208 protein-coding genes, 4 tRNA genes and 5 pseudogenes (2 of these 217 cut by a window edge) are annotated in these 227421 nt (G+C 74.6%); 150 read left to right on the forward strand and 67 right to left on the reverse strand.

Going from position 1 to position 227421, the window contains the following annotated elements; all coding sequences use genetic code 11:
* The 3 genes from AC2TDM_RS03790 to AC2TDM_RS03800 all read left to right on the forward strand — a co-directional run.
* A protein-coding gene (locus AC2TDM_RS03790) for a S1C family serine protease (protein ID WP_484635871.1) crosses the window boundary here: on the forward strand, window positions 1-926 show its 3' portion. It extends 727 nt beyond the left edge of the window; only the last 926 of its 1653 coding nucleotides appear in the window; the start codon falls outside the window, past its left edge; its stop codon occupies window positions 924-926.
* A 203-nt stretch (window positions 927-1129) separates the two neighbouring features.
* Entirely contained in the window at window positions 1130-1537 is a 408-nt protein-coding gene (locus tag AC2TDM_RS03795; RefSeq protein ID WP_484635872.1) for a DUF2200 domain-containing protein, read from the forward strand.
* Complete coding sequence (locus AC2TDM_RS03800) at window positions 1534-1947, forward strand: SRPBCC family protein (protein ID WP_484635873.1); 414 nt, start codon at window positions 1534-1536, stop codon at window positions 1945-1947. Before AC2TDM_RS03795 ends, AC2TDM_RS03800 begins: the two co-directional genes overlap by 4 nt.
* A gap of 63 nt (window positions 1948-2010) precedes the next feature.
* Here AC2TDM_RS03800 and AC2TDM_RS03805 read toward each other — a convergent pair whose 3' ends face one another.
* Window positions 2011-3303 carry an isochorismate synthase gene (locus AC2TDM_RS03805; RefSeq protein ID WP_484635874.1) on the reverse strand — a complete coding sequence of 431 codons (1293 nt, stop codon included), beginning with the start codon at window positions 3301-3303 and terminating at the stop codon, window positions 2011-2013.
* 148 nt (window positions 3304-3451) lie between these two features.
* On the opposite strand from AC2TDM_RS03805, the gene AC2TDM_RS03810 reads away from it, so the two are divergent.
* The 18 genes from AC2TDM_RS03810 (at window position 3452) to AC2TDM_RS03895 (ending at window position 24775) form a co-directional block, all read left to right on the forward strand.
* Window positions 3452-4147: a demethylmenaquinone methyltransferase gene (locus tag AC2TDM_RS03810; RefSeq protein ID WP_484635875.1), complete on the forward strand. Its 696-nt coding sequence runs from the start codon at window positions 3452-3454 to the stop codon at window positions 4145-4147.
* Between the two features lie 231 nt (window positions 4148-4378).
* Entirely contained in the window at window positions 4379-5686 is a 1308-nt protein-coding gene (locus tag AC2TDM_RS03815) for a geranylgeranyl reductase family protein (protein WP_484635876.1), read from the forward strand.
* A gap of 37 nt (window positions 5687-5723) precedes the next feature.
* The gene (locus tag AC2TDM_RS03820; RefSeq protein ID WP_484635877.1) at window positions 5724-6086 is read left to right on the forward strand and encodes an NADH-quinone oxidoreductase subunit A; all 363 of its coding nucleotides are present in this window, start codon (window positions 5724-5726) and stop codon (window positions 6084-6086) included.
* Between the two features lie 58 nt (window positions 6087-6144).
* Entirely contained in the window at window positions 6145-6696 is a 552-nt protein-coding gene (locus AC2TDM_RS03825) for a NuoB/complex I 20 kDa subunit family protein (RefSeq protein WP_090031824.1), read from the forward strand.
* Complete coding sequence (locus AC2TDM_RS03830; protein ID WP_484635878.1) at window positions 6693-7433, forward strand: NADH-quinone oxidoreductase subunit C; 741 nt, start codon at window positions 6693-6695, stop codon at window positions 7431-7433. Before AC2TDM_RS03825 ends, AC2TDM_RS03830 begins: the two co-directional genes overlap by 4 nt.
* A complete protein-coding gene (locus tag AC2TDM_RS03835; protein ID WP_484635879.1) occupies window positions 7433-8797 on the forward strand; it encodes an NADH-quinone oxidoreductase subunit D in 1365 nt (454 codons plus the stop codon). The genes AC2TDM_RS03830 and AC2TDM_RS03835 overlap by 1 nt, the downstream gene beginning before the upstream one ends.
* On the forward strand, window positions 8794-9819 hold the full coding sequence (gene nuoE / locus AC2TDM_RS03840; RefSeq protein WP_484635880.1) for an NADH-quinone oxidoreductase subunit NuoE: 1026 nt from the start codon (window positions 8794-8796) through the stop codon (window positions 9817-9819). The genes AC2TDM_RS03835 and nuoE overlap by 4 nt, the downstream gene beginning before the upstream one ends.
* Window positions 9819-11156 carry an NADH-quinone oxidoreductase subunit NuoF gene (gene nuoF, locus AC2TDM_RS03845; protein WP_484635881.1) on the forward strand — a complete coding sequence of 446 codons (1338 nt, stop codon included), beginning with the start codon at window positions 9819-9821 and terminating at the stop codon, window positions 11154-11156. The genes nuoE and nuoF overlap by 1 nt, the downstream gene beginning before the upstream one ends.
* Complete coding sequence (locus AC2TDM_RS03850; RefSeq protein WP_484635882.1) at window positions 11156-14098, forward strand: NADH-quinone oxidoreductase subunit G; 2943 nt, start codon at window positions 11156-11158, stop codon at window positions 14096-14098. The genes nuoF and AC2TDM_RS03850 overlap by 1 nt, the downstream gene beginning before the upstream one ends.
* Window positions 14095-15492 (forward strand): NADH-quinone oxidoreductase subunit NuoH, encoded by a 1398-nt coding sequence (gene nuoH, locus AC2TDM_RS03855; protein WP_484635883.1) that lies wholly within the window; start codon window positions 14095-14097, stop codon window positions 15490-15492. The genes AC2TDM_RS03850 and nuoH overlap by 4 nt, the downstream gene beginning before the upstream one ends.
* A gap of 128 nt (window positions 15493-15620) precedes the next feature.
* A complete protein-coding gene (nuoI, locus tag AC2TDM_RS03860; RefSeq protein ID WP_484636379.1) occupies window positions 15621-16298 on the forward strand; it encodes an NADH-quinone oxidoreductase subunit NuoI in 678 nt (225 codons plus the stop codon).
* 23 nt (window positions 16299-16321) lie between these two features.
* A complete protein-coding gene (locus tag AC2TDM_RS03865) occupies window positions 16322-17128 on the forward strand; it encodes an NADH-quinone oxidoreductase subunit J (RefSeq protein ID WP_484636380.1) in 807 nt (268 codons plus the stop codon).
* Window positions 17125-17424, forward strand: coding sequence for an NADH-quinone oxidoreductase subunit NuoK (gene nuoK, locus AC2TDM_RS03870; protein ID WP_090031840.1), 300 nt, complete (start codon window positions 17125-17127; stop codon window positions 17422-17424). The genes AC2TDM_RS03865 and nuoK overlap by 4 nt, the downstream gene beginning before the upstream one ends.
* 7 nt (window positions 17425-17431) lie before the next feature.
* Window positions 17432-19414 carry an NADH-quinone oxidoreductase subunit L gene (nuoL, locus tag AC2TDM_RS03875; RefSeq protein WP_484635884.1) on the forward strand — a complete coding sequence of 661 codons (1983 nt, stop codon included), beginning with the start codon at window positions 17432-17434 and terminating at the stop codon, window positions 19412-19414.
* Between the two features lie 13 nt (window positions 19415-19427).
* Window positions 19428-21080: an NADH-quinone oxidoreductase subunit M gene (locus AC2TDM_RS03880; RefSeq protein WP_484635885.1), complete on the forward strand. Its 1653-nt coding sequence runs from the start codon at window positions 19428-19430 to the stop codon at window positions 21078-21080.
* The gene (nuoN, locus tag AC2TDM_RS03885) at window positions 21077-22777 is read left to right on the forward strand and encodes an NADH-quinone oxidoreductase subunit NuoN (RefSeq protein WP_484635886.1); all 1701 of its coding nucleotides are present in this window, start codon (window positions 21077-21079) and stop codon (window positions 22775-22777) included. Before AC2TDM_RS03880 ends, nuoN begins: the two co-directional genes overlap by 4 nt.
* 158 nt (window positions 22778-22935) lie before the next feature.
* Window positions 22936-23880, forward strand: coding sequence for a polyprenyl synthetase family protein (locus AC2TDM_RS03890; RefSeq protein ID WP_175499378.1), 945 nt, complete (start codon window positions 22936-22938; stop codon window positions 23878-23880).
* A gap of 25 nt (window positions 23881-23905) precedes the next feature.
* Window positions 23906-24775, forward strand: coding sequence for a PP2C family protein-serine/threonine phosphatase (locus AC2TDM_RS03895; protein ID WP_484635887.1), 870 nt, complete (start codon window positions 23906-23908; stop codon window positions 24773-24775).
* Window positions 24776-24795: 20 nt separating this feature from the next.
* Here the strand turns inward: AC2TDM_RS03895 and rarD are convergent, their stop codons facing one another.
* Window positions 24796-25767 carry an EamA family transporter RarD gene (gene rarD / locus AC2TDM_RS03900; protein ID WP_090031848.1) on the reverse strand — a complete coding sequence of 324 codons (972 nt, stop codon included), beginning with the start codon at window positions 25765-25767 and terminating at the stop codon, window positions 24796-24798.
* A 239-nt stretch (window positions 25768-26006) separates the two neighbouring features.
* Between rarD and AC2TDM_RS03905 the strand changes: the two genes are divergently transcribed.
* Together AC2TDM_RS03905 and htpX are read left to right on the forward strand one after the other, a co-directional pair.
* The gene (locus AC2TDM_RS03905; RefSeq protein WP_484635888.1) at window positions 26007-27383 is read left to right on the forward strand and encodes an FAD-dependent oxidoreductase; all 1377 of its coding nucleotides are present in this window, start codon (window positions 26007-26009) and stop codon (window positions 27381-27383) included.
* Between the two features lie 160 nt (window positions 27384-27543).
* Window positions 27544-28431: a zinc metalloprotease HtpX gene (gene htpX / locus AC2TDM_RS03910; RefSeq protein WP_484635889.1), complete on the forward strand. Its 888-nt coding sequence runs from the start codon at window positions 27544-27546 to the stop codon at window positions 28429-28431.
* A gap of 127 nt (window positions 28432-28558) precedes the next feature.
* Here htpX and AC2TDM_RS03915 read toward each other — a convergent pair whose 3' ends face one another.
* Entirely contained in the window at window positions 28559-29056 is a 498-nt protein-coding gene (locus AC2TDM_RS03915; RefSeq protein WP_484635890.1) for a YajQ family cyclic di-GMP-binding protein, read from the reverse strand.
* A gap of 203 nt (window positions 29057-29259) precedes the next feature.
* Between AC2TDM_RS03915 and AC2TDM_RS03920 the strand changes: the two genes are divergently transcribed.
* The 6 genes from AC2TDM_RS03920 to AC2TDM_RS03945 all read left to right on the forward strand — a co-directional run bounded on the left by AC2TDM_RS03920 (window position 29260) and on the right by AC2TDM_RS03945 (window position 30957).
* Window positions 29260-29341 (forward strand) — tRNA-Tyr (locus tag AC2TDM_RS03920).
* 211 nt (window positions 29342-29552) lie between these two features.
* Window positions 29553-29625: transfer RNA gene (locus tag AC2TDM_RS03925), tRNA-Thr, on the forward strand.
* A 48-nt stretch (window positions 29626-29673) separates the two neighbouring features.
* Window positions 29674-29750, forward strand: a tRNA-Met gene (locus AC2TDM_RS03930).
* A gap of 114 nt (window positions 29751-29864) precedes the next feature.
* Window positions 29865-30035, forward strand: a complete 171-nt coding sequence (rpmG, locus tag AC2TDM_RS03935; protein ID WP_090031858.1) for a 50S ribosomal protein L33 — start codon at window positions 29865-29867, stop codon at window positions 30033-30035.
* An 11-nt stretch (window positions 30036-30046) separates the two neighbouring features.
* On the forward strand, window positions 30047-30505 hold the full coding sequence (locus AC2TDM_RS03940) for an FAS1-like dehydratase domain-containing protein (RefSeq protein ID WP_484635891.1): 459 nt from the start codon (window positions 30047-30049) through the stop codon (window positions 30503-30505).
* Entirely contained in the window at window positions 30502-30957 is a 456-nt protein-coding gene (locus AC2TDM_RS03945; protein ID WP_090031862.1) for a MaoC family dehydratase, read from the forward strand. The genes AC2TDM_RS03940 and AC2TDM_RS03945 overlap by 4 nt, the downstream gene beginning before the upstream one ends.
* Before the next feature lie 70 nt (window positions 30958-31027).
* Here the strand turns inward: AC2TDM_RS03945 and AC2TDM_RS03950 are convergent, their stop codons facing one another.
* Window positions 31028-32089 carry a LacI family DNA-binding transcriptional regulator gene (locus AC2TDM_RS03950; protein ID WP_090031864.1) on the reverse strand — a complete coding sequence of 354 codons (1062 nt, stop codon included), beginning with the start codon at window positions 32087-32089 and terminating at the stop codon, window positions 31028-31030.
* 83 nt (window positions 32090-32172) lie between these two features.
* A pseudogene (locus AC2TDM_RS03955) lies at window positions 32173-33938 on the reverse strand (ABC transporter ATP-binding protein).
* Between the two features lie 94 nt (window positions 33939-34032).
* Between AC2TDM_RS03955 and AC2TDM_RS03960 the strand changes: the two are divergent.
* Window positions 34033-35322 (forward strand): MFS transporter, encoded by a 1290-nt coding sequence (locus AC2TDM_RS03960; RefSeq protein WP_484635892.1) that lies wholly within the window; start codon window positions 34033-34035, stop codon window positions 35320-35322.
* A 133-nt stretch (window positions 35323-35455) separates the two neighbouring features.
* A complete protein-coding gene (locus AC2TDM_RS03965) occupies window positions 35456-36595 on the forward strand; it encodes a UDP-N-acetylmuramate dehydrogenase (RefSeq protein WP_484636381.1) in 1140 nt (379 codons plus the stop codon).
* Here the strand turns inward: AC2TDM_RS03965 and AC2TDM_RS03970 are convergent.
* The 6 genes from AC2TDM_RS03970 to AC2TDM_RS03995 form a co-directional block, all read right to left on the reverse strand.
* Entirely contained in the window at window positions 36585-37616 is a 1032-nt protein-coding gene (locus tag AC2TDM_RS03970; RefSeq protein ID WP_484635893.1) for an adenosine deaminase, read from the reverse strand. The genes AC2TDM_RS03965 and AC2TDM_RS03970 overlap by 11 nt on opposite strands.
* Window positions 37617-37656: 40 nt before the next feature.
* Window positions 37657-38229, reverse strand: a complete 573-nt coding sequence (locus AC2TDM_RS03975) for a response regulator (RefSeq protein ID WP_484636382.1) — start codon at window positions 38227-38229, stop codon at window positions 37657-37659.
* Window positions 38230-38318: 89 nt separating this feature from the next.
* Window positions 38319-39548, reverse strand: a complete 1230-nt coding sequence (locus tag AC2TDM_RS03980) for a sensor histidine kinase (RefSeq protein WP_484635894.1) — start codon at window positions 39546-39548, stop codon at window positions 38319-38321.
* Between the two features lie 88 nt (window positions 39549-39636).
* The gene (locus tag AC2TDM_RS03985; RefSeq protein WP_484635895.1) at window positions 39637-40506 is read right to left on the reverse strand and encodes an ABC transporter permease; all 870 of its coding nucleotides are present in this window, start codon (window positions 40504-40506) and stop codon (window positions 39637-39639) included.
* Window positions 40503-41450: an ABC transporter ATP-binding protein gene (locus AC2TDM_RS03990; protein WP_484635896.1), complete on the reverse strand. Its 948-nt coding sequence runs from the start codon at window positions 41448-41450 to the stop codon at window positions 40503-40505. The genes AC2TDM_RS03985 and AC2TDM_RS03990 overlap by 4 nt, the downstream gene beginning before the upstream one ends.
* Before the next feature lie 120 nt (window positions 41451-41570).
* Window positions 41571-42836: a pyridoxal phosphate-dependent aminotransferase gene (locus AC2TDM_RS03995; RefSeq protein WP_139224357.1), complete on the reverse strand. Its 1266-nt coding sequence runs from the start codon at window positions 42834-42836 to the stop codon at window positions 41571-41573.
* 285 nt (window positions 42837-43121) lie between these two features.
* Between AC2TDM_RS03995 and AC2TDM_RS04000 the strand changes: the two genes are divergently transcribed.
* The 7 genes from AC2TDM_RS04000 to rplL all read left to right on the forward strand — a co-directional run bounded on the left by AC2TDM_RS04000 (window position 43122) and on the right by rplL (window position 47447).
* Window positions 43122-43194, forward strand: a tRNA-Trp gene (locus AC2TDM_RS04000).
* Between the two features lie 55 nt (window positions 43195-43249).
* Entirely contained in the window at window positions 43250-43534 is a 285-nt protein-coding gene (gene secE, locus AC2TDM_RS04005) for a preprotein translocase subunit SecE (RefSeq protein ID WP_484635897.1), read from the forward strand.
* Window positions 43535-43652: 118 nt separating this feature from the next.
* Window positions 43653-44585 (forward strand): transcription termination/antitermination protein NusG, encoded by a 933-nt coding sequence (gene nusG, locus AC2TDM_RS04010; RefSeq protein WP_484635898.1) that lies wholly within the window; start codon window positions 43653-43655, stop codon window positions 44583-44585.
* Window positions 44586-44676: 91 nt separating this feature from the next.
* The gene (gene rplK, locus AC2TDM_RS04015) at window positions 44677-45108 is read left to right on the forward strand and encodes a 50S ribosomal protein L11 (protein ID WP_090031879.1); all 432 of its coding nucleotides are present in this window, start codon (window positions 44677-44679) and stop codon (window positions 45106-45108) included.
* A gap of 102 nt (window positions 45109-45210) precedes the next feature.
* Window positions 45211-45930 carry a 50S ribosomal protein L1 gene (gene rplA / locus AC2TDM_RS04020; protein ID WP_090031881.1) on the forward strand — a complete coding sequence of 240 codons (720 nt, stop codon included), beginning with the start codon at window positions 45211-45213 and terminating at the stop codon, window positions 45928-45930.
* Between the two features lie 465 nt (window positions 45931-46395).
* Window positions 46396-46932: a 50S ribosomal protein L10 gene (gene rplJ, locus AC2TDM_RS04025; RefSeq protein ID WP_484635899.1), complete on the forward strand. Its 537-nt coding sequence runs from the start codon at window positions 46396-46398 to the stop codon at window positions 46930-46932.
* A gap of 125 nt (window positions 46933-47057) precedes the next feature.
* Window positions 47058-47447: a 50S ribosomal protein L7/L12 gene (gene rplL / locus AC2TDM_RS04030; protein WP_090031884.1), complete on the forward strand. Its 390-nt coding sequence runs from the start codon at window positions 47058-47060 to the stop codon at window positions 47445-47447.
* Between the two features lie 207 nt (window positions 47448-47654).
* On the opposite strand, the gene AC2TDM_RS04035 is transcribed toward rplL, so the two are convergent.
* Both AC2TDM_RS04035 and AC2TDM_RS04040 read right to left on the reverse strand, forming a co-directional pair.
* Window positions 47655-48251 carry a hypothetical protein gene (locus AC2TDM_RS04035; protein ID WP_139224358.1) on the reverse strand — a complete coding sequence of 199 codons (597 nt, stop codon included), beginning with the start codon at window positions 48249-48251 and terminating at the stop codon, window positions 47655-47657.
* Between the two features lie 32 nt (window positions 48252-48283).
* Window positions 48284-48688, reverse strand: coding sequence for a DUF4383 domain-containing protein (locus AC2TDM_RS04040; RefSeq protein WP_090031889.1), 405 nt, complete (start codon window positions 48686-48688; stop codon window positions 48284-48286).
* A 539-nt stretch (window positions 48689-49227) separates the two neighbouring features.
* Between AC2TDM_RS04040 and rpoB the strand changes: the two genes are divergently transcribed.
* The 8 genes from rpoB to AC2TDM_RS04080 all read left to right on the forward strand — a co-directional run bounded on the left by rpoB (window position 49228) and on the right by AC2TDM_RS04080 (window position 65318).
* Window positions 49228-52737, forward strand: a complete 3510-nt coding sequence (gene rpoB / locus AC2TDM_RS04045; RefSeq protein ID WP_484635900.1) for a DNA-directed RNA polymerase subunit beta — start codon at window positions 49228-49230, stop codon at window positions 52735-52737.
* Between the two features lie 140 nt (window positions 52738-52877).
* Window positions 52878-56750, forward strand: coding sequence for a DNA-directed RNA polymerase subunit beta' (locus AC2TDM_RS04050; RefSeq protein ID WP_090031893.1), 3873 nt, complete (start codon window positions 52878-52880; stop codon window positions 56748-56750).
* A gap of 420 nt (window positions 56751-57170) precedes the next feature.
* Entirely contained in the window at window positions 57171-57542 is a 372-nt protein-coding gene (gene rpsL / locus AC2TDM_RS04055; RefSeq protein ID WP_013770160.1) for a 30S ribosomal protein S12, read from the forward strand.
* Window positions 57542-58012 (forward strand): 30S ribosomal protein S7, encoded by a 471-nt coding sequence (gene rpsG, locus AC2TDM_RS04060; RefSeq protein ID WP_090031895.1) that lies wholly within the window; start codon window positions 57542-57544, stop codon window positions 58010-58012. Before rpsL ends, rpsG begins: the two co-directional genes overlap by 1 nt.
* 158 nt (window positions 58013-58170) lie before the next feature.
* A complete protein-coding gene (gene fusA, locus AC2TDM_RS04065; protein WP_090031897.1) occupies window positions 58171-60273 on the forward strand; it encodes an elongation factor G in 2103 nt (700 codons plus the stop codon).
* 156 nt (window positions 60274-60429) lie between these two features.
* Complete coding sequence (gene tuf / locus AC2TDM_RS04070) at window positions 60430-61623, forward strand: elongation factor Tu (protein ID WP_484635901.1); 1194 nt, start codon at window positions 60430-60432, stop codon at window positions 61621-61623.
* A 205-nt stretch (window positions 61624-61828) separates the two neighbouring features.
* The gene (locus tag AC2TDM_RS04075; protein ID WP_484635902.1) at window positions 61829-62590 is read left to right on the forward strand and encodes a hypothetical protein; all 762 of its coding nucleotides are present in this window, start codon (window positions 61829-61831) and stop codon (window positions 62588-62590) included.
* Between the two features lie 82 nt (window positions 62591-62672).
* Window positions 62673-65318, forward strand: coding sequence for an ATP-dependent RNA helicase (locus AC2TDM_RS04080; protein ID WP_484635903.1), 2646 nt, complete (start codon window positions 62673-62675; stop codon window positions 65316-65318).
* 131 nt (window positions 65319-65449) lie between these two features.
* Here AC2TDM_RS04080 and AC2TDM_RS04085 read toward each other — a convergent pair whose 3' ends face one another.
* Together AC2TDM_RS04085 and AC2TDM_RS04090 are read right to left on the reverse strand one after the other, a co-directional pair.
* Window positions 65450-67033 (reverse strand): solute symporter family protein, encoded by a 1584-nt coding sequence (locus tag AC2TDM_RS04085; RefSeq protein WP_484635904.1) that lies wholly within the window; start codon window positions 67031-67033, stop codon window positions 65450-65452.
* Window positions 67033-67440, reverse strand: coding sequence for a DUF485 domain-containing protein (locus AC2TDM_RS04090; protein ID WP_484635905.1), 408 nt, complete (start codon window positions 67438-67440; stop codon window positions 67033-67035). Before AC2TDM_RS04090 ends, AC2TDM_RS04085 begins: the two co-directional genes overlap by 1 nt.
* Window positions 67441-67893: 453 nt before the next feature.
* Between AC2TDM_RS04090 and rpsJ the strand changes: the two genes are divergently transcribed.
* The 32 genes from rpsJ to AC2TDM_RS04250 all read left to right on the forward strand — a co-directional run bounded on the left by rpsJ (window position 67894) and on the right by AC2TDM_RS04250 (window position 86153).
* A complete protein-coding gene (gene rpsJ / locus AC2TDM_RS04095) occupies window positions 67894-68202 on the forward strand; it encodes a 30S ribosomal protein S10 (RefSeq protein WP_013117879.1) in 309 nt (102 codons plus the stop codon).
* A 22-nt stretch (window positions 68203-68224) separates the two neighbouring features.
* Window positions 68225-68884 (forward strand): 50S ribosomal protein L3, encoded by a 660-nt coding sequence (gene rplC, locus AC2TDM_RS04100; RefSeq protein ID WP_484635906.1) that lies wholly within the window; start codon window positions 68225-68227, stop codon window positions 68882-68884.
* A gap of 5 nt (window positions 68885-68889) precedes the next feature.
* Window positions 68890-69567 (forward strand): 50S ribosomal protein L4, encoded by a 678-nt coding sequence (gene rplD, locus AC2TDM_RS04105; protein WP_090031911.1) that lies wholly within the window; start codon window positions 68890-68892, stop codon window positions 69565-69567.
* Window positions 69564-69866, forward strand: coding sequence for a 50S ribosomal protein L23 (gene rplW, locus AC2TDM_RS04110; RefSeq protein ID WP_090031913.1), 303 nt, complete (start codon window positions 69564-69566; stop codon window positions 69864-69866). Before rplD ends, rplW begins: the two co-directional genes overlap by 4 nt.
* A 26-nt stretch (window positions 69867-69892) precedes the next feature.
* A complete protein-coding gene (gene rplB / locus AC2TDM_RS04115) occupies window positions 69893-70729 on the forward strand; it encodes a 50S ribosomal protein L2 (RefSeq protein ID WP_090031914.1) in 837 nt (278 codons plus the stop codon).
* A gap of 11 nt (window positions 70730-70740) precedes the next feature.
* Window positions 70741-71022, forward strand: coding sequence for a 30S ribosomal protein S19 (rpsS, locus tag AC2TDM_RS04120; protein ID WP_090031916.1), 282 nt, complete (start codon window positions 70741-70743; stop codon window positions 71020-71022).
* A gap of 49 nt (window positions 71023-71071) precedes the next feature.
* A complete protein-coding gene (rplV, locus tag AC2TDM_RS04125; RefSeq protein ID WP_484635907.1) occupies window positions 71072-71461 on the forward strand; it encodes a 50S ribosomal protein L22 in 390 nt (129 codons plus the stop codon).
* Window positions 71461-72294 (forward strand): 30S ribosomal protein S3, encoded by an 834-nt coding sequence (gene rpsC, locus AC2TDM_RS04130; RefSeq protein WP_484635908.1) that lies wholly within the window; start codon window positions 71461-71463, stop codon window positions 72292-72294. The genes rplV and rpsC overlap by 1 nt, the downstream gene beginning before the upstream one ends.
* 3 nt (window positions 72295-72297) lie before the next feature.
* Window positions 72298-72714 carry a 50S ribosomal protein L16 gene (gene rplP, locus AC2TDM_RS04135; RefSeq protein ID WP_013882863.1) on the forward strand — a complete coding sequence of 139 codons (417 nt, stop codon included), beginning with the start codon at window positions 72298-72300 and terminating at the stop codon, window positions 72712-72714.
* Complete coding sequence (gene rpmC / locus AC2TDM_RS04140) at window positions 72714-72953, forward strand: 50S ribosomal protein L29 (protein ID WP_090031922.1); 240 nt, start codon at window positions 72714-72716, stop codon at window positions 72951-72953. Before rplP ends, rpmC begins: the two co-directional genes overlap by 1 nt.
* Window positions 72954-72960: 7 nt before the next feature.
* The gene (gene rpsQ, locus AC2TDM_RS04145) at window positions 72961-73257 is read left to right on the forward strand and encodes a 30S ribosomal protein S17 (RefSeq protein WP_090031924.1); all 297 of its coding nucleotides are present in this window, start codon (window positions 72961-72963) and stop codon (window positions 73255-73257) included.
* A 241-nt stretch (window positions 73258-73498) separates the two neighbouring features.
* Window positions 73499-73867 carry a 50S ribosomal protein L14 gene (gene rplN, locus AC2TDM_RS04150; protein ID WP_090031927.1) on the forward strand — a complete coding sequence of 123 codons (369 nt, stop codon included), beginning with the start codon at window positions 73499-73501 and terminating at the stop codon, window positions 73865-73867.
* 2 nt (window positions 73868-73869) lie between these two features.
* The gene (gene rplX, locus AC2TDM_RS04155) at window positions 73870-74211 is read left to right on the forward strand and encodes a 50S ribosomal protein L24 (protein WP_090031929.1); all 342 of its coding nucleotides are present in this window, start codon (window positions 73870-73872) and stop codon (window positions 74209-74211) included.
* The gene (gene rplE, locus AC2TDM_RS04160; protein WP_090031931.1) at window positions 74211-74783 is read left to right on the forward strand and encodes a 50S ribosomal protein L5; all 573 of its coding nucleotides are present in this window, start codon (window positions 74211-74213) and stop codon (window positions 74781-74783) included. Before rplX ends, rplE begins: the two co-directional genes overlap by 1 nt.
* A 2-nt stretch (window positions 74784-74785) precedes the next feature.
* Window positions 74786-74971, forward strand: a complete 186-nt coding sequence (locus AC2TDM_RS04165; protein WP_090031933.1) for a type Z 30S ribosomal protein S14 — start codon at window positions 74786-74788, stop codon at window positions 74969-74971.
* 107 nt (window positions 74972-75078) lie between these two features.
* Window positions 75079-75477, forward strand: a complete 399-nt coding sequence (rpsH, locus tag AC2TDM_RS04170; RefSeq protein WP_090031935.1) for a 30S ribosomal protein S8 — start codon at window positions 75079-75081, stop codon at window positions 75475-75477.
* Between the two features lie 24 nt (window positions 75478-75501).
* The gene (gene rplF / locus AC2TDM_RS04175; RefSeq protein WP_090031937.1) at window positions 75502-76041 is read left to right on the forward strand and encodes a 50S ribosomal protein L6; all 540 of its coding nucleotides are present in this window, start codon (window positions 75502-75504) and stop codon (window positions 76039-76041) included.
* 3 nt (window positions 76042-76044) lie between these two features.
* Window positions 76045-76416: a 50S ribosomal protein L18 gene (rplR, locus tag AC2TDM_RS04180; RefSeq protein WP_090031940.1), complete on the forward strand. Its 372-nt coding sequence runs from the start codon at window positions 76045-76047 to the stop codon at window positions 76414-76416.
* A 46-nt stretch (window positions 76417-76462) separates the two neighbouring features.
* The gene (gene rpsE / locus AC2TDM_RS04185; protein WP_090031942.1) at window positions 76463-77116 is read left to right on the forward strand and encodes a 30S ribosomal protein S5; all 654 of its coding nucleotides are present in this window, start codon (window positions 76463-76465) and stop codon (window positions 77114-77116) included.
* A complete protein-coding gene (rpmD, locus tag AC2TDM_RS04190) occupies window positions 77116-77298 on the forward strand; it encodes a 50S ribosomal protein L30 (protein ID WP_090031944.1) in 183 nt (60 codons plus the stop codon). Before rpsE ends, rpmD begins: the two co-directional genes overlap by 1 nt.
* Before the next feature lie 2 nt (window positions 77299-77300).
* The gene (gene rplO / locus AC2TDM_RS04195) at window positions 77301-77798 is read left to right on the forward strand and encodes a 50S ribosomal protein L15 (protein WP_090031946.1); all 498 of its coding nucleotides are present in this window, start codon (window positions 77301-77303) and stop codon (window positions 77796-77798) included.
* A gap of 185 nt (window positions 77799-77983) precedes the next feature.
* Window positions 77984-79285: a preprotein translocase subunit SecY gene (gene secY, locus AC2TDM_RS04200; RefSeq protein WP_090031948.1), complete on the forward strand. Its 1302-nt coding sequence runs from the start codon at window positions 77984-77986 to the stop codon at window positions 79283-79285.
* Window positions 79282-79860, forward strand: a complete 579-nt coding sequence (locus tag AC2TDM_RS04205) for an adenylate kinase (RefSeq protein WP_090031950.1) — start codon at window positions 79282-79284, stop codon at window positions 79858-79860. The genes secY and AC2TDM_RS04205 overlap by 4 nt, the downstream gene beginning before the upstream one ends.
* A gap of 19 nt (window positions 79861-79879) precedes the next feature.
* Window positions 79880-80719, forward strand: a complete 840-nt coding sequence (map, locus tag AC2TDM_RS04210) for a type I methionyl aminopeptidase (protein WP_090031951.1) — start codon at window positions 79880-79882, stop codon at window positions 80717-80719.
* 278 nt (window positions 80720-80997) lie between these two features.
* Window positions 80998-81219, forward strand: a complete 222-nt coding sequence (infA, locus tag AC2TDM_RS04215) for a translation initiation factor IF-1 (protein ID WP_090031952.1) — start codon at window positions 80998-81000, stop codon at window positions 81217-81219.
* A 68-nt stretch (window positions 81220-81287) separates the two neighbouring features.
* The gene (gene rpmJ, locus AC2TDM_RS04220; RefSeq protein ID WP_013117849.1) at window positions 81288-81401 is read left to right on the forward strand and encodes a 50S ribosomal protein L36; all 114 of its coding nucleotides are present in this window, start codon (window positions 81288-81290) and stop codon (window positions 81399-81401) included.
* 220 nt (window positions 81402-81621) lie between these two features.
* Entirely contained in the window at window positions 81622-82002 is a 381-nt protein-coding gene (rpsM, locus tag AC2TDM_RS04225; RefSeq protein ID WP_090031954.1) for a 30S ribosomal protein S13, read from the forward strand.
* 83 nt (window positions 82003-82085) lie between these two features.
* Window positions 82086-82487 (forward strand): 30S ribosomal protein S11, encoded by a 402-nt coding sequence (gene rpsK, locus AC2TDM_RS04230; RefSeq protein WP_090031956.1) that lies wholly within the window; start codon window positions 82086-82088, stop codon window positions 82485-82487.
* 162 nt (window positions 82488-82649) lie between these two features.
* Window positions 82650-83663, forward strand: coding sequence for a DNA-directed RNA polymerase subunit alpha (locus AC2TDM_RS04235; RefSeq protein ID WP_090031958.1), 1014 nt, complete (start codon window positions 82650-82652; stop codon window positions 83661-83663).
* A gap of 86 nt (window positions 83664-83749) precedes the next feature.
* Window positions 83750-84358 carry a 50S ribosomal protein L17 gene (gene rplQ / locus AC2TDM_RS04240; protein ID WP_090031960.1) on the forward strand — a complete coding sequence of 203 codons (609 nt, stop codon included), beginning with the start codon at window positions 83750-83752 and terminating at the stop codon, window positions 84356-84358.
* Window positions 84359-84517: 159 nt separating this feature from the next.
* Window positions 84518-85267 carry a helix-turn-helix domain-containing protein gene (locus AC2TDM_RS04245; protein WP_484635909.1) on the forward strand — a complete coding sequence of 250 codons (750 nt, stop codon included), beginning with the start codon at window positions 84518-84520 and terminating at the stop codon, window positions 85265-85267.
* Between the two features lie 4 nt (window positions 85268-85271).
* Window positions 85272-86153, forward strand: coding sequence for an alpha/beta fold hydrolase (locus tag AC2TDM_RS04250; RefSeq protein ID WP_239078965.1), 882 nt, complete (start codon window positions 85272-85274; stop codon window positions 86151-86153).
* A 31-nt stretch (window positions 86154-86184) separates the two neighbouring features.
* Here AC2TDM_RS04250 and AC2TDM_RS04255 read toward each other — a convergent pair whose 3' ends face one another.
* From AC2TDM_RS04255 to AC2TDM_RS04300, 10 genes are all read right to left on the reverse strand, one after another.
* Complete coding sequence (locus AC2TDM_RS04255) at window positions 86185-86964, reverse strand: ROK family protein (RefSeq protein ID WP_239078964.1); 780 nt, start codon at window positions 86962-86964, stop codon at window positions 86185-86187.
* A 25-nt stretch (window positions 86965-86989) separates the two neighbouring features.
* The gene (locus AC2TDM_RS04260) at window positions 86990-87931 is read right to left on the reverse strand and encodes a hypothetical protein (protein ID WP_090031965.1); all 942 of its coding nucleotides are present in this window, start codon (window positions 87929-87931) and stop codon (window positions 86990-86992) included.
* Between the two features lie 92 nt (window positions 87932-88023).
* Window positions 88024-88941 carry an ABC transporter permease gene (locus tag AC2TDM_RS04265; protein WP_090031967.1) on the reverse strand — a complete coding sequence of 306 codons (918 nt, stop codon included), beginning with the start codon at window positions 88939-88941 and terminating at the stop codon, window positions 88024-88026.
* Window positions 88931-89815 (reverse strand): ABC transporter ATP-binding protein, encoded by an 885-nt coding sequence (locus AC2TDM_RS04270; protein ID WP_090031970.1) that lies wholly within the window; start codon window positions 89813-89815, stop codon window positions 88931-88933. The genes AC2TDM_RS04265 and AC2TDM_RS04270 overlap by 11 nt, the downstream gene beginning before the upstream one ends.
* Window positions 89812-90951, reverse strand: coding sequence for an ABC transporter substrate-binding protein (locus tag AC2TDM_RS04275; RefSeq protein WP_090031972.1), 1140 nt, complete (start codon window positions 90949-90951; stop codon window positions 89812-89814). The genes AC2TDM_RS04270 and AC2TDM_RS04275 overlap by 4 nt, the downstream gene beginning before the upstream one ends.
* Window positions 90952-91012: 61 nt before the next feature.
* Window positions 91013-92371, reverse strand: coding sequence for a sulfate adenylyltransferase subunit 1 (locus AC2TDM_RS04280; RefSeq protein ID WP_090031974.1), 1359 nt, complete (start codon window positions 92369-92371; stop codon window positions 91013-91015).
* Entirely contained in the window at window positions 92371-93318 is a 948-nt protein-coding gene (gene cysD, locus AC2TDM_RS04285) for a sulfate adenylyltransferase subunit CysD (protein WP_217644261.1), read from the reverse strand. Before cysD ends, AC2TDM_RS04280 begins: the two co-directional genes overlap by 1 nt.
* On the reverse strand, window positions 93315-94121 hold the full coding sequence (locus AC2TDM_RS04290) for a phosphoadenylyl-sulfate reductase (RefSeq protein ID WP_090031978.1): 807 nt from the start codon (window positions 94119-94121) through the stop codon (window positions 93315-93317). Before AC2TDM_RS04290 ends, cysD begins: the two co-directional genes overlap by 4 nt.
* Window positions 94118-94297: an eL43 family ribosomal protein gene (locus tag AC2TDM_RS04295; protein WP_090031980.1), complete on the reverse strand. Its 180-nt coding sequence runs from the start codon at window positions 94295-94297 to the stop codon at window positions 94118-94120. Before AC2TDM_RS04295 ends, AC2TDM_RS04290 begins: the two co-directional genes overlap by 4 nt.
* A complete protein-coding gene (locus AC2TDM_RS04300) occupies window positions 94294-95982 on the reverse strand; it encodes a nitrite/sulfite reductase (protein ID WP_484635910.1) in 1689 nt (562 codons plus the stop codon). The genes AC2TDM_RS04295 and AC2TDM_RS04300 overlap by 4 nt, the downstream gene beginning before the upstream one ends.
* Window positions 95983-96343: 361 nt before the next feature.
* On the opposite strand from AC2TDM_RS04300, the gene truA reads away from it, so the two are divergent.
* The gene (gene truA, locus AC2TDM_RS04305) at window positions 96344-97297 is read left to right on the forward strand and encodes a tRNA pseudouridine(38-40) synthase TruA (RefSeq protein ID WP_484636383.1); all 954 of its coding nucleotides are present in this window, start codon (window positions 96344-96346) and stop codon (window positions 97295-97297) included.
* Between the two features lie 30 nt (window positions 97298-97327).
* Here truA and AC2TDM_RS04310 read toward each other — a convergent pair whose 3' ends face one another.
* A complete protein-coding gene (locus AC2TDM_RS04310) occupies window positions 97328-97924 on the reverse strand; it encodes a DUF5709 domain-containing protein (protein ID WP_484635911.1) in 597 nt (198 codons plus the stop codon).
* Between the two features lie 84 nt (window positions 97925-98008).
* Between AC2TDM_RS04310 and AC2TDM_RS04315 the strand changes: the two genes are divergently transcribed.
* The 5 genes from AC2TDM_RS04315 to AC2TDM_RS04335 all read left to right on the forward strand — a co-directional run bounded on the left by AC2TDM_RS04315 (window position 98009) and on the right by AC2TDM_RS04335 (window position 103197).
* Window positions 98009-99703, forward strand: a complete 1695-nt coding sequence (locus AC2TDM_RS04315; RefSeq protein ID WP_090031985.1) for an ATP-binding cassette domain-containing protein — start codon at window positions 98009-98011, stop codon at window positions 99701-99703.
* A gap of 338 nt (window positions 99704-100041) precedes the next feature.
* The gene (gene rplM, locus AC2TDM_RS04320) at window positions 100042-100491 is read left to right on the forward strand and encodes a 50S ribosomal protein L13 (RefSeq protein ID WP_090031987.1); all 450 of its coding nucleotides are present in this window, start codon (window positions 100042-100044) and stop codon (window positions 100489-100491) included.
* Between the two features lie 36 nt (window positions 100492-100527).
* Window positions 100528-101007, forward strand: a complete 480-nt coding sequence (gene rpsI / locus AC2TDM_RS04325) for a 30S ribosomal protein S9 (RefSeq protein ID WP_090031989.1) — start codon at window positions 100528-100530, stop codon at window positions 101005-101007.
* A gap of 142 nt (window positions 101008-101149) precedes the next feature.
* Window positions 101150-102496: a phosphoglucosamine mutase gene (gene glmM / locus AC2TDM_RS04330; RefSeq protein WP_090031991.1), complete on the forward strand. Its 1347-nt coding sequence runs from the start codon at window positions 101150-101152 to the stop codon at window positions 102494-102496.
* Window positions 102493-103197, forward strand: coding sequence for a peptide deformylase (locus AC2TDM_RS04335; RefSeq protein ID WP_239078963.1), 705 nt, complete (start codon window positions 102493-102495; stop codon window positions 103195-103197). The genes glmM and AC2TDM_RS04335 overlap by 4 nt, the downstream gene beginning before the upstream one ends.
* A 31-nt stretch (window positions 103198-103228) precedes the next feature.
* Here AC2TDM_RS04335 and AC2TDM_RS04340 read toward each other — a convergent pair whose 3' ends face one another.
* Both AC2TDM_RS04340 and AC2TDM_RS04345 read right to left on the reverse strand, forming a co-directional pair.
* Window positions 103229-103819, reverse strand: coding sequence for a hypothetical protein (locus AC2TDM_RS04340; RefSeq protein ID WP_484635912.1), 591 nt, complete (start codon window positions 103817-103819; stop codon window positions 103229-103231).
* Between the two features lie 186 nt (window positions 103820-104005).
* Window positions 104006-106612 carry a helix-turn-helix domain-containing protein gene (locus AC2TDM_RS04345; protein WP_484635913.1) on the reverse strand — a complete coding sequence of 869 codons (2607 nt, stop codon included), beginning with the start codon at window positions 106610-106612 and terminating at the stop codon, window positions 104006-104008.
* A gap of 265 nt (window positions 106613-106877) precedes the next feature.
* Between AC2TDM_RS04345 and AC2TDM_RS04350 the strand changes: the two genes are divergently transcribed.
* Window positions 106878-107675 (forward strand): DedA family protein, encoded by a 798-nt coding sequence (locus tag AC2TDM_RS04350; RefSeq protein WP_239078962.1) that lies wholly within the window; start codon window positions 106878-106880, stop codon window positions 107673-107675.
* A gap of 131 nt (window positions 107676-107806) precedes the next feature.
* Complete coding sequence (locus tag AC2TDM_RS04355) at window positions 107807-108475, forward strand: hypothetical protein (protein ID WP_139224361.1); 669 nt, start codon at window positions 107807-107809, stop codon at window positions 108473-108475.
* 30 nt (window positions 108476-108505) lie between these two features.
* Here AC2TDM_RS04355 and coaA read toward each other — a convergent pair whose 3' ends face one another.
* The gene (gene coaA / locus AC2TDM_RS04360; protein WP_484635914.1) at window positions 108506-109450 is read right to left on the reverse strand and encodes a type I pantothenate kinase; all 945 of its coding nucleotides are present in this window, start codon (window positions 109448-109450) and stop codon (window positions 108506-108508) included.
* 79 nt (window positions 109451-109529) lie between these two features.
* On the opposite strand from coaA, the gene glmS reads away from it, so the two are divergent.
* A complete protein-coding gene (gene glmS / locus AC2TDM_RS04365) occupies window positions 109530-111386 on the forward strand; it encodes a glutamine--fructose-6-phosphate transaminase (isomerizing) (RefSeq protein WP_090032124.1) in 1857 nt (618 codons plus the stop codon).
* Window positions 111387-111471: 85 nt separating this feature from the next.
* Window positions 111472-111825, forward strand: a complete 354-nt coding sequence (locus AC2TDM_RS04370; protein ID WP_090032001.1) for a holo-ACP synthase — start codon at window positions 111472-111474, stop codon at window positions 111823-111825.
* Window positions 111826-111846: 21 nt separating this feature from the next.
* Here AC2TDM_RS04370 and AC2TDM_RS04375 read toward each other — a convergent pair whose 3' ends face one another.
* Window positions 111847-112836, reverse strand: coding sequence for an LLM class F420-dependent oxidoreductase (locus tag AC2TDM_RS04375; RefSeq protein ID WP_090032003.1), 990 nt, complete (start codon window positions 112834-112836; stop codon window positions 111847-111849).
* A gap of 126 nt (window positions 112837-112962) precedes the next feature.
* Between AC2TDM_RS04375 and AC2TDM_RS04380 the strand changes: the two genes are divergently transcribed.
* Genes AC2TDM_RS04380 through AC2TDM_RS04405 form a run of 6 tightly spaced genes read left to right on the forward strand, consistent with a single transcriptional unit; the run spans window position 112963 to window position 118661 of the window.
* Entirely contained in the window at window positions 112963-114672 is a 1710-nt protein-coding gene (locus AC2TDM_RS04380) for a bifunctional ADP-dependent NAD(P)H-hydrate dehydratase/NAD(P)H-hydrate epimerase (protein WP_090032005.1), read from the forward strand.
* Window positions 114660-115898, forward strand: coding sequence for an alanine racemase (gene alr / locus AC2TDM_RS04385; protein WP_373308462.1), 1239 nt, complete (start codon window positions 114660-114662; stop codon window positions 115896-115898). The genes AC2TDM_RS04380 and alr overlap by 13 nt, the downstream gene beginning before the upstream one ends.
* A complete protein-coding gene (gene tsaE / locus AC2TDM_RS04390; protein ID WP_090032008.1) occupies window positions 115895-116440 on the forward strand; it encodes a tRNA (adenosine(37)-N6)-threonylcarbamoyltransferase complex ATPase subunit type 1 TsaE in 546 nt (181 codons plus the stop codon). Before alr ends, tsaE begins: the two co-directional genes overlap by 4 nt.
* A gap of 15 nt (window positions 116441-116455) precedes the next feature.
* Entirely contained in the window at window positions 116456-117238 is a 783-nt protein-coding gene (gene tsaB, locus AC2TDM_RS04395; protein WP_090032010.1) for a tRNA (adenosine(37)-N6)-threonylcarbamoyltransferase complex dimerization subunit type 1 TsaB, read from the forward strand.
* Entirely contained in the window at window positions 117235-117810 is a 576-nt protein-coding gene (gene rimI / locus AC2TDM_RS04400; protein WP_239078960.1) for a ribosomal protein S18-alanine N-acetyltransferase, read from the forward strand. Before tsaB ends, rimI begins: the two co-directional genes overlap by 4 nt.
* Window positions 117807-118661 carry a sulfurtransferase gene (locus AC2TDM_RS04405; protein WP_090032012.1) on the forward strand — a complete coding sequence of 285 codons (855 nt, stop codon included), beginning with the start codon at window positions 117807-117809 and terminating at the stop codon, window positions 118659-118661. Before rimI ends, AC2TDM_RS04405 begins: the two co-directional genes overlap by 4 nt.
* Before the next feature lie 60 nt (window positions 118662-118721).
* Here AC2TDM_RS04405 and AC2TDM_RS04410 read toward each other — a convergent pair whose 3' ends face one another.
* Entirely contained in the window at window positions 118722-119363 is a 642-nt protein-coding gene (locus AC2TDM_RS04410) for a malonic semialdehyde reductase (RefSeq protein ID WP_484635915.1), read from the reverse strand.
* A gap of 99 nt (window positions 119364-119462) precedes the next feature.
* Between AC2TDM_RS04410 and tsaD the strand changes: the two genes are divergently transcribed.
* Window positions 119463-120512: a tRNA (adenosine(37)-N6)-threonylcarbamoyltransferase complex transferase subunit TsaD gene (gene tsaD, locus AC2TDM_RS04415; RefSeq protein WP_373308461.1), complete on the forward strand. Its 1050-nt coding sequence runs from the start codon at window positions 119463-119465 to the stop codon at window positions 120510-120512.
* Between the two features lie 37 nt (window positions 120513-120549).
* Here the strand turns inward: tsaD and AC2TDM_RS04420 are convergent, their stop codons facing one another.
* The 3 genes from AC2TDM_RS04420 to AC2TDM_RS04430 form a co-directional block, all read right to left on the reverse strand.
* Window positions 120550-121443, reverse strand: a complete 894-nt coding sequence (locus AC2TDM_RS04420; protein WP_090032018.1) for an SDR family oxidoreductase — start codon at window positions 121441-121443, stop codon at window positions 120550-120552.
* Between the two features lie 86 nt (window positions 121444-121529).
* Complete coding sequence (locus AC2TDM_RS04425; RefSeq protein WP_090032020.1) at window positions 121530-122738, reverse strand: glutamate--cysteine ligase; 1209 nt, start codon at window positions 122736-122738, stop codon at window positions 121530-121532.
* On the reverse strand, window positions 122735-123943 hold the full coding sequence (locus AC2TDM_RS04430) for a class I SAM-dependent methyltransferase (protein WP_090032022.1): 1209 nt from the start codon (window positions 123941-123943) through the stop codon (window positions 122735-122737). Before AC2TDM_RS04430 ends, AC2TDM_RS04425 begins: the two co-directional genes overlap by 4 nt.
* 189 nt (window positions 123944-124132) lie before the next feature.
* Between AC2TDM_RS04430 and groES the strand changes: the two genes are divergently transcribed.
* Window positions 124133-124447, forward strand: coding sequence for a co-chaperone GroES (gene groES, locus AC2TDM_RS04435; protein ID WP_090032024.1), 315 nt, complete (start codon window positions 124133-124135; stop codon window positions 124445-124447).
* A gap of 332 nt (window positions 124448-124779) precedes the next feature.
* On the opposite strand, the gene AC2TDM_RS04440 is transcribed toward groES, so the two are convergent.
* Entirely contained in the window at window positions 124780-125076 is a 297-nt protein-coding gene (locus tag AC2TDM_RS04440) for a WhiB family transcriptional regulator (protein WP_090032026.1), read from the reverse strand.
* 248 nt (window positions 125077-125324) lie between these two features.
* On the opposite strand from AC2TDM_RS04440, the gene AC2TDM_RS04445 reads away from it, so the two are divergent.
* The 3 genes from AC2TDM_RS04445 (at window position 125325) to guaB (ending at window position 129128) form a co-directional block, all read left to right on the forward strand.
* A complete protein-coding gene (locus AC2TDM_RS04445) occupies window positions 125325-126497 on the forward strand; it encodes a MerR family transcriptional regulator (protein ID WP_484635916.1) in 1173 nt (390 codons plus the stop codon).
* Window positions 126498-126791: 294 nt separating this feature from the next.
* On the forward strand, window positions 126792-127502 hold the full coding sequence (locus tag AC2TDM_RS04450; RefSeq protein WP_090032030.1) for a response regulator transcription factor: 711 nt from the start codon (window positions 126792-126794) through the stop codon (window positions 127500-127502).
* Between the two features lie 108 nt (window positions 127503-127610).
* The gene (gene guaB, locus AC2TDM_RS04455; protein WP_484635917.1) at window positions 127611-129128 is read left to right on the forward strand and encodes an IMP dehydrogenase; all 1518 of its coding nucleotides are present in this window, start codon (window positions 127611-127613) and stop codon (window positions 129126-129128) included.
* Between the two features lie 9 nt (window positions 129129-129137).
* On the opposite strand, the gene AC2TDM_RS04460 is transcribed toward guaB, so the two are convergent.
* Complete coding sequence (locus AC2TDM_RS04460; RefSeq protein WP_484636384.1) at window positions 129138-129896, reverse strand: exonuclease domain-containing protein; 759 nt, start codon at window positions 129894-129896, stop codon at window positions 129138-129140.
* A gap of 219 nt (window positions 129897-130115) precedes the next feature.
* Between AC2TDM_RS04460 and AC2TDM_RS04465 the strand changes: the two genes are divergently transcribed.
* The 9 genes from AC2TDM_RS04465 (at window position 130116) to AC2TDM_RS04505 (ending at window position 140603) form a co-directional block, all read left to right on the forward strand.
* Window positions 130116-131240 carry a GuaB3 family IMP dehydrogenase-related protein gene (locus AC2TDM_RS04465; protein ID WP_484635918.1) on the forward strand — a complete coding sequence of 375 codons (1125 nt, stop codon included), beginning with the start codon at window positions 130116-130118 and terminating at the stop codon, window positions 131238-131240.
* Window positions 131241-131278: 38 nt separating this feature from the next.
* Entirely contained in the window at window positions 131279-132679 is a 1401-nt protein-coding gene (locus AC2TDM_RS04470) for a class II fumarate hydratase (RefSeq protein ID WP_484635919.1), read from the forward strand.
* Window positions 132680-132924: 245 nt separating this feature from the next.
* The gene (locus AC2TDM_RS04475; RefSeq protein ID WP_484635920.1) at window positions 132925-133686 is read left to right on the forward strand and encodes a DeoR/GlpR family DNA-binding transcription regulator; all 762 of its coding nucleotides are present in this window, start codon (window positions 132925-132927) and stop codon (window positions 133684-133686) included.
* The gene (locus AC2TDM_RS04480) at window positions 133683-134639 is read left to right on the forward strand and encodes a 1-phosphofructokinase family hexose kinase (RefSeq protein ID WP_090032039.1); all 957 of its coding nucleotides are present in this window, start codon (window positions 133683-133685) and stop codon (window positions 134637-134639) included. The genes AC2TDM_RS04475 and AC2TDM_RS04480 overlap by 4 nt, the downstream gene beginning before the upstream one ends.
* 1 nt (window position 134640) lies before the next feature.
* Window positions 134641-135096, forward strand: a complete 456-nt coding sequence (locus AC2TDM_RS04485) for a PTS sugar transporter subunit IIA (protein ID WP_484635921.1) — start codon at window positions 134641-134643, stop codon at window positions 135094-135096.
* Window positions 135093-136601, forward strand: a complete 1509-nt coding sequence (locus tag AC2TDM_RS04490) for a PTS fructose transporter subunit IIC (protein WP_484635922.1) — start codon at window positions 135093-135095, stop codon at window positions 136599-136601. Before AC2TDM_RS04485 ends, AC2TDM_RS04490 begins: the two co-directional genes overlap by 4 nt.
* A gap of 194 nt (window positions 136602-136795) precedes the next feature.
* On the forward strand, window positions 136796-137077 hold the full coding sequence (locus AC2TDM_RS04495; protein ID WP_090032045.1) for an HPr family phosphocarrier protein: 282 nt from the start codon (window positions 136796-136798) through the stop codon (window positions 137075-137077).
* Window positions 137074-138813 carry a phosphoenolpyruvate--protein phosphotransferase gene (gene ptsP / locus AC2TDM_RS04500; RefSeq protein ID WP_484635923.1) on the forward strand — a complete coding sequence of 580 codons (1740 nt, stop codon included), beginning with the start codon at window positions 137074-137076 and terminating at the stop codon, window positions 138811-138813. Before AC2TDM_RS04495 ends, ptsP begins: the two co-directional genes overlap by 4 nt.
* Before the next feature lie 131 nt (window positions 138814-138944).
* Window positions 138945-140603, forward strand: coding sequence for a succinic semialdehyde dehydrogenase (locus AC2TDM_RS04505; protein ID WP_484635924.1), 1659 nt, complete (start codon window positions 138945-138947; stop codon window positions 140601-140603).
* 64 nt (window positions 140604-140667) lie between these two features.
* Here the strand turns inward: AC2TDM_RS04505 and AC2TDM_RS04510 are convergent, their stop codons facing one another.
* Window positions 140668-142101 (reverse strand): MSMEG_0567/sll0787 family protein, encoded by a 1434-nt coding sequence (locus AC2TDM_RS04510; RefSeq protein WP_484635925.1) that lies wholly within the window; start codon window positions 142099-142101, stop codon window positions 140668-140670.
* 3 nt (window positions 142102-142104) lie between these two features.
* Entirely contained in the window at window positions 142105-143163 is a 1059-nt protein-coding gene (locus AC2TDM_RS04515) for an MSMEG_0568 family radical SAM protein (RefSeq protein ID WP_484635926.1), read from the reverse strand.
* 237 nt (window positions 143164-143400) lie between these two features.
* On the opposite strand from AC2TDM_RS04515, the gene AC2TDM_RS04520 reads away from it, so the two are divergent.
* The 8 genes from AC2TDM_RS04520 to AC2TDM_RS04555 all read left to right on the forward strand — a co-directional run bounded on the left by AC2TDM_RS04520 (window position 143401) and on the right by AC2TDM_RS04555 (window position 150833).
* The gene (locus AC2TDM_RS04520) at window positions 143401-143952 is read left to right on the forward strand and encodes an MSMEG_0572/Sll0783 family nitrogen starvation response protein (RefSeq protein WP_484635927.1); all 552 of its coding nucleotides are present in this window, start codon (window positions 143401-143403) and stop codon (window positions 143950-143952) included.
* Between the two features lie 10 nt (window positions 143953-143962).
* Entirely contained in the window at window positions 143963-144874 is a 912-nt protein-coding gene (locus AC2TDM_RS04525; protein ID WP_484635928.1) for a carbon-nitrogen hydrolase family protein, read from the forward strand.
* A 1-nt stretch (window position 144875) separates the two neighbouring features.
* On the forward strand, window positions 144876-145181 hold the full coding sequence (locus tag AC2TDM_RS04530) for an MSMEG_0570 family nitrogen starvation response protein (RefSeq protein WP_484636385.1): 306 nt from the start codon (window positions 144876-144878) through the stop codon (window positions 145179-145181).
* Entirely contained in the window at window positions 145178-146455 is a 1278-nt protein-coding gene (locus AC2TDM_RS04535; protein WP_484635929.1) for an MSMEG_0569 family flavin-dependent oxidoreductase, read from the forward strand. Before AC2TDM_RS04530 ends, AC2TDM_RS04535 begins: the two co-directional genes overlap by 4 nt.
* Before the next feature lie 13 nt (window positions 146456-146468).
* Window positions 146469-147377, forward strand: coding sequence for a carbon-nitrogen hydrolase family protein (locus AC2TDM_RS04540; RefSeq protein WP_484635930.1), 909 nt, complete (start codon window positions 146469-146471; stop codon window positions 147375-147377).
* Between the two features lie 9 nt (window positions 147378-147386).
* Window positions 147387-148565, forward strand: coding sequence for an MSMEG_0565 family glycosyltransferase (locus AC2TDM_RS04545; RefSeq protein ID WP_090032058.1), 1179 nt, complete (start codon window positions 147387-147389; stop codon window positions 148563-148565).
* Complete coding sequence (locus AC2TDM_RS04550; RefSeq protein WP_484635931.1) at window positions 148525-150036, forward strand: AMP-binding protein; 1512 nt, start codon at window positions 148525-148527, stop codon at window positions 150034-150036. The genes AC2TDM_RS04545 and AC2TDM_RS04550 overlap by 41 nt, the downstream gene beginning before the upstream one ends.
* 167 nt (window positions 150037-150203) lie before the next feature.
* Window positions 150204-150833, forward strand: coding sequence for a maleylpyruvate isomerase family mycothiol-dependent enzyme (locus AC2TDM_RS04555; protein WP_484635932.1), 630 nt, complete (start codon window positions 150204-150206; stop codon window positions 150831-150833).
* 81 nt (window positions 150834-150914) lie between these two features.
* Here AC2TDM_RS04555 and AC2TDM_RS04560 read toward each other — a convergent pair whose 3' ends face one another.
* On the reverse strand, window positions 150915-151280 hold the full coding sequence (locus AC2TDM_RS04560) for a TfoX/Sxy family protein (protein ID WP_090032138.1): 366 nt from the start codon (window positions 151278-151280) through the stop codon (window positions 150915-150917).
* A gap of 121 nt (window positions 151281-151401) precedes the next feature.
* A complete protein-coding gene (locus AC2TDM_RS04565) occupies window positions 151402-152394 on the reverse strand; it encodes a tyrosine-type recombinase/integrase (RefSeq protein WP_484635933.1) in 993 nt (330 codons plus the stop codon).
* A gap of 101 nt (window positions 152395-152495) precedes the next feature.
* Here AC2TDM_RS04565 and AC2TDM_RS04570 point away from each other — a divergent pair, with 101 nt between their 5' ends.
* Window positions 152496-152813 carry a hypothetical protein gene (locus tag AC2TDM_RS04570; protein WP_139224538.1) on the forward strand — a complete coding sequence of 106 codons (318 nt, stop codon included), beginning with the start codon at window positions 152496-152498 and terminating at the stop codon, window positions 152811-152813.
* A 119-nt stretch (window positions 152814-152932) separates the two neighbouring features.
* Here AC2TDM_RS04570 and AC2TDM_RS04575 read toward each other — a convergent pair whose 3' ends face one another.
* Both AC2TDM_RS04575 and AC2TDM_RS04580 read right to left on the reverse strand, forming a co-directional pair.
* Window positions 152933-154141 (reverse strand): hypothetical protein, encoded by a 1209-nt coding sequence (locus AC2TDM_RS04575; RefSeq protein WP_090035352.1) that lies wholly within the window; start codon window positions 154139-154141, stop codon window positions 152933-152935.
* A gap of 77 nt (window positions 154142-154218) precedes the next feature.
* The gene (locus tag AC2TDM_RS04580; RefSeq protein WP_484635934.1) at window positions 154219-155211 is read right to left on the reverse strand and encodes a tyrosine-type recombinase/integrase; all 993 of its coding nucleotides are present in this window, start codon (window positions 155209-155211) and stop codon (window positions 154219-154221) included.
* Window positions 155212-155597: 386 nt separating this feature from the next.
* Here AC2TDM_RS04580 and AC2TDM_RS04585 point away from each other — a divergent pair, with 386 nt between their 5' ends.
* Window positions 155598-156422 (forward strand): hypothetical protein, encoded by an 825-nt coding sequence (locus AC2TDM_RS04585; protein WP_175499621.1) that lies wholly within the window; start codon window positions 155598-155600, stop codon window positions 156420-156422.
* A 272-nt stretch (window positions 156423-156694) separates the two neighbouring features.
* On the opposite strand, the gene AC2TDM_RS04590 is transcribed toward AC2TDM_RS04585, so the two are convergent.
* The 3 genes and pseudogenes from AC2TDM_RS04590 to AC2TDM_RS04600 all read right to left on the reverse strand — a co-directional run bounded on the left by AC2TDM_RS04590 (window position 156695) and on the right by AC2TDM_RS04600 (window position 160049).
* Window positions 156695-157564, reverse strand: coding sequence for a hypothetical protein (locus tag AC2TDM_RS04590; RefSeq protein WP_175499622.1), 870 nt, complete (start codon window positions 157562-157564; stop codon window positions 156695-156697).
* Between the two features lie 133 nt (window positions 157565-157697).
* Complete coding sequence (locus AC2TDM_RS04595; protein ID WP_484635935.1) at window positions 157698-158657, reverse strand: tyrosine-type recombinase/integrase; 960 nt, start codon at window positions 158655-158657, stop codon at window positions 157698-157700.
* A 127-nt stretch (window positions 158658-158784) separates the two neighbouring features.
* Window positions 158785-160049: pseudogene (locus tag AC2TDM_RS04600) on the reverse strand (IS256 family transposase).
* Window positions 160050-160208: 159 nt separating this feature from the next.
* Between AC2TDM_RS04600 and AC2TDM_RS04605 the strand changes: the two are divergent.
* Window positions 160209-160697, forward strand: coding sequence for a WapI family immunity protein (locus AC2TDM_RS04605; protein ID WP_484635936.1), 489 nt, complete (start codon window positions 160209-160211; stop codon window positions 160695-160697).
* Between the two features lie 237 nt (window positions 160698-160934).
* Here the strand turns inward: AC2TDM_RS04605 and AC2TDM_RS04610 are convergent.
* Window positions 160935-162053, reverse strand: a pseudogene (locus AC2TDM_RS04610) (IS256 family transposase); the annotation flags it as partial.
* Window positions 162054-162122: 69 nt separating this feature from the next.
* Here AC2TDM_RS04610 and AC2TDM_RS04615 point away from each other — a divergent pair.
* Window positions 162123-163279 (forward strand): IS3 family transposase gene (locus AC2TDM_RS04615; RefSeq protein WP_484635937.1). Its coding sequence is split into 2 segments (ribosomal slippage): window positions 162123-162396 and window positions 162396-163279, totalling 1158 coding nucleotides; the frame shifts between segments, so codons are not numbered across the junction.
* 42 nt (window positions 163280-163321) lie between these two features.
* Here AC2TDM_RS04615 and AC2TDM_RS04620 read toward each other — a convergent pair.
* Both AC2TDM_RS04620 and AC2TDM_RS04625 read right to left on the reverse strand, forming a co-directional pair.
* Window positions 163322-163447, reverse strand: a pseudogene (locus tag AC2TDM_RS04620) (IS256 family transposase); the annotation flags it as partial.
* Between the two features lie 1579 nt (window positions 163448-165026).
* Window positions 165027-165452, reverse strand: coding sequence for a hypothetical protein (locus AC2TDM_RS04625; protein ID WP_090034011.1), 426 nt, complete (start codon window positions 165450-165452; stop codon window positions 165027-165029).
* A gap of 384 nt (window positions 165453-165836) precedes the next feature.
* On the opposite strand from AC2TDM_RS04625, the gene AC2TDM_RS04630 reads away from it, so the two are divergent.
* The 5 genes from AC2TDM_RS04630 to AC2TDM_RS04650 all read left to right on the forward strand — a co-directional run bounded on the left by AC2TDM_RS04630 (window position 165837) and on the right by AC2TDM_RS04650 (window position 171149).
* Window positions 165837-167078: an IS256 family transposase gene (locus AC2TDM_RS04630; RefSeq protein ID WP_484635275.1), complete on the forward strand. Its 1242-nt coding sequence runs from the start codon at window positions 165837-165839 to the stop codon at window positions 167076-167078.
* Between the two features lie 434 nt (window positions 167079-167512).
* Window positions 167513-168700: an IS110 family RNA-guided transposase gene (locus AC2TDM_RS04635; protein WP_484635938.1), complete on the forward strand. Its 1188-nt coding sequence runs from the start codon at window positions 167513-167515 to the stop codon at window positions 168698-168700.
* 69 nt (window positions 168701-168769) lie between these two features.
* On the forward strand, window positions 168770-169141 hold the full coding sequence (locus AC2TDM_RS04640; protein WP_484635939.1) for a hypothetical protein: 372 nt from the start codon (window positions 168770-168772) through the stop codon (window positions 169139-169141).
* Window positions 169142-169416: 275 nt separating this feature from the next.
* Window positions 169417-169872, forward strand: coding sequence for a hypothetical protein (locus AC2TDM_RS04645; RefSeq protein ID WP_484635940.1), 456 nt, complete (start codon window positions 169417-169419; stop codon window positions 169870-169872).
* Window positions 169873-170165: 293 nt separating this feature from the next.
* Window positions 170166-171149 carry a leucine-rich repeat domain-containing protein gene (locus AC2TDM_RS04650; protein WP_484635941.1) on the forward strand — a complete coding sequence of 328 codons (984 nt, stop codon included), beginning with the start codon at window positions 170166-170168 and terminating at the stop codon, window positions 171147-171149.
* Window positions 171150-171517: 368 nt separating this feature from the next.
* Here AC2TDM_RS04650 and AC2TDM_RS04655 read toward each other — a convergent pair whose 3' ends face one another.
* Window positions 171518-171622 carry an LPXTG cell wall anchor domain-containing protein gene (locus AC2TDM_RS04655; protein ID WP_484635942.1) on the reverse strand — a complete coding sequence of 35 codons (105 nt, stop codon included), beginning with the start codon at window positions 171620-171622 and terminating at the stop codon, window positions 171518-171520.
* A gap of 584 nt (window positions 171623-172206) precedes the next feature.
* On the opposite strand from AC2TDM_RS04655, the gene AC2TDM_RS04660 reads away from it, so the two are divergent.
* The 3 genes from AC2TDM_RS04660 (at window position 172207) to AC2TDM_RS04670 (ending at window position 175197) form a co-directional block, all read left to right on the forward strand.
* On the forward strand, window positions 172207-172797 hold the full coding sequence (locus tag AC2TDM_RS04660; protein WP_484635943.1) for a hypothetical protein: 591 nt from the start codon (window positions 172207-172209) through the stop codon (window positions 172795-172797).
* 365 nt (window positions 172798-173162) lie between these two features.
* The gene (locus AC2TDM_RS04665) at window positions 173163-174350 is read left to right on the forward strand and encodes an IS110 family RNA-guided transposase (protein ID WP_484635944.1); all 1188 of its coding nucleotides are present in this window, start codon (window positions 173163-173165) and stop codon (window positions 174348-174350) included.
* Between the two features lie 355 nt (window positions 174351-174705).
* Entirely contained in the window at window positions 174706-175197 is a 492-nt protein-coding gene (locus tag AC2TDM_RS04670) for a GNAT family N-acetyltransferase (protein ID WP_203708965.1), read from the forward strand.
* 59 nt (window positions 175198-175256) lie between these two features.
* Here the strand turns inward: AC2TDM_RS04670 and AC2TDM_RS04675 are convergent, their stop codons facing one another.
* From AC2TDM_RS04675 to AC2TDM_RS04685, 3 genes are all read right to left on the reverse strand, one after another.
* Entirely contained in the window at window positions 175257-176447 is a 1191-nt protein-coding gene (locus AC2TDM_RS04675) for an acetate kinase (protein ID WP_090034014.1), read from the reverse strand.
* Between the two features lie 52 nt (window positions 176448-176499).
* Window positions 176500-178626: a phosphate acetyltransferase gene (gene pta, locus AC2TDM_RS04680; protein ID WP_090034016.1), complete on the reverse strand. Its 2127-nt coding sequence runs from the start codon at window positions 178624-178626 to the stop codon at window positions 176500-176502.
* 67 nt (window positions 178627-178693) lie between these two features.
* Complete coding sequence (locus tag AC2TDM_RS04685; RefSeq protein WP_090034018.1) at window positions 178694-181183, reverse strand: phosphoketolase family protein; 2490 nt, start codon at window positions 181181-181183, stop codon at window positions 178694-178696.
* A 374-nt stretch (window positions 181184-181557) separates the two neighbouring features.
* Between AC2TDM_RS04685 and AC2TDM_RS04690 the strand changes: the two genes are divergently transcribed.
* A complete protein-coding gene (locus AC2TDM_RS04690) occupies window positions 181558-182376 on the forward strand; it encodes an SURF1 family protein (RefSeq protein ID WP_090034020.1) in 819 nt (272 codons plus the stop codon).
* A gap of 141 nt (window positions 182377-182517) precedes the next feature.
* Here AC2TDM_RS04690 and AC2TDM_RS04695 read toward each other — a convergent pair whose 3' ends face one another.
* Together AC2TDM_RS04695 and AC2TDM_RS04700 are read right to left on the reverse strand one after the other, a co-directional pair.
* Window positions 182518-184251 (reverse strand): ABC transporter ATP-binding protein, encoded by a 1734-nt coding sequence (locus tag AC2TDM_RS04695; protein ID WP_484635945.1) that lies wholly within the window; start codon window positions 184249-184251, stop codon window positions 182518-182520.
* Entirely contained in the window at window positions 184248-186134 is a 1887-nt protein-coding gene (locus AC2TDM_RS04700) for an ABC transporter ATP-binding protein (RefSeq protein WP_484635946.1), read from the reverse strand. Before AC2TDM_RS04700 ends, AC2TDM_RS04695 begins: the two co-directional genes overlap by 4 nt.
* A gap of 190 nt (window positions 186135-186324) precedes the next feature.
* On the opposite strand from AC2TDM_RS04700, the gene AC2TDM_RS04705 reads away from it, so the two are divergent.
* Window positions 186325-186804: a DUF3817 domain-containing protein gene (locus AC2TDM_RS04705; RefSeq protein WP_484635947.1), complete on the forward strand. Its 480-nt coding sequence runs from the start codon at window positions 186325-186327 to the stop codon at window positions 186802-186804.
* Window positions 186805-186878: 74 nt separating this feature from the next.
* Window positions 186879-188495 carry a glutamine-hydrolyzing GMP synthase gene (guaA, locus tag AC2TDM_RS04710; protein ID WP_484636386.1) on the forward strand — a complete coding sequence of 539 codons (1617 nt, stop codon included), beginning with the start codon at window positions 186879-186881 and terminating at the stop codon, window positions 188493-188495.
* Between the two features lie 4 nt (window positions 188496-188499).
* Here the strand turns inward: guaA and AC2TDM_RS04715 are convergent, their stop codons facing one another.
* Window positions 188500-189048: a type 1 glutamine amidotransferase domain-containing protein gene (locus AC2TDM_RS04715; RefSeq protein WP_484635948.1), complete on the reverse strand. Its 549-nt coding sequence runs from the start codon at window positions 189046-189048 to the stop codon at window positions 188500-188502.
* Window positions 189049-189160: 112 nt separating this feature from the next.
* Here AC2TDM_RS04715 and AC2TDM_RS04720 point away from each other — a divergent pair, with 112 nt between their 5' ends.
* Window positions 189161-190351 (forward strand): glycosyltransferase family 4 protein, encoded by a 1191-nt coding sequence (locus tag AC2TDM_RS04720; protein ID WP_484635949.1) that lies wholly within the window; start codon window positions 189161-189163, stop codon window positions 190349-190351.
* 59 nt (window positions 190352-190410) lie between these two features.
* Window positions 190411-191082, forward strand: a complete 672-nt coding sequence (locus AC2TDM_RS04725) for a DUF4232 domain-containing protein (protein WP_484635950.1) — start codon at window positions 190411-190413, stop codon at window positions 191080-191082.
* On the opposite strand, the pseudogene AC2TDM_RS04730 reads toward AC2TDM_RS04725, so the two are convergent.
* From AC2TDM_RS04730 to AC2TDM_RS04745, 4 genes and pseudogenes are all read right to left on the reverse strand, one after another.
* Window positions 190971-191971 (reverse strand): annotated as a pseudogene (locus tag AC2TDM_RS04730) (putative bifunctional diguanylate cyclase/phosphodiesterase). The gene AC2TDM_RS04725 and the pseudogene AC2TDM_RS04730 sit on opposite strands and share 112 nt — an antisense overlap.
* Window positions 191866-193428 (reverse strand): diguanylate cyclase domain-containing protein, encoded by a 1563-nt coding sequence (locus AC2TDM_RS04735; protein ID WP_484635951.1) that lies wholly within the window; start codon window positions 193426-193428, stop codon window positions 191866-191868. Before AC2TDM_RS04735 ends, AC2TDM_RS04730 begins: the two are co-directional and overlap by 106 nt.
* A gap of 224 nt (window positions 193429-193652) precedes the next feature.
* Complete coding sequence (locus AC2TDM_RS04740; RefSeq protein ID WP_484635952.1) at window positions 193653-194069, reverse strand: hypothetical protein; 417 nt, start codon at window positions 194067-194069, stop codon at window positions 193653-193655.
* Window position 194070: 1 nt separating this feature from the next.
* Window positions 194071-195558, reverse strand: a complete 1488-nt coding sequence (locus AC2TDM_RS04745) for a PspC domain-containing protein (RefSeq protein WP_484635953.1) — start codon at window positions 195556-195558, stop codon at window positions 194071-194073.
* 247 nt (window positions 195559-195805) lie between these two features.
* On the opposite strand from AC2TDM_RS04745, the gene AC2TDM_RS04750 reads away from it, so the two are divergent.
* The 3 genes from AC2TDM_RS04750 to AC2TDM_RS04760 are packed head-to-tail and all read left to right on the forward strand — an operon-like array spanning window position 195806 to window position 198468.
* Window positions 195806-197284, forward strand: coding sequence for a sensor histidine kinase (locus AC2TDM_RS04750; protein WP_425319177.1), 1479 nt, complete (start codon window positions 195806-195808; stop codon window positions 197282-197284).
* The gene (locus tag AC2TDM_RS04755; protein ID WP_484635954.1) at window positions 197281-197976 is read left to right on the forward strand and encodes a LuxR C-terminal-related transcriptional regulator; all 696 of its coding nucleotides are present in this window, start codon (window positions 197281-197283) and stop codon (window positions 197974-197976) included. Before AC2TDM_RS04750 ends, AC2TDM_RS04755 begins: the two co-directional genes overlap by 4 nt.
* Window positions 197977-197985: 9 nt before the next feature.
* Complete coding sequence (locus AC2TDM_RS04760; protein ID WP_090034038.1) at window positions 197986-198468, forward strand: DUF456 domain-containing protein; 483 nt, start codon at window positions 197986-197988, stop codon at window positions 198466-198468.
* Between the two features lie 21 nt (window positions 198469-198489).
* Here the strand turns inward: AC2TDM_RS04760 and AC2TDM_RS04765 are convergent, their stop codons facing one another.
* From AC2TDM_RS04765 to AC2TDM_RS04780, 4 genes are all read right to left on the reverse strand, one after another.
* Window positions 198490-199260 carry a sortase domain-containing protein gene (locus AC2TDM_RS04765; RefSeq protein WP_484635955.1) on the reverse strand — a complete coding sequence of 257 codons (771 nt, stop codon included), beginning with the start codon at window positions 199258-199260 and terminating at the stop codon, window positions 198490-198492.
* Window positions 199261-199267: 7 nt separating this feature from the next.
* On the reverse strand, window positions 199268-200146 hold the full coding sequence (locus AC2TDM_RS04770) for a DUF4397 domain-containing protein (protein WP_484635956.1): 879 nt from the start codon (window positions 200144-200146) through the stop codon (window positions 199268-199270).
* A 102-nt stretch (window positions 200147-200248) separates the two neighbouring features.
* Window positions 200249-202270, reverse strand: coding sequence for a hypothetical protein (locus AC2TDM_RS04775; RefSeq protein WP_484635957.1), 2022 nt, complete (start codon window positions 202268-202270; stop codon window positions 200249-200251).
* A complete protein-coding gene (locus tag AC2TDM_RS04780) occupies window positions 202267-203784 on the reverse strand; it encodes a glycosyltransferase (protein ID WP_484635958.1) in 1518 nt (505 codons plus the stop codon). The genes AC2TDM_RS04775 and AC2TDM_RS04780 overlap by 4 nt, the downstream gene beginning before the upstream one ends.
* A gap of 312 nt (window positions 203785-204096) precedes the next feature.
* On the opposite strand from AC2TDM_RS04780, the gene pcrA reads away from it, so the two are divergent.
* From pcrA to AC2TDM_RS04800, 4 genes are all read left to right on the forward strand, one after another.
* Window positions 204097-206676: a DNA helicase PcrA gene (gene pcrA, locus AC2TDM_RS04785; RefSeq protein WP_484635959.1), complete on the forward strand. Its 2580-nt coding sequence runs from the start codon at window positions 204097-204099 to the stop codon at window positions 206674-206676.
* A 169-nt stretch (window positions 206677-206845) separates the two neighbouring features.
* Window positions 206846-208027, forward strand: coding sequence for an ADP-forming succinate--CoA ligase subunit beta (sucC, locus tag AC2TDM_RS04790; RefSeq protein ID WP_484635960.1), 1182 nt, complete (start codon window positions 206846-206848; stop codon window positions 208025-208027).
* A gap of 38 nt (window positions 208028-208065) precedes the next feature.
* The gene (gene sucD / locus AC2TDM_RS04795) at window positions 208066-208959 is read left to right on the forward strand and encodes a succinate--CoA ligase subunit alpha (protein ID WP_090034046.1); all 894 of its coding nucleotides are present in this window, start codon (window positions 208066-208068) and stop codon (window positions 208957-208959) included.
* Window positions 208960-209095: 136 nt separating this feature from the next.
* Window positions 209096-210583 carry a cell division protein PerM gene (locus AC2TDM_RS04800; protein ID WP_484635961.1) on the forward strand — a complete coding sequence of 496 codons (1488 nt, stop codon included), beginning with the start codon at window positions 209096-209098 and terminating at the stop codon, window positions 210581-210583.
* A gap of 20 nt (window positions 210584-210603) precedes the next feature.
* Here AC2TDM_RS04800 and AC2TDM_RS04805 read toward each other — a convergent pair whose 3' ends face one another.
* Window positions 210604-211302: a hypothetical protein gene (locus AC2TDM_RS04805; protein ID WP_484635962.1), complete on the reverse strand. Its 699-nt coding sequence runs from the start codon at window positions 211300-211302 to the stop codon at window positions 210604-210606.
* 75 nt (window positions 211303-211377) lie between these two features.
* Between AC2TDM_RS04805 and purN the strand changes: the two genes are divergently transcribed.
* On the forward strand, window positions 211378-212034 hold the full coding sequence (gene purN / locus AC2TDM_RS04810) for a phosphoribosylglycinamide formyltransferase (RefSeq protein ID WP_484635963.1): 657 nt from the start codon (window positions 211378-211380) through the stop codon (window positions 212032-212034).
* A 148-nt stretch (window positions 212035-212182) separates the two neighbouring features.
* Complete coding sequence (gene purH, locus AC2TDM_RS04815) at window positions 212183-213814, forward strand: bifunctional phosphoribosylaminoimidazolecarboxamide formyltransferase/IMP cyclohydrolase (protein ID WP_484635964.1); 1632 nt, start codon at window positions 212183-212185, stop codon at window positions 213812-213814.
* Window positions 213815-213842: 28 nt separating this feature from the next.
* Here the strand turns inward: purH and AC2TDM_RS04820 are convergent, their stop codons facing one another.
* Window positions 213843-215237, reverse strand: a complete 1395-nt coding sequence (locus tag AC2TDM_RS04820; RefSeq protein ID WP_484635965.1) for an FAD-dependent oxidoreductase — start codon at window positions 215235-215237, stop codon at window positions 213843-213845.
* Window positions 215238-215295: 58 nt separating this feature from the next.
* Between AC2TDM_RS04820 and AC2TDM_RS04825 the strand changes: the two genes are divergently transcribed.
* Entirely contained in the window at window positions 215296-215718 is a 423-nt protein-coding gene (locus AC2TDM_RS04825; RefSeq protein WP_484635966.1) for a hypothetical protein, read from the forward strand.
* 76 nt (window positions 215719-215794) lie between these two features.
* Here AC2TDM_RS04825 and AC2TDM_RS04830 read toward each other — a convergent pair whose 3' ends face one another.
* The gene (locus AC2TDM_RS04830) at window positions 215795-216790 is read right to left on the reverse strand and encodes an aquaporin (RefSeq protein ID WP_090034054.1); all 996 of its coding nucleotides are present in this window, start codon (window positions 216788-216790) and stop codon (window positions 215795-215797) included.
* A gap of 238 nt (window positions 216791-217028) precedes the next feature.
* Here AC2TDM_RS04830 and AC2TDM_RS04835 point away from each other — a divergent pair, with 238 nt between their 5' ends.
* The 7 genes from AC2TDM_RS04835 to AC2TDM_RS04865 all read left to right on the forward strand — a co-directional run bounded on the left by AC2TDM_RS04835 (window position 217029) and on the right by AC2TDM_RS04865 (window position 226096).
* Complete coding sequence (locus tag AC2TDM_RS04835) at window positions 217029-218246, forward strand: NADP-dependent isocitrate dehydrogenase (RefSeq protein WP_090034056.1); 1218 nt, start codon at window positions 217029-217031, stop codon at window positions 218244-218246.
* 456 nt (window positions 218247-218702) lie between these two features.
* Window positions 218703-219872: a multiple monosaccharide ABC transporter substrate-binding protein gene (gene chvE / locus AC2TDM_RS04840; RefSeq protein ID WP_484635967.1), complete on the forward strand. Its 1170-nt coding sequence runs from the start codon at window positions 218703-218705 to the stop codon at window positions 219870-219872.
* A gap of 117 nt (window positions 219873-219989) precedes the next feature.
* A complete protein-coding gene (mmsA, locus tag AC2TDM_RS04845) occupies window positions 219990-221528 on the forward strand; it encodes a multiple monosaccharide ABC transporter ATP-binding protein (RefSeq protein WP_484635968.1) in 1539 nt (512 codons plus the stop codon).
* The gene (mmsB, locus tag AC2TDM_RS04850) at window positions 221528-222754 is read left to right on the forward strand and encodes a multiple monosaccharide ABC transporter permease (protein WP_484635969.1); all 1227 of its coding nucleotides are present in this window, start codon (window positions 221528-221530) and stop codon (window positions 222752-222754) included. Before mmsA ends, mmsB begins: the two co-directional genes overlap by 1 nt.
* 175 nt (window positions 222755-222929) lie before the next feature.
* Window positions 222930-224123, forward strand: a complete 1194-nt coding sequence (locus AC2TDM_RS04855) for an ROK family transcriptional regulator (RefSeq protein WP_090034063.1) — start codon at window positions 222930-222932, stop codon at window positions 224121-224123.
* 154 nt (window positions 224124-224277) lie between these two features.
* Complete coding sequence (locus AC2TDM_RS04860) at window positions 224278-225060, forward strand: ATP-binding cassette domain-containing protein (protein ID WP_484635970.1); 783 nt, start codon at window positions 224278-224280, stop codon at window positions 225058-225060.
* A gap of 10 nt (window positions 225061-225070) precedes the next feature.
* The gene (locus AC2TDM_RS04865; RefSeq protein WP_484635971.1) at window positions 225071-226096 is read left to right on the forward strand and encodes an HAD family hydrolase; all 1026 of its coding nucleotides are present in this window, start codon (window positions 225071-225073) and stop codon (window positions 226094-226096) included.
* 434 nt (window positions 226097-226530) lie between these two features.
* On the opposite strand, the gene AC2TDM_RS04870 is transcribed toward AC2TDM_RS04865, so the two are convergent.
* On the reverse strand, window positions 226531-227421 hold the 3' portion of the coding sequence (locus AC2TDM_RS04870) for a DMT family transporter (protein WP_484635972.1). 21 nt of this gene lie beyond the right edge of the window; only the last 891 of its 912 coding nucleotides appear in the window; its start codon lies off the right edge, out of view; the stop codon is at window positions 226531-226533.

Raw genomic sequence — 227421 nt, forward strand, 5'->3', positions numbered from 1 at the left:
AGGGGCACATCGTCACGAACAACCACGTGGTGTCCGGGGCCGAGGCGGTCAACGTGACCCTCAGCGACGGCCGCCTCTTCGAGGCCGAGGTGGCGGGCACGGACCCGACCACGGACCTCGCCGTCGTGCGGCTCACCGACCCGCCGGCCGACCTCACGGTCGCCGCGCTCGGCGACAGCGACGCGGTCGTCGTCGGGCAGCCGGTCATGGCCGTGGGCAACCCGCTCGGCCTCGCGAACACCGTGACGACGGGCATCGTGTCCGCGCTCGACCGCCCGGTCACCACGTCCGAGACCGGCAGCTCCGCGGACGCCGCGGTGACGAACGCGCTGCAGACCGACGCCGCGATCAACCCGGGGAACTCCGGCGGCCCGCTGTTCGACGGCGAGGGCAACGTCATCGGCATCAACTCCTCGATCGCCACGCTCTCGAGCGAGTCCGGGTCGGTCGGCCTCGGCTTCGCCATCCCGGTCAACCTCATGAAGACCATCGCGTCGCAGCTCATCGAGGACGGCACGGCGGAGCACGCGTTCCTCGGCGTCTCGCTGCGTGACACGACGGCGACGGCCGACGGCGTGACCCGCCGCGGCGCGCAGGTCGTCGAGGTCACGGCGGGGTCGCCCGCCGCCGACGCCGAGCTCCAGGCCGACGACGTGGTGGTCGCGATCAACGACCAGCCCGTCGCCGGCGCCGAGTCCCTCACCGCCTACGTGCGCGAGCTGTCGGCCGGCGACCAGGTGACGCTGACCCTCGTGCGGGACGGCGCGTCGCTGGACGTCGACGCCACCCTGGCCGCCCGCGAGGAGACCCCGACCTCCGGCGGCGGCGACGTCACGCCGGGCAGCGAGGAGACGACCCCGGACCCGGACTCCATGACCCCGCAGGAGCTGTGGGAGTGGTTCCAGCAGCAGCAGGGCCAGGGCTGACGCGAACCGGGACGGGCACTGCTCGAGGGCGGGTCCTCCGGGACCCGCCCTCCGGCGTCCCGGCTCACGGGCAGGACCGGACGGCAGCCCCATGCCGCGGTCACGGGTGTTCGGAGCGCCTGGTCCGGGCGGTGCCGCGGTCCTACCCTGGGAGGCGCTGCTGCGCGTCCTGCGCGCGACCGGCTCGACGAAGGGGAGGGCTCGTGCCCGGGCATCGCATCTTCACCACGAGCCTCGCGAGCATCCACCCCCACTACGTCGCCAAGGCGGAGCGCAAGGGCCGCACGCGTGCGGAGGTCGACACGGTGATCTGCTGGCTGACAGGTCACGACGAGGCCAGCCTGCAGCGCGTCCTCGACGACGGGACCGACCTCGAGACGTTCTTCGCACGCGCCCCGGCGATGAACCCGGACGCCACCCTCATCACCGGTGTCATCTGCGGGCACCGCGTGGAGGACATCCAGGACCCGCTCATGCAGCAGATCCGGTGGATGGACAAGCTCGTCGACGAGGTCGCCCGCGGCAAGAAGATGTCCTCCATCTTCCGGTCGTCCGGCACCGTGCGCGACACCGTGCGCGACGCCGCCCCGACCGCGACCGTGGCGCCGTGACCGACGACGTCCGCGACCTCCGCGTCCACGTGGCCCGACCCGTGGCCGAGGTGCACGCCTTCGCCTCTGCCCCCGCGAACCTGCCGCGCTGGGCGCCCGGTCTCGGTCGGGCCGTCCGTCGCGACGGCGACGACTGGTACGTCGAGCAGCCCGACGGGTGGGCACGGGTGCGCTTCGCCGCCCCCGACGAGATCGGCGTCCTCGACCACGACGTCCTCACCGCCTCCGGCGACACGGTGCACGTCGGGCTGCGCGCGGTGCCGGCCGACGGGGGCTGCGACGTCCTGTTCACGCTCCGCCGCCCACCTGGCGCGTCCGACCAGGAGCTCGAGCGCGACGCCACCCTCGTCGCCGCCGATCTCGAGCGCCTGCGGCAGGTCGTCGAGTCCGAGGACCCCTCCGGGGCCTGAGTCATCCGCGTGCCGGCGGGCGCCCGCCGGACCGTGGTGCCGAGGGGCCGCCGGGACCGGCCCTCAGGACCCCAGCGCGTGCCGCATCGGCTCGAGCTTCGCCTCGGACTCCGCGACCTCCGCCGCCGGGTCCGACGCGCCGACGATCCCGCACCCGGCGAACAGCCGCAGCCGCCGCGGGTCGCCGGGGTCGACCTCCGCCGACCGCAGGGCGATGCCCCACTCGCCGTCGCCGTCGGCGCCGAACCACCCGACCGGTCCCGCGTAGCGTCCGCGGTCCATCCCCTCCACGCGCCGGATGACCTCGCGCGCGGCCGACGTCGGGGTGCCGCACACCGCGGCCGTCGGGTGCAGGGCCGCGGCCAGCGCGAGCGAGGTCGGGTGCGGCTCCCGGCCGGCCAGCACACCGGTCACGTCGGAGGCGAGGTGCAGGACGTTGGGCAGGTGCAGCACGAAGGGCGCCTCGGGGACGTTGATCGAGGAGCAGGACGGCGCGATGGCCTGCGCCACCGACGCGACCGCGTACTCGTGCTCCTCCAGGTCCTTCGACGAGTGGGCGAGGATCGCGGCCCGGGCGAGGTCGGCGGCCTCGTCGCCCGTCCGGCGGATGGTGCCCGCGAGCACGCGGGACGTGACGAGTCCCTTCTCGGAGCGGACCAGCAGCTCCGGGGTCGCGCCGAGCAGGCCGTCGACGCTGAAGGTCCAGCAGCTCGGGTACTCGGCGACGAGCCGCCGCAGCGGCCACCGCAGGTCCAGCGGCTGCTCGGTGCGCACGTGGACGTCGCGGGCCAGCACGACTTTGTCCACCTCGCCCTCGCGCACCGCGGCGATGCCGCGCGCCACCACGGCGCCCCAGGCGGCGGGCGGCGGGCCCTCGTCGACGACCACGCCGGGCGCTGCCACCGGCGGCTGCCGCCGCAGCACACGCGCGGGCGTCGGTGCCGCGCCCAGCCGCGCGTCGGTCGAGACGGTCGTGATCCACGCGCGGTCGCCGCGGCGACCGACGACGACCCGCGGCACGACGACGACCCCGCCGCGCGCGGACGTGTCGTCGAACGCGAAGGACCCGAACGCGACCGGACCCGTCCCCGGGAGCCGCACCTCGTCACGCACGATGGCGTGGCCGAGCGCCCTCTGCCACGCCCGCTCCGCGTCGGCGAACCGCGTGGGACCCGAGACCTCGAAGCGCAGCGCCTCGCCCCAGGCGACGAGCCCGTCGCCGCGCCGGACCCACAGCAGGGGTGCCTCCGGCGGCGCGAGGTCCACGAGCTCGCCCACCTCGGCGGGGTCCACGGCGACGGTCCGCACCAGCAGGTGCGCGACCGCGGCCGACGCGGCGGGGAGGGTGGCGCTCATCGCCTGCCAGCGTAGGTGCTCCCCGGGTGGCTGGCTGCCGGGTGGTAGGACGACCTCGTGAGCCGTCCACAGCCCCGGCTCAGTGCCCCGGCTCCCCGCGTCCGACCACCCGGCGACGAGCACCGCCCCGGGCCGGGATGATGGGCGCATGGCACGCGCCTCCCTGGACAAGGACCCGCACGAGGTCGCCGCGATGTTCGACGCCGTCGCGCGGCGCTACGACCGCACGAACGACGTCCTGTCGCTGGGGCAGGACCGCCTGTGGCGGCGGGCCACGCTCGCGGCCCTCGGCGCGCAGCCGGGCGAGCGGGTCCTGGACCTCGCGGCCGGCACCGGCACCTCCAGCGAGCCCCTCGCGGACCGGGGGGTGCGGGTGGTGCCGTGCGACCTGTCCACCGGCATGCTGGCGGTCGGCCACCGGCGGCGGCCCGACCTGCCGTTCGTCGCGGGCGACGCCACGGCGCTGCCGTTCGCCGACGGCGTCTTCGACGCCGTGACGATCTCCTTCGGCCTGCGCAACGTCGTCGACCCGCGCGCGGGGCTGGCGGAGATGCTGCGCGTCACCCGCCCGGGCGGCCGGGTCGTCGTGTGCGAGTTCTCCCAGCCCACGTGGGCCCCGTTCCGGGCGCTCTACGGCGGCTACCTCGTCAAGGCGCTGCCACGGGTCGCCCGGCTCGTGGCGGGGGAGTCCGAGGCCTACGACTACCTGGCGGAGTCCATCCAGCGCTGGCCGGACCAGCGCGCGCTCGCCGGTGTCCTGCGCGGGGCGGGTTGGACGTCGGTGGCCTACCGCAACCTGTCCGGCGGCATCGTCGCCCTGCACCGCGGGACCAGGCCGGACTGAGCGCGGCCTCATCGCGCTCTCAGCGCCCCCGGGGACGGCTGCACGGGCGTGCAGGGCCCGGGACCTCGGTCCTGCCGCCACGCAGGTCGGAGCGGCGATGCTCAGCGCCCCCACCTGGGCATCCGTCCGGGCGTGTTAGGTGCGCCTCAGCAGACACCCGGGGGTTGCGCTCGTACAGTAGCGACGCACCGTGGGCAGGACGTGACGACGACGTGACGAGGTGAGCAGTTCATGGGCACGACAGGGGACGTCGCCGACGTCGTCGTGGTGGGGGCGGGTCCCGCGGGGGCCAGCGCCGCGTACCACGCCGCGTCCGCCGGCCTGTCCGTGCTGCTGCTCGACAAGGCGTCGTTCCCACGGGACAAGATCTGCGGCGACGGGCTGACGCCGCGCGCGGTCGCCGAGCTCGTGCGCATGGGCGTGACCCTCCGCGAGGAGGACGGCTGGATCCGCAACCGCGGCCTGCGGGTCGTCGGCGGGGGCCACCGCATCGAGCTGCCGTGGCCGGAGCTCTCGTCGTACCCGTCCTACGGGCTCGCGCGCTCGCGCATGAGCCTGGACCACCTCCTCGTCGAGCACGCGCGGGCGGCGGGCGCGAAGGTGCAGGAGCGCACGCAGGTGACCGGCGCCGTCACCGACGGGCGCACGGGCCGCGTGGTCGGGGTCCGCGCCCGTCTGCTCGACGACGCCGGCCGCCGCCTGGACGCCGACGAGGTCGAGCTGCGCGCGCCGCTGGTGGTCGCGGCGGACGGCGTCTCGGCCCGCCTCGCCACGAGCCTGGGTCGCACCCGGCGCGACGACCGGCCCATGGGCGTGGCCGCCCGCACGTACTTCCGCACCCCGGAGGGCACGCCGCGGCACGCCGACGCCTGGATGGAGAGCCACCTCGAGCTGTGGGACGGCGAGCCCGGCCGCTCGCACCTCATGCCCGGGTACGGCTGGATCTTCGCGCTGGGCGACGGGACGGCGAACGTCGGCCTGGGCTCGGTGGCCTCCACGCCGACGGCCACGCACGTCGACTACAAGGACCTGTTCGCGCGCTGGATGGCGCACGTGCCGGCCGACTGGGGGTTCACGCCCGAGAACCAGCTCGGCCCCGTCCGCGGCGCCGCGCTGCCGATGGGCTTCAACCGCGGCCCGCTCTACGGCGACGGCCTCATGCTGACCGGCGACGCCGCCGGCATGGTGAGCCCCTTCAACGGCGAGGGCATCGCGTACGCGATCGCCGCCGGCCGCGAGGCCGCCGACGCCGCCGCCCAGGGCCTCGCGCGCGGCACGGCGGCAGGACGCGAGCGGGCGTTCGCCGCCTACGAGCGGCGGATGAAGGACGACCTGGGCGGGTACTACACGCTCGGCCGGGTGTTCGTGCAGCTCATCGAGCACCCCGAGGTCATGCGGCTGTGCACCCGGTACGGGCTGCCCCGGCCGACGCTCATGCGGTTCGTCCTCAAGCTGCTCGGCGACTGCTGGGAGCCCCACGGCGGGGACTGGGCCGACCGGACGATCGCGGCGCTGAGCCGCCTGGCACCGGCGGCCTGAGGGTCCCGGTCCCGATGCGCAGGAGAGGTGGTCGACGATGACGAACCCGTACGTGCCGCTGCTGGTCCTCATGGGGATCGCCGCGGTGCTGGCCCTGGGCGGCCTCGCGGCGAGCGCGGTGCTCGGCCCGAAGCGCTACAACCGCGCCAAGCTCGAGGCGTACGAGTGCGGCATCGACCCCACGCCGCACGCGATCGGCGGCGGGCGGTTCCCGGTGAAGTACTACCTCGTCGCGATGACGTTCATCGTCTTCGACATCGAGGTCGTCTTCCTCTACCCGTGGGCCGTGAGCTTCGCCGAGCTCGCCGGGTTCGGGCTCGTCGCGATGCTCGCGTTCCTGGTCCTCATCACGGTGCCGTTCGTCTACGAGTGGCGGCGCGGGGGGTTCGAGTGGGACTGAGGGCGCGAGGGCTACCGAGGGTGGAGGCAGGGGTCGTGCGGCGGACGAGGAGGTCCTGATGGGCTTGGAGGAGGCACCCTCGGGGTTCCTGCTGACCACGGTGGAGAACCTGGTCGGCTACTTCCGCAAGGGCTCGCTGTGGCCGGTGACCTTCGGGCTGGCCTGCTGCGCGATCGAGATGATGGCGTCGGGCGCCCCGCGCTACGACCTGTCGCGCATCGGCATGGAGGTCTTCCGGGCCTCGCCCCGCCAGGCCGACCTCATGATCGTGGCCGGGCGGGTCAGCCAGAAGATGGCCCCGATCGTCCGGCAGGTGTACGACCAGATGTCCGAGCCCAAGTGGGTCCTGTCGATGGGCGTGTGCGCCTCGTCGGGCGGCATGTTCAACAACTACGCGATCGTGCAGGGGGTCGACCACGTCGTCCCCGTCGACATCTACCTGCCCGGCTGCCCGCCGCGGCCGGAGATGCTCATCAACGCGATCCTCGCGCTGCACGACCAGATCCAGCGCGAGCCGCTGGGCGTGAACCGGCGCGAGGCCGCCGCGGCGGCGGAGGCCGCCGCCCTGGAGGCCGCGCCCACGCACCACATGACGGGACTGCTCCGATGAGCGTGACCCCGGGCGGCGACGTGGAGCGCAGCCCCGCCTCGACCGAGGGCACCCCCGGGCCCGACGGGCGGCCGGCCCTCGAGGTCGTCGACGTGCGCCGTGGCATGTTCGGGGCCCAGGACGGCGGCGACACCTCGGGCTACGGCGGCCTCGTCGTCCCGGTCGTCCTGCCCGGACCGAGCGAGCGCCCCTACGGCGGCTGGTTCGACGAGGCGGTCGACGTCCTGGCCGAGCTGCTCGACGCGAGCGGCACGGGCTACGCCGCGGCGGTCGAGTCCGTGGTCGTCGACCGCGGCGAGCTCACGCTGCACGTGCGCCGCGAGCACCTGCTCGAGGTCTCGCGGCACCTGCGCGATGACCCGGACCTGCGGTTCGAGCTCTCGCTGGGGGTCTCGGGCGTGCACTACCCGCACGAGACGGGCCGGGAGCTGCACGCCGTCCACCACCTGTGCTCGGTGACGCACGGGCGACGGCTGCGGGTCGAGACCACCGCGCCCGACGACGACCCGCACGTGCCGTCGGTGACGTCGGTGTACCCGGGCGCCGACTGGCACGAGCGTGAGACGTGGGACTTCTTCGGCCTCGTCTTCGACGGGCACCCGGCGCTCGCCCGGATCGAGATGCCCGACGACTGGCCTGGCCACCCCCAGCGCAAGGACTACCCGCTGGGCGGCATCCCCGTGGAGTACAAGGGCGCCACCGTGCCGCCCCCCGACCAGCGGAGGTCGTACAGCTGATGAGCCCCGCCCGCAGCACCGCGAGCAGCCCGTCCGCCACGGGCCACGTCGTCGACGACGACACCACCGGCGTCCCCAGCTTCGAGGCGTCCGGCGGCGACTGGTCGACGATCGCCGAGGAGGCGGCCCGCCTCGGCGAGGAGCGGATCGTCGTCAACATGGGCCCGCAGCACCCCTCCACCCACGGCGTGCTCCGGCTCATGCTCGAGATCGACGGCGAGACCGTCACGGAGGCGCGCGCCGGCATCGGCTACCTCCACACGGGCATCGAGAAGAACATGGAGTTCCGCACCTGGACCCAGGGCGTCACGTTCTGCACGCGCATGGACTACGTGGCCCCGCTGTTCCAGGAGGCGGCCTACTGCCTCGCGGTGGAGAAGCTGCTCGGCATCACCGACGACGTGCCCGAGCGCGCCACGACGATCCGGGTGCTGCTCATGGAGCTGAACCGCATCACCTCGCACCTCGTGTGCCTGGCCACCGGCGGCAACGAGCTCGGGGCGACGACGATCATGACCGTCGGCTTCACCGCCCGCGAGGAGCTGCTGAAGGTCCTCGAGCTCATCACCGGCCTGCGCATGAACCACGCGTTCATCCGGCCGGGAGGCGTCGCCCAGGACCTGCCCGCCGGTGCGGTCGAGGAGGTCCGCGCGGCGCTGCGGAGCGTGCGCACGTACGTGCGCCAGCTCGAGGACCTCATGCTCGCCAACCCCATCCTCAAGCTGCGCACCCAGGGCGTCGGGTACCTGGGGCTGGCCGGGTGCATGGCGCTGGCCATCACGGGTCCGGTGCTGCGCTCCACGGGCCTCCCGTACGACGTGCGCAAGGCGAACCCCTACTGCGGCTACGAGACCTACGACTTCGACGTGCCGGTCCGCAGCGAGGCCGACTCCTGGTCGCGCATCGGCCTGCGCATGGAGGAGATCCACCAGTCGGCCCGCATCGTCGAGCAGGCGTGCGACCGGCTGGAGGCCATGGGCCCCGGGCCCGTCATGGTGGCGGACAAGAAGGTGGCGTGGCCCGCGCAGCTCGCGCTCGGGACCGACGGCATGGGCAACTCCGCCGAGCACATCCGCGAGATCATGGGCACCTCGATGGAGGCGCTCATCCACCACTTCAAGCTGGTGACCGAGGGCTTCCGCGTGCCGGCCGGCCAGGTGTTCCAGACCGTCGAGCACCCGCGCGGGGAGCTGGGCGTCCATCTCGTCTCCGACGGCGGGACGCGCCCGTACCGCGCGCACTTCCGCGACCCGTCCTTCAACAACCTCCAGGCCGTCTCGGTGATGTGCGAGGGCGGCCAGGTCGCCGACGTCGTCGTCTCCGTGGCGAGCCTCGACCCCGTGCTCGGAGGGGTGGACCGATGACGATCGACGACACCGGCCTGCAGTCCCCGGACGCCGCCACCCGGCGGGCGTCGGGGCAGGTGCACCGCACGGGGTACGACGAGGCGACCCTGGCGGGCCTGACCGCCGACGCGGCCCAGGTCGTCGCGCGGTACCCGCAGCAGCGCTCCGCGCTCCTGCCCCTGCTGCACCTCGTGCAGTCGGTCGACGGCTACGTCAGCCCCCGCGGGATCGCCTTCTGCGCGCAGACGCTCGGCCTGACGACCGCCGAGGTGTCCGCGGTGGCGACCTTCTACTCGCAGTACAAGCGCCACCCCAACGGCGACTTCACCGTCGGGGTCTGCATCAACACGCTGTGCGCCGTCATGGGCGGGGACGCGATCTGGGAGGAGCTCGTCGAGCACCTCGGCATCGGGCACGACGAGACCACGCCCGACGGCGCGGTCACGCTCGAGCGCATCGAGTGCAACGCGGCCTGCGACTACGCGCCCGTGGTCATGGTCAACTGGGAGTTCTTCGACGACCAGACGCCGCAGTCCGCGACCGCCCTCGTCGACCGGCTGCGCACCGGCGGGACCGTCCGCCCCACGCGCGGTGCCGACGAGGTGGTGCCCTTCCGGCCGATGTCCCGCGTCCTGGCGGGCTTCCCGGACGGGCGCGCCGACGAGGGCCCGGCCGCCGGGGAGGCCACCCTGCGCGGCCTGCGCCTGGCCCGGGAGCGCGGCTGGACCGCCCCCGCGTTCGGCGACGAGGGCCCGACCGCGGGGCAGGGCGAGGGGTCCCAGCGGCAGGACCAGGACCAGCACCAGGACCAGCACCAGGACCGTGGCGGCGCCGACGGCGAGGCGGCCGCCCGTGCCGGCGGCCAGCTCCCCACCGGGGCGCCGCGCAACGACGCGGAGCGTCCGGTGACCACGCCGGCGGACGCCTCGCCGGCCACGCAGGAGAGGGCCGAGCACGTCGAGGCGACGACCCGCGTCGACGAGTCCGGCACGCAGGGCGGGACCGGCACGGGCGCCGGCGCCGCCGGAGAGGACCGCTGATGCCGACGACCCTGACCCCGGTGCTGAGCGCGCACTGGGACGAGCCCCGCGCCTGGTCGCTGGCCGCGTACGAGCGGCACGGCGGGTACCGCGGGCTGCGCCGGGCGCTGACCATGGAGCCGGCGCAGGTGGTGCAGGCGGTCAAGGACTCGGGGCTGCGCGGCCGCGGCGGTGCCGGGTTCCCCACCGGCATGAAGCGGGGTTTCCTGCCCCCGCCCGACGGCGGCCCCCGCTACCTCGTCGTCAACGCCGACGAGTCCGAGCCCGGGACGTGCAAGGACATCCCGACGATGCTGGCCAGCCCCCAGCACCTGGTCGAGGGCGTCGCCATCACGTCCTACGCCATCGGGTGCGCGCACGCGTTCATCTACGTCCGGGGCGAGGTGCTGCACGTCCTGCGGCGCCTGCAGAAGGCGGTCGAGGAGGCGTACGCCGCCGGGTATCTCGGCCAGGACGTGCTCGGCTCGGGCTACTCGCTCGACGTCACCGTGCACGCGGGCGCCGGCGCCTACATCTGCGGCGAGGAGACGGCGCTGCTCGACTCCCTCGAGGGCCTGCGCGGCCAGCCGCGCCTCAAGCCGCCGTTCCCGGCCGTGGCGGGCCTGTACGCGCGGCCGACCGTGGTCAACAACGTCGAGTCCGTGGCCTCGGTGCCCGGCATCCTGCGTGGCGGCGCGGAGTGGTTCACCGGCATGGGCACCGAGCGCTCCGCCGGCCACGGCCTGTTCTCGCTGTCCGGCCACGTGACCCGGCCCGGGCAGTACGAGGCGCCGCTGGGCATCACGCTGCGCGAGCTGCTCGACATGGCCGGTGGCGTCCGCGAGGGGCACGAGCTGAAGTTCTGGACGCCCGGCGGGTCCTCCACGCCGATCTTCACCGCCGAGCACCTCGACGTGCCGCTGGACTACGAGTCCGTCGGCAAGGCGGGGTCCATGCTCGGCACCCGCGCCCTGCAGGTCTTCGACGAGACCGTCTCCGTCGTGCGCGCCGTGACCCGCTGGACGGAGTTCTACAAGCACGAGTCGTGCGGCAAGTGCACGCCCTGCCGGGAGGGCACGTACTGGCTGGTGCAGGTCCTGCAGCGGTTCGAGCGCGGGCAGGGCACGGAGGCCGACATCGAGCTCCTGCTCGACCTGTGCGACAACATCCTCGGCCGGTCGTTCTGCGCCCTGGGGGACGGTGCGACCAGCTGCATCACCTCCGCCGTGCAGTACTTCCGCGACGAGTTCGAGGCCGGCACGCACACGCCCGCCGACGTCCTGTTCCCGCCCGAGCGCTCCGCGCGGTTCGCCTACACGCCCCGCGCGCGCACGGCCCAGCTGGCAGGGGTGCACTGATGACGCTGACGCCCGAGCGCACGACCGTGGCGTCGGGGACCCCGCTGGTGCCCGCGGCGCCCCCGGCCCCTCCGGTCGTGCCCGAGAAGACGGTCACCTTCCAGATCGACGGCGTCGAGACGACGGTCCCGAAGGGGACGCTGGTCATCCGCGCCGCCGAGCGGCTGGGCATCCAGATCCCGCGGTTCTGCGACCACCCGCTGCTCGCGCCGGCCGGCGCGTGCCGGCAGTGCCTCGTCGAGGTCTGGGCGCCCGGGCGCGACGGGAACCTGGCGAAGATGCCCAAGCCGCAGGCCTCCTGCACGCTCGAGGCGACCGACGGCATGCAGGTGCGCACGCAGCACACCTCGCCGGAGGCGGACAAGGCGCAGCACGGCGTCATGGAGCTGCTGCTCGTCAACCACCCGCTCGACTGCCCCGTCTGCGACAAGGGCGGCGAGTGCCCCCTGCAGAACCAGGCGATGAGCAACGGCCGGGCGACGAGCCGCTTCGTCGACGTCAAGCGCACGTTCCCCAAGCCCATCGCCATCTCGACGCAGATCCTGCTGGACCGCGAGCGCTGCGTGCTGTGCCAGCGCTGCACGCGCTTCAGCGAGGAGATCGCCGGGGACGTCTTCATCGACCTGCAGATGCGCGGCGCGCGCCAGCAGATCGGCACCTTCGACACCCGCGTGCTCGACTTCGCGCCGGACCCCGGCACCGGGGACGTCGTGCCGGGCGGGGAGGCGGTCCCGTCGACGACGGAGGCCGACGCGCAGGCGGTCGTCTCCCCTGACGGACCCGTCGGCGTGAGCCTGCCGGACGCCAGCGGCCGCCCCTTCTCCTCCTACTTCTCCGGCAACACGGTGCAGATCTGCCCGGTGGGGGCCCTCACGAGCGCGGCGTACCGGTTCCGGTCGCGGCCCTTCGACCTCGTGTCCACGCCCGGCGTCGCCGAGCACGACTCCTCGGGGTCGGCGATCCGCGTCGACCACCGGCGCGGCGTCGTCCTGCGGCGGCTCGCGGCCGAGGACCCGACGGTCAACCAGGAGTGGCTCACCGACAAGGACCGCTTCGCGTTCCGCTGGCAGGCGGCGACCGACCGGCTGACCGTGCCGATGGTGCGCACCCGGCGCGCCGACGGCACGCGCGGCCCGCTCGAGCCCGTGAGCTGGACGGAGGCGCTGGACGTCGCCGCGGAGGGCCTCGCGGCCGCGCTCGCGGCGGTGGAGGAGCCCGAGAGTGTCGAGCCGGGGCTGCTGCACCGCGTCGCCAGCCGCCTGACCGGGCGCGACGAGCCCGTCGCCCGCCCGACCGGCGGCGTCGGCCTGCTGCCCGGCGGCCGCCTGACCCTCGAGGACGCGTACGCCTGGGCCAAGACGGCCCGCGTCGTCCTGGGCACCAACGACGTCGACCTGCGCGCGCGGCCGCACTCCGCGGAGGAGGCCGCCTTCCTGGCGCACGCCGTCGCGGGCCGCACGCTCGAGGTGACCTACGCCGACGTGGCCGCGGCGCCCGTCGTGCTGCTCGCCGGGCTCGAGGCCGAGGACGAGGGCGGCATCCTCTTCCTGCGCCTGCGGGAGCAGGTGACGAAGCGACGGGCGCGGGTCCTGTCGGTGGCGCCCTGGGCCTCGCGCGGCCTGCAGCGCCTGGACGGCACCCTCCTGCCCGCGGCGCCCGGCACCGAGGCCGAGGTGCTCGACGGCATCGCGGCGGGTGCCCGGCACGAGGGGCTGGCGGAGGCCGCGGAGCTGCTCGCGCAGCCGGGCGCGGTCGTGCTCGTCGGCGAGCGGCTGGCCGGCGTCCGTGGTGGCTTGTCCGCGGCGCTGCGGCTGGCGGCCCGCACCGGTGCGCGCCTGGCGTGGGTCCCGCGGCGCGCGGGGGAGCGCGGCGGCGTCGAGGCCGGCGCCCTGCCCGGTCTCCTGCCCGGCGGCCGGGTGGTCACCGACGCCGGCGCCCGCGTCGACGTCGCGGCGGCCTGGGGCGTGCCGACCCTGCCGTCCACCCCCGGCCGCAGCACGGGGGAGATCCTCGCGGCCGCGGCGGCGGGTCAGCTCGGCGCGCTGCTCGTCGGCGGCGTCGACCCGGGCGACCTCCCGGACCCGGCCGCGGCGCTGGAGGCCCTCGCCGCCGTGCCGTTCCTCGTCTCCCTCGAGGTGCGCGCCTCGGCGGTCACGGAGCTCGCGGACGTCGTCCTGCCCGTGGCGCCCCCGGTCGAGAAGGCCGGCACCTTCGTCACCTGGGAGGGCCGGCCGCGGCCGTTCCCCCAGGCCCTCGTGTCCACCGCGCTGCCCGACCACCGGGTCCTGCACGCCCTCGCCGATGCGATGGGCGTCGACCTGGGCCTGCGCAGCCTGGCCGACGTGCACGCCGAGCTCGACGTCCTCGGCGGCTGGGACGGCGGCCGGGCCTCGGCACCCGACGAGCGGCCCGCCGAGCCGGTGACCGTCCCCGCGGGGCACGCCCTGCTCGCCACCTGGCACGGCCTGCTCGACGCGGGCCGGCTGCAGGACGGCGACGTGCACCTGGCCGGCACGGCCCCACGTCCGGTGGCACGGCTGTCGGCCGCCACGGCCGCGGCGGCCGGGGTCGCCGACGGCGAGCCGCTGACGGTCTCCACCGCGGCCGGGTCGCTGACCCTGCCCGCGGTGGTCACGGCCATGCCGGACCACGTCGTCTGGCTCCCGACGAACGCGCCCGGCTGCCCGGTGCGCGCGGCCCTGCGGGCGGACGCGGGGGACCTCGTGGCGCTCGCGGCCGCGTCCGCGGCCGGCGCGGGGCCGTCGGCGGGTGCGGCCGCCCGGCCGGCCGTGACGGGTCGCGTCGGGGGCGACGCCGGCCTCGTCGACGGCGGTGCCGACGGCACGAGCACCACGGGCACCGCCCCCACGGGCCGGACCAGCGGGTACGCGACGGGCAGCACGAGCGGGCCCGTCACCGGCACGGGTGAGGAGCGGGCATGAGCGTGCTGGCGGCGACCGGCGGGGCGGTGGCCCCCGTCGTCGCGGACTTCAGCCAGGACACCTGGTGGGTCTGGGTGCTCAAGGCGGTCGGGATCGTCGCGTTCCTGCTGACGAGCGTGCTCATCGCGATCTGGTTCGAGCGACGCGTCGTCGCCCGCATGCAGGTGCGGCCCGGGCCGAACGTCCACGGGCCGTTCGGGCTCCTGCAGTCGCTGGCCGACGCGATGAAGCTGCTGGTCAAGGAGGACGTGACCGTCCGCGCGGCGGACAAGCTCGTCTACGTCCTCGCGCCGATGATCGCGGTGTTCTGCTCCCTGCTCACGCTCGCGGTCATCCCGTTCGGGCCCGAGGTGAGCATCTTCGGCGTGCTGACGCCGCTGCAGCTCACGGACTTCCCGGTCGCCGTGCTCTACATCCTCGCGTGCGCCTCGGTCGGCGTGTACGGGATCGTGCTCGGCGGGTGGGCGTCCAACTCGACGTACCCGCTGCTCGGCGGGGTGCGCTCGACGGCGCAGGTCATCTCCTACGAGCTGGCCATGGGCCTGTCGCTGGTGAGCGTCTTCATCATGTCGGGGTCGATGTCGACCTCGCAGATCGTCGACGCCCAGCGGCCCGTCTGGTGGCTGCTGCCGCTGCTGCCCGCGTTCGTGCTCTACGTCGTGTCGATGGTGGGGGAGACGAACCGCCTGCCCTTCGACCTGCCCGAGGCCGAGGGCGAGCTCGTCGGCGGGTACACCACGGAGTACTCGTCGATGAAGTTCGCGTGGTTCTTCCTCGCCGAGTACATCAACATGCTCAACGTCTCGGCGGTCGCCACCACGCTCTTCCTGGGCGGCTGGCGTGCGCCCTGGCCGCTGTCGCTCGTCGGCGACGGGGTGCTCAACACCGGCTGGTGGCCCGTGCTGTGGTTCCTGGCCAAGGTGTGGGGCTTCATGTTCCTGTTCGTCTGGATCCGCGGCTCCGTGCTGCGGTTCCGGTACGACCAGTTCATGAAGCTCGGCTGGAAGGTCCTCATCCCGGTCGCCCTCGTCTGGGTCGTGTGCGTCGCGGTGGTCCAGGGTCTGCGGCAGTTCGTCGACGTGGACCTGCGCACGCTGCTGTTCGGGATCGCCGGGGTCTTCGCGGTGGTGTTCGTCGTCGCCCTCGTGTGGCCCGACGCGAAGCACCTCCAGCCGCCGCGGCGCCGGGGGCCGCAGGTCGTCGACCCGTTCGCCGACGGCTACCCGGTGCCGCCGCTGCCCGGGCAGGCCCTGCCCCCGTCCCCGCGGCGCGCCCGGGCCATGGCCACCGCCGCGGCGGCCGGCCCCTCCGCCCACCACGCCACCGACCGCTCCGCCGATCACCCCGCCGACCGGCCCACCGACGAGTCCCCGACGCAGGAGGTGTCCCCGTGACCGACCCGACGCAGCGCCCCGCCCCGCGGGGTGACGGCGCGCGCCGCACCGGCGCCACCCCCGCCCGGCGACCCGCCGGCGGTGGTGAGGTCGCCCGGCCGGAGGAGGGCGGCGGCTACCGGTCCGCCATCCCGCCGCGGGGGCCCCTCGCACGGGCCCTGGCCCCGGTCGGCGGCTTCGGCGTGACGCTCGCCAACATGGTCAAGCCGACCGTGACGGAGCAGTACCCCTCGGAGAAGGTCCCGACGAAGCCGCGCTACCACGGGCGCCACCAGCTCAACCGCTACCCCGACGGCCTCGAGAAGTGCATCGGGTGCGAGCTGTGCGCGTGGGCCTGCCCCGCCGACGCCATCTACGTCGAGGCCGGGGAGAACACACCGGACGCGCAGTACTCGCCCGGTGAGCGGTACGGGCGCGTCTACCAGATCAACTACCTGCGCTGCATCTTCTGCGGGCTGTGCGTGGAGGCCTGCCCGACGCGCGCGCTGACCATGACGAACGAGTACGAGCTCACGGGGCCGACCCGCGCCGGGCTCATCTTCGAGAAGGAGGACCTCCTGGCCCCCCTGCGTGACGGCATGCTCCGCGCCCCGCACCCCATGGTCGACGGCACGACGGACACGGAGTACTACCGGGGCGAGGTCACCGGCACGACGCCGGAGCAGGTCGCCTGGGTGGCCGAGCACCGTCCGGACGACCCGACGCTGCCGGGGTACACCGGCGACGAGCCCCGGTGGACGCCGGGACCGGCGGCCTCGGCCGTCCAGGCGACGGCGGCAGCGGCCACGAAGCAGGGCTCGCGGTGAGCGCGCTCGCGGCGGCGCCGGTCCTGGGGGCGGCGCCGGTCCTCACCGCGCTCGCCGAGACGCTCACCGAGACCGGACGGACGACGACCGGCGAGGCCGTCCTCTTCTGGGTGATCGCGCCGGTCATGGTCGTCGCGGCGCTCGGCCTGCTGTTCGCGCGCAAGGCCGTGCACGCCGCCCTGTCGGTGGTGCTCGTGATGATCAGCCTGGCGTTCCTCTACGTCGCGCAGGACGCGGTGTTCCTCGGGATCGTCCAGGTGGTCGTCTACACGGGGGCCGTGATGATGCTGTTCCTGTTCGTCCTCATGCTCGTCGGGGTCGACGCCTCCGACACCCTGGTGGAGACCATCCGGGGCCAGCGGTGGATCGGCTGGCTGGCGGGCGTCGGGCTCGGGGCCGTCCTCGTCGGCGTGGTCGGGGGCACGGTCTACGCGCCCGCGACGGGCCTGGCCGAGGCCAACGCGGACTCCAACCCCGTCGGGGTGGCCCGGCTGGTGTTCGGGGAGTACGTCTTCGCCTTCGAGGTCGTCGGCGCGCTGCTCGTCACGGCCGCCCTCGGCGCCCTGGTGCTCACCCACCACGAGCGCCTGCTGCCGCGGCGGGGCCAGCGCGAGCGCGCCGACGCCCGCGTGAAGGCCGGCGCCACCCTCACCCCGCCGCCGGCGCCCGGCGTGTACGCGCAGCGCAACGCGATGGACGTCCCCGCGCTCGACCCGCAGGGCCGGCCCCTGGAGCACTCGGTGTCCCGGGTGCTGCGCGCGCGCGGCCAGGCCGCGGACGCGCCGCCGGTGCTCCCCGCCGCCGATGCCGACGAGGGGAGCCGGCGGTGAACCCCTCGAACTACCTCGTGCTGTCCGCGGTCCTGTTCACGATCGGGGCGATGACGGTGCTGCTGCGCCGCAACGCGGTCATCGCGTTCATGGGCGTCGAGCTCATGCTCAACGCGACGAACCTCGCCCTCGTCACCTTCAGCCGGATGAACGGCGACCTCGTCGGCCAGACGCTGGCGTTCTTCGTCATGGTCGTCGCCGCGGCGGAGGTCGTCGTGGGGCTCGCGATCATCGTCGCGATCTTCCGGACCCGGCAGTCGGCCTCGGTCGACGACGTCAACCTCATGAAGGGCTGAACCGGCGGTGTCCCTCGACCTCCTCGCGGCGCTGCTCGTCGCGGTCCCGCTGGCCTCCGCCGCGGTCCTCCTCGTCCTCGGCCGTGCCACCGACCGCTGGGGGCACTGGCTCGGCGTGCTCGCCTCCGCCGCGTCGTTCGTCATCGGCGCGGTGCTGGCGCTCGAGCTGCTCGGGCGCGACGCCGAGGCCCGCGTCCTCGACGTCACGCTCGGCCGCTGGTTCGACGCCGGGCAGCTCGCCGTCGACCTCGGGCTGCGCGTCGACCCCCTGTCGATCACGTTCGTGCTGCTCGTGACCTTCGTCGGCACGCTCATCCACGTCTACTCCGTGGCGTACATGGAGCACGACGCGTCCCGCCGCCGGTTCTTCGCCTACCTCAACCTCTTCGTCGCCGCGATGCTGCTGCTCGTCCTGGCCGACAGCTACCTGCTGCTGTTCGTCGGCTGGGAGGGCGTGGGCCTGGCGTCCTACCTGCTCATCGGCTTCTGGAACCACAACACCGCCTACGCGGTGGCCGGCAAGAAGGCGTTCGTCGCCAACCGGGTGGGCGACATCGGCCTCATCGTCGCGATGGGGCTCATGCTCGCCGCGACGGGCTCGGTCGGCTTCACGCAGGTGCACGCGGCGGCCGCCGGCGGGGCGGTCTCCGAGGGCTGGCTCACCGCCATCGGCCTCATGCTGCTGCTCGCCGCCTGCGGCAAGTCGGCGCAGGTCCCGCTGCAGAGCTGGCTCGGTGACGCGATGGCCGGCCCGACGCCGGTCTCCGCCCTCATCCACGCCGCCACGATGGTCACCGCCGGCGTCTACCTCGTCGTGCGGTCGGCGCCGGTCTTCGACGGCGCGCCGACGGCCCAGCTCGTGGTCGTGGTCGTCGGGGCCGTGACGCTGGTCTACGGCGCGGTCGTGGGCTGCGCGAAGGACGACCTGAAGAAGGCGCTGGCCGCCTCGACCATGTCGCAGATCGGCTACATGATGCTGGCCGCCGGCCTGGGCCCGGTCGGCTACGCCTACGCGATCTTCCACCTGGTGACCCACGGGTTCTTCAAGGCGGGCCTGTTCCTCGGCGCCGGCTCCGTCATGCACGCCATGGCGGACTCCGTCGACATGCGGCGGTTCGGCGGCCTGGCGCGGTACCTCAAGGTGACGGTGGTGACGTTCGGGCTCGGCTGGCTGGCGATCCTCGGCGTCCCTCCCTTCGCGGGCTTCTTCAGCAAGGACAAGATCATCGAGGCGGCCTTCGTGCCCGTCGACGGGCAGCCGTGGAGGGCCTGGGTGTTCGGGGCCGTCACGCTGCTCGGTGCGGGCGTCACCGCGTTCTACATGTCGCGGCTGTTCTTCATGACCTTCTTCGGCCGCCCCCGCTGGGACGTCCCGGAGGAGGAGGCCCGTGCGGCGACCGCCCGTGCCGCGGGCGCCCGTACTGCGGGTGCGCACGCGTCAGGCGCCCACGCCGCGGGGCATCACCCGCACGAGGCGCCCGCCCTCATGCGCTGGCCGATGATCGTGCTGGCGGCGGGCTCGGTCGCGCTCGGCCTGGTCCTGGCGACGACGGGCTTCACCACCTGGCTCGAGCCCGTCACCGGGCACGCCGAGCACGAGGAGCCGGTGCTGTCCGTGCCGGTCATCACGACGCTCACGCTGTTGGCGGTCGCCGCCGGCCTCGTGCTGGCGTACCTGCGGTACGTCCGCGACGAGGTGCCGGTCGCCGCCCCCGCCGGGTCCCCGCTCACGCGGGCGGCACGCGCCGACCTCTACCAGGACGCCGTCAACGACGTCGTGCTCGTCGGCCCCGGCCGGGCCCTGACGGGGGGCCTGGTCGTCGCCGACCGGACCGCCGTCGACGGCGCCGCGGTCGGCGTCGGGCGGCTGGCCGTCGGCTCGGGCGCCCTCGCGCGCCGCGTGCAGACGGGTCTCGTCCGGTCCTACGCCGCCACGACGCTCCTCGGGGTCGTCGTGCTCGCCGGCGTCGTCCTGGCCCTGCAGGCCTGAGAGCGGGAGCACGATGACCTCCTTCCCCTGGCTCACCGCCCTCGTGGTGCTGCCCGTCCTCGGTGCGGTGCTCCTGTGGGTGCTGCCCGCCGGTGCCCGCAGCCGGGCCCGCGAGCTCGCGCTCGTCGTGGCGCTCGGCGAGGTCGCGCTCGGCGTCGGCGCGCTGGCCGCCTTCGACACCGCCGACGCCGGCACCCACCAGCTCGTCGAGCAGCACGCGTGGATCCCCGCGATCGGCGCCTCCTACGCCGTCGGCGTCGACGGGGTCGGCCTCGCGCTCGTCCTCATGTCGGTGGTGCTGGTCCCGCTGGTGGTTCTCGCGGCCTGGCGCGAGCAGGGCTCCGCCGGCGCCGCCACCGACCGCCTGCGCAGCTACCTGGCCCTGGTGCTGCTGCTCGAGGCGTTCATCGTCGGGGTGTTCAGCGCGCGGGACCTGTTCCTGTTCTACGTGCTGTTCGAGGCGATGCTCATCCCCGTCTACTTCATGATCGGCGGCTACGGCGGCCCCCGGCGCGGTGCTGCCGCGGTGAAGTTCCTCGTCTACTCGCTGCTCGGCGGGCTCGTCATGCTCGCTGGCGTCATCACGCTGTACCTCGCGGGACCGGGTGGCGACGAGGGCTTCCTCGTCGAGAACCTCGTGGGGACGCAGCTGTCGACGACGACCGAGCGCCTCCTGTTCTGCTCGTTCTTCCTGGCCTTCGCCATCAAGGCGCCGATGGTGCCGGTGCACACCTGGCTGCCCGACGCCGCGGAGCAGGCGCCGGCCGGGACGTCCACGCTGCTCGTCGGGGTGCTGGACAAGGTGGGCACCTTCGGGATGCTCACGCTGTGCCTGCCGCTGTTCCCGGAGGCCTCGCGGTGGGCGGCGCCGGTCGTCGTCGCCCTCGCGGTCCTGTCGGTCCTGTATGGCGCCGTGCTCGCGATCGGGCAGCGGGACCTCATGCGCCTCATCGCCTACACCTCGGTGTCGCACTTCGGCTTCATCGTGCTCGGCATCTTCGCCCTCACGTCGACGTCCGTCGCCGGCTCCTCGTTCTACATGGTCAACCACGGCCTTTCGACAGGGGCGCTGTTCCTGCTCGGCGGGTACCTCGTCGCCCGGCGCGGGTCGCAGCGCATCGAGGACTTCGGCGGGCTGCAGCGCGTGGTCCCCGTGCTGGCGGGGCTGTTCCTCGTCAGCGGGCTGTCGGCGCTCTCGCTGCCGGGTCTGTCGACGTTCGTCAGCGAGTTCGCGGTCCTGGTGGGGACGTTCACGCGGCACCCCGCGGCGGCCGTCGTCGCCTCGCTCGGCGTGGTCCTCGCCGCGGTCTACGTGCTGTGGACCTACCAGCGGGTGTTCACCGGCCCCCGTCCCGAGACGGCGGAGCTGACGACGATGCGCGACGTCGGCGCCCGGGAGCGCTGGGCGGTGGCGCCGCTCGTCGTCCTCATGCTCGTCCTGGGCTTCGCGCCCGGACCGGCGCTCGACCTCGTCCGACCACCCGCGCAGCTCACGCTCGAGCAGGTCGGCGAGCAGGACCCAATCCGTCAGGGGCTCGTGGCGGACGCCGGCGACGGCACCGACGACGGCAGCACCGGCAGCACCACAGACGGCACCGCCGATGGCAGCACCGACGGCACCGCCGATGGCACCACCGACGGCACGGACGAGGGGGGCGAGGGGTGAACGGCTTCACCGCACCGGAGGTGGCCTGGGGCGCCCTGAGCCCCGTGCTCGTCGTGCTCGGCGCCGCCGTGGTCGGCGTGCTCGTGGAGGCCTTCGTGCCGGCCCGCGCACGCCGGCTCGTGCAGGTCGTCCTGGCGCTGCTCGCGCTCCTCGGCGCGCTCGTCGCCGTCGGGTTGCTCTGGGGCGGCGTCGAGCGGACCGGCGGGACGGCCGTGCTCGGCGGGTCGCTCGTCGTCGACGGTCCGGCGCTCGTCTGCCAGGCCGTCGTGGCCGTGCTCGCGCTGCTGTCCCTGCTCGTGCTCGCGGACCGCACGCGCGCCGGCCAGGGCGCGATCGCGCCGTCGGTCGCGACCGTCCCCGGCTCCGAGGCCGAGCGGCTGGCACGCGAGAAGGGGCTGCAGCAGACCGAGGTCTACCCGCTCGTGCTGTTCGCCACCGGGGGGATGCTCGTGTTCCCGGCGGCGGGCGACCTGCTGACGCTGTTCGTCGCGCTCGAGGTGCTGTCCCTGCCGCTGTACCTGCTCTCGGGCACCGCGCGCGAGCGGCGGCTGCTGTCGCAGGAGGCCTCGCTCAAGTACTTCCTCCTGGGGGCCTTCGCCTCGGCGGTGCTGCTGTTCGGCGTCGCTTTGCTGTACGGGTACAGCGGCTCGCTGCGGTACGCGGACATCGCCGCGGCCACGGCGACGCCGTCGCCCCTCGACGGGCTGCTGGTCCTGGGGTCGGTCCTCGTGCTGGTCGGGCTCCTGTTCAAGGTCGGCGCGATGCCCTTCCACTCCTGGACGCCCGACGTGTACCAGGGTGCGCCCACGCCGGTGACGGCCTTCATGGCCGCGTGCACGAAGGTGGCCGCGGTCGGCGCCCTGCTGCGGTTCGTCTACGTCGTGGTCCCGGGCCTGCAGTGGGACCTGGCGCCCGTGCTGTGGGGCGTCGCGATCGTCACCATGGTCGCGGCGACGGTGGTCGCGATGGTGCAGACCGACGTCAAGCGGATGCTCGGCTACTCCTCGGTCGCCCATGCCGGATTCCTGCTCACGGGCGTCGTCGCGCTCGACGAGCGCGGTGTGAGCGGCACGCTCTTCTACCTCCTGGCCTACGGCGTGGCGACGGTCGGCGCCTTCGCGGTGGTCAGCCTGGTCCGTCAGGGCCGCAGCGGCGGGGCGCAGCTCGAGGCGGCGGACCTGTCGGCGTGGGACGGCCTGGCGCGCCGCAGCCCCGTGCTGGCGCTCGCGTTCTCCGTGTTCCTCCTGTCCTTCGCGGGCATCCCGCTGACGGGCGGCTTCCTCGGCAAGTTCTCGGTGTTCTCCGCGGCCGTCGACGGCGGTGCCTGGCCGCTCGCGCTCGTCGGCGTGCTGGCCTCCGCGGCGGCCGCGTACTTCTACGTGCGCGTCATCGTGCGGATGTACTTCACCCCTCCCGCCGACGAGGCCCTGCCCGCCGACGAGGTGCTGCTCGCCGACGACGCCACCGCCGGGAGCCCGTCCGACGCGGCCACCGGCACCGGAGCGACGGCCCTCGGGACCGCCGGGACGGGCACGCTCGTCGCGGCGCGGCCCGCCGCCACCCGCACCGCGGTCGCCACGTCGCAGGGGCTCACCGCCGTGACCGTGGTGGTCTGCCTGATCGGCACGGTGCTGCTCGGCGTGCTGCCCCAGCCGGTGCTCGACCTCGTCGGGTCCGCGGCGGTGTTCCTGCCGTGACCACCCGCATGACGCCCGGCGCGAGGACGACCGGCTGCTGTGACCGGCGGTGGACCGATGTGCCCGGCGCGGTCGCGGGAAAGTAGGTTCGTCCCGTGACCTCGCCGACCACCCTGCCCATCGTGGACGCCGCGCTCTCGTCGCGGCTCGAGGGGCGCATGACCGTCGTCGAGGAGCGCCTGCGCGACGTCGTCACGCAGAACGACCGCCTCGCCGACGAGGCGTCGCGGCACCTGGTCAACGCGGGCGGCAAGCGGCTGCGCCCGCTGCTGACCCTCCTCACGGCCGAGCTGGGCGACGGGTCACGTCGCGAGGTGCTCGACGCCGCCGTGGTCGTCGAGCTCACCCACCTCGCGACGCTGTACCACGACGACGTCATGGACGCCGCGCCCCTGCGCCGCGGTGCGCCGGCCGCGCACGAGGTGTGGGGCAACTCGGTGGCCATCCTCACCGGCGACCTGCTGTTCGCGCGGGCCTCGTCGACGGTGGCCGGGCTCGGCCCGGAGGCGGTGCGCATCCAGGCCGCGACGTTCGAGCGGCTCTGCCTCGGGCAGCTCCACGAGACGGTGGGGCCGAACCCCGGCGAGGACCCCGTCGACCACTACCTGCAGGTGCTGGCGGACAAGACGGCGTCGCTCATCGCCACGGCCGCGCGCTTCGGCGCCATGTTCGCGGGGTGCCGGCCGGACGTGGTCGCCACCGTGCAGGCCTTCGGGGAGACGGTCGGCGTGGCCTTCCAGCTCGCCGACGACGTCATCGACCTCACCTCCGACGCGGCGACCACCGGCAAGACGCCCGGCACCGACCTGCGCGACCGCGTCCCGACCATGCCCGCGCTGCTCCTGCGGGCCCGCGCCGCGCGCCCCGGCGCCTCCAGCGGGGACCGGGACGTCCTGGCGCTGCTCGACGCCGACCTCAGCACCGACGCCGCCCTCACCGAGGCCGTCGAGGCGCTGCGCGCGCACGACGTCGTCGAGCAGACGCGGGAGCGTGCGGTGGTGCTCGCGCGCCAGGCCGTCGAGCGGCTGGACCCGCTGCCGCCCGGCGCGGTCAAGGACGCGCTCGTCGCCTTCGCGGACTCCCTGGTCGACCGGGCGTCCTGACCGGTCCGGCGCGGCAGGGGGCGGCGTGAGCGGGGGCGTGGGCGTGGGCGACGAGCCCACCGACGGCGGGGACGTGCCGCCCGCGGACGCCTCGGGTTGGCGCCCGCACCTGCGGGTCGGCTCGGCGACGCACCCCGGGTACCGGCGGCCGGACAACCAGGACGGCGCCCTCGTCGGGCGGCGGGTGTTCCTCGTCGCCGACGGCATGGGCGGCCACGAGGACGGCGCCGCCGCCAGCGCGGCGGCGCTCCGGGCGCTGCGCCGGCTCGACGCCGACGACGGGACCGACTCGGACGTCCCCGCCGCCGCGGACCCGACCGCACCGCCCCCGGGCGGACCCGACGTGGCGGACCGCGCCGCCGCCGTCCGCGCAGCCCTCGCCGACGCGCACGCGGCGGTCGCGGCCCTGGCGACCGGACCGGACCGCGCCCCGGGCACCACCGTGACGGGCGTGGTGCTGGTGGTTCCGGGCGGGCAGGTCCCGCCGGCGTGGCTCGTCGTGAACGTCGGGGACTCGCGCACGTACCGCTGGGCGCACGGCGCGCTGGAACGGCTGACGGGCGACGACACGCTCGTCGCCGAGCTCGAGCGGGCCGGCCTCCTCACCGCCGCGGAGGCCCGCAGCGACCCGCGCCGCCACGTCATCACGCGCGCACTGGGTGCGGGGGCACCGCTGCGCCCCGGGCCGCACGACGTGCGTGCCGTGCCCGCGGCACCGGGGGACCGCGTCCTGTCCTGCTCGGACGGGCTCACGGACGAGCTCGACGACGCGCGGATCGCCGCACTGCTGGCCGAGGGCGACGACCCGCAGGCGACGGCGGAGGCGCTGGTCGCGGCGGCGCTGGCCGCCGGAGGGCGCGACAACGTCACGGTGGTCGTCGTCGACGTGACCTGAGCAGCACGCGCGTGCCGGGGTCAGGCCGCCGTGCTCGCCTCGCGCCGGGCCGCGAGGGCCGCGCGCCGCCCGTGCCGCAGGCCGTCCACCGACAGCACGACGAGCGCCGCCCACACCAGCGCGAAACCCCACCAGCGGGCCGGCGGCATCGTCTCGTGCTGGACGAGCACCCCGACGAGGAACTGCAGCGTCGGGGTGATGTACTGCAGCAGCCCGACGACGGACAGCGGCAGGCGCCGCGCCGCCGTGTTGAACAGGAGCAGCGGCAGGGCGGTGACGACCCCGGTCGACGCCAGAGCCACCGCGTTCGCCGTGCCGTGCGCGGCGAAGGTGCCCCCGCCGGTCAGGTGCAGGCCGACGAGGAACGCCAGCGCGACCGGCGCCAGCACCAGCGTCTCGACGGTCAGGCCGGGGACGGCCCCGACGGTGGCGCCGAGCCGCGACTTCAGCAGGCCGTAGAGCCCGAACGTCGCGGCGAGCGTGAGGGCCACCCACGGCAGGGTCCCGAGGCCGACGGCGATGACGAGCACGGCCAGCGCCCCGAGGCCCAGGGCCGCCCACTGCACGGGCCGCAGCCGCTCCCCGAGCACGAGCACGGCCAGGCCCACCGTGACGATCGGGTTGATGAAGTAGCCTAGCGCCGCGTCGACGGTGTGCCCCGTGAGCACGCCGAGGACGAAGACGAGCCAGTTCGCCGCCAGCAGCACCGCCGCGACGGCCAGGACGCCGAGGGTGCGCCGGTCGCGCAGCAGCGCCCGGACCGCCCCGGTCGTGCGGGTCGCCAGCACGAGGACGGTGCAGAACAGCACGGACCACACGACCCGGTGCGCGATGATCTCGACGGGCCCGGCAGGACGCAGCAGGGGGAAGTACAGGGGCATCGCGCCCCACAGCACGTACGCCCCGATCCCGGTGACCAGGCCGGTGCGGCCGGTGGTGCCCCGGGCTGCGGTCGAGGCGGCTGTCGGGGCGGGGGAGAGTCGTCCTGGCACCGCCCGACCCTACGCGGCGCGACCGGCCGAGCCCGTCGGCCTCCGGCGAGCGGTCCGAGGAGCGGAAGGAGCGCGTCCACCACATGGACGGCTCACCGGCGCACCCCATGGGCGATGTCGCAGGTCAGGCAGCCGGTGTCCACGGACAGGGACGTCTCAGGACGGCCGGGTGAGGCTTGCCTATACTCATCGGCGGTCTCATACCGCCCGGACGCCCGTCCCGAAACGTGAGAAGAGCCGTGAGCACACCCACCCTGCGCGTCGCCGTGGTCGGCGCCGGTCCCGCCGGCATCTACGCCGCGGACATCCTGGCCAAGACCGACCTGGACGTGAGCATCGACCTGTTCGAGCGCCTCCCGGCGCCGTTCGGCCTCGTCCGCTACGGCGTGGCCCCCGACCACCCCCGCATCAAGCAGATCATCGTCGCGCTGCACAACATCCTGCAGCGGGGGGACATCCGCCTGCTGGCGAACGTCGACTACGGGACGGACGTCAAGCTCGAGGAGCTGCGCCAGTTCTACGACGCCATCATCTTCTCGACCGGCTCTATCCGCGACGCCGACCTGCCGGTCCCGGGCATCGACCTCGAGGGCTCCTACGGCGCCGCGGACTTCGTGTCCTGGTACGACGGGCACCCGGACGTCCCGCGCACCTGGCCGCTGGACGACGAGGTCGTCGCCGTCATCGGCGCCGGCAACGTGGCGCTGGACGTGGCGCGCGTGCTGGCCAAGCACGCGGACGACCTGCTGCCGACCGAGGTCCCGGCCAACGTCTACGAGCAGCTCAAGGCCTCCCCGGTCACGGACGTGCACGTGTTCGCGCGCCGCGGCCCCGCGCAGGTCAAGTTCTCGCCGCTGGAGCTGCGCGAGCTCGGGCACGTCCCGGACGTCGACGTCGTCGTGTACCCCGAGGACTTCGACTTCGACGAGGGGTCGAACCAGGCGATCAAGTCGTCGAACCAGACGAAGCAGGTCGTCAAGACGCTCACGGACTGGACGCTGCGCGAGCCGGAGGAGCTGACGGCGAGCCGCCGCATCCACCTCCACTTCCTGCACGCGCCGGTCGAGGTGCTGGGCGAGGACGGCAAGGTCGTCGCGCTGCGGACGGAGCGCACGGAGCTCGTCGGCGACGGCACGGTCCGCGGCACGGGCGAGACGCACGACTGGCCGGTCGGCGCGGTGTACCGCGCGGTGGGCTACTTCGGCTCGCCGCTGCCCGACATCCCCTTCGACGACGCGGCGGGGGTCATCCCCAACCGTGGCGGCCGCGTGGTCGACCCCGAGGGGGAGCACCTGCCCGGCATCTACGCCACGGGCTGGATCAAGCGCGGCCCCGTCGGCCTCATCGGCCACACGAAGTCGGACGCCACGGAGACCATCCGGAACCTCGCGGAGGACGTCGCCACGGGCGGGGAGGCCGCGTACACCGCCGTCGAGCGCGACCCGGAGGCCGTCACCGCCTTCCTGCGCGCCCGCGGGGTCGAGCCGATCGACTGGAAGGGCTGGGAGCTGCTCGACGCGTACGAGCGGTCCCTCGGCCAGCCCCACGGCCGCGAGCGGGTCAAGCTCGTGCCGCGCGAGGACATGGTCGAGATCTCGCTCGGGCGTCGCGTCTGACGGCTGGCCGTCCCGCAGCTCCCGCCTGCGTGCCCCCTGTGCGTCCCGCCCCCGTCCCCGGGGTCGGGAACGTGCGGGGGGCACGGCGCGTTCTGACGTCGACGGTCCTGCGCGCCCGCGCGTGCGGGGCCGGCCCGACGACGGAGGAGAGCGCACCACGATGGGTCACCGGCACTACAACGGGCTGAAGACCGCCGCGCTGTTCGGCGTGCTGTGGGCCGTGCTGCTCGGCATCGGCTGGGTGGTCGGCGGGGGCACGGGCCGCTACGCGCTGCTGTTCGGGGCCATCGGCGTCGTCATGACGTTCGTCTCGTACTGGAAGTCGGACACCATCGCGATCCGCGCGATGCGGGCCCGCCCCGTCAGCGAGCTCGAGCAGCCGGCCATGTACCGGATCGTGCGGGAGCTGTCGACGACGGCCAACCAGCCCATGCCGCGGCTGTACGTCTCGCCCACGTCGGCGCCCAACGCGTTCGCCACGGGGCGCAACCCGCAGAACGCCGCCGTCTGCTGCACGGACGGCATCCTGCAGCTGCTCGACGAGCGGGAGCTGCGCGGCGTGCTCGGCCACGAGCTCATGCACGTCTACAACCGCGACATCCTCACGTCGTCCGTGGCGGCGGCCATCGCGGGCGTCGTGACGTCCCTGGCGCAGTTCGCCATGTTCTTCGGCGGCGGGGGCGACCGCGAGCGGCCGGCCAACCCCCTCGTCGGCCTGCTGCTGGCGTTCCTGGCGCCGCTGGCCGCCACGCTCGTCCAGCTCGCCATCAGCCGCACCCGGGAGTACGACGCCGACGAGGACGGGGCGCGCCTGACCGGCGACCCCCTGGCGCTGGCCTCGGCGCTGGCCAAGCTGTCCCGGGGGACGAAGGCCCGCCCGCTCCCGCAGGACCGCGAGCTCGTCAACGTCTCGCACCTCATGATCGCCAACCCGTTCCGCGGCGGCGGCATGGCGCGCATGTTCGCCACGCACCCGCCGATGGAGGACCGCATCGCGCGGCTGCAGGCCATGGCCGGCGGCCCCGCGGGCGGCATCACGCGCTACTGACCTCGTCGCGGGCACCGTGGGGCGCGACCGCGGCGACCTGCCATGACCGGACGGCCTGCGAGCCCCGCGAGGGCTCACGGGCCGTCGTCGCGTCAGCGGTCGTCCCAGCGGTCCTGGCGGCGGCCGTTCAGCGGTAGTTGACGAACTGGAGCGCCGCGTCGACGTCGGCGTCCTTCAGCAGGGCGATGGCGGCCTGCAGGTCGTCGCGGCTCTTGCTGGACACCCGCAGCTCGTCGCCCTGGATCTGCGCCTTGACGGTCTTCGGCGCCTCGTCGCGCAGGATCTTGGCGAGCTTCTTGGCGATCTCGCTCGACAGCCCCTCCTTGATCCCGGCGACGAGCCGGTACTCCTTGCCGGACGGCTTGGGCTCGCCGTCGCCGAGGTCGAGCGCCTTGAGCGAGATGCCGCGCTTGATGAGCTTGGTCTGGAAGACGTCGAGCACGGCGAGCACGCGCTCGGGGGAGTTGGCGACGAGCAGGACGCTCTCACCGCTCCAGTCGATCGACGCGCCGACACCCTTGAAGTCGTAGCGCTGCGCGATCTCCTTGGCGGCCTGGTTGAGGGCGTTGTCGACCTCCTGCCGGTCGACCTTGCTGACGACGTCGAACGAGGAGTCCGAGGCCACGGGGCGCCTCCTGGGGTCGGGGGCCGGACAGGCCCGCGGGACGGTGCTCCGGGCGCGTGCCCGGCCGCGGCCAGCCTGCCACGACCGCGCGCGCCGGGGCCCGTCGGCACGGGGGGCGGACGGTCGCGCGGGGCTGGGGACGGTCCGCGCGCGGACCGTGTCCGCAGCACCGCGTCGCGTCGGGTAAGGTCTCCTTCCGCCGCGGCGGGTTACCCGAGTGGCCAAAGGGGGCTGACTGTAAATCAGCTGGCAACGCCTACGGGGGTTCGAATCCCTCACCCGCCACCGCAGCGACGACGGCCCGGACCCGACCAGGTCCGGGCCGTCGTGCGTCGCGACTCGGCCGGGTCGGCACCGTGTCGCAACCGCGCCACGACAGGCGCCGCTGCGGGCGACCCAGCTGCACGGCCGGCCCGGCACGCACCTCCCACGAGCCCGGCGCCGGCCCGACGGCGATTTCGTGGCGGCCGGGAGGCCGTGTATCTTGGTCGCCGTTGCCCCGATAGCTCAGTCGGCAGAGCGTCTCCATGGTAAGGAGAAGGTCAAGGGTTCGATTCCCTTTCGGGGCTCTGTGGTGTGCGCCGATCCCGTCCGCGGGCGCGGAGCGTGCACCTCGTGGCGGGGTAGCTCAGGTGGTTAGAGCACACGGCTCATAATCGTGGTGTCGCGGGTTCGAGTCCCGCTCCCGCTACCACGGCGGTGCCCCGGCGGTCCTCGGCCGCCGGGCGCACCCGTCCCGCAGCAGCGCGTCGGCCGGCGCGTCGCGAGTCCAGCAGCAGGCGCCGCAGGCGCGAGAGGTGGCAAGGCCATGGCCAGCAAGTCCCAGGACGTCCGTCCGAAGATCACGCTCGCGTGCACGGAGTGCAAGGAGCGGAACTACATCACGAAGAAGAACCGTCGGAACAACCCCGACCGGCTCGAGATGAAGAAGTTCTGCCCGCGCGAGAACAAGCACACGGTCCACCGCGAGACCCGCTGACCCCGCGCGCCGTGGCGGTCGACCCCGGGTACGCCGGGCGGGTCTACCCGCCCACCGCGCCCTACGAGGTGGGGCGCGAGGCCCTGCGCGAGTTCGCCGAGGCCGTCGGCTCCGCGCACCCGGCCCACGTCGACGCCGCGGCGGCCCGGGCGCTCGGTCACCCGGACGTCGTCGCACCGCCCACGTACGCGGTCGTCGTCGCCCAGCGCGCCGAGGCCCAGCTCGTCCAGGACCCCGCTGCCGGGATCGACTTCAGCCGCGTCGTGCACGCCGACGAGCGCTTCACGCACCACCGGCCGATCTACGCGGGCGACCGGCTCGTGACCGTCCTGCACGTCGACGCGATCACCACCCGGGCCGGGCTGAGCATGGTGAGCACCCGCTGCGAGATCGCCGACGAGGCGGGGGAGCCCGTGGCCACCGTCCGCTCCACGCTCGCCGTCCGCGGCGACGAGGGGGCGCCGGCATGAGCGCGCCGACGCCGGCCGCCGTCCCCGTCGGCCGTCCCGCGCTCGACGATCTCGTCGTCGGGCAGGAGGTCGCCCGCGCCACGGTCGACGTCGACCGTGCGCGGCTCGTGCACTACGCGGCGGCGTCCGGGGACCGCAACCCCATCCACTGGAACGAGCGGTTCGCGCGCGAGGTCGGCCTGCCCGGCGTCATCGCGCACGGCATGTGGACGATGGGCGCGGCCGCGTCCGTCGTCACGGCGTGGGCCGGGGACCCCGGCGCAGTCGTCGACTACGGGGTGCGGTTCACGCGGCCGGTCCCGGTGCCGGACCCCGGGGCCGCCCAGGTCGAGGTCGTCGCCACCGTCGGCGCGCTCGACGCCGACGCCGGCACCGCGCGCGTCGACCTGACCGTCACCGCCGAGGGGCAGCGCGTCCTCGGGAAGGCTCAGGCGGTCGTGCGGCTCCGCTGACGGCCCTCGCGGCCGCCACCGCCGGGCGCGTGGGCGTCGGGTGGTCGGCCGGCTCCCGGGGGTGCTCCGCTCAGCCCGGTGCCCGGCCCGTCGTCGTGCCCAGGCGCTGCGTCGTCGGCAGCACGACCGGCTCCGGGTCCTCGCCGTCGAGGATCCGCGCGGCCGCCTCACCCACGGCCCGCCCCTTGTCGGCGAGCGGCTGCACCACCGACCGCAGCACGTCGGGGGCCAGCCAGGGCAGGTCGATCCCGTCGATGCCCGCCACCGAGACGTCCTCGGGCACGCGCAGGCCCAGCTCCCGCGCCGCGAGCAGGACGCCCGAGGCCAGCAGGTCGCTCTGCGCCAGGACGGCGGTCGGGCGGTCGGGCCGGTCCAGCAGCGCGTGACCTGCGGTGCGGCCGTGCTCGACGAGCGAGGCCGGCGCCTCCCACACCGCGACGGGCTCCACGCCGGCGTCCCGCACCCCGGCCAGGCGCCGCCGCGTCACCGGCCACGTCGCGGACGCCTCCCGCTCGGCGTCCACCGGCCCCTCGCGCCGGTCCCCGCGCATGGGCAGGGTGACCACCGCGACGCGCCGGTGCCCCAGCGCGACGACGTCGGCCGTCATCTCGGCGTAGCCCTGCCGGTCGGTCACCGAGACGATGGTGCCGCGCGCCGGCGGCTCGCCCTCGAGCACGACGAGCGGGACCCCGCGCCGCTCGAGCGTCCGTCGGGGCGGCTCCTCGAGCAGGCTGCCCGACAGGAGGACGGCGACGTCCATCGCCGCGGACTCGAGGAGCGGGTCGACGGCGGGTGCGCCCTCGCCCTCGGAGGCGGGGATGAGCAGGACGCCGAGCCCGAGAGGTCCCAGCGTGGAGACGAGTCCGTCGAGGAACTGGACCGACACGGGGTCGCGGAACGCCCGCGCCAGCGCGTCGCCGACGACCACCCCCACGATGCCGGAGCGCCCGCTGCGCAGCTGGCGTCCCAGCGGGTTGGGCCCGACGTAGGACAGGGCGGCCGCCGCGTCGAGCACCTTCTGGCGGGTCGCCGGGGTGATGGGACCGGCCCCGGAGAAGGCGAGGGAGGCCGTGGAGACGGAGACGCCCGCGGCACCGGCGACGTCCGCCAGCGTCGGTCGACGCGTCCCCATGCCACCTCCGCTGCTCGGGCCGGCGGCGCGGGGCCTCCGCGCCGCCGGTCAGCCTAGCGAGGGGACCGGGCGGGGGCGGGACGTCACGCCCCCTGCGCGCGCTCCAGGCGCGCGTACCGCCCGCCCGCGGCGACGAGCCCGTCGCGCGTCCCGACCTCCACCACCCGTGCGTCGTCCAGGACGACGATGCGGTCGGCGGAGCGGATCGTCGAGAGCCGGTGGGCGACGACGAGCGTCGTCCTGCCGCGCATGAGCCGCCCGAGCGCCTCCTGCACCGCGGCCTCCGACTCGGGGTCGAGCGCGGACGTGGCCTCGTCGAGCAGGAGGATGCGCGGGTCCCGGACGAGCGCCCGCGCGATGGCGATGCGCTGGCGCTGCCCGCCGGACAGGCGCGCCCCGCGCTCGCCGACCACGGTGTCCCAGCCGTCGGGCAGGGCGTCGACGAGCTCCGCGGCGTTCGCGTCGACGAGCGCCTGCCGGATCCGCTCGTCGGTCAGGCGTGGCAGGCCGTAGGCGACGTTGTCGCGGATGGAGCCCTCGAACAGCACGGACTCCTGCGGGACGACCGAGACCCAGCGGCGGACGGTGCGCAGGTCGAGGTCGGCGGTGTCCTGCCCGTCGACGAGCACGCGCCCGGCGGTGGGCCGCAGGAACCCCAGCACGAGGTTGAGCACCGTGGACTTGCCGGAGCCTGACGGCCCGACGAAGGCCACCGTCTCGCCCGGCCGCACGTCCAGGCTGACGTCGACGAGGGCGTCCCGCGCGGCCTCCGGGTAGCGGAAGCGGACCGCGTCCAGCGTGAGCCGGCCGTGCACCTCCGCCACGCCCGCGCGGCCCTCGTTCTCCTCCAGGTCCGGCTCCTGCATGACCTCGGCGATCGAGCGCACCGACTCCAGCCCGCGCGCGCCGACGGGCAGGAGCATGAGCAGGTTCGTCAGCGCGCCGGTGAGCAGGGCGAAGTACGACGAGATCTGCACGACCTCGCCGGCCGAGACCGCCACGAGCCCCGTGAGCGAGACCCACGCGGCGAGCACGAGGCACAGGACCCCCAGCAGCTGCAGGCCGACCCAGGACATGGACGCGAAGCGCCCGTTGAGCACGTCGAGCGTGAGCCCGGCCGACCGCACGCCCTCCGCACCGGCGGCGAACGCTCGCGCGCCGTCCGCTCCAGGCCGTGCGCGCGGGTGATGGGCATGAGCGTGGCCATCTCGCCCACACGGGCCGAGAAGTGCTCGACCTCGCGCCGGAACGTGGCGTTGTACTCCCGGCTCCGCAGCCCCAGGACGTACCGCAGCACCACGGCCAGGGGGATCGTCAGCGCGTAGACCGGCAGGAACTGCGGCACGGCCAGCGCCGTCATGACGACCGCCCCGGTCACGACCATCGTCGCCGACAGCAGCGGGTGCGCGACCTGCTGCAGCATGAGCTCGACGTTCTCCACGTCGCGCACCACCTTGGTCTGCACGATGGAGGCGCTGGTGCGCGAGTGGAAGCCGATGGACAGGCTCTGCAGCCGCGCGGTCAGCCCGTTCCGCAGGTCGGCGCCGATCTGCCGCACGGCGCCCATGTACCGCTTCGTGTACTGCACGTGGTTGGGGTAGTTCTGCAGCAGGGTGACGACCGCGACGGCGGCCCAGGTCCACAGCTCGCGCAGCGGCCCACCGGCGACGAGGACGTCGATGACCTTCCCGGTGACGACGGGCATGAGCCACAGCGGCACGTCCTTGACCGCGAAGAACGCGACGGCGACGAGCACCTGGCGGCGGTGGTGGCCGAGCAGGCGGAGGACCGAGCGGAGGGGGCGGTCGCCGTCGACCGCGAGGGGGTCGAGGCGGGGGCGGGAGGGCACGGGACCATCCTGCGCCCGACGAGGGCCGCCGCGAAAGCGCTTACCACGTGGACGTCCGGCCGCCGGTGCGCCGTGGGCACGGCAGGCTGGGCGGGTGACCACCCCGACCCCGGCCGCCGCCACGTCCCTGCCCCCGCGCGTCGTCGGCCGCGCCTCGGCCGCCGTCTTCGCGGCGTTCTTCCTCGCCGGCCTGAACTTCGCCAGCTGGGCGTCCCGTCTGCCGGCCATCCGCGACGGCCTCGGGCTCAGCCAGGGGCAGGTCGGCCTGCTCCTGCTCGTCGGGTCGGTGGGGTCCCTCGTCGCGCTGCCGCTGTCCGGGCTCGTCGTCGAGCGGCTCGGCGCGCGGCGGACCGTGCTGGCGTTCGCCGTGCTCAACGCGGCCGGGCTGACGGTGGGTGCCGTGGGGGTGGCGCTCGGGCAGGTGGTCGTCGTCGCCGCCGGCCTCCTGCTGTTCGGCGTCGGCACCGGCGTGTGGGACGCGAGCATGAACATGGAGGGCGCGGCCGTGGAGCGCGCCCTGGGCCGCTCGATCATGCCGCGGTACCACGCCGGCTTCTCCTTCGGGACCGTGGCCGCGGCGGCCCTGGCGGCCGTCCTCGCGGGGCTCGACGTGCCGGTCGTCGTCCACCTGCCCGCCGTCCTGCTGCTGTCGACGGTCGCGGTGGCGGTCGCGGTGCGGTCCTTCCTCCCGGGGACGGACGGGGCCGCACCGGGGGCCGACGGGCCGGACCACGCCGGGCGCGTGGCGGATCCGGCCGCCCCGGCGGACGGGCCGCGACGCGGTGCCGGCGGTGCCCTGGACGCCTGGCGCGAGCCGCGCACGCTGCTCATCGGCCTCGTCGTCCTGGGGGCGGCACTGACGGAGGGGGCCGCCAACGACTGGGTCAGCCTCGCGGTGGTCGACGGCTTCGGCACCACCGACGCCGTGGGGGCGGTCGGCTTCGGGGTGTTCGTCACGGCGATGACCGTGGGCCGCATCGCCGGCACCCGGGTGCTCGACCGGTTCGGCCGCGTCGCCGTGCTGCGCGCGGCGGCGGTGCTGGCGATCGTGGGCCTGCTCGCCTTTTCCCTGGTCGGGCCGCTGTGGCTCGCGCTCGTGGGCGTCGTGGCGTGGGGGCTGGGCGCCGCGCTCGGGTTCCCCGTGGGCATGAGCGCTGCGGCCGACGACCCCGCCCGCGCCACCGCGCGCGTCAGCGTCGTCTCGACGATCGGGTACTCGGCGTTCCTCGCCGGCCCGCCGCTGCTGGGGTTCCTGGCCGAGCGCGTGGGGTACCGCACGGCCCTCCTCGCGGTGGTCGTGCCCGTCGTGGTGAGCCTGCTCGTCGTGCGCGCGGCGGCTCCCGAGGACGGGCCCGGCCCCGCACCCGTGCGGGGCGCGTCCTAGCGGCGCGGACTAGCCTGGGCGCGTGGAGACCCCTCGCACGATCGACCTGCTCGACGCCGTCGGCGGGCTCGCGGCCGGCGGGCCCGACGCGGACGCGTGCGCCCTCGTCCCGCCGCCGCCCCTGCCGGCCGCGCTGCAGCCGTCGGCCGGGGGAGCGGGTGCCGGTGGTGCGCCGCTGCTGGCCGACCTCACGACGCTGCACGTCGGCGGACCGGCGGACCGGTACGTGGAGGCGACGTCCGAGGAGGAGCTCGTCGCCGCCGTGCGCGACGCCGACGCCGCCGGCGAGCCGGTGCTGGTCCTCGGCGGCGGTTCCAACCTCCTCGTGGCGGACGCCGGCTTCCCCGGGCTCGTCGTCCGGGACGTGCGCACCGGTGTGCAGGTGCCGGACGCCTCCGCCTGCGCCGGCGTGACGCTGACCGTCCCCGCCGGGACGCCGTGGGAGGACCTCGTCGACCACGCCGTCGACAACGAGCTCGTCGGGCTCGAGGCGCTCGCGGGCATCCCCGGCTCCACGGGCGCCGCGCCCGTGCAGAACATCGGCGCGTACGGCCAGGAGGTCGCGCAGACGATCGCGCAGGTGCGCGTGTGGGACCGCGGACGCGGTGCCGTCCGGACGCTGCCGCTCGTGACGCTCGCGTTCGGCTACCGCACGTCGCTGCTCAAGCGGTCGATGCAGCCGGGCTTCGCGGAGCCGGTGCGCCGCGGGGACGCGACGCCCGACCCGCGGGCGCCGTGGCGGCCGACCCCGCGCTACGTCGTGCTCGACGTGACGTTCCAGCTCCGGCCCGGGTCGCTCGGGGCGCCGGTCACCTACGCCGAGCTGGCGCGGGCGCTGGACGTCCCCGTCGGCGGTCGCGCCCCGCTCGGCGACGTGCGCGCGGCCGTCCTCGCCCTGCGGCGGGGCAAGGGCATGGTCCTGGACCCGGCGGACGCGGACACCAGCAGCGCGGGCTCGTTCTTCACCAACCCCGTGCTCGACGAGGCGGCCGCCGCCGCGCTGCCCGCCGAGGCACCGCGCTGGCCCGTGCCGGGGGAGCCGGGTCGGGTCAAGACGAGCGCGGCCTGGCTCATCGAGCACGCGGGGTTCCACCGCGGCTGGGGGCACGGCGCGGCCTCGCTGTCGACGAAGCACACGCTCGCGGTGACGAACCGCGGGGCCGCGACGGCCGCCGACGTCCTCGGCGTGGCCCGTGCGGTCCGCGACGGCGTGGCCCGGCGCTTCGGCGTCCGCCTCGAGCCGGAACCCGTGCTGGTGGGCGTCAGCCTCTGACGTCGTGGGGCGCCGCGACCCAGGCGTCGATCCCCGCCAGCAGCGCGGCGCGGACAGCCGGCGAGGCGCGCGAGGCCTGCACCGAGCCGCGCGCGAGGGCCGCCAGCGCACGGTCGTCGAACCCCTGCGCACGCGCGATGCGGTACTGGTCGACGAGCCGTGAACGGAACAGGAGCGGGTCGTCCGCGCCGAGCGCCACCGTGGCCCCCGCCGCGACCAGCGCCCGGAGCGGGACGTCGGCCTCGTCGCGGTACACCCCCAGCGAGACGTTGGACGCCGGGCAGGCCTCGAAGGCGACGCCCTCCTCCACGAGCAGGTCCAGCAGCCGGGGGTCCTCCGCGGCCCGTACCCCGTGCCCCAGCCGGTCGGGCCGCAGGTGGGTCAGCACGGCCTCGACGTGCGCGGGCCCGAGCAGCTCCCCGCCGTGCGGCACGGAGGCCAGCCCGGCCCGCCGGGCGATGGCGAAGGCCCCGGCGAAGTCCTCCGTCTCCCCGCGGCGCTCGTCGTTCGACAGGCCGAACCCGACGACCTGCCCCGGACCGTCGCCCGCGTGCCGCGCCGCCAGCCGCGCCAGGGTCCGGGCCTCCAGCGGGTGCCGCATCCGCGACGCGGCCACGACGACGCCGACCTCGACGCCCGTGGCCCGGGCCGCGAGGCGCGCCTCGTCGAGCACGATCTCGAGCGCCGGGGTCAGCCCACCGACCCACGGCGCGTACGAGGTGGGGTCCACCTGCAGCTCGAGGCGCCCGGACCCCTCGGCGGCGTCGTCCTCGACCGCCTCCCGGACGACGCGGCGCATGACCTCCTCGCCGCGGACGACGGCGCGGGCGGCGTCATACAGGCGCTGGAAGCGGAACCACCCGCGCTCGTCGGCCGGGACGCGCAGCGGGTCGTCGTCGACGAGGGCCTCCGGCAGCCGGACGCCCCGCTCGCGCGCGAGGTCCGCGAGCGTCGCTGGGCGCATCGACCCGGTGAAGTGCAGGTGGAGGTGGGCCTTGGGCAGCAGCGACAGGTCCCGCACGCCGCCATCCTGCCAGCCGGGCGAGCGCCGTCAGCGCAGGTCAGCCTCCCGTGCCCGGCAGCAGACCACGTTCCATGGCGATGGTGACCGCCCGGGTCCGGTCGTCCACGCCGAGCTTGGCGAAGGCGCGCAGCAGGTGCGTCTTCACGGTCGCCTCGGTGATGAACAGCTCGCGGCCGATGCCGGCATTGGACAGGCCCCGGGCGACGCCGGCCAGCACCTCGAGCTCGCGCGGCGTGAGGCGGTCGCCCTCGCCGCGCACCTGCTGGACGAGCCGGGCGGCGACGCCGGGGGAGAGGGTGGTCCGTCCGGCGGCGGCGGCACGCACCGCGGCGACGAGCTGGTCCCGGGGGGTGTCCTTGAGCAGGTACCCCGTCGCGCCGGCCTCGACCGCGCGCAGGATGTCCGCGTCCGTCTCGTACGTGGTCAGGACGACGACGTGCACGCCCGGCAGCTCGGCGCGCAGGCGGGCCGTCGCCGTCGCGCCGTCGGTGCCCGGCATGCGCAGGTCCATGAGGACCACGTCGGGCGCCAGCGCGTGCGCCAGCCGCACGGCCTCCGCGCCGTCCGCCGCCTCGCCCACGACCTCGAGGTCCGGCTCGACGGCCAGCATGCCCGCCAGCCCCGACCGCACGACGGGGTGGTCGTCGGCCAGCAGGACCCGCACCGTGCCCGCCGTGCCCGCCGTGCCGGCCCCGCCGCTCACCGGGACCCCTCGGGCAGGTGCAGGCTCAGGCGGGTGCCGCCGGACGGCCCCGGGCCGACGAGGAGGTCGCCACCGGTGGCCGCGGCCCGGTCGCGCATGCCGCGCAGGCCGGTCCCCTCGGGCGTGCCGGGGGCGATGCCCCGGCCGTCGTCCTCGACCTCGAGGCGCGTGCCCCCCGGGGCGTGCACGAGGCGGACGGTGACCCGGCGGGCGTCGGCATGGCGTCGGACGTTCGCCAGGGCCTCCTGCGCGGCGCGCAGGAGCACCACCTCGGTCTCGCGCCCGGGGCCGTCCGCGGTGGCGGCGGTCCCCGTGGTGGCGGTGCCCGCCAGCACCACCTCCACACCGGTCTCCGCCTCGAAGCGGCGGGCCAGCCGCTCGAGCGCCTCGCCCAGCGTGACGCCGTCGAGGGCGGCCGGCCCGAACGCGGCGACGAGCGCACGCGCCTCGGCGAGGTTGTCGCGGGCGACCGCCTCGATCTGCGCGAGGCGGCGGCGCACCTCGTCGCGGCCGCCCCGCTCGAGCTCGGCCGTGGCCGTCTGCGCCAGCATGACGACGCTGGTGAAGCCCTGGGCGAGCGTGTCGTGGATCTCCTGCGCCACCCGCGCCCGCTCGGCCAGCACCCCGGCCGCGTGGTGCTCGGCGGCGAGGGCGGCCTGCGCGTGCTCCAGGCGCTCGATGAGGCCCGCCCGCTCCTCGCTCTGCTCGGCGATCTGCGTGATCCACAGGCCGAGGACGACGGCGAAGGCGAGGCTGATCGTCATCTGCGTGGCGACCTCACCGGCCTCGTCGCCCCACGAGCCGAGGCGGAGGACGGCCGCCCCGGCCACGACGAGGGACAGGGCGACGCACCAGGCGACGCCGGCCGACCGCCGCCGGCTGAAGAACCACACCTGCGAGTAGGCGATGAACAGCAGCACGAAGCCGAAGTCGCCCGACCACGTCGCCACGCCCGTGACGACGACGAGCACGACGAGGTAGGCGTCCGCGCCGCGGGGGCGGCCCTGCAGCGCCGCCCGCCGTCCCAGCAGCACGTAGGCGACGACGAGCACGAGGAGGGCCGCGACGGCGAGCAGGGACGTCGCCGACCCGGGCGGGCGCAGGGCGGACACGGCGGTCGGGACGCCCACGACGAGCGCGAGGGCGTAGAACGCCAGGTCCCAGCCGCGCATCGTGCGCCGCCAGAACTCCGAGCGCTCCACCGGCGCCCGCTCGTCACCCGCCATGCCCGGACCCTCCCACACCCCGCCGACACGCGGCGCCGACCCCGCACCCGCCCGTCACGTCGGACCACGTCCCCCTCCGGCCGCCGCCTCAGCCGGCGTCCCGCCGCGTCCAGCGGAAGGTGCGCGCCCCCAGCACCAGCCCGACGACGAGGTACGCGACGAGGACCGCCGCCGTCGCGCCGTGCTGCCACGACCCGCCGACCTCGGCCGCCGCGGCGGCGTCGGGCAGGAACACCGACCGCATGCCCTGGGCCAGCCACTTGAGCGGGAAGAACGACGCCAGGGACTGCATCCACGAGGGCAGGTCGTCGAAGGCGAAGAACACCCCGGAGACGAACTGCAGCACGAGCACGACCGGCGTCACGACGGCCGAGGCGGACCGGCCCGAGCGCGGCACGGAGGAGAACGCCACGCCGCACACCGCACCGGCCGCCGTGCCGAGCGCCCACACCCACGCGAAGGTGACCCACCGCGCCACGTCCCCCGGCAGCGGCACGTCGTAGACCACGGCCGCGACCACCAGGAGCAGCGCCGTCTGCAGCAGCGACGTCACCAGCACCTGCCCGACCTTGCCCAGGAAGTACGCCGAGGCGGGCAGCGGCGTCCCGCGCAGCCGCTTGAGGCCGCCCTCGTCGCGCTCCACCGCGATCGTCGTGGCGAGCTGCTGGAAGCTCGACAGCACGACCCCCGTCGCGACCATGCCCGGCAGGAAGTACTGCGCGAAGGTGACCCCGGGTGCCGCGACGTCCTCCTGCCCGCCGAAGACCGTCGCGAAGATGGCCAACATGATGACGGGGTAGGCGAAGACGAACACGACGGCGTCGCGCTCCCGGAAGAACAGCCGCACCTCGTGCTGCGTGCGCGCGAGCCCGAGGCGGAGCGTGCTCGGCAGGCGGACGGAGGTCCGCGCCGGGGGCCTCGCGGTGACGCCGGCCCGCCGCTCGGTGGTGGCGCTCATGCCGGCACCCCCACCCGCACCCGCACGGCGTCCGTGGCACCCGTCGCCGCGGTGAGGCCGTCGGTGACGCCCGCCGCCTCGCCGATCATCCGCAGGTAGACGTCCTCCAGCGTCGGGCGACGCACCTCGAGCCCCGGCACCTCGTCGAGGCCGCGGTCGGCCCAACGCGCCGCGAGCTCGGCGACGACGCGGGTGGGGGCGTCCGTGGTCAGCTCCCGCGGGGCGCCGTCCTCGACCCAGCGCACGACCGCGCTGCGGGCGGCACGGCCGCCGAGCGCGGCCGGCGTCCCGGACCCGACGACGCGCCCGGCGGCGACGACGACGACCCGGTCGGCCAGCCGCTCGGCCTCCTCGAGGTAGTGCGTCGTCAGCAGGACGGTCGTGCCCTCGTCGCGCAGGCGGTGCACGAGGTCCCAGAACTCGTGGCGCGCCTGCGGGTCGAAGCCGGTGGTGGGCTCGTCGAGGAACAGGAGCTCGGGCCGCCCGACGATGCCGAGGGCGACGTCGAGCCGTCGGCGCTGCCCGCCCGACAGGCGGCGGACGCGGGTGCGCTCGCGGTCCTGCAGGCCGACGGCGGCGACGACCTCGGCCGGGTCCCGCGGGTCGGGGTAGTACCGCGCGAACTGCCGCACGAGCTCGCCGACGGTCGCCTCGGCGGCGTCGTCGGCGCTCTGCAGGACGATGCCGACGCGGGTGCGCCAGTCACGACCCGCGGTGCCGGGGTCCTGGCCGAGCACCGCGACCTCGCCGCCGTCCCGCCGGCGGTAGCCCTCGAGGACCTCGACGGTCGTCGTCTTGCCGGCCCCGTTCGGGCCCAGGACCGCGACGCACTCTCCGCGCGCCACGTCCAGGTCGAGGCCGTCGACGGCCCGCTTGTCGCCGTAGTGCTTCGTCAGCCCGCGGACGACGACGGCGGCGTCGGCCCGGGCGCTCGTGGTGACCATGGCGACGAGCCTGGCCGCGGGCGGGGCCCCGCCGCGACGGACGTCCGGTCGTCCCCGGTGTCCACCGACCGGTGGACACCGGCCGGTGCCGCCGGTGGTGCCGCCGGTGGTGCGGTGTCCTCAGCGCGCCTCGGCCAGGAGGCCCTGCAGGCGGCCGACGCCCTCGACGAGGTCGTCGTCGCCCAGGGCGTAGGACAGGCGCAGGAAGCCGCTCGGCCCGAACGCCTCGCCGGGGACGACCGCGACCTCGACCTCGTCGAGCACGAGGGCGGCGAGCTCGGCCGACGTCGTGGGCGTGCGTCCGCGCAGCGTCCGGCCGAGCAGCCCCTGCACCGAGGGGTACGCGTAGAAGGCGCCCTGCGGCACGGGGACCTCGACGCCGTCGATCGCCGACAGCATCGACACCATCGTCCGCCGGCGGCGGTCGAAGGCCTCCCGCATGCGCGCGACGGCGGTGAGGTCGCCCGTCAGGGCCGCCAGGGCCGCGCGCTGCGACACGTTGGCGACGTTCGAGGTCAGGTGCGACTGGAGGTTCGTCGCCGCCGTGACGACGTCCGCCGGACCGGTCAGCCACCCCACGCGCCAGCCGGTCATCGCGTACGTCTTGGCCACGCCGTTGAGCACGACGGTCCGGTCCTCCAGCTCGGGCACCGCGCGCAGCACGGGGGTGGCGACGGCGTCGTCGTACACGAGGTGCTCGTAGATCTCGTCGGTGACGACCCAGAGCCCGTGCTCGAGGGCCCAGCGCCCCACGTCCGCCGTCTCCTCGGACGTCAGCACCGCGCCCGTCGGGTTCGAGGGCGAGCACAGCAGGAGCACCTTGGTGCGCGGGGTGCGCGCCTCCTCGAGCTGCTCCACGGAGACGCGGTAGCCCTGCTCGGGCCCGGCGAACACCTCGACGGGCACGCCGCCGGCCAGCCGGACCGCCTCGGGGTACGTGGTCCAGGCGGGGGTCGGCAGCAGCACCTCGTCGCCCGGGTCCAGCAGCGTCGCGAAGGCGGTGAAGACGGCCTGCTTGCCGCCGTTGGTGACGAGGACGCGGGACGGGTCGACCGCGTAGCCCGAGTCGCGCAGGGTCTTGGCGGCGACCGCCTCCCGCAGCGCCGGCAGGCCGGCGGTCGGGGTGTACCGGTGGGAGGCGGGGTCCTGGGCGGCCCGCACCGCGGCCTCGACGATCTCCGGCGGCGTCGGGAAGTCCGGCTCGCCCGCCCCGAAGCCGATGACGGGCCGGCCGGCCGCCTTCAGCGCCTTCGCCCGCGCGTCGACCGCGAGCGTGGCGGACTCGGCGATGGCCCCCACGCGGCGCGAGACGCGGGTGCGTGCGCCGTCCTGCGCGGACGGTGCGGACGACGGGCTGGCGGCGGCTGCGGCGCTGGTCTCGCTCACGGTGCCATCCTGGCAGACGTGCTCCGGGCCGGGCCGCCCGTGCCACCAGGCGTTCCACCGTGCGTTCCACCGGACGTCCCACCGGACATCCCACCGGCGTTCCGCGGGACTTCCCGGGCGGTCCCCCGGTGGTCCACCGGGACGGGCGGTTCGACCCGCCGGGAACCGTCGCGTAGAGTGTCCCCTCGGCGGTCGAGTCCGTGACGATGAGCCGCGTCCCGCGCAGGGCCCGAGAGGGTCGGTGCTCGGGACGCAGCGTGTCGTCGTCGGTCCCGGTCCCGCCGTAGGGCAGTGGCGCAATTGGTAGCGCAGCGGTCTCCAAAACCGCAGGTTGCAGGTTCGAGTCCTGTCTGCCCTGCGCACGCGGCACCCGTCGGGGGTCGTCCGGACACGAGACGTAGGGGTTCTGGCACGTGAGCGATACGGCAACGGCTCGGACGCCCGACGCGCCGGACCCGGCGTCCGGGGCGTCGGCGCTGCCGGGTCGTCCCGGGCCCGCGCGCCGCGGGCTGTTCGCCCGGATCGCGCTCTTCGTGCGGCAGGTCGTGGCCGAGCTCCGCAAGGTCGTCTGGCCCACGCGCACCGAGCTCGTGCGGTACACGCTCGTGGTGCTCGTGTTCGTGGTGGTGGTCATGGCGTTCGTCACGCTGGTCGACCTCGGCGTCGGGCGCCTGACCTTCTGGGTGTTCGGCGGCTGACCGGTCGGTCGGCGTCGCAGCAGCGCACCGTACGCACGCGGCCGGCGGCACGTCCGCCCGTCCGCACCGATCGCCGGCGCCCCCGCGGCGCCCCACCCTGGAGAAAGCAGGTCAGCACGTGTCGCAGCAGTCGCAGGAGCCCGGTGGCTCCCTCGCCGGTGCCGACCTCGCGGACGCCCTGACGTCCGTCGAGGCGACGGGCGAGGACGTCTCCTACGCCTCCCAGGACGCCGAGGCGGCCGCCGGCACCGACGCCGACGGGTACGCCGACGACGTGGAGGACGTGGACGCCGGCGCCGACGCGCCCTCCACGGACGGTGCGGACGTCGGTGCGGACGCCCGTGCGGACGCCGAGGTCGACGACGTGACCGAGGACGAGGCGCCCGGCGCCGCCGGCACGGACGACGAGGCGCTCGTGGCCGCCGACGACGAGGTGGACCCGGACGAGGACCCCGAGCTCGCCTTCAAGAACAAGCTGCGGACGCTGCCGGGCGACTGGTACGTCATCCACTCGTACGCGGGCTACGAGAACCGTGTGAAGGCGAACCTCGAGAACCGTCGCCAGAGCCTCAACATGGAGGACTTCATCTACCAGGTGGAGGTCCCCATGGAAGAGGTCGTGGAGATCAAGAACGCGCAGCGCAAGGTCGTCAAGCGCGTGCGCATCCCCGGCTACGTCCTCGTCCGCATGGACCTCACGGACGAGTCGTGGGGCGCGGTGCGCCACACCCCCGGCGTGACGGGCTTCGTCGGCCACACGCACCAGCCCGTGCCGCTGACGCAGTCCGAGGTCTTCTCCATGCTGGCCCCGACGCTCGCGCCGAAGCCGGCCGTCGGCGGTGCCGCGGCCCCGCAGCGCTCGGCCACCCCGATCGAGGTCGATTTCGTCGTCGGCGAGTCGGTCACCGTCACCGACGGCGGCCCGTTCGACACGCTGCCCGCGACGATCTCCGAGATCAACCCCGAGAACCAGAAGCTCAAGGTGCTCGTGTCGCTCTTCGGCCGGGAGACCCCGGTCGAGCTGTCGTTCGGCCAGGTCTCCAAGATCTGACCGGACGTCCGGACGGACCCGCGCCGCGGGTCGGATGCAACCGGGTCATCGCCCACGGCGTCGGCCCACGACGAAGAGGACGGAAGGCGTCATGCCCCCGAAGAAGAAGGTCACCGGTCTGATCAAGCTCCAGATCAAGGCCGGCGCCGCCACCCCCGCGCCGCCGATCGGCCCCGCGCTGGGTCAGCACGGCGTGAACATCATGGAGTTCTGCAAGGCGTACAACGCGGCGACCGAGGCCCAGCGCGGCAACGTCATCCCCGTCGAGATCACGGTGTACGAGGACCGCTCGTTCACCTTCGTGACGAAGACGCCGCCGGCCGCCGAGCTCATCAAGAAGGCCGCGGGCGTGGCCAAGGGCTCCGCGACGCCGCACACGACGAAGGTCGCGACGCTGTCGGCCGACCAGGTCCGCGAGATCGCCTCCACGAAGCTCGAGGACCTCAACGCCAACGACCTCGCCGCCGCCGAGAAGATCATCGCCGGCACCGCCCGCTCGATGGGCATCACGGTCGAGGGCTGACGCCCCCGCACCACCAGCACCAGCCGTCGCGGCACCCCGCCGCGACGGACCTGTGGAAGGGCCTGTGCGGCCCGCACCACGACTGCTGATCAGGAGAAGCAGATGGCACAGCACAGCAAGGCGTACCGCGCCGCCGCCGAGAAGATCGAGGCCGGCCGGGTCTACGCCCCGCTCGAGGCGATCCGCCTCGCGCAGACGACGTCCACCACGAAGTACGACGCCACGGTCGAGGTGGCCTTCCGCCTCGGCGTCGACCCGCGCAAGGCGGACCAGATGGTCCGCGGCACGGTCAACCTGCCGCACGGCACGGGCAAGACCGCCCGCGTCATCGTCTTCGCGACGGGCGAGCGTGCCGAGCAGGCGCGCGCGGCCGGTGCCGACGAGGTGGGCGGCGACGAGCTCATCGCCAAGGTCGCCGGCGGCTACACGGACTTCGACGCCGCCGTGGCGACGCCGGACCTCATGGGCAAGGTCGGGCGCCTGGGCAAGGTCCTCGGCCCGCGCGGCCTCATGCCGAACCCCAAGACCGGCACGGTCACGATGGACGTCACCAAGGCCGTGACCGACATCAAGGGCGGCAAGATCGAGTTCCGCGTGGACAAGCACGCGAACCTGCACTTCATCATCGGCAAGACGTCGTTCTCGGACACCGCGCTGGTGGAGAACTACGCCGCCGCCCTCGACGAGATCCTGCGTCTGAAGCCGGCCGCCTCCAAGGGCCGCTACATCGCCAAGGCGACGATCTCGACGACCAACGGCCCGGGCATCCTGCTCGACCAGAACAAGACCCGGAACCTCACGGCGGAGGACGACGCGGCCTGAGCCGCCCCTCCGCCCGCACGGGTGGTCCGCACCGACGGCCCGGTTCCCCCGCGGGGGAGCCGGGCCGTCGGCGTCCCGGGGGTGCCCCGTCGATCTGCCGTCGGGGTGCCGGTCAAGATGCCGGTCGCTGTGCCGGTCGCTGTGCCGCTCGCTGTGCCGGTCGGTGTGCCCGAGGTGCGTTCCGGAGGGGATTTGGCCGAGCGCGCGCCGTCGCGTACCCTGGTCGACGCCCAAGACCGCCGGTCGTCGGCACACCCCTCCCAGGCCCAGGCCGGGGAAAGGTGCGCCGCCCGAAGTCCCGCAGCAGCGGAGGCCAGCGCAGGCGAGAGCATCACCGAGCACCGCACCCCGACCGGCCCCGCGCCGTCGCGAGGGCCGGTGCGCCGTGAGCCCCGCGCCTGCGCGGGGCTCTCCGTCGTTCGGGGCCCGGACGCGACCGGTGGCACCACCACCGGAAGGACAGCCATGGCGAAGCCGGACAAGGCCGCCGCGATCGCCGAGCTCACGGACAGGTTCCGCAGCTCGAACGCGGCCGTGCTGACCGAGTACCGCGGTCTCAGCGTGGCCCAGCTCAAGACGCTCCGGCGTTCCCTGAGCGGCGACGCGACCTACGCCGTGGTGAAGAACACGCTGACCGCGATCGCGGCCAAGGACGCCGGTCTCGACGGCCTCGACGACGCCGCCCTCGCGGGCCCGTCGGCGATCGCCTTCGTCACCGGGGACCCGGTCTCCGTCGCGAAGGGTCTGCGTGACTTCGCCCGGGCGAACCCCGCACTGGTCATCAAGGGTGGTGTCCTCGACGGGCGCGCCCTGACCGCCGCGGACGTCACCAAGCTCGCGGACCTCGAGTCCCGCGAGGTGCTGCTGGCGAAGGCCGCGGGCGCCATGAAGGGCGCCCTCAGCCAGGCCGTGTACCTCTTCGCCGCGCCGGCCTCCTCGGCCGCCCGCGTCGTCGAGGCGCTGCGCGCCCAGCAGGCCGAGGGCACGGAGGAGGCGGCCTGAGCCCCCGGGCTCTCCGCTGACACCACCCTCGCACCACCGGCAGCACCCGCGCTGCACCCGCAAGGACCACCCCACCTCCCGCCGGTCGGCCGACCGGCGGGGAACGTCACGAAGGAGACGCCACCATGGCGAAGCTCAGCACCGCCGAGCTCATCGACGCGTTCAAGGAGCTCACCCTCATCGAGCTCTCGGAGTTCGTGAAGGAGTTCGAGGACACCTTCGGCGTCACCGCGGCCGCCCCGGTCGCCGTGGCCGCGCCGGCTGCCGGCGGCGGCGCCGCCGACGCCCCGGTCGAGGAGGAGAAGGACTCGTTCGACGTCGTCCTCTCCGCCGTCGGCGACAAGAAGATCCAGGTCATCAAGGAGGTGCGCGCCCTGACGAGCCTCGGCCTGAAGGAGGCCAAGGACCTCGTCGACGCCGCCCCCAAGGCCGTCCTGGAGGGCGTGACCAAGGAGAACGCGGAGAAGGCCAAGGCGCAGCTCGAGGGCGCCGGCGCCACCGTCGACCTCAAGTGATCGCGCCGGCGGCGGGCCCACCCGATCCGCCGCCGGTCGGTCCGGACGTGCGGCCCACCCGGCCGTCGTCCCGGACGCACCGAGGCCCGCACCCCTGCAGGGGTGCGGGCCTCGTCGTCGTGCAGAGGGGCCATCAGGACCCGGGATGCGGACCCGGACCCGGGCCGGGGCGGGGCGGGGGAGCGTGGCGTCCGCGACGGCGCGCCGTCAGCCGTGGTGGCCGCTGCCGCCCAGACCGTGGCTGCCGTGGGGGACGGCGTGGGCGCCGGCCTCCGTGGCGGCCAGCCCCGCGGTCGTCAGCGCCGCGGCGAGCACGGCGCCCACAGCGACCAGGAGCAGCCGACCGGCGACCGCGCGGCCACCGGGGGCGTGCGCCGGCGGGCCGCCGGCCGAGCCGCGGTGCGCCAGCGCGAGGAGCAGCCCGCCCAGCGCACCGAGCACGAGGCCGCTGACCTCGGCCACGCCGACCGTGGCCGTGACCGTGCCGACGAGCGCGAGCCCGGCGCCGCCCACGGCGAGCACCGCCGCGCCCGCACGGAGGTGGCCGCCCGGCCCGCGCAGCGCCAGCACCGCCGCGCCGAGCGCCGCGGCGGCGAGCGCGAGCAGCAGCACGGCCGCCGCGGGGTGGTGCGCCAGGTGCTCGGCACCGACGGCGGCCAGCACGAGCCCGGTCCCGAGGCCCGCGCAGGCGCCCCAGGTCCGCGCGACGAACGCGCCGCCGGGCTCGGCGGGCCAGGCGCCGGTCGCGGGTCGTGCCCCCGCGACCGGCCGGCCGGCGGCGAGAGAGCTCACGCCTGTGCTCACGCCTGTCCTCACGCCTGTGCTCACGCCTGTGCTCACACGGTGCGGGCGCGGGCGGTGCCCTTGTCCGCACCGAGGCCGACGGCGAGCAGGATCAGCGCGCTGCCGAGGTGCAGCACGTTGTCGGCGCCGTTGAGGGCCAGGATGTTCGCGCTGCTGCCGATGATGAACAGCCCGACGATGCCGACGAGGAGGTAGACGGCGCCGACGGTCGTGTTCATGCCCTTGGCGCTCGAGACCCGGCGCGAGGACGCCAGGAGGGCGGCGCCGATGAGCAGGTGCACGATGTTGTGCAGCGGGTTGACCTCGAAGACGATCAGCGGGTTGCCCTCCTGCCCGACGAACGGCACGCCGCCCGTCACGGTGAAGCCGAGCAGGCCGACGAGCAGGTAGACGGCGCCGAACACCGTGGCGACGAGGCGGTTCGGGCTCTGGGTCATGGTGACTCCCTCCGGGGCGGCTGACCCCTGGTGTGCACGCCGGCGAGCCGGCACGGTGCAGGTCGCGCGGGTGCACGTCCTGCCGGGTGTTCGGTGCCCGCGCCGGTCTGGACGGGGTCGTGCGCGGCGCGGCCCGGCATCGCTGCCGGCGTGCGCCGTGCTCCGACCCGGACGGTTGACCTGGTGCACCGCCACCGGGGAGGCGCGGGGACCCGGCCACGGGGTGAACCCGTCCCCAGGTCCGGCCCCTGCGCTTCCCCGTCCGCGCGGCGTGTGTCATCCTTGCGGCGCGACGACGGCGTCGCCCCGACCACCGGTCGGTCGCAGCTCGCGGCCCTCGACCGGTGCGGTGGCTAGCGGGTTTACACACGGCGCGCGCACGCGTAGGCTGTCGCTTTGCGCTGACCTGTGTCCGCGACCCCGTATAACCCGAGCCCCCAGACGTCGTCCGTACGCGGCGGTGGGGGCCCGCACGGCCGGGGGGTCGCGTCAAGCCGGGTCAGGCGCCGTGGCACACGATCCGCTGGGAAGGACCCCTCTTGGCTGCCTCGCGCACCCCTTCTGCACCGACCGCCGACGCCATCGCGAACCGCACCGCGTCGCGCCGCATCTCGTTCGCCAAGATCTACGAGCCGCTCGAGGTCCCGGACCTGCTGGGTCTGCAGACCGAGAGCTTCGACTGGCTGCTCGGCAACGAGCGCTGGCAGGCCCGCGTGGCCGCCGCCCTCGAGACCGGGCGCCAGGACGTCCCCGAGACCGCCGGTCTGGAGGAGATCTTCGAGGAGATCTCCCCGATCGAGGACTACGGCCAGACGATGTCGCTGTCCTTCCGCGAGCACCGCTTCGAGCCGGCCAAGTACACGGCGGACGAGTGCAAGGAGAAGGACTTCACCTACGCGGCCCCGCTGTTCGTCACCGCGGAGTTCGTCAACTACACCACCGGTGAGATCAAGAGCCAGACGGTCTTCATGGGCGACTTCCCGCTCATGACCGAGCGCGGCACGTTCATCATCAACGGCACGGAGCGCGTCGTCGTCTCCCAGCTCGTCCGGTCCCCGGGCGTGTACTTCGAGCGCACGGCCGACAAGACGTCCGACAAGGACATCCTGTCCGCGAAGGTCATCCCGAGCCGTGGTGCCTGGCTCGAGTTCGAGATCGACAAGCGCGACAACGTCGGCGTCCGCGTCGACCGCAAGCGCAAGCAGAACGCCACGGTCCTGCTCAAGGCGCTCGGCATGTCCGCGGAGGAGATCCGCGAGCAGTTCGCCGACTACCCGGCGGTGCTCGACACGCTGGACAAGGACCACGTCCTCACGCAGGACGAGGCCCTCCTCGACCTGTACCGCAAGATCCGTCCGGGCGACCCGCCCACGGTCGAGGCCGGCCGCGCGCTGCTCGAGAACTTCTACTTCAACCCCAAGCGCTACGACCTGGCGAAGGTCGGCCGCTACAAGCTGAACAAGAAGCTCGGCATCGACGTGCCCCTCGCGGACTCCGTCCTGTCCGTCGACGACGTCGTGGCGACCATCAAGTACCTGGCCGCGCTGCACGCCGACGTCGCCGAGCTCCCCGGCCGCCGCGCCGGTGAGGACGTGGGCATCCGCGTCGAGACCGACGACATCGACCACTTCGGCAACCGCCGCATCCGCGCGGTCGGCGAGCTCATCCAGAACCAGGTCCGCACGGGCCTGTCGCGGATGGAGCGCGTCGTGCGCGAGCGCATGACGACGCAGGACGTCGAGGCGATCACCCCGCAGACCCTGATCAACATCCGCCCGGTGGTGGCGTCGATCAAGGAGTTCTTCGGGACGTCGCAGCTGTCGCAGTTCATGGACCAGAACAACCCGCTCGCGGGTCTGACGCACAAGCGGCGCCTGTCGGCCCTCGGCCCGGGTGGTCTGTCCCGCGACCGCGCCGGCATGGAGGTCCGCGACGTCCACCCGTCGCACTACGGCCGCATGTGCCCCATCGAGACCCCCGAGGGCCCGAACATCGGTCTCATCGGCTCGCTGGCCACCTACGGGCGGATCAACCCCTTCGGGTTCGTCGAGACCCCGTACCGCCGGGTCGTCGACGGCGTCGTGACGGACGAGGTGCACTACCTCACGGCCGACGACGAGGACCGCCACGTCATCGCGCAGGCGAACGTGCTGCTCAACGCCGACGGGTCCTTCCAGGAGGACCGCGTCCTCGTCCGCATGAAGGGCGGCGAGCCGGACCTCGTCCCGGGCGCGACCGTCGACTACATGGACGTCTCGCCGCGGCAGATGGTCTCGGTCGCCACCGCGCTCATCCCGTTCCTCGAGCACGACGACGCCAACCGCGCGCTCATGGGCGCCAACATGCAGCGGCAGGCCGTGCCGCTGGTCCGCTCCGAGGCGCCGCTCGTCGGCACCGGCATGGAGCGGCGTGCGGCCGTCGACGCGGGCGACGTCATCGTCGCCACGAAGCCGGGCGTGGTCACGGAGGTCTCCGCGGACCTCATCACGGTCGCCAACGACGACGCGACCACGTCGACCTACCGGGTCGCGAAGTTCCGCCGCTCCAACCAGGGCACGAGCTACAACCAGCGCGTCCTGGTCGAGAACGGCGCCCGCGTCGAGGTCGGCTCCGTGCTGGCCGACGGCCCCGCGACGGACGAGGGCGAGCTCGCGCTCGGCCGCAACCTGCTCGTGGCGTTCATGTCGTGGGAGGGCCACAACTACGAGGACGCGATCATCCTCAGCCAGCGCCTGGTGCAGGACGACGTGCTCAGCTCGATCCACATCGAGGAGCACGAGGTCGACGCGCGCGACACGAAGCTCGGCCCCGAGGAGATCACGCGGGACATCCCGAACGTCTCCGAGGAGGTCCTGGCCGACCTCGACGAGCGCGGCATCATCCGCATCGGCGCCGAGGTGGCGGCGGGCGACGTGCTCGTCGGGAAGGTCACGCCCAAGGGCGAGACCGAGCTGACCCCGGAGGAGCGCCTGCTGCGCGCGATCTTCGGCGAGAAGGCCCGCGAGGTCCGCGACACGTCCCTCAAGGTGCCCCACGGCGAGTCCGGCACGGTCATCGAGGTGCGCACGTTCAACCGCGAGGACGGCGACGAGCTGCCCGCCGGCGTGAACGAGCTCGTCCGGGTCTACATCGCCCAGCGCCGCAAGATCACGGACGGCGACAAGCTCGCCGGCCGCCACGGCAACAAGGGCGTCATCTCCAAGATCCTGCCGGTCGAGGACATGCCGTTCCTCGCCGACGGGACGCCGGTGGACGTCGTCCTCAACCCCATGGGCGTGCCGGGCCGCATGAACGTCGGCCAGGTCCTCGAGGTCCACCTCGGATGGGTCGCGAAGCAGGGCTGGGACATCGAGCTCGCGGACGGGGACGACCTGTCGTGGCGCGAGCAGGTCCCGGCGATCGCCGAGCGCTCCGAGCCGGGCACCCCGGTCGGCACCCCGGTCTTCGACGGCGTGCCCGAGGGCGTCCTCACGGGCCTGCTGTCGAGCACGCGGCCGAACCGCGACGGCGACCGCATGGTGCAGGGCGACGGCAAGGCGCGGCTGTTCGACGGCCGCTCCGGCGAGCCGTTCCCGGACCCCGTGGCCGTGGGCTACATGTACATCCTCAAGCTCCACCACCTGGTCGACGACAAGATCCACGCCCGTTCGACCGGCCCCTACTCGATGATCACGCAGCAGCCCCTGGGCGGTAAGGCCCAGTTCGGCGGCCAGCGGTTCGGCGAGATGGAGGTGTGGGCGCTCGAGGCGTACGGGGCGGCCTACACGCTGCAGGAGCTCCTCACGATCAAGTCCGACGACGTCCCCGGGCGCGTCAAGGTCTACGAGGCGATCGTCAAGGGCGAGAACATCCCCGACTCGGGGATCCCGGAGTCCTTCAAGGTCCTCCTCAAGGAGATGCAGTCGCTCTGCCTGAACGTCGAGGTGCTGTCCGCGGACGGCGTCACGATCGACATGAAGGAGAACGACGACGAGGTCTACCGCGCGGCGGAGGAGCTCGGCATCGACCTGTCGCGCCGGCCCAACGCCAGCAGCATCGAAGAGATCTGACGTCGAGCCGACCGGCTCGCGGCCGGCGTCGCCCCTGACCGGGGTGACGCCGGCCCGGCCGGGCGGCCCGCACCTTCCTCAATCTCCCCCCGTCGGCAGCCCCGCGTGCGGCGCCGGCACACGAAGGAAGTAGGACCCCCTTGCTCGACGTCAACGTCTTCGACCAGCTCCGCATCGGGCTGGCCACGGCCGACGACATCCGCTCCTGGTCCAAGGGCGAGGTCAAGAAGCCCGAGACCATCAACTACCGCACCCTCAAGCCGGAGAAGGACGGGCTCTTCTGCGAGAAGATCTTCGGACCCACCCGGGACTGGGAGTGCTACTGCGGCAAGTACAAGCGCGTGCGCTTCAAGGGCATCATCTGCGAGCGCTGCGGCGTCGAGGTGACGCGTTCGAAGGTCCGTCGTGAGCGCATGGGCCACATCGAGCTCGCCGCGCCCGTCACGCACATCTGGTTCTTCAAGGGCGTCCCGTCGCGCCTGGGCTACCTGCTGGACCTGGCGCCCAAGGACCTCGAGAAGGTCATCTACTTCGCGGCGTACATGATCACGTCCGTCGACGAGGAGGGCCGGCAGGCCGACCTCCCCAACCTCCAGAACGGCATCGACCTGGAGAAGAAGGAGATCGCCGACCGGCGCGACAACGACATCAACACGCGCGCCGCGAAGCTCGAGGCCGACCTGGCCGAGCTCGAGGCGGAGGGCGCGAAGTCGGACGTGCGCCGCAAGGTGCGCGACTCGGCCGAGCGCGAGATGGCGCAGATCCGCAAGCGCGCCGACACCGAGATCGAGCGCATCGACCAGGTGTGGGACCGCTTCAAGAACCTCAAGGTCGCGGACCTCGAGGGCGACGAGATGCTCTACCGCCAGCTCCTGGACCGGTTCGGCATCTACTTCGAGGGCTCCATGGGTGCCGCCGCGATCCAGAAGCGCCTCGAGGCGTTCGACCTGGACGCCGAGGCGGAGAACCTGCGCGAGATCATCCGCACCGGCAAGGGCCAGCGGAAGACCCGTGCGCTGAAGCGCCTCAAGGTCGTCAACGCGTTCCTCACGACGAGCAACTCGCCCACGGGCATGGTCCTCGACGCGGTCCCGGTCATCCCGCCGGACCTGCGCCCGATGGTCCAGCTCGACGGCGGTCGCTTCGCCACGAGCGACCTCAACGACCTGTACCGCCGCGTCATCAACCGGAACAACCGCCTCAAGCGGCTCCTGGACCTGGGCGCGCCGGAGATCATCGTCAACAACGAGAAGCGGATGCTCCAGGAGGCCGTGGACTCGCTGTTCGACAACGGCCGCCGCGGCCGCCCGGTCACGGGCCCCGGCAACCGTCCGCTGAAGTCGATCTCCGACATGCTCAAGGGCAAGCAGGGCCGGTTCCGCCAGAACCTGCTCGGCAAGCGCGTCGACTACTCCGGCCGCTCGGTCATCGTCGTCGGCCCGCAGCTCAAGCTGCACCAGTGCGGCCTGCCCAAGCAGATGGCGCTCGAGCTCTTCAAGCCCTTCGTCATGAAGCGGCTCGTGGACCTCAACCACGCGCAGAACATCAAGTCGGCCAAGCGCATGGTCGAGCGCGCGCGCCCCGTCGTCTGGGACGTGCTCGAGGAGGTCATCACGGAGCACCCGGTCCTGCTGAACCGGGCGCCCACGCTGCACCGCCTCGGCATCCAGGCGTTCGAGCCGCAGCTCGTCGAGGGCAAGGCGATCCACCTGCACCCGCTCGTGTGCGGCGCGTTCAACGCCGACTTCGACGGCGACCAGATGGCCGTCCACCTGCCCCTGAGCGCCGAGGCGCAGGCCGAGGCCCGCATCCTCATGCTCTCGAGCAACAACATCCTCAAGCCGTCCGACGGCCGCCCCGTGACCATGCCCTCGCAGGACATGATCATCGGCCTGTTCCACCTGACGTCGGACAAGGAGGACGCGCTCGGCGCGGGCCGGGCGTTCAGCTCGGTGTCCGAGGCGATCATGGCGTTCGACCAGGGCAGCCTGGACCTGAACGCGGTCGTGCGGATCCGGTTCGACGACCTCGTGCTGGCCGAGGAGGCCGCGCCCGAGGGCTGGACCCAGGGCGAGCCGCTGCTCTTCGAGACGACGCTCGGCCGGGCCCTGTTCAACGAGCTGCTGCCCGTGGACTACCCGTACGAGAACGGCGTCGTCGACAAGAAGCGCCTCTCGGTGATCATCAACGACCTGGCGGAGCGCTACCCCAAGGTGGACGTCGCCGCGTCGCTGGACGCCTTCAAGGAGGCCGGCTTCCGCTGGGCCACCCGCTCGGGCGTGACGATCGCGATCTCCGACGTCGCGGCCCCGGCCGAGAAGCAGGCGATCCTCGAGGAGCACGAGGCGCGGGCCGCCAAGGTCCAGGGCCAGTACGACAAGGGTCTGATCACCGACGACGAGCGCCGCCAGGAGCTCATCGAGATCTGGAACCAGGCCACCGAGAAGGTCGCCAAGGCGATGCTGGAGAACTTCCCGGCGCGCAACACGGTGTACCGGATGGTCGGCTCGGGCGCCCGCGGCAACTGGATGCAGGTCCGCCAGATCGCCGGCATGCGCGGCCTCGTCGCCAACCCGAAGGGCGAGATCATCCCGCGCCCGATCAAGTCGAACTACCGCGAGGGCCTGTCAGTCCTCGAGTACTTCATCGCCACGCACGGTGCCCGCAAGGGCCTCGCGGACACCGCCCTGCGGACCGCCGACTCCGGGTACCTCACCCGTCGTCTGGTGGACGTCTCCCAGGACGTCATCGTCCGCGAGGACGACTGCGGCACCGAGCGCGGCCTGACGATGCCCATCGCCACCGAGGGGCGCGACGGCACGCTGCGCCTGCACGACAAGGTGGAGACGAGCGTCTTCTCGCGCACGCTGGCGACGGACTCCGTCGTCGACGGCGAGGTCGTCGGGCACGCGGGGGAGGACGTCGGCGACGTGCTCCTGGCGCGCCTGCTCGAGGCCGGCGTCACGACCCTCAAGGTGCGCTCCGTGCTCACCTGCGAGTCGCGCGTCGGGACCTGCGCCAAGTGCTACGGCCGCTCCCTGGCGACGGGCAAGCTCGTCGACATCGGCGAGGCCGTCGGCATCATCGCGGCCCAGTCGATCGGCGAGCCCGGCACGCAGCTGACGATGCGTACCTTCCACACGGGTGGTGTCGCCTCCGCGGAGGACATCACCCAGGGTCTGCCCCGTGTCCAGGAGCTCTTCGAGGCCCGCACCCCCAAGGGTGAGGCGCCCATCGCGGAGTTCTCCGGACGCGTGACGATCGAGGAGGGCGACCGCTCCCGTCGGATCGTGCTGACGCCGGACGACGGCTCCGAGGAGATCGCGTACCCGATCACCAAGCGCTCGCGCCTGGTGGTCAGCGACGGCGACCACGTCGAGGTCGGCACGCAGCTGGTGCAGGGTGCGGTGGACCCCAAGAAGGTCCTGCGCATCCTCGGCCCGCGCGCCACGCAGAAGCACCTGGTGGACGAGGTCCAGGAGGTCTACCGCTCCCAGGGCGTGGACATCCACGACAAGCACATCGAGGTCATCGTGCGGCAGATGCTGCGGCGCGTGACGGTGCTCGACTCCGGCGAGACCGACCTGCTGCCCGGCGAGCTCGCCGAGCGGGGCCGGTTCGAGGACGCGAACCGCAAGGCCGTGTCCGAGGGTGGCCAGCCGGCCGCCGGCCGTCCGGAGCTCATGGGCATCACCAAGGCCTCGCTGGCCACGGACTCGTGGCTGTCGGCGGCGTCCTTCCAGGAGACGACGCGCGTCCTCACCGAGGCCGCGATGTCGGGTCGGTCCGACCCGCTGCTCGGCCTCAAGGAGAACGTCATCCTCGGCAAGCTCATCCCCGCCGGCACCGGCCTGTCGCGCTACGGCGACGTGCGGGTCGAGCCGACGGAGTCCGCCAAGGCCGAGCTGTACCCGGCCTTCGGCTACGACGAGATCGACTTCCCGGCGCTGGGCTTCGGCTCCGGCGAGGCGATCCCGCTCGAGGACATCGACTTCGGCGGCGAGTACCGCTGACGTCCTCACCCGGGGGCCCGCCGCCTCCCGCCCCGTGCGGGAATGCGGGGGGCCCCCGGGCCGTTGTCCCCGACGTCCTGCGCACCTGCCGGCCCGCCGGTGGTCTTTTGACCGCCCGACGACCGCCGGGTAGCGTGGGGCATCGTGCCCGCGTCGTCGGGCCTCTGTGCTGTGCTCGCGGACCACGTCCCCCTCGGGGGAGCGGGGCGGGCGACGGCCCGCTCACCACACGAGGACCGCTCCTGACGGAGGGGACCGGCCGTGCGGGAGGGGACCGGGGCGACACGCCCGGGCGCGGGGGTCGGTGCGGGACGTCAGACCACCGGGGTAGTCGCGCGACGGGCGACGATCCGGACCCTGCCGGCCGTCCTGGGTGACGGGTCCGGTCGACCAGAGAACTCCCACAGACTCGGAGACGTAGTGCCTACGATCCAGCAGCTGGTCCGCAAGGGCCGGCAGGCGAAGACGAACAAGTCGAAGACGCCTGCCCTCAAGGGCTCCCCCCAGCGACGCGGTGTGTGCACCCGCGTCTACACCACGACCCCGAAGAAGCCGAACTCGGCCCTCCGCAAGGTCGCGCGCGTCCGCCTGTCCTCGCAGGTCGAGGTCACCGCGTACATCCCCGGCGTCGGCCACAACCTGCAGGAGCACTCCATCGTGCTCGTGCGCGGCGGCCGCGTGAAGGACCTCCCGGGCGTCCGCTACAAGATCGTCCGCGGCGCGCTGGACACCCAGGGCGTCAAGAACCGCAAGCAGGCGCGCAGCCGCTACGGCGCGAAGAAGGTGGGCTGATGCCTCGCAAGGGTCCGGCCCCGAAGCGGCCGCTGATCGTCGACCCCGTCTACGGGTCCCCGGTCGTCACGCAGCTCATCAACAAGGTCCTGCTCGACGGCAAGAAGACCGTCGCGGAGGCCATCGTCTACGGCGCGCTCGAGGGCGTCCGCTCCAAGGTGGACGGCGACCCGGTCGTCGTGCTCAAGCGGGCCCTGGACAACGTGCGCCCGGCGCTCGAGGTCCGCTCCCGTCGTGTCGGTGGCGCCACCTACCAGGTGCCGGTCGAGGTGCGGCCCGTCCGTGCGACGACGCTGGCGCTGCGCTGGCTGACCGACTTCTCCCGCGCGCGTCGCGAGAAGACGATGACCGAGCGCCTCATGAACGAGATCCTCGACGCCTCCAACGGCCTGGGTGCCGCCGTGAAGCGCCGCGAGGACATGCACAAGATGGCGGAGTCCAACCGGGCGTTCGCGCACTACCGCTGGTGACACCGTCCCGTCCGGCCGCGGCCGGCGCCCCTCGTCGGGCGTCGTGCCCGGGCCGGACGGGCGGCCGCCGGCCGGTCACCACCCGGGTGTTCCCCGGGCCGATCAGCGGGCTGCCCGCAACCCGCTGACCCACAGCCGACCGACAAGGGGCAACACACGTGGCACTGGACGTGCTGACGGACCTCACCAAGGTCCGCAACATCGGCATCATGGCGCACATCGACGCCGGCAAGACGACCACCACCGAGCGGATCCTGTTCTACACCGGGGTCAGCTACAAGATCGGCGAGGTCCACGACGGCGCCGCCACGATGGACTGGATGGAGCAGGAGCAGGAGCGCGGCATCACCATCACGTCCGCGGCGACGACGTGCTTCTGGAACGACAACCAGATCAACATCATCGACACGCCCGGCCACGTCGACTTCACGGTCGAGGTCGAGCGCTCGCTGCGCGTGCTCGACGGCGCGGTCGCCGTGTTCGACGGCAAGGAGGGCGTGGAGCCCCAGTCCGAGACGGTGTGGCGGCAGGCGGACAAGTACGACGTCCCCCGCATCTGCTTCGTCAACAAGATGGACAAGCTCGGCGCCGACTTCTACTTCACGGTCGACACGATCGTGAACCGCCTCAAGGCCAAGCCGCTGGTCATCCAGCTGCCGATCGGCTCCGAGGGCGGCTTCACCGGCGTGGTCGACCTCGTCGAGATGCGCGCGCTCGTCTGGCACGGCGAGACGAAGCTGGGCGAGAAGTACGACATCGAGGAGATCCCCGCCGACCTGGCCGAGCGCGCCGCGGAGTACCGCGCCGCCCTCGTCGAGGCCGTGGCGGAGAGCGACGACGAGCTGCTCGAGAAGTTCCTCGGCGGCGAGGAGCTGACGACGGCCGAGATCAAGGCCGGCATCCGCAAGCTCACGATCGCCTCTGAGGCCTACCCGGTCCTCTGCGGCTCCGCGTTCAAGAACAAGGGCGTGCAGCCCATGCTCGACGCGGTCATCGACTACCTGCCCTCCCCGCTGGACGTCCCCTCGGTCGAGGGTCACGACGTCAAGGACGAGGAGGTCGTCGTCACGCGGCACGCGGACGCCACGGAGCCGTTCTCGGCGCTGGCGTTCAAGATCGCGGCGCACCCGTTCTTCGGCAAGCTCACCTACGTCCGCGTCTACTCCGGCAAGGTGCCCTCGGGCGCCCAGGTCGTGAACTCGACGAAGGGCAAGAAGGAGCGCATCGGGAAGCTCTTCCAGATGCACTCCAACAAGGAGAACCCGGTGGAGGAGGCCCAGGCGGGCCACATCTACGCCTTCATCGGCCTGAAGGACACGACCACGGGCGACACGCTGTGCGACCCGTCGGCCCCGGTGATCCTCGAGTCGATGACGTTCCCGGAGCCCGTCATCGACGTGGCGATCGAGCCCAAGACGAAGGGTGACCAGGAGAAGCTCTCCACGGCCATCCAGAAGCTCGCCGAGGAGGACCCGACGTTCCGGGTCAAGCTCGACGAGGAGACCGGCCAGACCGTCATCGGCGGCATGGGCGAGCTCCACCTCGACATCCTCGTCGACCGCATGCGGCGCGAGTTCAAGGTCGAGGCCAACGTCGGCAAGCCGCAGGTGGCCTACCGCGAGACGATCCGTCGTGCCGTGGAGAAGATCGACTACGTCCACAAGAAGCAGACCGGTGGCTCCGGCCAGTACGCGAAGGTCCAGATGTCCTTCGAGCCGCTGGACCCGGCCGAGGGCGAGCTCTACGAGTTCGACAACAAGGTCACCGGTGGCCGCATCCCCCGCGAGTACATCCCGTCGGTGGACCAGGGCATCCAGTCGGCCATGCAGCTCGGCGTCCTCGCCGGGTTCCCGCTGGTCGGCGTGAAGGCCACGCTGCTCGACGGCGCGTACCACGACGTCGACTCCTCGGAGATGGCGTTCAAGATCGCGGGCTCCATGGTCCTCAAGGAGGCCGTCCGGAAGGCGGACCCGGTGCTCCTCGAGCCCGTCATGGCCGTCGAGGTCCGCACGCCCGAGGACTACATGGGCGACGTCATCGGCGATCTGAACTCCCGCCGCGGCATGATCCAGTCGATGGAGGACGCCACCGGCGTCAAGGTGGTCCGCGCGCTGGTCCCGCTGTCGGAGATGTTCGGCTACGTGGGCGACCTGCGGTCGAAGACCCAGGGCCGCGCCGTGTACTCCATGCAGTTCGACAGCTACGCCGAGGTCCCGCGCAACGTGGCCGAGGAGATCATCAAGAAGACCCGGGGCGAGTAGTCCCGCAGGGACGGGTGCCGGTCGGTCCACCGACCGGCCGGCCCCGGCCCAGCACCACCCAGCACGACAACCCGACCCGGAGGACCGCGCGGGCGTGGGCTACGGTTGGCCCGAGGCAACGCGCACATCTCTACCAAGTCCTGAGGAGGACACCCAGTGGGCAAGGCGAAGTTCGAGCGGACGAAGCCGCACGTCAACATCGGGACCATCGGTCACGTCGACCACGGCAAGACGACGCTGACCGCCGCGATCTCAAAGGTCCTGCACGACAAGTACCCGGACCTGAACCCCTTCACGCCGTTCGACGAGATCGACAAGGCGCCGGAGGAGAAGCAGCGCGGTATCACGATCAACATCGCGCACGTCGAGTACCAGACCGAGAAGCGTCACTACGCGCACGTCGACGCCCCCGGCCACGCCGACTACATCAAGAACATGATCACGGGTGCGGCGCAGATGGACGGCGCCATCCTCGTGGTGGCGGCGACCGACGGCCCGATGGCCCAGACGCGTGAGCACGTCCTGCTCGCCCGCCAGGTCGGCGTGCCCTACCTGCTGGTCGCGCTGAACAAGTCCGACATGGTGGACGACGAGGAGATCCTCGAGCTCGTCGAGGTCGAGGTGCGCGAGCTCCTCTCCTCGCAGGGCTTCGCCGGCGACGACGTGCCGGTCGTGCGCGTCTCGGGCCTCAAGGCCCTCGAGGGCGACCCCGAGTGGGTCAAGTCCGTCGAGGCGCTGCTCGACGCGGTCGACGAGAACGTGCCGGACCCGGTGCGCGACATCGACAAGCCGTTCCTCATGCCGATCGAGGACGTCTTCACCATCACGGGCCGTGGCACCGTCGTCACCGGTCGTGTCGAGCGTGGCCGCCTCAAGGTGAACGAGGAGGTGGAGATCGTCGGCATCAAGGAGAAGGCGATCAAGACCACCGTCACCGGTGTCGAGATGTTCCGCAAGCTCCTCGACTACGCCGAGGCGGGCGAGAACGTCGGCCTGCTGCTCCGCGGCACGAAGCGCGAGGAGGTGGAGCGCGGCCAGGTCGTCGTCAAGCCGGGCTCGATCACCCCGCACACGGAGTTCGAGGGCCAGGTCTACATCCTCGCCAAGGACGAGGGTGGCCGGCACAACCCGTTCTACGGGAACTACCGCCCCCAGTTCTACTTCCGCACGACGGACGTCACCGGCGTCATCACGCTGCCCGAGGGCACCGAGATGGTCATGCCCGGTGACAACACCGAGATCACCGTGAACCTCATCCAGCCCATCGCCATGGAGGAGGGCCTCGGGTTCGCCATCCGCGAGGGTGGCCGCACCGTCGGCTCGGGCCGGGTCACGAAGATCCTCAAGTGATCACCGCCCCTCGGGGCACCTGATCACCAGCACCACCCGGAGGGCCCGGGCGCCGCGAGGCGCCCGGGCCCTCCGTCGTCCCCGGGCGGGCCACCGCCCACACCGGACGCTCCGGCGCCGTCCTCGAGCCGTCCCCAGCTCGCGAGCCGCCGGTGGCCTGTGGAGGACCGCCGCCGCGGTGCCCGCCCTGCTCCACGCTGGGCCCGTGCAGACGACGACGGACGCCCCGACGAGCAGGCCTGACGATCGCGCCGGGGCGTGGTGGGCGCCGGCCCGGGGGGACCGGCACCGGCAGGCGTGCGCGCGGGTGGTCCTCGCGGTGCCCGGGGTGACCGTGTCGCACGCCAGCGCGGCCGCGCTCCACGGCCTGCCCGTGCCGGCGCGGCTGGGGGCCGTCGAGGTCACGCGGATCGTGCACCGGTGGCGCCCGGGCGTCCGCGGGGCGCTCGTGCGCGTCGTCCGGCGGCCGCCGGGCGCCGTCGTGCTCGGCGGCGTGCCCGTCACGTCGGTCGCCCGCACGGTGGTGGACGTGGCGCGCACCCGGCCGTCGCCGGTGGCGCTGACCGTCGCGGACGCCGCACTCCGCGCGGGCCTGGTGTCGGCCGAGGAGCTGGACGAGGAGGTCGACCGCGCCGGGGCCGGTCCCGGGGTGCGGGCGGCGCGCCGTGTGGTCGCGCACGCCGACGGACGGTCGCGGTCACCGGAGGAGTCGGTCAGCCGTGCGCGTCTCCTGGAGGCCGGCGTCGCCCTCCCCGTGCTGCACCCGTCGCCGACGGACGCCGGTCCTGACGTCGCCTTCTGGTGGCCGCGGCACGGCGCGGCCGGGCGGCTCGTGCCGGCGGGGCACGCGGCACGCGGCCACCCGTGGACGGTCGAGGGGCGCGTCCGTGTCGTCGCGTGGACGTGGGCCGACGCCCTCGCGGGTGCGCCGGTGGTGGCGCGGCTCGGCGCCGCGGGCGTGCGCTGACGGCGGCGCCACCGGGGGTCGTCACCGCCACCGCCGGAGGACGGGTCCGGCAGCGGCGGTGCCACCGGGGCAGACTGCTCGGGTGCCCCCCGACCCGCTCGTCGCGCTCCTGGCACGTCCCTCCGTGCTGCCGGTGGCCGCAGGGCTCGGCGCGGTCGTCGACGCCGTCCGGTCGCACGGCACGGCGGTCGCGCAGGCGCCGCCGGGCAGCGGCAAGACCACGCTCGTGCCGCCCGCCCTCGCCGTGGCCCTGGGCGGACGGGTGCTGGTCACGCAGCCGCGTCGCATCGCCGCGCGGGCCGCCGCCCGTCGGCTCGCGGAGCTGGTGGGGGAGCCGGTCGGCAGCACGGCCGGGTACACGGTGCGCGACGACCGTCGCGTGGGCCCTGCCACCCGCGTCGAGGTCGTCACCACGGGTGTGCTCCTGCGCCGCCTGCAGCGGGACCCCGAGCTGCCGGGGGTCGCGGCGGTCGTGCTCGACGAGGTGCACGAGCGGCACCTCGACGGCGACCTGGCGCTCGCGCTGCTCGTCGACGTGCGCGCGCACCTGCGCCCCGACCTCGCGCTCGTCGCCATGTCGGCCACGGTCGAGGCCGCGCGGACGGCGGCGGTGCTCGGTGCCGCCGGCGGCCCCGCGCCGGTCGTCACGGTGCCGGGCGCCCTGCATCCGGTCGAGGAGGTGTGGGCGCCCCCGCCGCCGCGGGTCGTGGCGCTCGACGAGCGCGGCGTGACGGCGGGGTTCCTCGACCACGTGGCGGCGACGGCCGTCCTTGCCTGCTCCGGCGCGACGGGTGACGGGCTCGTGTTCGTGCCGGGGGCCGCGGAGGTCGACGCCGTCGTCGACCGGGTCCGGGCGCGGGCCGGGGACGGCGGGGCCGCCGTGGACGTGCGGCCGCTGCACGGCCGGCTCTCGGTCGCAGACCAGGACCTCGCGCTGCGCCCCGGCCCGCGTCGGCGGATCGTCGTCGCCACGGCGGTGGCGGAGTCGTCGCTGACCGTGCCGGGCGTGCGCGTGGTGGTGGACGGCGGGCTGGAGCGGCGGCCCCGCACGGACCACGCACGGGGACTGGCGGGCCTGGTGACGGTGGGGGTCAGCCGGGCCGGCGCGGACCAGCGGGCAGGCCGTGCGGGGCGCGAGGGACCGGGGGTGGTGCACCGGTGCTGGACGCCGGGCGAGCACGCACGCCGGCCGGCGCACCCCGAGCCCGAGATCCGCACGGCCGACCTCGTCGGCTTCCTCCTCGAGGCCGCGTGCTGGGGCGCCCCGCGCGCGGCGGGGCTCGCGCTGCTCGACGAGCCGCCCGCGGGCGCGGTCGCGGCGGCGGAGGCGGTGCTGCACGGCATCGGCGCGGTCGACGCGGCAGGCGTCGTCACGGACCGGGGGCGCGCGGTCGCCGAGGTGCCGGCGGATCCGCGCGTGGCGCGGGCGCTCCTCGACGCGGTGGGGGAGCTGGGGCCGCGCCGGGCGGCCGAGGTGGCGGCGCTGCTGTCCGACGAGGTGCGCGCACCGGACGGCGACCTCGTCGCGGCGCTGCGGTCGCTTCGACGTGGTGGGCCTGCCGCGGCGTCCTGGCGCCGACGGGCCGAGGGCCTGCAGCGGGCGGTGCGAGCACGCACCTCGTCCACGATCGGGGCGGTCATCGGCACCGGTGGACCCCCCGGGCCCGGGGCCGCCGCGACCGGCACCCCTGTGCCCGGCACCAGCGTGCCCGGCACCAGCGTGCCTGGCACCTCTGTGCCTGGCACCCGTGTGCTCGGCGACGACGCCGCGGTGGCCCTCGTCGTGGCCCTGGCGCACCCCGACCGCATCGCCCGGCGCCGGGAGGACGGGAACGCGTACCTGCTGACCTCCGGCACCGGCGCGGTGCTGCCGCCGGGGTCCGCCCTGCAGGGGTTGCCGTGGCTCGCGGTCGCCGAGGCGGTCTGGACGCCGGGGCGGCGTGACGCGCTCGTGCGGTCCGCCGTCCCGACCGATGCCGCCACCGCCCTGCTGGCGGCGGCGCCGCTGCTCGTCGAGGAGGACGTCGTGGCCTGGGTCGGCGGCCGTGTCGTGGCCCGCCGCGTGCAGCGGCTGGGCGCGATCGAGCTGCGCGGCGAGCGCCTGCCGCGACCGGACCCGGAGCGGGTGCGGGCGGCGGTGCGGGACGGCCTGGCGCGGTCGGGGCTGGGGGTGCTGCGCTGGGGAGAGGGTGCCACCGCGCTGCGCCGCCGCCTGGACCTGCTGCACCGCCACCTCGGCGCCCCGTGGCCGCCGGTCGACGACGCGGCGCTGACCGCCGACCTCGACCGCTGGCTCGGCCCGGACCTGGACCGCGTGCGGACCGGTGAGGACCTCGCGCGGATCGACGTCGCGGCGGCGCTCCGCCGGCTGCTGCCGTGGCCCGAGGCGGCCCGGCTCGACGAGCTGGCCCCAGAGCGGGTGACCGTGCCCAGCGGAACGTCGGTGCGCGTCGACTACGCCGCCGACCCGCCGGCGCTTCCCGTCCGGCTCCAGGAGACCTTCGGCTGGCGGACCGCGCCGCGGGTCGTCGACGGCCGGGTGCCGCTGGTGCTGCACCTGCTGTCGCCGGCGGGGCGTCCGGCCGCCGTCACCGCGGACCTCGAGTCGTTCTGGCGCTCCGGGTACGCGCAGGTGCGCGGGGAGCTGCGGCGCCGGTACCCGAGGCACGCGTGGCCGGAGGACCCGACGACCGCCGCACCCGTGCGCGGGGTCCAGCGGCGCCGGTGACGCGGTCCGACGACGCGGTCCGACGACGCGGCCCGACGGCGTGGTCCGGCGACGCGGTCCGACGACGCGGCACGACGACGCCCCGTCGACCACGGGGTCGACGGGGCGCCGGGGTGCTGGCGGTGGTGCCGTCAGTGCACGACGGCCTTCTCGGCGCCCGCGCCCGTCATGGAGCGGACCTCCATCTCGGCGGACTTCAGGGCGTCGTGCTCCGGCGAGGTCACGCTGCCCAGCCAGCCGAGGAAGAAGCCGAGCGGCACGGAGACCAGGGCCGGGTTGGACAGGGGGAACCACGAGATGTCCACGCCCGGGATCATCGCGGTCTCCGACCCGGTGACCACCGGTGAGAAGACGATGAGCACGAGGGCGGACCCCAGCCCGCCGTAGATGCTCCACAGGGAGCCGCGGGTGTTGAACCGCCGCCAGTACAGCGAGTACAGGATCGACGGCAGGTTGGCGCTGGCCGCGATGGCGAAGGCCAACGAGACCAGGAACGCGACGTTCTGCCCGTTGGCCAGCACGCCGCCGACGATCGACACCGCCCCCACCACCACGGCGGTCCTCCGCGCCACCTTGACCTCCTGCTCGGGGTCGGCCTGCCCGCGCTTGATGACGCCGTTGTAGACGTCGTGCGCGAACGACGCGGCCGCGGTGATCGTCAGGCCGGCGACGACGGCGAGGATGGTGGCGAAGGCGACGGCCGCGATGACGCCGAGCAGCAGGGTGCCGCCCAGCTCGTACGCCAGCGCGGGTGCGGCCGAGTTCGCGCCGCCCGGGGCCGCCAGGATCTCGTCGTGCCCGACCAGGTACGCGGCGCCGAAGCCCAGGATCAGCGTGAACAGGTAGAACGCGCCGATGAGGCCGATGGCCCAGGTGACCGAGCGGCGTGCCTCCCGCGCCGTCGGCACGGTGTAGAAGCGCATGAGCACGTGCGGCAGGCCTGCGGCGCCGAACACGAGGGCGATCGCGAGGGAGATGAAGCCGAGCTTGGTCGTGTCGCTCGCGCCGTACTGCAGCATGGGTTCGAGCACGCGGTCCCCGTCGGGGTGCACCGCCACGGCCCGGTCCAGCAGCGCGGACAGGCTGCCCCCGTTGAGCACGAGGACCCAGACCGTCATGGCACCGGCGCCCACGATGAGCAGGACCGCCTTGATGATCTGCACCCAGGTCGTGCCCTTCATCCCGCCGACGAGGACGTAGACGATCATCAGCGCGCCCACGACCGCGATCGTCAGCGACTGCCCGAGCTTGTCGTCGACGCCCAGGAGCAGCGCGACGAGCCCCCCGGCGCCGGCCATCTGCGCCAGGAGGTAGAAGAACGACACCGCGAGGGTCGAGATCGCCGCCGCCGTGCGGACGGGCCGCTGCCGCATCCGGAACGACAGCACGTCGGCCATCGTGTACTTGCCCGTGTTGCGCAGGGGCTCCGCGACGAGCAGGAGCGCCACGAGCCACGCCACGAGGAACCCGATGGAGTACAGCAGGCCGTCGTAGCCGTAGAGGGCGACGGCGCCCACGATGCCGAGGAACGACGCCGCCGACAGGTAGTCGCCGGCGATGGCGATGCCGTTCTGGCGCCCGCTGAACGAGCGACCGCCGTGGTAGAAGTCGCCGGCCTGCTTCGGGCCGCGCGCCACCCGGATGACGATGGCCAGGGTGACGACGACGAAGACGAGGAAGATGGCGATGTTGAGGATCGGGTTGCCGACGTCCATCAGAGGTCCCCCTCGAGCTCGTGCCGCAGGCGCTCGGCGGACGGGTCCAGCCGGCGGTTCGCGTGCCGGACGTACAGGTAGGTGATGAGGAACGTGGAGGCGAACTGACCCAGGCCGAGGAGCAGGCCGAGGTTCACGGAGCCCAGCACCGGCGTCGACATGAGGTCGGTCGCGTAGGTGCTCAGCAGGACGTACAGCAGGTACCAGGCCAGGAACGCGGCCGTCATGGGAAAGGCGAACCGTCGGAAGGTCGAGCGGAGCTCGCCGAACTCCTCGGAGTCCTGCACCCGGACGAACTCGTCGGGGGAGGGGGTGCGGTGGTCGTCTCGACGGCCGCCGCCGTCGAGGTCCGGCAGCGGCGCGTGCCGCGGCGGGAGATGGCTCTCGGTCTCGTCCACGGACGACATACGGCGACTCCTTCGTCGGTACGCAGGTAGGGGCGAGGATCGCGGACGAGGATTCTCGACGTCAAGAGTCTTGGCCCCCCCGCGTGGCCCGGGTCACGGCGCCGCCGCCGGCCTGCGGTCGCGCCGGTGTCGGCACCCGGCGGGATTGGCCATCGCCGGTTCCGTCTGGCAGACTGTCGGGGTTGCCCGCTGGTGGAGGCGCGCCCTGGCACGGGAAGGACCGGTTCTCCTGGTCCTCCTGCTGTCCTGGCGCTCCGGCCGTCCGGGCTGTGCACACGTGGAGGGTCCGCCGGACCCCGGGGTCACCCCCGGTGGTGAGGGCCCGATCGCAACCACCGACCTCGTACCGGCCCCTCGGGGACGGGACGCCGTGCTGGGGTGCGTCGCACGACGCGACACGCCCGAGCGCGGGGGTCGGACGGACCGGTACGAGAGAGAGAAGTAGACGACGCCATGGCGGGACAGAAGATCCGCATCCGGCTCAAGTCCTACGACCACGAGGTCATCGATAGCTCGGCGCGCAAGATCGTCGACACGGTGACCCGCGCTGGTGCGTCGGTCGTGGGTCCGGTGCCGCTGCCGACGGAGAAGAACGTCTTCTGCGTCATCCGGTCGCCCCACAAGTACAAGGACAGCCGCGAGCACTTCGAGATGCGCACGCACAAGCGGCTGATCGACATCATCGACCCCACGCCGAAGGCCGTCGACTCGCTCATGCGTCTCGACCTGCCGGCGGACGTGAACATCGAGATCAAGCTCTGACGCTGGGAAGGAACTGATCCTCATGGTTACCCAGCAGAACGCGCGCCCCGTCACGGCGCTGCTCGGCACGAAGCTCGGCATGACGCAGGTGTGGGACGCCGACGGCCGTCTCGTCCCCGTCACCGTGCTGGCGGTCGGGCCGAACGTCGTGACCCAGGTGCGCACCGCTGAGGCCGACGGCTACGCGGCGGTCCAGCTGGCCTCCGGCCAGATCGACCCCCGCAAGGTCACCAAGCCGCTCAAGGGCCACTTCGAGAAGGCCGGGGTCACCCCCCGCCGGCACGTGGTCGAGATCCGCACGTCCGACGCCGCCACCTACTCGCTCGGCCAGGAGATCACCGCCTCGGTGCTCGAGGCCGGCGCGAAGGTCGACGTCGTCGGGACCACCAAGGGCAAGGGCACCGCCGGTGTCATGAAGCGTCACGGCTTCTCCGGCGTGGGCGCCTCCCACGGTGCGCACCGCAACCACCGCAAGCCCGGCTCGATCGGCGGGGCGTCCACCCCGTCGCGCGTCTTCAAGGGCATGCGCATGGCCGGTCGGATGGGCGTCGCCCGTCAGACCACCCAGAACCTGACCGTGCACGCGGTCGACGTCGAGAAGGGCCTGGTGCTCGTCAAGGGCGCCGTCCCCGGCCCGAAGAACGGCGTCGTGCTCGTGCGTTCCGCAGTGAAGGGCGCGTGAGACGCATGAGCGACACGCTGACCGTCGACGTCCTGGACGCCGCGGGTGCCACGGCCGGGCAAGCCGAGCTCCCCGCCGACGTCTTCGACGTGCAGACCAACATCCCGCTGATCCACCAGGTCGTCGTCGCGCAGCTCGCCGCGGCGCGGCAGGGGACGCACGCCACCAAGACGCGTGGCGAGGTCCGCGGTGGCGGCAAGAAGCCGTACAAGCAGAAGGGCACCGGTCGTGCCCGCCAGGGCTCGACCCGCGCCCCGCAGTTCGCCGGCGGTGGCACGGTCCACGGCCCGCAGCCGCGCGACTACAGCCAGCGGACCCCGAAGAAGATGAAGGCCGCGGCGCTCCGCGGTGCCCTCTCGGACCGCGCCCGGGCCGGCCGCGTGCACGTCGTCACCGGCTTCGGCATCGGTGAGGCCCCCTCGACGAAGGCCGCGGTGAAGGTGCTGGAGACGCTGTCCCCGCGCCGCCACGTGCTCGTCGTCGTCGAGCGCCAGGACGAGACGACCTGGAAGTCGCTGCGCAACGTCGAGCGGGTCCACCTGCTCGTCGCGGACCAGCTCAACACGTACGACGTGCTCGTCTCGGACGACGTCGTGTTCACCCAGGGCGCGCTCGACGCGTTCCTCGCGGGCCCGACCTCGTCCGTCGCCGGCGCCGCGTCCACCGAGGAGGCCTCCGCGTGACCACCGTCGGCAAGGACCCGCGCGACATCCTGATCGCGCCGGTCGTCTCCGAGAAGAGCTACGCGCTGCTCGACGAGGGCAAGTACACGTTCCTCGTCGACCCGCGGGCCAACAAGACCGAGATCAAGATCGCCGTCGAGCGGGTGTTCGGCGTCAAGGTCGACTCGGTCAACACGGCGAACCGCCAGGGCAAGGCCCGGCGTACCCGGTTCGGCATCGGCCGTCGCAAGGACACGAAGCGTGCGATCGTCACCCTCCGCGAGGGCTCGATCGACATCTTCGGCGGTCCGGTCGGCTGACCAGAGCAGAGTGAGGACAGGTCCCCATGGGAATCCGTAAGTACAAGCCGACGACGCCGGGCCGCCGTGGCTCGTCGGTCGCCGACTTCGTCGAGATCACGCGCTCGCAGCCGGAGAAGTCGCTCGTCCGCCCGCTGAGCAAGTCCGGTGGTCGCAACTCGACCGGCCGCATCACCACCCGGCACAAGGGTGGCGGCCACAAGCGCGCCTACCGCGTCATCGACTTCCGTCGCCACGACAAGGACGGCGTGCCGGCCACGGTCGCGCACATCGAGTACGACCCCAACCGCACGGCGCGCATCGCGCTCCTGCACTACGCGGACGGCGAGAAGCGCTACATCATCGCGCCGAACAAGCTCGGCCAGGGCGACCGCGTCGAGGCCGGTGCCGGGGCGGACATCAAGCCCGGCAACAACCTGCCGCTGCGCAACATCCCCACCGGTACGGTCATCCACGCGATCGAGCTGCGGCCCGGAGGCGGCGCGAAGATCGCCCGCTCGGCCGGCACCTCGGTGCAGCTCGTGGCCAAGGATGGGCCCTACGCGCAGCTGCGCATGCCCTCCGGTGAGATCCGCAACGTCGACGCGCGCTGCCGCGCGACCGTCGGCGAGGTCGGCAACGCCGAGCAGTCGAACATCAACTGGGGCAAGGCCGGCCGCATGCGCTGGAAGGGCAAGCGCCCGACCGTCCGTGGTGTCGCCATGAACCCGATCGACCACCCGCACGGTGGTGGTGAGGGCAAGACCTCCGGTGGTCGTCACCCGGTGAGCCCCTGGGGCCAGCCGGAGGGTCGCACCCGCCGTCCGAACAAGCCGAGCGACAAGCTCATCGTGCGTCGTCGGCGCACCGGCAAGAAGCGCTGAGGAGTCCGCAGATGCCACGCAGCCTGAAGAAGGGGCCGTTCGTCGACGGCCACCTCCAGAAGAAGGTCGACGTCCAGAACGAGACGGGCGGCAAGAACGTCATCAAGACGTGGTCGCGCCGCTCGGTCATCACGCCGGACTTCCTCGGCCACACCTTCGCGGTGCACGACGGCCGCAAGCACACGCCGGTGTTCGTCACCGAGGCGATGGTCGGCCACAAGCTCGGCGAGTTCGCCCCCACGCGGACGTTCCGCGGCCACGAGAAGGACGACCGGAAGGGCCGTCGCCGCTGACCCCGGTCAGCAGCGACGCCTGACGGCAGAGACAGAAGGCAGGACAGCAATGGAAGCCAAGGCGAAGGCGCGGTTCGTCCGCGTCACGCCCCAGAAGGCCCGGCGCGTCGTGGACCTCGTCCGTGGCAAGGGGGCCGGCGAGGCCGTCGCGACGCTGAAGTTCGCGCCGCAGGCCGCGGGGGAGACCGTCCTCAAGGTGGTCGAGTCCGCGATCGCCAACGCCCGGCAGACCGCCGCGCGCGACAACGAGCGGTTCGACGAGAGCGCGCTCTACGTCGCCGAGGCGTTCGTCGACGAGGGCCCGACCATGAAGCGGTTCCGTCCGCGCGCCCAGGGGCGTGCCGGCCGGATCCTCAAGCGCACGAGCCACATCACCGTCGTCGTCGCCACGCGCGAGTCGGCCGGTGCGAAGGCCACCACCAAGGGAGGGACCCGCTAGTGGGACAGAAGGTCAACCCGCTCGGGTACCGCCTGGGCATCACCACCGACCACCGGTCGCGCTGGTTCGCCGACTCGACCAAGGCCGGGCAGCGGTACCGCGACTACGTCCGCGAGGACGTCCAGATCCGCAAGCTCATGAGCACGGGCCTGGAGCGCGCCGGCATCGCCAAGGTCGAGATCGAGCGCACCCGTGACCGCGTCCGCGTGGACATCCACACGGCGCGCCCGGGCATCGTCATCGGCCGCCGCGGCGCCGAGGCCGACCGCATCCGCGGGGAGCTCGAGAAGCTCACCGGCAAGCAGGTGCAGCTGAACATCCTCGAGGTCAAGAACGCCGAGATCGAGGCCCAGCTCGTCGCCCAGGGCATCGCGGAGCAGCTCGCCAGCCGCGTGTCCTTCCGTCGCGCCATGCGCAAGGGCATCCAGTCGGCGCAGCGCGCCGGCGCCAAGGGCGTCCGGGTGCAGGTCTCCGGCCGCCTCGGCGGTGCGGAGATGAGCCGCACGGAGTTCTACCGCGAGGGGCGCGTGCCGCTGCACACGCTGCGCGCGAACATCGACTACGGCTTCTTCGAGGCCCGCACGACCTTCGGCCGCATCGGCGTGAAGGTCTGGGTCTACAAGGGCGACATGACCGAGCGCGAGTTCGCGGCCCAGCAGGCCACGCAGGCTCCGCGCCAGGCGCGTGGCCCCCGGGGCGACCGTCCCGAGCGCGGCGGCGACCGCGGCCCCCGCACGGGTGCCCTGCGTCGCGAGCGCACGGACGCCCCCGAGGCCGCGCCCGCCGACTCCGCCCCCGCGGCGCCGGCGACCGAGACCGGAAGGGAGGCCTGAGCCGTGCTGATCCCCCGGCGGCTGAAGCACCGCAAGCAGCACCACCCCGGGCGCTCCGGCGCCGCCACGGGTGGCACCGCGATCTCGTTCGGCGAGTACGGCATCCAGGCCCTCGAGCCCGCCTACGTCACGAACCGGCAGATCGAGGCCGCCCGTATCGCCATGACCCGCCACATCAAGCGTGGTGGGAAGGTCTGGATCAACATCTACCCGGACCGTCCCCTCACGAAGAAGCCCGCCGAGACCCGCATGGGCTCCGGCAAGGGCTCGCCCGAGTGGTGGATCGCCAACGTCAAGCCCGGCCGCGTCATGTTCGAGCTGGCCGGCGTCCCGGAGCCCCTGGCGCGCGAGGCCATGCGCCGCGCGCAGCACAAGCTCCCGATGAAGACCCGTTTCGTGGTCCGCGAGGGTGGTAACTGATGGTCATCGGAACCAAGGACCTGGCTCCCACGGAGCTGGACGGGTTCGACGACGAGAAGCTGGTCGCCGAGCTGAAGAAGGCCAAGGAGGAGCTGTTCAACCTCCGCTTCCAGTCGGCGACCGGCCAGCTCGAGAGCCACGGGCGGCTCAAGGCCGTGCGTCGCGACATCGCGCGGATCTACACGATCCTGCGCGAGCGCGAGCTCGGCATCCGGACCGCCCCCAGCGTGAGCGAGTGAGGCTGACATGACGACCGAGAACGAGACGGCCGGCGGCACGCCCGTCGCCGAGCACCGTCCTTACCGCAAGACCCGCCGCGGCTACGTCGTGTCGGACAAGATGGACAAGACCGTCGTGGTCGAGGTCGAGGACCGGGTCAAGCACCCGCTCTACGGCAAGGTGCTGCGGCGGACGAGCAAGGTCAAGGCCCACGACGAGGTCAACACGGCCGGCGTCGGGGACCTCGTCCTCATCATGGAGACCCGGCCGCTGTCCGCCACCAAGCGGTGGCGCGTGGTCGAGGTCATCGAGAAGGCGAAGTGACCTCTCCCCACCAGGGGAGGTGACCGCAGGCCGCCCGGTCGTGTACGATCGGGCGGTTTGCGTTTCACGCAAGCACACCCAGTTGCCCACGGGCGCGGGCGGCAGCACACGGACGGCACCAGCGGGTGCCGGCGCTGCCGCCCGCGCGTCGTGTGCATGACGGCAACGACGTCCGACCAGGCTCGGCCCGCGCGCACCCGTGCGATCGGTCCGCAGAACCCGTCGGACGACAGGAGCAGCAATGATCCAGCAGGAGTCGCGACTGCGTGTCGCCGACAACACGGGTGCCAAGGAGATCCTCTGCATCCGTGTCCTCGGCGGCTCCGGTCGCCGGTACGCGGGCATCGGCGACGTCATCGTCGCCACCGTGAAGGACGCCATCCCCGGCGGCAACGTGAAGAAGGGCGACGTCGTCAAGGCGGTCGTCGTGCGCACCCGCAAGGAGCGCCGCCGTCCGGACGGCTCGTACATCAAGTTCGACGAGAACGCCGCCGTGATCCTCAAGAACGACGGGGAGCCGCGCGGCACGCGCATCTTCGGCCCCGTCGGCCGCGAGCTGCGCGACAAGAAGTTCATGCGGATCATCTCGCTGGCGCCGGAGGTGCTCTGACCATGGCGAAGATCAAGAAGGGCGACCTCGTCGTCGTCATCTCGGGTCGCGACAAGAAGAAGCAGGGTCGTGTCCTCGAGGTCCTCCCGGAGACGCAGCGCGTCGTCGTCGAGGGCGTGCAGCGCGTGCAGAAGCACGTCAAGGCCGGCCAGACGTCGCGCGGGACGCGCACGGGTGGCATCGAGACGGTCGAGGCGCCGATCCACATCTCCAACGTGATGCTGGTCGACCCGGAGACGAAGAAGGGCACCCGCGTCGGGTACCGCACCGAGCAGGTCGAGCGCGACGGTCGCACCCGCACCGTCCGGGTCCGCGTGGCCAAGCGCTCCGGGAAGGACGTCTGATGTCGCAGACCACCGTCGAGGCCCCGGCCCTGCCGCGCCTCAAGACGCGCTACAACTCGGAGATCCGTCAGGCTCTCCACCAGCAGTTCGGCCACGAGAACGTGAACCAGGTCGCGCGCCTGGTCAAGGTCGTCGTGAACATGGGCGTGGGCGAGGCCGCGAAGGACTCCAAGCTCATCGAGGGCGCCATCCGCGACCTCACGCTCATCACCGGCCAGAAGCCGCAGGTCACGAAGGCCCGCAAGTCCATCGCGCAGTTCAAGCTCCGCGAGGGCATGCCGATCGGCGCGCACGTCACGCTGCGCGGCGACCGTGCGTGGGAGTTCCTGGACCGCCTGCTGTCGACGGCTCTGCCGCGCATCCGCGACTTCCGCGGCCTGTCGCCGCAGCAGTTCGACGGCCACGGCAACTACACCTTCGGCCTCGTGGAGCAGTCCGTGTTCCACGAGATCGACCAGGACAAGATCGACCGCGTCCGCGGCATGGACATCACGGTCGTCACCACCGCGACGACGGACGACGAGGGCCGCGCGTTCCTCAAGCTCCTCGGCTTCCCGTTCAAGGAGAACTGAGCATGGCCAAGACCGCCCTGATCAACAAGGCCGCGGGCAAGCAGAAGTTCGCCGTCCGCGCCTACACCCGCTGCCAGCGCTGCGGCCGCCCGCACTCCGTGTACCGCAAGTTCGGCCTGTGCCGGATCTGCGTGCGCGACATGGCGCACCGCGGCGAGCTGCCCGGCGTCACCAAGAGCTCCTGGTAACACCCCACGAGCGTCGGTAGGTCCGTGCCGGCGTCAGGCGCCGCAGCCCCGGCTGCGGCGTCCGGCGCCGGGCGGATACCCCGGCGAGAGAGGGCTGAGGCCCCCGCATGACCATGACCGACCCGATCGCCGACTTCCTCACGCGGATCCGGAACGCGAACTCCGCGCACCACGACACGGTGACGATCCCGTACTCGAAGCTGAAGTCGCACATCGCCGAGATCCTCCAGGCCGAGGGCTACATCGCCGGCTGGAGCGTCGAGGACGCCACCGTCGGCAAGAACCTGACGGTGACCCTGAAGTACGGCCCCCACCGCGAGCGTGCGCTCGCCGGCGTCAAGCGCGTGTCCAAGCCGGGCCTGCGCGTGTACGCCAAGTCGACCAACCTGCCGAAGGTCCTCGGCGGCCTGGGCGTGGCCATCCTGTCCACGTCCTCGGGCCTCCTGACGGACAAGCAGGCCGCCAAGAAGGGCGTGGGTGGGGAAGTCCTCGCCTACGTCTGGTAAGCCCGGGACGGAAGGAGAACAGCCATGTCTCGAATCGGCAGGATCCCCGTCGCGGTGCCGGCGGGTGTCGACATCAGCATCGACGGTCCGCAGGTGACCGTGAAGGGCCCCAAGGGGCAGCTCACGCACACGGTGCCCGCACCTCTCCAGGTCGAGCGGGGCGAGGACGGCACGCTGGTCGTCACGCGTCCCGACGACGAGCGGCTCGCGAAGTCGCTGCACGGCCTGACCCGGACCCTCCTCGCGAACCTCGTCACCGGGGTCACGGAGGGCTACACGAAGAAGCTCGAGATCGTCGGCACCGGGTACCGCGTGCAGGCGAAGGGCACGGACCTCGAGTTCGCCCTCGGCTTCTCGCACCCGGTCGTCGTCACGCCGCCGGAGGGCATCACCTTCGCGGTCGAGGCGCCGACGCGGTTCTCGGTGCAGGGCATCGACAAGCAGCAGGTGGGCGAGGTCGCCGCGAACATCCGCAAGATCCGCAAGCCCGAGCCCTACAAGGGCAAGGGCGTGCGCTACGCGGGCGAGAACGTGCGCCGCAAGGTCGGAAAGGCGGGCAAGTAGGCCATGGCCATCACCATCAAGGGCAAGGGCAAGTCCATCTCCCGGCAGCGCCGCCACCTCCGGCTGCGCAAGAAGGTCGTCGGCTCCGCCGCGCGGCCGCGCCTGGTCGTCACCCGGTCCGCCCGGCACATCACGGCGCAGGTCGTGGACGACGCGATCGGACGCACGCTGGCCTCCGCCTCGACCCTCGAGGCCGACCTGCGGGTCGCCACCGAGGACAAGACGGGCAAGGCCCGGCGGGTCGGCGCCCTCGTCGCCGAGCGCGCCAAGGCCGCCGGCATCGACGCGGTCGTCTTCGACCGTGGCGGGAACAAGTACCACGGTCGTGTGGCCGCGGTGGCCGACGGCGCTCGCGAGGGCGGTCTGGCCCTGTGAGCGCGTCGACGCATCTGTCCTCGAACGTGAAGAAGAGGTTCATCTGATGGCTGCTCCTCAGCGCAGCAACACCGGCGCCGGCGGCGCCGGGACCGGCGCCGGCGGCAACGACCGCGGCGGCCGTGACGGCGGCCGCGGCGGGCGCAACGACGCCGAGAAGAGCGCGTTCCTCGAGCGCGTCGTGACGATCAACCGCGTCGCCAAGGTCGTCAAGGGCGGCCGTCGCTTCAGCTTCACCGCGCTCGTCGTGGTCGGCGACGGCGACGGGACCGTGGGTGTCGGCTACGGCAAGGCCAAGGAGGTGCCCGCGGCGATCGCCAAGGGTGTCGAGGAGGCGAAGAAGAACTTCTTCCGCGTCCCCCGCATCCAGGGCACCATCCCGCACCCCGTCCAGGGTGAGGCCGCCGCGGGCGTCGTCTTCCTGCGCCCCGCCTCGCCGGGTACCGGCGTGATCGCCGGTGGTCCGGTCCGCGCGGTGCTGGAGTGCGCCGGCATCCACGACGTGCTGAGCAAGTCGCTCGGCTCGTCGAACTCGATCAACATCGTGCACGCGACGGTCGAGGCCCTGCGCGGCCTCGAGGAGCCGGCCGCCGTGGCGGCGCGTCGTGGCCTCGCGCTCGAGGACGTCGTCCCGGCCCCGCTGCTGCGGGCCCAGGCCGCCGGCATCGCCGCGAAGAGCGCCGAGAAGGTGGGTGCCTGATGGCTCGTCTGAAGGTCACGCAGAAGAAGTCCGCCATCGGCGGCAAGCAGAACCAGCGCGACACCCTGCGCACGCTGGGCCTGAAGCGGATCGGCGACGTCGTCGTCAAGGAGGACCGCCCCGAGATCCGCGGCATGGTCCAGACCGTGACGCACCTCGTCGCGGTCGAGGAGGTCGACTGACCATGGCTGACGAGAAGAAGGCCGAGCAGGCGGCGGGGCGCACCCCGTCGGCCGGCGGCACGCTGAAGGTGCACCACCTGCGTCCGGCGCCGGGGGCCAAGACCCCCAAGACGCGCGTCGGCCGCGGTGAGGCGTCCAAGGGCAAGACCGCCGGGCGTGGCACCAAGGGCACCAAGGCGCGCTACCAGGTGCCCGGTGCCTTCGAGGGCGGGCAGATGCCGCTGCACATGCGGCTGCCCAAGCTCCGCGGGTTCAAGAACCCGTTCCGCACCGAGTACCAGGTCGTCAACCTCGACCGCCTGTCGGCCCTGTACCCGCAGGGCGGCGAGGTCACGATCGAGGGCCTCGTGGCCAAGGGCGCGGTCCGCAAGGGCCAGCCGGTCAAGGTGCTCGGCACGGGCGAGGTGACGGTGCCCCTCGTGGTCACCGTGGACGCCTACTCCGCCACGGCGATCGAGAAGATCACCGCCGCCGGCGGCAGCGTCGCCCAGCAGGGCTGACCCGCACGACACAGCAGGACCGGACGGGGCCGGTGGGAGCTCGCATCCCACCGGCCCCGTCCGGCGTCCCGGGGGGCATCGGTTAGGGTTCCCCCCGGACTCGCAGCGCCGTTGGCCCGCCGCGAGAGCGACCCGGCCGGGGGACCGGCTGCACGACACGCCGCCCCGGCGGCTCAGGAGGACTGGTGCTCAGCGCATTCGCGAGGGCGTTCCGCACGCCCGACCTGCGGCGCAAGCTGCTCTTCACGATCGGCATCATGGTCGTGTTCCGCGTCGGCTCGTTCCTGCCGACGCCGGGCGTGTCCTACCCGAACGTCCAGGCCTGCATCGACCAGGTGGGCAACGACTCCAGCCTGCTCGGGCTGGTCAACCTCTTCAGCGGCGGTGCGCTGCTGCAGCTGTCGGTCTTCGCGCTGGGGATCATGCCGTACATCACGGCGAGCATCATCATCCAGCTGCTGCGCGTGGTGATCCCGCGCTTCGAGGAGCTGCACAAGGAGGGGCAGTCCGGCACCGCGAAGCTCACGCAGTACACGCGGTACCTGACGATCGCGCTGGCGGTGCTGCAGTCGACGACGATCATCACCGTGGCGCGCAGCGGCCAGCTCTTCGCCGGCTGCACGCTCGACGTCATCCCGGACTCCAGCGTCGTGACGCTGCTCGTCATGGTCATCACGATGACCGCGGGCACCGGCCTCATCATGTGGCTCGGCGAGCTCATCACGGAGCGCGGCATCGGCAACGGCATGTCCCTGCTGATCTTCACCTCGATCGCGGCGACGTTCCCCACGGCGATGTGGTCCATCGCCGGCGGCGCCGGCGGCATCGGCAAGTTCATCATCGTGCTGGCCGTCATCGTCCTGGTGATCGCGCTGGTCGTCTTCGTCGAGCAGAGCCAGCGCCGCATCCCGGTGCAGTACGCCAAGCGCATGGTCGGCCGGCGCATGTACGGCGGGTCGAGCACCTACATCCCCATCAAGCTGAACATGTCGGGCGTCATCCCGATCATCTTCGCCTCGTCGCTGCTGCAGATCCCGACGCTCGCGGCGCAGTTCGGGGACCAGACGTCGGGCTGGGTGCAGTGGGTCAGCCTGAACCTCGCGCCCTCCGACGCGGGGCTGCACATCGCGCTGTACGTGCTGCTCATCATCTTCTTCTGCTACTTCTACACGGCGATCACGTTCAACCCCGACGAGGTCGCCGACAACATGAAGCGCTACGGCGGCTTCATCCCCGGCATCCGTGCGGGTCGTCCGACGGCCGAGTACCTCGACTACGTGATCACGCGCATCACCGCGCCGGGGTCGCTGTACCTCGCGGCGGTCGCGCTGATCCCGACGGTCGTGTTCATCCTCCTGGGGATCAACGCCGCCACGATCCCGTTCGGCGGCTCGTCCATCCTCATCATCGTCGGGGTGGGCCTGGAGACCGTGAAGCAGATCCAGTCCCAGCTCGAGCAGCGGCACTACGAAGGGTTCCTCCGATGAGCGCTCGCCTCGTCCTCCTCGGCCCGCCCGGCGCGGGCAAGGGCACCCAGGCGGCTCGCCTCGCCGAGCGGCTGGGCGTCCCGGCCATCTCCACCGGCGACATCTTCCGCGCGAACATCAAGGGCGGCACGGAGCTGGGCCGCACCGCCCAGGCCTACACGGCCCGCGGCGAGCTGGTGCCGGACGAGGTCACGAACGCCATGGTGCGCGACCGCCTGGGCGAGGACGACGCGCGCGAGGGCTTCCTCCTCGACGGCTACCCGCGCAACGTGGCCCAGGTGCGCGAGCTCGACGAGATCCTCGCCGCGACCGGCCGCACGCTGGACCTCGCGGTCGAGATCACCGCGAACGCGGACGTCGTCGTGGCGCGGCTGCTGCAGCGCGCGCAGATCGAGGGCCGCGAGGACGACACCGAGGACGTCGTGCGGCACCGCCTCGCGGTCTACGCGGAGCAGACAGCACCCGTGGCCGGCGTCTACGCCGAGCGCGGGGCGCTGGTCCAGGTGGACGGCATCGGCGAGGTCGACGAGGTGACGGGGCGCCTGCTGGGCGCGATCGGCACGCTCGCCGGCTGACGGCGGGGACGGACCGCAGGTGTTCGGCCGCGAGAAGATCGAGCTGAAGACGCCCGACGAGGTGCGCCTCATGCGTCGCGCCGGCCTCGTCGTCGCCGACGCGCTGGACGCGGTGCTGGCGCACGCCGCACCGGGCGTGACGACCGCCGAGCTGGACGCCGTCGCCGCCGAGGTCATCGCGGCGACGGGCGCGACGCCGTCGTTCCTCGGGTACCTCGACTACCCGGCGACGATCTGCGTGTCGGTCAACGACGAGGTCGTGCACGGCATCCCCGGTCCGCGCGTGCTGGCCGAGGGCGACGTGCTCAGCGTCGACTGCGGGGCCGTCGTCGAGGGGTGGCACGGGGACGCCGCACGGACGCGGGTCGTCGGAACGGCCGACCCGGCCGACGCCGAGCTGGTGGCCACCGGGGAGGACGCGCTCTGGGCGGGCATCGCGGCGCTGGCCGGCGGTGAGCGGCTCGGCGCCGTCGGCGAGGCCGTCGAGACGGTCGTCGAGCTGGCCGCGACGGCCGGCCGCAACGGCGGGCAGCCCTACGGGATCGTCGAGGAGTACGTCGGGCACGGCATCGGGCGCGCCATGCACCAGCCGCCGGACGTGCTCAACTACCGGGCCCGTGACAAGGGGCCGCGCCTGCGCCCGGGCATGTGCCTGGCCATCGAGCCGATGCTCGTGCGGGGCGCCCGGTACACGCGGACGCTCGACGACGAGTGGACGGTCGTGACCGAGGACGGCTCCCGCGCGGTGCACTGGGAGCACACGGTGGCGCTGCTGCCCGGCGGCGTGTGGGTGCTCACGGCCCGCGACGGGGGAGCGGACCGGCTCGCGGCGCTCGGCGTCCGGGTCGTCCCGCTCTGACGGTCCCGGCTCCGGGGCGGGTCCTGCCGACCCGTTTCGCGCTCGTGCCATCGTGCCGTACGATGGTCCGTCGGGTGCGTGCGCCCTGCGTGCGTCCGGGAGGACGGTCGGCCCCGTGCCGGCGCCTCCCGCACGGGCCGGGCCCCGCCGTCCGGTCGTCGGGCCATGTCGGTCCGGCACCGGGTTGGGCACCACCCTCCTCGGACCGTCCAGCCACCGCACCTGCGGGGGCCGTCGCGGTGCGCGGACCAGGAGTCGTCACAGAGTTAGCGGAGGACATGGCGAAGAAGGACGGTGTCATCGAGATCGAGGGCGCTGTGGTCGAGGCACTGCCGAACGCGATGTTCCGCGTGGAGCTGGCCAACGGCCACAAGGTGCTCGCCCACATCTCGGGCAAGATGCGCCAGCACTACATCCGGATCCTCCCCGAGGACCGGGTCGTGGTCGAGCTGAGCCCGTACGACCTGTCCCGCGGGCGCATCGTCTACCGCTACAAGTAACCCACCACGACGAGAACGCCGTCTGCCCCGCCCTCGCGGGGCGTCACGGCGGCGAAGGACGAACCGCCATGAAGGTCAAGCCCAGCGTCAAGAAGATCTGCGACAAGTGCAAGGTGATCCGTCGCCACGGCCGCGTCCAGGTCATCTGCGAGAACCTGCGGCACAAGCAGCGCCAGGGCTGATCCCCGGCGCCGCCCGACGGTCGCGGCCCTGACGGGGCACGCGCCGTCGTCGCAGCACGTCAGACCCGGCCCGCGAGGGCCGGCCAGCGCATCGCCTCACCGGTGCCGCCCCGCCTGCGCGCGGGTGCGCGCCGGTGCACCCCCGGTCGGAGGCCGGGGCCCGCGGACCGCGGGACGGCGGTGCGGAAGACCTCCGCGCAGTTCCAGGAGTTCCCTGCACATGGCACGTCTCATCGGCGTCGACCTCCCCCGCGAGAAGCGGCTCGAGATCGCGCTCACCTACATCTTCGGCGTCGGGCGCACGCGTGCGGCCGAGACGCTCGCGGCCACCGGGATCAGCGGCGACGTCCGCGTCAAGGACCTCGGTGAGGCCGAGCTGGTCGCGCTCCGCGACCACCTCGAGGGCAGCTACAAGCTCGAGGGCGACCTGCGCCGCGAGGTCGCCGCCGACATCCGCCGCAAGGTGGAGATCGGCACCTACGAGGGCCTGCGGCACCGTCGCGGCCTGCCGGTGCGCGGTCAGCGCACCAAGACCAACGCGCGCACCCGCAAGGGCCCGAAGCGCACCGTCGCCGGCAAGAAGAAGGCCGGGCGCAAGTAGCCCGCCCGCGCGGGTCCCCGACCCGCGTGCCGGCACGCGCGCGACGCGCGCCCTCGTCCAGCTGAGCCCGAAGAGAGAAGCGAATGCCTCCCAAGTCCCGCACCGCCGTGCGCAAGCCGCGCCGCAAGGAGAAGAAGAACGTCTCCCACGGCCAGGCGCACATCAAGAGCACGTTCAACAACACGATCATCTCCATCACGGACCCGTCGGGTGCGGTGATCGCCTCCGCCTCGTCCGGCCAGGTCGGCTTCAAGGGCTCCCGCAAGAGCACCCCGTTCGCCGCCCAGCTGGCCGCGGAGGCCGCCGCGCGCCGTGCGCAGGAGCACGGCATGCGGAAGGTCGACGTCTTCGTCAAGGGTCCGGGCTCCGGCCGCGAGACCGCGATCCGCTCGCTGCAGGCCACCGGCCTCGAGGTGGGCTCGATCCAGGACGTCACGCCCCAGGCGCACAACGGCTGCCGCCCGCCGAAGCGCCGCCGCGTCTGACGCACCGACCACGGCACCGCGTCCGGTGCGCGGGCCCCATCAGGGGTCCGTGCACCGGCGCGGTGCCACCTGCTGTCCACCGGCCCGGTGGACCGAGACCGGGCCGGCCCCGTGGTACTGCGCGGCGTCATATGGCGGACGCCCGCTGAGAGGATCTCCACCGTGCTGATCGCACAGCGCCCCACCCTGACCGAAGAGGTCATCTCGGAGCACCGCTCGCGGTTCTCCATCGAGCCGCTGGAGCCGGGCTTCGGCTACACGCTCGGCAACTCGCTGCGCCGGACCCTGCTGTCGTCCATCCCGGGCGCGGCGGTGACGTCGATCCGGATCGACGGCGTGCTCCACGAGTTCTCGACGATCCCCGGGGTCACCGAGGACGTCACCGAGATCATCCTCAACATCAAGAACCTGGTCGTCTCCTCCGAGAACGACGAGCCCGTCGTCATGTACCTGCGCAAGCAGGGCGCCGGCAAGGTCACCGCGGCCGACATCGTGCCGCCCGCGGGCGTCGAGGTGCACAACCACGACCTGCACCTGGCCACCCTCGGCGACAAGGGCAAGCTCGAGATCGAGCTGACGGTCGAGCGCGGCCGTGGCTACGTGTCCGCCAACCAGAACAAGTCGTTCGACGCCGAGATCGGCCGCATCCCGGTCGACTCCATCTACTCGCCGGTCCTCAAGGTGACCTACAAGGTCGAGGCCACGCGTGTCGAGCAGCGCACCGACTTCGACAAGCTCGTCGTCGACGTGGAGACCAAGCCGGCCATCACGCCGCGCGACGCCCTCGCCTCCGCCGGCAAGACGCTCGTCGAGCTGTTCGGCCTGGCGCGCGAGCTCAACGTCGAGGCCGAGGGCATCGAGATCGGCCCGTCGCCGACGGACGCGGCCCTGGCCGCGGACCTGGCGCTGCCGATCGAGGACCTGACGCTGACCATCCGGTCCTACAACTGCCTCAAGCGCGAGGGCATCCACACCGTGGGTGAGCTGGTGGCCCGGTCCGAGGCCGACCTGCTGGACATCCGCAACTTCGGTGCGAAGTCGATCACCGAGGTCAAGGAGAAGCTCGGCGAGCTCGGTCTCTCGCTCAAGGACAGCCCGCTCGACTTCGACCCCACCGCGGCCGCCGCGTACTACGGCGACGACGAGGTGGACTTCACCGAGGACGAGCAGTACTGACCACCGGGGACCGCGACCGGGGCTGAGCCTGCCGCTCGGTCCCGGGGCGCGGGACGCAGAACACCAGAACCCAAGGAGCAACGACCATGCCTCAGCCCACCAAGGGCGCCCGCCTCGGTGGCGGACCGGCCCACGAGCGGCTGATCCTCGCGAACCTCGCGACCCAGCTCTTCGCCCACCGCCGCATCACGACCACCGAGACGAAGGCCAAGCGCGTGCGTCCGCTGGCCGAGCGCCTCATCACGTTCGCCAAGCGCGGCGACCTGCACGCGCGTCGCCGCGTCATGACGGTCGTGCGGGACAAGGGCGTCGTGCACGAGCTCTTCACCGAGATCGCGCCGGCGGTCGCCGAGCGCCAGGGCGGCTACACGCGCATCACGAAGATCGGCCCGCGCAAGGGCGACAACGCCCCCATGGCGGTCATCGAGCTCGTGCTGGAGCCGCTGTCGGCCAAGCAGGGCGTCGTCCGCGAGGCGACCCGTGCCGCCGCCAAGGCCGCGCCCGCCGCCGCCCCGGCCGCCGAGCCGGCGGACGCCCCCGTCGAGGAGGTCGTGACGGACGACGCTGCGACCGCGGACTCCGGCGCGACGGCGGACGACGCGACGGCGGCCCCCGCGGAGGCGACGGAGACCGAGCTGGCGGCCGCCGAGGACGCGGCGCAGCCGGCCGACGACGCGGGCACGACGAAGGCCTGACCGAGACCGGTCGGACCACTACGCAGGGCCCGGGGCGCACGCCCCGGGCCCTGCGTGCGTCCGGGGCGCGGACCCGGTCGGGTGACCGCCGTCGGCCGACGGGTGAGGCGGGTGCCGGGGGATGGCGCCGGTCGCGACCGTCCGCCTACGGTCCCTGACGTGTCCCGACGACGCGACGCGCTGCGCAACCGCGAGCTCCTCCTCCTCGCCGCCGAGGAGGAGTTCCGCGCCCACGGGACGGGTGTCGCCCTCGGTCGGGTCGCCGACCGCGCGGGGGTGGGCCGCGGCACCCTGTACCGCCACTTCCCCGACCGGCAGGCGCTCGTGCGCGCCGTCGACGACCGCCGGCTCGACGAGGTCGCCGTCATCGTGCAGGCGGCCGCCGCGGGTGAGGACGAGGCTGCCGACGGCGCTGCCGACGGCGCTGCCGACGGCGCTGCCGACGGCGCTGCCGACGGCGCGGGGGGCGGCGCTGGGGGCGGTGCGCGGGACGAGCCGGGGGACGTGGCGGCGGCGACCGCCGCCCTGTCCCGCGAGGACGGGACCGCCGCGCCGCGCGCGCTGCCGCCGGGGACCTGGGGGGCGCGCCTCGAGGCGGCGGTGACGGCCCTGACGGGGTTCCAGCAGGACCTGCCGGGGCTCCTGACGGTGATCCGCGCGACGCCGGAGGGGCTCGTGCAGCTCGCCGAGGTGGGTGAGCGCACGCTGGACCTGCTGTCCGAGCCCCTGCGGCGCGCCCAGGAGGAGGGCACGGTGGCCGCCGACGTCACGCGGGAGGACCTGCTCACGCTGTTCCTCATGGTCGTGGCCCTCGTCGAGAGCCTGCCGGCCGCCGCGGTGCCCGCGGCGGTGGACCGCGCGCGGACGGTGTACCTGCGCGGCATCCGGACCCCGGGCACGGCATCCTGAGCGTGTGAGCACGACGGGCGCGACGAGCCCCACGACGGGCCCGGCGTCGGGCCCCACGACAGGCCCGGCGTCGGCTGCGGCGGCCCCGGCGACGGCCGGGCAGGGGACGCCGGCGCCGGTGCCGCCCGGCGTGCTGCCCGTCGTGCTGCTGCACGGCATGCGCACGAGCGGGACGATGTGGCGGGCCCAGCGCGAGGCGCTGGAGCGGCTCGGCATCCCCGTCGCCGCACCCGACCTGCCGGGCCACGGCACCCGGCTGCACGAGCGCTTCACGCTCGAGAACGCCTTCCGCGCCGTCGACGAGGCCGTGGCCGGGCTGGGGCGGCCGGTGCTCCTCGTCGGGCTGTCGCTCGGCGGGTACGTGGGCGCGGCGTGGGCGGCGCGTCGACCGGGGGCGGTGGCGGGGCTGGTCGCCGCGTCGTGCAGCACGCGTCCGTTGCGGCCCGTGGTCGGCGGCTGGACGGTGGCGGCCCACGGCTTCGCGCGGCTGCCGGACCGCGGGGCGGGCATCAACCAGTGGCTCGTCGACCGCACGCTGCCGGCGTCCGCCGCCGTCGACGTAGGTGCGGGCGGGTTCGCGCTCGACGTCGTCGCCGACGCCCTGCGGGCGGTCGGCACCCTGCGGCCGCTGGAGGACCTGGCGGCCCTGGAGGTGCCCGTGTGGCTCGTCAACGGCCGCTTCGACCACTTCCGCGGGGAGGAGCGCCGCTTCCTCGCGGCGTGCCGGGACGGGCGGCTCGTCGTCGTGCCGGGCTCGACGCACCTCGTGAGCCTCGTGCGGCCCGTCGCGTTCACCCGGGCCGTGCTCGACGCCCACGCGGAGGTCGCCGCGACCCTGGCGGCCCGGTCGGCAAACGGACCCGCACAGCCCGCCCGCGGGGCGTGAGGCCGGCCCGGACAGCTCCGGGCCCGCCCCCTCAAGCGCCCAGGGACCAGGCGCGCACACCCCCGACGATCCCCGCCTGGTTGGGCACGATGACGACGTCGTCGCCGAGCCGGTCGAGCACCACGGGGGTGATCTGGCGGGCGTTGCCGCCGCCGAGGTAGAGGCGGTCCCACCAGAAGACGGGTCGCAGCCCGTCCACGACCCGCCGCACGCGCCGCGACCACAGCCCGTCGCCGAGCCGGGCCCGCTCGGTCTGCCCGATGTAGGAGTCGTAGGTCGAGGCGAACCGCAGCGGGGCGTGGGACAGCTCGAGGTGCGGGGCGAGCCGCCCGCCGTCGAACATCGCCGAGCCGAGCCCGGTGCCCAGCGTGAGGACCAGCTCCGTGCCGGTCCCGGAGACGACGCCCGCCCCGTGCACCTCGGCGTCGTTGAGCACCAGCGCCGGCACCCCGAGCCGCGCCTCGACGGCGGCGCGCATGTCGAACCCCGCCCAGCGGGCGACGAGGTCGGAGTCGACCGCCGTGCGGGGCCCGGACCGCGTGACGTAGTGCGGCGTGGCGACGACGACGCCGTGCCGGATCATGCCCGGCATGCCGACGGTCACCCGGTCGGCGGGCGGGAGGCCGGCGGCGATGTCGGCGATGGTGCCGACCAGGCGCTCGGGCGGCAGCGGGTAGGGCGTGGGGACGCGTACCGGCGCGGCGTGCAGGGTGCCGGCCTCGTCGAGCACGGAGGCCTTGATCCCGCCGCCGCCGCAGTCGACGGCGAGCGTGAACGGTGACAGCGCGGAGGGCGACGGCGCGGAGGGCACCGCGACACGCTAGCGGCGGCCGGCGTCAGGCCGCGTGGCGACCGCTGCGGCGCACCGGCAGGGCGAGGACGGCCCGCCGCAGGGCGCTGTCGTCGCCGAGCCCGTCGACGAGCGGCTGGTGCGTCACGCGCTCGAGCGTCCCGTCGGGGGAGCGGTAGTAGACGGCGGGGCTGACCGGGCCGGCGCCCGACGCCGCCGCGGCGCCCGCCAGGGTGAGCATGAGGCGCAGGGCGCCGACGACCGTGCCGGCGTCCTCGAGCGGGTGCACGGCCAGCAGGTGCCGGTTGGGCACGACGACGAGCATGCCGTGCTCGGGCCGCTCGCGGCCGAGGGCGTCAGCGACGAGCGCGTCGAGCACGAGCAGGCGCGAGGCGCCGAAGACGTCGTCGGCGACGAAGACCTCGACGGCGCCGCCGCCCTCGGCGGTCAGGGTGCGGTGCCGGGGCGCGGGCAGCGCGCGCAGGGCGGCCAGCGCCGCCGGGGCCACGGCGGTCCAGCCGCCGTGCGGTCGCAGGTCCACGGGGCCGTGCACGTGCTCGGGGAGGTCGAGGCAGACGACGGCCCGCAGGCCCGGGGCCAGCAGGGGACCGAGGTGCTCGGCGCCCCCGCCGTCCCGCACGTCGGTCGCGTCGTCGGCGACCACCCGCGCGACCGCGCGCGCGAGCACGTCCGGCGTGGCCAACGGCACCGGGGTGGCGCGCACGCGGGCGAGCGTCCGGGCGTGGGCCCGCACCCGCGAGCCCCACGTGAGCCGCGGGTGCCGGCTGAGGGCGTCGGCGAGGGTGCCGACGCCGAAGGTCGTGCCGTCGGTCGTCTCGAGGCGGTCGCCCAGGTGGACGACGTCGTCGACGCCGGCGTGGGCGAGCTCGGCCGCCAGGCGGTCGCGGAGCCAGGCCTCGTCGGGCCGGCGAGCACTGCCGAGCCAGGCGGGGCGACGCTGCCCGGCGGGACGGGAGGAGTGGCGCATACCGGACACGCTAGGCACGCCCCGTCGCCGACGGGCACCCCCGGGGGCGGAGTTCACCCGCGCGGCGGCGCCTCGTCGCCCGGCCGTGCAGGTCAGCCCTTCGTGCCCGTCAGGCCGCGCTGGTGCAGCACGCGCCGCTCGAGCGGGGAGAAGACGAGCAGGTCGACCGCGACGCCGACGAGGAGGATGAGCAGGATGCCGACGAAGACGCCGTCCATCTGGTGCAGCTGCCGTGCCTGGTCGAGGTACTGCCCGAGGCCGATCCCGAGCTGGGGGGAGGCGGCGATGAGCTCGGCGGCCATGAGGGAGCGCCAGGAGAAGGCCCAGCCCTGCTTGAGCCCGGCGAGGTAGCCGGGCAGGGCGGCGGGCAGGAGCACGTGGCGCACGCGGTCGGGTGCGGACAGCCCCAGCACGCGCCCGACCTTGTCGAACAGCGGCGGTACCTGGTCCAGGCCCGAGAGCAGCCCGTTGATGACCGAGGGGACGGCGCCGAGCAGGATGACGGCGTAGATGGCGTCGTCCGTGAGCCCGAACCAGATGATGGCGGCCGGGACCCATGCGACGGAGGGCAGCGACTGCAGCCCCGAGATGAGGGGCCCGAAGCCGGCCCGCAGCAGCCGGCTGCGCGACAGGACGATCCCCAGCACGGTCCCGACGAGCACGGCGACGACGAAGCCGAGCACGCCGCGCGAGACGCTCGTCCAGAGGATGTCCCACACCCGGCCGGTGGTGACGAGCTCCGCGACGGTGCCGGCGACCTCCGTGGGTGCGGGCAGGATGTAGCGCGGCTTGAGCTCCAGGGACACGGCGACCTGCCACACCGCCAGCAGGCCCAGCAGCACGACGACCGGGGGGAGGAGCGAGCGGGCCGTCGCGCGGGCTCCGGGGGCGCGCGGTGCGGCCGTCTCCAGGGCGTCGAGCCCCGCCTCGAGCGCGCGCGTGCCGGTGCGGTCCCCCGTGTGGTCCTCCGTGCGGTCCCCGGAGGACCGCACCTGTGCCTCAGCGGCCATGGCGGCTGATCTCCCCTCGCAGGTGCTCCGTGATCTCGACGGCGAGCTGGGCGACGCCGGGCGACTCGATGCGCCGCGGCTGCGGCAGGTCGACGGCCCACTCGCGGATGATCCGGCCGGGCCGGGAGCTCATGAGCAGCACGCGCTGGCCGAGCCGGACGGCCTCGCGCACGTTGTGGGTGACGAACACGACCGCGAGGCGCTGCTCCGCCCACACCCGCGTCAGCTCCTCGTGCAGGACGTCGCGCGTGATGGCGTCGAGGGCCGCGAAGGGCTCGTCCATGAGCAGGACGGGCGAGTCCTGGGCGAGCGCGCGCGCCAGGGCGACGCGCTGGCGCATCCCGCCCGACAGCTCGTGGACGCGCTTGGCGCCCTGCCCGCCGAGGTTGACCCGCTCGAGCAGCTCGGCGGCGCGGGTCCGCCGCTCGGCGCGGGGCACCTTGCGGGCCCGCAGCGCGAGCTCGACGTTCGCCGACGCGGTCAGCCACGGCAGCAGGGCCGAGTCCTGGAACATGAGCGAGGGCCGGCCCGCCGGCACCTCCACCCGTCCGGCGGTGGGGGTCTCGAGACCCGCGACGAGCTGCAGCAGCGTCGACTTGCCGCAGCCGGACGCCCCGAGCAGGCACACGAACTCGCCCGGGCGGACGGTGAGGTCCACGCCGTCGAGCACGGGCGCCGCGCCCGGGGTGAACGCGTGCGTCACCCCGGTCAGGCGCAGGGCCGCGTCGTCGGCGGGACGGGAGCCGGGCGCACGGGGACCGGTGCTCGTCGTGGTGCTCGTCGTGGTGCTCGTCCCGGTGCTCGTCCCGGTGCTCCCGGTGCTCCCGGTGCCCGTCCCGGCCGCGACGGCCGCCGTCGCGCTGCTGGTGCTCATTCCTCCCCCAGACCGCCGGCGGACACCGGCTCCAGCCCCTGCGCCGACAGCTCGGCGTTGAGGGGACGCAGGTCGTACAGGCCGCCGAGGTCCACCTCGGCGTCGAGCGTGCCCGCCGTGACGGCGTGCTCCATGGCCGCCTGCAGCGAGGCGGCGACCGGGTCCTCCGTCACCGCCAGGTGCTCCCAGGCGGTGGCGATGGTCTCCTCGGACAGCGCCGAGCCCGTCAGCTCCTCGAGCCGGCCGTTGACGACCTCGCGGGCGCCGGCCGGGTCGTCGACCGCGCGGGTGACCGCGGCGACGTGGCCGCGCAGCAGCGCCGCGACCGTCTCGGGGTACTGCGCGAGGTACTCCGTGCGCACGACGAGGTGCGTCGTGACGAACTGCCCCTCGGGCCACAGGTCGCGCTCGTCGACGAGCGTGGTGCCGCCCGCCTCGAGGACGAGGCGCGTCGCCCACGGCTCGGGCATCCAGGCGCCGTCGATCTCCCCGGACTGCAGGAGGGTGAGGGAGTCGGCGTTGGCCGACAGGGGGGCGATCGTCACGTCGCCGCCCCCCTCGACCGACGTCTCGAGCCCCTGCTCGGCGAGCCAGTTCCGCAACGCCACGTCCTGGGTGTTGCCGAGCTGGGGGGAGGCGAGGGTCAGTCCGCGCAGGTCCTCGGCGCTCGTGATCCCCGCGCGGACGACGAGGGACGCGCCGCCCGAGGTCGCCCCCGCGACGATGCGCACGATCTGCCCGTCGCTCTGGGCGTGGGCGTTGATCGTCGGTCCGGGGCCGATGTAGGCGGCGTCGATGGACCCGCCGAGGAGGCCCTCGACCGCGGACGGCCCGGCGTTGACGACCTGCTCGACGAGCTCCGTGCTGCCGAGCTCGGCCGTGAACAGGCCCTCCGCGACGCCGATGAGCGCGGCGGCGTGCGTGAGGTTGGCGAAGTACGCGAGGTTGAGGGTCGCGGCCGTGCCCGGGGTGGCGCCGGCGGCGGGGGCGTCGTCCGAGCAGGCGGCGAGCAGCGGGACCGCGAGGGCGCCGAGCCCTCCGGCCAGGACGGTGCGGCGGGACAGCGGGCCGGACAGCGGACCCGACAGCGTGCCGGGGATCGAGCCGGGGACGGGAGAGGGCTGGCGGGAGGTCATGGGGGCCTTCCAGGGGTGCGACGACGGACGGGACCGGTGCCTACGGGCCGCCCGGGCGCGCTCAGGCGCTCGGACGGCCCCCCGGACACCCGCCGGCGAGGGGGTCGCCGACCATGCCGGCGGCCAGCGTCATGCCGTCGGCCTCGTCGACGAGGAGGAAGGCGCCGCCGTGGCGCAGGGTGGCGTACTCGTCGACCGCCACGGGCTCGGCCAGGCGCAGCGTCAGCCGGCCGATGTCGTTGAGCGCGAACGACGTCGGCGCGGGGTGCCGCTCGAGGGTCGTCACGTCGAGGCCCTCGTCGAGGGAGCGGATCATCGCGCGGACGGTGCGCGTCCCCGTGCGGACCAGGACGCGCTGCCGCGGGGCCGCCGGGGTGTCCCCGAGCCAGCACACCGTGCCGGACAGGTCCTGCGTGACCGTCGCGGGGCGGGTCGCGTCGGCCAGGAGGTCGCCGCGGGAGATGTCGATGTCGTCGGCCAGCCGCAGCGTGACGGACCGCGGCGCCCACGCCGCGTCCAGCGGGCCGTCGGCGGTGTCGATGCCGACGACCGTCGTCGTCCGGCCCGCGGGCTGCACGACGACCGTGTCGCCGACCGCGACGCCGCCCTGCTCGATGCGCCCCGCGTAGCCGCGGTAGTCCGGGAAGTCCGGCGTCTGCGGGCGGATGACGACCTGGACGGGGAAGCGCAGGGGCTCCGTGCGCGGGTCGCGCTCGACCGGGACGGCCTCGAGGTGCTCCAGGAGCGTCGGCCCGTCGTACCAGGGCATGGCGGCGGAGCGCTCGACGACGTTGTCCCCGGCGAGGGCGGACAGCGGGATGGCGGTGACGTCCTCGACGCCCAGCCCCGTGGCGAGCTCGGCGAACGCCCCGGCGTGGGTGCGGAACGTCGCCTCGTCGTACCCGACGAGGTCCATCTTGTTCACGGCGAGCACGACGTGCGGCACCCGCAGCAGCGCCGCGACCGAGACGTGGCGACGGGTCTGCTCCAGTACGCCCTTGCGCGCGTCGAGCAGGACCACGGCGAGCTGGGCCGTCGAGGCGCCCGTGACCATGTTGCGGGTGTACTGCACGTGACCGGGGGTGTCGGCGAGCACGAAGGCGCGGCGGTCCGTGGCGAAGTAGCGGTACGCGACGTCGATGGTGATGCCCTGCTCGCGCTCGGCGCGCAGGCCGTCGGTGAGCAGCGCGAGGTCGGCGGCGGCCAGGCCGCGCTCGGCGCTCACGCGCTCGACGGCGGCGAGCTGGTCGGCCAGCACCGACTTCGTGTCGTGCAGCAGGCGCCCGACGAGGGTCGACTTGCCGTCGTCGACGGAGCCCGCCGTGGCCAGCCGCAGCAGGTCGCGGGCGCGGGCGGCGCCGGCCTGCACGGACTCCTGCGCCGACCCCGTCCGGAGCGGGGCGGTCGTCGTGGTGCCCATCAGAAGTACCCCTCGCGCTTGCGGTCCTCCATGGCGGCCTCGGACATCCGGTCGTCGGCCCGCGTGGCGCCGCGCTCGGTGAGCCGGCTGCCCGCGACCTCGGCGATGACGTCGGCCACGGTCGCGGCGTCGGAGTCCACGGCACCCGTGCAGGACATGTCCCCGACCGTGCGGTACCGCACCTGCCGGCGCTCGACCGTCTCGTGCGGCTTCGGCCCGCCCCAGTCGCCGGCGGTCAGCCACATGCCGTCGCGGGAGAACACGTCGCGCTCGTGCGCGTAGTAGATCGACGGCAGGTCGATGCCCTCGCGCTCGATGTAGAGCCACACGTCCATCTCGGTCCAGTTGGACAGCGGGAAGACGCGCACGTGCTCGCCCGGGCGGTGGCGGCCGTTGTACAGCCCCCACAGCTCGGGGCGCTGGCGGCGCGGGTCCCAGGCGCCGAACTCGTCGCGCAGGGAGAAGACGCGCTCCTTGGCGCGGGCCTTCTCCTCGTCGCGGCGGCCGCCGCCGAAGACCGCGTCGAAGCGGCCCTCCTCGATCGCCTCGAGGAGGGGGACGGTCTGCAGCGGGTTGCGGGTGCCGTCAGGGCGCTCGCGGAGCTTGCCCGCGTCGATCGCGTCCTGCACGGACGCGACGAGCAGCCGCAGCCCGAGCCTCTCGGCGGTGGCGTCGCGGTGCGCGAGGACCTCGGGGAAGTTGTGCCCCGTGTCGACGTGCAGCAGCGGGAACGGCACCGGGGCCGGCCAGAACGCCTTGACCGCCAGGTGCAGCATGACGATCGAGTCCTTGCCGCCGGAGAACAGGAGCACGGGGCGCTCGAGCTCGCCGACGACCTCGCGGAAGATGTGGATGGCCTCCGACTCGAGGTCGTCGAGCTGGGACAGGGCGACGCCGGCGAGGTCCCGCGCCTGCTCGGACGTGCGGTCCGCCGTCACGGCGCTCACGTGTGCAGCCCGCACTCGGTCTTGGCGCGGCCGGCCCAGCGGCCGGCGCGCGCGTCCTCGCCGGGAGCGACCGGGCGCGTGCAGGGCTCGCAGCCGATCGAGGCGTACCCCGCGTCGCGCAGGAGGTTCATGAGGACCCCGTTCTCGGCGGCGAACCGCTGGACGTCGTCGTCGGTCCAGGCGGCGACCGGGTTGAGCTTGACCTTGCCGCGGCGGGCGTCCCAGCCGACGAGCGTGATGTCGGTGCGCGTCGGGGCGTCGGCGCGGCGCATGCCCGTGACCCAGGCGCGGTAGGGCGCCAGCCCCCGCTGCAGCGGCTCGACCTTGCGGATCGCGCAGCAGGCGTCGGGGTCGCGGTCGTGCAGGCGCGGGCCGTGCTGGGCGTCCTGCTGCGCGACCGTGAGCAGCGGCAGGACCGTGCGGACCGTGACGGGCAGCGTCGCGGCGACCGCGTCGCGCGTGCCCAGCGTCTCGGCGAAGTGGTAGCCCGTGTCGAGGAAGAGCACGTCCACGCCCGGCGCCGTCTGCGAGGCCAGGTGGACGAGGACCTCGTCGCCCATGGAGGACGCGACGACGAGATCGTCGCCGAACGTCCCGTGCGCCCAGCGCAGGGCCCGCGCCGCGAGGTCGACGCGCGCCTCGTAGGTGTCCGGCGCGTCGGCCTCGAGGGCGGCGAACCGCGCCTCCGCCTCGAGGGCCAGCGCGCGCAGCGCGTCGTCGGCGGCCGGGTCGTGCCCGGCGACGTGGTCGGCGACGCCGACCCGCGGGGCCGTGCTCGTGCTCGTGCTCGTGGTGCTGCTCATGACCTCTCCACCTGCCCCACCGTCTGGCCGACCCTCTGACCGACCATGCGCAGCGCGAACACGCGCGTGCAGCCGCGGCATTCCCACGTCGCGTGCTCCGGGCCCGCGGGGCGCAGGTCCTCCTCCCCGCAGAACGGGCAGAAGTACGGCACCGCGCGGCCGCCCTCCTCGCTCACCGCAGCACCTCCTCGTCGGCGCGCTGGACCCACTGGGCGAACGTCTCGTCGGCCTCGCGGCCGGCCTCGAAGGCACGGGCCAGGCGCTCGACGTACGCCGGGAGCTCGTCGCCCACGACCTTGTGCCCGCGCAGCTTGCGGCCGAACGAGGCCTGACCGCCGAGCGTGCCGCCCAGGTGGACCTGGAACCCCTCGACCTGGCGGCCCTCGTCGTCGGTGACGATCTGGCCCTTGAGGCCGATGTCCGCGGTCTGGATGCGCGCGCAGGAGTTGGGGCAGCCGTTGACGTGGATCGTCAACGGGTGCTCGAACGTCGGCAGCGCCGCCTCGAGGGCCGCGACCGTGCGGGCGGCGCGGGCCTTCGTCTCGACGATGGCGAGCTTGCAGTACTCGATGCCGGTGCAGGCGATGGTGCCCCGACGGAACTCGGAGGGGTCGGCGTGCAGGCCCAGCCCCGCCAGCCCGGCGACGAGGGCGTCCACCCGGTCGGCCGCCACGTCGAGGACGAGCAGCTTCTGCTCCACCGTCAGGCGGACGCGGTCGGAGCCGGCGGCCTCGACGAGGTCCGCGACGCGGTCGAGGACCTCGCCCGAGATGCGGCCGACCGTCGGGCTGACGCCGACGTAGAACCGGCCGTCCTTCTGCCGGTGCACGCCGAGGTGGTCGCGGCGGCCCTCCGCCGGGGCGGGGGCGGGCCCGTCGAGCAGGGGGCGGTGCAGGTACTCGGTCTCGAGCACGTCGCGGAAGCGCTGCGCGCCCCAGTCGGCGACGAGGTACTTCAGCCGCGCGCGGTTGCGCAGCCGGCGGTAGCCGTAGTCGCGGAAGATCCCGATGACGCCCGCCCACACCTCGGGGACCTCGGCCAGCGGGACCCAGGCGCCGAGGCGCTGGGCGACGTGCGCGGACGTGGACAGCCCGCCGCCCACCCACACGTCGAAGCCCGGGCCGTGCTCGGGGTGCACGACGCCGACGAAGGACACGTCGTTGATCTCGTGGACGACGTCGAGGTGCGGGTTGCCGGAGATGGCGGTCTTGCACTTGCGGGGGAGGTTGGAGAACGCCGGGTCCCCGACGTAGCGCTCGGTGATGGCGTCGATGGCCGGCGTGCCGTCGATGATCTCGTCGGCCGCGACGCCGGCGACGGGGGAGCCGAGCACCACGCGCGGGGTGTCGCCGCAGGCCTCGGTCGTCGACAGGCCGGCGCCCTCGAGCGCCCGCCAGATCTCGGGGACGTCCTCGATGCGGACCCAGTGCAGCTGGATGTTCTGCCGGTCGGTGATGTCCGCGGTGCTGCGGGCGAACCGGCGCGAGACCTCGGCCACCGCGCGCGTCTGGGCGACGGTCAGCCGGCCGCCGTCGAGGCGGACCCGGAGCATGAAGTACTCGTCGTCGAGCTCGTGCGGCTCGAGCACGGCCGTCCGGCCGCCGTCGATGCCGGGCTTGCGCTGGGTGTACAGGCCCCACCAGCGCATCCGCCCGCGCAGGTCCTGGGGCGCGATCGAGGCGAAGCCCTCCCGGGCGTAGACCTCCTCGATCCGCGCGCGGACGTTGAGGCCGTCGTCCTCCTGCTTGAACCGCTCGTTGGGGTTGAGCGGCTCACGGCTGCCCAGGGCCCACTGGCCGTGGTCCTGGGTGCGCGTCGGCCGGCCCGCGGCGCGGGGGGTCGAGGTGGTGTCGGCCGACATGGTGCGGCGGTCCTCCGGTGGGGGCGGAGGGTGCCGGGCGCAGGTCCGCGCAGCGTTCACGCGGGTGCTGGCCGTCGGCACCCGCGGAGAGGTCTGAGGGGGGTGCGTCAGGGGGTGCCGGCCGGCCGACAACAGGCCGGCGCGGCGCAGGCCATCGAGGCCAGACGCATGAGGTCGACGTGCAGGCGCGCGGTGAGCAGCGCAGCGGCGGTCGACATGGCGAGGAGTCTCGCACGGCCGACCCGGGGGCTGTCACGTCGTGTCCGCCCATTGGATGGGACGAGGTGTCCGGCAAGTGAGACAGGTGCGCGACGGCTACCGTGCTGCCGTGCTCGACCACCCCTCGCCACCACCGGATGCGATGCCGCCGGACGCGGTGCCGGGGACGCCGTCGGTGCGCCTGCGCCTGGACCTGGCCTACGACGGCACGGACTTCGCCGGCTGGGCCCGTCAGCCCGGGCTCCGCAGCGTGCAGGGCGTGCTGGAGGACGCCCTGGCCACCGTGCTGCGGACCGCGGCGCGCGACGAGGCGGCGCCCCGGCTCGTGGTCGCGGGGCGGACGGACGCCGGTGTCCACGCCCGGGGGCAGGTGGCGCACGTGGACGTGACGGCGGACGCCTGGGCGGCCGCCGGCGGGCGCGGCGGCCGGTCGGCGCAGGAGGCGCTCGTCGGCCGCCTCGGCGGGCTGCTGCCCGACGACGTCGTCGTGCGGCGGGTGGCGGTGGCGCCGGCCGGGTTCGATGCGCGCTTCTCCGCCCTGCGCCGGCGCTACGCCTACCGCGTGTGCGACGACCCCGCCGGGCGCGACCCCTTGCACCGCGCCTCGGTGCTCTGGCACCGGCGGCGCCTCGACGTCGCCGCGATGGACGCCGCGGCGGGGGAGCTCGTCGGGCTGCACGACTTCGCGGCGTTCTGCAAGCCGCGCGAGGGGGCGACGACCATCCGCCGCCTCGAGCGGTTCGGCTGGGAGCGGCCGGCCGACGGGCCCGACGCGGGGCTCGTGGTGGCCGCCGTGCAGGCGGACGCGTTCTGCCACTCCATGGTGCGGGCGCTCGTGGGCGCGTCGCTGGCCGTCGGGGAGGGGCGCCGGCCGGTCGGCTGGCCCGCGGGGCTGCTCGCCTCGCGCTCGCGGGCGGGCGGGGCCGCCGTCGTGGCGGCGCACGGGCTCACGCTCGAGGAGGTCGGCTACCCCGACGACGACGCGCTCGCGGCCCGCGCGGACGCCACCCGGGCCCGCCGCGGCGCCCACGAGGTGGGACCGCAGCCGGGCGCGGCACCGGCCGGGACCGGCGCCGCGCCCGGCGGCTGCTGCTGACGCGGGTCGCCCCGCATCGTGACGCCCTGATCAGGCGCGGGGGCCGGGCTCCGTCGTCGAGCCGTCGACCGTGGGGAGCCCGCTGGTGAGGCCGGCCTCCTCGATGTCGGGGTCCGGGGCCTCCAGCTGCTCGTCCGGCTCCTGGCCGGCCTCCTCGAGCTCGGCGTCCAGCTCGTCGAGCTCGGCGGCGTTGTCACGGACGTACTCGTCGTCGGTCTCCTCGGCGACGAGGTGCACCGCCGCTTCCTCCGCCGAGGCGGCGCCGCCGTCGACGCCCTGGTCGACCGCGAACATGTCGGTGCCGCCCGCCTCGACGGCGTCGTCGTCCGCGGAGAGACGGCCCGCGCGCAGGGGCTCGCGCTCGGGGCTCGGGGGCTCGTCCTGCTCCCAGACCTCGGGCTCCTCCTGGATGATCCGCTGGTCGATCGTCTCCCGGTGCTGCTCCTCCCACTCCGTCTCGCCGTAGCGCTGCGTGGCGGTGCGGGGGCGCTCGGGCGGCGTGTACCCCTCGTCGAGCAGGTCGTCGACCCCCCGCCCGATCATCGTGTCCTCGCCGGGGAGCTGGTCGGAGTCGCCCTCGCTGCCCAGGGCGGCGTCCGTGCTGGTGGCGGGAGTGTTCTCGGTCATGCGCCCGACCCTGGCACCGGGCGCGGCGGGTCGCCAGCGGAAAGGCGGTGACCAGCGCGGGCGCCGTGCAGCAGACTCGGGCCCATGGGCCACGTCGACATCTCCGGGGTCGGCTACGTCCTGCCCGACGGCCGACCGCTCCTCGACGGCGTGTCCTTCCGCGTCGGCGACGGGCAGCGGATGGCCCTCGTCGGGCCGAACGGCACCGGCAAGTCCACGCTCCTGCGCATCGTCACCGGGGACGAGGTGCCGCACGCCGGCGGCGTCGCGCGCTCCGGCGGGCTCGGCGTCATGCGGCAGGACGTGGGCCGCATCGCCGACGACCGCTCCGTGCGCGACCTGCTCGGCTCGCTCGCGCCGCCCGCCGTGGCGGCCGCGGCGGCCGAGCTCGCGGCCGCGGAGCTCGGGATCATGACGGTCGACGACGAGCCCGCGCAGCTGCGGTACGCGCAGGCGCTCGTCGACTGGGCGGACGTCGGTGGCTACGAGGCGGAGGCGCAGTGGGACCGGGTCACCGACGCGGTCCTGTCCGTGCCCTTCGAGCGGGCGCAGGACCGCGAGGTGCGGTCCCTGTCGGGCGGCGAGCAGAAGCGGCTCGTCCTCGAGGCGCTGCTGCGCGGCCCCGACGAGGTGCTCCTGCTCGACGAGCCCGACAACGCCCTCGACGTGCCCACGAAGCGCTGGCTGGAGGAGCGCCTCGTCGCCTCGGGTCGGACGGTGCTGTTCGTCAGCCACGACCGGGAGCTGCTCGCGCGCGTGGCCACGCACGTCATCACGCTCGAGCCGACGCCGGTGGGGGCGCGGGCCTGGGTGCACGGCGGCGGCTTCGCGACCTACGCGTCCGCGCGCGCGGACCGCCGGGCGCGGGAGGAGGAGCTGCTGCGCCGCTGGGACGAGGAGCACGCCCAGCTCCGCGACCTCGTCCAGACCCTGCGCACGAAGGCCGCCTTCAACGACGGCCTGGCCTCCCGCTACTCGGCCGCGCAGACGCGGCTGCGGCGCTTCGAGGAGGCCGGGCCCCCCGCCGTGCTCGCGCGGGACCAGCAGGTGCGCGTGCGGCTGCGCGGCGGCCGGACGGGCCGGCGCGCCGTCGTCGCCGAGGGGCTCGAGCTGACCGGGCTCCTGCAGCCCTTCGACCTCGAGGTGTGGTTCGGCGAGCGCGTGGCGCTGCTCGGCTCGAACGGCTCGGGCAAGTCGCACCTGCTGCGGCTGCTGGCGGCGGGCGGGACCGACCCCGACCCGGCGCAGCTGCCCGTCGACGACGGGCCGGGCGTCGAGCCGGTGGCGCACACCGGACGGGTGACGCTGGGGGCGCGGGTGCGACCGGGCTGGTTCGCGCAGAACCACGGCCACCCGGAGCTCGTCGGGCGGACCCTGCTGGAGATCCTGCACCGCGGCGACGGCCGGCCCGGCGGGCGCGCGGGCCTCGGCCGGGAGCCGGCGAGCAAGGCGCTGGACCGGTACGAGCTCGTCGCCGCCGCGGAGCAGCGGTACGAGACCCTGTCGGGCGGCCAGAAGGCGCGGTTCCAGATCCTGCTGCTGGAGCTCGGCGGGGCGACGCTCCTGCTGCTCGACGAGCCCACCGACAACCTCGACCTGCACTCGGCGGAGGCGCTGGAGGCCGGGCTGGCGGCCTTCGAGGGCACGGTGCTGGCCGTCACGCACGACCGCTGGTTCACGCGCGGCTTCGACCGGTTCCTCGTCGTGGGGGCGGACGGGCAGGTGGTGGAGACGCCGGAGCCCGTGTGGGACGTCGGGCGGGTGGCCCGGGCGCGCTGACCCACGGAGCCGCCGGTGCCGCCGGAGCCGCCGGTGCCGCCGGTGCCGCCGGTGCCGCCGGTCGCCGGCGCGTGCCCGCCGCGGTGCGTCCGGCGCCACTTTGACCGTCGCGTCGTCGTGCCCTTACCCTGGTGAGTCGTCGTACGTCCCCTGTCGCGCTCGGGTGCAGCTTCAGCACCCCGGCGCACGGCAGGCCCGGTGTGGTCCCACTCGCCGGTCCGTCGGGATGACACCGACAGCCCGCACCGGCGGGCGCCCGTCCACGGACGCGTCACCGACGCGTGCTGCGGCGGCGCCCCGCCGAGACCACCGGTTCAACGAAACGAAGGCTCACGACCGTGCGCACGTACACCCCGAAGCCCGGCGACGTCGAGCGGACCTGGCACGTCATCGACGCGACCGATGTCGTCCTGGGCCGCCTGGCCACCCACGTGGCCACGCTGCTGCGCGGCAAGCACAAGGCGACCTTCGCCCCCCACGTCGACGGCGGCGACTTCGTCATCGTCATCAACGCGGAGAAGGTCGCGCTGACCGGCAACAAGCGCGAGACCAAGCTGGCGTACCGCCACTCCGGCTACCCGGGCGGCCTGCGGGCCACCGCGTACCGGGACCTGCTGGACAAGCACCCCGAGCGTGCGGTGGAGAAGGCCGTCCGCGGCATGATCCCCAAGACCTCGCTCGGCCGCCAGCAGCTCGGCAAGCTCAAGGTCTACGCCGGTCCGGTGCACCCGCACCAGGCGCAGCAGCCCCAGCCCTTCGAGATCACCCAGGTCGTGCAGGGCGCCTGACGCCCGCGCGACGACGACAGGACGCGAGGACCACCAGTGACGGTCGAGATCGACCTCGAGGGCGACGAGACGCCCACCAGCTACACCTCCGAGAGCAGCGCGCCCACCGGGCGCGGCCAGTCGCTCACGGCTCCCGGGCAGGCCCTCGGCCGCCGCAAGGAGGCCGTGGCGCGGGTCCGCCTCGTCCCCGGCACGGGGACGTGGACGATCAACGGGCGCACGCTCGAGGACTACTTCCCGAACAAGGTGCACCAGCAGATCGCCGGCTCGCCGCTCAAGGTGGTCGACGTCGAGGGTCGCTTCGACGTCATCGCCCGCGTCAGCGGCGGCGGCGTCTCGGGCCAGGCCGGCGCGGTGCGCCTCGGCATCGCCCGGGCCCTCAACGCGATCGACGCCGAGCACAACCGCCCGGCGCTGAAGAAGGCCGGCTTCCTCACGCGCGACGCCCGCGTCGTCGAGCGCAAGAAGGCCGGTCTGAAGAAGGCGCGCAAGGCGCCGCAGTACTCCAAGCGCTGATCCCGCAGGCGGCACCCGGGGTGTCCCCGGGTGCTGCACGGGCTGCGCACGGCACGATGGCCCCGCCGGTCGGCGACGACCGCGGGGCCGTCGTCGTCCCCGGGCGCTGCGCCCCGGCACGTACGAGCGAAGGAGTCTGAGGATGGCGCGACTGTTCGGGACCGACGGGGTCCGCGGGCTGGCGAACCGGGACGTGACGGCCGAGCTGGCCCTGGACCTCTCGGTGGCGGCGGCGCACGTGCTGGCGGCGTCCGGCGCGTTCGCCGGGCACCGGCCGCGGGCGGTCGTCGGGCGGGACGGCCGGGCGTCGGGGGAGTTCCTCTCGGCCGCGGTGTGCGCGGGGCTGGCCTCGGCCGGTGTTGACGTCGACGACGTGGGGGTCCTGCCGACCCCGGCGGTCGCCTTCCTCACCGCGGACTCGGGCGTCGACCTCGGGGTGGTGCTGTCGGCGTCGCACAACCCGATGCCGGACAACGGCATCAAGTTCCTGGCCCGCGGGGGGCAGAAGCTCGACGACGAGCTCGAGGCAGCCATCGAGGCCCGCATCGGCGAGAGCTGGGACCGGCCCACCGGTGCCGGCGTCGGCCGCCTACGCCGGGACACGGGCCGCGCAGGGGAGCGCTACGTCGACCACCTGGTCGGCACGATCGGCACGAGCCTGGCCGGCCTGCGCATCGCCGTCGACTGCGCGAACGGCGCGGCGAGCGAGGTCGGGCCGCAGGCGCTGCGGGCCGCCGGTGCCGACGTCGTCGTCATCAACGCCTCGCCCGACGGCCGCAACATCAACGAGAAGTGCGGCTCCACGCACCCCGAGCAGCTCCAGGCGGCCGTCGTCGCCTCGCAGGCCGACCTCGGCGTGGCCTTCGACGGCGACGCGGACCGGTGCCTGGCGGTGGACCGCCACGGCGTCCTCGTCGACGGCGACCAGATCATGGGCGTCCTCGCGCTGGCGCTGCACGAGCGGGGCCAGCTCGTCGACGGGACGCTGGTCACCACCGTCATGAGCAACCTCGGGCTCCGGCTGGCGATGGGCGAGCACGGCGTGCGCACGGTCGAGACGGCGGTCGGCGACCGGTACGTCCTCGAGGCGATGCGCGCGGGCGGCTACGCCCTGGGCGGCGAGCAGTCCGGGCACATCATCATGGCCGAGCACGCCACCACCGGCGACGGCGTCCTCACCGCCCTGCAGCTCGCGGCGCGGGTCGCGGCGACGGGCCGACCGCTGGACGACCTGGCCGCCGTCGTGCGACGGCTGCCGCAGACGCTCGTCAACGTGGACGGCGTGGACCGCGGGCGCACGGGTGACGACGCGCTGGCCGACGCCGTGCGCGACGCCGAGGGCCGACTGGGCACGACCGGGCGCGTGCTCCTGCGCCCGTCCGGCACCGAGCCGCTGGTCCGCGTCATGGTCGAGGCGGCCACGCAGGACGAGGCGGACGAGGTCGCGCACGCGCTGGCGGACGTCGTCCGCGAGCGGCTCGCCCTGTGAGCGCCCCGGGCGCGCCGCGCGCGGTGGGCCCGTCCCGCGACCTCGTGCCCGTGCTGCGCGAGGCCGTGCTGCGGCTGCTGGACCGGGCGGACGACGACGGCGTGGTGCCGATCGTGCAGGCCGGGCACCCCGTGCTCCGCGCGGTCGCGCACCGGTACGACGGCTGGCTGGCCGACGACGAGCTCGCGCGGCTCCTCGACGTGCTGCGCGCGACGATGCGGGCGGCGCCCGGGGTGGGCCTCGCCGCCCCGCAGGTGGGGCTGCCGGTCGCGGTCGCCGTGCTCGCCGACCCCGGGTCGCCCGACCCGGACGTGGCGCTCGTACGCGAGCGTCCCGTGCTCGCGCCGCGGGTCCTGGTGAACCCCCGCTACGAGGCGCTCGACGAGGAGCGCGTCGGCTTCTACGAGGGCTGCCTGTCGGTCGTGGGGTACCAGGCCGTCGTGGCACGTCCGCGGCGGGTGCGCCTCGTCGGGCAGGACGAGACCGGGCGGGCGCTCGACGAGGTCGTGGAGGGGTGGCCGGCGCGCATCGTGCAGCACGAGACCGACCACCTGCACGGCACGCTGTACCTCGACCGGGCCGAGCTGCGGTCCCTGTCGACGAGCGACGCGCAGGGGGCCCGGTGGGCCGTGCCCGCGCGGCCCGTGGAGGCGGCACGCCTCCTGGGCTTCCCGCTGGCGGGCCTCGACACGGACGCCTGAGCGCTGCGCCTCCCGTCCGGTAGCCGGGGGCTCAGGCCGCGACCGGGACCGGGACCGCGACAGGGGCCACCGCTCGCGGCAGCGCGACGGCCGCGGGCCGCGTCCCCGGCGTGGCGAGGACCTGCGCCCGGTGCGCGGCGAAGCGGCGGCGCCCGACGGTCCACCAGAGCGCCCGGGCGGACGCCGGGGCGTGGTCGCGCAGCCACGCCGCCCGCTCGGCGGCCGGCACCCCGTCCAGCGCCCAGCCGAGGCGCAGCAGCATCCGCACCCGCTCGGCGGGCGGCACGTCCGCGTCGGCCAGCCGACCGAGGTGCAGACCCGCGACGAGGGGGTCCGCCGCGGCCGTGTCGTCGGGCTGCACGGGGACCAGCGCGTCGGCGACCGCGTCGCGCGCGGCCGGGTCGGCGGCCGGCTCCCAGTCCCGCAGCGCCGCCTCGAGCCTGGCGGCACGCAGGTCGGCGGGACCGGTCGCGTCCGGCGCGCCGACCAGGGTCCGCACGTGCTCGGCGAGCAGTCGCGCGCGGGCCACGTCCCCGGGCGCGGTCCTGCGGACGAGCGCGGCGGCGTCGAGGAGCGCCCGCCGCAGCGGTGCGGTCGAGGCGAGGGTCGGGGCGGTGCTCACGGTCGCGGCCTTCCGTCGGTGGCCGCGGAGCGGCCGGTCCAGGGGTGCCGGGCGGGTGGTCCCGGCACCACCGAGCCTGTCGGCGCGACGACGGGGCGGACAGGCACAGCACCCGCTCACCACCCGCTCACCACCCGCTCACCACTCGCACAGCCACGAGCCGTACGGCTGTCCGGACGGCGTGCCTCAGGGGGCGGGGGTCGGACCGGCCGCGACGGCGACGGCCTCGTCGGGGGACAGGGCACGCCCCCTCACCAGGTGCTGCATCCAGCCGTCCGGTCCCAGGGCCTGGCGGGCGCCGGCCTCGGCGGCAGCCCGCAGCGCGGGATCGGGCAGGTAGTAGCCGTGCGACGCGGCGCCGACGCGGTCGCGCAGGGCCTCGGAGGCGCCGAGCAGCACGGCCGTCCGCTCCGGCCGGCCCGCCGCCTGCTCCACCACGGCCAGGCTCTCGAGGAAGTAGGCGGTGTTCGGCACGTCGCCGGTCTCCTGCGACAGCCGAACCCCCTCCAGCGCGTGGGCGCGGGCGTCGTCGGGCCGGTCCTGGGCCAGCAGCGCCTGCACGAGGTCGTACAGCGCGATGTACGTGCTCAGACGGTCGCCGCGCGCCCGCGCCGACGCGAGGGCCGGCTCGACGTGCCGGACGGCGGCCGCCGGGTCGCCCGACCGCAGCAGCACCGTCCCCAGCCACACCTGCAGCAGCGCGACCACCCACGTGCCGGCCAGCCCGGCGGCCTCCGCGTGCGCCAGGGCCGCCGCGAAGCCGTCCCGCGCGTCGTCGAGCGCCCCCTCCGCGAGGTGGACCAGCCCGCGACCCGCCGTCGCGTAGAGCACGCCCTCGGGGTCGTCGCCGGCGGTGGCGAGGTCGAGGGCCTCCTGCCAGCGGGCGGCGCTCGTCGCCAGCTCGCCCTGCGCGAAGGCCATCGTCGCCGTCGTCGCCAGGACCCGGACGCGCACGGGGTCGGGCAGGGGCAGGGGCAGGGTCGCCTCGGCCAGCCGGCGACCGCGCCGCAGCCGCCCCCGCAGCCACCAGTAGAGCCACAGCGCCCAGACCATCGTCCCGGCGCGGCCGCCGTCGCCGACCTGCACCCAGTGCTCGAGGGCGGCGGTGAGGTTGCCGTCCTCCCGCTCCGCGCGATCGAGCCAGGCGACCTGGTCGGGGCGCTCGTAGTGCGGTGCTGCCCGCAGCGCGAGGTCGAGGTAGTACGTCGCGTGGGCGGTGCGGACGGCGGCGGCCTCCTCGTCGGGGGCGAGCCCGCGCGCGTGCTGGAGCACCGGTTCGAGCATGCCGAACCGGGGCCCGGCCGGGCCGTCCGTGACGGTGACGAGCGAGTGCTCGACGAGGCGCTCGAGCCCGCCGAGGACGTCCACCACGTCCGCGGCCACCGCCTCGACGGCCTCGAGGTCGCCGCCGTCGACGAACACGGCCAGCCGGCGCAGGAGGCGGCGCTCGTCGGCGGAGAGCAGGCGGTAGCTCCAGTCGAGCGTCGCGCGAAGGGTGCGCTGCCGCTCGGGCAGGTCGCTCGCGCCGGCGCGGTTCGTCGCGTCCTCCAGCCGTGCGAGCAGGGTCGGGGCGTCGAGCACGCGGGCGCGGGCGGCGGCCAGCTCCAGCGCCAGGGGGATGCCCGCCAGCCGTCGGCACAGCGCCGCCAGCGGCGCGGCGTCGTCGGGCCGGGTGCCGAAGGAGCGCTGCACCGCGCGGGCCCGTTGCAGCAGCAGCGCTCCGGCGGGCGACGCGGCGACCGCGGCCAGGTCGGGCTGGTCGCCGGACGGCAGCGCCAGGGGGCGCACGGCGTGCTCGACCTCGCCGCGCAGCCGCAGCGCCGCGCGGCTCGTGGCGAGCACGACGAGGTCCGGGCAGGCCGCGAGCAGGTCCGCGACGACGTCCGCCACGCCCGGCAGGTGCTCGAGGTTGTCGAGCACGAGCAGCGCGTCGAGCCGCGCGAGGGCGGCCGGCACGGCGGTGTCGGCCGCGCCCGTCTCGGCTCCCGGCAGGCCCAGCACCCGACCCACCGCGGGCAGCACGAGCGCGGTCTCGTCGACGCCGGCCAGCGCGACGGCGACGACGCCGTCCGTGAAGCGCGTCGGTGCGGGCGGAGCGCCGTGGGCGGCGGGAGCCGGTGGCTGGGGTGGTGGCTGGGGTGGTGGCTGGGGTGGTGGCTCGGTGACCGCGCGGGCGACGGCGTGCGCGAGGGTCGTCTTGCCGACGCCGCCGGTGCCCGTCAGCGTGACGAGGCGGGCGTGCTCGTCGTGCAGGAGGGCGGTGACCGCGGCGAGGTCGTCCTCCCGCCCGACGAGCGCCGTGACCGGTGGGGGCAGACCGCGGCGCGGGGCCGACGCGGCCGGGGCTGAGGTCGGGGCTGAGGTCGGGGCCGCATCCGGGGCGGAGGTCGGTGAGGACGCCGCCGTGGCGGTCGGCACGGGCGTCGGTGGGGGCGTCGGTGGGGGCGTCGCGGTGGGCGTGGCGGAGCCGGCGGCCCGGCCCGTCCGGTCCCGCCGGGCGGTGGCGGCGCCGTGCGCGGCGGCGCGCAGGGTGTCGTCCTCGGGCGGCAGGCCGAGGGCCGCCGCCAGGGCGCGGACCGTGTGCGGGTACGGGCGGGTGCGGGCGCCCCGCTCGAGCGCGCCGACGCCGTGCGCGGTGAGGCCCGCCCGCTCGGCGAGCTCCTCCTGCGTGAGCCCCGCCACCTCCCGCAGGCGCCGCAGCACGGCCGCGAAGGACCCGGGACCGGCCGGGGAGGTCGCGGCTGGTGGCGCGGCCGGGGGCGTCGCGTGCGCGGACGCGTCCCGGGAGGCCACGGGCGCAGTATGGCAGCGCGGCAGCGGCGTGCGGCAGGCCCGCGGCCGGCGTCGTCCCCCCGGGGTGGGACCGGACCCCGGGCGGCGTCCCCCCGGGGTGGGGGGTCTCTCGGGGTGCGGATCAGGCCCCTCCCCGATGTGGCGCGTCGGTGCCCCCGCCTAGCGTCGACGGCGGGCGCCACCGGTGCCCCCGGCGCACGTCGCCGTCCGCCCGGCCCCGGCCGGCGGGCGGGGCGGCCCGGTGCGGCGGTGGAGGGTGCGCGACGTGGAGCAGTGGCTGCTGGACCTGCTCGGGAGCGCCTGGGTCCACCCGGGGCTGTTCGCGTTCGCAGCGCTCGACGGGTTCTTCCCGCCGGTGCCCAGCGAGTCGGCGGTGATCGCGGTGGCGAGCGTGGCGGCCGCGACGGGGGCGCCGGACCTGCGCCTCGTGGTGCTCGCCGCGGCGCTGGGCGCGTGGGTGGGCGACCAGGTGGCCTACGCGATCGGGCGGCGGGTGGACGTGCGGTCGCTGCGCGTGCTGCGGGGGGCCCGCGCGCAGCGGGCGGTGGACCGGGCGGAGGCGGCGCTCGCCCGCCGGCCGGCGGCGCTCCTGCTGGCCGCGCGCTACGTGCCCGTCGGGCGGGTGGCCGTCAACATGACCGCCGGCGCCGTGCGCTACCCGTGGCGCCGGTTCGCGGCGGTGTCGGCCCTCGGCGGGCTCCTCTGGTCCCTGTGGTCGACGCTGCTGGGGGTGGCCGCGGGGGCGTGGCTGCACGGCCGGCCGCTCGTGGCGGTGGCGGTCGGCGTCGTCGGCGGGCTGCTCGTGGGGCTGGGGGTCGACCGCGTGGCCGCGGCCGTGTCCCGGCGGCGTCGACGCCGGGGGGCGGCGGCGCCGCGGGCGGCCGGCCGGCCGGGGAGCGGGGCGGAGGCCGCCGGTGCCCCGGCGTCGGGCGTTCACCCGGGCGGGGGAACGTCGCCGGTGCCCGGCCCGCTGACCTCGGCGCTCGCAGGCGCCGGTGCGCGCGTGTGGACGACCGGTGACGACTCGGTCACGGCCCGGGCACGATCGGGCGCCCCCGGCTAACGATCCGGTCTCGGTGCGGGGGACCGCGCCGTCGCCGTGCCTAGGGTCGTCGCAGGCCGGCGCCGCTGCCGCTCCCACCCGGTCGTCCGCCCACGCCCGCCGTGGGACGACGACGGGCGCAGGAGGTGGACGTGCGCGACCGCACGGTCAGCCCCCGCGCAGCGACCCCTACGGCGCTCGCGGGGGTCCTCGTCGCGGTCCTCGCCGGGTGCGGGCCGACCGCCGCCGCCGGCCCGGTGGCCGCGGTGCAGCCCGCCGCGGACTGCCGCGCGCCGGCCGTGCTCGCGGCGCTGGGCCTCGAACCCGGGACGGACGCCTCGGCGGCACCGGCGACGTCGGGCGGGGCCCGGTCGGCCGTCGCGGCACCGGGTGCGGTCCCGGACGACTTCCGGGCGACGGGCGTGGTCGTCTGCACCCGCGGCGGCACCGCGCGCGACGTCGAGGGCCTCTGGACGACGGTCAGCGAGCAGGTCCTCGAGGGCGACCTCGCGGGCCTCGTCGACGCGCTGGCCCGCACCTCGGGGCCCTCGTCGCCCGCGGGGCGCACCGCGGTCGTCGCCGGCGGTCCCGAGGAGGGGTGCGCCGCCGCGGTGCTCGCCGACGGCGGGCCGGCGCTCTGGCTCGTGGACGCGCTCGGGCGCGCGGTGTGGGTCCAGGTGCCCGGCGCGGCGTGCGCCGCGGCGTCGGCGGCCGTGGCCGACGAGCTGGCCGGGCTCGACGAGACCGACGCGACGGACTGGTCCGTCGCGCTCGCGGTCCCGCGCGCGACGGTGACGCCCGCGGCGCCCTCGTCGTCCTGAGCACCGACGGCGGGCCGGAGGGACGGCCCCCTACAGCTTGCGCAGCCGGACGTGCTCCACGCGGTGGTCGTACCCCTTCGTCAGCACGAGGGTCGCGCGGTCCCTCGTCGGGGCGATGTTGCGCCGCAGGTTCGGGGCGTTGATGGAGTCCCAGATGGCACCGGCGCGGTCGAGGGCCTCGTCGTCGGACAGGGCCGCGTAGCGGCGGAAGTACGACTCGGGCCGGGCGAACGCGGTGCGCCGCAGCGCCAGGAACCGGTCGAGGTACCACTGCCGCACGTCCGCCTCCTCCGCGTGCACGTAGATGGAGAAGTCGAAGAAGTCCGAGACGGCCACGCCGCCGGCCGCCCCGGGCCGGGACGGCTGCAGCACGTTGAGCCCTTCCACGATGAGCACGTCGGGGCGGCGCACGACGTTCCAGCGCCCCGGCACGATGTCGTACGTGAGGTGGTCGTAGACGGGCGCCTCGACCTCCGGCTCGCCGGCCTTCACGCGCGAGACGAACCGCACGAGCGCCCGCCGGTCGTACGACTCCGGGAAGCCCTTGCGCTCCATGAGCCCGCGCCGGGTCAGCTCGGCGTTGGGGTGCAGGAAGCCGTCCGTCGTCACCAGCTCGACGCGGGGCGTCGCCGGCCAGCGCGCCATGAGCTCGCGCAGCAGGCGGGCGGTCGTCGACTTGCCGACGGCCACCGACCCCGCCACGCCGATGACGAACGGCGTGCGCGTGACGTCCTCGCGCAGGAAGGTGCCGGTCGCGGCGTGGAGCGCGCGCACCGCGCCCACGTGCAGGTCGAGCAGGCGGGACAACGGGCGGTAGACGGTGTCGACCTCGGCGAGGTCGATGGGGTCGCCGAGCGCCCGCAGGCGCTGCACGTCCGTCGCGGTCAGCGGCAGCGGGGTGGACGCGGACAGGCGCGACCAGGCGTCGCGGTCGAGGTCCACCCAGGGGGTGGCCAGCAGGGACGGCGACGGCACGGCGCCCAGTCTGCCGCAGCGCCGCGGCGGCGCGCGTCCGGCCGGGGCGCGCGGCACCCCCCGCGTAGACTCCGCAGCCATGTGCGGCATCGTGGGGTACGTGGGGTCGGCCGACGCGGACGGGCGCCCCGTCGACGTCGTCCTCGAGGGGCTGCGCCGCCTGGAGTACCGCGGCTACGACTCCGCGGGCGTCGCGGCCGTCGGGCCGGGGGGCGCGCTCGCGACCGCCAAGAAGGCGGGCAAGCTCGCCAACCTCGTGGAGGAGCTGGACGCGCACCCGCTGCCGGACGCGACCGCCGCGATCGGCCACACGCGCTGGGCGACGCACGGCGCGCCGACGGACCGCAACGCGCACCCGCACGTCGCCGGCCGCGTCGCCGTCATCCACAACGGCATCGTCGAGAACTTCGTCGCCCTGCGGGCCGAGCTGGCCGCGGAGGGCGTGGAGTTCCTCTCGGAGACCGACACCGAGGTCGCCGCGCACCTGCTCGACCGGGCCTACGCGACGACGGGCGACCTCACGACCGCGATGCAGGCCGTCGCGCGGCGGCTCGAGGGGACCTTCACGCTGCTCGCGGTGCACGCGGACCACCCGCGCACGGTCGTCGGCGCACGCCACGACTCGCCGCTGGTCGTCGGACTGGGGCAGGGCGAGAACTACCTCGGCTCGGACGTGGCCGCGTTCATCTCCCACACGCGCGAGGCGCTGGAGCTCGGCCAGGACCAGGTGGTCACCATCACGCCGACGTCCGTCGAGGTGACGGACTTCGCCGGCGCGAGCGTGCACGCCCGGCGCTACACCGTGGACTGGGACGCGGCGGCAGCGGAGAAGGGCGGATTCCGCTCCTTCATGGACAAGGAGATCCACGACCAGCCGCACGCGGTGGCCGACACGCTCCTGGGCCGCACGGACGTGCGCGGCCGGCTCGTGCTCGACGAGGTGCGCATCTCCGAGGACGTCCTGCGCGCGGTGGACAAGATCGTCGTCGTCGCCTGCGGCACCGCCGCCTACGCGGGCCACGTCGCCAAGTACGCGATCGAGCACTGGTGCCGCGTCCCCGTCGAGGTCGAGCTGGCGCACGAGTTCCGCTACCGGGACCCGGTCGTGAACGCACGCACGCTCGTCGTCGCCATCTCCCAGTCGGGGGAGACCATGGACACGCTCATGGCGGTGCGGCACGCGCGGGAGCAGGGCGCGACCGCCCTCGCGATCGTCAACACCCACGGCTCGACGATCCCGCGCGAGTCCGACGCGGTCCTCTACACGCACGCGGGCCCGGAGATCGCCGTCGCCTCGACGAAGGCGTTCCTCGCGCAGATCACGGCGACGTACCTGCTCGGCCTGTACCTGGCCCAGCTCCGCGGCAACATGTTCGCCGACGAGGTCGAGACGATCCTCGCCGAGCTGCGGGCCATGCCGGACAAGATCCAGACGGTCCTCGACCGGTCCGCCCGCGTGCAGGAGATCGCGCGGTGGATGGCCGACACCCCGTCGGTGCTGTTCCTCGGCCGGCACGTCGGCTACCCCGTGGCGCTCGAGGGTGCGCTCAAGCTCAAGGAGCTCGCGTACATCCACGCCGAGGGGTTCGCGGCGGGCGAGCTCAAGCACGGGCCGATCGCGCTCGTCGAGCCCGGGCAGCCCGTGTTCGTCGTCGTGCCGTCGCCGCGCGGGCGGCACTCGCTGCACGCGAAGGTCGTCTCGAACATCCAGGAGATCCGGGCGCGCGGGGCGCGGACCATCGTCATCGCGGAGGACGGCGACGAGGCCGTGGTGCCCTTCGCCGACGAGGTGTTCCGCGTGCCGCAGGCGCCCACGCTGCTGGCCCCGCTGCTGTCGGTCGTGCCGCTGCAGGTCTTCGCGTGCGAGCTCGCGACGGCCAAGGGCCTCGACGTGGACCAGCCGCGCAACCTCGCCAAGTCCGTCACGGTCGAGTGAGGCCTGCGGGCGCGCCGGGCGCGACGAGCAGCCCGGACGCCCCCGGCAGGCGCGCGGCCGCCCGCCGCTGCCCCGGCGGGCGGCCGTGATCGTCGGCGTGGGCGTCGACGTCGTCGACGTGGCGCGGTTCATGGCGACCCTGGAGCGCGCGCCCGGGCTGCGCGCGCGGCTCTTCACGCCCGCCGAGCGGGCCCTGCCGCCCGCGTCGCTGGCCGCGCGGTTCGCGGCGAAGGAGGCGATCGCCAAGTCCCTCGGCGCGCCCGCGGGCATGCGCTGGCACGACGCGACGGTCCACCGCGTGAGCGGCGGACCGCCCGTCGTCGAGGTGACGGGGACGGTGGAGGCGGCCGCCCGGGCTGCCGGGGTCGACCGCTTCCACCTGTCCCTGTCGCACGACGCCGGCATCGCGTCGGCGATGGTCGTCGCCGAACGCGACTGACGGCGCGTGGCGGCGCACGCCTCAGCCGCGCAGGGCCGGGACCACCTCGCGCTCGAACAGCTCGATGCCCGAGCGGTCGTAGGCGGCCTCCGCGAAGTACGTGATGGCGTACGTCATCCCGAGGCCCTCGAGCTGGCGCAGGGTCTCGACGATCTTCTCCGGCGTGCCGACGAGCGGACCGTTGCGGAAGTCCTCGGCGATGCCCGGCGCCTTGTCCGGGACGGTCCGGGACATGTGCTCCTCGACCCAGGCGATGCGGTCGTCCACCTCCGCGTCCGTGGCGCCGATGACGACGTTGTAGTTGGCCGACCGGACGATGCTGTCGAAGTCGCGCCCGAGGTCCTCGCAGTGGCCCCGCAGGATCTCCGACTTGTGCACGAAGCCCTCGGGCGACCCGTCGAAGTTCGTGTACGCGGCGTGCTCGGCGGCGATGCGCAGCGTCTTCTTCTCCCCGCCGCCCGCGATCCACAGCGGCGGCCCGCCGGCCTGCAGGGGCAGCGGCGCGAGCTGGGCGCCGTCCACCTGGTAGTGCTTCCCGTCCAGCGTGGCGACGCCGTCGCGCCACAGCTGCTCGAAGATCTGCACGCCCTCGTCGAGCATGGCCAGCCGCTCGCCCGCGCGCGGGAAGCCGTAGCCGTAGGCGCGCCACTCGTGCTCGTACCAGCCGGCGCCGATGCCCATCTCCACGCGGCCGCCGGAGACGACGTCGGCCGTCGCGGCGACCTTCGCCAGGTAGGCGGGGTTGCGGTAGGCCATGCACGTGCACATCTGGCCGAGGCGCACGCGGCGGGTCACGGCGGCGAAGGCGTTGATGAGGCTCCACGCCTCGTGCACCGCCTCGCCGTTGGGCTCGGGGACCGCGTGGAAGTGGTCGTAGACCCACACCGACTCCCACACGTCGCCCTCGTCCGCGTGCAGCGCGAGGTCGCGCATGACCGGCCAGTGCTGCGCCGTCTCGATGCCGGTGAGGTCCTGCCGCCAGCCCTGGGGGATGAACAGTCCGAATCGCATGGTCCGCACGCTAATGCCGGGCGGGGACGGGGGCGCACCGGGGCGGGCGGGGCGTCGAGGTCCGCTGGGCACGGCGGGGCGCGGCGTGCCGCTGCGCGGCCGCGCCCCCGCGGGGAGGATGGCCGCGTGCTCCGCGCCTGGTCCTCCGCCGACGTCCGTGCCGCCGAGGCCCCCCTGCTCGCCGCGGGGGAGCCGCTGATGGACCGGGCGGCCTTCGCGCTGCACGTCGAGGTGGTGCGGCTGCTGCGTGCCCATCGGCGGGAGCGGCGCGTGCACGGGGCCCGCGTGGTGGTGCTGGCCGGCGGCGGCGCCAACGGCGGCGACGCCCTGCACGCCGGCGCCCTCCTGGCGCGCCGCGGCGCCGCCGTCACCGCCGTGCTGGCGGGGGAGCGGGCGCACGCGGGCGGCCTGGCCGCGGCGCGGGCGGCAGGGGTGCGGGTGCTGGGGGACGTGGCCGTCGGCGACGCCGTCGTCGGTGACGCCGTCGGCCCCGATGACGAGGGCGACGAGCCCGGTCCGCTGGTCTGCGATGCGCTCGCCGGTGCGGACCTCGTGCTCGACGGCCTCGTCGGCATCGGGTCGGACGGCTCCGGGCTTCGAGGGCTCGCGCGAGCGCTGGTGGCGGCGGTGCCGACGGGCACGGGCGGCGGGCACAGGCCGGTGGTCGTCGCCGTCGACGTGCCGTCGGGGAGCGGCGTCGACGACGGCCGGGTGGCCGGCGACGTCCTGCGCGCTGACGTCACGGTCACCTTCGGCGCGCCCAAGCCCGGCCTCCTGCTGCCCCCCGCCTCCGGGCTCGCGGGGCAGGTCGTCCCTGTCGACATCGGTCTGACGCTGCCGGCCGGCGGCGTGGCGGTGGGGCGGCTCGAGGGCGCCGACGTCGCCGCGCTCTGGCCGGTGCCGGGCGCGACGTCGCAGAAGTACGCGCGCGGGGTGCTCGGCGTCGTGTGCGGCACCACCCGGTACCCGGGCGCCGGCGTCCTGGCGACGAGCGCGGCCGTGCTGGCGGGCGTCGGCATGGTGCGCTTCGTCGACGAGCGCGACGAGCGCGACGAGCGCGACGAGCGCGACGAGCGCGACGAGCGCGACGAGCGCGAGGATCCCGCCGCGCCGCCGCGGCCGGCGGGTCCGCTCGCCACCGCGGTGCTGGCGGCGCGGCCGGAGGTCGTCGTGGCCGGAGCCGTCGGCGACGGGCGGGTGCAGGCGTGGGCGGCCGGCTCCGGGGTCGACCCGGCGGACCCCGCGCGCCGGCGGGACGTGGCGGCGGTCGTGGCGGCGGCGCGGGACGGGGTGCCCGCCGTGCTCGACGCGGGCGCGCTGGACCTGGTGACGGAAGGGCTCGGCGCCCACGTGGTCCTCACCCCGCACGCCGGGGAGCTGGCGCGGTGGCTCGCGGACCGGGGCGAGCGGGTCGGCGGCGTGCCCGTCGACCGCGACGCGGTGGAGGCGGAGCCGTGGCGGTGGGCGCGCCGGGCGCACGATCTGTCGGGTGCGACGGTGCTGCTCAAGGGCGCGACGACGCTCGTCGTCGGAGCGGGCGGCAGCACGTGGTCGCAGGCCGACGGGCCCGCCTGGCTGGCGACGGCCGGGTCCGGGGACGTGCTCGCCGGCGTCGTCGGCGCCCTGCTGGCCGGCCGCGCCGAGGACGTGGTCGCCGACCCGGCGCTCGCGGCGCGGCTGGCGGCGGCGGCGGCGCTCGTCCACGGCCGCGCCGCCCACCACGCCACCCCCGGCGGGCCCGTGAGCGCGCTGGCGGTGGCGCACGCGCTGCCCGCGGTCGTCGCGGACCTGCTGGCGCAGGACGGCGCCCCGGCGGTGAGAGACTGCCCGGCGTGACCGACGCGCCCGACGACCCGGCCGTCGCCGCGGCGTACCACCCGGCCCGCGCGGTCGTCGATCTCGACGCGATCGCCGCCAACGTCGGCGTCCTCACCGGGTACGCCGGCGGGGCCGCGGTGATGGCGGTGGTCAAGGCCGACGCGTACGGGCACGGGCTGGTGCCCGCCGCCCGCGCGGCGCTGGCCGGCGGCGCCACCTGGCTCGGGACCGCGCAGGTCGGCGAGGCGCTGGCCCTGCGCGCCGCGGGCGTGACGGCGCCGCGGCTTCTCACCTGGCTGTACGACCCCGCGGTCCCCATGGACGCCCTGCTGGCCGCCGACGTCGACGTGACCGTCGCGGCGCCCTGGGCGCTGGACGCGGTCGTCGACGCCGCGCGCCGCACCGGCCGCACGGCCCGCGTGCACATCAAGGTCGACACCGGCCTCGGCCGCAACGGGCTGCCGCCGGCGGACCTGCACGCGCTCCTCCCGGCCCTGGCGGCCGCCCACGCCGAGGGCGCGCTGGAGCTCATCGGGGTCTGGTCGCACCTGGCCGCCGCGGACGAGCCGGGCAACCCGCTCGCCCACGCGCAGGCCGCCGTGCTCGACGACGCCGTCCGCGCCCTCGAGGCCGCCGGCCTGCCGCCCCAGGTCCGCCACCTGGCCAACTCCGCCGCGCTGCTCACGGACCCGCGGCTGCGCTACGACCTCGTCCGCCCGGGCATCGCGGTGTACGGGCTGACGCCCGCGGTGTCGCTCGGCACCTCCGACCGCTGGGGGCTGACGCCGGCGATGACGCTCGAGGCGCGTCTGGCGACGGTCAAGCACCTGCCGGCCGGCCACGGCATCTCCTACGGCCACGCCTACGTGACGCCGGCCGACACGACGGTCGCGGTGGTGCCGCTGGGCTACGCCGACGGCATCCCGCGCCACGCGTCCGGCACCGCCGACCGCCCCGGCGGCCCCGTCGGGGTCAACGGCCGCGTCGTCCCCGTGGCGGGGCGGGTGTGCATGGACCAGGTCGTCCTCGACCTGGGTCCGGGGGCGACGGAGCGGGCCGGCGACGTCGTCGAGGTCTTCGGCACCGGCCGTGACGGCGGCCCCACCGCCGAGGACTGGGCGCAGCGGGCGGGCACCATCGGCTACGAGATCGTGACGCGCGTGGGGTCCCGCATCCCGCGCGTGCACGTGGGCACCGCCGGACGCGCCGGCGGCCCGGAAGCGACGGAGGGGACGGACGGATGAGCGGCACCACCGCACCGGCGCACCGCAGCGTGCTGCCCGACGAGGACGCCACCCGCGCGCTGGGCCGCGCACTCGCGGCGCTGCTGCGCGCGGGGGACCTCGTCGTGCTCACGGGCGGGCTCGGCGCGGGCAAGACGACCCTCACCCAGGGCATCGGCGCGGGGCTGCACGTGCGGGGCCCCGTGCTGTCGCCGACCTTCACCATCGCGCGGGTGCAGCCGCCGCTGCCCCGCGAGGACGGCTCGACCGGTCCCGCGCTCGTGCACGTCGACGCGTACCGGCTCGGCTCGCTGGAGGAGGTCGACGCCCTGGACCTCGAGGCCGGCCTCGACGAGTCGGTCACCGTCGTGGAGTGGGGCGCGGGCTGGGTCGAGCCCCTGGCTTCCGACCGGCTCGAGGTGGAGCTGGTCCGGCCGCGCGGCGCCGAGTCCGGGCCGCTCGACCCGCAGGACGCCGCGGCCGGCGCTCGCGTCGCGCTCGTGCGGGGCGTCGGGGAGCGGTGGGCAGGGGTCGTCCTGCCCGGCGAGCCCGTCGCGGGCTGACCCTAGGCTGACCTCGTGCCCGTCCTCGCCCTCGACACCTCCGCCGCCGTCGCCGTGGCGGTCACCGACGACGCCGGCACCGCGCTGGCCGTCCGCGCGGTCACGGCGCAGCGCCACCACGCCGAGCTCCTGGCGCCGCTGGTCGCCGAGGCGCTGGCCGCCGCCGGCCTGACCCCGCGCGACCTCACCGCGCTGGCCGTCGGCACGGGCCCGGCCCCCTTCACCGGCCTGCGCGTCGGCCTGGTCACCGCGCGCACCCTGGGCCTCGCGCTCGGCCTGCCCGTGCACGGCGTGCCGTCGCTGGACGCCCTGGCGCTGCGGGCGCTGGAGGCGGCCGGGGCCGGTGGGGACGACGGGGACGACGAGGACGTCGACGTGCTGGCCGTGACGGACGCCCGCCGGCGCGAGGTCTACGCCGGGCGCTACCGGCGCGGGCCGGGGTGGTCGGCCGGCGCGTCGGGCCCGGCCTCCGACGGCACGTCCGGCGACCCGCTCCTGCGCGTCGACGGGCCGTCGGTGGGACCGGCGGCCGCCCTGCTCACAGCCGGCGGCGACGCGCCGGACGCCGGTCGGCGCGTGCTCGTCGTCGGGCGGGGCGCCCTGACGGACCCGGTGCTGGCCGAGGCCGCCGTGCCGGAGCTGGCGGTGCGCCCCGAGCTGCTGGACCCGGACCCCGTCGCCCTGGCCCGGCTGGCGCTGACCCGCGCGGCCGCCGGGCAGGAGCAGCCCACGGAGCCGCTCTACCTGCGCCGGCCCGACGCCGTGCCGCCGAACGAGCGCAAGCGGGTCCTGGCGTGAGCGAGCCGGCCGTGCCGACCGGCACGAGCACGGGCACGAGCACGGGCGCCGACGCGGGCACGGGCGGCGTCGCCCGCCGCCCCCTGGCGCCCGACGACCTGCCGGCCGTCATGGCGCTGGAGCGCGAGCTGTTCGGCCCGACCGCGTGGTCCGAGGACTCCATGCGGGCCGAGCTCGACGGTCCGGGCCGCACCTACCTCGCCGCGGTCGACACCGCGACGGGCGCCCTCGTCGGCTACGCGGGGCTGTGGTTCGACGGCGACGACGCCCAGGTCATGACGGTCGCCACCGCCACGGGCCACCAGAACCGCGGCGTCGCCCGCGGGATGCTCACCGACCTGCTGACGGAGGCGGAGCGCCTGGGGGCGCGGACCGTCCTGCTCGAGGTGCGCGTCGACAACGCCCCCGCGCAGCACCTGTACGAGAGCCTCGGGTTCGAGCGCCTGGGCACGCGCCGCAACTACTACCCCGGCGGCATCGACGCCTACACGATGCGCTGGCAGCCGGCCCGTGCGGCGGGCGGCCCGGTCGGCGGCGAGCGCGGGACGCACGACGAGGGCTCGCCCGCGTGAGCACGGACCCGCGCGCCGCCGTCCTCGTCGAGCCGCTGGCGCTCGCGGCCGAGCTCGCGGACGACGAACCGCCCGCGCTGCTCGACGTGCGCTGGTCCCTCGGCGGGCCGCCCGGGCGCGAGGAGCACCTCGCCGCGCACGTGCCGGGGGCGGTGTTCGTCGACCTCGACGCCGAGCTCGCCGCCCCCGCCGCCCCGGCCCACGGCCGGCACCCGCTCCCGGACGTCGCCGCGCTCGAGGCGGCGGCGCGCTCCTGGGGGCTGCGCGAGGCGCGGCCGGTCGTCGTGTACGACGCGACCGGCGGCACCGCCGCGGCGCGCGCCTGGTGGCTGCTGCGCTGGGCGGGCCTGCGCGACGTGCGCCTCCTCGCCGGCGGACTGCCGGCCTGGCGCGCCGCCGGCCTACCGGTCGAGGCGGGCGCGGTGACCCCGGAGCCGGGCGACGTCGTCCTGCGGCCCGGCGCCCTGCCGACGGCCGGCGCCGACGAGGTGGCCGGCTGGCCGGCACGGGGCGTGCTCCTCGACGCCCGCGCGGGCGAGCGGTACCGGGGCGAGGTCGAGCCCGTCGACCCGCGGGCGGGGCACGTGCCCGGCGCCCGCAGCGCCCCGACGGCCGGCAACCTCGACGCCGACGGCCGCTTCCTGCCCGCCGACTCCCTGCGTCGGCGGTTCGCGTCCCTCGGGGCGCTGGACGCCCCCGTCGCCGTCTACTGCGGCTCGGGCGTCACCGCCGCCCACGAGGTCGCCGCGCTCGCCTCGCTCGGCGTGGACGCGACGCTCTACCCCGGCTCGTGGTCCCAGTGGTCGCACGACCCCGCGCGTCCGGTGGCGACGGGGCCGGACGAGGGCTGACCCCCGTCCGACCCCGCACGTGGGGGACCGCGCGGACCGCGCGGACCGCGCCGACCGCGCTCAGACGGTCCGGCTGACCTGCTCCCACGTCAGCCGCGGCGCGCGCGGGTGGTGCGTGCCCTCGCCCTGCGCGTGCCCGACGAGCAGGACCAGCACCGTGCGCCACCCGCTCTCGGCGAAGAACTCGGCGTCGATGCCGGCCGCGTCCATGCCGCCCATCGGCCCGACGGCCAGGCCGGCGGCGCGCAGCGCGATGGTGAGGTAGCCGGCCTGGAGCAGCGTGTTGGTGCGCGCCATGCCCTTGCGGGCCTCCACGGCGCCCTCGAGCTCGTCGGCCTTGCCCGGCATGTGCGGCGCCAGCACCGGCAGGTGGCGGTGGAACGCGGGGTCCGCGGCGACGACGAGCGCCATCGGCGCGGCGAGGACCCGCGCCCGGTTGCCCTCGGCCATGTGCGCGGCGAGGCGCTCGCGGCCCTCGCGGCTGCGCACGACGAGCGTGCGCATGGGGCTGGTGTTGAGGGCGGTGGGGCCCCACTTGGCGAGGTCGTGCACGGCCTCGAGGTCCTCGTCCGTCACCGGCTCGTCCGTGAACGCACCCGCCGACCGCGCGTGGCGGAACAGCAGGTCCGCGACGTCGTCGCCGACGGCGAGGCGGGAGGCGGGGAAGTCGAGGTCGTCCAGCGTGCCCAGATCGGTGGTCATGGCTCGTTGAACGCTCAACGACCTGGAGATCATCCCAGGACCGTCCGTGAGCAGCGGTGACGAGCATCACGCCGGGGTGCGCGCCCTATCCTGGGGCCCGTGAGCAGCGACCGCCCCCCGCTCGTCCTCGGCCTCGAGACCTCCTGCGACGAGACGGGTGTCGCCCTCGTCCGCGGTTACGAGCTCCTCGTCGACGCCGTGGCCAGCTCGGTCGAGGAGCACGCGCGGTTCGGCGGGATCATCCCGGAGATCGCCTCGCGCGCCCACCTCGAGGCGATGGTGCCGACCATCGAGCGCGCCCTGGCCGGTGCCGGCGTGACGCTGGCCGACGTCGACGCGGTCGCGGTCACCGCCGGGCCGGGCCTCGTCGGCCCCCTGACGGTCGGCGCCGCCGCCGCCAAGGCCCTCGCGCTCGCGCTCGACCGGCCGCTGTACGGCGTCAACCACGTCATCGGGCACGCCGTCGTCGACGAGCTGGTGCACGGTCCCTTCCCCGAGCGCGTCATGGCGCTCGTCGTCTCCGGCGGCCACTCGAGCCTGCTCCTGCTCGACGACACCGTTCAGGTCACGGAGCTCGGCTCGACCCTCGACGACGCCGCGGGCGAGGCGTTCGACAAGGTGGGTCGGCTGCTGGGCCTGCCCTACCCGGGCGGCCCGCACATCGACCGGCTCGCGCGCGAGGGCGACCCGGACGCCATCCGGTTCCCGCGCGGCCTGACGGCGCCGAAGGACCAGGCCGCCCACGCGCAGGACTTCTCGTTCTCCGGCCTCAAGACGGCCGTCGCGCGTTGGGTCGAGGCCCGTCAGGACGCGGGGGAGGAGATCCCGCTGCCCGACGTCGCGGCCTCCTTCGCCGCGGCGGTGGCCGACGTCCTCGTCGCCAAGACGCTGGCCGCCTGCGAGCGGCACGGCGTGGGCACCCTCGTCGTCGGGGGCGGGTTCTCCGCGAACTCCCAGCTGCGGGACCTGCTGGCGCAGCGGTGCGGCGAGGCGGGCGTCGAGCTGCGCATCCCGCCCATCCGGTACTGCACCGACAACGGCGCGATGATCGCCGCCCTGGGGTCCGCGGTCGTCGCCCGCGGGATGGCGCCCTCGTCGCTCGACCTCGGCGTGGACTCGACGATGCCGCTCACCCGGGTCCTCGTCTGAGAGGTCCGACGAGGACCCGGGCGGGGCGGTCAGGGCGTCACGGGGTGGGCGAGCCGCCGTTGGCGTTGAGCGTCTCGCCGGAGACGTAGCTCGACTCGGACGACGCGAGGAAGACGTACGCCGGGGCCATCTCGACGGGCTGCCCCGCACGGGCCAGCGGCGTCTGCGAGCCGAACTCCGGCAGCGCCTCCTGCGGCTGCCCGCCGGCCGTCTGCAGCGGCGTCCACACCGGTCCGGGCGCCACGACGTTGACACGGATGCCCTTGGGGGCGAGCTGCTGCGCGAGGGCCTTGCTCATCGTGTTGATGGCGGCCTTCGTCGTGGCGTAGTCCACCAGCGACGGCGACGGGTTGTACGCCTGGATGGAGCTCGTCGTGATGATGCTCGACCCCGGGGGCAGCACCGGGACGGCCTCCTGCACGATCCAGTACAGCGCGTACACGTTCGTCTTGAACGTCTCGTCGAACTGCTCGGGGGTCAGCTCCGTGATGTCCTCGACCGTCTGCTGCTTGCCCGCGACGACGACGAGCGTGTCCAGCCCGCCGAGCTCGGAGACGGCGGTGTGCACCAGCGAGCGCGAGTAGGCCTCGTCGGTCACGTCGCCCGGCGCCAGGGCGACGGTGCGGCCCTCGGCGCGGATGATCTCGGCGACCGAGTCCGCGTCGGGCTGCTCCTCCGGCAGGTACGACAGCACGACGTCGGCGCCCTCGCGGGCGAAGGCGATGGCGACCGCGCGGCCGATGCCGGAGTCGCCGCCGGTGATGAGGGCCTTGCGCCCGACGAGGCGGCCCGTGCCGCGGTAGGTCTGCGCGCCGTCGTCGGCTTGCACCGCCAGGTCCTGCTCGAGACCGGGCCCGTCCTGGTACTGCTCGGGGAAGCCCTCGGTGCGGTAGCGGGTCGTCGGGTCGGAGAAGGTGAGCTGGTCGGTCATAAGTGTCCCTCCGCAGGCTGCTGGGAGCCCCGTGCGGTCCAGGGGTCGCCGCTTCTGGGCGGCCGGCGCACCGGGCCTCCCCATCGTCACCCGCCCGGGCGAGGCGCGCCCGTCGGGCGGGACCCGGCCGACGGGCCGGCCGCCGACTGCAGCGGGCGGCCGGCGTGGCGCTCGGCGACGAGGTGCTCGACGACCGGCCGCAGCGCGCCCGCGTGCCGGCGGGCCACCGCGCGCTGGCGCTGGTACGACGCGCCCTTGCGCAGCACGACCCGCACCTCGTCGAGCTCGCGGGCGCAGCCCAGGCGCTCCGCCACGGGCTCGAGCACCCGCAGCCACCGGCTCACGGAGTCGGTGACGAGCTCCTCGTCGCCCGACGCGTCGGTGATGAGGATGGCGTCCATGCCGTAGCGGGCCGCGCGCCACTTGTTCTCCTGCGCGAACCACGGCGGCAGGGTGGGCAGCGGGCGACCCTCGTCGAGCACGGTCGAGAAGTGCTCGACGAGGCAGTGCGTCAGCGCGGAGATGGCGCCGACCTCCAGCAGGTTCGAGGCGCCGTCGGCGATGCGCATCTCCAGCGTGCCGAAGCGCGGCGCCGGCCGGACGTCCCAGCGCACCTCGTCGAACGCGTCGATGACGCCCGTGTGGAGCATGTCCCCGACGTACTGCTCGAGCTGCTCCCAGTGGTCGAAGCCGAACGGCAGGCCCGCCGTCGGCAGCTGCTGGAACAGCAGGGCCCGGTTCGAGGCGTAGCCCGTGTCGGCGCCGTCCCAGAAGGGTGAGGACGACGAGAGCGACTGCAGCAGGCCGAAGACGGTGAGCATCGCGCGCGAGAGCGGCAGCACCTTCGCGCGGTCCTCGATGCCCACGTGCACGTGCACGCCGTAGATGAGCATCTGCCGGCCCCACCACTGCGTGCGGTCGATGAGCGTCGCGTAGCGCTGCTTGTCCGTGACGCGCTGCTGGTCCCACCGCGCGAAGGGGTGCGTCCCGGCGCCCATGAGCTCGATGCGCAGCGGGCTCGCCGCGGCGGCGACGGCGTCGGTGGCGGCCCGCAGGTCCGCGACCGCCTCCCCGATGGTCGTGCACTTGCCCGACGAGACCTCGACGGTGTTGAGCAGCAGCTCCGGGGTGAGCCGCCAGCGGTCCGCGTCGCCGGGGCGCACCTGCGCGAAGATCGCCTCGGCCGCCTGGCGCAGGTCCCCGGAGTCGGCGTCGACGAGCGCGAGCTCCCACTCCAGCCCGACCGTCGAGCGCTCGGACGCGGCGAAGTCGAGGCGGGCGGGGGCGGCGCTCACAGCGGCTCCACCACGAGGACGGTCTGCGCGCCCGCGACCCGGGTGAGCACCACCGTGGCCTCGGCGTCGCCGCGCAGGTCGAGCTGGCGCCGCAGCTGCTCCGGCACCACCGCGGTGCCCCGCTTCTTGATGGTCAGCCGCCCGACCCCGCGCGTGCGCAGGTAGGACCGCAGGGCCTTGAGGCCGAACGGCATGCGGTCGAGCACGCGGTAGGCGGTGGCCGTGGGCGCGGCGTGGCGCACGTCGGAGGTCACGTAGGCGATCGTGCGGTCGACGAGGCGTCCCTGCACCTCCTGGGCGACGAGGGCGACGAGGCCGGCGCGGATGACGGCGCCGTCCGGCTCGTAGAGGTAGCCGCCGACGGGTCCCGCGTCGACGGGGGGCAGCTCGGGCTCGGCGGTGCCGGGCACGAGGGGCGCGCGCAGCTCGTGGGCGGCTCCGGCCTCGTCGAGCACGAGGGCGCTGCGGGCCGGGCCGACCGGCGCCAGCGGCCCGAACCACAGGCCCAGCTCGACGACGTCGCCGCCGACCGACACCCACTGCGCCTCCGCGTCGGCCGGCAGCGCGGTGTGCGGGACGCCGGGGCCGAGCTTGAGGCCGAGCGCCGGGACGCGCCCGCGCAGGGCGAGGACCGCGTCGAGCGGCGGGAGGTAGGCGGCGGGGTCGAAGAGGCGGCTGCCGGAGCCCGTGCGCCGGGCCGGGTCGGCGTAGACCCCGTCGACGCCCTCCGCCGCGAGGTCGAGGGACAGCCCGTCGGCCTGCCGCACGCGTGCCTCGGGGAAGTGCCGCAGGTTCACGGTGGCCAGGGCGGCGGTGGTCTCGTCGACGTCGGTGGCGAGCACGCGCAGGCCCGAGCCCGCCAGCGCGAGGCTGTCCGCGCCGATCCCGCACGTGAGGTCGGCGACGTGCGTGCAGCCCGCGTCGCGGTAGCGCCGGGCGTGCCGCGCGGCGACCACGAGCCGCGTCGCCTGCTCCAGGCCGGCGGGCGTCAGCAGCATGCCCTCGGCGAACTCCCCGAACTTCGCCCGCGCCCGGGCCCGCAGCCGGGACTGCGTGAGCGCCGCGGCGACGAGGGCCGGGTCCAGCCCGTCGGCCCGCAGGCGCGTGGACAGCGCCATCGCGCGGTCCTCGTCGTAGGGCGGCAGGGCCTGCAGCAGCGCCCACCCCTCGGGCGAGAGGAGCTGGGCCAGGCCGTCGGCATCCACGTCGCGATCCTCCCACGCCCCTCCGGCGGGGCGGGGAGGCGTGCTGGCACTCGCCTTGACCGAGTGCTAACGCGTTCCTACAGTGAGCACCGGCACGCGACAGGCCCCGGCACCCGCGACGACGGTGGCCCGCAGCGTGGCAACCGACATCCGCAAGCAGTTCCCTCACACGTGAAGGGGAGGTCCGCTGTGACGGTCTCCACGGAGTCCAAGGTCGGCATCAAGCCGCTCGAGGACCGCATCCTCGTCAAGACGCTCGAGGCGGAGCAGACGACCTCGTTCGGTCTGGTCATCCCGGACAGCGCCAAGGAGAAGCCCCAGGAGGGCACCGTCCTGGCCGTCGGCCCGGGCCGGATCGACGACAAGGGCAACCGCGTCCCGCTGGACGTCGCCGTCGACGACGTCGTCATCTACTCCAAGTACGGCGGCACCGAGGTGAAGTACAACGGCGAGGAGTACCTCATCCTCTCCGCGCGCGACATCCTGGCGGTCGTCACGAAGTGACCCCGCCGCCGCGGTGACGCGGCAGCAGCACGGAGGCCCCTCGTCCTGACGGACGGGGGGCCTCTGTCGTCGCGCGTGCCGGGGTCGCACCGATGGGGGTGCGCACCTCGGTCGTGGTCGTGGTCGTGGTCGTGGTCGTGGGCGGCGCGGTCGGCACGCACGACGTGGTGGTGGTCGACCGCCGACCTACCGGCGGTGCCATCTGCCCGGGGACGCAGACGGGCCGCGGTCCCCGGCGCCCTGCCGCGCCGGGCCGCGGCCCGTCCTGGAGAGCCGACGGCGCAGGGCCGGCGGCGAGCTGGTGCAGCCGGCGCAGGGCGCCGGCCGAAGGGTCAGACGACGGCGCGCCGACCGGACTGCTGGGCGAGGACCTCGGCCCGCTCGTCCTCGGACAGGCCGCCCCACACGCCGTAGGGCTCCCGCACGCTGAGCGACTGCTTGCGGCACTGCTCGATGACCGGGCAGGTGGCGCAGACGGCCTTGGCCGCCTCGGCACGACGACGACGGGCGGCGCCGCGCTCACCCTCGGGGTGGAAGAACAGCGTCGGGTCGGCCTCGCGGCACGCGCCCTCGAACTGCCACTCCCACAGGTCCATCACCGGTCCGGGCAGTCGCGAGATCTCCGCCATGTCGTCCTCCTCGTGTCGGCCCGGGGGCCGGTCAGTGCGTGGTGCGGGCCTCGGAGTCCCGGTGCCTCGGCACCCGCTCCGTCCTGCTGAGCAGCAACGCTACAACCGCGCCAGAAGTTGTTCAAGGGTCTGACCCTGACCAATTTCGACCGGTTCCGGAGCGGTCCATGGCGCGGTGCTGACCCGCTGCCACGTCGACCACCGGGACGGGCCGGGCTCGGTCGGCGTCCGGCTGGCATGATCGGGCCATGCCCCGCCCGGATCGCGCCACCGATCGCGCCAGCGACCGGGACGCCGACCGCGCCACCGCCGCCGACGGGCCGGCGACCGCCCCCGACGCGGAGCCGGGCGGCGACGTCGTCCCGGGGCTCGCGGTGGCGGCGGTGGCCCAGCGGCTGGGCGTGGCCCCGGCGACGCTGCGCACGTGGGACCGGCGGTACGGGCTGGGTCCCTCGGGCCACTCCGCCGGCGCGCACCGGCGGTACTCGCCGCAGGACGTCGAGCGGCTGCTCGTCATGCGGCGCCTCACCCTGGACGGCGTGGCGCCCGGCGACGCCGCCCGTCTGGCGCGGGAGGCCGAGGTCGTGCCCGGGGCGCCGGGCACCGTCCTGCCGGGGCTGAGCCGCGCGGACGGCATCGAGGTGCGCCTCGCGGACACGGACGGCGCCGGTCCCGTCGAGCCCCTGCCCGCAGCCGGTCTGATCGCCGAGCCGCGCGCCGACCAGCGCCCCGAGACGCGGGAGGAGCGGACCCGCGCGTCCGCCACGCGGCCGGTGCCGACGCCGCAGGCCGTCGTCGACGCGGCCGTGGCCGGCGACGAGGCCCGGTGCGCGGCCCTGCTCGACCTCGGCACCCGCGGTGACGTCGAGCGCTGGTGGACCGACCTCGTCGACCCCGCGCGGACGCTGCTGCACCGGCGCACCGAGGTCGACCGCCCGGGGGTGGACGCCCCGACCGTGCTGCGGGGCTGCGCGCTGGGCGCGCTCCGGGCCCGGTCGATGGGGGAGCCGACGGCGGGCGCGCCGGTGGTGCTGCTCGTCGTGCCGCCGGGGGAGGACCGGCCGCTGCTCGTGCACGCCCTCGCGTCCGCGCTGTGCACGCGGGGGCGTGACGCGCGCATCGTCAGCGGCCCTGTCCGGGCGCACCAGGCCGCGGAGCTCGTCCTCATGACGCGTCCCGCGGCGGTGGTGCACCTGTCGCGCAGGGCGGACGCACCCGCCGACGTGGTCGAGCGACTCGTCGCCGACCGTCCGGACCTGCCGCAGTTCCTGCTCGTCCCCGAGGAGGCCATCGACCGCATGCCCTGGGGCCGGTCGGTCCACCGGGCGCGCACGTTCACCGGGCTGCTGCACGAGGTGCTCGCCAGCGCGGTCCCCGCGGCGACCGCCGCTCCCTGGCCCGACGGGGTCGCCGGGGCCTGACGCCCTCCGGCCCCGCCACGCCCCGGGGCCCGCATCGTGGCTCACATCACCCATCCGGGTGGCGGCCCGCCCCGAACCCTTCTCCGGCAGCGCGGGAGAGCCCTGCGCCCATCGCCCGTCCGGGGGACATCACGCGCGCCGTCGTGCCGCGGCAGCACCGCGCTGCCACCGTCGTGGAGGCCCCGTCACCCGTTCGGCCCGCCCCGCCGGACCGGTCTGCGCTCACAGCGGTGCCCGGCCCGCCGATGGGTCGGGAAGTCGTCCGCGCGAGGCGGGCACCTGGAGGAGGTCGTGATGGCGGGAGTGGTGATCTGCCACAGCTCGGCGATGATCCGCGAGCGCCTCGTCGTGACATCGGTCGGCGTCCCCGCGCTCACGCCGGTGCGCGCGGCGGGGTCGGTGGACGAGCTGGTGGCGCTGGTGAGGAGGGTACCCCCGACGGTGGTGCTGCTCGACGCGCACATCGGGGCGCCCGGCGCGGTGGACGCGGTGCGGGCGTTGCGGGCGCTGTCCCCGACGACGGCGGTGGTCATCCTGGCGATGCCGGACGACGCCGAGTCGCTGGACAAGGCCCTGGCCCTGGGTGCGCGGGGCTTCCTGGCACCGGAGGTCGGCCGGGCGGAGCTCGCGGCGGTGGCCGCGCACGTGATGGCCTCGCCCGTGCAGCAGCGCCCGATGGGCGTCGCCGGCGAGGCGGGCCGGCCCGTGGCGAGCGCCCCGGTCGGGGCGCTGCCCCACCCGCGCTCGCTCGGTGCCTCGGACGCGCCGGGCTCGGCGGGCGCGAGCGTCGTGGCCCCCGACGGCCAGATGATCGTGCTGACCAAGCGCGAGGTCGAGGTGCTCGTCGGGATGAGCAACGGGCAGTCCAACTCGCAGATCGGGCAGAGCCTGTTCCTGTCGGAGGACACCATCAAGACCCACGCCCGGCGCCTCTTCCGCAAGCTCGGGGCGGCCGACCGGGCGCAGGCCGTCGCGATCGGGCTGCGGCGCGGCCTCATCCGCTGACCTGCTGGTCCCGCCGCGCTCGCGGCATCGCCGTCCGGGCCCGTCCGCACCCCGCGGGCGGGCCGGACGCGTCCGGGGGGCTGCGCGACCGGCACGTATCCTGGGGCGATGACGGAACCGGGCACCCCGACGCACGACCCGTTCGCCCGCGTGGGCCTCACCTACGACGACGTGCTCCTGCTCCCCGGCGAGACGGACGTCATCCCGAGCGAGGTGGACACCTCCTCGCAGCTCACCCGCACGATCGCCGTGCGCGTCCCCCTGCTGTCCGCGGCGATGGACACCGTCACGGAGTCGCGGATGGCCATCGCCATGGCGCGCCAGGGCGGCCTCGGCATCCTGCACCGCAACCGGTCGATCGCCGACCAGGCCCACCAGGTCGACCGCGTGAAGCGGTCCGAGTCGGGCATGATCACCGACCCCGTCACCATCGGCCCCGAGGCGACGCTCACCGAGCTCGACCGCCTCTGCGGCACCTACCGGGTCTCCGGCCTGCCCGTCGTCGACCCCGACCGGCGCCTGGTCGGCATCATCACCAACCGGGACCTGCGCTTCGTCCCCGCGGAGCAGTGGGACGGCCTGCGCGTCCGCGACGTCATGACGCCCATGCCGCTCGTGACGGCCCCCGTCGGGATCGCGCGCGACGACGCCGCGGCCCTGCTGGCCAAGCACAAGATCGAGAAGCTGCCCCTCGTGGACGCCCAGGGCGTGCTCGCCGGGCTCATCACCGTCAAGGACTTCGTCAAGTCCGAGCAGTACCCGGCGGCGACGAAGGACGACGAGGGCCGGCTGCGCGTCGGGGCGGCCATCGGGTTCTTCGGGGACGCCTGGGAGCGCGCGACGGCGCTGGTCGAGGCCGGCGTCGACGTGCTCGTCGTCGACACCGCCAACGGGCACGCGCGGCTCATGCTCGACATGGTGCGCCGGCTCAAGGCCGACCCGTCCATGGCGCACGTGCAGGTCATCGGCGGGAACGTGGCGACGACCGCGGGGGCGGCCGCGCTGGTCGAGGCCGGGGTGGACGCGGTCAAGGTCGGCGTCGGGCCCGGCTCCATCTGCACCACGCGCGTCGTCGCCGGGGTCGGGGTGCCGCAGGTCACTGCGATCTGGGACGCCGCGCAGGTCTGCCGTCCCGCGGGGGTGCCGGTCATCGGCGACGGCGGGCTGCAGTACTCCGGGGACATCGCCAAGGCGCTGGTGGCCGGGGCCGACACCGTCATGCTCGGCTCGCTGCTGGCCGGCTGCGACGAGTCGCCCGGCGACCTCGTGTTCGTCAACGGCAAGCAGTACAAGCACTACCGGGGCATGGGCTCGCTGGGGGCCATGGCCTCGCGCGGGCGGATCTCCTACTCCAAGGACCGCTACTTCCAGGCGGACGTGGCCTCCGACGAGAAGATCGTCCCCGAGGGCATCGAGGGCCAGGTGCCCTACCGCGGGCCGCTGTCGGCCGTGGCGCACCAGCTCATCGGCGGGCTGCACCAGTCCATGTTCTACGTGGGCGCGCACACGATCCCCCAGCTGCGGGAGCGCGGGAGGTTCATCCGCATCACCCCCGCGGGCCTGAAGGAGTCGCACCCGCACGACATCCAGATGACGGTGGAGGCGCCCAACTACACGGGCCGCTGAGGCGGGCGGTCAGGCGGCGACGGGCGACGGCACGACGAGGGCCGGCCAGGACGGGTTCGCGTCCGGGCCGGCCTCGCCGCGCTCGCGGCGCCGGGCGTTGACGGCCTCGGCCCAGCGCCGGTGCGCCCGGGCCTGGAAGGCGTGCAGCTCGGCGGGCTCGGCGTCGCCGAGCGCCGGGAACCGCTCGACGAGGCGGCCCAGCACGTCGAGCGTCGCCAGCACGTCGACGTGCGCGGTGTGCAGGTCGCCGTCGGCCGTCACGCCGTAGAGCCGGCACAGGTCGCCCAGCCGGCGGGGGCCGCGCCGGTGGCGGTCCTGGGCACGGTCGAGCACGAGCGGGTCGAGCACCGGCGCGGCGGCGCGGCCCAGACGCTCGGGCAGCGTGGGCAGGCCGTGCCGGCGCAGCTCCGCGTCGAGGATCGACAGGTCGAAGCAGGCGTTGAAGGCCACCACGGGCGTGCCCTCGGCCAGCGCGGCGGCCAGGGCCGCGGCGACCTCGTCGAGCACGGCGGCCGGCGGGCGCCCGTGGGCGCGCGCGTGCGCGGTGCTGATGCCGTGCACGGCGCTGGCCGCCGCCGGGATCTCCACCCCGGGGTCGACCAGCCAGGAGCGCACGCGGGTGCCGTGCGCGTCGCGGAGCACCAGCGCCGCGGCGACGATCCGGTCCCGGGCGACGTCCACCCCGGTGGTCTCCGTGTCGAAGCCCAGGAGCGGCCCCCGCGTCCACGACGCCGGACGTGCCCACGTGCGCCGGGCGGCGCCCGCCACGACGCGGCCCACCCAGCGGCCCAGCGGTCCGTGCGCCCCGCGCCTGCCGTCGCTGCCGTGCACGCGTCCCGTCCCGTCCCTCGCCGCACGACCTCATCCGGTCGCGTCGTGCTCCTCGTCGTGACGTCCGTCCGGCCGTCCGCGCGCCAGCGTCCCACCGGCCACCGACAGGCCGGGGCAGGCGCACCGGCGTCGTGGGCGGCCGATAGCCTGGGCCGCGTGAGCAACGAGATCGAGATCGGCCGGGGCAAGCGCGGGCGTCGGGCGTACTCCTTCGACGACGTCGCCGTCGTCCCCTCCCGCCGGACCCGCGACCCCGAGGAGGTCTCGGTCGGCTGGCAGATCGACGCCTACCACCTGGACCTGCCCATCCTCGCGGCGCCGATGGACTCCGTCATGAGCCCCGCGACGGCGGTCGCGCTCGGCCGCGCCGGTGGCGTCGGCGTGCTCGACCTCGAGGGGCTGTGGACGCGCCACGAGGACCCGCAGCCGCTGCTCGACGAGATCGCGGCCCTGCCGGCGGACGGCGTCACCGCGCGTCTGCAGGAGATCTACGGCGCGCCCGTGCGTCCAGAGCTCATCGCCGAGCGCATCCGGCAGATCCGGGCGGAGGGCGTCGTCGTCGCCGGGTCCCTCTCGCCGCAGCGGACCCAGGAGCACTGGCGGACCGTCGTCGACGCCGGCGTCGACCTGTTCGTCATCCGCGGGACCACCGTGTCGGCCGAGCACGTGTCGGCGCGCGCCGAGCCGCTCAACCTCAAGCGCTTCATCTACGAGCTGGACGTGCCCGTCATCGTCGGCGGCGCGGCCACGTACACCGCGGCCCTGCACCTCATGCGCACCGGCGCCGCGGGCGTCCTCGTCGGGTTCGGCGGCGGCGCCGCGCACACGACGCGCACGTCGCTGGGGATCCACGCGCCCATGGCCACGGCGGTCGCCGACGTGGCCGCCGCCCGCCGGGACTACCTCGACGAGTCCGGCGGCCGGTACGTGCACGTCATCGCCGACGGCGGCGTCGGCCGGTCCGGGGACCTCGTCAAGGCCATCGCCTGCGGGGCGGACGCCGTCATGCTCGGCGCGGCCCTCGCACGCGCCGCCGAGGCGCCCGGTGACGGCTACCACTGGGGCTCCGAGGCGCACCACCCGCGGCTGCCCCGCGGCGAGCGCGTGCACGTGGGCACCGCCGGCACGCTCGAGCAGATCCTGTTCGGCCCCGGGCGCACGGCTGACGGCACGCTCAACCTCGTCGGCGCCCTGCGGCACGCGATGGCGACGACCGGGTACTCCGACCTCAAGGAGTTCCAGCGCGTCGAGGTCGTCGTGTCGCCGTACCAGCCCCGCTGAGCCCTTCGCCGTCCCGTCCCCGATCGCAGAGGTAGGTCATGTCCGACGACGAGTACCGCATCGAGCACGACACGATGGGGGAGGTCCGCGTGCCCGCGAAGGCCCGCTACCGCGCCCAGACGCAGCGCGCGGTGGAGAACTTCGCCATCTCCGGCACGGGCCTGGCGCGGCACCACATCGCCGCGCTGGCGCAGATCAAGCGGGCCGCGGCGCTGGCCAACGCCGAGCGCGGGATCCTCGCCCAGGACCTGGCCGAGGCGATCGCCGCCGCCGCCGACGAGGTCGTCGAGGGCCGGTGGGACGCCGAGTTCCCCGTCGACGTGTTCCAGACGGGCTCGGGGACGAGCTCCAACATGAACACGAACGAGGTGCTGGCCACGCTCGCCGCCGAGCGCCTCGGAGCGTCGGTCCACCCGAACGACCACGTGAACGCCTCGCAGTCGTCGAACGACGTCTTCCCGGCCTCCATCCACGTCGCCGCCTACGCCGCCCTCGAGGCGGACCTCCTGCCCGCGCTGGACCACCTGGCCACGACCCTCGAGGCGAAGGCCGCGGAGTTCGCCACCGTCGTGAAGTCGGGGCGCACGCACCTCATGGACGCCACGCCGGTCACGCTCGGCCAGGAGTTCGGCGGGTACGCCGCCCAGGTGCGCCACGGCATCGCCCGGGTCCGCGCGGTGCTGCCGCGCCTGGCGGAGCTGCCCCTGGGCGGCACGGCCGTCGGCACGGGCATCAACACGCCGCCCGGCTTCCCCCAGCGGGTCATCGCGCTCGTCGCCGAGCGGACGGGGCTGCCCTTCGTCGAGGCCGCGGACCACTTCGAGGCCCAGAGCGCGCAGGACTCCTTCGTCGAGACGTCGGGTGCCCTGCGGACGGTGGCGGTGTCCCTCGTCAAGATCTGCAACGACCTGCGGTGGATGGGCTCGGGGCCGCGTGCCGGCCTGGGCGAGATCGCCCTGCCGGACCTGCAGCCGGGCTCGTCGATCATGCCGGGCAAGGTGAACCCGGTCATCCCCGAGGCGGTGCTGCAGGTCTGCGCGCAGGTCATCGGCAACGACGCGGCCATCGTCTTCGCGGGCTCGTCCGGGGCGTTCGAGCTGAACGTCATGCTCCCGGTCACGGCGCGCAACCTGCTCGAGCAGATCACCCTGCTGGCGCGGGGGTCCGAGCACCTGGCGGACCGGTGCGTGGCCGGCACGACGGCGAACGTCGAGCGGTGCCTGGAGCTCGCGGAGTCCTCCCCGTCCATCGTCACGCCGCTGAACCGCCACATCGGCTACGAGGCCGCGGCGAAGATCGCCAAGCACGCGGTGGCGGAGGGGCTGACGATCCGCCAGGCGGTGCTCGACCTGGGCTACGTCGAGCGCGGCGAGCTCACCACCGAGACCCTCGACCAGGCCCTCGACGTGCTCTCCATGACGGCGCCGCCGCGGGGCTGACCCGCCGCGCCGCCGCCGGCAGGGCCAGGTTCCCGCGGGGACCTGGCCCTGTGGCGTACCCGGGGATCGTCGGGCACCGGGGGTCACCCGGGCGGGGAAGAACGGGCAGGACCGGTCTCCATCCGGATGTGGGAATGCGCCCGAATCTGCCCGGAAGGGCTTGACATGGTGCTCCGGCCCGGCGCATCCTGGTCCTACCACGGCGCCAGCAGAGAAGCGCGCCCCGTCACGACGGAGTCGACGACGTGTACGCACCGGAGCGCCACCAGCAGATCCTGGCGTGGGCCCGCCAGCGGGGCCGCGTGGACGTCACCTCCCTGGCGGCCGAGCTCGACGTGACCGCCGAGACCGTCCGCCGGGACCTCACCGCCCTCGAGCGGCACGGCCTGGTGCGGCGCGTGCACGGCGGCGCCATCCCGGTCGAGCGCCTCGGCATCGAGCCGGGCATCGCCGACCGCGAGCGGGTGCTGTCGGGGGAGAAGGAGCGGATCGCCAAGACCGCGCTCGAGGAGCTGCCCGAGGGCGGCGCCGTCATCCTCGACGCGGGCACCACGACCGTGCGCCTGGCGGAGATGCTGCCCACGGACCGCGAGCTGACCGTCGTCACGCACGCCCTGCCGGTGGCGACCGTGCTGGCCACGCGGCCGGGCATCACGCTGCACCTCGTCGGCGGCACCGTCCGCGGGCGCACGCTGGCCGCGGTCGGCACCTGGGCGGAGCGCGCGCTGCAGGACATCCACGCCGACGTCGCGATCCTCGGCACCAACGGGCTGAGCGTCGAGCGCGGCGTCACCACCCCCGACCTCGCGGAGGCCGCCGTGAAGCGCATGCTCGTCCAGGCCGCCCGGCGCACCGTCGTGCTGGCGGACCACACGAAGATCGGCCGCTCGGAGTTCGCGCGCGTCGCCGCCCTGTCGGAGGTCGACACGGTGGTCACCGACGACGGCGTCGACGGCGACCTCGTCGACGAGATCGAGGCCGCCGGCCCCCGGGTGGTGCGGGCATGATCGTCACGCTGACCCCGAACCCGTCGCTGGACCGCGCGCTGGACGTCGAGCACGTCGAGCTCGGCGAGGTGAACCGGGCCGTCGCCGCCCACACGGACCCGGGCGGCAAGGGCATCAACGTCTCCCGCGCGCTCGTCGCGCAGGGCGTCGCCTCCGTCGCCGTGCTGCCGGTCGGCGGCGCGGACGGCGCGCACCTCACCGCGCTGCTCGCCGAGGTCGGCGTGCCGGCCGTGGCCGTGCCCGTCTCCGGCGCGACGCGGTCCAACTTCACGCTCGCCGAGATCGGCGGCGCCACGACGAAGGTCAACGCCCCCGGCCACGTCCTGTCCGACGCCGAGGTGGGGGCCCTGCTCGACGCGGTCGACGCCCAGCTCGCGCTGGCGCCCCGCGCGCTCGTCGGCGCCGGCAGCCTGCCGGCCGGGGCGGGTGACGACCTCTACGCCCGCGTCGGCGCGCTCGCCGCCCGGCACGGCGTCCCCTACGTGCTCGACACCTCGGGCACGGCGCTCACCGCGGCGGTCGCCGCCGGGGGCGTCGAGCTCGTCAAGCCCAACGACGAGGAGCTCGCCGAGCTCGTCGGCCGTGACCTCGTCACGGTCGGGGACGTCGTCGGCGCCGCATCCGAGGTCATCGCCCGTGGCACGCGGGCCGTCCTCGTCTCCCTCGGGTCGCACGGCGCGCTGCTCGTGCGGGCGGAGGGCACCTGGTGGGCCGGGGGAGCACCCCTCGTCGCCGCCTCCACGGTCGGCGCGGGGGACACCACCCTCGCCGGCTACCTCGCCGCGGAGGACCCCGCGACCGACCCCGCGACGCGCCTGCGCACGGCCGTCGCCTGGGGACGCGCCGCCGTGCTGCTGCCCGGCACCGCGACCCCGACGCCCGCCGACGTGCACCTCGACGAGGTCCGTGTCGTCGTCGGGCCCGACCCCCGCCTCGCCCTCAAGGAGCTGTGACGTGAGCACCCCCCTCATCACCGCCGACCTGGTCGCCGTCGACCTCGTCGCGTCCGACCGCGACGAGGCCACCCGGGTCCTGGTCGCCAAGCTCGCCGCCGCGGGCCGCGTCACGGACGCCGACGGCTTCCTGGCCGACGTGCGCGCCCGCGAGGCGCAGATGCCCACGGGCATGCCCGGCGGCGTCGGCCTGCCGCACGCCCGCTCCGAGCACGTCACCGTGCCGAGCCTCGCCGTGGGCAAGCTCGCCCAGGGCGTCGACTGGGGCGCCCCCGACGGCCCCGCCACCCTGGTGTTCCTCATCGCCGCGCCCGCCGCGGGCGACGCGGACCACCTCCAGATCCTCGCCGCCCTGGCCCGCCGGCTGGTGCACGAGTCCTTCCGCAGCTCGCTGCTGAGCGCCCCCGATGCCGGCACGGTCGCCGACATCGTCACCCGAGAGGTCGTTGTCCGATGAAGTTCGTCGCCGTCTCGTCATGCCCCACGGGCATCGCGCACACCTACATGGCCGCCGAGGCCCTCGAGCAGGCCGGCCGCGCCGCCGGCCACGAGGTCGTCGTCGAGACCCAGGGGTCCGCCGGGTCCACGCCGCTGGACCCGGCCGTCATCGCCGCCGCCGACGGCGTCATCTACGCCGCCGACCTGGAGGTCCGCGACAAGGGCCGGTTCGCCGGCAAGCCGACCGTCGACGTCGGCGTGAAGAAGGCCGTGCACGACGCGCCGGGCGTGCTCGCCCAGGCCGTCGCGTCGGTCGAGGCCGCCCGCGCCTCCGGCGTGCCCGCCGCCGCGGCCGCCCCGGTCGCCGCCGCGCCCGCCCGCAAGGTCGGCACCGGCACGCGGATCCGCCAGTACCTCATGACCGGCGTGTCCTACATGATCCCGTTCGTCGCCGCGGGCGGCATCCTCATCGCGCTCGGCTTCATGCTCGCCTCGGTGGCGTGGCCGGAGAACGGCGCGATCGAGGTCACCGCCGTCGACCAGTCCGTCCTGTGGACGGCCTTCGAGTGGGGCAACCTCCAGCACTGGGCGGTGCTGCTCTTCCGCATCGGTGCGGCCGCGTTCGGCTTCCTCGTGCCGGCGCTGTCGGCCTACATCGCCTACGCGATCGCCGACCGTCCCGGTCTCGTGCCCGGCTTCGTCGGCGGCACGCTCGCGGGCCTCGTCGGCGCCGGCTTCCTCGGCGGCATCGCCACCGGCTTCATCGCCGGCTTCGTCGCGCTGTGGCTCGCCACGCGCAAGGTCCCCAAGGGCGTGCGCGGCGTCATGCCGGTCGTCGTCATCCCGCTGGTCGCCACGCTGGTCACGGGTGCGCTGACGATCCTCGTCGTCGGCCCGCCGATGAGCGCGATCAACAACGGCCTGACCTCGTGGCTCGGCGGCCTGGGCACCACGGCCCTCGTCCCGCTCGGCATCATCCTCGGCCTCATGATGTGCTTCGACCTCGGCGGCCCGCTCAACAAGGTGGCCTACGTCTTCGCCACCACCGGGCTGGCCAACGCCACGTCCGCGTCCTCCACCGAGGCCCGCATCATGGCCGCCGTCATGGCCGCCGGCATGGTCCCGCCGCTCGCGGTCGCCGTCGCCACGACCCTGCGACCGAAGCTGTGGTCGGAGTCCGAGCGCGAGTCCGGCAAGTCCGCCTACCTGCTCGGCCTGTCCTTCATCTCGGAGGGCGCCATCCCGTTCGCGGCGGCCGACCCGCTGCGCATGATCCCGTCCTTCATGCTGGGCGGCGCCGTCACCGGCGGCCTGACCATGGCGTTCGGCTCCGGCCTGCTCGCCCCCCACGGCGGGTTCTGGGTCACGCCGCTCATCAGCTCGCCGCTGCTGTTCCTCCTGGCGCTGGTCATCGGCACGGCCGTGAGCTGCGTGGCGGTCATCGTGCTGAAGAGCATCGGCAAGGGCTCGGACGCGCAGGTCGTGGCCGAGGCCCCGAAGGACTCCACGCTCGTCACCGCCTGACGCGCACCAGCACCATCACCAGCACCGCACGCACCACCGCACGCACCACCACGGCGCGCCCGGTCCCGCACCCCGGGAGCGGGCGCGTCGTAGGGTCGTCGGACGTCCAGGGCTCGACCACGGACGTGCACGGCCCGCAGCTCGACTCGCACGCACCGTCGCGGCGCAGCGCCGCAGGAAGACAGGAACCAGCCATGGCTCAGCGCACCGTCGTCGTCGCCTCCCGGGTCGGTCTGCACGCCCGTCCGGCGATGCTCTTCACGCAGGCCGCCGCGGCGACGGGGCTCCCCGTCACCATCGCCCGCCCGGGCGGTCAGCCGGTGGACGCCTCGAGCATCCTCTACGTGATGTCGCTGGGCGTGCCCGGCGGCGAGGAGGTCACCCTGTCGGCCGAGGGCGAGGGCGCCGACGAGGCGCTCGACGGCCTCGTCGAGCTGCTGCAGCAGGACCTCGACGCGCCCGAGGCCGGGGCGTGAGCACCCCGACCCTGGGCGCCGCCGAGGTGCACCCCGGCGCCGGCAGCCACGTGCTGACCGGCGTGGGCGTCGGCCGCCGGGCCGTCGTCGGGCCCGTCGCGCAGGTGCGGCCGGCCCCGGCGGTCGCCGCGGACACGCCCGTGCTCGTCGACGGGGTCCCCGCCGACGCCGCGGGCACGCGGACCGCCGTCGAGCGGGCGTTCACGGACGTCGCCGAGGGCCTGCGCGCGCAGGCCGCCGGCGCGACCGGCACCGTCAAGGACGTCCTGTCCGCCACCGCCCAGATGGCCGCGGACAACGCGCTGCGCACCCAGGTGCTGGCCAAGGTGGACGGTGGCGCGCCCGTCGTCGCCGCCGTGGACGCGGTCGTCGACCAGTTCGCGACGATGTTCGAGGCGGCCGGCGGGTACCTCGCCGAGCGCGTCACGGACCTGCGCTCGGTGCGGGACCGCGTCGTCGCCGCGGCGCTGGGCCTGCCGGCGCCGGGCGTGCCCGCGCTGTCCGAGCCGTCGGTCGTCGTGGCGCGCGACCTCGCGCCCGCGGACACCGCCGCGCTCGACCTGGCCAACGTCCTGGCCATCGTCACCGAGCTCGGCGGCCCGACCGGGCACACGGCCATCATCGCCGGGCAGCTCGGCCTGCCCTGCCTCGTGCGCGTCACGGGTGCGGGCGACGTCCCCGCGGGCGCGCTCGTCGCCGTGGACGCCGCGGCCGGCACCCTGACGGTCGAGCCCGACGAGGCGCTGCGCGCCGACGTCGAGCGCCGGGCCGCGCGGGACGCGGAGCTCGCCGCCGACACCGCCGCCGGTGCCACGGCCGACGGCCACGCCGTGGCCCTGCTCGCCAACATCGGCACCGCGGAGGACGCCGAGCGCGTCGCCGGCCCGGGCGTCGAGGGCGTCGGGCTGTTCCGCACCGAGGTGCTCTTCCTCGAGGCGACGACCGCGCCCACGCAGGCGGACCAGGCGGCCGCCTACACCCGCGTCCTGCGGGCGCTGCCGGGGCAGAAGGTCGTCGTCCGGACGCTCGACGCCGGTGCCGACAAGCCCCTCGCCTTCGCCACGCAGCCCGACGAGGAGAACCCGGCGCTCGGCGTGCGGGGCTATCGCCTCGTCCGCACGAACCCCGAGCTGCTCGACACGCAGCTCGCCGCCCTCGCGCAGGCCCAGGCCGAGGCGGGCGCGACCCCCTGGGTCATGGCGCCGATGATCGCCACCCCCGCCGAGGCCCGCGAGTTCGCGACCCGCGCGCGGGCGGCCGGCGTCGCCACCGTCGGCGTCATGGTCGAGGTGCCCGCGGCCGCGCTGCGCGCCCGCGACATCCTCGCGGAGGTGGACTTCGTCTCCCTCGGCACGAACGACCTGGCGCAGTACGCGATGGCCACGGACCGCCTGCGCGGCGAGCTGGCCGACCTGCTCGACGTCTGGCAGCCCGCCGTCCTCGACCTCGTCGCCGCCACGGCCCGCGCGGGTCAGGACGTCGGCAAGCCCGTCGGCGTCTGCGGGGAGTCCGCGTCCGACCCGCTCATGGCGCTCGTCCTCGTCGGGCTCGGCATCACGAGCCTGTCGATGTCCGCCGGTGCGCTGGCGGCGGTGCGGTTCGCGGTGCGGCACCACACGCTCGAGCAGTGCCGGGAGATCGCCGCGGCCGCGCTCGGCGCGTCGTCGGCGCCCGACGCACGCGCCGCCGTGCTCGCGCTGACGGCCCCCGAGGTGCGGGGCACGCTCGGGCTGTGACCCCGGGCGCCCTGCCGATCCGGCGGGGCCCGACGTGCGACGACGAGGGCGGGTCCTCACCGGGGACCCGCCCTCGTCGTGCATCCGGCGCGTGCGCGGCCGGGCCGCCGGGGGCCGTCTACCCTGCTGCGATGGGGCCCGACCCGCACCTGGAGCTGCACGACCCGGAGACCGACCCGCTGGCGGCGTACGTGCTCGAACCGGCGGACCTGCGTCCCCTGCTGGACCGCGTCGTGGCCGCCCCGGGCGCCCCGACCCACGCGGCCCTCACCCCGCTCACGGGGGCGCCGCTGGTGCCGGTCCCGCAGACCGTGCCCGACGACGTGCCGGCCGCCGCGCGCGTCGCCCGCGCCGCCCAGCGCCTCTGGGCGGCCCGGCCCCTGCGCCACCGCACCGCGGTGCTGCGTCGCCTGCACGACCTCGTCCTCGAGCGGCAGAGCGACGGTCTCGACCTCGTCCAGCTCGAGACGGGCAAGGCCCGCGCGCACGCCGTCGACGAGGTGCTCGACGTCGCGAACGTCGCCCGGCACTACGCGGTCCGGGCCGGCGCCTACCTGCGCGACCGGCGGGCGCCGGCCCTCCTGCCGCTGCTCGCGGACGTCCGGGTGCACCGGCGGCCCGCCGGCGTCGTCGGGGTCGTCGTGCCCTGGAACTACCCGCTGAGCCTCGCGCTGTCCGACGCGCTGCCGGCCCTCGTCGCCGGGAACGCGGTGCTGCTGCGCGCGGACCCGCAGACCGCGCTGACCGCGCTGTGGGCGGCGGAGCTGTGCGAGGACGCGGGCCTGCCGGCCGGGGTGCTGCAGGTGCTCGTCGGCGGCAAGGACGTGGCCGAGGCGGTGGTCGACCACGTCGACCGGGTCCTGTTCACGGGGTCGACGGCGGCCGGGCGGCAGGTGGCGGCCCGTGCGGGGGAGCGGCTCGTGCCCGCGGTCCTCGAGCTCGGCGGGAAGAACGCCGCGTACGTGGCGGCGGACGTCGACGTGGCGACGACCGCCGCGGCGCTGGTGCGGGCGTGCTTCGCCTCCGCCGGGCAGCTCTGCCTGGCACCCGAGCGCCTGTACGTCCACCGGGACGTGCTCGAGGCGTTCACGGCGGCGCTCGTCGAGCGCACCGAGCGGCTGCGGCTGGGCGTCGGGCTGGACTACCGCGCCGACATGGGGTCGCTGACGTCGGCGGCGCAGCTCGCCCGCGTCGTCGAGCACGTCGAGGACGCGCTGTCCGCCGGGGCGCGGCTGCTGACGGGCGGCGAGCAGCGCCTCGACGTCGGGCCGCTGGTCTACGCGCCCACGGTGCTGACCGACGTGCCGGAGCACGCGCGGCTGCACCGGGAGGAGACGTTCGGCCCCGTCGTGGCGGTGTACCCCGTCGCGTCGGACGACGAGGCCGTCGCCGCCATGGACGACTCCGCCTACGCCCTCACCGCCTCGGTGTGGACACGGGACGCGCGCCGCGGGGCCGCCCTCGCCCGGCGGCTGCGCGCGGGCTCGGTCACCGTCAACGCCGGCCCGACGCTGGCCTGGTCCGCCGTCGGCGCGCCGCAGGGCGGCACGGGCGCCTCGGGGCTGGGGTACCGGCACGGGCGCGAGGCGGTCGAGGCGGTCACGACCGCGCAGACCGTCGCGGTGGCCCGGGGCGTGCAGGGCCTCGCGGGTCGGCTCGGGCTCGACGTCGGGCGGCTCGTCGCGGGCGCGGGCGACCCCGCCGACCCGGACGCACCCGTGGGCTGGGACGCGTTCCCGCGGACGCTCGCCCGCGCGCTGCGGGTCGGGGCGGTGCTGCGCCGGCCCTGATCGGCTCGTCGTCGGGCGCGGCACGAGGGCACGGCGAGGGCGGGTACGGGCGCGGGTGGCAGCCTCAGGCGGCGCCGAGGTGGGTGACGGCGGCGCCCACGGCGGGCGTCGTCGCGCCGTCGGGCCAGCGCAGGCGCACGCCCGGCGCGCTCTCGAGCCGCCCGACGACGGCTGTCGTCGCGCCCGGGGCGTGCATCCGCCCCTCGCCCGGCGCGTCGACGGTGAGCATGCCGAAGCCGGGGAAGCAGCCGAGCCAGTCGGCCACGCCGGCCCCCTCCGGGCGGGGGACCGCCGCCACGTCGACGACCGCCCCGGTGCCCGACGCCTCGGCGAGCATGCCCAGCGTCCCGACGAGGCCGGCCATGCTCACGTCCTTGGCGGCCCGCGGGGCCGCGGTCGCGACGCTCCCGTGCTGGCCGCGGAGCTCGTCGGACCGGCGCGAGGACGTGGAGTCCCACTGCTGCCCGACGAAGCCCGGCCGCCAGCCGCCGCGCAGGTCGAGCGTCGCCGACACCTCGTCGCCCACCCGTCCCCCGGCGGCCGGCACGGGACGAGCGGCCCGCCCGAGACCGGTGACGGCGAGCGCGGCCGGGACGCCGAGCTGCGTGTGCCCGCCGAGCACGGGCACGCCCCACGCCTGCGCGGCGTCCCGGAGCCCGGCGAGCACCCGGGCCGCGAAGGAGGCGTCGCGCGCGCCGATCGCGTCGAGCAGCCCGACGGCCTCCGCGCCCATCGCGGTGAGGTCGTTGACGTTGACGAGCACCGAGCACCAGCCCGCCCACTCCGGGTGCCGCTCGACCATCGACGGCACGATCGCGTCGCACACGGCGACGAGGTCGCTGCCGGAGACCGGGGCGCCGTCGTCGCCGACGAAGCCCGTGCCGCCGAGGCCGCCCGGCGCCGCCGCGAGCCCCGCCAGCAGCCCGCCGAGCGCCGCCTTCGCGGTGCGCGCCTGCCGGTCGAGGCGGTCCACCGGCCAGCGCACGCGCACGTGCGGCGCCGCCCGGCGCGTCCCGGCGACGGTGCACGGCCCCAGGTGCTCCCACCCCAGCCGCGCGAACATCGGGGCCACGCGCTCCTGGACGGTCGCCTCGAACCGCAGGACGCCGCGGGCCTCGGCCTCCGCGCACGCCGCCCGGACGAGGGCCGCGCCGACCGCCGCCCCGCCGCGGGCCACCCGGTCCACGACGAGCCGGCTGCCGGTCCACCACCCGAGGTCGTCGGCCGTGGCAGGTGCGAGGCGCACGCCACCGAGGACGCGGCCCGGCTCCCGCCCGTCCCCCGCCGCGCGGGCGACCAGCACGACGGCGCGGGGGTCGTCGTCGAGGTCGTCGGCGTCGTCACCGGCGAACAGCCCCTGCTCCGCCACGAACACCTCCCGCCGCAGCGCACGGTGGGCCGCCACCCCGGCGCGGTCGGCGACGCCGATGGTGACCGCCGGCGGGACGGGGGTGCGCGCGGCGCCGGGCCGGACGCCCTCGAGGACGGTGAGGTCCATGCTTCAGGCTCCGGCGGTCTTGAGGACGCTGCAGGCCCCGCAGGCCGCGCACCCGGCGCGCTGCCCGTCGCTGGTCATCCCGGCGGCGACGAGCAGCGCCGCCACCTCACGGCTCACGCGCTCGACGACGTCCGCCGGCGGGGCGCCCACCCCGTCGACGTCCACGGCCAGCGTCCCGCGCAGCGGCCGGAACGGGACGACGAAGGGGTAGACGCCCATCGCGACGAGCTCCGCGGCGCCGGCGACGAGCTCGTCGGGGTCCTCGCCCAGCCCGACGAGCAGGTACGTCGAGACCTGGTTGCGGCCGAAGACGCGGACGGCCTCCGCCCACGCCTCCCGGTAGGCCGCCAGCGGCACCCGGGACTTGCCGGGCGTCCAGCGAGCGCGCACGGCGTCGTCGAGCGACTCGACGTGGATCCCGATGGACACCGCGCCGGCGTCCCGGAGGTCCTGCAGCACCGACAGGTCGGCGGGCGGCTCGCACTGCACCTGGACCGGCAGGCCGGGGACCGCCTCGAGCACCGCGCGCACGCACCGGGCCAGGTGCTTCGCCCCGCGGTCGGTGCCGCGGGACGTGCCGGTGGTCATGACCATCGAGCGCACCCCGTCCAGCCGCACGGCCGCCGCGGCGACCTCCGCGAGCTGGGCGGGAGTCTTGACCGCGGTCGTCGCGCCGGCGGCCAGGGAGGCCTCGATCGCGCAGAACCGGCAGCGCTCGGCCTCCTCGTAGCGCATGCAGGTCTGCACCACGGTGGTGGCGAGCACGTCGCGGCCGTGCAGGCGGGCGATCTTCTCGTAGGGGACGCCGTCGTCCGTGGTCAGGTCGTAGAACAGCGGGCGCCGCACGGGCGTGACGTCGAGGCCGAGGTCGGCCCCGTCGAGGAGCAGCCGGTCGCGGCGCAGGACGTACGGGCTCGTCGGGTTCACCGGGATGGCCGCGCCGAGGCCGCCGATCAGGACGTGCCCGTCGTCGCTGGGACCGGCGCCCGCCTCGCGGTGCACGGGGGCGTCCATCCGGACGCCCTGCAGGGCGAGGTCGACGCGGGTGCGCAGGTCCGGCACGGGGGCTCCCTGGGGTGCGGCGGCGGTGGTGGGCGCCAGTAGAACGCGCGGCGTGTTTCGCACGGGTCACATCCGGAAGGCTTTCTCGTGAATTCGCCACCGGCCGCCCGGGCCGCGCCCGGACACGGAGATTTCTTCCCGACGAAACCACGCGGAAACAGCCCGCCCCTTGACTGGGCGCAGCTCGACCCCCTCGTCCGTCCCCCGTCAAGTCCATCGTCAAGGCAGGAGCGCACCGTGACCATCACCGAGGTCGGCCAGGTCAGCAGTGAGATCGAGGACCAGATCACCGCCAACATCGAGCGGTCGATGGCGGAGATCGCCCACCCGTCGCAGGCCAAGGGCACCAACCTGTACGGCTCGACGAAGGTGTTCCCGGACTACCAGGCGGAGCCGGGGCAGTCCTACTTCACGCTCGTGCACGGCATCGCGCACGAGTCCTCCGTCAGCTTCGTCGCGATCCTGCAGGCGACGCGGGCGGCGCGGAAGGGGTTCGAGTCCGCCATCTACTTCTACGGCCCGGGCACCATCAACGCCATGGCCACCCGCGGTTTCCCCACGGTCGGGGACTCCGGGTTCCCCGGCGAGCAGAACATCAACAACGCGCTGGAGACGTTCATCGCCGAGGGCAACCGCGTCTTCGTCTGCCGGTTCGGCATGGCGCTGCACGGCCTGCGCGAGGAGGACCTCGTCGCCGGCACCATCCCGTGCCACCCGCTGGACGTGCAGGACGCGCTCATCCACTACGCCCGCAAGGGCGCCATCATCAACTCCACGTACAACCTCTGAGGGTCCGGCCGTGACGACCGTCGCCGCGGTGTCGGCGAACTTCACGCGCGATCTGGAGCAGAACTACGCGCTCATCGGCGCGCTGGTCGACGAGGCCCGCGACCGGGGCGTGGAGCTGCTCGTCCTGCCCGAGGCGGCCATCGGCGGGTACCTGTCGTCGCTCGGCAACCACGGCGACACCGTCCGCACGACGACGCGGTCGCTGCCGCCGGCCGTGCGGCTCGACGGGCCGGAGATCGCGCGGGTGCAGGCGCTGGCCGGGGACGTCGTCGTCGCCATCGGGTTCTGCGAGCAGGGCGAGGACGACGACACGCGGTACAACGCCGCGGCCCTGCTCGACGGCGGCCAGGTCTACGGGTCCTACCGCAAGGTCCACCAGCCGCTGGGCGAGCACATGTCGTACGCGGCGGGCGGCTCCTACGGGGTGTTCGACACCCCCGTCGGGCGCGTCGGGCTGCAGATCTGCTACGACAAGGCGTTCCCCGAGGCGGCGCGGTCGATGGCGCTGGACGGCGCGGAGGTCGTCGCGAGCCTGTCGGCCTGGCCGGCGGCCCGCACGGCGACGGCGGCGGACCTGCAGGAGGACCGCTGGACGTACCGGTTCAACCTGCTCGACGCCGCGCGCGCCCTCGACAACCAGGTGTTCTGGGTCGCGTCGAACCAGTCCGGCACGTTCGGGTCGCTGCGGTACGTGGGCAACGCGAAGGTCGTCGACCCGGGCGGCGCCGTCCTGGCGACGACGGGCCTCGGCGCGGGCATGGCCGTGGCGGACATCGACGTCGCGGGGACGTTCGCCGCGATGCGCGGCGGGATGTTCCACCTGCGCGACCGCCGGCCGGACGCGTACCACGTCGACCGGGCGTGGGACCCTGCGGCGTCCGTGCGCGGGGCAGGTCGCCAGGAGGTGCTGGCCGGTGCCTGAGATGGTGTTCGCGGTCCGCTGGCCCGACGGGGTGGAGGAGCGCTGCTACTCCCCGAGCCTCGTGGTGCACGACCACCTCGACGTGGGCGGCCGGTACACGGTGGCGGAGTTCGTCGACCGGAGCACGCGGGCCCTGGCCCTCGCCTCCGACCGGGTCGCCGCGCGGTACGGGATGCGGTGCACGTCGGCGGAGGCGCAGGCCGAGCGGATCGGGCACAGCGCGGCCCGGTTCGAGCCCGGGGCCGGGCCCGTGAAGGTCCTGGCCATGGAGCCGCCGCTCCCGGACGCCGCCGGGGGTGCGGCGTGAGCGGGCTCGCGGGCCGGCACGTCGAGGTCGCCGTCGTCGGCGGGGGGCAGGCGGGCCTGGCGCTGTCCTGGTACCTCGTGCGCGAGGGGGTGGACCACGTCGTCCTCGAGCGCGACACCGTCGCGCACGACTGGGCGGACCGCCGCTGGGACGCCTTCACGCTCGTGACGCCGAACTGGCAGTGCCGGCTGCCCGGCTACCCCTACGAGGGGCCGGACCCCGACGGGTTCATGACCCGCGACGAGGTGCACGCGTGGCTGCGCGGGTACGCGGCGTCGTTCGGGCCGCCCGTGCACGAGCGCACGTCGGTGACCGCGGTCCGAGGGCTGCCGCTCGGCGGCTTCGAGGTGGCGACGAGCGCCGGCACGCTGACGGCGGACCAGGTGGTGGTCGCGACGGGCGGGTACCACGTGCCGGTGCTGCCGGCCGTCGCGTCCCGGCTGCCCGCGGGCCTGGTGCAGCTGCACTCGGCCGACTACCGCTCACCGGAGGCGCTCCCGGACGGCGGCGTGCTCGTCGTCGGGTCCGGGCAGTCCGGGGCGCAGATCGCGGAGGACCTGCACCTGGCGGGGCGGACGGTGCACCTGGCGCTGGGCCGGGCGCCACGGTGCGCCCGGTTCTACCGCGGCCGCGACTGCATCGCGTGGCTCTCCGACATGGGCGTCTACGACGTGCCGGTCACCGCGCACGCGGGCGGGCTCACCAAGCGGGAGTCGACCAACCACTACATGACGGGTCGCGGCGGCGGGCGGGACATCGACCTGCGGGCCTTCGCGCGCGACGGGATGCACCTGTACGGGCGGCTGACCGCGGCCGACGGGGGCCGCCTGCGGTTCGCGCCGACCGCCGAGGCGTCGCTGGACCACGCCGACGCCGTCATGGAGTCCATCAAGGACGACATCGACCGGTGGATCGCCGCGCAGGGGATCGCCGCACCGGTCGAGAGGCGGTACCGGCCCGTGTGGCGGCCCGAGCGCGAGGTGGAGGAGCTGGACCTGGACGCCGCCGGCATCGCGAGCGTCGTGTGGGCCGTGGGGTTCCGCACCGACTACCGGTGGCTGCACGTGGGCGTGTTCGACGGCAGCGGGTACCCCACCCACCGGCGCGGGGTCACCGCGGTGCCGGGGCTGTTCTTCCTCGGGCTGCCGTGGCTGCACACGTGGGGGTCGGGGCGGTTCGAGGCGGTGGCGCGCGACGCGGAGCACCTGGCCGCCGAGGTCCTCGCGGTGTGCCGACGGGTGCGGCACGACCCGTTCGTCGGGCTCGCGGGCTGAGGCGGGACCACGGGTGACGGGAGGCGGGTCGGGGGTCGGGTCGGGGGTCGGGGCCGGCGAGGTCGTGCTGGGCGCGGTGGCGGGGCACTTCGGCCGCGACGTGCCCCGTACGCTCGCCAAGCTGCCGGCCCTCGTCGCCGGCGCGCACGAGCGCGGCGTGGACCTGCTCGTCCTGCCCGACGCCACGCTCGGCGGCTACCTGCTCGACATGCACCACCCCCGGCCCGACGACCTGCCGCCTGCCGTGGAGGTCGACGGGCCGGAGGTGGCGCAGGTCGCGGCCCTGTGCCCGGCGATGACGGTGTGCTTCGGCATCGCCGAGCGGGTCGTCGAAGACGGGGTCGAGCGCCGGTACAACACGGCGCTCGCGGTGCACGGCGGGCAGGTCGTCGGCGTGCACCGCAAGGTCCACCTGCCGCTGGGGGAGTCGCAGGCGTACGCGCCCGGGGGCGCGTTCGCCGCGTTCGACACCCCCGTCGGGCGCGTGGGGATGCTCATCGACTTCGACAAGACGTTCCCGGAGTCGGCGCGCACGCTCGCCCTCGACGGCGCGGAGGTCCTCGCGGTCCTCAACGCGTGGCCGGCCAGCGTCACCGACCGCAGCGACAGGCTGCGGCACGACCGGCAGGCGCACCTGTTCGACCTCTACGACTGCGCGCGCGCCGCGGAGAACCAGGTGTGGGTCGTCTCGTCGAACCAGACGGGGGTCCTGGGCGGGCTGCGGTTCCTCGGGCAGGCGAAGGTGGTCGACCCGGCGGGGGAGATCGTCGCGAAGACGTGGGCGAAGGGCGGGCTGGCGGCGGCGCGCGCCGACGTGCCGGGGTCGGTGGCCCGGGCCCGCCGGACCATGCACCACCTGCAGGACCGGGTGCCGCACGCGTACCACCCCACCCTGACGCCGTCCGCGTTGGTCGAGGCGTAGGGGCCAGGCGTGCGGATCCACCAGCTCACCTACTCCACCAAGCCGCGTGGCGGTGTGGTGCACACCCTCGCGCTCGCGGAGGCCCTGGCGGCGCGCGGGCACGAGGTCACGGTGTGGACGCTGGGCCGCGGCGGCGACCGCGCCTTCTTCCGGGACGTCGAACCGGCGGTGCGGGTGCGCGTGGTGCCCTTCGCGCCGCGCGACGACGAGGCCGTCGGCCCGCGGATCGTCCGCTCGATCGCCGTGCTCGCCGCCGCGCTGGCGGCGGCCGCGCGCGACGAGGGCGCGCCGGACGTCGTGCACGCGCAGGACTGCATCTCCGCCAACGCGGCGCTCGACGCGGGGCTGGCGCCCGTGCGGACGGTCCACCACCTCGACCGGTTCACCACGCCCCAGCTCGTCGCGTGTCACGAGCGGGCGATCGTCGCGCCGGTGGCGCGGCTGGCGGTGTCCGGCGCGGTGGCCGACGAGCTCGCGGCGGGCTGGGGGCTGCGGCCGGCGATCGTCGGCAACGGGGTGGACGCGGACCGGTTCGCGGCCGCGGTTCACGACCCGCGGACGGCGCGGTGGCGGCAGAGGCTCGGGCCGTACGTGCTGGCGCTCGGCGGGATCGAGCCGCGCAAGGGCACGCTCGACCTGCTGGAGGCGTGGGCGCTGCTGCGGGTGCGCCGGCCGGACGTGCGCCTGGTGCTGGCCGGCGGCGAGACGCTGTTCGACTACCGGGACTACCGGGCGGCGTTCGACGCGCGGGTGGAGGCGCTGGCGGCGGGTCCGTCCGGGGACGCTGCGAGGCCCGTCGTGCTGGGGACCGTCGACGAGGCCGACCTCGCCCCGCTCGTCGCCGGGGCCGCGGCGCTCGGCTTCGTATCGGTGCAGGAGGGTTTTGGCCTGGCCGCCCTCGAGGCGCTGGCCGCCGGGGTGCCGGTCGTGGCGCGCCGGCTGCCGGTGCTCGAGGAGGTGTTCGGAGGGACGGTCGCCTACGGGCAGGACCCGCGCTCGTTCGCCGACGCCCTGGACCGCGTGCTGGGCGGTGACGCGCCGGACCCGGCGGCCGGTCGCGCGCTCGCGGCCGGCGCGCGCTGGGACGACGTGGCCGCCCGGCACGAGGCGGCGTACGCCGCCGTCCTGCGCGACGGGGGTGACGGCGGTGCGGCGCTCGATCTCGGCGGTGCTGTCCTGGCTCGCTGAGACCGACCCGGACCGGGTGGTCGTCGTCGCGCCGGACGGCGTGCTGACCGCGGGGGAGCTGGACCGGCGGGGCACGCGGCTGGCGCGGACCCTGCTGGCGCACGGCGTACGGCGCGACGACCTCGTCACCGTCGACCTGTCGAACGGCGCCGCGCACGTCGTGGCGTGCGCCGCGGTGTGGCGGGCGGGCGCGACGCCGCAGACGCAGCCACCGGCGCTGTCGGAGGCGGAGCGCGCGGAGCTCGCGGCCCTCGCCCGACCACGGGTCGTGCTGGTGGGGCGGACGCAGGGGGACGCGGCGACGACCCCGCCGCGGGTCGAGGTCGCGCTCCACCCGCTCCCGCCCGTCCCCGACGCGGACGACCAGCCGCTGCCCGACACCTGGGCGACCTGCTGGAAGGCGCCGACGACGTCCGGCTCCACCGGTCGGCCGAAGCTCGTCCTCGCGGCCGCGCCCGCGCTCGTCGACCCGACGCAGCCCGTCGCGCCGTTCCTCCCTCGCGGGCAGGTGCAGCTCGTCGCCGGCCCGCTGCACCACTCCGCGGTATTCACCTACGCCTACCGCGGGCTGATGACCGGCCACCGCCTCGTCGTGCTGCCGCGCTTCGACGCCCGCGCGTGGCTGGGAGCGGTCGCGGAGCACGGGGTCACCTGGGCGCTGCTGGTCCCCACGACGATCCGCCGCCTCCTGGCCCTGCCGCCCGACGAGCGCGCCGCCGCCGACGTGTCGTCGCTGCGCATGATCCTGCACCTGGGCGCGCCGATCGCGCCGGCGGACAAGCGCGCGCTGCTCGACTGGCTCGGCCCCGAGCGGGTGCTCGAGGTGTACGCAGGCAGCGAGTTCAACGGCCTGACGCTGGTGCGCGGCGACGAGTGGCTGCATCGTCCGGGGACGGTCGGCCGGCCGGTCGGCGGGACGCGCATCCGGGTGCTGCGCGCCGACGGGTCGGAGGCGTCGCCGGGGGAGACCGGCACGGTGTGGCTGCACCGCGGGGACGCGCCGCCCTACCGGTACCGCGGCGGCACCTCCCGCCGCACCGCCGACGGCTGGGACACCCTCGGCGACGCCGGGTACCTCGACGCCGACGGCTGGCTGTTCCTCCTCGACCGGGCCGACGACCTCGTCGTGCGTGGCGGGGTCAACGTCTGGCCGGCGGAGGTCGAGCGCATCCTCGAGGCGGACCCGACCGTGCGGTCCGCCGTGGCGTTCGGCGTCCCCGACCTGGACCTCGGCCGGGCGCTGGAGGCGGTGGTCGAGGTCGCGGAGGGCGCGCCCGAGGCCGTGGCCGCGGCGCTGGCGTCGATCCTCGCCCGCACGGCCCCAGCCCTGGGCCCGGAACGCCGGCTGCGCCGGCTGCACGCCGTCCACGCCCCCGTCCGCGACGATGCCGGCAAGGTGAACCGTCGCGCGCTCGCGGTGCGCGTCGCGGACCGCGCCTCTTGCGACACCGAGACGTTCCTCGACCGGTGAGGAGCGTCATGAGCTGCAGGCGGTCCGTCTAGTCCGTGGTTGACCTTGAGCAGACGCCCGACCAGCGGCATGACCGTGAAATCGGTGTGAGCCGGTCAGCTGGTCCGACCGGGAAGTCGTGGGCTCGACGCCTCCCCCCGCGGGGTGCTGCCTGCCAAGATCCCCTCGTGGACGTCTTCGAGGAGATCGCCGACGAGCGACGGGCCCTGGCCGGGCAACTCGCCCACCTGACCCCGCAGCAGCAGGCCACCAGGAGCCTGTGTCGGGCATGGAGCGTCCACGACGTCCTCGCACACCTGGTCATGCCCCTGGAGGTGAGCACACCCCGCATGGTGCTGGCGGTGTTCGCCGCCGGCGGCCGCTTCGACCGGGCCAACGAACGCGTCACGGCGCGGCTGGCTCGACGTCCCTTCGCCGACCTGCTGCAGGTTCTCGAGCGCAAGGCCGGCTCGCGTTTCACCCCACCCGGAGCCGGCCCCCAGGCGCCGCTGGTCGATGTCCTGGTCCACGGTCTGGACATCCGCTGGCCACTGGGCCTGCACCGCGATGTCCCTGCGCCGCGCCTGCGGGAGGCGTTGACGTTCCTCACGACCGCCCCGGCGGGTCTGGTCCCGAAGGGGGCGTTGAGGGGCTTGCGGCTCGAAGCCGACGACATCGACTTCGCCCACGGCAGCGGGCCGGTGGTCCGGGGAACCGCCCAGGAACTGCTGCTGGCCGTGACGGGTCGAGGCCAGGTGCTCGACAGCCTGGCCGGTGAGGGGGTGTCCGTTCTGCGTCGCCGGATCGTGCCGGCCTGAGCTGGTCGGGATGCTCGCTGGAGCTCGCCCTTGCCCCCGCACGCGTGAGGAGCGGCTCGCGCGGTGGGACTTCGCCTTCTCCTACGTGGTCGTAGCCCTCGGGTGCTGCTTCGTGTTCGAGCTGTGCGTGTGGAAGGCCAAGGCCGCCTGCATCCAGTAGGCGAAGTCCTCCCGCGCTGCGAAGGCCTGCGCGTCGACCGTGATCCACCCCGGGCCCATCGAGCGTCCCTTGCCCATCTCGGCTCGCCGTGCCCCGGGCTTGTGCAGGTGCTGGCCGTCGCTGTCGGGTCCGACGCGGACGAGCAGGTCGGATCCGCCGGCGGAGACGCAGACGAGCATCCGGTCATCGACCATGAAGGCCAGGCCGCCGAACATCTTGACCTCGCGGACGTCTTGACCGGCCAGCCAGGTGCGGACGCGGTCGGCTACGTGCGTGTCGTAGGGCATGACGAAGACTCCTCGGGGGTGATCCTGGGTCTGCTCAGCCTTCGGCATTGTGCTGGTCATCGACGATCACGTCACTCGCTCTTCGACAGGAGCGCGAAGCGCGGTCATCGGCAGGAGCGGGTCATGTGCCGGAGGCCATGTAGGCGGCGAGGATGTAGTTGGGGTGGCGGTCCAGGGTGGTGCGGGCGCGGTCGTATCGCATGGTGGTGCGGGGGTCGGCGTGCCGGGCGGCGATCTGCACGTCGCGCAGGTCGACGCCGGCGTCGAGCATGGTGGTGACGTAGGTGTGGCGCAGCATGTGCGGGTGCATGCGGGGCAGGTGCACCCCCGCAACCGCGGCCAATCGACGCAGCCGGCGGGTGGCGGCGTGGCGATCCATGCGCCGACCACGGGTGTTCAGCAGGACGGGCCCGGACAGGCGCCCGGCCGTTGCTCGGTCGACGGCCCGGGACACGGCGGGTGGTAGCGGGACCAGAACCATTTTGTGGCCCTTGCCGACCACACGTGCGACGCGGTGTCCGTGCTCCTCGCCAAGGTCGGCGATGTCCAGGGCGCAGGCTTCGAAGATCCGCAGCCCCAGGAGTCCGAGCAGGCACACCAGCGCGAAGTCCGACGGGCGGGGTGAGAGGCGGGCGGCGGTCAGCAGCGCTTCCAGCTGCAGGTGCGTCAGGCCCAGCGTGGGTGATTCGGCCGGCACGCGTGGCCGCGCCACGTGCTCGGCCGGGGAGTGCTCTAAGACCTGGTCGATGACGCAGGTGCGGTAGAACCCGCACAGCACCGACACCCGCCGCGAGACCGTTGAGGAGGCGTAGCGGCGGGTCTCCTGCAGCCACCGCACGTACAGCTCGACGTGCGGGCGCCGCGCCTGCAACGGATCCAGCCCGTGCTGCTGACACCATCGCAAGTAGCAGCGCAGGTCGGACTCGGTGTGACGGCGGGTCTCCCCCCGGTAGCGGGCCAAGTAGCCGGCGACCGCCAGACGCAGCGGATCCGTCCGCCACCCCTCGGACACGAACACCACGGGCAACGGCACAGACGAAGGCGTAGTCATGCACGAGCATGCGCCCATGCCCGACACGGCATCCACCATCGGCATGCGCTCGCGCAGCGGCATGACCGTACGAAGCCGGGCGGCTTGCTGTAACGCGCGCTTCGGTAGGCCTGCGGCACCCAGTGACGTAGACGGACTGTGTCGTGGTCGGCGAGCATCGTTGCGTGTGTGCCAACGAGTTGAATGCGCCGCAGGAGCGAGAGCTGCAGACCGTGCTCAAGCGCGTCGCTCAAGTGAGACCACGCAGACCCGACGACGACGCCGGGGACGACGTCTGGCAGGCCTGGATGCAGTTGGACGAAGTGCAATCGACGATCGCCGGCTGGGCCGGGCGTGAGATCGGCAGTCTCCGACCCGACGACGACGAGTTCCTTGCTGCTGCGCGGAAGAACCTCGCTGCGCCTGGAGTGCACAAGCTCCTCGGGGACCGCCGCGTCGACTTTCAACGCGCCGTCTCGATGCTCTACGACCGGTTGCTTTGACTTGGCACCACCGCACCCAAATCCATGCACGGCGGAGGCAAGGCCCGCGAACGGAGCGATGTCCGGATCGCGGCAGATCCGGATGGTTGTGAGTGCCGCGCCCGAGCCGGCTCTTGGTCTCAAGGCCGCGCGGCGAGTGGTCGGCGACGGTCGACGACAACTGCCGTCGCTGCGCAGGCGAGTGCGACTCCGGCGCCGATGCCGCTGATCCAGGCGAATGCCCTATTCGTGTCCCGGCCCTCGGCTGCACGGCCGGCTCCGCGGATCCGGTCAGGGTGCTCGACTGGGTACTCGAGCGCGACGGTGTCGCCGACCTCGGAGTAGACGGTCAGGTCCAGCTCATCGACGCTCGCCTCCCCGATCCGCACGGTGCCGTCAGCCTCGTACTGGAGCTGAAACACCCGGTACCGGTGGCCGTCATCCCAAGACAGGACGGTCCCGCTGGTCTGCTGCACGGCACCCTGGTACGGACGTTCCTGGACCCACATGGTGGCAAGGGTCGCCGCCGCGAAGCCGGACGCGATGCCGACGAACGCGGCAACGACCCAGGAGGCGGCGACGATCCGACTCCGCCGTGGGAAGCCCCGGGCGTCGTTCTCGACCTTTATGCGGGCGCGGGACAACGCCATCAGTCCCGATCCTGCGATGAGGCTGATCATCAGCAGCACATAGGTGACGACAAGGGCCGCCGAGACGATCACACCCGCCGCGAGACCCGCCTCTGCGGACCGGCCAAAGACGAACGCTATTCCCGCGCCGAGCCCGGCGCCCAGGCCGAGAAGGACGACGGCCGCGCCGATCATCCTGGTCCGCGCCGCCATCAATCCGCTGTCCAAGTCGGCATAAAGGGCCAGCGGGAGCTCGAGCACTGCCCACCGGCCCACGTCTGTAGCGCGGACGGGCGCGCGAGCGCTGACCTCGGCACCGGTCGAATTCGAGCCCGACGCGCCCGGCCAGGCGTACCGCTGGCCCAGAGTTAGGCGTGGCTGCTCTCCCCGGATCGTCGCGCGATAGGCCGCCTCGCCAATCACGTCCCACAGCGCAAATGCCAAGTCGATCGCTGCGTCGTCGTCCCAGGCCCGCCCGGCGAATACGACTGTCTGCCAACGCGACCAACTCGCATCCTCGGGAAGAAGGTCAAGGCGTGCAAGGCGCGCTGGAGCGTCGCCCTGGGGATTGAGCGCGACGATCCGCTCGACGAGCGCAGCACGCAGCGATGCTGCCTCTGCAGCGACGTCTGCCCGACGACTCCGGGCAAGCGCACTGCACACCAACGCGTCGGCGGAGACAGAGATCTGCCAGGACCTCCGCGGCTGGACGATCCTCACGGGCCGAGGCTAGCGAGACGAGCCGCACTCCCAGCTCGACTCCACCAGCGGCCCTTCACGCTCAACGGCGGATGCGGTCATGTGCCGGAGGCCATGTAGGCGGCGAGGATGTAGTTGGGGTGGCGGTCCAGGGTGGTGCGGGCGCGGTCGTAGCGCATGGTGGTGCGGGGGTCGGCGTGGCGGGCGGCGATCTGCACGTCGCGCAGGTCGACGCCGGCGTCGAGCATCGTGGTGACGTAGGTGTGGCGCAGCATGTGCGGGTGCATGCGGGGCAGGTGCACCCCCGCGGCCGCGGCCAGGCGACGCCGCCGGCGGGTGGCGGCGTGACGGTCCATCCGGCGACCACGGCTGTTCAGCAGCACCGGCCCGGACGGGCGCCCTGCTGTCGCTCGGTCGACGGCTCGGGACACCGCGGGCGGTAGCGGGACCAGCACGACTTTATGGCCCTTGCCAACCACCCGTGCCACTCGGTGTCCGTGCTCTTCGCCGAGGTCGGCGATGTCCAGGGCGCACGCTTCGAAGATCCGAAGTCCCAGCAGGCCGAGCAGGCACACCAGCGCAAAGTCGGAGGTTCGTGGCGAGAGGCGGGCGGCGGTCAGCAGCGCCTCCAGCTGCAGGTGCGTCAGGCCCAACGTGGGTGATTCGGCCGGCACGCGTGGCCGCGCCACGTGCTCGGCCGGGGAGTGCTCTAGGACCTGGTCGATGACGCAGGTGCGGTAGAACCCGCACAGCACCGACACCCGCCGCGAGACCGTTGAGGAGGCGTAGCGGCGGGTCTCCTGCAGCCACCGCACGTATAGCTCGACGTGCGGGCGCCGCGCCTGCAACGGATCCAGCCCGTGCTGCTGACACCATTGCAAGTAGCAGCGCAGGTCGGACTCTGTGTGACGGCGGGTCTCCCCGCGGTAGCGGGCCAAGTAGCCGGCGACCGCCAGACGCAGCGGTTCCGTCCGCCACCCCTCGGACACGGTCACCACGGGCAACGGCACAGACGAAGGCGTAGTCATGCACGAGCATGCGCCCATGCCCACCACGGCATCCACCATCGGCATCCGCTCGCGCAGCGGCATGAGCGGACGTCCGCGGCGCCGCGGCGTATGGGTCAGGGCCTCGTGTGCGAGGCGCCGGCCCTTTGCGATGCGATAGCGGCTGCGCAGCGTCCGCTATCGCCTGATGCGGCAGCGGAACTCGGCGGTCCCCGCGCTCGGTGGTACGGGTTCGCCCTTGGCGACCTGGCCGCACCAGAGTTGCGCGATCGTGACTTCGTAACGACTACGAGAAGGTGCGGAGGCGTCCATAGTTTCGTCGGGGCGCGGAAGGGTCCGTGCCTCTACTACTCGTCGCTCGGGGGACCCCAACCATGCCGCTCCACGCCAGACTTCGCTTTCTCACTGCCGCTGCGACGAGCGCCGGCGCTGTGGCGGCGTGCCTTCTCGGCGCCGTCCCAGCGTCGGCGGTGCCCGGCGGGCTGGGTGGGCTGGCGTCGGGCGACATCGGCGGTCTCCTCGTAGCCGGTGACAGCCTCGAGGAGATCGTGGACAGCCAGCGCTGGTTCACGACGTCTGCGCACCTGGAGATGCAGGGCGACGGCAACCTGGTGCTGTACGCCCGGCTCTACAACGAGGTGGACGTCCCGCTGTGGCAGTCCGGTACGGCGGGCCATGCGGGCGCCTACGCAGCGGTCCAGACCGACGGCAACGTCGTGGTCTACGCCGCCGACGGAATCACGGCCCTCTGGCAGTCCGGGACGGCCGGGCGTCCGGGAGCCGTGCTCCTGGTCCAGGGCGATGCCAACGTGGTCGTCCTCGACGACACCGGCGCAGCCGGCTGGCAGTCGGGTACGGCGCTGCTGCGGGATCACCTCGAGGGGGAGGACGTCCTGCTCCCCGGGCAGGACCTGCAGTCCCAGGCCGAGTCAGCCGTGGGCACGCTGGCCCCGGTCCCCGGGCCGGCGCGCCTGGTCATGCAGACCGACGGCAACCTGGTCGCGTACGACGAGGGCCGCGCGTACTGGCAGAGCGGAACCGCCGGCCACCCTGGCGCCTACCTCGCCCAGCAGGCCGACGAGAACCTCGTCGTCTACGCGCCCGACGGCCGGACAGCCCTGTGGCAGGCCGGCCTCGCGCTGCCGGTCAACCAGGACCCGTGGGACATCACCATCCTGTGGGGCTGGGGCACCCTGAGCGCCTACGGCGACGACACGGACGGCGACGACGTCACGCAGCGCGTCGTCGTGCGCGGCCCTCGCCCCGGCCCGGACGTCCTGTCGATCGGGGAGTGACTCGAGGCTGTCGCTTCGGCACCGCGACGACGACCGAAAAGAGTCCGCCGCCCGGCACCACGCCGGGCGGCGGACACGTTGCTCAGCGGAGGTCGACCCACCGGCGAAACGTCCACGGCCGACTTGCCCGCCTACCTGCTCGGAGTGGATCACGCGCAGACGTCGCTAGGCGCGCTGGCGGCCGGCTTGGTCGCACTGGCCCTACGTGGCAAGGCAGAAGATGAACCTCGCGCCCGGTATGCGCTCCCATGCCGTCGTGGCTCGCGCGATCCCTAGCAGCCGCAGTCGCGGTCCCTACCGCCGGCCCCGGGCGCCTCGGGGACCACCGTGATCCTGTCGATGCCGTTGCTGATCCGGATGCTCCCGAAGTGACGAACAGTGAGCGCGGAGTCGCCGATCCCGGCGGTGCCGGACTGCCACAGCACGGTGGCGCGGTCGGAGGCGTACACGACCGCGTTCCCGTCCGACTGCATCACCAGGTAGGCGCCGGGCCGGCCAGCGGTTCCCGACTGCCAATAGGCCCGGCCCTGCTGGTAGGCGACCAAGTTGCCGTCCGTCTGCATCACCAGTCGGCTGTGCCCGACCTCGTACCCGACCTCCGCCGCCCCGTCTGACAGCAGGTCCTGGCCGGGTGCCAGCTCGAGTCCGACCGCGTTCCCCAGGCCGCTACGGAACATCGCAGTGCCAGCCTGCCAGCGGGCCGCCCCACCGGCATACACGACAAGATTCCCGTCGGGCTGCAGCGTCAGGCGTGCACCTGCCTGACCCGCGGTACCCGACTGCCACAACGCCTGTCCGCCGTCCGCCGTGTAGACAACGGCATTCCCGTCCGACTGTAGGGCGAGGTAGGCGCCGGGGTGTCCACTCGTGCCTGTCTGCCAGTCCGCATAGTCCATGCCGGTGTAACGGTCCAGCCGGTACAGCACGAGGTTGCCGTCGCTCTGCATCTCAAGATGGGACTCGGCGTACCGCTCGTTGAATGGCGGCATGAGGGCGGACTGGTGTACCCCCTGGTTCGCGACCAGCGTGTCACCCGGGATCAGCTCGTCGTCGGAAGCGGCGGCTGCTGCTGGAGGCACACATGTGACCACCGCTAGAGCGCCGGCGACGAGCACCGGAAGGAAACGACGCATCTTCGCCACGATTCTCCTGTCATCGATCGCGCATGCCTTCGTGGAAGGACGTGTTGGTCGCCTCCGGCATCGCCTTCTTCGCCACCATAGTTGCGGTGCACTCCTGCGCATGCGTGTTCCTTCGCCCACGCCCGTCCGTGCGTCAGCGACCCGACCTTCCGGTACCGCTCGCACATCGGCAGGAGCGGGTCATGTGCCGGAGGCCATGTAGGCGGCGAGGATGTAGTTGGGGGTGGCGGTCCAGGGTGGTGCGGGCGCGGTCGTATCGCATGGTGGTGCGGGGGTCGGCGTGCCGGGCGGCGATCTGCACGTCGCGCAGGTCGACGCCGGCGTCGAGCATGGTGGTGACGTAGGTGTGGCGCAGCATGTGCGGGTGCATGCGGGGCAGGTGCACCCCCGCAACCGCGGCCAATCGACGCAGCCGGCGGGTGGCGGCGTGGCGATCCATGCGCCGACCACGGGTGTTCAGCAGGACGGGCCCGGACAGGCGCCCGGCCGTTGCTCGGTCGACGGCCCGGGACACGGCGGGTGGTAGCGGGACCAGAACCATTTTGTGGCCCTTGCCGACCACACGTGCGACGCGGTGTCCGTGCTCCTCGCCAAGGTCGGCGATGTCCAGGGCGCAGGCTTCGAAGATCCGCAGCCCCAGGAGTCCGAGCAGGCACACCAGCGCGAAGTCCGACGGGCGGGGTGAGAGGCGGGCGGCGGTCAGCAGCGCTTCCAGCTGCAGGTGCGTCAGGCCCAGCGTGGGTGATTCGGCCGGCACGCGTGGCCGCGCCACGTGCTCGGCCGGGGAGTGCTCTAAGACCTGGTCGATGACGCAGGTGCGGTAGAACCCGCACAGCACCGACACCCGCCGCGAGACCGTTGAGGAGGCGTAGCGGCGGGTCTCCTGCAGCCACCGCACGTACAGCTCGACGTGCGGGCGCCGCGCCTGCAACGGATCCAGCCCGTGCTGCTGACACCATCGCAAGTAGCAGCGCAGGTCGGACTCGGTGTGACGGCGGGTCTCCCCCCGGTAGCGGGCCAAGTAGCCGGCGACCGCCAGACGCAGCGGATCCGTCCGCCACCCCTCGGACACGAACACCACGGGCAACGGCACAGACGAAGGCGTAGTCATGCACGAGCATGCGCCCATGCCCACCACGGCATCCACCATCGGCATCCGCTCGCGCAGCGGCATGACCGGAGGGAGTGTCAGATGAACGGTGGGCGGGGCCCGGCGTTCTCTAGATGCTCGAGGGGTTGATGCGTCCCTCGAAGGTGATGGCGAAGGCGTTTAGGGCTGCCTTCCACCGGATGACCCATCGTGCCCGTCCCTTACCCGTGGGTCCAGTGACCGCGTCACCAGGTACAGGCACTTCAGCGCAGCCGCGTCGTTGGGGAAGTGCCCGCGCGCCCGGACCGCGCGCCGGTAGCGGGCGTTGAGGGACTCGATCGCGTTGGTCGTGCAGATGATCGTGCGGATCTCGACGTCGTAGTCCAAGAACGGCACGAACTCGCTCCAGGCGTTGCGCCAGAGCTTGACCGCCGCCGGGTACTTCCCGGTCCACTTGTCCGCGAAGTCCTGCAGGCGGACCGCGGCCTGCTCGGCGTTGACGGCGGTGTAGATCGGGCGCAGGTCCTTGGCCACGGCGTCCCAGTCCTGGCGGGCGGCGTAGCGGAACGTGTTGCGGATCAGGTGGATCACGCAGGTCTGCACCTGGGTCAGCTCCCAGACCGTGGTGATCGCCTCGGGCAGACCCTTGAGCCCGTCGCAGACCGCGATGCACACGTCGCCCACGCCGCGGTTCTTGATCTCGGTCAAGACGTTGAGCCAGTACTTCGCGCCCTCCCCGCCGTCCCCGGCCCAGATCCCCAAGATGTCCCGCTCCCCGCGGGTGTTGACGCCGATGACCACGTAGAAAGGCTTGTTGGTGACAGAGCCGTCGCGGACCTTGACCACGATCACGTCGATGAAGATGACCGGGTAGACCGCATCCAGCGGCCGCACCTGCCACTCGGCCATCTCCGCGACAACCTTGTCGGTGATGCGGCTGACGGTGTCCTTGGACACCGAGGCGCCGTAGACCTCGGCGAAGTGCGCGCTGACCTCACCGGTGGTCAGGCCTCGCGCCGTGAGCGAGAGCACGAGCTCGTCCACGCCGTCCAGCCGCCGCTGACGCTTCTTGACGATCGCGGGCTCGAAGGTGCCCTCCCGATCGCGCGGGACGTCGATCTGCACCGGACCGATCTCGGTGATGACCCTCTTGGTCCTCGTCCCGTTGCGTTCGTTGGTGCCGGCCTTCGTGGCCCGGTCGCCGGCCGGATAGCCCAGGTGGTCGGTCAGCTCCTCCTCCAGCGCGGTCTCTAGGACCTGCTTGGTCAACCCGGCCAGCAGCCCGTCTGGGCCCACCAGGTCGATGCCGGCCTCACGCGCCTGGGCGACCAGCCGCTGGGCGAGCTCCTTCTTCTCCTCGTCGTCGAGCACCATGGGCTCGATCGTCTCGGTCATGCCGCCTGCTTCCCCGCCAAGCACCCGCCCGGCGCGTCAGGCCGACCCCCGCCCACCGTTCATCTGACAGACCCTGACCGGATGGTCGCGACCGCGGTCGAGGTCGCTCGGCTCAGTGTGTTCGACGCAGTGGGTCGTGGGTGCTGCGAGCATGTGCCCGTGGAACTGCGCTCGGGGGACGGTGCGACCGTGCGGCTGCGGCCGACCGGATACCAATTCGGTAGGGGGTCGGGGCAGCCTGGCGATTGGGACGCGAACTGGCTGATGGTCCGCGGCGAAGTGCGCCCTCCGACCGGAGCCTCGTGGTCGTTCCTCGACCCTTGCCTGACGACGTGGGAGAGCGCCGAGCTCGAGGCGTGGCTGCATGCAGCGAGCCGAGGGGAGGTCCAGCCCTCTACAGCCCCTAGAGAGGATGACGGTCTGCTGACCTTCACCGAGCCGAACCTGGCTTTCAGCGTCCAAGGGATCACTGACTCTGACGTGGCGCTCCGGGTCCACTTCTCACTCGAGTCGGCGCCGCGTGTGCCGGACTCTGACTCAGCACCTGAGCTCTACGAGCACTTCGTGGCGCTCACCATGACGCGGAATGACCTGGCCGCTGCGGCCGAGAGCTGGGGAGCCGACATCTCGCCGTTCCCGCAGCGATAGCAGACGTTCGCTCTTCGAGTCACGCGACGAAGGCTGCCCCGGACACCGACGAGGCTCGGTTTGCGCAGCTCGGTCAGCGGCATGTCCGGGCGTCCTGCTGGCGGCATGTGCGGTCGTTCGTGCCGTCTAGTGCTTACGGGCGTCTCGCTGGGCGGCTCGCGCCTCGCGTGCTCGATCCGGGCCGCGGGTCAAGTCCCCGGTCGTGGTGTGTGACGGCTGCCGCGTGACCTTCATTGGTTAGGCGCTGAGCGCCGGGAGTTGGGGCGGGGTGACCTCCTGCGGGTCGGGGACGGCGGTCAGGCGGGCGCGGCCAAGGACGTCCAGTGCGAGGTAGCGGCGTCCCTCGGCCCATTCGTCGTGCTGCTCGGCCAGGACGGCGCCGAGCAGGCGGATGATCGAGGTGCGGTCGGGGAAGATTCCCACGACGTCGGTGCGCCGGCGGATCTCCCTGTTCAGCCTCTCGTTGGGGTTGTTGGACCAGATCTGGCGCCAGACCTCCTTGGGGAAGGACGTGAACGCCAGGACGTCGGCCCGGGCGGCCTCGAGGTGGTCCGCGACGGCCGGGAGCTTGTCGGCGACGGCGTCCAGGAGCCGGTCGAACTGGGCGTGTACCGCGTCGGTGTCGGGCTGGTCGTAGACGGAGTGCAGCATGGTCTTGACCCACGGCCAGGAGCTCTTAGGGCAGGTGCTCATGAGGTTCGCGGCGTAGTGGGTGCGGCACCGCTGCCAGGTCGCCCCGGGCAGGGTCGCACCGATCGCGGCGACCAGCCCGGAGTGCGCGTCGGAGGTCACCAGCTTCACGCCGGTCAGGCCCCGGGCGGTCAGGTCCCGGAAGAACGCCAGCCACCCGGCGCCGTCCTCGGCGGTCGAGACGTCGATGCCGAGGATCTCCCGGTGCCCGTCGTTGTTGACACCGGTGGCGACCATGACCGCGATGTTGACGACGCGTCCGCCCTCACGGACCTTCACGCTCAGGGCGTCGGCGGCAACGAACGTGTAGGGGCCGGCGTCCAGTGGGCGGGTGCGGAACGCGGCGACCTGCTCGTCGAGGTCGGCGGCCATGCGTGAGACCTGCGACTTGCTCAGCCGGGTGATCCCGAGGGACTCGACCAACTTGTCCATCCGCCGGGTCGAGACGCCCAGGAGGTAGCAGGTCGCGACCACCGAGGTCAGGGCCGCCTCGGCCCGGCGTCGGCGCTCCAGCAGCCAGTCCGGGAAGTAGGTCCCGGCGCGCAGCTTGGGGATCGCCACGTCGATCGTGCCGACCCGGGTGTCGAAGTCCCGATGCCGGTAGCCGTTGCGGGTGTTGACCCGCTCGGTGCTGCGGGCACCGTACTCGGCGCCGCAGATCGCGTCGGGACTGCTGCAGGTTCGGTTGACACCTGACCTGTGGGGACGTGTGTCCCCGCTGGAAGGATGTGTCCCGTGCCCGCACCCCACCCCCAGGAGTTCCGCGACGACGCGGTCGCCCTCGCACGCAAGGGCGAGGCCCCGATCTCGACGATCGCCAAGGACCTCGGCATCTCCGAGTCGTGCCTGCGCAACTGGATGAAGGCCGCCGACGTCGAGGCCGGCACCCGGCAGGGCGTCACCGCCAAGGAGTCCGAGCAGCTGCGTGAGCTGCGCAAGCGCAACAGGTTGCTGGAGCAGGAGAACGAGATCCTGCGCCGGGCGGCGGCGTACTTCGCCAAGGAGATCTCCCCAAAATGATGTACCCGCTGGTCCGTGACCTCGCCGGCGACGGGATCCCCGTCGCGGTGACCTGCCGGGTGCTGAAGTTCTCCACGCAGGGCTACTACGCCTGGTGCGCCAAGCCGATCAGCGACCGGGACCTGGCCGACGCGTACCTGACCGACGCTGCGATCGACGCGCACAGGGACGACCCGGAGTTCGGGTACCGGCTCGTGGCCGACGAGCTGCGCCAGGCCGGCCACCGGGTCGGCGACCGGCGGATATGGCGTCTGTGCTCCCAGCAGGGCGTCTACTCCACGCACTCGCGCAAGCGGGGCAAGGCCAAGCGGCCCGGCCCGCCGGTGCACGACGATCTGGTCGAGCGCCGCTTCAGTGCCGAACGACCCAACAGCCTGTGGCTGACCGACATCACCGAGCACTGGACCGACGAGGGCAAGCTCTACTGCTGCGCCATCAAGGACGTCTACTCCAACAAGATCGTCGGCTACTCCATCTCCGACCGGATGAAGTCGCGCCTGGCCGTCGACGCGCTGAACAGCGCCATACGGCGCCGCGGCGGGCCCGGTGCGGTCGCCGGGTGCGTCGTCCACTCGGACCGGGGCAGCCAATTCCGGTCCCGGAAATTCGTGGCCGCCTTGCGCCGTCACGACCTGCGCGGGTCGATGGGACGCGTCGGCGCGGCTGGCGACAACGCCGCGATGGAGTCGTTCTTCGCGCTCCTGCAGAAGAACGTCCTGAACCGCAGACGCTGGGGCACCCGCGACCAGCTGCGCCAGGCGATCGTGGCCTGGATCGAGCAGACCTACCACCACCGACGCCGCCAGGCCCGCCTCGGGCGCCTGACACCGGTCGAGTTTGAGACCATCTACGCGACCGCCTCAGCGGCCTGAGAACCACTCACCCCGAGTGTCAACGAAACCTGCAGCAGTCCCGTCCGCCTCAGCACCCATCAGAGTGTCGATGAAGACGCCGAGCAGCTCACGCAGCAGATCGGGGCTGGCGGTGGCCAGGTGCTCGTGCAAGAAGCGGGCAGGGTCCAGACTGGGTCCAGCGGTCATCGCGGGTCCTTCTCTCGAGTCGACTTGGTAGGTCTCTCGAAGAATCACGCGGTGACCGCCTACACGTCTACGACGACGCCCTCACCAGGGCCGGGCTCGCACACCACTCTGCGGGACGCCACTGGGCCGCGGCCGCTTCGACAGTGTTCGCCGACCTACGCTGGTCTCGGAGCTCAATCCATCGCGCAAGCCCGTACGCTGCGATCCCTCCCACAGCACTGCTCACCGCTGGCCAGAACCAGCTCTCGTCACGCCCAACCGTCAGTCCGACGACTCCTAGCGCGCCGAAGAGACACAATGCCGTGACGTCCCAGGCCCACCTCTTCATCTCGCCTTCTCCTTGCCCCCGGGTCCGGGCTCCTAGTCACTCGGTCATCACCTGCTCATCGGCGGCCGGCGACACGGCGATGAACCTGATCGGTGCACGTCGCGACGGACCGCCACCGTGCGTCCGATCCCTGGCAGGAGCGGACGCACGGTCAGCGGCATGACCGGACGTGGAGGGCGGCCGAGCCAGACGAACGAACCGTGCGGCGACTGCGCCGAGCTGCGTTGAGGCAGCTCGGGAGCAACTCCGCCTCAGCGCCTCTCGCCACGGCTTGACGCCGCAGCCACTACCCAAGCGACGCCCGCTGCCAGAGCGAGCTGGAAGGCGAGCTCAAGAGGGTCGAAGCCCGTGAAGAGTTGGAGGACCGTGAGAACCACGGCGAGATACAGGAAGGTCGCAAGGCCCCATCGCCGACCCTTGGGAGTCACGCCGATGACCCTGCCACGCGGATCGCGGCATGAGCGGATGCCAACCCGAGCCCGGCGGTGGCATCAGCTAGCCGCGCCGTCTCTCGGCTGCGTCGCCTGTCAGACTTGAGCGGTGAGGACGTCGTACCACTTCGACCGTGAGCTGTACGTTGCGCTTCTGGCCGCCCCTGATGGTGAATCCGTCGGAGTTCTCTACTCTTCGGGTCTGGCTTGGCCTCTGTCCGCTTGTGCCGTCGTGGCACTCGCCGCAGCCATCGTCGGTTCATGGGCGAGGGCCCGATCTAGAAGGCGCCGCGTGGCCTTCACGGTCTCGGGGCTCGCCGTCGCTGCCGGGATCGGCCTGCTCGCTGTCTTGGTGAGTTGAACCGCCTAACGTCGGCACATCGGCACGAGTCGACGCGCTGTGGACGGCGATCCGGGCCTCCGACAAGCTGCGCGTGTGGACGTCCGACCAGCGGCATGACCGGACGTGGAGGGCGGCCGAGCCAGACGAACGAACCGTGCGGCGACTGCGCCGAGCTGCGTTGAGGCAGCTCGGGAGCAACTCCGCCTCAGCGCCTCTCGCCACGGCTTGACGCCGCAGCCACTACCCAAGCGACGCCCGCTGCCAGAGCGAGCTGGAAGGCGAGCTCAAGAGGGTCGAAGCCCGTGAAGAGTTGGAGGACCGTGAGAACCACGGCGAGATACAGGAAGGTCGCAAGGCCCCATCGCCGACCCTTGGGAGTCACGCCGATGACCCTGCCACGCGGATCGCGGCATGTCCGGGCGTCCTGCTGGCGGCAGATCCGTGCGTTCAGGGGCCCTCAGACCGGTCGTGCGTCGATCAGCCCCGGCGGGACCGACGGAGGATCCGCCTAACGGCCGCGAGACGACGTGCCCGGGTGTGGCGGCGACGATCGATGCGCTCCTGGCCGCGTCGGCGGCTGATCTCCTCCAGCGGCGAAAGGGTCACCAAGGGCCCCAGCAGGCGACGTGCTGCAGCCGCTTCCTCCAGGTTCAGGCGCGCCACGAGTGCTTGGCCGCTGTCGTGGAACTCGATGACGTCGTCGCCGTCTGCATCGAAGAAGTGAGCATCGATGGACCACGGGGCGTAGCGCAGGGCATCGGCCCACTCCGAGTCGAAAAGGCGGACCGAGACGTGGGTGGCGTTGCGAGAGCGTTGGTCTGCGACGCGTGCCCGCTCAGCGCGGGTGTGCAGGATCGCCCCCGATTCGCGCACGAGCGGCGGTAGGTCGCGTGCGTCACTCACCAGATCAACCTCAGCCGCAGCGAGCCGCGGTCCCAGCACCTGAAGCAACGCAGTTGCTACCTCGCCTAGGACCGCCGGCTGCAGTGGCGTCCCGCAGAGTGGTGTGCGAGCCCGGCCCTGGTGAGGGCGTCGTCGTAGACGTGTAGGCGGTCACCGCGTGATTCTTCGAGAGACCTACCAAGTCGACTCGAGAGAAGGACCCGCGATGACCGCTGGACCCAGTCTGGACCCTGCCCGCTTCTTGCACGAGCACCTGGCCACAGTGGCGTCCCGCAGAGTGGTGTGCGAGCCCGGCCCTGGTGAGGGCGTCGTCGTAGACGTGTAGGCGGTCACCGCGTGATTCTTCGAGAGACCTACCAAGTCGACTCGAGAGAAGGACCCGCGATGACCGCTGGACCCAGTCTGGACCCTGCCCGCTTCTTGCACGAGCACCTGGCCACCGCCAGCCCCGATCTGCTGCGTGAGCTGCTCGGCGTCTTCATCGACACTCTGATGGGTGCTGAGGCGGACGCGATCTGCGGCGCCGAGTACGGTGCCCGCAGCACCGAGCGGGTCAACACCCGCAACGGCTACCGGCATCGGGACTTCGACACCCGGGTCGGCACGATCGACGTGGCGATCCCCAAGCTGCGCGCCGGGACCTACTTCCCGGACTGGCTGCTGGAGCGCCGACGCCGGGCCGAGGCGGCCCTGACCTCGGTGGTCGCGACCTGCTACCTCCTGGGCGTCTCGACCCGGCGGATGGACAAGTTGGTCGAGTCCCTCGGGATCACCCGGCTGAGCAAGTCGCAGGTCTCACGCATGGCCGCCGACCTCGACGAGCAGGTCGCCGCGTTCCGCACCCGCCCACTGGACGCCGGCCCCTACACGTTCGTTGCCGCCGACGCCCTGAGCGTGAAGGTCCGTGAGGGCGGACGCGTCGTCAACATCGCGGTCATGGTCGCCACCGGTGTCAACAACGACGGGCACCGGGAGATCCTCGGCATCGACGTCTCGACCGCCGAGGACGGCGCCGGGTGGCTGGCGTTCTTCCGGGACCTGACCGCCCGGGGCCTGACCGGCGTGAAGCTGGTGACCTCCGACGCGCACTCCGGGCTGGTCGCCGCGATCGGTGCGACCCTGCCCGGGGCGACCTGGCAGCGGTGCCGCACCCACTACGCCGCGAACCTCATGAGCACCTGCCCTAAGAGCTCCTGGCCGTGGGTCAAGACCATGCTGCACTCCGTCTACGACCAGCCCGACACCGACGCGGTACACGCCCAGTTCGACCGGCTCCTGGACGCCGTCGCCGACAAGCTCCCGGCCGTCGCGGACCACCTCGAGGCCGCCCGGGCCGACGTCCTGGCGTTCACGTCCTTCCCCAAGGAGGTCTGGCGCCAGATCTGGTCCAACAACCCCAACGAGAGGCTGAACAGGGAGATCCGCCGGCGCACCGACGTCGTGGGAATCTTCCCCGACCGCACCTCGATCATCCGCCTGCTCGGCGCCGTCCTGGCCGAGCAGCACGACGAATGGGCCGAGGGACGCCGCTACCTCGCACTGGACGTCCTTGGCCGCGCCCGCCTGACCGCCGTCCCCGACCCGCAGGAGGTCACCCCGCCCCAACTCCCGGCGCTCAGCGCCTAACCAATGAAGGTCACGCGGCAGCCGTCACACACCACGACCGGGGACTTGACCCCGGCTGCGCGGCCAGGTTCTCCTCCACGGCGTACGACGTCCGCTGCTCCACCCGCCCAGCATGGCGGCACACCTTCGGTTCCCAGAACGCGAAGCCGGGTCCTGCCACGGTTCACACGTCCGGCGCCTGGCATGGCCGGGCGCCCGCATCGCGGCTACTTGTTGCATTGACCCAGGATCGGTGCCTGGCGAGGCTCGGTCCAGGCACCCGGGCTGTCGCTCTCATTGCGGCTGCCCACGACCTGTCGTGTGGCTCTCACATGGCCTGCGCTGCCCGGGTGCCGCTAGGGCGGGGAGAGGCTCAAGAGGGGTTTGCTCGGCTCGAAGTAGCGTTGCCCTCCTTCGCTCGACCACACCAGGGTGCGAGGAGCGGAGGACGGGCGATGGTGCAGGTAGAGCGCGTCGTGATCGGCATGGACCCGCACAAGCGGTCGGTGACGATCGAGGTCATGGCCGGCGACGAGGCCGTCCTGGGCGGTGGCCGGTTCGCCACCGACGCCGACGGTCTGGCTGCGTTGCTTGAGTACGCGCGGGCCTGGCCGCAGCGGGTCTGGGCGATCGAGGGGTGTGCCGGTATCGGCCGTCATGTCGCGGTGCGGCTGCTCGCGGCGGGGCAGCAGGTCGTGGACGTGCCGCCCAAGCTGTCGGCCCGGGCCCGGGTCTTCGCCACCGGGCAGGGCCGCAAGACCGACGCCACCGACGCGCACTCGGTCGCGCTGGTCGGCACCCGCATGGCCGGCCTGCGCCCCGTCGTCGATGACGAGCAGCTGGCGATCTTGCGGACCCTGGGCGACCGGCGCCGCTCGCTGGGCGAGGAGCACACCCGCATGGTCTCTCAGCTGCACCGCCTGCTGCTCGAGCTCGTGCCCGGCGGTGCGAAGAAGTCCCTGTCCGCGGCCCAGGCCAAGCAGATCCTGGCCGGGGTGCGCCCGCGCGATGCCGCCGGCAAGGTCCGCCGGCGGGTCGCGGCCGAGCTGGTCGCGGACCTGGAACGGATCTACCGGCGCAAGAAGGCCGCCGACAAGGAACTGACCGAGCTGGTCCGCGCCACCGGCACGACCCTGCTCGACCTGCCCGGCATCGGCCCCTCCGGGGCCGCACGCCTGCTGGTCGAGGTCGGCGATGTCACGCGGTTCCCCGACAAGGGTCACTTCGCGTCCTGGAACGGCACCGCGCCGATCGACGCCTCCTCCGGCGACCGGGTGCGCCACCGCCTGTCCCGCGCGGGGAACCGGCAGATCAACCGCGTGCTGCACATCATGGCCACCGTCCAGCTGCGCAACCCCGGCACCGGCCGCGACTACTACGACCGCAAGAAGGCCGCCGGCAAGAGCTCGATGGAAGCGATGCGCTGCCTCAAGAGGCGCCTGTCCGACATCGTCTACCGGGCCCTGCTCGACGACGCCGCCACGCACACCTCGCCCACGCCGGGGACGGGCCCGGGAGGACACCGGGGAACGACACTCACATCCAGCGCGACCGGCTCACATCCCCACACCGGCACTTCGGATCAGTCACTTCCCGGACCCGCCACCAGCAAGCCTAGAACCCCCCTCCCCGCCGCGTCTTGACACAGAGGGGAGCCATGTCCGGGCGTCCTGCTGGCGGCATGTCTAATCGTCCTGTTCCATGATTGCGACATGCTCGATGCCACCTCGCTGTCCGCCGCTCTGGCGCCGTTGCTGCCGCTGCGGATACAGCAGGTTGCCTTCGACGATGGGTCCACGCTCACCGTCGTAGGTGACGGGTGGTCTCTCAATCTCGTTGGCGACTGGGCGTGGCGTCGCGGCGACGTGATCGTGACCAGTGCCGAACGGCCAGGTGCGCAAGACGTCGTATGGGACCTATGTGGCCTAGACCTGCTCGGGCTGCACTTTCCTGCTCACGCCTTCGCTGGCGACTGCTGCTTCACCCTGTCGGATGGGTGCTTGGAGGTGCGTTCAGACCGAAGCGGGTGGGAGACGTGGACGTTCAGCCACGACGCTCTGGACCTGGTGTACGTCGGCCTTTGAGACGCCCGCTCTTCGGCACGAGCGAGCGCACGCATCGCGGCATGAGAGGACGCTCGGCCAGGTGGTGCTCTGCATGTCACCCGTGCGGAACACTTTGACGCGTGCCAGGACGCGGTGTGCCTAAGCGGCGTCGCCACCCGAAGGGCGGGCCGCGGTTCGAGGGCGCGCGATCATCTTCGCAACCAGCCTCAGCGCGCCGTGAGCGCACCCCGGAAAGGCGTGCGGCCGGCTGGCGCCCCAGCGACCGCGAAAGCAGAGTCGCCCGCGGTGTCGCGGTGCTGTGCGCCGCCGCAGCTTGCTGGGCGCTCGTGACGGCGTTCCTTGCGGCTGGAGAGCAGTTCGTGCACTCAGTGGCGGTAGAGCTCCACGCCGACGGCCGCACCGTCGTCGCTGATGAAGTCAAGGTGTACGCCCAGGAGCGAGGGGCGCGCGTAGACGTCGTCCTGACCACCCTGGACGGGCAGCAGGTCTCCACCACTCTCATCGGCGCGAACCCCCGAGGGGCTCGCGCCTCGTCCTACCCCGACGACGTGGCCGTGACGTACCTTCCGCGCGACGTCGACCGGGCCATGACGCCCAACGACATCACGGATCACCTGCCGCCGCCGAAGATCGCTCCCTACGTGCGGTCGGTGCTGCTCGGGCTGCTGCCTGCAACCCTGCAGCTCGCAGTCTGGCTCGCTCGCGGACGACCGCGATGGCGGCTGCTCGCACTCGACGTGCGCCGCTGAGACCAAGGACCTCAGAGCGACCCAGGCCGTCCCCAACGCGGCATGAGCGGATCTTCGAGCGTCGATGTCGTCGGAGGGGGAGCGCAGTTGGCCGGTCCCGGTCTTCGCTTGCTGTGCGTACGTCGACGCAAAGTCCCAAGAGCCGCTGACGGCGACACCTCGGGAGGAGCGCGCGTGCATGCTTGCACCGTGTTGAGCCGGAGGAGAGTGTTGCGCGTGCCGCGACGCGGGGTGGGCCGTCGAGCATGCCGGTAGAACTCGTCGACGAGGCAGAAGACGGGCAGCCTGCGCTGGTGCAGGTCTCGTCCCCTCTTCGGTGGTGGCACCTGCGCTCCTTGCCCGCTGACTGCATCGTCCAGATGGACGCGCCCCTACCGGATTCAGACCACGAGCGTCTTGGACGCTGGTTCGCGTCCCACGACCAGGCCGCTCTACGCATCTACCTCACGCTGCCGCAGGATCTCGACTTCCTGGGCCACTACCCGACGCTCCGCGACCTCCGGGTCGACACCTCGGATCAAAGCCTGGCTGACGCCAGCGGCCTGGCCCTTCTGCCTGACGACCTGCACACGCTGGCGCTCGACGTACGCCTAGCCCGTCTGCACGACCTCGAGCTCCTCGGACGTTTCCGCCAGCTGCGACACCTGCGGCTAGGACACGTGCGTCGGCTGCCCCGAGCCGTGGCGCATCTACCCGTGCGTCACCTCGTCGCGTCCGGGCTCCAGTCTCTGGCCGGGGTCGAGTTGATGACGCATCTGCGGACGCTGCACCTCTGGAGCAGCCGTGTCGACCTGCGCCCGGTCCAGGACCTCGACCGGCTCGAGGAGCTGACGTTGACCCTCGGCGGGACCGACGACCTGCGGCCCCTAGCCAGGTCACGAGTGCGACGCCTGACCGTGGAGAGGGTCCGAGCACTTGCTGATCCCCAGCCTCTCGCGCAGATGCCAGCACTGGAGCGGCTACGCCTCACACACCTGCCGAAGGTGGACCACCTTCCGCCCTTGAGCGCGGCCACGGCTCTGCACGCGATCAGCCTGGAGCGGATGCCAGGCATCAGGGACCTGCGCCCTCTCCTCGACGCTCCAGCCCTCCGTGAGCTCGACCTGATCGACATGGGTCACCTCGACGCCCAGGACGTCGCCGTCCTGGCGGCGCACCCGACCCTGGAGCGGCTTCATGTGGGACTAGGGAGCGATCGCAAGAACCTCAGAGCCCGCGACCTCGCCCAGGTGCCTGGAACCTATGGAGGTCACCCGTGGCCGCCGGCCACGAACTGACTCGAGCCGCGAAACCTAGACCCGCGAACCACCGGCAAGTAGGCGGTACTTGAATGCTCCCGCGTCAGCCACATACGCGCATCGCGGCAGATGAGTACGTTGCACGTCCGGCGCCCCCTCCTGCGAAGAGCCTCTGCCGCTGCTCAGGTCACTCCTACACCGCTCCGGTGAGCGCGAGTATCAGAGCCGCCGTACCGGCCACGATGAAGAATGCACCGCCTACAGCCATGAGGGTCGGCGTCTGGCTTGGGCCGCGGTGCTGTCGTGCGCGCCGCGCGATCTGCCGGCGGAACACGACAAAGCATGTGCCAAGGACGACGGCCAGCGGACTTCAGATTAGAAGAACGACCTGCCCCTCTGTCACGAAGCTACTTCTTCCGTCGTGCGAACATCACCGCCGCGATGATGACAATCAGCACGACCCCAATCAGTGCCACGGTGGGAGAAACGGTGCCGCCGGCGGTTCCACTCATTGGTACAGGTCCTCCTCATTTAAGATGCAGGTATGGATAGTTGCACCGCCATGTCTGTCATGCACCCGGACACGCGGGCAAAATGTGCATGAGCTACGCGGCGCCGCGCATCCGGCGACGCCCATCGCCGCCAGCGCCAGGGGAGCGTCCCGCCCACGCCAGCGCCCGGAGCGCGGCATGAGCGCGCGTCCGTCGGCGGGGTGAGCGGTGCCCGCGGGTGAGCGGAGCGGCGTCACACCGGGGTCTACTTCCTGGCCTTCTCGAACCCCGAACGGGGACGACCCGAGTGCGCCCTTACCGCCAGGTTGGCCGCGGCGAGCACCCGTTGACGAGCGTAGCGGCGGCGGACGACGCTCCGGACGAGCGCGTCGCCCTCGACGCGGCAGATGCGGCCGTGCGGAGCCGCCCTGATCGCGGCATGTCCGAGCGAACGCGCCGCTGCCGGCACGAGATCCGCGACGGCTTCTGGGGCTGCGTCTCGTGAAGGAGAGGCACCGTGTTCCAATGTGCTGGTGACTGCTCACGACGTTGCTCGTGCCCTTCCAGGTATAGCGGTGCTTCGCGACCGGTGTCGCTCACTAGCCATGCTCGACTCGGTCATGAGCCCTGAGTGGGACATGCGCTACTACTCGTTTGACAGCCATTGGGGCCCGGACGAAGAGATGGCGTCCATGCGAGACGGATCCGGAGGCGAGTGGTCGATCGTGTTCGCGCGGGCAGGTGTCTTCATCCGAGGCTTCGACCACGAGTCGGACATGAGCCCATACGCCAATCAGGGGCGCCTGTGGCCGGGCCTCCTCGAGAGGTTGCCAGAAGTGTTCACTTCGTGTGCCACTGAGCCAGCATTCAGCGACGGAGATACGTTGCTGGCCACCGTGTGCATTTGGAGGGAGGCGCAGGATGACCGCTGGCGCGCGGGCGACGTGACGTTCCCGCCCGGCGACGACCCCGATGGCGCCGACTGGCTCTTCGAGCTTCTGTTGGACGGCACACCCGCGGGCTACCAGCGCTTCGCTGAGGAGTACTACGAGACGGAGCTCGACGCCGATGCTGTGAGCGAAATCTTTGACCTGCGTCCGCTGACGGCCGACCTGGTTGACCGTCTCAACCCGCTGGTCAGGCTCGACGAATTGGCGGACGACCTGGCTGCAATCGACTATCCGCGGGGCGCGTGACAGTACGAGCGCCTTGCCCTCAGCCCCGAAGGCGAGATTTGAGCGGCACGAGAGGAGGTGTCGCAGCGTCTGCTCTGCTCTCCGGTGAGGGGTTCCTTCCGGATCCGCACCACCAACCCTGACGTCCGCTCTTCGGCTACTTGTTCCATTGACCGCAGGACCAGTGCCTGGCGAGGCTCGGTCCAGGCACCCGGGCTGTCGCTCTCACATCGGCTGCCCACGACCTGTCGTGTGGCTCTCACATGGCCTGCGCTGCCCGGGTGCCGCTAGGGCGGGGAGAGGCTCAAGAGGGGTTTGCTCGGCTCGAAGTAGCGTTGCCCTCCTTCGCTCGACCACACCAGGGTGCGAGGAGCGGAGGACGGGCGATGGTGCAGGTAGAGCGCGTCGTGATCGGCATGGACCCGCACAAGCGGTCGGTGACGATCGAGGTCATGGCCGGCGACGAGGCCGTCCTGGGCGGTGGCCGGTTCGCCACCGACGCCGACGGTCTGGCTGCGTTGCTTGAGTACGCGCGGGCCTGGCCGCAGCGGGTCTGGGCGATCGAGGGGTGTGCCGGTATCGGCCGTCATGTCGCGGTGCGGCTGCTCGCGGCGGGGCAGCAGGTCGTGGACGTGCCGCCCAAGCTGTCGGCCCGGGCCCGGGTCTTCGCCACCGGGCAGGGCCGCAAGACCGACGCCACCGACGCGCACTCGGTCGCGCTGGTCGGCACCCGCATGGCCGGCCTGCGCCCCGTCGTCGATGACGAGCAGCTGGCGATCTTGCGGACCCTGGGCGACCGGCGCCGCTCGCTGGGCGAGGAGCACACCCGCATGGTCTCTCAGCTGCACCGCCTGCTGCTCGAGCTCGTGCCCGGCGGTGCGAAGAAGTCCCTGTCCGCGGCCCAGGCCAAGCAGATCCTGGCCGGGGTGCGCCCGCGCGATGCCGCCGGCAAGGTCCGCCGGCGGGTCGCGGCCGAGCTGGTCGCGGACCTGGAACGGATCTACCGGCGCAAGAAGGCCGCCGACAAGGAACTGACCGAGCTGGTCCGCGCCACCGGCACGACCCTGCTCGACCTGCCCGGCATCGGCCCCTCCGGGGCCGCACGCCTGCTGGTCGAGGTCGGCGATGTCACGCGGTTCCCCGACAAGGGTCACTTCGCGTCCTGGAACGGCACCGCGCCGATCGACGCCTCCTCCGGCGACCGGGTGCGCCACCGCCTGTCCCGCGCGGGGAACCGGCAGATCAACCGCGTGCTGCACATCATGGCCACCGTCCAGCTGCGCAACCCCGGCACCGGCCGCGACTACTACGACCGCAAGAAGGCCGCCGGCAAGAGCTCGATGGAAGCGATGCGCTGCCTCAAGAGGCGCCTGTCCGACATCGTCTACCGGGCCCTGCTCGACGACGCCGCCACGCACACCTCGCCCACGCCGGGGACGGGTCCGGGAGGACACCGGGGAACGACACTGACATCCAGCGCGACCGGCTCACATCCCCACACCGGCACTTCGGATCAGTCACTTCCCGGACCCGCCACCAGCAAGCCTAGAACCGCCCTCCCCGCCGCGTCTTGACACAGAGGGGAGCCATGAGCGGGCGTTGGGGCGGCGTGCCTCGTGGCGGCCGCGGGTGCGCCGTGGCCGTGGAGCGCTCGCTGCAGGCGTGGGGGAGACCGCCGGGAGGGGGTGGTCCTCGCGCACCCCCGCGACCTCCGGCTGGTGCTCGTCAGCGCTGCTTCCGGGTCCCGCCGCTGGCGGTGACGGCCGCGGCCGGCGCGGCAGGCGGGCTGCGCGCGCTGCGTCTCGCCATGCCCACGCCGCCGGTCGGTGCGCGCGCACGCGACCCTGGCCCTGCTGGTCGCCTGTGCGCTGGCCGCGCTCGGTCCTTCGACGGCGACGGGCAATGTCCGGCGCCTCCTAGGCTGCCGGGGTGCGTGTGCGAGAGGCGACGGACGACGACCTCCCTGTGCTGCGCGCCATGCTCCTCGAGGCCAACAACTGGACGGGAGAGGAGCGTTTCACCCCGGCCCGGCTGCTCGCCGACCCGCACGCCGGCCGGTACCTCGCGGGCTGGAGACGGCCAGGCGACCTCGGGTTCGTGGCGTCTGACCCCTCGTCGCCCGACGCGCCGGCCCTCGGGTCCATCTGGGCGCGTCCCCTACCCGCGGCCGCCCCGGGGTACGGGTACGTCGCCGACGACGTGCCCGAACTCAGCATGGCGGTCGCCGCGCACGCCCGGGGACGGGGTGTGGGCACGGCGCTGCTGTCCACGTGCGTGGACGCGGGCCGCGCCCGCGGGTGGCGCGCGGTGAGCCTGAGCGTCGAGGACGGGAACGAGGCCGCGCGGCACCTGTACGTGCGGCACGGGTTCGTCACGGTCGGTCGCAACGGCGGCGCCGACACGATGCTCCTCGAGCTCTGAGCCGCCGGCCGCGCGGGCGGTGGTCGACGCCTCGGCGTCAGTCGCCCGCGCCGGCCGCCTCAGGCGGCGACGACCTCCACGGCCTGGCGGGCGATCTCCAGCTCCTCGTTGGTCGGCACGACGAGGACCGTCACGGCGGCGCCGTCGGGGGAGATGACCGTCGGCGCCTTCTTGCGGCCGGCGTTGCGCTCCGGGTCGACCACGATGCCGTAGTGCTCGAGGCCGGCGAGGGCACCCGCACGGACGACCTCGTCGTTCTCGCCGATGCCCGCGGTGAAGACGATCGCATCGACCCGTCCGAGGTGGGCCATGTACTGGCCGACGTACCCGCGGATGCGGTGGTGGTAGACGTCCAGCGCGGTGCGCGCGTCCTCGTCGCCCGCCTCGACCGCCGCGTGCACGTCGCGCATGTCCGTGTGGCCGGCCAGGCCGAGCATGCCCGAGCGGCGGTTGAGCAGGTCGTCGAGCGCCTGGGTGTCGTAGCCGGCGGTCCGCGCCAGGTGCAGGAGGACCGCGGGGTCGATGTCGCCGGTGCGCGTGCCCATGACCAGGCCGGCCAGCGGCGTCATGCCCATGGACGTGTCGATGCACTCGCCCCCGCGCACCGCCGACGCCGAGGCGCCGTTGCCCAGGTGCAGGACGATCGTGTTGAGCTCCGCGACGTCCCGGCCGAGGAACTCCGCGACCGCCCGGCTGACGTACCGGTGCGACGTGCCGTGGGCGCCGTAGCGGCGGATGCGGTGCTCGGCGGCGACCTGCCGGTCGAGGGCGTACGTGTACGCGGCCGGCGGCATCGTCTGGTGGAACGAGGTGTCGAACACCGCGACGTGCGGGACGTCGGGGAAGGCGGTGCGGGCGGCGTGGATGCCGGACAGGTTGGCGGGGTTGTGCAGCGGCGCCAGCGGCGACAGCTCGTCGATCTGCGCGACGACGTCGTCGTCGATCCGCACCGGACCTGTGAACAGGTCGCCGCCCTGGACCACCCGGTGCCCGACGGCCGTGAGCGTGCTCGCGTCGAGCTGCGGCCCGTGCTCGGCGAAGGTGTCCAGCACCAGCCGCATGCCGGCCTCGTGGTCGGCGATGTCGAGCTCCTGCACCACCGGGCCACCGGGGCCCTCGTGCCGGATCCGGCCCGACCCCTGGCCGATGCGCTCGACGAGCCCCGTCGCCTGCGGTCCGTCGGCCTCGGGTGACAGGAGCTGGTACTTGATCGACGACGAGCCGGAGTTCAGGACGAGGACGAGCGACACGGGGGACCTTCCGGAGCGCGGGTGGGGGCGGGGCGGGCGGACGTGAGGTCGGTCAGGCGCCCGCGGCAGCGGGGGATGCCACGGGGTCGGCCTCGGCGGCGGACGCGCGGCGGGCCGCGGCCTGCGCCTGCGCCTGGATGGCGGTGATGGCGACCGTGTTGACGATGTCCTGCACGAGGGCGCCGCGGGACAGGTCGTTGACCGGCTTGTTCAGGCCCTGCAGCACGGGCCCGATGGCGACCGCGCCGGCGGACCGCTGCACGGCCTTGTACGTGTTGTTGCCGGTGTTGAGGTCCGGGAACACGAAGACGGTGGCCCGGCCCGCGACGGAGGAGTCCGGCAGCTTCGTCCTGGCGACCGAGGCGTCCACGGCCGCGTCGTACTGGATCGGCCCCTCGACGGACAGGTCCGGGCGGCGCTCGCGGACCAGCGCGGTGGCCTCGCGGACCTTCTCCACGTCGGCGCCCGAGCCGGACGCGCCCGTCGAGTACGACAGCATCGCGATGCGCGGCTCGACGCCGAACTGCGCGGCCGTCGCCGCCGAGGAGATGGCGATGTCCGCGAGCTGCTCCGCCGTCGGGTCCGGGATGACGGCGCAGTCGCCGTAGACCAGGACGCGGTCCTCGAGGCCCATGAGGAAGACGCTCGAGACGTTCTGGATGCCGGGAGCGGTCTTGATGATCTCGAAGGACGGCTTGATGGTGTGCGCGGTGGTGTGGACGGCGCCGGAGACCATCCCGTCCGCGAGACCCAGGTGGACCATCATCGTCCCGAAGTAGGAGACCGAGGCGACGATCTCCCGCGCCCGCTCGACCGTCATCCCCTTGTGGGCGCGCAGGCGGGTGTACTCCTCGGCGAACCGCTCGAGGAGCTCGGAGGTGTGCGGGTCGATGACGTCGGCGTCGTCGAGCGCGAGACCGAGCTCGGTGGCCCGGGCGCGGATGGCGGCCTCGTCGCCGAGGATCGTCAGCCGCGCGACACCGCGCTGCAGCAGCGTCGAGGCGGCGCGCAGGACGCGGTCGTCGTTGCCCTCCGGCAGCACGATGTGCTGCACGTCCGAACGGGCCCGGTCCAGCAGCGTGTACTCGAACATGAGCGGCGTGACGACGCTGGGGCGGGGCACCTCGAGCGCGGCCAGCAGCGCGCCGCCGTCGACGTGCTGCTCGAAGAGCGCGAGCGCGGTGTCCACCTTGCGCTGCGACTCCTTCGACAGGAAGCCGCGCGTGCTCGCCGCCGCGCTCGCGGAACGGAACGTCCCGCGGTCGGTCAGCAGCACGGGAAGGCGCGTGCCGAGGCCCTCGACGAGGCGCTGCACCGGCGCCGGCGGTTCGAAGCCGCCGTTGAGAATGATCCCGGCCAGGTTGGCGAAGCCCTCGGCCTGGTGAGCCATGAGCAGGCCTAGCAGCACGTCGGACCGGTCGCCCGGGGTGATGACGACGGCCCCGTCGACGAGCCGGTCGAGCAGGTGCTCGATGGACATCGCGCCGACGAGGACGTCGAGCACCTCGCGGTCGAGGAGCTCCTCGTCGCCGGCCAGCACGCGGCCGCCGACCGCGTCCATGAGCTGGCGGACCGTGGGGGCGTCGAGGAGCGGGTGCGTCGGCACCGCCCAGGCGGGCACGCCGAGCGCGGCGGAGACGCCCTCGCGGACGGCGTCGAGCTGCCCGCCCCCCGTGCGCAGCGTGACGACGGACGCCACCTGCGCGTGGTGCTCGGCGAGCGCGCCCGCCGACACCTCGGCGATCTGCTGGATCTCCGCCGGTGTCCGGCCCGCGCCGGACACGACGAGCACGACCGGTGCGCCGAGGTTCGCCGCCACGCGGGAGTTGAACGCGAGCTCGGTCGGCCCGGCGACGTTGGAGTAGTCCGTCCCGACGACGACCACGGCGTCGCAGGCGCGCTCGACCTCGTGGTACCGCGCGACGATCCGGGCCAGCGCCGCCTCCGGGTCCTCGATCATCGCGTCGTAGGTGACCCCGACGCACTGCTCGTAGGACAGGTTGACCCCGTCGTGGTCGAGCAGGAGGTCGAGCACGTGGTCGCGGTCGGCCGAGCGGGCCACGGGCCGGAACACCCCGACCCGCGCGACGCTGCGGCTGAGCAGGTCGACGAGGCCCAGGGCCACGAGCGACTTGCCCGTGTTCCCCTCGGGGGAGGTGACGTAGATGCTGCGGGCCACGGTGGTGTTCTCCTGGCGGGTGGGGGTGGTCGTCGGCCGTGCGGGACCGGCGGGTCGCTACGGGGTGCTACTCGTTGTCGCCGCCGGTCGACAGGGTGCCGGAGGTGGCGTTCTGCTGCGTGCCGTCGGACAGGTCCTGCGAGTCCGGCCACACCCAGTCGCGGACCTCGGGGATGTCCTCCCCGTGCTCGCGGGTGTACTGCCGGGCGGCGATGCGTGCGTCGACCATGCGCTGGCGCAGGCCGGCCTCGCTCGCGCGCAGCCAGTGCACCTGGTCGATCACGTCGATGACGAGCTTGTACCGGTCGAGGTCGTTGAGCATGACCATGTCGAACGGCGTCGTCGTCGTGCCCTCCTCCTTGTACCCGCGCACGTGGATGTTGCTGTGCCCCGCGCGGCGGTAGGTGAGGCGGTGGATGAGCCACGGGTAGCCGTGGTAGGCGAACACCACGGGCCGGTCGGCGGTGAAGAGGTTGTCGAACTCCCGGTCCGACAGGCCGTGCGGGTGCTCCCGCTCGTCCTGCAGGCGCATGAGGTCGACCACGTTGACCACGCGGACCATGAGGTTCGGCAGCTCGCGCTTGAGGATGTCGGCCGCGGCCAGCACCTCGAGCGTGGGCACGTCGCCGGCGCAGGCGAGGACGACGTCGGGCTCCTTGCCGGGCTGCTCCGTCCCCGCCCAGTCCCAGATGCCCAGACCACGGGTGCAGTGGGCGATGGCGTCGTCCATGTTCAGGATGTTCGCGGTCGGCTGCTTGCCGGCGACGACGACGTTGACGTAGTTGCGGCTGCGCAGGCAGTGGTCGTAGGTGCTCAGCAGCGTGTTGGCGTCGATCGGCAGGTAGACCCGCACGACCTCGGCCTTCTTGTTCACGACGTGGTCGATGAACCCGGGGTCCTGGTGGCTGAAGCCGTTGTGGTCCTGGCGCCACACGTGGCTGGACAGCAGGTAGTTCAGGCTCGCGACCGGCCGGCGCCACGGGATGTCCCGCGTGACCTTCAGCCACTTCGCGTGCTGGTTGAACATGGAGTCGATGATGTGGATGAACGCCTCGTAGCAGTTGAAGATGCCGTGGCGCCCGGTGAGCAGGTAGCCCTCGAGCCAGCCCTGGCACTGGTGCTCCGACAGCATCTCCAGCACGCGGCCGGCGCGGGCGAGGTGCTCGTCGACCTCGTCGCTGTAGAAGTCCGCGTTCCACTGCTTGTCCGTGGCCTCGAAGACGGCCTGGAGGCGGTTCGAGGCGGTCTCGTCTGGCCCGAAGATGCGGAAGTTGTCCGGGTTGAGCCGGATGACGTCGGTGAGCCACTGCCCGAGCACCCGGGGCGCCTCCGCAACGGTGGCCCCCGGGCTCGGGACGTCCACGGCGTACTTGCGGAAGTCCGGCAGGCGCAGGTCCTTGAGCAGCAGCCCGCCGTTGGCGTGCGGGTTGTCGCTCATGCGCAGCACGCCCTCGGGCGCGAGGGCCGCGACGTCCTCCACGACCCGGCCGTCCGCGTCGAACAGCTCCTCCGCCCGGTAGCTCTTCAGCCAGGCGTTGAGGACCTCGAGGTGCTCGGGGGTGTCCCGGGCGTTGGCCAGCGGCACCTGGTGCGCGCGCCACGAGCCCGTCGTCTTCTTGCCGTCGATGTAGTCCGGGCCCGTCCACCCCTTGGGCGTGCGGAAGACGATCATGGGCCACTGCGGCCGGCGCTCGTCGCCCTCCGCGGCGGCCTGCTTGATGGCGGCGATCTCGTCGAGCACCTCGTCGAGCAGCACCGCGAAGCGGCGGTGGATGCTCACGTGGTCTTCGTCGTCGAAGCCGGCGACGAAGACGTGCGGCTTGTGGCCGTAGCCCTCCATGAGGGCGTTCAGCTCCTCGTCGCTGATGCGCGCGAGGACCGTGGGGTTGGCGATCTTGTACCCGTTGAGGTGCAGGATCGGCAGCACGACGCCGTCCTTGGCCGCGTTGACGAACTTGTTCGAGTGCCAGGAGGTGGCCAGGGGGCCCGTCTCGGCCTCGCCGTCGCCGACGACCGCCGCGACCAGCAGGTCCGGGTTGTCGAACGCCGCGCCGTACGCGTGGGACAGGGCGTAGCCGAGCTCGCCGCCCTCGTGGATCGAGCCCGGGGTCTCCGGCGCGACGTGGCTGGGGATGCCGCCCGGGAAGGAGAACTGCTTGACCAGCCGGCGCAGGCCCTCTGCGTCCGGCGTGACGTCCGAGTAGACCTCGGAGTACGTGCCGTCGAGGTAGGCGGCCGCGACCAGGCCGGGGCCGCCGTGGCCGGGACCGGTGATGTAGATCGTCGACTGCTGCCGCTCGATGATCGCGCGGTTGAGGTGCGCGTACAGGAACGTCAGGCCCGGGGTGGTGCCCCAGTGGCCGAGCAGGCGCGGCTTGACGTGGTCCCGCGTCAGCGGCTCGCGCAGCAGCGGGTTGTCGAGCAGGTAGATCTGCCCAACCGACAGGTAGTTCGCGGCCCGCCACCACGCGTCGATCCGGCGCAGCGTGGCCTCGTCGGGTGCGGCGCCGCTTCCGGTCGCCCACGTGGTGGTGGTCCTCTCCACGGTGGTGCTCATTGCGCTCCTCGTGTCGTCGTGCCGGCGCTGCCGGCCCTGCGGGTGCGTGCCGGGTGACAGCGTCCCCCGTGCTCGGGACGCGACCTGGGACGTCCGACCCACGTCGAGGTACGGGCGGTGGGCTGGCCGTCGGTCCCATCCAACCCCGGTCCGGGGGACCCTGCCCAGCGTCGGGCGCGGGGAGGGCGACGACCTGGTCACCGCGTCGCCCGCCGTCTGCCCCTGGGTCGTCGGGACGTCGGAGGGACGTCGGTGGGACGTCGGTGGGACGTCGCCATGCCGTCGTCGTGGCGTCCACCATGACGCCGGCGCGTGGCTGAGGGCGTCCCGGTGCGGGCACCGGTCCGCGCGGCGGGGCGGGGTACCGTGACCGCGTGCTCGACGCGCCGGAGACCCCCGCCGCCGCGCCGGTCCCCGTCCCGTTCTGGCGGGCCGCCGTGCGGCCCCGTTCGGTGCTCCTGCTCCTGCTGCTGCTCGCCGCCGCGGCGGTCTGCGGGCTCCTCGGTGCCTGGCAGCTCGACCGCGCCCAGGTCCGCGGGGCGGCCCAGGAGCGCGAGCGCGTGGGGGCGATCCTCGAGGCCGACCCCGAGCCCCTCGACGACGTCCTACGCCCTGGCGAGACCGTGACCGGCGAGATGGTGGCCCGCAAGGTCGAGGTCGTCGGCACCTACGAGCCCGGCCAGCTCGTCGTCACGGGCCGCGCCCACGACGGCGTCACGGGGGTCCTCGTCCTCACGCCGTTCCGGGTCGCCGAGGGCGCCGGCACGGGCGCGGTGCTCCCCGTCGTCCGCGGCTGGCTGCCCGCGGACGCCGTCGACGACGAGCCTCCGCCCGCCCCGCCGGCCGGCACGGTCACGCTGTCCGCCTACCTGCAGGGCTCGGAGGCGGCTACCGGCACCACCGCGGACGGCCGCACGGAGGCCATCAGCTCGCCCGAGCTGCTGAACATCTGGACCGGCCCGCTCTACTCGGGGTACGGGGTCCTCGTCGACAGCGTGCCCGGGCAGTCCGGCGGCCTCGAGCAGCTCGACCCGCCGACGCGCTTCGGCACGGGCCTCAACGTCCGCAACCTCGCGTACGCCGTCCAGTGGTGGGTCTTCGGCGGCTTCGCGGTCGCGCTCTGGGTACGCCTGGTCCGCGACGACGCACGCGGCCGCGGCCCCGGCACCGACCCGGTCCTCGACGACGCGTGACCGCTGCCCGCGATCAGCACGTCGACCGCTGACGGACGGAGCCGGCGTCGCGGCCGGCGACGGATCCGCAGGGACCTGAGCACGCGGGCAGGGCCCCCCTCGTCTCGATCGCGCACCGGGCCAGGAGTCAGGTGTGCTGAGTCAGGTGTGCTGCCAGGACCGCCAGAGCGCCGCGTATTCCCCGCCGGCGGCGACGAGCTCCTCGTGCGCGCCGATCTCGCTGATCCGGCCGGCGTCCACCACGGCGACGCGGTCGGCGTCGTGCGCGGTGTGCAACCGGTGGGCGATGGCGACGACCGTGCGCCCCTCGAGCACCGCGGACAGCGAGCGCTCGAGGTGCCGAGCCGCGCGTGGGTCCAGCAGCGACGTCGCCTCGTCGAGCACGAGCGTGTGCGGGTCGAGCAGCACGAGGCGTGCCAGGGCCACCTGCTGCGCCTGTGCCGGCGTCAGGACGTGGCCGCCCGAGCCGACCTCGGTGGCCAGGCCCTCCGGCAGCGCCGCCACCCAGTCCCAGGCGTCGACCGCGCGCAGGGCGCTCTCGAGCTCTGCGTCGCTCGCGTGCTCGCGCGCCAGGCGCAGGTTGTCCGCCAGGGCCCCGACGAACACGTGGTGCTCCTGCGTCACGAGCGCGACGTGGCCACGCAGCTCGTCGAGCGGCAGGTCCACCAGCGGGACGCCGCCGACCGTGACACGGCCGCCGGTGGGCGGGTGGATGCCCGCCAGCATGCGGCCGAGCGTCGACTTGCCCGCGCCCGACGGCCCGACGACCGCCAGCCGCTCGCCGACCCGCAGGTCGAGGTCGATGCCGTGCAGGACGTCGTGCCCCTCGCGGTACGCGTACCGGACGCCCGTGGCGACGACGTGCTCGTCGACCGGCCGGCCCTCACCCGCGACCCGGTCCGTCTCCACCAGCCGCACGCCGACGATCCGCGCGAGCGAGACCGCGGCGACCTGGATCTCGTCGAGCCAGAAGATGAGCTCCCAGACCGGGCCGATCACCTGGAAGGTGTAGAGCACGACGGTCGTGACGGCGCCGAGCGTGACCCGCCCCTCCGACGCCAGCCACCCGCCCCACAGCAGCACCGCCGCCGGCGCCAGGACGAACGCGACGTCCACCCCGGGGAACAGCACGGTGCGCAGGAAGAGGGTCCGGCGCTCGGCCGCGAACGCCTCCCGCAGGTCCTCGTCCATGCGCTGCTCGCGGCGACGGCCGAGGGACAGCGCGTCGACGGTGCGCGCGCCCTCCACGGTCTCCGTGATCGTCCCGTCGAGCACCGCGTACGCCGCCGACTCCCGCAGGTAGGCCGGCGTCGCGCGGCGCAGGTACCAGCGCGCGACGACGACGAGCAGCGGGACCCCGACGAGCATCGCGGCGGCGACGAGCGGCGCGACGAGGAAGCAGGCACCGAGCGTGAGCACGATCGTGACGACCGCGACGATGACGCGTGGCACCCCGAAGCGGACCGCGTGCTGCAGCTTGTTGACGTCGTTCGTCGTCCGCGCCACGAGGTCACCGGTGCCCGCGCGCTCGACCGTCGACAGCGGCAGCTGCGTGATCGTCCCGACGAACTCCTCGCGTAGCTCGGCGAAGACCTCCTCGCCGAAGACCATCGACCGGCGCTGCGCCGTGCGGATGAGCACGGTCTGCACCAGCACGGCGACGACCCCGACCCCGATGAGCAGGTCGATGCGCGCGGCGATGGTCCCCGCGACCACCGCGTCGACGAGCCGGCCGAGCAGGTAGGGCCCGGCGAGCCCGGCGACGGCGGCGAGCGTGTGCAGCACGGCGATCGCGACGAGCGGGGTGCGGTGCCGGCGCGCCAGCTCCGCCGCGTACGACCGCACAGCGGCGGCGTCGGCGATGGGCAGGTTCACGAGCGGGCTCCCGTCCCGGAGGCGAGCGAGCGGGTGAGGTGGTCGGCAGGGTCGTCGGCACGGTCGTCGGCACGGTCGTCGGCACGGTCGTCGGCGCGGCCGTCGGAGGCGTCCCCGCCCCCGCCCACGACGTCGTCCTCCTCCTCGTCCATGCGCCGCCCGACGACGCGCCGGTACGCCGCCCGCGTCCGGGCGTCGCCCACGGTGCCGTCGAGCAGATCCGCGTGCGTCCCGACCGCGACGACACGGCCGCCCTCCACGAACGCGACGGCGTCGACGTGGTCCAGCACGAGCGGGCTGGCGGTGACGACGAGGGTCGTCAGGCCGCGCCGCACGTCGGCGAGCCGCGAGGCGATCCGCGCCTCCGTGTGGGCGTCCACGGCGCTCGTCGGCTCGACGAGGACCAGGATCTCCGGCGCGGTGAGCAGCGCCCGGGCCAGCGCGACCCGCTGGCGCTGCCCGCCCGACAGCGACCGGCCCTTCTCGGGGAGGATCCCGGCGAGCCCGTCGGGCACCGAGTCCAGCACGTCGTGCGCGTCCGCCGCGCGGACGGCGTCCATGAGCGCCTCGGTCCCGGCGTCGCCGCGCGCGTCGAGCTCCCCGGACAACGGGCCCGAGAACAGGTGCGGCGAGGCCTCGGCCACGACCACCCGCTCGCGCAGCGGCGCCTTCTCCAGCTCGGAGACGAGCACGCCGCCGAGGCGGACCGGGGTGGCGGCCTCCGCCGCGTCGTCGAACCGGCCGAGCCGCGTCGCGATCGCGGCGGACACGTCCGGGTCGGCCGCGACGAGCGCGACGACCCGACCGGGCTCGAGGACGAGGCCCGACGCCTCGTCGACCAGCGGCACGTGCGGCGGGGGCATCTCGGCGGTGCCGGGACGGGACCCGGTGGCGGGCACGACCCGCAGCACCGCGATCACCTTGCCCGCGCCGACGTGCGCGCGCGTCGTCGCGGCGATCATCTGCGTCGCGTTCTGCACGGGCCAGGACAGGAACGACGCCAGGCCGTACACGGACACCAGCTCGCCGGGGGTCAGCGTGCCGTCGAGCGCCATGTGCGCGCCCAGCCAGAGCAGGACGACGACGAAGGCGCCCGGCAGCAGCACCTGCAGCGCGTCGAGCCACGACTGCGTCACCGCCACGTGCTCGCCCCGACGCCGCACCTCCTGCGACTGCGCGCGGTACCGGCCCGTGAAGACGCCCTCGCCGCCGATCCCGCGCAGGATCCGCAGCCCGGACACGGTGTCCGCCCCGAGCGTCGTCAGGCGGCCCGACGCCTCGCGCTGGGACGCCTGCCGGCGCTGCAGCGGACGCACGAGCAGGCCCAGCACGAGCGCCACGGTCGGCAGCCCCAGCACGACGACGAGCCCCAGCGGCACCGACACCCGCAGCACGAAGACCGCCGCCACGGCGTAGGCGACCACGCTGCCGAGGAACCGCGCCGCGGTGGCGTACACCTCACCCACGCGCATCGCGTCGTTGGCCACGGCCGAGACGACCTCACCCGTGGGCAGCTCGGCGGTGATGGCGTGCCCCGAGCGCGCCGCAGTCCGCCCGACGAGCTGGGAGGACGTGAAAGCAGCCCGCAGCCAGTTCGCCACGTCGTAGCGGTGGCCCACCGCGTTGGCGGCCGCCGACACGACCCCGAGCCCCGCGAGCAGCGCGGTCGACGACCACAGCTCCGGCCCGAACCCCTGCGTCAGGCCCTGGTCGATGGCCCGGCCCGTGAGCAGCGGGAGCACCGCCTGGCACGCGAAGCCGACGATGCCGAGCAGCACCGAGACGGTGAGGATGCCCCACTGCCGACCGGCGAGCCACCACAGGTACGTGGCGGGCCCGCGCAGCGGAGGGGTACCGGGGTCCGGCAGGGGGAGGGAGCGCACCCCACGACGGTACGTCCCGGTACCGACACGGTCGAAACGATTTGTGGCGCGACGTCCCGTTCGTCGACGGCCGGTCGACGAGCCCGCCCTCGCGGCGCCCGTCGCACCTGTGGACGGCGACCGACGGCGACGGACCCGTCGCCGGGTCGGGGGATGATGGTCGCCGTCGCCCACCTCCCGGAGGCCCTGCGTGAGCATCCCGTCCCGCCCGAGCGCGCCCGTCACCACCCGCGCCGCCCGCTTCGCGTCCCGCGCCGAGGGCGCCCTGAAGCGCTACCGCGTCATGGCGTGGATCACGGGCGTCATGCTGCTGCTGCTGTGCGTGGAGATGCTGCTGCGCTACGGCGTCGGGATGAGCGAGGAGAGGCTGGGCGTCTTCACGCTGGTGCCGTTCGTGCACGGCTGGATCTACGTCGTCTACCTCGCGACCGTCCTCGACCTGTGGTCGGTCATGCGCTGGCGCTGGTCGCGGCTCATCACGCTCGTCCTGGCCGGCGTCGTGCCGGTGCTGTCCTTCGTCGTCGAGCGCCGGGTGCACGCCGAGGGCGAGGCCCGACTGGCCGCCGTGCGCGACGCCGCCACGGACCCCGCGCCCGTCGGCGGGACGCTGGACCCGGCGACGGACCGCGCCACCGGCGGCGACGGCCGCCGCACTACCCTGGGCGCGTGACGCAGACCGTTCAGGACCCGGGCCTCCCCGACGGCGTCCCCGACGAGGCGCCCGACCCGGCGCCCGCCGAGGGCCTGTCCGCGACGACCCCCACCGTCGACGCGACGACGGCCCCCGCGCCCGGTCCGACCGACCACCGCCCCGTGCTCGTCGTCGACTTCGGCGCCCAGTACGCGCAGCTCATCGCCCGCCGCGTGCGCGAGGCGAACGTCTACTCCGAGATCGTCCCGCACACGGCCTCCGTCGCGGACGTGCTGGCCAAGGACCCCGCGGCGATCATCCTGTCCGGCGGCCCCTCGTCGGTGTACGAGGCGGGCGCCCCCTTCGTCGACCCGGACCTGTTCACCGCGGGCGTCCCCGTGCTGGGCATCTGCTACGGGTTCCAGGCGATGGCGAAGGCGCTCGGCGGGACCGTGGCGCAGACCGGTCGGCGGGAGTACGGCGGCACGGGCGTCGAGGTCACGGCGGCCGGCACCGTCCTCGAGGGCAGCCCCGAGCAGCAGACGGTGTGGATGAGCCACGGCGACGCGGTGCACGCCGCCCCGGAGGGCTTCGACGTGCTCGCGACCAGCGCCGGCTCGCCCGTGGCCGCGTTCGAGGACCGCGAGCGCCACCTCTACGGCGTCCAGTGGCACCCCGAGGTCCGGCACTCCCCGCTGGGCCAGGCCACGCTCGAGAACTTCCTCTACCGCGGTGCGGGCCTCGCGCCGGACTGGACCGCCGGCAACGTCGTCGCCGAGCAGGTCGAGCGCATCCGCGCCCAGGTCGGCGACGCGCGGGTCATCTGCGGGCTGTCGGGCGGCGTCGACTCCTCGGTGGCCGCCGCGCTGGTGCAGCGCGCCGTGGGGGACCAGCTCACGTGCGTCTTCGTCGACCACGGGCTGCTGCGCGCGGGCGAGGCGGAGCAGGTCGAGCAGGACTTCGTCGCCGCCACGGGCGTGCAGCTCAAGGTCGTCGACGCGCAGGAGCGGTTCCTGTCTGCGCTGGCGGGCGTCACCGACCCGGAGACGAAGCGCAAGATCATCGGTCGCGAGTTCATCCGCGTCTTCGAGGACGCGGCGCGCGAGGTCGTCGCCGAGGCGGGCGAGGACGGCGGCGAGGTGCGGTTCCTCGTCCAGGGCACGCTCTACCCCGACGTCGTCGAGTCCGGCGGCGGCGAGGGCGCGGCGAACATCAAGAGCCACCACAACGTCGGCGGCCTGCCGGACGACCTGCAGTTCGAGCTCGTCGAGCCGCTCCGGACCCTGTTCAAGGACGAGGTCCGCGCGGTGGGCGTCGAGCTCGGCGTGCCCAACGCGATCGTCTGGCGTCAGCCGTTCCCCGGCCCCGGGCTGGGCATCCGCATCATCGGCGAGGTGACGCACGACCGGCTGGAGATCCTGCGCGCGGCGGATGCGATCGCCCGCGAGGAGCTGACCCGGGCGGGTCTGGACCGCGAGGTCTGGCAGTGCCCGGTGGTGCTCCTCGCGGACGTGCGCAGCGTCGGCGTCCAGGGCGACGGCCGGACGTACGGCCACCCCGTCGTGCTGCGCCCGGTCTCGTCCGAGGACGCCATGACCGCCGACTGGACGCGCGTGCCCTACGAGGTGCTGGCGACGATCTCGACCCGCATCACCAACGAGGTGCCCGAGGTCAACCGTGTCGTCCTGGACGTCACGAGCAAGCCCCCGGGCACCATCGAGTGGGAGTGACCTCCTAGGCGAACAGCTCGACGAGCTTCGCCGTGAACGCCGGCAGGTCGTCGGGGTTGCGCGACGTCAGCAGCGGGAAGCGCGCGGTGTCGACGACGGCCTCGCCGTCCTGCCACGTGCCGCCCGCGTTGCGGATGTCCGTGGCCAGGCTCGGGTAGGACGTGAGCGTCTTGCCCTCGACGAGGCCCGCCTCGACGAGCGTCCACGGCCCGTGGCAGATCGCCGCCACGGGTTTGCCCGCCTCGGCCACGGCCTTGACCAGCGCCACCGCGTCGGCCTCCAGCCGCAGCGTGTCGGCGTTCACCGTCCCGCCGGGGATGACGAGCGCGTCGACGTCGCCCGCCTGCACGTCCGACAGGACCCGGTCGACGGGGTAGCTGCCGCCGGGCTCGAGGTCGTCGTTGACGGTCGAGACCTCGCCCGCCTCGGGGGCGACGAGCACGGCCGTGCCGCCCGCGTCCTGCACGGCCTTCCAGGGTGCCGTCAGCTCCGACTCCTCGATGCCGCGGGTGCTGGTGAGGAAGACGATGGTCTTCCCGGTCAGAGCGCTCATGGGTGCCCTCTCCTTCGTCTCGGGACCCCACGAGCCTGCGTCGTGCCGTCGGCGTCCGCATCCTGGCACCGCCCCACCGGGTGCCACCGGCCGGGCGCACTAGCCTGGGCCGGTGCGGATCGTCCACGTCTCGGACTGCTTCTCCCCGCGCGTGGGCGGGATCGAGTCGCAGGTGGGGGACCTGTCGGCGCTCCAGGCCGGGCGGGGCGACGAGGTGCACGTGCTCACGGCCACCCTCGGCGAGGGCGGGGAGCGCGGCGGCGTCGTGGACGTCGAGCGCGGCGTGCACGTCCACCGCCTCGGGGCGCGCCTGCCCTTCGACCTGCCCGTCAACCCGGTGCAGGCGAGGCTGCTGCGCGCGGCGCTGGACCGGGTGCGGCCCGACGTCGTGCACGTGCACGCGGGCGTCGTCTCGCCGTTCGCCTGGGACGGGGTCCGGGTCGCGCTGGACCTGGGGCTGCCCACCGCCGTGACGTGGCACTGCATGCTCGACGGCGTCGTACCGCTCCTGCGGCTCGCGCGCGGGACGGTCCGCCGGGCGGGCGAGCGGGCGGCCCTCTCCGCGGTGAGCTCGGTGGCGGCCGGGCGCGTGCGCGAGCTGGTGGACGTGCCGGTGGCGGTCGCGCCCAACGGCATCGACCTCGCGGCGTGGGTGCCCCGTCGGGGCGACGAGCCCGACGCGCCGGGCGTACCCGCCGGGGGCGCCGGACCCGCCGCGGACCGGGACGCACGGCCCCTGCGCCTCGTGACGACGATGCGGCTGGCTCCCCGCAAGCGTGCGGTGCCGCTGGTCCGGCTCGTGGCGTCGGCCGCCGCGGCCCTGCCCCCCGGCGCGCTGCGGCTCGACGTCGTCGGCGACGGCCCGGCGCGACCGCGGGTCGAGGCGGCGGTCGCGGCGGCGGGCGCGCAGGGCTGGGTGCGGCTGCGCGGGCGGCTCACCCGCGCCGAGGTGCGGGCCGTCTACCGCGACGCGGACGTCTACGTGGCGCCCGCCGAGCTCGAGGCGTTCGGCATCGCGGTGCTGGAGGCGCGCGCGGCGGGCCTCGTCGTCGTCGCCCGGGCGGGCACGGGTCCGGCCGAGTTCGTCCGGGACGGCGTGGACGGCCTCCTCGTCGCCGACGACGACGCCATGGCCGCCGCGGTCGTCCGGCTGGCCGGCGACCACGAGCTGCGTGAGCGCCTCCGGCGGCACAACCGCGCGGTCGCGCCGGACTTCGGGTGGGACCGCGTCCTCGCCGCGGTGGACGGCGAGTACGACCGTGCGCGCCGCCGGGCACGCGGACCGGAGGGGGAGCGACCGTGAACGCAGGCACGAGGTCCGGGACGAGGGCGGACGCACGGGCGCGGACGGGAGCACCGCGCGTGACGGCCACGGCGGCGGCGGTCGCGGGCCTGCTCCTGCTCGCCGGATGCACCGGCGGTGACGATGTCGCGAGCCCGACGGCGGGGGCCACCGGCGCCGGCACCGGCGCTGCGACCTCCACCCCTGCGCCTCCGGCGTCGAGCCCGTCGGCCGCCCCCTCGGCGACGACCCCGCCGCCGACCCCGCTGCCGACCCCGCTGCCGACCCCGACCGGCGACACGGGCGGCGAACCGGCCGCGGGCGACCGGTGCACCTCGGCCGTCCTGACGGGGTCGCTGGGTGCGGGCGGGGGAGGCGCCGCCGGCTCGGTGACCCCCGACGTCGTCCTCACCAACACGGGCACGGTCCCGTGCACCCTGCAGGGCTGGCCGGGGGTGTCCCTCGTCGGCGGCGGCGACGGGACGCAGATCGGTGCCCCGGCCGTCCTCGACCGCACCTCGGAGCACCCGACGGTGACGCTCGCGCCCGGCGGCACCGCGCTCGCGGCCCTGCGGATCGCCCGGGCCGACGACTACGACGCCGCGGCGTGCGACCCGCAGCCCGCCGACGGCCTGCGCGTCTACCCGCCGGGGGACACGGCGTCGCTGTTCGTGGAGGCCGAGGGCCTCACCGGCTGCGCCGCCGGCGACGTCACGCTCCTGGAGGTCCAGGCGCTGCGTCCCGCGCGCTGAGACGGGAGGGCGACACCTGCGCGGGGACCGGGCGCTCCCGGCACCACGGGCAGACCCGGCAGGCCGCGACCCAGCAGCGCCGGCACCTCGTCGGGCGGCACGGGTGGCGACAGGACGTACCCCTGGACCTGGTCGCAGCCGAGCCGGGCGAGGTCCGCCAGGTCGTCGGCGGTCTCGACGCCCTCCGCGACCACGCGCAGCCCCAGCGCGTGCGCGAGGCCCACCGTCGCGGTGACGATCGCGCGGCAGCGCGCGTCGGTCGCCATGCCGCGCACGAAGGAGCGGTCCAGCTTGAGCTCGTCGAGCGGCAGGTCCGCCAGGTAGGACAGCGAGCTGTACCCCGTGCCGAAGTCGTCGATCGCCACCTGCACGCCGTCCGCCCGCAGCTCCGCCAGCACGGCGGCGGCGCGCTCGCGGTGGAGCATGAGCACGTCCTCGGTGATCTCCAGCAGCAGCGCGGCGGGCGGCAGGCCGTGCGCCGCGAGCCTCCGCCGAACCCGGACCGCCAGGTCCGCGTCGAGCACGGACGAGGCCGGCAGGTTGACCGCCACGCGGACGAGGTGGCCCCGGCCCGCCAGGACGCCGCCTGCCGGACCGCCGCGTCGAGGACGACGGCGGTCAGCTCGCCCAGCAGCCCGGCCTCCTCGGCGAGCGGCAGGAAGTCCGCGGGCGGCAGCAGCCCGCGCGACGGGTGCTGCGAGCGGACGAGCGCCTCGACCCCTTCCACCGCGCCGCTGCGCAGGTCGGCCTTCGGCTGGTAGTGCAGGACGATGCCGTCGTCCGTCAGCGCGGTGCGCAGCTCGTCGAGGGCCACCAGCCGGCCGCGTCCGCCGTCGTCCGCGGGGACGTGCACGTGCCAGCGGTCGGGGGCCGACCTCGCCCGGTGCACCGCCCCGTCGGCCGCCCGCAGCAGCTCCGCCAGGGTCGGGCCGACGTCCGCGGACGCGGCGGCGCCGGTGCGCACCCGCAGGTGCACCGCGACGCCCTGGTGCTCGAAGGGCTCGACGAGCGCGTCGCGGACCCGTGCGGCCGGCCCGGCGTCGGCCCGCAGGACGAGGTCGGTGGTGGCGCCGCACCCGACGAGGACCGCGAACTCGTCGCCGCCGAGGCGGACCAGGTCTCGCCGGGGGACAGGCAGCCCTCCAGCCGACGCGCGAGGGCGACGAGCAGGCCGTCCCCGGCCTCGTGCCCCAGCGCGGCGTTCACGTGCGTGAAGCCCTCGACGTCCAGCACCAGGAGCACGGCGGGGCGGTCCAGCGCGGCGTGCAGGTGCTCCAGCCCGCGCCGGTTCGGCAGCCCGGTGAGCGCGTCCGTGACGGCCTCGCGCCGGCGCTCGGCAGCGGTGTGGCGCAGCCCGACGACCGCGCGGTGGGTCCGCACCTGGGCGGCCAGCAGCGCCGCCACGGCGACGACGACGGCCGGTCCGGGCACGTCGTCGCGCACGGTGGCCACCGCGGGCACCGCCGCGGCCGCGAGGACCGCGAGGAGCGGGACGGTGAGCGCGCGGTCGTCGCCGCCGTCGCGGTGCTCGGGGCCGCGCCCGACGGCGGTCGTCGCCCGGGCCGTGGCCTCGACCCGCGCCTGCGCCCCCGTGGCGCGCCGGTGCAGCCAGAGGCTCACCAGCAGCAGGCCGACCGGCCAGCCCAGGTCCAGCAGCGAGCCGACGGCGTAGGTGCCCGCGGCCACCTGCTGCGCGTAGACGACGTCGGCGACCACGAAGACGACGAGCCCGGCGACGGGCGGCACCCAGCCGGCCCCGTCCTCGCGGCGCCGCAGGGTGGCCACGCCCGCGACCGCCCCGATGAGCAGGACGTCGCCGAGCGGGCAGGACAGCAGCGCCGGCGCCGTCAGCGGCGCCAGCCCGTGCAGCCCGTCGACGACGGGCCCCAGCGCGGCGGTCGTGACCGCCGCCGCGCCCAGGGCGCCGACGAGCACGTCGAGCCGGGCGGCGCCGCCGCGCGCGGGACCCGGCCGGCGGGCGGCGAGGACGAGGGCCGCCAGCAGCGGCGGGTACAGGCCGGCGTAGCCCAGGTCGGCCGGGGACGGGAACGGCAGGGCGCCGGCCGTCCACGCCACGAGGTAGTACTGGTTGCCGGCCGCGAACGACGTCATCCCCACCGACGCCAGCACGGCCGCGACCCGGCGCCGCCCGCGCAGCCGCACGGCGGACACCCAGGCCAGGACCGTGGGGGCCCAGACCGCCGCAGCCCCGAGCCACCGGTCGACGAGCGGCGTGGCGAGCCCGCCGTCCACCGCGAGGCCGACCGCGTACAGGACCACCACCGCGACCGCCGCCGCGGGCGCCGCCCCCGGGCGACGCCTCCGCGCAGGTCTGCCGGCCGGCATGCGGGCACCTCCCGGGACGCGGCCGGAGGGGCCGTCGACGCGTCCGACCGCTGCTGGACCGGACCCCTCCTCCTTCGGCCGGGCGGGACGCGGTGTGAGCACTGCTCGCACCGCGTCCCCCGTCCGCCGACCCGCGCCGCCACGGCCGCGTCTGGCGAGGACACCACCGGCCCCGTCCCGCGGTGCGGGACGGGGCCGGCAGGTCGTGCTCCGGGCGGCGCCGGTCAGGCGGTCGGCGGCGGGGGTGCCGCGCTCACGTCGACGTCCTCCCGCTGCCGCTCGGCGCGCGCCCCGCGCACCCCGGCGAGCACGGAGGCGACGAGGAGGGCCGCACCGGCCGCGGCCAGCAGGACGATGACCGCCAGGCCACCGTCGACCTGCGCGCCGCCGGCCAGGACCAGGACGCCGATCCCCACGGCCGCCACGACCAGCCCCCACACCACCGTCCCGACGCGTGGGCCGCGCGGGACCGCCGGACCGGAGGCGGTCGCGCCGCCGGTCGTGCTCGTGCCCGTCGCGCTCGTGCCCGTCGTGCTCGTGCCCGTCGTGCTCGTGCCCGTGGAGGGGCCGGCCGCGACGTCCCAGGGTGCGTCGTCCGTGCCGCCGCCCGCCGTGCTGCTCGTGCTGCTCGTGCTGCTCATCTCACTCCTCCTCGACCGTCAGGTCGCCCAGCCCGAGCTGGACGACGAGGTGCAGCTGAGCGTCGTCGCCGTCGGCGACACCCGGCGTGCTGGCGCTCAGCGTGGTGCCGGCGCCGTTGCGCTCCTCGACCACCCCGGCCACGTCCCACCGGATGGTGCCGAGGCCGTTCTCGAGGTCGGCGCTGACGTCCGCCCCCTCCGGCACGACGATCTCGACGTCCCCGGCGCCCACGTCCACCGGGACGACGAGCGTTCCGCTCGTGAGCGGGACCTGCGTGAGGTCGAGCCGCACGTCGCCCAGCCCGGCCTCGAGCCCGGCCCGCGCCTGCGACCGCTCGGTCCACGCGATCTGCTGGTCCGCCACCCGCCGGTCGGGCCCGTCCCACGGGCCCGACGACCAGCCGATCGCCGCGGGCACCGCCACCAGGCCGGTCACGATCCCGAGGAACCCGAGCCACCCGGAGCTGCGCCCCTGCAGGCCGGTGACGACGATCCCCGCACCGACGAGCACGAGCGCCCCACCCGCCGCCGTCAGCCCGACCGGCCAGGCCAGCCGCCCGGACCGCTCGACGAGCAGCAGCACCGCCAGGCCGATGATCGACAGGGCGACGACCACGCCCACGACGCCGGCCGCCGGACCACGGCGCGGCGGCCGCGGGGGTCGGGGCGCCCGCGCCGGGGGTGGCGTCCACCCCTGGCCCGGCCCACCCGTCCCCGACCACCCGGCACCCGACCACCCGGCGCCCGACCAACCGCCACCCGGCGACGCGGCGCCGGGCTCAGCACCCGCACCCGTCACGGGGTCGTCGTGCCCCTGGGGTGCGGGCGGGGTGGGACCGGTCGTCGTGCCGGTCGCCGTAGCGGTGGGCGCCGGCGGCACGACGAGCACCGCCGTCCCCGTCGGGCCTGAGCCGGCACCCGCGGCGCCCGGCGCCGGTGGGAAGGGCCCGTACGGACCGGGGGCCGCAGCCCACGCGGCGGGCGGCGGCCCGCCGGGCACCCCGCCCGGCCGGGAGGTGCCGCCCGGCCGGCGCAGCACCGTCACGACCACCCACACGACGAGCCCGACGAACGCCACCCAGCCGATCGCCCGCAGGACGTGGGCGTCGCCGTTGCCCATCCACCACGCGTCCCCCCGGACGAGGCCCGACAGCAGCAGGGCCCCCGCGCCGACCACGGCGACGTCGAACCGCCCCGCGAGCAGCTCCTCGAGGTGGATGCGCCCGTCGGAGCGCTCGGGCAGCAGCAGCCACGCCACCGCGTAGGCGACGAGGCCGAGCCCGCCGAGCAGCACGCTGACGGCCAGCAGGCCGCGCACGAGGAGCGGGTCGATGCCGAAGCGGTCGGCGGTGCCGGCCGCGACGCCGCCGACCCAGCGGTCGTCGGCACGGGTGACGCCGGAGCGGCGCAGGGCCGCGAAGAAGCCGCCCTCGCGGGCGGGCCGGGGTGCGTCGCTGCGCTGCTCCCCGGTGGAGGTCTGCGTGTCCATGGCCACGATCCTGCTCGCGCGGCACCGGCCGGGGCATCGGGGCCCACCCGGACCCGTCCCTGGTCATCGGGCGCCCTGCCCCTGAGTGCTCCCTGGACGTCCCGTGCCCGGACCCCGGCCCCACCCCGACCCGACCAGCGCGCGACCCTGGTGCCGAGCCGTCCACGACCCTGGTCCTGCCCTGGTCCTCCACCGGAGGGACCTCCGGCGCTCCCGTCACGGCCCCGGGACGTGTGACGATCGGGCCGTGAGCCCCGTCGACCCGACCGCAGCGGGAGGCGCGCCCGTGCGTCCCACGGTGCGCCCCTCGGTGCGTCCCCCCGTGCGGCCGCCCCTGCGCCGGCCCGAGCACGGCCGTCGGCTCGCAGGCGTCGCCGCCGGGCTGGCGGTGCACCTCGGCGTCGCGCGCGTCGGCCTGGTCCGGCTGGTTCTCGTGCTGCTCGTGCCCTTCGGCGGCGTCGGGCTCGCGCTCTACCTGTTCTGGTGGCTGTCCGTCCCCGCCGGGGACCCGTGGGCCGCCTCGGCGCCGGTGCGTCCCGGGGTGCTGGTCCGGCTGGCGCGCCGGCCCGCCGCGGGCGTCCCCGTCGCCGTGCGCCGCTGGCCCGTCGGCGACCTCGTCGTCGGGGTGCTCCTCGTCGTCGGGGCGGGGCTGCTGCTCGCGCGCCGGGCCGGGGTGAGCGCCGACGTGTCCTGGCTGCTGCCCACGATCGTCCTGCTCGTCGGCGTCGTGCTCGCCTGGAGCCAGCTCGACGAGCTGCAGCGCGGCCGGGCCGCCGGCGGGGACGCGGCGCCGACACCACGGCGGCTGTCGCCGGTCCTGCGGCTCGTCGGCGGCCTGGTGCTCGCGGGCGTCGGCGTGCTGCTGCTCGTCGGGGACGCGACCGGCGGCGGCGTCGAGCCCGGCACCCTCGTGCAGTCCGTGGTCGCGGCCGTGGCCGTGCTCGCCGGCGTCGGTCTCGTCGCCGCGCCGTGGTGGCTGCGGCTGGTGCGGGAGCTGGGCGACGAGCGCGCCGCCCGCGCCCGGGAGTCCGAGCGCGCCGACATCGCCGCCCACCTGCACGACTCGGTCCTGCAGACGCTCGCCCTCATCCGCGCCCGCGCCGACGACCCCACCGAGGTCGCGCGGATGGCCCGCGCGCAGGAGCGCGAGCTGCGCGAGTGGCTGTACGACGACCGCAGCGTGCCCGGCACCTCGCTCGCGGCCGAGCTGCGCGCCGTCGTCGCCGAGGTCGAGGACACGCGGACCGGGCCGGAGGGCCAGGCGGTCGTGGTGGACGCGGTCGTCGTCGGGGACCGCGTGCCGGACGCGCAGACCGCGGCGCTGCTGCAGGCCTCGCGGGAGGCGCTCGTCAACGCCGTCGTCCACGGCCGCCCGCCCGTGTCGCTGTACATGGAGGTGTCGCCGCGCAGCGTCGAGGTGTTCGTGCGCGACCGCGGCGACGGGTTCGACGTCGCCGGCATCCCGGCCGACCGCTTCGGCGTGCGCGAGTCCATCGTCGGCCGCGTCCGCCGGCGCGGCGGGACGGCCACCGTCACGTCCTCGCCCGACCGCGGCACCGAGGTCCACCTGTGCGTCCCGGTCGACGGCGCCGTGCCTGCCGACGTGCCCCCCGCCGCGCCGCCCGACACCTCGCACGACACCTCGCACGACGTGCCCCCCGGCCCGCGGGCCGAGCCCGTGCGACCCGTGGCCCCCGCCGGGGCCCCCGAGCAGGAGGTCCGATGACCGAGACCCGAGCGACCGCGACGCCCCTCGCGCAGGACGGCGACGGCGTGAGCGTGGTCCTCGTCGACGACCACCACATGTTCTGCGCCGGCGTGCGCGCCTCGCTCGACGACCGGGTGCGGGTCGTGGGGGAGGCGGCGTCCGTCGACGAGGCGGTGGCCGTCGTGAGCGCGCTGCGCCCCGCCGTCGTGCTGCTCGACGTGCACCTGCCCGGCGGGGACGGCGGCGGCGGCGCCGAGGTGCTGCGCCGCTGCGCGCCCCTGCTGGGCACGACCCGCTTCCTGGCGCTGTCCGTCTCGGACGCGGCCGAGGACGTCGTCGCCGTCATCCGCGCCGGGGCGCGCGGGTACGTGACGAAGGCGATCGACGGGCCGGCCCTCGTCGACGCGGTCGTCCGCGTCGCCGGGGACGACGCGGTGTTCTCCCCGCGGCTGGCGGGCTTCGTCCTCGACGCCTTCGGCACCGCGGCGGGCGACGTGGCCACGGGCGACGACGAGCTCGACCGCCTGTCGGCGCGGGAGCGCGAGGTCATGCGGCTCATCGCCCGCGGGTACGCCTACAAGGAGGTCGCCGCCGAGCTGTTCATCTCGGTGAAGACCGTGGAGACCCACGTGTCCGCGGTGCTGCGCAAGCTGCAGCTGTCCAGCCGGCACGAGCTGACCCGGTGGGCCGCGGCCCGCCGGCTGCTGTGAGGGCGAGCCGTGCCGGGCTGGGGTGAGGCGCTCGTCGCCCTCGCGGTGGTCGTCGGGCTCGTCGGGGTCGTCGTGCAGGTGCTGCCCGGCGCCTTCCTCGTCGCCGGGGCGGTCGTGACCTGGGGCGTGCTGGCGGGCGGGCCCTGGGGCTGGACCGCGGTGACGGCAGCGGTGCTGCTCACCGTCGCGGGGCAGGTCGCCAAGTGGGTGCTGGCGGGCCGGCACCTGCAGCGGGCCGGGGTGCCGAACCGCAGCCTGCTGTGGGGCGGGCTGCTCGGCGTCGTCGGGTTCGTCGTCGTGCCCGTCGTCGGGCTCGTCCTGGGCTTCGTGCTCGGCACGTACCTCGCGGAGCTGGCCCGGCTGCGCGAGGGGCCGCCGGCCTGGCGGGCGACGGTCGCCGCGCTGCAGGCGACCGGCCTGACGATCCTCGTCGAGCTCGCGGCGGCGCTGCTGGTGACCGGGGTGTGGGCGCTGGCGGTCTGGCGGACCTGAGCGGTACCGCCCGAGGGGTGGCTAAGGGGTCGCCGGCACCGCGAAGACGACGAGGTTGTCGACGTAGTGCCCCGTGCGCCGGTCGAACACCCCGTCGCACGTGATGAGCCGCAGCTGCGCGTCCGGCGTGGGGCTGTAGACCTCCGCGGTCGGGAAGTCGGCCTTCGGCGCACGCACCGACCGCTCGACGACGAACCGCCGGTCCGTTCCGTCGGACAGCGTGACGACGACCTCGTCGCCCGGGACGAGGCGCGCGAGGTCGACGAACACCGCGGGGCCGTCCGGGCCGTCGACGTGTCCGGCCACGACGGCGGGTCCCACGTCGCCCGGCACGACGCCGCCCGCGTACCACCCGGCGCTGCCCCACGCGACGGGCGGCGTGATCCGCCCGTCTGCGCCGAGCGTGAGGGTCTCGAGGTCCGAGGCGACGCCGATCGCCGGCACGGTGACGCGGACGGGGACCACCCCACGCGCCGCCAGGGGGCTGTCGACGCCGAGGTCGGGGTCCTGGGGGGCGCCCGCCGCGGCCAGCCCGGGGTCGACGACGGTGCCCGTTCCCGTGCCCGTGCCCGTGCCCGTGCCCGTGCCCGTGCTCGTGCTCGTGCCCGTTCCCGTGCCCGGCGACGCCGTCGTCGGGGCGCTCGGGGACGCCGCGGGGACGGGTCCGCCCGCCCCGGGACCGACGGCGTCCGTCGTCGCCCCGCTCCCGCAGCCGGCGACGAGGGCGGCCGCGAGCACGAGCGGCGCGAGCCGCCGCAGCGGCCCCCGCCCCCGCCCGTCCGCCCTCGTCACCGGGACGTCACCGCGCCGCGGTCGCGCGACGGCGCAGCCCGACCACGGCGGCCGACGCCGCGGCAGCCAGGGCGACGCCGCCGAGCGCGAGCACGCCGGCACCGGGACGCGCCGCGTCGTCGTGCGTCGCGAGCCAGCCGGCACCGGTGTCGACGCCCTGCTGGGGGATCGTGCCGGGGGCGGCGGCGTCGAGCACGGGCTTGACGGTCTGGCGGCCCGACGCCTCGTCGAGCACGAGGAGGGTGCTCACCGTCCCGCTGGCGAGGTCGACCGCCGCGGTGCCGCTGGCGTCCCCGCCGAGGGTGAGGTCCCAGCGGCCCGCCGGCACGGTGGCGTAGCCCGTGGCGGCGCCGGTCGTGGCACCCTGCGCGAGGCTGACGCCCGTGCTGGTCGCGACGTCCACGGAGGGAGCCTCGGTGGAGGCCTGCACGACGCGGATCCGGGCCTCGCCGTCCGCCGGCGGCGTGAGGTCGTCCTGGAGGACGGTCGTCCTGAGGTCGGCGTTGCGGCCGTACGCGGCCACGGTGATGGGCGTGCCGGCCACGACGTCGACGGACTGCGACACCACGGGGGTGCCGGCCGGGTCCGCGCCGGCGGGGACCATCGACACGACGTACGTGCCGGCGGGCATGGCGAGGTAGTCCGACACCTGCCCGTAGGCGACGCCGTCGAGCTCGTAGAGCACGTCGCCGCCGGCGAGGGCGGTCAGGCGCACGTCGACGCTCTTCGTGTCGGGCGACAGGTGCGCCACGCGGGCCCAGCCGTCGGCGGGGGCGGCCTGGGCGGAGCCGGCGGCGGCGAGCGCGAGGCCCCCGGTGAGCAGGGCGCCGAGGCCGGCGGCCAGGGCGCGGGCGGCGCGGCGTGGCCGGGTGGTGGGTGCAGGCACGGGGGTCTCCCTCGTCGGTCCCGCCGGGGCGGGGTCGGATGGTGCGGTGTCGGCGGTGCGGTGGTGCGGTGGTGCGGTGGTGCGTCGATCCTCGCCCGGGGGTCAGCCGCCCGCGCGGTCGGCGCCCGTGACGCCGGGCAGGAGGCCGGCGGGCTCGTCGGGCGAGAAGGTCGCGAGGAGCCCGGCGTCGGTGGACCGGACGTCCGCGGTGGCGGTGAGGCCGTCGAGGCCGCGCAGCCATCGGGTGCCGACGGAGTAGCCCGCGCCCGCGGTCGTGCGGGCGCCGCCGACGGCGGTGACGAGCAGCTGCCGGCGCACGTCGCCGGCGCCGCCGTCGGCCGCCTCGCCCTCGACCGCGGGGAAGGCGCCGACGGTCACGTCCGTTGCGGTGAGCTGCACCGCGAGGGCGACGACGATGCGCGCGTCGACCCGCCCGGACTCGAGCAGCGCGCGGGAGTCGCCCTCGAGCACGAGCCGTGGGTTGCGGGCCAGCTCGGCGCCCGCCGTGGCGCGCGCGACGCGGGACCGCTCGGCGGCGGCGGGGTCGGGGGTGGTGCCGCCCGTCGCGTCCGACCCGGCGCCGTCGGCAGCAGGGGGCACCCGCCGCACGACCACCGCGTCGTCGCCGGTGCCGAAGGTGGCCACGCGCACGCCCACGGCGGCGGGGCCGTCGGTGACCCCCGCCGGCACGACGACGACGTCGGCGCGCGCGGCGTCGGCGAGGGGGACGAGCGTCGCCCCCGGCACGCCGGCGCGGGCCAGGTCGGTGCGGACGGCGTCGTCGGCCGCGACGGTCGCGCCGCCCCGGACGGTGGCGAGCACCCACGCCTGCGCGGCTCGCGTCCGCTCACCCGTGGCCGCGTCATCGGCGTCGGGCACCAGCAGGCCCCGCAGCGACGCCCCGGCCAGCGGCACGGCCGCGACGAGGGCCACCGCGACGAGCACGAGCCACGAGCCGCGCAGGTCGCGGGCGGTGTCGTACGTCGTGCGCAGGCTGCGCGCCGCCGCGTCGGTGACGCCCGCGAGGACGAGGGCGAGCAGCGGCAGCGCGAGGGCGAGGGTCGCGGCACCCGTGCCGGCACCGGCCTCGCGGGCCTCCGCGAGGGGGGCGGCGACGAGCGCCGCGACCGCCACGACGCCCAGCAGCGTCAACGCCCAGGGCCGCAGCCGGCGCACCGCCGTCGCGGTGAGGGTGGCCGCCGTTCCGGCCGCGAGCAGCACGGGGTCGAGCGACCACAGGCCGCCGAGCAGGGCCGCGGCGGTCGCGGGGGAGGACGGCAGCACCCCGGGCCGGCTCGGCGCGACGACGAGGACCCCGACGACCGCCACGACCAGGACGAGGCCCGTCGTGGCGACGGCGGCCACGAGGTGCCGCGCCCCCGCGGGCGCGGACCGCACGAGCAGCACCACGACGAGGGGCGCCGCGAGGAGCGGCAGCGGGACGGGCGGCTGCGCGACGAGGGCCGCCACGGCGAGGGCCGCCGGGGCGCCGACCGCGCCGACGAGCGGCCGCCGGGCGGTGGTCAGCAGCAGGGCCGCGACGAGCCACGGCGTGGCCAGCACGTCGCCGTGCACGGTCCGGTGCGCCACGAGCGCGAGCGGCGGCACCGCGAGCAGCAGCCCGGCGCCGGCCGCGGCCGGTCGCGACAGCCCGATCCGACGGGCCAGCGCGAACAGCAGCACGACGGCGACGAGCGTCGCGGCGAGCGACGCCTCCCGCAGCGCCGTGACGGTGTCGTCGTGCCGGGCCAGCGCACCGGTGAGGGTCGCCCACGCCGCGAGCAGCGGCGTGCCGAGCACGGACCCGGCGGCGCCGGCGACGTCGGCGGTCGGTGCGGACCCCGCGGGGGCGACGAGCGACCACGCCGCCAGCGCGGCCGCTCCCTCGCCGGGCGCCCGGCCGGGGGCCCGGCCGAGCCCGAGCACCCCGACGAGCGCCGCGACCACGACGGTGGGCGCGAGCCAGAGGCCGTCGGCCACGTGCGCGCGGACCCAGGCGTCGGCGGCCTCGAGGGCGCCGGGTGCAGGGTCCTGGGCCGCGTCGAGGTCGTGGTCGCGCCGGTCGTCGGGCCCGTAGAGGGGCCTGCGGAGGGCGGGCTCCGGGCGCGCCAGGACGCCGGTCATCGGGCCACCTCGTGCCGGTCGGCGTCGGTCAGGTCGGGGGTGCGGTCGTCGGGGGTGCGGTCGTCGGCACCGGCCGTGCCGACGCGGGCGGCGCCGGCCTCGTCGAGCAGCCGCAGCAGCTCGGGGACCGAGCCGGCCCGGTCGCCGGCCCGGTCGCCGGTCGCGGTCGCCGGGTCGGCGGCGGCGTCGGCGGGACCGGCGGGGTCCTGCCGGGTGGCGATGTCGGCATCGGCCGCGGGGACGCCGGCGGATCGGGCGTCGTCGTGAGGCGCCGTCGCGGGACGCAGCGCCCGGACCGTGCCGCGCACCGCGGCCAGCGCCGCGGGCACCACCGAGCCGAGCAGCCGCAGCTGCTCGGCGGCCGACGCGGTCCGACCCTGCCCCCGGCGGAGGTCGTGCAGCGCCGCGCCGAGCAGGGCCGTGCGCAGCGCGCCGACGGCGAGCGGGAGCAGCGCCGCGACGAGCACGAGCGCGGGTGCCCCGGTGACGAGGGCGACGACGGGCAGCAGGAAACCGAGCACCACGGCGGCGCCGGGCGCCACCGCGGGACGCCCCACCGTCGCCGGGTGGCCGGTGCGGCGCGTGGCCACGTCGGCGTCGCGCAGGACCGTCACGTGCGCCCCGGCGACCGCGAGGAGCGCGCCGGCCGGGCCCGCGGCGGGCACGTCGCCCGTGAGCCGGTCGAGCGCCGTCCGGCGCACGACGAGCGCGCCGACGGCCTCGTCGTCGGGCTCGGCCGTCGACGCGGTGCCCGACCGGCGCCGCAGGTGCGCCTCCACGTGGGCGCGCAGGTCGGCGGGGGCGTGGTCGTCGGCCGGGAGCCGCTCGACGAGCACCGCGTCGGCGGCGTCCGCGTCGAGCGCGGCGACGCCGCGGGACAGCAGCGTCGGCGGGACGTCGTCCCCGGGGGCGACGACGGCGAGCACGTCGCCCGCCGCGGCCGCCGTGCCGAGCCGGAGCGCGTCCGGCGCGTCCGCGGCGTCGAGGACGAGGGTGCGCGTGCGCTCGGGCCGGTGCGCGGCGGCCACCGCGTCGCGGCCGGCGGCGTCGTCGGCGGAGAGCACGACGAGCACGTCGACGTCGGCGTGCGTCTGGTCCACGAGGCCCGCCAGGGTGCGGGCGAGGTCGTCGGCGGTGTCGGCACGGTCGGGTGCGCCGCCGGGTCCGGCGGGGCGCGCGACGACGACGCCGACGACGTGGGCCGGCCGCCGAAGGAGGTCGGGCCGGCGCGCCCCGGCCGACGGCATCGTCTCCGCCGCCGTCGGGCCGCCGACGAGCCCGCCCAGGCGCCGCAGCAGGACGACCGTGACGACCGCGGCCACCACGACGAGCAGGGCCCACACCAGCAGCGACCCCGGCGACGCGTCCGGCAGGAGCTGCGCGAGCGCGGGGGTCGGGGCGCGCCCCGCCAGGCCCGGGCCGGGGTCGGGCACGGCGGGCAGCGTCGGCGCCTGCGGGGTCAGCAGGGGCGTCGGCGCGGGGGCGGGGTCGGTCACGGTCGTCAGGGGCGTCACGGCGGGCTCCGGGGTCGTGGGGGCGGTGCCGGTCGGTGCTGGTCGGGTGCTGGTCAGTGCTGGTCGCTGCGGGCGGCTGCGGCAGGAGGCCGCGGCGGGAGGGGTGGTGCCGGGGCACGGATCACCCGTCCGAGCGACCCTTCTCCCCGTGGTCCGGAGCCGGGCGTCGCCCGGATGGGTCAACGGTCCGACGTGATCGTCGTCACGGCCACCGGCGGCCACCGGCGACCAGGGACGGTCACGGACGGGCGGTGCACAGGTCGTCCTCGTGTCGCCGGGCGTGTCGGTGGGCACGCCTACCCTGGTACCGCCATGACATCCCTGTTCGAGAACCTCACGCTCTTCGGCGGCACGGGCGGTGCGCCCGCCCCGTCGTCGGTCCCCGCGTCCCCGGGCGCGGACCGTCCTGACGGAGCCACGTCCGCCGTCCCGTCCGGCGTCACGGCCGGCACCCCGTCGGGCCTGCCGCGCGTGGTGCCGCCGCGCGGGGGCGACGAGGGGGACGAGGCGCCGCACGGCGGGCTGTCGGCGGTCGAGCAGGAGCGGGCGGACGCACTGCTCGTCGGGCTCAACCCGCAGCAGCGCGCGGCGGTGCTGCACCACGGCGGGCCGCTGCTCATCGTCGCGGGCGCCGGCTCGGGCAAGACGCGCGTGCTCACCCACCGCATCGCGCACCTGCTGGCCACGCGCCGCGCGCGGGCGGGCCAGGTGCTCGCCATCACCTTCACCAACAAGGCCGCGGCGGAGATGCGCGAGCGGGTCGAGGCGCTCGTCGGCCCGGCTGCCGGCCGCATGTGGGTCTCGACGTTCCACTCCGCCTGCGTGCGGATCCTGCGCCGGGAGGCGGGCACGCTCGGGCTGCGGTCGAGCTTCTCCATCTACGACGCGGCGGACTCGCAGCGGCTCCTGACGCTCGTCTCGCGCGAGCTCGACCTGGACCCCAAGCGCTACCCGGTCAAGGGCCTGGCCCACCGCATCTCGGCGCTGAAGGACGAGCTCGTCGACGCCGACGAGTTCGCGCGCACGTCCGGCGACGGACGGAGCAACGACGCCGACACGGTCCTGGCGCAGGTCTACACGCGGTACACGGCGCGGCTGCGGCAGGCGCACGCACTGGACTTCGACGACCTCATCATGACCACGGTGCACCTCCTGCAGGCGTTCCCGGCCGTGGCGGAGCACTACCGGCGGCGGTTCCGGCACGTACTCGTCGACGAGTACCAGGACACGAACCACGCGCAGTACGTGCTGGTCCGTGAGCTCGTCGGCGGCACCGCGGCCGAGGACGCGGCGGTCGCGGCGGGCGAGCAGGCGCCGTCGGTGCCGCCGGGCGAGCTGACGGTCGTCGGCGACGCCGACCAGTCCATCTACGCCTTCCGCGGCGCCAGCATCCGCAACATCATGGAGTTCGAGGCCGACTACCCGGCGGCCACGACGATCCTGCTCGAGCAGAACTACCGCTCCACGCAGACCATCCTGTCCGCCGCCAACGCGGTGATCAGCAAGAACCCCGGCCGCACGCCCAAGCGGCTGTGGACGGACTCCGGCGCCGGCGCGCAGGTCGTCGCGTACGTCGCGGACACCGAGCACGACGAGGCGCGGTTCATCGCGGGCGAGATCGACCGCCTCGGGGACACCGACGGCGTGCGCCCGGGCGACGTGGCCATCTTCTACCGCGCCAACGCCCAGTCCCGTGCGCTGGAGGAGGTGCTCGTCCGGGTCGGCCTGCCCTACAAGGTCGTCGGCGGCACCCGGTTCTACGAGCGGCGCGAGATCAAGGACGCGGTGGCCTACCTGCGCGCCGTCGCCAACCCGGACGACGACGTCAACCTGCGGCGCATCCTCAACGTGCCCAAGCGCGGGCTGGGGGAGCGGTCGGAGGCCATGGTCGCGGGCTTCGCCGAGCGTGAGCGGATCTCCTTCGGGTCCGCGCTCGAGCGGCTCGACGAGGTCCCGGGCCTCGGGACGCGGGCCGTGACGGGGCTGCGCGCCTTCGCCGAGCTCATGGCCGGGCTGCGGGAGGTGGCGGAGGGCTCGGGGCCGGCGGACGTGCTCGGCGCGGTGCTCGACCGCTCGGGGCTGCTGGCCGAGCTGCGCGCGAGCGAGGACCCGCAGGACGCGACGCGCGTGGAGAACCTCGCGGAGCTGCACGCGGTGGCGACCGAGTTCGAGCAGTCGGACCCCGAGGGCGACCTCGCCGACTTCCTCGAGCGGGTGTCCCTCGTCGCCGACTCCGACCAGGTGCCGACGCCCGACGGCGGCGACACCCCCGGCGTGGACCCCGGCGTCATCACGCTCATGACGCTGCACACCGCCAAGGGACTGGAGTTCCCGGTGGTGTTCCTCACTGGCCTCGAGGACGGCACCTTCCCGCACATGCGCTCCCTCACCGATCCCGACCAGCTCGCCGAGGAGCGGCGCCTCGCCTACGTCGGGCTCACGCGAGCCCGCGAGCGGCTGTACATCTCGCGGGCGGCGGTGCGCACCGCCTGGGGCGTGCCGAACGAGTTCCCGCCGAGCCGCTTCCTCGACGAGCTCCCCGAGGAGCTCGTCGACTGGCGGCGGCGCGAGTCCAGCACCTCCCAGCTGCGCGGCGGCTGGGGCTCGGGCTACGGCGCCGGCGGTCGCCGGTCCGACGGCGGCGGTCGTGCGGCGGCCCCGCGCGAGGAGCGCGCGCCCCTGCCGCGCACCGGCGCGACCTTCGGCTCCGCGACCCCGCGCGCCGACGTGCCGGCGCTCGCGGTGGGGGACCGGGTCACGCACGACTCCTACGGGCTGGGCACGGTCGTCGCCATCGAGGGCGCGGGGCAGAACACGGTGGCGAAGGTCGACTTCGGCTCCGACGGGGTCAAGCGGCTGCTGCTGCGCTTCTCCCCGGTCACCAAGCTCTGAGCGACGAGGGGCCGCCGCGGGCAAGCGCTACCCGCGCGTGCCCGACGTCACGCAGGTCGTCCCATGACCAGGGCCTCTCGAGGTCGAGAGACGTGGGCGGTGCGGGCTACCATCGCTCGCGGCGACGGCACAGAGACGTACGCGCAGGCGACGAGAGGACCCGGCCCCAGTGGACCTGTTCGAGTACCAGGCACGTGACATGTTCGAGCGGCACGGCGTGCCGGTCCTGGGCGGGATCGTGGCCACCACGCCCGACGAGGCCCGCGCCGCCGCGGAACGCCTGCTCCCGGCCGAGGGCGGCGTCGTCGTCGTCAAGGCGCAGGTGAAGACCGGCGGGCGCGGCAAGGCCGGCGGCGTCAAGCTCGCCCGGTCCGCCGACGAGGCGGCCGAGAAGGCCGGCGAGATCCTCGGCATGGACATCAAGGGCCACACGGTCCACCGCGTGATGATCGCCGCGGGCGCGAAGATCGCCACGGAGTACTACTTCTCCGTCCTGCTCGACCGGGCGGAGCGGCGCTACCTGGCGATGGCGTCCGTCGAGGGCGGCATGGAGATCGAGCAGCTCGCGGTGGAGCGGCCCGAGGCCCTCGCGCGGGTCGCGGTGGACCCGGCCGTCGGCATCGACGCGGCGAAGGCCGCGGAGGTCGTCGCCGCCGCCGGCTTCGGCGACGACGTGAAGGACAAGGTGGCCGACGTCATCCAGAAGCTCTGGACGGTGTACGAGGCCGAGGACGCGACGCTCGTCGAGGTCAACCCGCTGGTGCTGACCGAGGACGGCGAGGTGGTCGCGCTCGACGGCAAGGTCTCCCTCGATGAGAACGCGGGCTTCCGGCACGCCGACCACGCCGAGCTCGAGGACGCCGCCGCGGCGGACCCGCTCGAGGCCCGCGCCAAGGCCAAGGACCTCAACTACGTCAAGCTCGACGGCGAGGTGGGGGTCATCGGCAACGGCGCCGGCCTGGTCATGTCGACGCTCGACGTCGTCGCCTACGCCGGTGAGGCGCACGGGGGCGTCAAGCCCGCCAACTTCCTCGACATCGGCGGCGGTGCCTCGGCCGAGGTCATGGCCGCGGGCCTGGACATCATCCTGTCCGACCCGCAGGTGAAGTCCGTCTTCGTCAACGTCTTCGGCGGCATCACGGCCTGCGACGCGGTTGCCAACGGCATCGTCGCGGCGCTGGGGATGCTCGGCGACGAGGCCTCCAAGCCCCTCGTCGTCCGCCTGGACGGCAACAACGTCCTCGAGGGTCGCGCGATCCTCGCCGAGGCGGCGCACCCCCTGGTGACGCTCGCGGACACCATGGACGGCGGCGCCGACGAGGCCGCTCGTCTGGCCCACGCGGCCGCCTGAGACGCCGGACCCGAGAGAACGAGACGAGCAGACCACCCATGGCCATCTTCCTGACCGAGCAGTCCAAGGTCGTCGTGCAGGGCATGACGGGCTCCGAGGGCATGAAGCACACCACCCGCATGCTGGCCTCCGGCACGCAGGTCGTCGGCGGAGTGAACCCGCGCAAGGCCGGCACGTCGGTGCAGTTCCCCTCGCCGTCCGGTGACGTCGACGTGCCCGTCTTCGGCTCCGTCGCCGACGCCATGGCCGCCACGGGCGCCGACGTGTCGGTCATCTTCGTGCCGCCGGCCTTCACGAAGGCCGCCGTCGTCGAGGCGGTGGAGGCGGGCATGCCGCTGGTCGTCATCATCACCGAGGGCGTCCCCGTGGCGGACTCCGCCGAGTTCTTCACGCTGGCCCAGGCCAAGGGCGTGCGGCTCATCGGCCCGAACTGCCCCGGTCTCATCAGCCCCGGCAAGTCCAACGTCGGCATCATCCCGTCGAACATCACGGGCCCGGGCCGCATCGGGCTCGTGTCCAAGTCGGGGACCCTGACCTACCAGATGATGTACGAGCTGCGGGACCTCGGGTTCTCCTCCGCCGTCGGCATCGGCGGGGACCCCATCATCGGCACCACGCACATCGACGCCCTCGCGGCCTTCGAGGCGGACCCCGAGACGGACCTCATCGTCATGATCGGCGAGATCGGCGGCGACGCCGAGGAGCGTGCGGCGGCGTACATCCAGGCGCACGTGACCAAGCCGGTCGTCGGCTACGTGGCCGGCTTCACGGCCCCCGAGGGCAAGACGATGGGCCACGCGGGCGCCATCGTGTCCGGCTCGGCGGGGACCGCGCAGGCCAAGAAGGAGGCCCTCGAGGCCGCCGGCGTCACCGTCGGCAAGACGCCGTCCGAGACCGCCGCGCTGGCCCGTCAGCTCCTCCAGCAGGGCTGAGCCCGCACCGGCGCGGCGCGGACGCGCTCGTCGCCGCCCTGCACGGCTCGCGACCCCGGTGCCCCCGCGGCACCGGGGTCGCGGCGCGCCGGGGCGCCTGCGTCCCGGTCCACCGCACCCCACGGACGATGGGCGGGTGACCGGACTGCTGCCCCGCACGCCCCGCCCGCCCGTCGGCGAGGGGGGCGCGCCGCGGCGCCGGCGCGTGCTCGACGCCGCCCTGCCCGCGGCCCTGCGCGGGGGATCGAGCAGGGCCCCGGGCAGGGGACGTGGCGGGGTACCGCGCGCGGGGTCCCGCCCGGATCCGGTGGGTGGCGCGGCGCCGCTCGTGCTCACCGGGGCCGTCGTCGCCGCGCAGGCCGTGCTGCTCTCGCTGCTGTCCCTCGTGCTGCCGGCCATGGCGGCCTTCGTGGCGACGTCCGCCGACCCGACGAACGAGGGCGTCGGCTGGGGCCGCGCCGCCGGCGTGGGGGCGGCGCTGTGGCTGCTCGGTCACGGCGTCCCCGCGACGGTGGCCGGTGCGCCGGTCACGCTCGTGCCGCTCGGCGTCACGGCCCTCGCCGTGTTCGCCGGGTGGGCCTCCGCGCGCCGGTCCGGGACGCCGCGCGTGCCGGCCTGGGCCGCCGGCGTGGCGACCTACGTCGCCCTGGCCCTCGTCGTCGCGCTCGCCGCCGGCGTGCGGGGCGGTGGGCTGCTCACGGCCGCCGTCGGGGCCGCCGTCGTGGGCGGTCTGGGGACCGGGCTCGGGCTGCTGGCCCGGCCGGAGCGCTCGGGGCTGCCGTGGCGCGTGCGGGCGGGGCTGGCGCGGCTGCCGGGGCCCGTGGCGGTGGGTGCGGCGGCCGGGGCGCTGGTCGCGGCGGTGCTCGTGCTCGCCGCCGTCGTGCTCACCGTCGTCGGGATCGTGGCGGGCATTGCCACCGTGTCGGACGTCGTCGACGCCCTGCGCCTGGACGTCGTCGGGGGTGCGGTCCTCGGCGTCGCGCAGCTCGGCTGGCTGCCGGACCTCGTCGTCTGGAACCTCGCGTGGCTGGCGGGGCCGGGGTTCGTCGTGGGGGAGGGCACGCGGTTCGCCGTCGGCGGCACGGTGACCGGGCCCCTGCCGGCGGTGCCGCTGCTGGGCGCGCTGCCGACGACAGACCTCGGCGCGCGCGGCACGCTGCTGTCCGCGGCCCTGCTGCTGGCCGTCGGGGCACTGGCCGGCTGGTACCTCCACCGTCGCCTGGACGTGGTCCGGGCCCGGGACGTCCTCGTGGCGGTCGGCACCACCGCCGCGGTCGCCGGCGTGCTCGTCGCCGGGCTGGTGCGGGGGGCCGCCGGCGGGATCGGGCCCGGGCGCATGGCGGTCGTCGGCGGGTCGTGGTGGGCGGTCGGCGGGTGCGTGGCGCTGGGGGCCCTCGTCGGCGCCGCGCTGCTCGCCCTGCCGGCCGAGCCTCGCGTCCGCACGGCGGTGCGCGCGGTGTCGGCGAGGACGGCCGCCGCCGTCCGCGACCGCGCACCGGTCGCGGTTCCGCCCTCGACGCCCGACGAGGACGTCGCACCCCGCGGCGCGGCCGTCACGGAGCCGGTCCCGGTCGTCGACGCCGGTCCGCGCACGGAGGCCGAGGGGTCCGAGCGTCAACGGTGACGGCCGGGCCCCACGCGGGGTCAGGGGGTCGGGGTGCCGCGCAGGCCCATCTCCTCGAGCCGGTCCTGGTAGGCCTGGGTGCACCGCTGCTGCGCGGTGACGGTGACCGCGCGCTCCTGGCAGTCCTGGAGCTGCTGCCGGACCGGCCACAGCAGGAGCGTGGAGGAGGAGGCGACCGTCCAGAGCGTGGCGACGACGACGAGGACCACCGCGCTCGTCGCGAAGGGCGAGCGGGCGGAGCCGCCCTGCGCCCGACCGGCTCGGGCGGCGCGCACGGCGAGCACGATGCTCGCGATCACGAGGAGCACGCCCACCGCCGGCCAGGGCAGGGGCGCCATGGAGGCCAGCAGCCCCGCGAGGAAGACGAACGTGGCGCGCCGCACCTGCCGGGCGACCTGCCGGTGGCGCTCGAGCTCCTCCGGGCCGGGCGGGCGGCGGTCCTGCGGGGCCGGCCCCGGCGCCCCCGTCGGCCGGGCCGTCGCGCCGTGGTGCCCGGCGGTCGGTCCGACGATCGGTCCGGCGGCTCCGCCGGCCGGACGCGCGCCGCGGCCGTCACCCTGCCCGCCGACCTGCCCGCCGACCTGCCCGCCGACCTTCCCGCCGTCGTCACCGCCACCCTGACCACCACCGGCGCCGCCACCCCCACCGGGACCGGCCGCGGGCGGCCGTCCCGCGGGCGGCGCACTGCGCGGTCCGGGCGGGGCGTAGGGGTTGCTCACCGGCCCATCATCCCGCAGCCGGGACGGGGTGGACCGTCGGCGCCCGGTGCGGGGACGGTCGCTAGGGTCGGCGTCGTGAGCGCCGCACCGTCCCCGCCCGGTCCCGCCCGGGCCCCGCGCCGCGCGTCCGGGCGGCTGGTCGTCCTGGCCTCGGGCGGCGGGAGCACGCTGGCGGCGCTGCTCGCGGCCCACGACGACCCCGCCTTCGGCGCGCGCGTCGTCGGCGTCGTCACGGACCGGGCCGGTGCCGGCGCCCTGGACCACGCCCGGGCCGCCGGGGTCCCGACGGCCGTCGTCGCCCCCGCCGACTTCCCGGGCCGGGCCGCGTGGGACGAGGGGCTCGCGCAGGCCGTCGCGGTGTTCGCCCCCGACCTGGTCGTGAGCGCGGGGTTCATGCGGATCCTCGGCGCGGGCTTCCTCGCGCGGTTCGGCGGGCGGACGATCAACAGCCACCCCGCGCTGCTGCCCGCGTTCCCGGGCGCCCACGCGGTGCGCGACGCGCTGCACCACGGCGTGCGGGTCACCGGGTGCACGCTGCACGTGGTCGACGCCGGCGTCGACACCGGCCCCGTCGTCGCCCAGGTCGCGGTCCCCGTGCTCGACGACGACGACGAGGCGACGCTGCACGAGCGCATCAAGGTCGCCGAGCGGGAGCAGCTGGTGGCCACCGTGGGGCGCATCGTGCGGGAGGGCATGCACGTGGACGGCCGGCGGGTCCGCCTCGGCGGGTAGCATCGTCGGCGACCGTGACTGGCGCCGCCCGCAGGGGCGAGGGGTGGAAGCGACCACCGGGGAGCGGTCGGCTGTGCCGATGTCCGCGCACCGTACGCCTGGGTGCCCGGGTCCGTCCCGCGGTACCCGCGTCCGACCCGGAGGTCCCATGTCGCACGTCCTGCCCCCGCTGCCCGCCGTCGCCGACCCGTCGGCTGCGAGCACGCGCCGCCCGCTGCGCCGGGCGCTCGTCTCCGTCTACGACAAGACGGGCCTGGAGGACCTGGCCCGCGCGCTGCACGCCGCCGGCGTCGAGCTCGTGTCCACGGGCTCCACGGCCGGGACCATCGCCGCGGCGGGCGTGCCCGTCACCCGCGTCGAGGACGTGACGGGCTTCCCCGAGTGCCTCGACGGCCGGGTCAAGACGCTGCACCCGCGCGTGCACGCGGGGATCCTCGCCGACACCCGGCGGCCGGAGCACCTGGCGCAGCTCGAGGGGCTCGGCGTGGCGCCGTTCGACCTCGTCGTCGTCAACCTGTACCCGTTCGCGGCGACCGTGGCGTCCGGTGCCACCGCCGACGAGTGCGTCGAGCTCATCGACATCGGCGGGCCGTCGATGGTGCGCGCGGCGGCCAAGAACCACCCGTCGGTGGCCGTCGTCGTCGAGCCCGCGCGCTACGCCCAGGTCGCCGCCGCGGCGCAGGGCGGCGGCTTCACGCTGGCCGAGCGGCGCCGGCTCGCCGCGGCGGCGTTCGCCCACACCGCCGACTACGACGTGACGGTCGCGTCCTGGTTCGCGGCGGAGCACGCGCCCGACGAGACCGCGGAGCGCACGGCGTTCCCCGCCTTCGCCGGGCAGACCTGGACGCGTGGTCACGTGCTGCGCTACGGCGAGAACCCGCACCAGGCCGCCGCGCTGTACCTCGACGAGAACGGCGCCGCGGGCCGCGGCCTGGCCGGCGCGCAGGTGCTGCACGGCAAGGAGATGAGCTTCAACAACTACGTCGACGCGGACGCGGCCTGGCGCGCGGCCCACGACCACGACGCGCCGGCCGTCGCGATCATCAAGCACGCCAACCCCTGCGGCATCGCCGTGGGCGCGGACGTGGCCGACGCGCACGCCAAGGCGCACGCCTGCGACCCGGTGTCGGCGTTCGGCGGCGTCATCGCGACGAACCGCACGCTGACCGCCGCCGCGGCCGAGCAGATCGCCCCCGTCTTCACGGAGGTCGTCGTCGCGCCGGACTTCGAGCCCGCCGCCCTCGAGGTGCTGCAGCGCAAGAAGAACGTCCGCCTGCTGCGCGTGACCCCCCCGGAGGACACGACGCTCGACCAGCGGCACATCACCGGCGGCGCCCTGGTGCAGCGGCTCGACGCCGTCGACGCCCCGGGCGACGACCCGGCGTCGTGGACCCTGGCGACGGGGGAGGCCGCCGACGAGGCGACGCTCGCCGACCTGGTCTTCGCCTGGCGGGCGGTGCGTGCCGTGAAGTCCAACGCGATCCTGCTGGCGCGTGATGGGGCCTCGGTCGGCGTCGGCATGGGCCAGGTGAACCGCGTCGACTCCTGCCGGCTGGCCGTCGAGCGGGCGAACACGGGGGACGTCGAGCGCGCCCGCGGGGCCGTGGCCGCCTCCGACGCGTTCTTCCCCTTCGCGGACGGGGCGCAGGTGCTGATCGACGCCGGGGTGCGGGCGATCGTACAGCCGGGCGGCTCCGTGCGCGACGAGGAGGTCGTCGCCGCGGCCGCCGCCGCCGGCGTGACGATGTACCTGACGGGCACGCGGCACTTCGCGCACTGACGGCACGGACGCCTGCGGGACGCGCCGCTCAGGCGAGCAGCGCGTCCCGCAGGGGGCGGCCGGGGTCGGCCGCCGCCGCGAGGTCCACCGTGGGGAGGCCTCGGCCCCCGAGCAGGCGTCGGGCCGCCGCCACGTCGCGCGGCCGGTCGACGGTGAGGACGCCGGTGAGGACGCCGGTGAGGACGCCCGACGTGCCGGGGCCGGGGGCGCCGGGCGAGGCGTCGGCGGCGACGTACAGAGCCGTCCAGCCGTCGGCGCCCGCCGGCTCGCCGCGCGGCACCACGCGGTCCGTCGGCCCCGGCTGACCCAGCAGCGCGAGCTCGTGGCCGAGCTGCGTCGAGAAGACGTACGGCACGGGATCGGGCGCCTCGGCGGGCGGGTGCGCGTCGTCGTCGCCCGTCAGGTGCGCCAGGACGGCGGCGGCCGCGACGTCCGGCCCGCACAGGGCCGCGTCCCAGTGCCCGCCGGGCACGAGCCCGTGCCGCGCGGACCGGCGGAGCGCGACGTCGCCGACGGCCCACACGGCGGGCGCCCCTCGCGCCGCCTGACGACCGGGCGTGTCCCCACCGGGTGCGCGCCCGTCGCCCGGCAGGACGCCGCCGACGACCACGCGGTGGTGGGCGTCGACGGGCAGCTCTCCGCGCGGGGTCCGCGGCAGGGCGTCACCGATCCACGCCGTCGCCGGGCGCGCCCCGACGGCGACGAGCACGGTCGCGCCCGCCACGGTGCTGCCGTCGGCGAGGTCGACGCCCCCGGCGTGCACGGCGACGACCGGCGACCCCAGCAGCAGCCGCACCCCGGCGGCGGCGTACCAGGGCGCCGTCCACGGGCCGACGACGGGACCGAGCGCGGCCGCCGGCGCGGCCCCGGCCTCGATCACGGTCACCTCGAGACCGGCCGCGGCGGCGACCCCGGCCACCTCCGCGCCGATCCACCCCGCCCCGACGACGACGAGCGGGCCGCCCCGGCCGAGCGCCTCACGGAGGCGGCGGGCGTCGTCGAGCGTGTGCAGCGTCAGCGCCGACTCCCAGCCCGGAGGACGGACCGCCACCGAGCCGGTGGCGACGACGAGCGCGTCGGCGGGGGCGTCACCTGCGTCGGTCCGGACGACGACGCCCCCGTCGGGGTCCACGAGGAGCCCCCGGGCGGCACGACCGGTGTCGACGCGGTCGGCGAGGGCGTGCAGGTCGTGTCCCAGCTCGTCGGCGAGCCAGGCGGGCTCGGGGCGGTCGAGCAGGTGCTTGGACAGCGGCGGCCGGTCGTACGGCGCCCACGGCTCCCCGCCCAGCACGTGCACCTGCCCGTCGAAGCCGCGCTCGCGCAGGGCTGCCACGGTGCGCAGGCCCGCGAGTCCCGCCCCGACCACGACGACCCGCCCTCCCGGGCCGGCGGGCGGCACGGGCGGCGGCAGGCGGGACGGCACGACCGGCGAGACTAGCCGGGTGCCGCGGCCGGTGCCCGGCGTGCGGCAGGATCGCCCCGTGACGCCGGCGCACCCCCTGAGCCCCCCGCCCGGGCCGCGCGCCCCCGACCCCGGGGACGCCGGCTCGTCCGACGCGGAGGTGCCTCTCGACGGGGACGGGCGGCCCGTGCCCGACCTGCGCCGCACGTCCCTGCGCGCCGCCGCGGAGGCCGCCGCCGGGCCGTCGCTGCTGTGGGTGGGCGCCGGTGTCGTCGTCGCCGTGCTGGTGGCGGTGCTCGTCGGCACGGCGGCCGGCGCCCAGGTGCTGGCCGGGGTCGCGGCGGCGGGCGGTGCGGCGCGCGCCCTGCTGCCGGCCGCGCGGGAGCCGGTGGCGGTCTCCGTGCGGTCCCGGCGCTTCGACGCGGCGGTGCTCCTCGTCGCCGCGGTGGCGCTGCTGGTGCTCGCCCGGTCGCTGCCGACGGTGCCGGGGCAGCCGGGCTGACCGGGTACGCCGCCCGGAACGCCGTGAGCCCCCGTCCGTGACGGACGGGGGCTCGCGAGCGGTCGGGCGGGAGGGGTCAGCGGTCCTCGACGACGAGGACGTCCTCCGTCGTCACGTACTCGTCCTTCTCCTCGAACAGGCGGTCCTCGACGGGCTGCGCGGCGAACGCGCGGTACACGAGCGCCGCGATCGCGGCGCCGACGAGCGGGGCGACGACGAACAGCCACAGCTGCCCGAACGCCCAGCCCTCGGAGAAGATCGCCGCGGCGAGGGAGCGCGCCGGGTTGAGGCTGCCGTTGGTGACCGGGCCCGTGAGCAGCAGGAGCACGGTGAGGGACAGGCCGACGGCGAACGGGACGTGCGCGGCGTTGGCGCGGCGGTCGGTGGCGCCCAGGATGATGCCGACGAACACCGCCGTGGCGACGGCCTCGACGAGCAGCGCGATCGCCAGCGGGAACGTCACCTGGCCGTTGCTGAGCGTGCTCAGCGGCGAGTGCTCGCCGAACCCGTTGGCCACGGAGGAGAAGAAGGTGCGGGGCGTCCCGGAGCCGCTCTGGTCGACGAGCCCGGGCAGGCCGGACGGGATGGTGAGGAAGACGACCATGGCGGCCACGGCGGCGCCGAGGACCTGGGCGACCCAGTAGGGCAGGACGTCCTTCCAGGGCGTGCGCCCCGCCACGGCCGCGCCGAGGGTGACCGCCGGGTTGAAGTGCCCGCCGGAGACGTGCCCGACGGCGATGATCGCGGCGAGCGCGCCGACGCCGAACCCGAGCGCCACGACGAGGCTGCCGGCGGCGTGCGCGAAGGACGCGTAGAGGCCGATGCCGAGGCCGAGCAGGACGAGGACGAAGCTGCCGAAGGCCTCGGCGCCCGTGCGCGCCAGCAGGCCGGAGCCGGTGCTGACCACCGTGCCGGCGGGCACGACGACGCCGCCGTCGACCAGCTCGTCGTCGGTCGGCTCGTCGCCGTAGGGGTCGAGGAGGTCGTCGCCCGCGGCGGTCGCGCCCGAGGGGGCGCCGGTGCGGTCGCGGTCGTCGGGGCGCGGCGAGGGGGAGCCGGAGGGCTGGGTCATGCGCCCAGCATGCCAGCCTCACCCGTCCGGGTGCCCGACGGGTGCCCGACGGGTGCCCGACGGGTGCGGCCGGGGTCACGCGGGCACGGGCGGCCCGGGTCTCTCGACGTCGACTAGCCTGGGAGCCGTCCGGGGGACCGGCGTGCGCCGCGAGGACGTGGCCGCGCGCGGGTGCCGAGCACCTGCGGTGCACCGGAGCGACCGGACCAACCAGACCCCCCAGGAGATAGGGACCCGCATGGCGAAGATCAAGGTCGTCGGCCCGGTGGTCGAGCTCGACGGTGACGAGATGACGCGCATCATCTGGCAGTTCATCAAGGACCGGCTCATCCACCCGTACCTCGACGTCGACCTGCGGTACTTCGACCTGTCGATCCAGAACCGCGACGCCACCGACGACCAGGTGACGATCGACGCGGCGCACGCCATCAAGGAGCACGGCGTCGGCGTCAAGTGCGCCACGATCACGCCCGACGAGGCGCGCGTCGAGGAGTTCGGCCTCAAGAAGATGTGGGTCTCGCCCAACGGGACGATCCGCAACATCCTCGGCGGCGTCGTCTTCCGCGAGCCGATCATCATCTCGAACATCCCGCGCCTGGTCCCGGGCTGGAACAAGCCGATCATCATCGGCCGTCACGCCCACGGCGACCAGTACAAGGCGACGAACTTCAAGGTCCCGGGCGCCGGCACGCTGACGCTGACCTACACCCCGGCGGACGGCTCCGAGCCGATCCACCAGGAGGTCGTCACGTACCCGGAGGCGGGCGGCGTGGCCATGGGCATGTACAACTTCAACGAGTCGATCCGCGACTTCGCGCGCGCCTCGTTCGCCTACGGCCTGCAGCGCGGCTACCCGGTCTACCTCTCGACGAAGAACACGATCCTCAAGGCCTACGACGGGGCGTTCAAGGACATCTTCGCCGAGGTGTTCGACGCCGAGTTCAAGGCCGACTTCGACGCCGCGGGCCTGACCTACGAGCACCGCCTCATCGACGACATGGTGGCCGCCGCCATGAAGTGGGAGGGCGGCTACGTCTGGGCCTGCAAGAACTACGACGGCGACGTGCAGTCCGACACCGTCGCGCAGGGCTTCGGCTCGCTCGGCCTCATGACGTCGGTCCTCATGACTCCCGACGGGAAGACCGTGGAGGCGGAGGCCGCGCACGGCACGGTCACGCGTCACTACCGCCAGCACCAGCAGGGCAAGCCCACGTCGACGAACCCGATCGCGTCGATCTTCGCCTGGACCGGCGGCCTCAAGCACCGCGGCAAGCTCGACGGCACGCCGGAGGTCACGCAGTTCGCGGAGACCCTCGAGCAGGTCGTCGTCGAGACGGTCGAGAGCGGCAAGATGACGAAGGACCTCGCCTCCCTCGTCGGGCCGGACCAGGCCTGGCTGACGACGGAGGACTTCCTCGCAGCCCTCGACGAGAACCTCGCCGCGCGCCTGGCCTGACGCAGCCCGGCGCCCCGCGCGCCGGCCCCTCGTCCCGGAGCCCCCGACCGCCCGCGGTCGGGGGCTCCGCCGTGTCCGCCGGACGGGGGACACGGAGGTCACGGCCGGAGACCGCTTCCCCGGCGACAGGACGGCTGTTGCGTTCACCCGCTGAAGGCAGCGCTGCCCGAATCGCACCGGTGCCGTCCGTTCTGTGACCGGCGCCACGCGAGCACGCCCCTCTTCGGGCCCAGGCAGCGTGACGGGACCGTGATCGTTTCGTGATGACCGCTACCCGTTCGTGGCTTGACTTCAGGTCTCGAAGCCAGGGACAGTTGTCCCGCACCGGAGACGCGGTCGTCGACCGGACGGTGGGTGAGCAGGCCTGCGGGGGACGGACCCCGGTCCACAGGAACGCTCTCCGGGGGACAGGCCCGTGCGGGGTCCCCGTTCTCGAGGATGAGAAGGAGCAACATCATGCGACGTCGGTTCGGATTTGCGGCAGCGGGCGCGGTCCTCGCGCTGGGCCTGACCGCGTGCGCCGGCGGTGGCGCCGGTCCGGGCACGGACGAGACCGCCGGTGCCGGCGGCGGTGGCGGCGGCGGTGCCGAGGGTGGCCTCGTCGGCGTCGCGATGCCGACCGAGACCTCGGAGCGCTGGATCAACGACGGCGACGCCGTCAAGTCCCAGCTCGAGGAGGCCGGCTACGAGGTCGACCTGCAGTACGCGGCGGACGACATCCCCACGCAGCAGCAGCAGATCGACCAGATGATCACCAAGGGCGCCGAGCTCCTCATCGTCGCCTCCATCGACGGCACGGCGCTGTCGAGCCAGCTGCAGGCGGCGGCCGACGCGGGCATCCCGGTCATCGCCTACGACCGCCTCATCAACGGCACGGAAAACGTCGACTTCTACGTGACGTTCGACAACGAGAACGTCGGCGTGCAGCAGGCCACGTCGCTCCTCGTGGGCCTCGGCCTCCTGAACCCGGACGGCTCGGAGAACCCCGAGGCGCCCGCCGGCCCGTTCAACGTCGAGCTCTTCGCGGGCTCGCTGGACGACAACAACGCGCACTTCTTCTGGAAGGGCGCGATGGACACGCTGCAGCCGTACCTCGACGCCGGCACGCTCGTCGTCAAGTCCGGCCAGACGGACATCGAGCAGGCCGCGACGCTGCGCTGGCAGCAGGAGACCGCGCAGAAGCGCATGGAGGACCTGCTGACCTCCACGTACTCCGACGGCTCCAAGGTCCAGGGCGTGCTCTCGCCCTACGACGGCCTGTCCCGCGGCATCATCACCGCGCTGACCAACGCGGGCTACGGCACCACCATCGCCGAGGGCCTGCCGCCCGTCACCGGTCAGGACGCCGAGATCGCCTCCGTCAAGCTCATCGCGGACGGCACGCAGTTCGCGACGATCTTCAAGGACACCCGCAAGCTCGCCGAGCAGGCCGTCACCTCGGCCGAGGCGTTCCTCGCGGGTGAGGAGCCCGAGGCGAACGACACCGAGACCTACGACAACGGCGTGAAGGTCGTCCCGTCGTACCTGCTCGAGTCGGACATCGTCTACGCCGACAACATCCAGTCCCTGCTCGTCGACTCGGGCTACTGGACCGCCGAGGAGGTCGAGGCCGGTCAGGCCTCCTGACCCTTCCCGACCGACCCACCCACCGCACGGCCGCGGCCGGCCGGACCGGCGTCCCCCAGGGGCGCCGGCCGGCCGGCCCGGGCGGGCCGTGCCCCAGACGAAGGGGGTCGAGGCCGCATGGCGAGCCCGATTCTTCAGATGCAGTCCATCACCAAGACGTTCCCCGGGGTGAAGGCGCTGCAGGACGTCACGCTGAGCGTGCAGCGCGGGGAGATCCACGCGATCTGCGGCGAGAACGGGGCCGGCAAGTCGACCCTCATGAAGGTGCTGTCGGGGGTCTACCCGCACGGCACCTACGACGGCACCATCCTCTTCGAGGGCGAGGAGATGCGGTTCTCCTCCATCAACGACTCGGAGGAGAAGGGCATCGTCATCATCCACCAGGAGCTGGCCCTCGTGCCGTACCTCTCGGTGGCGGAGAACATCTTCCTCGGCAACGAGCAGCGCCGCGGTGCGTTCATCGACTGGAACCACACGAACGCGGAGGCGGCCAAGCTGCTCGCGCGGGTGGGCCTCGACGAGAACCCCACGACGCCGGTCGGCCAGCTCGGCGTCGGCAAGCAGCAGCTCATCGAGATCGCCAAGGCCCTGTCGAAGGAGGTCCGGCTCCTCATCCTCGACGAGCCGACGGCCGCCCTCAACGACGACGACTCCGAGCACCTGCTCGGCCTCCTGCGCCACCTCAAGGAGCAGGGCGTCACGTCGATCATCATCTCCCACAAGCTCAACGAGATCGCCGAGATCGCGGACTCCACGACGATCATCCGCGACGGCCAGTCGATCAAGACGCTCGACATGGTCGCCGACGAGGTCACGCAGGACCGGATCATCAGCCTCATGGTCGGCCGCGACCTCGAGCACCGCTACCCCGAGCACGTCTCGAAGGTCGGGCCGGAGATCCTGCGGATCGAGGACTGGACCGTCCACCACCCCACGCAGCCCGAGCGCGTCATCGTCGACCGGGCGAACCTCGAGGTGAAGGCGGGGGAGATCGTCGGGATCGCCGGCCTCATGGGCGCGGGCCGCACCGAGCTCGCGATGAGCATCTTCGGCCGGTCGTACGGCTCGCGGATCAGCGGGAAGGTCTTCCTGCACGGCAAGGAGATCCAGACGCGCACGGTCAGCGAGGCCATCGCGCACGGCCTGGCGTACACCACCGAGGACCGCAAGCACTACGGCCTCAACCTCATCCAGGACATCAAGACGAACATCGCGGCGGCCAGCCTGCGCAAGTTCGCGTCCGGGGCGGGCTTCGTCAACGGCAACGAGGAGATCAAGGTCGCGGAGGAGTACCGCCGCGACATGAACATCCGCACGCCGAACGTCCTCGCGCAGGTCGGCAAGCTCTCGGGCGGCAACCAGCAGAAGGTCGTCCTGTCGAAGTGGATCCACACGGACCCCGAGGTCCTGATCCTCGACGAGCCCACGCGCGGCATCGACGTCGGCGCCAAGTACGAGATGTACACGATCATCAACCGCCTCGCCGACGCGGGGAAGGCCGTGATCGTCATCTCGTCGGAGCTGCCCGAGCTCTTGGGCATCTGCGACCGGATCTACACGCTGTCGGCCGGCCGCATCACCGGCCAGCTCCCCAAGGAGCAGGCCACCCAGGAGAGCCTCATGGCGCTCATGACCAAGGAGAGGGAGCAGGTCTGATGACCGCCGTCGCCACGCCCCAGCAGACGAAGGGGCCGCAGCAGCCCTCCCCCGTCGCGGGCCTGAAGGAGCTCGTCACGCGCAACATGCGCACGAGCGGCATCTACATCGCGTTCGTCGCGATCGTCGCGCTGTTCGCGGTCCTCACCGGCGGGCTCTCGCTGAGCCCCCGCAACGTCACGAGCCTGGTCCTCCAGTACTCGTACATCCTCATCCTGGCCATCGGCATGGTCATCGTCATCGTCGCCGGGCACATCGACCTGTCCGTCGGGTCGGTGGTGGCGCTCACGGGGGCCATCGCGGCGATCCTGGTGATCCAGGACGGCCGGCCCTGGTGGGTCGGCGCGGTCGCCGCCCTCGCGGTGGGCCTCGCCATCGGCGCCTGGCAGGGGTTCTGGGTGGCCTACGTCGGGGTCCCGGCGTTCATCGTCACGCTCGCCGGGATGCTCCTGTTCCGCGGGCTCACGCTCATCGTGCTCGACAACATCTCGCTGTCGCCGTTCGGCCAGCCGTACACCAACGTGGCCGGCGGGTTCCTCAACGGGCTGCTCGGCGGAGACGGGTTCGACGCGTTCACGCTCATCATCGCGGCCATCGCGGTGGTCGGGTACGCGTACAGCCAGCTGCGCGCCCGCCAGGGCCGGATCCGCTACCAGCAGACCGTCGAGGCGATGCCGCTCTTCGTCGTGAAGATCCTCGCCGTGGCGGCGGTGGTCATGTGGTTCGCGTGGCAGCTGGCGCACGAGCGCGGCCTGCCGATCGTGCTCATCATCCTGGCGGTCCTCATCATCGCCTACTCGGTCGTGACGACCCGGACCGTCTTCGGCCGGCACGTCTACGCCATCGGCGGCAACCTCGCGGCGGCGCAGCTGTCCGGCGTGAAGGTCAAGCGGGTCAACTTCTGGATCTTCGTCAACATGGGCTTCCTCGCGGCGCTGGCCGGCGTGGTGTTCTCGTCGCGGTCCAACGGTGCCCAGCCCGCCGCCGGCCAGATGTTCGAGCTCGACGCCATCGCCGCCTGCTTCATCGGTGGCGCCTCGGTCTCCGGCGGCATCGGCCGCGTCGGCGGGGCCATGGTCGGCGGTCTCATCATGGCCGTCATGAGCAACGGCATGTCGCTCATGGGCGTCAACCAGTCGTGGCAGTCCGTGGTCAAGGGCCTCGTCCTGCTCCTGGCCGTCGCCTACGACATCTACAACAAGCGTCGGGCGTCCGCCGGGCGCTGACCGCCGGCACCGCCTCGTCGTCCCGACCGGCACCTCGACCGGCACCTCGCCACGGCCGGCCGTCCGCACCCGCGGGCGGCCGGCCGTCGCGCACCACCCGTCGCGCACCACCCGTCGCGCACCACCCGTCGCGCACCACCCGTTACCGTCTGCACCCGTGAGGAGGGGGTCGACCGTGTCCGGCTCCCAGTCCTCCCTGCGCGGGGCCAACCGGGCGCTCATCGTCGAGGCCATCCGCCGGTACGGCGGGCTGACCCAGGTGGAGCTCGCCGGCGCCACACGCCTGTCGGCGGCCACGGTGTCGACGATCGTCAAGGAGCTGCTCGCGGCGGACGTCGTCGAGGTCCGCACGACGACGCGGTCCGGCCGCCGGGCGCAGCTCGTCACGCTGGCCCGTCGCGTCGGGCTGGCGGCGGGGCTGCACATCGGCGACCGGCACATGCGGATCGCGCTGTCGGACTCCTCGCACGAGGTGCTCGTCGAGCAGGTGCTCCCGCTGCCGCACGAGCACCGCGTCGACACGACGCTGGACCGGGCGGCGCTGCTCATCATCGACCTGCTCGAGCGCGTCGGCTCGGGGCTGGAGGATGTCGTCGGCATCGGCATCGGCCTGCCGGCGCCCATCGACGTGGCGACGGGGATGATCTCCGTGCGCGGCATCATGCGCGGCTGGGACGAGGTGCACATCGCCCACGTCATGTCCAAGCGCCTGTCGCGGCCGGTGTTCGTCGAGAACGACGCCAACCTCGGCGCGCTGGCCGAGAGCCGGCTCGGCGCCTCCCGGGACTACCACGACGCGGTCTACGTCCGGGCCTCCTACGGCACGGGTGCCGGCATCGTCCTCGGCGCCACCGTCCACCGCGGGTTCGCCGGCACCGCGGGGGAGATCGGGCACGTCCAGGTGGACCCCGCCGGCAACATCTGCCTGTGCGGCAGCCGCGGGTGCCTCGACACGGTCGTCGGGGCGCGCGCGCTCATCGAGCCCCTGCGCGGCAGCCACGGCAGTCTCACGCTGCGCGACGTCATCGCCCGCACCGTCCAGGGCGACCCCGGATGCACGCGCGTCGTCGCGGACGCCGGGGCGACGATCGGCTACGTCGTCGCCAGCCTCGCGATGGCCGTCAACCCGCAGTGCATCGTCGTGGGCGGTGAGCTCGCCGAGACGGGGGAGGTCCTCATCGGACCCATGCGGGACGCCATCCGCCAGCGCGTGCTGCTCAACCAGATCGCGCCGCTCGAGGTCGTCCCGGCCCAGCTCGGGCCGCGCTCCGAGGTCATGGGCGCGCTGCTGCTCGTGCTGCAGTCCACGGACGTCAGCCGCCACGTCGAGGACGTCGACGTGCTCGCCGCGGGCGAGGTGACGGCGTGACCGGTCACCCCGTCGGGTGCCGCCGACTACCGGACCCGCGACGGCAGGGGCGAGGATCGTCCCCCGTGCAGGGGCAGGGGGACGGGCACGGGGACGAGCGGGTGCACGAGGAGCAGCACGACGACGTGCAGGACGGCGAGCGGGTGAGGGGACGATGAGCGGCGACGCGCAGGCACGGCCGGCAGGGCAGCCGCCGGCGCCGCTGCTGGCGCTGCGGCAGGTGAGCAAGTCGTTCGGGGCGGTGGAGGCGCTCGTCGCCGTCGACCTCGAGGTGCACCCGCACGAGGTCGTCGCGCTCGTCGGGGACAACGGCGCCGGCAAGTCCACCCTGGCCAAGGTCGTGGCGGGGGTGCTCACGCCGGACGCGGGCCTCGTCGAGCTGGACGGGGAGACCGTCCAGGTCCCGACGCCGTCGGCCGCGCACGCGCTCGGCATCGCCACGGTGTTCCAGGACCTCGCGCTGTGCGAGAACCTCGACGTCACCGCCAACCTCTTCCTGGGGCGGGAGCGGGTGGCGGGCGGCCTGCTCGCCGAGGGGGAGATGGAGACGCAGACGCGCGCGACCCTCGACGCCCTCAACGCGCGCATCCCGTCCGTGCGGACGCCGCTGGCGCAGCTCTCGGCCGGGCAGCGGCAGTCCGTCGCGATCGCGCGGACGCTCATCGGCTCGCCGCGCCTCGTGGTGCTCGACGAGCCCACCGCCGCCCTGTCCGTCGTGCAGACGGCGGAGGTCCTCATGCACATCGAACGGCTGCGCGACCTGGGCCTGGGCGTCGTGCTCATCAGCCACAACATGAACGACGTGCGGGCCGTCGCCGACCGCATCGTCGTGCTGCGGCACGGCCGCAACAACGGCACCTTCGACGCGGCGTCGGCGAGCTACGAGTCGATCATCGCGGCGATCACCGGGGCCAGCCACGCCGGCGCGCGGGGCTGAGGCGGTGACCGTGGGCGGCGCCGGGCCGGAGGTCGGTGCCGTGCCCGGTGCCGTGCCCGGTGCCGTGCCCGGTGCCGTGCCCGGTGCCGTGCCCGGTGCCGTGCCCGGTGCCGTGCCCGATGTGGTGCCCGGTGCCGTGGTCGACGCGGCACCCCGTTCGTCGGTGGGCGGGCGGCCGCGCCTCGTCGCCACCGACCTCGACGGCACGCTCCTGCGCAGCGACGGCACGGTCAGCCCCCGGACGGCCGCCGCGCTGGTGGCGCTGGAGGAGAGGGGCATGCGCGTCGTCATGGTGACCGGGCGGCCGCTGCGGTGGATGGACGACCTGTGGCGGTACGTCGGCGCGCACGGCGTGGCGCTGGTGTCGAACGGTGCGCTGGCGTGGGACGCCCGCGAGGGCCGCGTCCTGGAGGTCGCGGCGCTGCCGGACGACGCGGTGCGGGCCTGCGTCGCGGAGGTCCGTCGCCGGGTGCCGGGCACGACGTTCGCGCTCGAGCGGCTCAGCGGCTTCTCCCGCGAGCCGGGCTTCGGCGGCCGCGGCACCCTCCCCGCCGAGGCGCCGGGTGCGGCGGGGACGCCGGCGGAACGCGCGGGCGGTGCGCTGCGGGTCGCGCCGCTCGAGGCGCTGCTCGACGCGGACGCCGCCGACGGTCCCGACCCGGTGGTGAAGCTGCTGGCCCGGCACGGGACGCTGGCGCCGGACGACTTCTGGCGGCGGGTGGAGGAGGTCGTCGCGACCCGCCTGACGGCGACCCGGTCCGCCACGACGTCGCTGGTCGAGCTCAGCGCCGCCGGCGTGACGAAGGCGTCGGCGCTGGCGCGGCTGTGCGCGGACCTCGGCGTGGTGGCGGCGGACGTCGTCGCCTTCGGGGACATGCCCAACGACGTGCCGATGCTGACCTGGGCGGGCCGGTCCTGGGCGATGTCCGGGGCACACCCCGCGGTCGTCGCCGCCGCGGACGCCACGGCCCCGGGCTGCGACGAGGACGGCGTCGCCCGCGTCCTCGAGCAGCTCTTCGCCCTGCCCCACCCCTGACCCCCGCGGCACCGCCGCCGTCCCTGTCGGCGGCCCGCCGAGCACCGCGGGGTGGTCCGTCGGTGCGGCGATCCGTTGTGCCGGTGAACCCGGGACCGGCGTGTCTCCGCCGACACGCGGGCGCCCAGGCCCTTTGCCGCACCGGCGGACCAGCGAGCGCCGGGGGAGTGGCGGCCGGCGGCGGCGCTGTGCCGGGTGCGGCGCCCAGGAGGGGAGGCCGGTGACGGGTCGGTGCGGAGCGCAGTGTCAACACGGGGCGGACGCGGCGTGTCGGGAACGACACGCCGCGTCCCTCTCGGCTCTCCGCACCGACCCGCCGCGCGCTGGTCCCGCGCCGATGCGAGGAGGGCCGACGGGCATGATCCAGGGCGGGCCGGGGCCCGATCCGCGTCTCCGGGCCGGGCGTCAGCGCGTCAGGGCCGGGGCGGGGAGGGTCAGCGGGGGGTGGCCGTGGTGGTGAGGGCGACGCCCGCCAGGACCACCGCGCCGCCGACGAGCTGCGCGGCCGACAGCGGGTGGCCGAGCAGCGCCGTGGCTGCCGCGGTGAACACGGTGATGAGGTTGAGGTACACCCCGGCGCGCGACGGCGGGACCGTCCGCAGCGCGGTGTTCCACAGCACGTACGACCCCACCGACGGCAGCAGCACGATGAACACCAGCGCCCACATGCCGGCGGCGTCGCCGGGCAGGCGCAGCCCGGCCACCGCGACGACCGGTGCCAGGCCGACCACGACCACCAGCGCCTGTGCCGCCGTGGACGCGACCGGCGGCAGCCGCGGCCCGCGTCGCCCGATGACGGTGTACGCGGTCCACGTCGAGATCGCGCCCAGCATGAGCAGGTCCCCGCCGTTCACGCCGCCGGTCAGGACGGCGGCCGGCCGGCCGTCGGTGAGCACGACGACGACGCCGACGAACGCCACCGCGACCCCGAGCACGCCGCGCGCGGTGACCCGCTCGCCCAGCAGCGCCACCGCCGCGAGCACGATGAGCGCGGGGTTGACGGCGTTGACGATGGCGGCGTCGAGCGGCGTCGTCAGCCGCAGCGCCGCGTAGAGCAGCAGCGTGTAGCCCGCGAGCCCGGTCGCACCCAGCGCGAGCACCCACGGCCACGCCCGCGCCACGGCCCGCCAGTCGGGCCGCTCCAGCACCTGCGCGACGAGCACCAGCAGCGGCAGGGCCAGCAGCCAGCGCAGCCACACGAGGCTGAGCGGCCCGGTTGCTGCCACGGCGGTCGGGCCGACGACGTAGTTGCCGGCCCAGAAGAGCGTGGCGCCCACCAGCGCCGCCACAGCGAGGACCTGCGCCCGGCGGCCACCACCCGTCGA

The sequence above is a fragment of the Cellulomonas sp. plas2 genome, assembly GCF_057221735.1.

Excerpts from the sequence above, each read along its gene's own strand:
- mmsB (WP_484635969.1), top strand. The coding sequence starts at position 221,528 with ATGACCGCCGTCGCCACGCCCCAGCAGACGAAGGGGCCGCAGCAGCCC.
- AC2TDM_RS04755 (WP_484635954.1), top strand. The coding sequence starts at position 197,281 with ATGACCGAGACCCGAGCGACCGCGACGCCCCTCGCGCAGGACGGCGAC.
- rpsE (WP_090031942.1), top strand. The coding sequence starts at position 76,463 with ATGGCTGCTCCTCAGCGCAGCAACACCGGCGCCGGCGGCGCCGGGACC.
- AC2TDM_RS04630 (WP_484635275.1), top strand. The coding sequence starts at position 165,837 with ATGACCGCTGGACCCAGTCTGGACCCTGCCCGCTTCTTGCACGAGCAC.
- AC2TDM_RS04735 (WP_484635951.1), bottom strand. The coding sequence starts at position 193,428 with ATGCCGGCCGGCAGACCTGCGCGGAGGCGTCGCCCGGGGGCGGCGCCC.
- infA (WP_090031952.1), top strand. The coding sequence starts at position 80,998 with ATGGCGAAGAAGGACGGTGTCATCGAGATCGAGGGCGCTGTGGTCGAG.
- AC2TDM_RS03835 (WP_484635879.1), top strand. The coding sequence starts at position 7,433 with ATGAGCCCCGCCCGCAGCACCGCGAGCAGCCCGTCCGCCACGGGCCAC.
- AC2TDM_RS04410 (WP_484635915.1), bottom strand. The coding sequence starts at position 119,363 with ATGACCACCGATCTGGGCACGCTGGACGACCTCGACTTCCCCGCCTCC.
- rplA (WP_090031881.1), top strand. The coding sequence starts at position 45,211 with ATGGCACAGCACAGCAAGGCGTACCGCGCCGCCGCCGAGAAGATCGAG.
- rplV (WP_484635907.1), top strand. The coding sequence starts at position 71,072 with ATGGAAGCCAAGGCGAAGGCGCGGTTCGTCCGCGTCACGCCCCAGAAG.
- AC2TDM_RS04165 (WP_090031933.1), top strand. The coding sequence starts at position 74,786 with ATGGCCAAGACCGCCCTGATCAACAAGGCCGCGGGCAAGCAGAAGTTC.
- pcrA (WP_484635959.1), top strand. The coding sequence starts at position 204,097 with ATGACATCCCTGTTCGAGAACCTCACGCTCTTCGGCGGCACGGGCGGT.
- AC2TDM_RS04860 (WP_484635970.1), top strand. The coding sequence starts at position 224,278 with ATGAGCGGCGACGCGCAGGCACGGCCGGCAGGGCAGCCGCCGGCGCCG.
- purH (WP_484635964.1), top strand. The coding sequence starts at position 212,183 with ATGTCGCACGTCCTGCCCCCGCTGCCCGCCGTCGCCGACCCGTCGGCT.
- AC2TDM_RS04090 (WP_484635905.1), bottom strand. The coding sequence starts at position 67,440 with ATGTCGTCCGTGGACGAGACCGAGAGCCATCTCCCGCCGCGGCACGCG.
- rplE (WP_090031931.1), top strand. The coding sequence starts at position 74,211 with ATGTCGCAGACCACCGTCGAGGCCCCGGCCCTGCCGCGCCTCAAGACG.
- AC2TDM_RS04715 (WP_484635948.1), bottom strand. The coding sequence starts at position 189,048 with ATGAGCGCTCTGACCGGGAAGACCATCGTCTTCCTCACCAGCACCCGC.
- AC2TDM_RS04445 (WP_484635916.1), top strand. The coding sequence starts at position 125,325 with ATGCCCCGCCCGGATCGCGCCACCGATCGCGCCAGCGACCGGGACGCC.
- guaB (WP_484635917.1), top strand. The coding sequence starts at position 127,611 with ATGACGGAACCGGGCACCCCGACGCACGACCCGTTCGCCCGCGTGGGC.
- AC2TDM_RS04565 (WP_484635933.1), bottom strand. The coding sequence starts at position 152,394 with ATGCCGCTGCGCGAGCGCATGCCGATGGTGGATGCCGTGTCGGGCATG.
- rpsM (WP_090031954.1), top strand. The coding sequence starts at position 81,622 with ATGGCACGTCTCATCGGCGTCGACCTCCCCCGCGAGAAGCGGCTCGAG.
- AC2TDM_RS03830 (WP_484635878.1), top strand. The coding sequence starts at position 6,693 with ATGAGCGTGACCCCGGGCGGCGACGTGGAGCGCAGCCCCGCCTCGACC.
- AC2TDM_RS03950 (WP_090031864.1), bottom strand. The coding sequence starts at position 32,089 with ATGGGGACGCGTCGACCGACGCTGGCGGACGTCGCCGGTGCCGCGGGC.
- AC2TDM_RS04470 (WP_484635919.1), top strand. The coding sequence starts at position 131,279 with ATGTCCGACGACGAGTACCGCATCGAGCACGACACGATGGGGGAGGTC.
- AC2TDM_RS04530 (WP_484636385.1), top strand. The coding sequence starts at position 144,876 with ATGGTGTTCGCGGTCCGCTGGCCCGACGGGGTGGAGGAGCGCTGCTAC.
- AC2TDM_RS04580 (WP_484635934.1), bottom strand. The coding sequence starts at position 155,211 with ATGCCGCTGCGCGAGCGGATGCCGATGGTGGATGCCGTGGTGGGCATG.
- mmsA (WP_484635968.1), top strand. The coding sequence starts at position 219,990 with ATGGCGAGCCCGATTCTTCAGATGCAGTCCATCACCAAGACGTTCCCC.
- AC2TDM_RS04830 (WP_090034054.1), bottom strand. The coding sequence starts at position 216,790 with ATGACCCAGCCCTCCGGCTCCCCCTCGCCGCGCCCCGACGACCGCGAC.
- AC2TDM_RS03810 (WP_484635875.1), top strand. The coding sequence starts at position 3,452 with ATGGCACGCGCCTCCCTGGACAAGGACCCGCACGAGGTCGCCGCGATG.
- AC2TDM_RS04745 (WP_484635953.1), bottom strand. The coding sequence starts at position 195,558 with ATGGACACGCAGACCTCCACCGGGGAGCAGCGCAGCGACGCACCCCGG.
- rpsJ (WP_013117879.1), top strand. The coding sequence starts at position 67,894 with ATGGCGGGACAGAAGATCCGCATCCGGCTCAAGTCCTACGACCACGAG.
- AC2TDM_RS04665 (WP_484635944.1), top strand. The coding sequence starts at position 173,163 with ATGGTGCAGGTAGAGCGCGTCGTGATCGGCATGGACCCGCACAAGCGG.
- AC2TDM_RS04265 (WP_090031967.1), bottom strand. The coding sequence starts at position 88,941 with ATGGCCGCTGAGGCACAGGTGCGGTCCTCCGGGGACCGCACGGAGGAC.
- AC2TDM_RS04740 (WP_484635952.1), bottom strand. The coding sequence starts at position 194,069 with ATGAGCAGCACGAGCAGCACGAGCAGCACGGCGGGCGGCGGCACGGAC.
- AC2TDM_RS03815 (WP_484635876.1), top strand. The coding sequence starts at position 4,379 with ATGGGCACGACAGGGGACGTCGCCGACGTCGTCGTGGTGGGGGCGGGT.
- AC2TDM_RS04480 (WP_090032039.1), top strand. The coding sequence starts at position 133,683 with ATGATCGTCACGCTGACCCCGAACCCGTCGCTGGACCGCGCGCTGGAC.
- rpmG (WP_090031858.1), top strand. The coding sequence starts at position 29,865 with ATGGCCAGCAAGTCCCAGGACGTCCGTCCGAAGATCACGCTCGCGTGC.
- AC2TDM_RS03850 (WP_484635882.1), top strand. The coding sequence starts at position 11,156 with ATGACGCTGACGCCCGAGCGCACGACCGTGGCGTCGGGGACCCCGCTG.
- AC2TDM_RS03980 (WP_484635894.1), bottom strand. The coding sequence starts at position 39,548 with ATGGCGGGTGACGAGCGGGCGCCGGTGGAGCGCTCGGAGTTCTGGCGG.
- AC2TDM_RS04300 (WP_484635910.1), bottom strand. The coding sequence starts at position 95,982 with ATGTCGGCCGACACCACCTCGACCCCCCGCGCCGCGGGCCGGCCGACG.
- AC2TDM_RS04490 (WP_484635922.1), top strand. The coding sequence starts at position 135,093 with ATGAAGTTCGTCGCCGTCTCGTCATGCCCCACGGGCATCGCGCACACC.
- AC2TDM_RS03825 (WP_090031824.1), top strand. The coding sequence starts at position 6,145 with ATGGGCTTGGAGGAGGCACCCTCGGGGTTCCTGCTGACCACGGTGGAG.
- rplF (WP_090031937.1), top strand. The coding sequence starts at position 75,502 with ATGTCTCGAATCGGCAGGATCCCCGTCGCGGTGCCGGCGGGTGTCGAC.
- AC2TDM_RS04270 (WP_090031970.1), bottom strand. The coding sequence starts at position 89,815 with ATGAGCACCAGCAGCGCGACGGCGGCCGTCGCGGCCGGGACGGGCACC.
- AC2TDM_RS04635 (WP_484635938.1), top strand. The coding sequence starts at position 167,513 with ATGGTGCAGGTAGAGCGCGTCGTGATCGGCATGGACCCGCACAAGCGG.
- AC2TDM_RS04260 (WP_090031965.1), bottom strand. The coding sequence starts at position 87,931 with ATGCGCCACTCCTCCCGTCCCGCCGGGCAGCGTCGCCCCGCCTGGCTC.
- AC2TDM_RS04315 (WP_090031985.1), top strand. The coding sequence starts at position 98,009 with ATGGGCCACGTCGACATCTCCGGGGTCGGCTACGTCCTGCCCGACGGC.
- AC2TDM_RS03945 (WP_090031862.1), top strand. The coding sequence starts at position 30,502 with ATGAGCGCGCCGACGCCGGCCGCCGTCCCCGTCGGCCGTCCCGCGCTC.
- rplO (WP_090031946.1), top strand. The coding sequence starts at position 77,301 with ATGGCTGACGAGAAGAAGGCCGAGCAGGCGGCGGGGCGCACCCCGTCG.
- AC2TDM_RS03975 (WP_484636382.1), bottom strand. The coding sequence starts at position 38,229 with ATGCTGGCCGTCGAGCCGGACCTCGAGGTCGTGGGCGAGGCGGCGGAC.
- AC2TDM_RS04375 (WP_090032003.1), bottom strand. The coding sequence starts at position 112,836 with ATGCGATTCGGACTGTTCATCCCCCAGGGCTGGCGGCAGGACCTCACC.
- rplL (WP_090031884.1), top strand. The coding sequence starts at position 47,058 with ATGGCGAAGCTCAGCACCGCCGAGCTCATCGACGCGTTCAAGGAGCTC.
- AC2TDM_RS04310 (WP_484635911.1), bottom strand. The coding sequence starts at position 97,924 with ATGACCGAGAACACTCCCGCCACCAGCACGGACGCCGCCCTGGGCAGC.
- AC2TDM_RS03820 (WP_484635877.1), top strand. The coding sequence starts at position 5,724 with ATGACGAACCCGTACGTGCCGCTGCTGGTCCTCATGGGGATCGCCGCG.
- rplJ (WP_484635899.1), top strand. The coding sequence starts at position 46,396 with ATGGCGAAGCCGGACAAGGCCGCCGCGATCGCCGAGCTCACGGACAGG.
- chvE (WP_484635967.1), top strand. The coding sequence starts at position 218,703 with ATGCGACGTCGGTTCGGATTTGCGGCAGCGGGCGCGGTCCTCGCGCTG.
- AC2TDM_RS04085 (WP_484635904.1), bottom strand. The coding sequence starts at position 67,033 with ATGGACGTCGGCAACCCGATCCTCAACATCGCCATCTTCCTCGTCTTC.
- AC2TDM_RS04275 (WP_090031972.1), bottom strand. The coding sequence starts at position 90,951 with ATGACCTCCCGCCAGCCCTCTCCCGTCCCCGGCTCGATCCCCGGCACG.
- rplN (WP_090031927.1), top strand. The coding sequence starts at position 73,499 with ATGATCCAGCAGGAGTCGCGACTGCGTGTCGCCGACAACACGGGTGCC.
- nuoE (WP_484635880.1), top strand. The coding sequence starts at position 8,794 with ATGACGATCGACGACACCGGCCTGCAGTCCCCGGACGCCGCCACCCGG.
- rpmJ (WP_013117849.1), top strand. The coding sequence starts at position 81,288 with ATGAAGGTCAAGCCCAGCGTCAAGAAGATCTGCGACAAGTGCAAGGTG.
- AC2TDM_RS04655 (WP_484635942.1), bottom strand. The coding sequence starts at position 171,622 with ATGAGTGGAACCGCCGGCGGCACCGTTTCTCCCACCGTGGCACTGATT.
- AC2TDM_RS03985 (WP_484635895.1), bottom strand. The coding sequence starts at position 40,506 with ATGAGCGCCACCACCGAGCGGCGGGCCGGCGTCACCGCGAGGCCCCCG.
- AC2TDM_RS04420 (WP_090032018.1), bottom strand. The coding sequence starts at position 121,443 with ATGACCGACCAGCTCACCTTCTCCGACCCGACGACCCGCTACCGCACC.
- AC2TDM_RS04205 (WP_090031950.1), top strand. The coding sequence starts at position 79,282 with ATGAGCGCTCGCCTCGTCCTCCTCGGCCCGCCCGGCGCGGGCAAGGGC.
- AC2TDM_RS03890 (WP_175499378.1), top strand. The coding sequence starts at position 22,936 with ATGACCGTCGTCGAGGAGCGCCTGCGCGACGTCGTCACGCAGAACGAC.
- rpsQ (WP_090031924.1), top strand. The coding sequence starts at position 72,961 with ATGACGACCGAGAACGAGACGGCCGGCGGCACGCCCGTCGCCGAGCAC.
- rplD (WP_090031911.1), top strand. The coding sequence starts at position 68,890 with ATGAGCGACACGCTGACCGTCGACGTCCTGGACGCCGCGGGTGCCACG.
- AC2TDM_RS04685 (WP_090034018.1), bottom strand. The coding sequence starts at position 181,183 with ATGAGCACCACCGTGGAGAGGACCACCACCACGTGGGCGACCGGAAGC.
- AC2TDM_RS04495 (WP_090032045.1), top strand. The coding sequence starts at position 136,796 with ATGGCTCAGCGCACCGTCGTCGTCGCCTCCCGGGTCGGTCTGCACGCC.
- AC2TDM_RS03990 (WP_484635896.1), bottom strand. The coding sequence starts at position 41,450 with ATGGTCACCACGAGCGCCCGGGCCGACGCCGCCGTCGTCGTCCGCGGG.
- truA (WP_484636383.1), top strand. The coding sequence starts at position 96,344 with ATGCCGCCGGACGCGGTGCCGGGGACGCCGTCGGTGCGCCTGCGCCTG.
- AC2TDM_RS04775 (WP_484635957.1), bottom strand. The coding sequence starts at position 202,270 with ATGACCGGCGTCCTGGCGCGCCCGGAGCCCGCCCTCCGCAGGCCCCTC.
- AC2TDM_RS04450 (WP_090032030.1), top strand. The coding sequence starts at position 126,792 with ATGGCGGGAGTGGTGATCTGCCACAGCTCGGCGATGATCCGCGAGCGC.
- rpsK (WP_090031956.1), top strand. The coding sequence starts at position 82,086 with ATGCCTCCCAAGTCCCGCACCGCCGTGCGCAAGCCGCGCCGCAAGGAG.
- tsaE (WP_090032008.1), top strand. The coding sequence starts at position 115,895 with ATGAGCGGCACCACCGCACCGGCGCACCGCAGCGTGCTGCCCGACGAG.
- rplC (WP_484635906.1), top strand. The coding sequence starts at position 68,225 with ATGGTTACCCAGCAGAACGCGCGCCCCGTCACGGCGCTGCTCGGCACG.
- htpX (WP_484635889.1), top strand. The coding sequence starts at position 27,544 with ATGGGTCACCGGCACTACAACGGGCTGAAGACCGCCGCGCTGTTCGGC.
- AC2TDM_RS04440 (WP_090032026.1), bottom strand. The coding sequence starts at position 125,076 with ATGGCGGAGATCTCGCGACTGCCCGGACCGGTGATGGACCTGTGGGAG.
- rplR (WP_090031940.1), top strand. The coding sequence starts at position 76,045 with ATGGCCATCACCATCAAGGGCAAGGGCAAGTCCATCTCCCGGCAGCGC.
- glmS (WP_090032124.1), top strand. The coding sequence starts at position 109,530 with ATGTGCGGCATCGTGGGGTACGTGGGGTCGGCCGACGCGGACGGGCGC.
- AC2TDM_RS03805 (WP_484635874.1), bottom strand. The coding sequence starts at position 3,303 with ATGAGCGCCACCCTCCCCGCCGCGTCGGCCGCGGTCGCGCACCTGCTG.
- rplQ (WP_090031960.1), top strand. The coding sequence starts at position 83,750 with ATGCCTCAGCCCACCAAGGGCGCCCGCCTCGGTGGCGGACCGGCCCAC.
- rplB (WP_090031914.1), top strand. The coding sequence starts at position 69,893 with ATGGGAATCCGTAAGTACAAGCCGACGACGCCGGGCCGCCGTGGCTCG.
- rpsG (WP_090031895.1), top strand. The coding sequence starts at position 57,542 with ATGCCTCGCAAGGGTCCGGCCCCGAAGCGGCCGCTGATCGTCGACCCC.
- nuoH (WP_484635883.1), top strand. The coding sequence starts at position 14,095 with ATGAGCGTGCTGGCGGCGACCGGCGGGGCGGTGGCCCCCGTCGTCGCG.
- AC2TDM_RS04835 (WP_090034056.1), top strand. The coding sequence starts at position 217,029 with ATGGCGAAGATCAAGGTCGTCGGCCCGGTGGTCGAGCTCGACGGTGAC.
- AC2TDM_RS04040 (WP_090031889.1), bottom strand. The coding sequence starts at position 48,688 with ATGACCCAGAGCCCGAACCGCCTCGTCGCCACGGTGTTCGGCGCCGTC.
- sucD (WP_090034046.1), top strand. The coding sequence starts at position 208,066 with ATGGCCATCTTCCTGACCGAGCAGTCCAAGGTCGTCGTGCAGGGCATG.
- rpsH (WP_090031935.1), top strand. The coding sequence starts at position 75,079 with ATGACCATGACCGACCCGATCGCCGACTTCCTCACGCGGATCCGGAAC.
- AC2TDM_RS04290 (WP_090031978.1), bottom strand. The coding sequence starts at position 94,121 with ATGAGCAGCACCACGAGCACGAGCACGAGCACGGCCCCGCGGGTCGGC.
- AC2TDM_RS04280 (WP_090031974.1), bottom strand. The coding sequence starts at position 92,371 with ATGGGCACCACGACGACCGCCCCGCTCCGGACGGGGTCGGCGCAGGAG.
- rpmC (WP_090031922.1), top strand. The coding sequence starts at position 72,714 with ATGGTCATCGGAACCAAGGACCTGGCTCCCACGGAGCTGGACGGGTTC.
- nuoF (WP_484635881.1), top strand. The coding sequence starts at position 9,819 with ATGCCGACGACCCTGACCCCGGTGCTGAGCGCGCACTGGGACGAGCCC.
- AC2TDM_RS03880 (WP_484635885.1), top strand. The coding sequence starts at position 19,428 with ATGACCTCCTTCCCCTGGCTCACCGCCCTCGTGGTGCTGCCCGTCCTC.
- AC2TDM_RS04660 (WP_484635943.1), top strand. The coding sequence starts at position 172,207 with ATGCTCGACTCGGTCATGAGCCCTGAGTGGGACATGCGCTACTACTCG.
- glmM (WP_090031991.1), top strand. The coding sequence starts at position 101,150 with ATGGCGCGACTGTTCGGGACCGACGGGGTCCGCGGGCTGGCGAACCGG.
- AC2TDM_RS04510 (WP_484635925.1), bottom strand. The coding sequence starts at position 142,101 with ATGGACCTCACCGTCCTCGAGGGCGTCCGGCCCGGCGCCGCGCGCACC.
- AC2TDM_RS04560 (WP_090032138.1), bottom strand. The coding sequence starts at position 151,280 with ATGCCCTACGACACGCACGTAGCCGACCGCGTCCGCACCTGGCTGGCC.
- rplX (WP_090031929.1), top strand. The coding sequence starts at position 73,870 with ATGGCGAAGATCAAGAAGGGCGACCTCGTCGTCGTCATCTCGGGTCGC.
- rplK (WP_090031879.1), top strand. The coding sequence starts at position 44,677 with ATGCCCCCGAAGAAGAAGGTCACCGGTCTGATCAAGCTCCAGATCAAG.
- AC2TDM_RS04505 (WP_484635924.1), top strand. The coding sequence starts at position 138,945 with ATGGGGCCCGACCCGCACCTGGAGCTGCACGACCCGGAGACCGACCCG.
- rpsS (WP_090031916.1), top strand. The coding sequence starts at position 70,741 with ATGCCACGCAGCCTGAAGAAGGGGCCGTTCGTCGACGGCCACCTCCAG.
- rpmD (WP_090031944.1), top strand. The coding sequence starts at position 77,116 with ATGGCTCGTCTGAAGGTCACGCAGAAGAAGTCCGCCATCGGCGGCAAG.
- AC2TDM_RS04640 (WP_484635939.1), top strand. The coding sequence starts at position 168,770 with ATGCTCGATGCCACCTCGCTGTCCGCCGCTCTGGCGCCGTTGCTGCCG.